The sequence below is a fragment of the Pseudomonas sp. AP19 genome, from assembly GCF_001728855.1.
Classification (GTDB): Bacteria; Pseudomonadota; Gammaproteobacteria; order Pseudomonadales; family Pseudomonadaceae; genus Aquipseudomonas; species Aquipseudomonas fluorescens.
The window spans coordinates 1-206,403 of record NZ_LXJP01000004.1; the positions used below are offsets into that span (position 1 = coordinate 1).

Annotated in this window: 192 protein-coding genes and 5 pseudogenes; 87 read left to right on the forward strand and 110 right to left on the reverse strand. The window is 60.7% G+C overall.

The genetic code is table 11. The features are described 5' to 3' along the window. Positions 1 to 117: 117 nt before the first annotated feature. Complete coding sequence (locus A7D21_RS05140; protein ID WP_069551194.1) at positions 118 to 423, forward strand: chorismate mutase; 306 nt, start codon at positions 118 to 120, stop codon at positions 421 to 423. 55 nt (positions 424 to 478) lie between these two features. Here A7D21_RS05140 and A7D21_RS05145 read toward each other — a convergent pair whose 3' ends face one another. Then, positions 479 to 769, reverse strand: a complete 291-nt coding sequence (locus A7D21_RS05145) for a DUF3077 domain-containing protein (protein ID WP_069551195.1) — start codon at positions 767 to 769, stop codon at positions 479 to 481. 427 nt (positions 770 to 1,196) lie between these two features. Here A7D21_RS05145 and A7D21_RS05150 point away from each other — a divergent pair, with 427 nt between their 5' ends. Next, positions 1,197 to 1,553 carry a hypothetical protein gene (locus A7D21_RS05150; protein WP_053258101.1) on the forward strand — a complete coding sequence of 119 codons (357 nt, stop codon included), beginning with the start codon at positions 1,197 to 1,199 and terminating at the stop codon, positions 1,551 to 1,553. A gap of 70 nt (positions 1,554 to 1,623) precedes the next feature. Next, the gene (locus A7D21_RS05155; RefSeq protein ID WP_053258102.1) at positions 1,624 to 2,121 is read left to right on the forward strand and encodes a GreA/GreB family elongation factor; all 498 of its coding nucleotides are present in this window, start codon (positions 1,624 to 1,626) and stop codon (positions 2,119 to 2,121) included. Here A7D21_RS05155 and gdhA read toward each other — a convergent pair. Both gdhA and ettA read right to left on the reverse strand, forming a co-directional pair. After that, on the reverse strand, positions 2,118 to 3,455 hold the full coding sequence (gene gdhA, locus A7D21_RS05160; protein WP_069551196.1) for an NADP-specific glutamate dehydrogenase: 1,338 nt from the start codon (positions 3,453 to 3,455) through the stop codon (positions 2,118 to 2,120). The two genes, A7D21_RS05155 and gdhA, sit on opposite strands and share 4 nt — an antisense overlap. 348 nt (positions 3,456 to 3,803) lie before the next feature. After that, the gene (gene ettA, locus A7D21_RS05165) at positions 3,804 to 5,468 is read right to left on the reverse strand and encodes an energy-dependent translational throttle protein EttA (protein WP_053258104.1); all 1,665 of its coding nucleotides are present in this window, start codon (positions 5,466 to 5,468) and stop codon (positions 3,804 to 3,806) included. Between the two features lie 283 nt (positions 5,469 to 5,751). Here ettA and A7D21_RS05170 point away from each other — a divergent pair. Further along, positions 5,752 to 9,539: pseudogene (locus A7D21_RS05170) on the forward strand (EAL domain-containing protein). Positions 9,540 to 9,779: 240 nt separating this feature from the next. Next, positions 9,780 to 11,033: a serine hydroxymethyltransferase gene (glyA, locus tag A7D21_RS05175; RefSeq protein ID WP_064454215.1), complete on the forward strand. Its 1,254-nt coding sequence runs from the start codon at positions 9,780 to 9,782 to the stop codon at positions 11,031 to 11,033. A gap of 194 nt (positions 11,034 to 11,227) precedes the next feature. Here the strand turns inward: glyA and yjiA are convergent, their stop codons facing one another. The 3 genes from yjiA to A7D21_RS05190 form a co-directional block, all read right to left on the reverse strand. Beyond that, positions 11,228 to 12,187, reverse strand: coding sequence for a GTPase (yjiA, locus tag A7D21_RS05180; RefSeq protein ID WP_069551197.1), 960 nt, complete (start codon positions 12,185 to 12,187; stop codon positions 11,228 to 11,230). Positions 12,188 to 12,343: 156 nt separating this feature from the next. Continuing rightward, the gene (locus A7D21_RS05185; protein ID WP_003194308.1) at positions 12,344 to 12,541 is read right to left on the reverse strand and encodes a YbdD/YjiX family protein; all 198 of its coding nucleotides are present in this window, start codon (positions 12,539 to 12,541) and stop codon (positions 12,344 to 12,346) included. Positions 12,542 to 12,556: 15 nt separating this feature from the next. Then, a complete protein-coding gene (locus A7D21_RS05190) occupies positions 12,557 to 14,623 on the reverse strand; it encodes a carbon starvation CstA family protein (RefSeq protein ID WP_069551198.1) in 2,067 nt (688 codons plus the stop codon). Positions 14,624 to 14,797: 174 nt separating this feature from the next. On the opposite strand from A7D21_RS05190, the gene A7D21_RS05195 reads away from it, so the two are divergent. Further along, a complete protein-coding gene (locus A7D21_RS05195; protein WP_069551199.1) occupies positions 14,798 to 15,166 on the forward strand; it encodes a PilZ domain-containing protein in 369 nt (122 codons plus the stop codon). A gap of 43 nt (positions 15,167 to 15,209) precedes the next feature. On the opposite strand, the gene A7D21_RS05200 is transcribed toward A7D21_RS05195, so the two are convergent. Genes A7D21_RS05200 through katB form a run of 4 tightly spaced genes read right to left on the reverse strand, consistent with a single transcriptional unit; the run spans position 15,210 to position 19,511 of the window. Then, complete coding sequence (locus tag A7D21_RS05200; protein ID WP_069551257.1) at positions 15,210 to 15,944, reverse strand: hypothetical protein; 735 nt, start codon at positions 15,942 to 15,944, stop codon at positions 15,210 to 15,212. Between the two features lie 26 nt (positions 15,945 to 15,970). Next, positions 15,971 to 17,338, reverse strand: coding sequence for a DNA repair protein RadA (radA, locus tag A7D21_RS05205; RefSeq protein WP_053258110.1), 1,368 nt, complete (start codon positions 17,336 to 17,338; stop codon positions 15,971 to 15,973). A gap of 35 nt (positions 17,339 to 17,373) precedes the next feature. Next, positions 17,374 to 17,913, reverse strand: a complete 540-nt coding sequence (locus tag A7D21_RS05210) for an ankyrin repeat domain-containing protein (RefSeq protein ID WP_053258111.1) — start codon at positions 17,911 to 17,913, stop codon at positions 17,374 to 17,376. 56 nt (positions 17,914 to 17,969) lie between these two features. Then, entirely contained in the window at positions 17,970 to 19,511 is a 1,542-nt protein-coding gene (gene katB / locus A7D21_RS05215; protein WP_069551200.1) for a catalase KatB, read from the reverse strand. Positions 19,512 to 19,798: 287 nt separating this feature from the next. Here katB and mscL point away from each other — a divergent pair, with 287 nt between their 5' ends. Beyond that, a complete protein-coding gene (gene mscL, locus A7D21_RS05220) occupies positions 19,799 to 20,215 on the forward strand; it encodes a large-conductance mechanosensitive channel protein MscL (RefSeq protein ID WP_053258113.1) in 417 nt (138 codons plus the stop codon). 43 nt (positions 20,216 to 20,258) lie between these two features. Here mscL and A7D21_RS05225 read toward each other — a convergent pair whose 3' ends face one another. Further along, complete coding sequence (locus A7D21_RS05225) at positions 20,259 to 21,035, reverse strand: ferredoxin--NADP reductase (protein ID WP_069551201.1); 777 nt, start codon at positions 21,033 to 21,035, stop codon at positions 20,259 to 20,261. 454 nt (positions 21,036 to 21,489) lie between these two features. Here A7D21_RS05225 and A7D21_RS05230 point away from each other — a divergent pair, with 454 nt between their 5' ends. Continuing rightward, the gene (locus A7D21_RS05230; RefSeq protein WP_053258115.1) at positions 21,490 to 22,200 is read left to right on the forward strand and encodes a LuxR family transcriptional regulator; all 711 of its coding nucleotides are present in this window, start codon (positions 21,490 to 21,492) and stop codon (positions 22,198 to 22,200) included. 181 nt (positions 22,201 to 22,381) lie between these two features. Beyond that, a complete protein-coding gene (locus tag A7D21_RS05235; RefSeq protein ID WP_053258116.1) occupies positions 22,382 to 23,506 on the forward strand; it encodes a methyltransferase in 1,125 nt (374 codons plus the stop codon). A gap of 64 nt (positions 23,507 to 23,570) precedes the next feature. Here the strand turns inward: A7D21_RS05235 and A7D21_RS05240 are convergent, their stop codons facing one another. The 3 genes from A7D21_RS05240 to A7D21_RS05250 are packed head-to-tail and all read right to left on the reverse strand — an operon-like array spanning position 23,571 to position 26,199. Then, entirely contained in the window at positions 23,571 to 23,738 is a 168-nt protein-coding gene (locus tag A7D21_RS05240; protein WP_064502999.1) for a DUF2474 domain-containing protein, read from the reverse strand. A gap of 12 nt (positions 23,739 to 23,750) precedes the next feature. After that, positions 23,751 to 24,758, reverse strand: coding sequence for a cytochrome d ubiquinol oxidase subunit II (gene cydB, locus A7D21_RS05245; RefSeq protein ID WP_053258117.1), 1,008 nt, complete (start codon positions 24,756 to 24,758; stop codon positions 23,751 to 23,753). A gap of 1 nt (position 24,759) precedes the next feature. Continuing rightward, positions 24,760 to 26,199 (reverse strand): cytochrome ubiquinol oxidase subunit I, encoded by a 1,440-nt coding sequence (locus tag A7D21_RS05250; protein WP_053258118.1) that lies wholly within the window; start codon positions 26,197 to 26,199, stop codon positions 24,760 to 24,762. Positions 26,200 to 26,528: 329 nt separating this feature from the next. Here A7D21_RS05250 and A7D21_RS05255 point away from each other — a divergent pair, with 329 nt between their 5' ends. Beyond that, the gene (locus tag A7D21_RS05255) at positions 26,529 to 27,767 is read left to right on the forward strand and encodes an MFS transporter (RefSeq protein ID WP_053258119.1); all 1,239 of its coding nucleotides are present in this window, start codon (positions 26,529 to 26,531) and stop codon (positions 27,765 to 27,767) included. Between the two features lie 156 nt (positions 27,768 to 27,923). Here the strand turns inward: A7D21_RS05255 and A7D21_RS05260 are convergent, their stop codons facing one another. The 4 genes from A7D21_RS05260 to A7D21_RS05275 form a co-directional block, all read right to left on the reverse strand. Next, positions 27,924 to 30,107, reverse strand: coding sequence for a xanthine dehydrogenase family protein molybdopterin-binding subunit (locus A7D21_RS05260; protein WP_053258120.1), 2,184 nt, complete (start codon positions 30,105 to 30,107; stop codon positions 27,924 to 27,926). Then, positions 30,104 to 31,093, reverse strand: coding sequence for a xanthine dehydrogenase family protein subunit M (locus A7D21_RS05265; protein ID WP_053258121.1), 990 nt, complete (start codon positions 31,091 to 31,093; stop codon positions 30,104 to 30,106). Before A7D21_RS05265 ends, A7D21_RS05260 begins: the two co-directional genes overlap by 4 nt. Further along, the gene (locus A7D21_RS05270; protein WP_053258122.1) at positions 31,090 to 31,611 is read right to left on the reverse strand and encodes a (2Fe-2S)-binding protein; all 522 of its coding nucleotides are present in this window, start codon (positions 31,609 to 31,611) and stop codon (positions 31,090 to 31,092) included. The genes A7D21_RS05265 and A7D21_RS05270 overlap by 4 nt, the downstream gene beginning before the upstream one ends. Positions 31,612 to 31,707: 96 nt before the next feature. Then, positions 31,708 to 32,151 carry a DUF4879 domain-containing protein gene (locus A7D21_RS05275; RefSeq protein WP_053258123.1) on the reverse strand — a complete coding sequence of 148 codons (444 nt, stop codon included), beginning with the start codon at positions 32,149 to 32,151 and terminating at the stop codon, positions 31,708 to 31,710. A gap of 210 nt (positions 32,152 to 32,361) precedes the next feature. Here A7D21_RS05275 and A7D21_RS05280 point away from each other — a divergent pair, with 210 nt between their 5' ends. Together A7D21_RS05280 and trmA are read left to right on the forward strand one after the other, a co-directional pair. Further along, a complete protein-coding gene (locus A7D21_RS05280) occupies positions 32,362 to 33,657 on the forward strand; it encodes an NCS2 family permease (protein ID WP_053258124.1) in 1,296 nt (431 codons plus the stop codon). Next, positions 33,654 to 34,733 (forward strand): tRNA (uridine(54)-C5)-methyltransferase TrmA, encoded by a 1,080-nt coding sequence (gene trmA, locus A7D21_RS05285; protein ID WP_053258125.1) that lies wholly within the window; start codon positions 33,654 to 33,656, stop codon positions 34,731 to 34,733. The genes A7D21_RS05280 and trmA overlap by 4 nt, the downstream gene beginning before the upstream one ends. Before the next feature lie 6 nt (positions 34,734 to 34,739). Here the strand turns inward: trmA and A7D21_RS05290 are convergent, their stop codons facing one another. Together A7D21_RS05290 and A7D21_RS05295 are read right to left on the reverse strand one after the other, a co-directional pair. Then, complete coding sequence (locus A7D21_RS05290; protein ID WP_069551202.1) at positions 34,740 to 35,180, reverse strand: DUF2442 domain-containing protein; 441 nt, start codon at positions 35,178 to 35,180, stop codon at positions 34,740 to 34,742. After that, positions 35,177 to 35,605, reverse strand: a complete 429-nt coding sequence (locus tag A7D21_RS05295) for a DUF4160 domain-containing protein (protein ID WP_053258127.1) — start codon at positions 35,603 to 35,605, stop codon at positions 35,177 to 35,179. The genes A7D21_RS05290 and A7D21_RS05295 overlap by 4 nt, the downstream gene beginning before the upstream one ends. A 273-nt stretch (positions 35,606 to 35,878) precedes the next feature. Between A7D21_RS05295 and aroQ the strand changes: the two genes are divergently transcribed. Together aroQ and A7D21_RS05305 are read left to right on the forward strand one after the other, a co-directional pair. Continuing rightward, on the forward strand, positions 35,879 to 36,319 hold the full coding sequence (gene aroQ / locus A7D21_RS05300; protein WP_069551203.1) for a type II 3-dehydroquinate dehydratase: 441 nt from the start codon (positions 35,879 to 35,881) through the stop codon (positions 36,317 to 36,319). A 5-nt stretch (positions 36,320 to 36,324) separates the two neighbouring features. Beyond that, the gene (locus A7D21_RS05305) at positions 36,325 to 37,179 is read left to right on the forward strand and encodes a shikimate dehydrogenase (protein WP_069551204.1); all 855 of its coding nucleotides are present in this window, start codon (positions 36,325 to 36,327) and stop codon (positions 37,177 to 37,179) included. Between the two features lie 59 nt (positions 37,180 to 37,238). On the opposite strand, the gene A7D21_RS05310 is transcribed toward A7D21_RS05305, so the two are convergent. Then, entirely contained in the window at positions 37,239 to 37,904 is a 666-nt protein-coding gene (locus A7D21_RS05310) for a TetR/AcrR family transcriptional regulator (protein WP_053258130.1), read from the reverse strand. Between the two features lie 76 nt (positions 37,905 to 37,980). Further along, positions 37,981 to 39,882, reverse strand: a complete 1,902-nt coding sequence (quiC, locus tag A7D21_RS05315; protein ID WP_069551205.1) for a 3-dehydroshikimate dehydratase QuiC — start codon at positions 39,880 to 39,882, stop codon at positions 37,981 to 37,983. A 225-nt stretch (positions 39,883 to 40,107) separates the two neighbouring features. On the opposite strand from quiC, the gene A7D21_RS05320 reads away from it, so the two are divergent. Beyond that, on the forward strand, positions 40,108 to 41,442 hold the full coding sequence (locus A7D21_RS05320) for an MFS transporter (RefSeq protein WP_053258132.1): 1,335 nt from the start codon (positions 40,108 to 40,110) through the stop codon (positions 41,440 to 41,442). A gap of 1 nt (position 41,443) precedes the next feature. On the opposite strand, the gene A7D21_RS05325 is transcribed toward A7D21_RS05320, so the two are convergent. Next, on the reverse strand, positions 41,444 to 42,322 hold the full coding sequence (locus A7D21_RS05325) for a DMT family transporter (RefSeq protein ID WP_053258133.1): 879 nt from the start codon (positions 42,320 to 42,322) through the stop codon (positions 41,444 to 41,446). Between the two features lie 199 nt (positions 42,323 to 42,521). Here A7D21_RS05325 and A7D21_RS05330 point away from each other — a divergent pair, with 199 nt between their 5' ends. The 3 genes from A7D21_RS05330 to A7D21_RS05340 all read left to right on the forward strand — a co-directional run bounded on the left by A7D21_RS05330 (position 42,522) and on the right by A7D21_RS05340 (position 44,983). Further along, positions 42,522 to 42,938: a membrane lipoprotein lipid attachment site-containing protein gene (locus A7D21_RS05330; RefSeq protein ID WP_053258134.1), complete on the forward strand. Its 417-nt coding sequence runs from the start codon at positions 42,522 to 42,524 to the stop codon at positions 42,936 to 42,938. A 170-nt stretch (positions 42,939 to 43,108) separates the two neighbouring features. Then, positions 43,109 to 43,996: a neutral zinc metallopeptidase gene (locus tag A7D21_RS05335; protein ID WP_069551206.1), complete on the forward strand. Its 888-nt coding sequence runs from the start codon at positions 43,109 to 43,111 to the stop codon at positions 43,994 to 43,996. Then, positions 43,997 to 44,983, forward strand: a complete 987-nt coding sequence (locus A7D21_RS05340) for a hypothetical protein (protein WP_069551207.1) — start codon at positions 43,997 to 43,999, stop codon at positions 44,981 to 44,983. A 135-nt stretch (positions 44,984 to 45,118) separates the two neighbouring features. On the opposite strand, the gene A7D21_RS05345 is transcribed toward A7D21_RS05340, so the two are convergent. From A7D21_RS05345 to A7D21_RS05355, 3 genes are read right to left on the reverse strand one after another with little or no spacing between them, the layout of a single operon-like run. After that, entirely contained in the window at positions 45,119 to 45,706 is a 588-nt protein-coding gene (locus A7D21_RS05345; protein WP_053258137.1) for an HAD family hydrolase, read from the reverse strand. Continuing rightward, complete coding sequence (gene tesB / locus A7D21_RS05350) at positions 45,703 to 46,572, reverse strand: acyl-CoA thioesterase II (protein ID WP_053258138.1); 870 nt, start codon at positions 46,570 to 46,572, stop codon at positions 45,703 to 45,705. The genes A7D21_RS05345 and tesB overlap by 4 nt, the downstream gene beginning before the upstream one ends. A 41-nt stretch (positions 46,573 to 46,613) precedes the next feature. Next, positions 46,614 to 47,183: a GNAT family N-acetyltransferase gene (locus A7D21_RS05355; protein ID WP_069551208.1), complete on the reverse strand. Its 570-nt coding sequence runs from the start codon at positions 47,181 to 47,183 to the stop codon at positions 46,614 to 46,616. 75 nt (positions 47,184 to 47,258) lie between these two features. Here A7D21_RS05355 and A7D21_RS05360 point away from each other — a divergent pair, with 75 nt between their 5' ends. Together A7D21_RS05360 and A7D21_RS05365 are read left to right on the forward strand one after the other, a co-directional pair. Continuing rightward, complete coding sequence (locus A7D21_RS05360) at positions 47,259 to 48,179, forward strand: histone deacetylase (RefSeq protein ID WP_069551209.1); 921 nt, start codon at positions 47,259 to 47,261, stop codon at positions 48,177 to 48,179. Between the two features lie 170 nt (positions 48,180 to 48,349). Continuing rightward, positions 48,350 to 49,576 (forward strand): TIGR03862 family flavoprotein, encoded by a 1,227-nt coding sequence (locus tag A7D21_RS05365; protein ID WP_069551210.1) that lies wholly within the window; start codon positions 48,350 to 48,352, stop codon positions 49,574 to 49,576. Positions 49,577 to 49,692: 116 nt separating this feature from the next. Here A7D21_RS05365 and A7D21_RS05370 read toward each other — a convergent pair whose 3' ends face one another. Further along, entirely contained in the window at positions 49,693 to 51,030 is a 1,338-nt protein-coding gene (locus A7D21_RS05370; RefSeq protein ID WP_069551211.1) for a DEAD/DEAH box helicase, read from the reverse strand. Between the two features lie 48 nt (positions 51,031 to 51,078). Then, a complete protein-coding gene (yedA, locus tag A7D21_RS05375; RefSeq protein ID WP_053258143.1) occupies positions 51,079 to 51,975 on the reverse strand; it encodes a drug/metabolite exporter YedA in 897 nt (298 codons plus the stop codon). A gap of 160 nt (positions 51,976 to 52,135) precedes the next feature. On the opposite strand from yedA, the gene A7D21_RS05380 reads away from it, so the two are divergent. Beyond that, positions 52,136 to 52,597: an Lrp/AsnC family transcriptional regulator gene (locus A7D21_RS05380; protein WP_053258144.1), complete on the forward strand. Its 462-nt coding sequence runs from the start codon at positions 52,136 to 52,138 to the stop codon at positions 52,595 to 52,597. Between the two features lie 120 nt (positions 52,598 to 52,717). On the opposite strand, the gene A7D21_RS05385 is transcribed toward A7D21_RS05380, so the two are convergent. After that, positions 52,718 to 52,981, reverse strand: coding sequence for a hypothetical protein (locus A7D21_RS05385; RefSeq protein ID WP_064454251.1), 264 nt, complete (start codon positions 52,979 to 52,981; stop codon positions 52,718 to 52,720). After that, positions 52,971 to 53,537 carry a hypothetical protein gene (locus tag A7D21_RS05390; protein WP_069551212.1) on the reverse strand — a complete coding sequence of 189 codons (567 nt, stop codon included), beginning with the start codon at positions 53,535 to 53,537 and terminating at the stop codon, positions 52,971 to 52,973. Before A7D21_RS05390 ends, A7D21_RS05385 begins: the two co-directional genes overlap by 11 nt. 489 nt (positions 53,538 to 54,026) lie before the next feature. On the opposite strand from A7D21_RS05390, the gene A7D21_RS05395 reads away from it, so the two are divergent. Continuing rightward, positions 54,027 to 54,335: a DUF6124 family protein gene (locus A7D21_RS05395; protein WP_069551213.1), complete on the forward strand. Its 309-nt coding sequence runs from the start codon at positions 54,027 to 54,029 to the stop codon at positions 54,333 to 54,335. Between the two features lie 139 nt (positions 54,336 to 54,474). On the opposite strand, the gene A7D21_RS05400 is transcribed toward A7D21_RS05395, so the two are convergent. The 3 genes from A7D21_RS05400 to A7D21_RS05410 form a co-directional block, all read right to left on the reverse strand. Beyond that, on the reverse strand, positions 54,475 to 55,086 hold the full coding sequence (locus tag A7D21_RS05400) for a PolC-type DNA polymerase III (RefSeq protein ID WP_053258146.1): 612 nt from the start codon (positions 55,084 to 55,086) through the stop codon (positions 54,475 to 54,477). A 42-nt stretch (positions 55,087 to 55,128) separates the two neighbouring features. After that, on the reverse strand, positions 55,129 to 55,605 hold the full coding sequence (locus tag A7D21_RS05405; protein ID WP_053258147.1) for an NYN domain-containing protein: 477 nt from the start codon (positions 55,603 to 55,605) through the stop codon (positions 55,129 to 55,131). A 128-nt stretch (positions 55,606 to 55,733) separates the two neighbouring features. Next, on the reverse strand, positions 55,734 to 56,507 hold the full coding sequence (locus A7D21_RS05410; protein WP_053258148.1) for a DUF2076 domain-containing protein: 774 nt from the start codon (positions 56,505 to 56,507) through the stop codon (positions 55,734 to 55,736). A 180-nt stretch (positions 56,508 to 56,687) separates the two neighbouring features. Here A7D21_RS05410 and A7D21_RS05415 point away from each other — a divergent pair, with 180 nt between their 5' ends. Both A7D21_RS05415 and A7D21_RS05420 read left to right on the forward strand, forming a co-directional pair. Beyond that, the gene (locus A7D21_RS05415; protein ID WP_053258282.1) at positions 56,688 to 57,347 is read left to right on the forward strand and encodes a YciC family protein; all 660 of its coding nucleotides are present in this window, start codon (positions 56,688 to 56,690) and stop codon (positions 57,345 to 57,347) included. A gap of 40 nt (positions 57,348 to 57,387) precedes the next feature. Next, a complete protein-coding gene (locus A7D21_RS05420) occupies positions 57,388 to 58,476 on the forward strand; it encodes an endonuclease/exonuclease/phosphatase family protein (protein WP_053258149.1) in 1,089 nt (362 codons plus the stop codon). Between the two features lie 137 nt (positions 58,477 to 58,613). Here the strand turns inward: A7D21_RS05420 and hrpB are convergent, their stop codons facing one another. Further along, positions 58,614 to 61,121 carry an ATP-dependent helicase HrpB gene (gene hrpB, locus A7D21_RS05425; protein ID WP_069551214.1) on the reverse strand — a complete coding sequence of 836 codons (2,508 nt, stop codon included), beginning with the start codon at positions 61,119 to 61,121 and terminating at the stop codon, positions 58,614 to 58,616. 252 nt (positions 61,122 to 61,373) lie between these two features. Between hrpB and A7D21_RS05430 the strand changes: the two genes are divergently transcribed. Continuing rightward, a complete protein-coding gene (locus tag A7D21_RS05430; protein WP_053258151.1) occupies positions 61,374 to 61,793 on the forward strand; it encodes a hypothetical protein in 420 nt (139 codons plus the stop codon). Between the two features lie 15 nt (positions 61,794 to 61,808). Continuing rightward, positions 61,809 to 62,702, forward strand: coding sequence for a cation diffusion facilitator family transporter (locus tag A7D21_RS05435; protein ID WP_069551215.1), 894 nt, complete (start codon positions 61,809 to 61,811; stop codon positions 62,700 to 62,702). On the opposite strand, the gene A7D21_RS05440 is transcribed toward A7D21_RS05435, so the two are convergent. Then, entirely contained in the window at positions 62,699 to 63,787 is a 1,089-nt protein-coding gene (locus tag A7D21_RS05440; RefSeq protein WP_069551216.1) for a DUF6515 family protein, read from the reverse strand. The two genes, A7D21_RS05435 and A7D21_RS05440, sit on opposite strands and share 4 nt — an antisense overlap. 456 nt (positions 63,788 to 64,243) lie before the next feature. On the opposite strand from A7D21_RS05440, the gene A7D21_RS05445 reads away from it, so the two are divergent. Both A7D21_RS05445 and A7D21_RS05450 read left to right on the forward strand, forming a co-directional pair. After that, a complete protein-coding gene (locus A7D21_RS05445; protein WP_003194418.1) occupies positions 64,244 to 64,723 on the forward strand; it encodes an Lrp/AsnC family transcriptional regulator in 480 nt (159 codons plus the stop codon). Between the two features lie 204 nt (positions 64,724 to 64,927). Continuing rightward, positions 64,928 to 65,137, forward strand: a complete 210-nt coding sequence (locus A7D21_RS05450) for a DUF2788 domain-containing protein (protein ID WP_025999909.1) — start codon at positions 64,928 to 64,930, stop codon at positions 65,135 to 65,137. Here the strand turns inward: A7D21_RS05450 and A7D21_RS05455 are convergent. The 4 genes from A7D21_RS05455 to A7D21_RS05470 form a co-directional block, all read right to left on the reverse strand. Further along, a complete protein-coding gene (locus A7D21_RS05455; RefSeq protein ID WP_053258154.1) occupies positions 65,132 to 65,767 on the reverse strand; it encodes a pseudouridine synthase in 636 nt (211 codons plus the stop codon). The genes A7D21_RS05450 and A7D21_RS05455 overlap by 6 nt on opposite strands. A 71-nt stretch (positions 65,768 to 65,838) precedes the next feature. After that, the gene (gene amn, locus A7D21_RS05460; RefSeq protein ID WP_162232034.1) at positions 65,839 to 67,311 is read right to left on the reverse strand and encodes an AMP nucleosidase; all 1,473 of its coding nucleotides are present in this window, start codon (positions 67,309 to 67,311) and stop codon (positions 65,839 to 65,841) included. 182 nt (positions 67,312 to 67,493) lie between these two features. After that, positions 67,494 to 69,143, reverse strand: a complete 1,650-nt coding sequence (locus tag A7D21_RS05465) for an acyl-CoA dehydrogenase family protein (protein WP_069551217.1) — start codon at positions 69,141 to 69,143, stop codon at positions 67,494 to 67,496. An 87-nt stretch (positions 69,144 to 69,230) separates the two neighbouring features. Next, entirely contained in the window at positions 69,231 to 71,609 is a 2,379-nt protein-coding gene (locus A7D21_RS05470; RefSeq protein ID WP_069551218.1) for a hybrid sensor histidine kinase/response regulator, read from the reverse strand. A 287-nt stretch (positions 71,610 to 71,896) separates the two neighbouring features. On the opposite strand from A7D21_RS05470, the gene A7D21_RS05475 reads away from it, so the two are divergent. From A7D21_RS05475 to A7D21_RS05490, 4 genes are all read left to right on the forward strand, one after another. Further along, positions 71,897 to 72,694, forward strand: a complete 798-nt coding sequence (locus A7D21_RS05475; RefSeq protein ID WP_053258158.1) for a hydroxymethylpyrimidine/phosphomethylpyrimidine kinase — start codon at positions 71,897 to 71,899, stop codon at positions 72,692 to 72,694. Positions 72,695 to 72,726: 32 nt separating this feature from the next. Further along, positions 72,727 to 73,356, forward strand: coding sequence for a thiamine phosphate synthase (thiE, locus tag A7D21_RS05480; protein ID WP_069551219.1), 630 nt, complete (start codon positions 72,727 to 72,729; stop codon positions 73,354 to 73,356). An 11-nt stretch (positions 73,357 to 73,367) separates the two neighbouring features. Then, positions 73,368 to 74,651, forward strand: coding sequence for a glutamate-1-semialdehyde 2,1-aminomutase (gene hemL / locus A7D21_RS05485; RefSeq protein ID WP_069551220.1), 1,284 nt, complete (start codon positions 73,368 to 73,370; stop codon positions 74,649 to 74,651). A 225-nt stretch (positions 74,652 to 74,876) separates the two neighbouring features. Then, positions 74,877 to 75,431: a tetratricopeptide repeat protein gene (locus tag A7D21_RS05490; RefSeq protein WP_053258161.1), complete on the forward strand. Its 555-nt coding sequence runs from the start codon at positions 74,877 to 74,879 to the stop codon at positions 75,429 to 75,431. Positions 75,432 to 75,469: 38 nt separating this feature from the next. Here A7D21_RS05490 and A7D21_RS05495 read toward each other — a convergent pair whose 3' ends face one another. Further along, positions 75,470 to 75,796, reverse strand: coding sequence for a DUF1820 family protein (locus A7D21_RS05495; RefSeq protein WP_003194436.1), 327 nt, complete (start codon positions 75,794 to 75,796; stop codon positions 75,470 to 75,472). Positions 75,797 to 75,927: 131 nt separating this feature from the next. On the opposite strand from A7D21_RS05495, the gene miaB reads away from it, so the two are divergent. The 5 genes from miaB (at position 75,928) to lnt (ending at position 81,619) form a co-directional block, all read left to right on the forward strand. After that, a complete protein-coding gene (gene miaB, locus A7D21_RS05500; RefSeq protein WP_053258162.1) occupies positions 75,928 to 77,256 on the forward strand; it encodes a tRNA (N6-isopentenyl adenosine(37)-C2)-methylthiotransferase MiaB in 1,329 nt (442 codons plus the stop codon). 228 nt (positions 77,257 to 77,484) lie between these two features. Further along, complete coding sequence (locus tag A7D21_RS05505; RefSeq protein WP_053258163.1) at positions 77,485 to 78,489, forward strand: PhoH family protein; 1,005 nt, start codon at positions 77,485 to 77,487, stop codon at positions 78,487 to 78,489. After that, on the forward strand, positions 78,482 to 78,940 hold the full coding sequence (gene ybeY / locus A7D21_RS05510) for an rRNA maturation RNase YbeY (RefSeq protein WP_053258164.1): 459 nt from the start codon (positions 78,482 to 78,484) through the stop codon (positions 78,938 to 78,940). The genes A7D21_RS05505 and ybeY overlap by 8 nt, the downstream gene beginning before the upstream one ends. Before the next feature lie 43 nt (positions 78,941 to 78,983). Next, the gene (locus A7D21_RS05515) at positions 78,984 to 79,823 is read left to right on the forward strand and encodes an HlyC/CorC family transporter (RefSeq protein ID WP_015373027.1); all 840 of its coding nucleotides are present in this window, start codon (positions 78,984 to 78,986) and stop codon (positions 79,821 to 79,823) included. Positions 79,824 to 80,095: 272 nt separating this feature from the next. After that, the gene (gene lnt, locus A7D21_RS05520; RefSeq protein WP_069551258.1) at positions 80,096 to 81,619 is read left to right on the forward strand and encodes an apolipoprotein N-acyltransferase; all 1,524 of its coding nucleotides are present in this window, start codon (positions 80,096 to 80,098) and stop codon (positions 81,617 to 81,619) included. Positions 81,620 to 81,742: 123 nt separating this feature from the next. On the opposite strand, the gene A7D21_RS05525 is transcribed toward lnt, so the two are convergent. Together A7D21_RS05525 and A7D21_RS05530 are read right to left on the reverse strand one after the other, a co-directional pair. Next, a complete protein-coding gene (locus A7D21_RS05525) occupies positions 81,743 to 82,504 on the reverse strand; it encodes a YdcF family protein (RefSeq protein ID WP_053258165.1) in 762 nt (253 codons plus the stop codon). A 97-nt stretch (positions 82,505 to 82,601) separates the two neighbouring features. Continuing rightward, positions 82,602 to 82,919, reverse strand: coding sequence for a hypothetical protein (locus A7D21_RS05530; RefSeq protein WP_053258166.1), 318 nt, complete (start codon positions 82,917 to 82,919; stop codon positions 82,602 to 82,604). Positions 82,920 to 83,180: 261 nt separating this feature from the next. Between A7D21_RS05530 and leuS the strand changes: the two genes are divergently transcribed. The 5 genes from leuS to A7D21_RS05555 all read left to right on the forward strand — a co-directional run bounded on the left by leuS (position 83,181) and on the right by A7D21_RS05555 (position 89,258). After that, positions 83,181 to 85,787: a leucine--tRNA ligase gene (leuS, locus tag A7D21_RS05535; RefSeq protein ID WP_053258167.1), complete on the forward strand. Its 2,607-nt coding sequence runs from the start codon at positions 83,181 to 83,183 to the stop codon at positions 85,785 to 85,787. Between the two features lie 88 nt (positions 85,788 to 85,875). Next, positions 85,876 to 86,481: an LPS assembly lipoprotein LptE gene (lptE, locus tag A7D21_RS05540; RefSeq protein WP_053258168.1), complete on the forward strand. Its 606-nt coding sequence runs from the start codon at positions 85,876 to 85,878 to the stop codon at positions 86,479 to 86,481. 39 nt (positions 86,482 to 86,520) lie between these two features. Continuing rightward, positions 86,521 to 87,558 (forward strand): DNA polymerase III subunit delta, encoded by a 1,038-nt coding sequence (holA, locus tag A7D21_RS05545; protein ID WP_069551221.1) that lies wholly within the window; start codon positions 86,521 to 86,523, stop codon positions 87,556 to 87,558. 148 nt (positions 87,559 to 87,706) lie between these two features. Further along, positions 87,707 to 87,871, forward strand: a complete 165-nt coding sequence (gene arfA, locus A7D21_RS05550; protein WP_003176285.1) for an alternative ribosome rescue factor ArfA — start codon at positions 87,707 to 87,709, stop codon at positions 87,869 to 87,871. A 61-nt stretch (positions 87,872 to 87,932) separates the two neighbouring features. Then, positions 87,933 to 89,258: a lytic murein transglycosylase gene (locus tag A7D21_RS05555; RefSeq protein WP_053258170.1), complete on the forward strand. Its 1,326-nt coding sequence runs from the start codon at positions 87,933 to 87,935 to the stop codon at positions 89,256 to 89,258. 125 nt (positions 89,259 to 89,383) lie between these two features. Here A7D21_RS05555 and A7D21_RS05560 read toward each other — a convergent pair whose 3' ends face one another. The 13 genes from A7D21_RS05560 to A7D21_RS05620 all read right to left on the reverse strand — a co-directional run bounded on the left by A7D21_RS05560 (position 89,384) and on the right by A7D21_RS05620 (position 101,868). Then, positions 89,384 to 90,313, reverse strand: coding sequence for an LD-carboxypeptidase (locus tag A7D21_RS05560; protein ID WP_053258171.1), 930 nt, complete (start codon positions 90,311 to 90,313; stop codon positions 89,384 to 89,386). 154 nt (positions 90,314 to 90,467) lie between these two features. After that, the gene (gene lipA, locus A7D21_RS05565) at positions 90,468 to 91,469 is read right to left on the reverse strand and encodes a lipoyl synthase (protein WP_162163623.1); all 1,002 of its coding nucleotides are present in this window, start codon (positions 91,467 to 91,469) and stop codon (positions 90,468 to 90,470) included. A gap of 26 nt (positions 91,470 to 91,495) precedes the next feature. After that, positions 91,496 to 92,143, reverse strand: a complete 648-nt coding sequence (gene lipB / locus A7D21_RS05570) for a lipoyl(octanoyl) transferase LipB (RefSeq protein ID WP_053258172.1) — start codon at positions 92,141 to 92,143, stop codon at positions 91,496 to 91,498. Further along, positions 92,143 to 92,418 carry a DUF493 domain-containing protein gene (locus A7D21_RS05575; protein WP_053258173.1) on the reverse strand — a complete coding sequence of 92 codons (276 nt, stop codon included), beginning with the start codon at positions 92,416 to 92,418 and terminating at the stop codon, positions 92,143 to 92,145. Before A7D21_RS05575 ends, lipB begins: the two co-directional genes overlap by 1 nt. An 85-nt stretch (positions 92,419 to 92,503) precedes the next feature. After that, positions 92,504 to 93,661 (reverse strand): D-alanyl-D-alanine carboxypeptidase family protein, encoded by a 1,158-nt coding sequence (locus A7D21_RS05580; protein WP_053258174.1) that lies wholly within the window; start codon positions 93,659 to 93,661, stop codon positions 92,504 to 92,506. 178 nt (positions 93,662 to 93,839) lie between these two features. After that, complete coding sequence (locus A7D21_RS05585; RefSeq protein ID WP_053258175.1) at positions 93,840 to 94,841, reverse strand: septal ring lytic transglycosylase RlpA family protein; 1,002 nt, start codon at positions 94,839 to 94,841, stop codon at positions 93,840 to 93,842. Further along, positions 94,841 to 95,851, reverse strand: a complete 1,011-nt coding sequence (mltB, locus tag A7D21_RS05590; RefSeq protein ID WP_053258176.1) for a lytic murein transglycosylase B — start codon at positions 95,849 to 95,851, stop codon at positions 94,841 to 94,843. Before mltB ends, A7D21_RS05585 begins: the two co-directional genes overlap by 1 nt. Before the next feature lie 17 nt (positions 95,852 to 95,868). Next, on the reverse strand, positions 95,869 to 96,972 hold the full coding sequence (gene rodA / locus A7D21_RS05595; protein ID WP_053258284.1) for a rod shape-determining protein RodA: 1,104 nt from the start codon (positions 96,970 to 96,972) through the stop codon (positions 95,869 to 95,871). A gap of 31 nt (positions 96,973 to 97,003) precedes the next feature. Next, a complete protein-coding gene (gene mrdA / locus A7D21_RS05600; protein WP_053258177.1) occupies positions 97,004 to 98,902 on the reverse strand; it encodes a penicillin-binding protein 2 in 1,899 nt (632 codons plus the stop codon). A 15-nt stretch (positions 98,903 to 98,917) separates the two neighbouring features. Beyond that, a complete protein-coding gene (rlmH, locus tag A7D21_RS05605; RefSeq protein WP_003176297.1) occupies positions 98,918 to 99,385 on the reverse strand; it encodes a 23S rRNA (pseudouridine(1915)-N(3))-methyltransferase RlmH in 468 nt (155 codons plus the stop codon). 9 nt (positions 99,386 to 99,394) lie between these two features. After that, a complete protein-coding gene (rsfS, locus tag A7D21_RS05610; RefSeq protein ID WP_053258178.1) occupies positions 99,395 to 99,889 on the reverse strand; it encodes a ribosome silencing factor in 495 nt (164 codons plus the stop codon). 69 nt (positions 99,890 to 99,958) lie between these two features. Then, complete coding sequence (gene nadD / locus A7D21_RS05615; RefSeq protein ID WP_053258179.1) at positions 99,959 to 100,603, reverse strand: nicotinate-nucleotide adenylyltransferase; 645 nt, start codon at positions 100,601 to 100,603, stop codon at positions 99,959 to 99,961. After that, a complete protein-coding gene (locus A7D21_RS05620) occupies positions 100,603 to 101,868 on the reverse strand; it encodes a glutamate-5-semialdehyde dehydrogenase (protein WP_053258180.1) in 1,266 nt (421 codons plus the stop codon). Before A7D21_RS05620 ends, nadD begins: the two co-directional genes overlap by 1 nt. A gap of 175 nt (positions 101,869 to 102,043) precedes the next feature. On the opposite strand from A7D21_RS05620, the gene A7D21_RS05625 reads away from it, so the two are divergent. Then, positions 102,044 to 102,727: a DNA-3-methyladenine glycosylase gene (locus A7D21_RS05625; protein WP_069551222.1), complete on the forward strand. Its 684-nt coding sequence runs from the start codon at positions 102,044 to 102,046 to the stop codon at positions 102,725 to 102,727. Positions 102,728 to 102,806: 79 nt separating this feature from the next. Then, positions 102,807 to 104,123, forward strand: a complete 1,317-nt coding sequence (locus A7D21_RS05630; protein ID WP_053258182.1) for a bifunctional DedA family/phosphatase PAP2 family protein — start codon at positions 102,807 to 102,809, stop codon at positions 104,121 to 104,123. Here the strand turns inward: A7D21_RS05630 and A7D21_RS05635 are convergent. Genes A7D21_RS05635 through A7D21_RS05645 form a run of 3 tightly spaced genes read right to left on the reverse strand, consistent with a single transcriptional unit; the run spans position 104,117 to position 105,798 of the window. Beyond that, complete coding sequence (locus tag A7D21_RS05635) at positions 104,117 to 104,710, reverse strand: LON peptidase substrate-binding domain-containing protein (RefSeq protein ID WP_053258183.1); 594 nt, start codon at positions 104,708 to 104,710, stop codon at positions 104,117 to 104,119. The two genes, A7D21_RS05630 and A7D21_RS05635, sit on opposite strands and share 7 nt — an antisense overlap. A gap of 21 nt (positions 104,711 to 104,731) precedes the next feature. After that, a complete protein-coding gene (locus A7D21_RS05640; RefSeq protein ID WP_053258184.1) occupies positions 104,732 to 105,448 on the reverse strand; it encodes an LrgB family protein in 717 nt (238 codons plus the stop codon). Then, positions 105,445 to 105,798, reverse strand: a complete 354-nt coding sequence (locus tag A7D21_RS05645) for a CidA/LrgA family protein (RefSeq protein ID WP_053258185.1) — start codon at positions 105,796 to 105,798, stop codon at positions 105,445 to 105,447. Before A7D21_RS05645 ends, A7D21_RS05640 begins: the two co-directional genes overlap by 4 nt. 158 nt (positions 105,799 to 105,956) lie before the next feature. Here A7D21_RS05645 and A7D21_RS05650 point away from each other — a divergent pair, with 158 nt between their 5' ends. The 3 genes from A7D21_RS05650 (at position 105,957) to A7D21_RS05660 (ending at position 108,907) form a co-directional block, all read left to right on the forward strand. Continuing rightward, on the forward strand, positions 105,957 to 106,412 hold the full coding sequence (locus tag A7D21_RS05650; RefSeq protein WP_053258186.1) for a MaoC family dehydratase: 456 nt from the start codon (positions 105,957 to 105,959) through the stop codon (positions 106,410 to 106,412). A gap of 105 nt (positions 106,413 to 106,517) precedes the next feature. Further along, complete coding sequence (locus A7D21_RS05655) at positions 106,518 to 108,236, forward strand: C13 family peptidase (protein ID WP_053258187.1); 1,719 nt, start codon at positions 106,518 to 106,520, stop codon at positions 108,234 to 108,236. Between the two features lie 29 nt (positions 108,237 to 108,265). Then, positions 108,266 to 108,907 carry an oxidoreductase gene (locus A7D21_RS05660; RefSeq protein WP_053258188.1) on the forward strand — a complete coding sequence of 214 codons (642 nt, stop codon included), beginning with the start codon at positions 108,266 to 108,268 and terminating at the stop codon, positions 108,905 to 108,907. A gap of 132 nt (positions 108,908 to 109,039) precedes the next feature. On the opposite strand, the gene A7D21_RS05665 is transcribed toward A7D21_RS05660, so the two are convergent. The 7 genes from A7D21_RS05665 to A7D21_RS05695 all read right to left on the reverse strand — a co-directional run bounded on the left by A7D21_RS05665 (position 109,040) and on the right by A7D21_RS05695 (position 118,754). Next, positions 109,040 to 109,324 carry a YceK/YidQ family lipoprotein gene (locus tag A7D21_RS05665; protein WP_069551223.1) on the reverse strand — a complete coding sequence of 95 codons (285 nt, stop codon included), beginning with the start codon at positions 109,322 to 109,324 and terminating at the stop codon, positions 109,040 to 109,042. After that, entirely contained in the window at positions 109,317 to 109,946 is a 630-nt protein-coding gene (gene ubiX, locus A7D21_RS05670; RefSeq protein WP_053258190.1) for a flavin prenyltransferase UbiX, read from the reverse strand. The genes A7D21_RS05665 and ubiX overlap by 8 nt, the downstream gene beginning before the upstream one ends. After that, a complete protein-coding gene (mpl, locus tag A7D21_RS05675; protein ID WP_053258191.1) occupies positions 109,943 to 111,292 on the reverse strand; it encodes a UDP-N-acetylmuramate:L-alanyl-gamma-D-glutamyl-meso-diaminopimelate ligase in 1,350 nt (449 codons plus the stop codon). Before mpl ends, ubiX begins: the two co-directional genes overlap by 4 nt. Before the next feature lie 113 nt (positions 111,293 to 111,405). Continuing rightward, on the reverse strand, positions 111,406 to 111,651 hold the full coding sequence (locus tag A7D21_RS05680; RefSeq protein WP_174599597.1) for a hypothetical protein: 246 nt from the start codon (positions 111,649 to 111,651) through the stop codon (positions 111,406 to 111,408). A 588-nt stretch (positions 111,652 to 112,239) separates the two neighbouring features. Continuing rightward, positions 112,240 to 113,190: a hypothetical protein gene (locus A7D21_RS05685; protein WP_053258193.1), complete on the reverse strand. Its 951-nt coding sequence runs from the start codon at positions 113,188 to 113,190 to the stop codon at positions 112,240 to 112,242. 279 nt (positions 113,191 to 113,469) lie between these two features. Continuing rightward, positions 113,470 to 116,670, reverse strand: coding sequence for a hypothetical protein (locus A7D21_RS05690; protein WP_139372164.1), 3,201 nt, complete (start codon positions 116,668 to 116,670; stop codon positions 113,470 to 113,472). Positions 116,671 to 116,846: 176 nt separating this feature from the next. Beyond that, a complete protein-coding gene (locus A7D21_RS05695; protein ID WP_053258195.1) occupies positions 116,847 to 118,754 on the reverse strand; it encodes a sigma-54-dependent Fis family transcriptional regulator in 1,908 nt (635 codons plus the stop codon). Positions 118,755 to 119,026: 272 nt separating this feature from the next. On the opposite strand from A7D21_RS05695, the gene A7D21_RS05700 reads away from it, so the two are divergent. The 10 genes from A7D21_RS05700 (at position 119,027) to fic (ending at position 130,023) form a co-directional block, all read left to right on the forward strand. Further along, a complete protein-coding gene (locus A7D21_RS05700; protein ID WP_053258196.1) occupies positions 119,027 to 120,547 on the forward strand; it encodes an aldehyde dehydrogenase family protein in 1,521 nt (506 codons plus the stop codon). Between the two features lie 160 nt (positions 120,548 to 120,707). Next, entirely contained in the window at positions 120,708 to 122,141 is a 1,434-nt protein-coding gene (gene eat, locus A7D21_RS05705) for an ethanolamine permease (protein WP_053258197.1), read from the forward strand. A 64-nt stretch (positions 122,142 to 122,205) separates the two neighbouring features. Continuing rightward, the gene (locus tag A7D21_RS05710) at positions 122,206 to 123,600 is read left to right on the forward strand and encodes an ethanolamine ammonia-lyase subunit EutB (protein ID WP_069551225.1); all 1,395 of its coding nucleotides are present in this window, start codon (positions 122,206 to 122,208) and stop codon (positions 123,598 to 123,600) included. Further along, entirely contained in the window at positions 123,597 to 124,433 is an 837-nt protein-coding gene (eutC, locus tag A7D21_RS05715) for an ethanolamine ammonia-lyase subunit EutC (RefSeq protein ID WP_053258199.1), read from the forward strand. Before A7D21_RS05710 ends, eutC begins: the two co-directional genes overlap by 4 nt. An 88-nt stretch (positions 124,434 to 124,521) precedes the next feature. Next, entirely contained in the window at positions 124,522 to 124,980 is a 459-nt protein-coding gene (locus tag A7D21_RS05720) for an N-acetyltransferase (protein WP_053258200.1), read from the forward strand. Positions 124,981 to 125,304: 324 nt separating this feature from the next. Further along, complete coding sequence (locus A7D21_RS05725) at positions 125,305 to 125,961, forward strand: DedA family protein (protein ID WP_053258201.1); 657 nt, start codon at positions 125,305 to 125,307, stop codon at positions 125,959 to 125,961. A 6-nt stretch (positions 125,962 to 125,967) separates the two neighbouring features. Further along, positions 125,968 to 126,798, forward strand: coding sequence for a zinc-dependent peptidase (locus tag A7D21_RS05730; protein ID WP_069551226.1), 831 nt, complete (start codon positions 125,968 to 125,970; stop codon positions 126,796 to 126,798). Positions 126,799 to 126,891: 93 nt separating this feature from the next. Next, positions 126,892 to 127,419 (forward strand): inorganic diphosphatase, encoded by a 528-nt coding sequence (gene ppa, locus A7D21_RS05735; RefSeq protein ID WP_003176323.1) that lies wholly within the window; start codon positions 126,892 to 126,894, stop codon positions 127,417 to 127,419. A 215-nt stretch (positions 127,420 to 127,634) separates the two neighbouring features. Next, positions 127,635 to 128,405, forward strand: coding sequence for a S24 family peptidase (locus A7D21_RS05740; protein WP_053258203.1), 771 nt, complete (start codon positions 127,635 to 127,637; stop codon positions 128,403 to 128,405). Between the two features lie 496 nt (positions 128,406 to 128,901). Then, on the forward strand, positions 128,902 to 130,023 hold the full coding sequence (gene fic / locus A7D21_RS05750; protein ID WP_053258204.1) for a protein adenylyltransferase Fic: 1,122 nt from the start codon (positions 128,902 to 128,904) through the stop codon (positions 130,021 to 130,023). A gap of 65 nt (positions 130,024 to 130,088) precedes the next feature. On the opposite strand, the gene A7D21_RS05755 is transcribed toward fic, so the two are convergent. After that, a complete protein-coding gene (locus A7D21_RS05755; protein WP_053258205.1) occupies positions 130,089 to 130,325 on the reverse strand; it encodes a hypothetical protein in 237 nt (78 codons plus the stop codon). Positions 130,326 to 130,965: 640 nt separating this feature from the next. Here A7D21_RS05755 and A7D21_RS05760 point away from each other — a divergent pair. The 7 genes from A7D21_RS05760 (at position 130,966) to ycaC (ending at position 138,809) form a co-directional block, all read left to right on the forward strand. Next, positions 130,966 to 132,297 carry an amino acid permease gene (locus tag A7D21_RS05760; RefSeq protein WP_232005429.1) on the forward strand — a complete coding sequence of 444 codons (1,332 nt, stop codon included), beginning with the start codon at positions 130,966 to 130,968 and terminating at the stop codon, positions 132,295 to 132,297. After that, the gene (locus A7D21_RS05765; protein ID WP_053258206.1) at positions 132,281 to 133,576 is read left to right on the forward strand and encodes an aspartate aminotransferase family protein; all 1,296 of its coding nucleotides are present in this window, start codon (positions 132,281 to 132,283) and stop codon (positions 133,574 to 133,576) included. The genes A7D21_RS05760 and A7D21_RS05765 overlap by 17 nt, the downstream gene beginning before the upstream one ends. Positions 133,577 to 133,650: 74 nt before the next feature. Next, positions 133,651 to 134,379, forward strand: coding sequence for a TetR family transcriptional regulator (locus A7D21_RS05770; protein WP_053258207.1), 729 nt, complete (start codon positions 133,651 to 133,653; stop codon positions 134,377 to 134,379). Between the two features lie 119 nt (positions 134,380 to 134,498). After that, the gene (locus A7D21_RS05775; RefSeq protein WP_053258208.1) at positions 134,499 to 136,496 is read left to right on the forward strand and encodes an acetoacetate--CoA ligase; all 1,998 of its coding nucleotides are present in this window, start codon (positions 134,499 to 134,501) and stop codon (positions 136,494 to 136,496) included. Next, complete coding sequence (locus tag A7D21_RS05780; protein WP_069551227.1) at positions 136,493 to 137,671, forward strand: thiolase domain-containing protein; 1,179 nt, start codon at positions 136,493 to 136,495, stop codon at positions 137,669 to 137,671. Before A7D21_RS05775 ends, A7D21_RS05780 begins: the two co-directional genes overlap by 4 nt. 1 nt (position 137,672) lies before the next feature. Beyond that, positions 137,673 to 138,053: a Zn-ribbon domain-containing OB-fold protein gene (locus tag A7D21_RS05785; RefSeq protein ID WP_069551228.1), complete on the forward strand. Its 381-nt coding sequence runs from the start codon at positions 137,673 to 137,675 to the stop codon at positions 138,051 to 138,053. A 123-nt stretch (positions 138,054 to 138,176) separates the two neighbouring features. Further along, positions 138,177 to 138,809: an isochorismate family cysteine hydrolase YcaC gene (gene ycaC, locus A7D21_RS05790; RefSeq protein ID WP_069551229.1), complete on the forward strand. Its 633-nt coding sequence runs from the start codon at positions 138,177 to 138,179 to the stop codon at positions 138,807 to 138,809. 196 nt (positions 138,810 to 139,005) lie between these two features. On the opposite strand, the gene A7D21_RS05795 is transcribed toward ycaC, so the two are convergent. The 8 genes and pseudogenes from A7D21_RS05795 to A7D21_RS05830 form a co-directional block, all read right to left on the reverse strand. Continuing rightward, entirely contained in the window at positions 139,006 to 140,163 is a 1,158-nt protein-coding gene (locus A7D21_RS05795) for a glutathionylspermidine synthase family protein (protein ID WP_053258212.1), read from the reverse strand. 12 nt (positions 140,164 to 140,175) lie between these two features. Beyond that, positions 140,176 to 140,889 (reverse strand): DUF1190 domain-containing protein, encoded by a 714-nt coding sequence (locus tag A7D21_RS05800; RefSeq protein WP_069551230.1) that lies wholly within the window; start codon positions 140,887 to 140,889, stop codon positions 140,176 to 140,178. Between the two features lie 18 nt (positions 140,890 to 140,907). Beyond that, positions 140,908 to 141,336 carry a DUF350 domain-containing protein gene (locus A7D21_RS05805; protein WP_053258214.1) on the reverse strand — a complete coding sequence of 143 codons (429 nt, stop codon included), beginning with the start codon at positions 141,334 to 141,336 and terminating at the stop codon, positions 140,908 to 140,910. A 15-nt stretch (positions 141,337 to 141,351) separates the two neighbouring features. After that, positions 141,352 to 142,026, reverse strand: a complete 675-nt coding sequence (locus A7D21_RS05810) for a DUF2491 family protein (protein WP_069551231.1) — start codon at positions 142,024 to 142,026, stop codon at positions 141,352 to 141,354. Beyond that, positions 142,013 to 142,138, reverse strand: a pseudogene (locus tag A7D21_RS05815) (potassium channel protein); the annotation flags it as partial. The gene A7D21_RS05810 and the pseudogene A7D21_RS05815, both read right to left, overlap by 14 nt. Before the next feature lie 107 nt (positions 142,139 to 142,245). Further along, complete coding sequence (locus A7D21_RS05820) at positions 142,246 to 142,806, reverse strand: rhomboid family intramembrane serine protease (RefSeq protein WP_069551233.1); 561 nt, start codon at positions 142,804 to 142,806, stop codon at positions 142,246 to 142,248. A 132-nt stretch (positions 142,807 to 142,938) separates the two neighbouring features. Continuing rightward, on the reverse strand, positions 142,939 to 143,637 hold the full coding sequence (locus A7D21_RS05825; protein ID WP_053258218.1) for a PspA/IM30 family protein: 699 nt from the start codon (positions 143,635 to 143,637) through the stop codon (positions 142,939 to 142,941). Positions 143,638 to 143,654: 17 nt separating this feature from the next. Then, on the reverse strand, positions 143,655 to 144,236 hold the full coding sequence (locus A7D21_RS05830) for a YjfI family protein (protein ID WP_094470401.1): 582 nt from the start codon (positions 144,234 to 144,236) through the stop codon (positions 143,655 to 143,657). A gap of 607 nt (positions 144,237 to 144,843) precedes the next feature. Here A7D21_RS05830 and A7D21_RS05835 point away from each other — a divergent pair. The 8 genes from A7D21_RS05835 to A7D21_RS05870 all read left to right on the forward strand — a co-directional run bounded on the left by A7D21_RS05835 (position 144,844) and on the right by A7D21_RS05870 (position 155,776). Then, entirely contained in the window at positions 144,844 to 148,011 is a 3,168-nt protein-coding gene (locus tag A7D21_RS05835; RefSeq protein WP_069551234.1) for a hypothetical protein, read from the forward strand. 254 nt (positions 148,012 to 148,265) lie between these two features. Beyond that, positions 148,266 to 148,910, forward strand: a complete 645-nt coding sequence (locus tag A7D21_RS05840) for an NAD(P)H-dependent oxidoreductase (RefSeq protein WP_069551235.1) — start codon at positions 148,266 to 148,268, stop codon at positions 148,908 to 148,910. Then, positions 148,849 to 149,226 carry a MerR family transcriptional regulator gene (locus A7D21_RS05845; protein WP_069551236.1) on the forward strand — a complete coding sequence of 126 codons (378 nt, stop codon included), beginning with the start codon at positions 148,849 to 148,851 and terminating at the stop codon, positions 149,224 to 149,226. Before A7D21_RS05840 ends, A7D21_RS05845 begins: the two co-directional genes overlap by 62 nt. A gap of 126 nt (positions 149,227 to 149,352) precedes the next feature. After that, positions 149,353 to 150,492, forward strand: a complete 1,140-nt coding sequence (locus A7D21_RS05850) for a Fic family protein (protein WP_069551237.1) — start codon at positions 149,353 to 149,355, stop codon at positions 150,490 to 150,492. An 89-nt stretch (positions 150,493 to 150,581) separates the two neighbouring features. Further along, positions 150,582 to 150,824, forward strand: a complete 243-nt coding sequence (locus A7D21_RS05855) for an exodeoxyribonuclease VII small subunit (protein WP_003176346.1) — start codon at positions 150,582 to 150,584, stop codon at positions 150,822 to 150,824. Beyond that, positions 150,821 to 151,708 (forward strand): (2E,6E)-farnesyl diphosphate synthase, encoded by an 888-nt coding sequence (gene ispA / locus A7D21_RS05860; RefSeq protein ID WP_053258224.1) that lies wholly within the window; start codon positions 150,821 to 150,823, stop codon positions 151,706 to 151,708. Before A7D21_RS05855 ends, ispA begins: the two co-directional genes overlap by 4 nt. A 110-nt stretch (positions 151,709 to 151,818) precedes the next feature. Continuing rightward, on the forward strand, positions 151,819 to 153,717 hold the full coding sequence (gene dxs / locus A7D21_RS05865) for a 1-deoxy-D-xylulose-5-phosphate synthase (RefSeq protein ID WP_053258225.1): 1,899 nt from the start codon (positions 151,819 to 151,821) through the stop codon (positions 153,715 to 153,717). Between the two features lie 157 nt (positions 153,718 to 153,874). Further along, positions 153,875 to 155,776: a TonB-dependent receptor domain-containing protein gene (locus tag A7D21_RS05870; RefSeq protein WP_069551238.1), complete on the forward strand. Its 1,902-nt coding sequence runs from the start codon at positions 153,875 to 153,877 to the stop codon at positions 155,774 to 155,776. Between the two features lie 262 nt (positions 155,777 to 156,038). Here the strand turns inward: A7D21_RS05870 and A7D21_RS05875 are convergent, their stop codons facing one another. From A7D21_RS05875 to nrdR, 12 genes are all read right to left on the reverse strand, one after another. Then, positions 156,039 to 156,410 carry a hypothetical protein gene (locus A7D21_RS05875; RefSeq protein WP_053258227.1) on the reverse strand — a complete coding sequence of 124 codons (372 nt, stop codon included), beginning with the start codon at positions 156,408 to 156,410 and terminating at the stop codon, positions 156,039 to 156,041. 138 nt (positions 156,411 to 156,548) lie between these two features. Beyond that, the gene (locus A7D21_RS05880; RefSeq protein WP_069551239.1) at positions 156,549 to 157,349 is read right to left on the reverse strand and encodes a cobalamin-binding protein; all 801 of its coding nucleotides are present in this window, start codon (positions 157,347 to 157,349) and stop codon (positions 156,549 to 156,551) included. After that, the gene (locus A7D21_RS05885; protein WP_053258229.1) at positions 157,346 to 157,765 is read right to left on the reverse strand and encodes a nuclear FMR1 interacting 1 family protein; all 420 of its coding nucleotides are present in this window, start codon (positions 157,763 to 157,765) and stop codon (positions 157,346 to 157,348) included. The genes A7D21_RS05880 and A7D21_RS05885 overlap by 4 nt, the downstream gene beginning before the upstream one ends. Next, entirely contained in the window at positions 157,762 to 158,379 is a 618-nt protein-coding gene (gene ribA / locus A7D21_RS05890; RefSeq protein ID WP_053258230.1) for a GTP cyclohydrolase II, read from the reverse strand. The genes A7D21_RS05885 and ribA overlap by 4 nt, the downstream gene beginning before the upstream one ends. Positions 158,380 to 158,508: 129 nt before the next feature. Continuing rightward, positions 158,509 to 159,231, reverse strand: coding sequence for an ABC transporter substrate-binding protein (locus tag A7D21_RS05895; RefSeq protein WP_053258231.1), 723 nt, complete (start codon positions 159,229 to 159,231; stop codon positions 158,509 to 158,511). A gap of 56 nt (positions 159,232 to 159,287) precedes the next feature. After that, on the reverse strand, positions 159,288 to 160,253 hold the full coding sequence (gene thiL / locus A7D21_RS05900; protein WP_069551240.1) for a thiamine-phosphate kinase: 966 nt from the start codon (positions 160,251 to 160,253) through the stop codon (positions 159,288 to 159,290). A 179-nt stretch (positions 160,254 to 160,432) separates the two neighbouring features. Beyond that, positions 160,433 to 160,933, reverse strand: coding sequence for a transcription antitermination factor NusB (gene nusB, locus A7D21_RS05905; protein WP_053258233.1), 501 nt, complete (start codon positions 160,931 to 160,933; stop codon positions 160,433 to 160,435). Next, complete coding sequence (gene ribE, locus A7D21_RS05910) at positions 160,930 to 161,406, reverse strand: 6,7-dimethyl-8-ribityllumazine synthase (protein ID WP_003194576.1); 477 nt, start codon at positions 161,404 to 161,406, stop codon at positions 160,930 to 160,932. Before ribE ends, nusB begins: the two co-directional genes overlap by 4 nt. Positions 161,407 to 161,494: 88 nt before the next feature. Continuing rightward, a complete protein-coding gene (ribBA, locus tag A7D21_RS05915; protein WP_053258234.1) occupies positions 161,495 to 162,586 on the reverse strand; it encodes a bifunctional 3,4-dihydroxy-2-butanone-4-phosphate synthase/GTP cyclohydrolase II in 1,092 nt (363 codons plus the stop codon). A 15-nt stretch (positions 162,587 to 162,601) separates the two neighbouring features. Beyond that, positions 162,602 to 163,264 (reverse strand): riboflavin synthase, encoded by a 663-nt coding sequence (locus tag A7D21_RS05920; RefSeq protein WP_053258235.1) that lies wholly within the window; start codon positions 163,262 to 163,264, stop codon positions 162,602 to 162,604. A gap of 47 nt (positions 163,265 to 163,311) precedes the next feature. After that, positions 163,312 to 164,448 (reverse strand): bifunctional diaminohydroxyphosphoribosylaminopyrimidine deaminase/5-amino-6-(5-phosphoribosylamino)uracil reductase RibD, encoded by a 1,137-nt coding sequence (gene ribD, locus A7D21_RS05925; RefSeq protein ID WP_053258236.1) that lies wholly within the window; start codon positions 164,446 to 164,448, stop codon positions 163,312 to 163,314. Next, positions 164,445 to 164,915 (reverse strand): transcriptional regulator NrdR, encoded by a 471-nt coding sequence (nrdR, locus tag A7D21_RS05930; RefSeq protein ID WP_053258286.1) that lies wholly within the window; start codon positions 164,913 to 164,915, stop codon positions 164,445 to 164,447. Before nrdR ends, ribD begins: the two co-directional genes overlap by 4 nt. A 139-nt stretch (positions 164,916 to 165,054) precedes the next feature. On the opposite strand from nrdR, the gene A7D21_RS05935 reads away from it, so the two are divergent. The 3 genes from A7D21_RS05935 (at position 165,055) to trxA (ending at position 167,163) form a co-directional block, all read left to right on the forward strand. Further along, positions 165,055 to 165,510, forward strand: a complete 456-nt coding sequence (locus A7D21_RS05935; protein ID WP_053258237.1) for a YbaY family lipoprotein — start codon at positions 165,055 to 165,057, stop codon at positions 165,508 to 165,510. After that, positions 165,507 to 166,163 carry a methyltransferase gene (locus A7D21_RS05940; RefSeq protein WP_069551241.1) on the forward strand — a complete coding sequence of 219 codons (657 nt, stop codon included), beginning with the start codon at positions 165,507 to 165,509 and terminating at the stop codon, positions 166,161 to 166,163. Before A7D21_RS05935 ends, A7D21_RS05940 begins: the two co-directional genes overlap by 4 nt. Positions 166,164 to 166,290: 127 nt before the next feature. Continuing rightward, entirely contained in the window at positions 166,291 to 167,163 is an 873-nt protein-coding gene (gene trxA / locus A7D21_RS05945) for a thioredoxin (RefSeq protein WP_069551242.1), read from the forward strand. On the opposite strand, the gene A7D21_RS05950 is transcribed toward trxA, so the two are convergent. Then, positions 167,160 to 167,501 (reverse strand): hypothetical protein, encoded by a 342-nt coding sequence (locus A7D21_RS05950; RefSeq protein ID WP_069551243.1) that lies wholly within the window; start codon positions 167,499 to 167,501, stop codon positions 167,160 to 167,162. The two genes, trxA and A7D21_RS05950, sit on opposite strands and share 4 nt — an antisense overlap. Before the next feature lie 131 nt (positions 167,502 to 167,632). On the opposite strand from A7D21_RS05950, the gene A7D21_RS05955 reads away from it, so the two are divergent. The 5 genes from A7D21_RS05955 to A7D21_RS05975 all read left to right on the forward strand — a co-directional run bounded on the left by A7D21_RS05955 (position 167,633) and on the right by A7D21_RS05975 (position 171,684). Continuing rightward, positions 167,633 to 168,253, forward strand: coding sequence for a DUF2796 domain-containing protein (locus A7D21_RS05955; RefSeq protein ID WP_053258241.1), 621 nt, complete (start codon positions 167,633 to 167,635; stop codon positions 168,251 to 168,253). Between the two features lie 88 nt (positions 168,254 to 168,341). After that, a complete protein-coding gene (locus tag A7D21_RS05960; protein WP_053258242.1) occupies positions 168,342 to 169,052 on the forward strand; it encodes an ABC transporter ATP-binding protein in 711 nt (236 codons plus the stop codon). Between the two features lies 1 nt (position 169,053). Further along, on the forward strand, positions 169,054 to 170,319 hold the full coding sequence (locus A7D21_RS05965) for an ABC transporter permease (protein ID WP_069551244.1): 1,266 nt from the start codon (positions 169,054 to 169,056) through the stop codon (positions 170,317 to 170,319). Between the two features lie 11 nt (positions 170,320 to 170,330). After that, entirely contained in the window at positions 170,331 to 170,852 is a 522-nt protein-coding gene (locus A7D21_RS05970; RefSeq protein WP_053258244.1) for a DUF3299 domain-containing protein, read from the forward strand. A 133-nt stretch (positions 170,853 to 170,985) separates the two neighbouring features. Next, entirely contained in the window at positions 170,986 to 171,684 is a 699-nt protein-coding gene (locus tag A7D21_RS05975; RefSeq protein ID WP_053258245.1) for an OmpW family protein, read from the forward strand. 63 nt (positions 171,685 to 171,747) lie between these two features. On the opposite strand, the gene A7D21_RS05980 is transcribed toward A7D21_RS05975, so the two are convergent. The 14 genes and pseudogenes from A7D21_RS05980 to A7D21_RS06040 all read right to left on the reverse strand — a co-directional run bounded on the left by A7D21_RS05980 (position 171,748) and on the right by A7D21_RS06040 (position 186,797). Beyond that, a complete protein-coding gene (locus A7D21_RS05980; protein ID WP_053258246.1) occupies positions 171,748 to 172,818 on the reverse strand; it encodes a chemotaxis response regulator protein-glutamate methylesterase in 1,071 nt (356 codons plus the stop codon). Then, the gene (locus A7D21_RS05985) at positions 172,815 to 173,336 is read right to left on the reverse strand and encodes a chemotaxis protein CheD (RefSeq protein WP_053258247.1); all 522 of its coding nucleotides are present in this window, start codon (positions 173,334 to 173,336) and stop codon (positions 172,815 to 172,817) included. The genes A7D21_RS05980 and A7D21_RS05985 overlap by 4 nt, the downstream gene beginning before the upstream one ends. Then, positions 173,329 to 174,132 (reverse strand): protein-glutamate O-methyltransferase CheR, encoded by an 804-nt coding sequence (locus tag A7D21_RS05990; protein WP_053258248.1) that lies wholly within the window; start codon positions 174,130 to 174,132, stop codon positions 173,329 to 173,331. The genes A7D21_RS05985 and A7D21_RS05990 overlap by 8 nt, the downstream gene beginning before the upstream one ends. Continuing rightward, on the reverse strand, positions 174,129 to 174,677 hold the full coding sequence (locus tag A7D21_RS05995) for a chemotaxis protein CheW (protein WP_069551245.1): 549 nt from the start codon (positions 174,675 to 174,677) through the stop codon (positions 174,129 to 174,131). The genes A7D21_RS05990 and A7D21_RS05995 overlap by 4 nt, the downstream gene beginning before the upstream one ends. 61 nt (positions 174,678 to 174,738) lie before the next feature. After that, a complete protein-coding gene (locus tag A7D21_RS06000) occupies positions 174,739 to 175,245 on the reverse strand; it encodes a chemotaxis protein CheW (RefSeq protein WP_053258250.1) in 507 nt (168 codons plus the stop codon). A gap of 3 nt (positions 175,246 to 175,248) precedes the next feature. Then, positions 175,249 to 176,223: pseudogene (locus A7D21_RS36560) on the reverse strand (methyl-accepting chemotaxis protein); the annotation flags it as partial. Positions 176,224 to 176,415: 192 nt separating this feature from the next. Further along, positions 176,416 to 177,693: pseudogene (locus A7D21_RS36565) on the reverse strand (MCP four helix bundle domain-containing protein); the annotation flags it as partial. Next, a complete protein-coding gene (locus A7D21_RS06010) occupies positions 177,693 to 179,846 on the reverse strand; it encodes a chemotaxis protein CheA (RefSeq protein WP_242486545.1) in 2,154 nt (717 codons plus the stop codon). The gene A7D21_RS06010 and the pseudogene A7D21_RS36565, both read right to left, overlap by 1 nt. A gap of 4 nt (positions 179,847 to 179,850) precedes the next feature. Next, complete coding sequence (locus tag A7D21_RS06015) at positions 179,851 to 180,168, reverse strand: lipid asymmetry maintenance protein MlaB (RefSeq protein ID WP_069551247.1); 318 nt, start codon at positions 180,166 to 180,168, stop codon at positions 179,851 to 179,853. A 33-nt stretch (positions 180,169 to 180,201) separates the two neighbouring features. Continuing rightward, positions 180,202 to 180,570, reverse strand: a complete 369-nt coding sequence (locus A7D21_RS06020) for a response regulator (RefSeq protein ID WP_053258253.1) — start codon at positions 180,568 to 180,570, stop codon at positions 180,202 to 180,204. 13 nt (positions 180,571 to 180,583) lie between these two features. Beyond that, positions 180,584 to 181,729 (reverse strand): methyl-accepting chemotaxis protein, encoded by a 1,146-nt coding sequence (locus A7D21_RS06025; RefSeq protein WP_069551248.1) that lies wholly within the window; start codon positions 181,727 to 181,729, stop codon positions 180,584 to 180,586. 201 nt (positions 181,730 to 181,930) lie between these two features. Further along, a complete protein-coding gene (locus A7D21_RS06030; RefSeq protein ID WP_053258255.1) occupies positions 181,931 to 182,560 on the reverse strand; it encodes a response regulator transcription factor in 630 nt (209 codons plus the stop codon). Further along, a complete protein-coding gene (locus A7D21_RS06035) occupies positions 182,560 to 185,430 on the reverse strand; it encodes a PAS domain S-box protein (RefSeq protein WP_256555996.1) in 2,871 nt (956 codons plus the stop codon). The genes A7D21_RS06030 and A7D21_RS06035 overlap by 1 nt, the downstream gene beginning before the upstream one ends. A gap of 476 nt (positions 185,431 to 185,906) precedes the next feature. Beyond that, positions 185,907 to 186,797 carry a sugar nucleotide-binding protein gene (locus A7D21_RS06040; RefSeq protein WP_083272158.1) on the reverse strand — a complete coding sequence of 297 codons (891 nt, stop codon included), beginning with the start codon at positions 186,795 to 186,797 and terminating at the stop codon, positions 185,907 to 185,909. A gap of 166 nt (positions 186,798 to 186,963) precedes the next feature. On the opposite strand from A7D21_RS06040, the gene A7D21_RS06045 reads away from it, so the two are divergent. Continuing rightward, entirely contained in the window at positions 186,964 to 191,211 is a 4,248-nt protein-coding gene (locus A7D21_RS06045) for a DEAD/DEAH box helicase (RefSeq protein ID WP_069551251.1), read from the forward strand. A 130-nt stretch (positions 191,212 to 191,341) separates the two neighbouring features. On the opposite strand, the gene A7D21_RS06050 is transcribed toward A7D21_RS06045, so the two are convergent. Further along, a complete protein-coding gene (locus A7D21_RS06050; protein WP_069551252.1) occupies positions 191,342 to 193,462 on the reverse strand; it encodes a mechanosensitive ion channel family protein in 2,121 nt (706 codons plus the stop codon). Between the two features lie 176 nt (positions 193,463 to 193,638). Here A7D21_RS06050 and A7D21_RS06055 point away from each other — a divergent pair, with 176 nt between their 5' ends. From A7D21_RS06055 to A7D21_RS06070, 4 genes are all read left to right on the forward strand, one after another. Further along, a complete protein-coding gene (locus A7D21_RS06055; RefSeq protein WP_053258260.1) occupies positions 193,639 to 194,841 on the forward strand; it encodes an MFS transporter in 1,203 nt (400 codons plus the stop codon). Between the two features lie 109 nt (positions 194,842 to 194,950). Then, the gene (locus tag A7D21_RS06060) at positions 194,951 to 195,730 is read left to right on the forward strand and encodes an endonuclease/exonuclease/phosphatase family protein (RefSeq protein WP_069551253.1); all 780 of its coding nucleotides are present in this window, start codon (positions 194,951 to 194,953) and stop codon (positions 195,728 to 195,730) included. Next, on the forward strand, positions 195,727 to 196,989 hold the full coding sequence (gene clsB, locus A7D21_RS06065) for a cardiolipin synthase ClsB (protein ID WP_069551254.1): 1,263 nt from the start codon (positions 195,727 to 195,729) through the stop codon (positions 196,987 to 196,989). The genes A7D21_RS06060 and clsB overlap by 4 nt, the downstream gene beginning before the upstream one ends. Beyond that, positions 196,979 to 197,935 carry a lysylphosphatidylglycerol synthase domain-containing protein gene (locus tag A7D21_RS06070; RefSeq protein ID WP_053258263.1) on the forward strand — a complete coding sequence of 319 codons (957 nt, stop codon included), beginning with the start codon at positions 196,979 to 196,981 and terminating at the stop codon, positions 197,933 to 197,935. The genes clsB and A7D21_RS06070 overlap by 11 nt, the downstream gene beginning before the upstream one ends. A 32-nt stretch (positions 197,936 to 197,967) precedes the next feature. On the opposite strand, the gene A7D21_RS06075 is transcribed toward A7D21_RS06070, so the two are convergent. Continuing rightward, positions 197,968 to 198,723, reverse strand: coding sequence for a S9 family peptidase (locus A7D21_RS06075; protein WP_069551255.1), 756 nt, complete (start codon positions 198,721 to 198,723; stop codon positions 197,968 to 197,970). Further along, complete coding sequence (locus A7D21_RS06080) at positions 198,713 to 199,822, reverse strand: DUF3182 family protein (protein ID WP_053258265.1); 1,110 nt, start codon at positions 199,820 to 199,822, stop codon at positions 198,713 to 198,715. The genes A7D21_RS06075 and A7D21_RS06080 overlap by 11 nt, the downstream gene beginning before the upstream one ends. Before the next feature lie 242 nt (positions 199,823 to 200,064). Between A7D21_RS06080 and A7D21_RS06085 the strand changes: the two genes are divergently transcribed. Next, positions 200,065 to 200,628 (forward strand): cysteine hydrolase family protein, encoded by a 564-nt coding sequence (locus A7D21_RS06085; RefSeq protein WP_053258266.1) that lies wholly within the window; start codon positions 200,065 to 200,067, stop codon positions 200,626 to 200,628. Between the two features lie 21 nt (positions 200,629 to 200,649). Here A7D21_RS06085 and tam read toward each other — a convergent pair whose 3' ends face one another. Continuing rightward, entirely contained in the window at positions 200,650 to 201,411 is a 762-nt protein-coding gene (gene tam / locus A7D21_RS06090) for a trans-aconitate 2-methyltransferase (RefSeq protein ID WP_053258267.1), read from the reverse strand. 101 nt (positions 201,412 to 201,512) lie between these two features. Here tam and A7D21_RS06095 point away from each other — a divergent pair, with 101 nt between their 5' ends. Continuing rightward, positions 201,513 to 202,421: a LysR family transcriptional regulator gene (locus A7D21_RS06095; RefSeq protein WP_141718199.1), complete on the forward strand. Its 909-nt coding sequence runs from the start codon at positions 201,513 to 201,515 to the stop codon at positions 202,419 to 202,421. Between the two features lie 305 nt (positions 202,422 to 202,726). Here A7D21_RS06095 and A7D21_RS06100 read toward each other — a convergent pair whose 3' ends face one another. The 5 genes and pseudogenes from A7D21_RS06100 to A7D21_RS06120 form a co-directional block, all read right to left on the reverse strand. Continuing rightward, on the reverse strand, positions 202,727 to 202,969 hold the full coding sequence (locus A7D21_RS06100) for a DUF2274 domain-containing protein (protein ID WP_004883121.1): 243 nt from the start codon (positions 202,967 to 202,969) through the stop codon (positions 202,727 to 202,729). Beyond that, positions 202,966 to 204,246, reverse strand: a complete 1,281-nt coding sequence (locus A7D21_RS06105) for a TrbI/VirB10 family protein (protein WP_004883119.1) — start codon at positions 204,244 to 204,246, stop codon at positions 202,966 to 202,968. Before A7D21_RS06105 ends, A7D21_RS06100 begins: the two co-directional genes overlap by 4 nt. A 2-nt stretch (positions 204,247 to 204,248) precedes the next feature. Continuing rightward, positions 204,249 to 205,241, reverse strand: coding sequence for a P-type conjugative transfer protein TrbG (gene trbG, locus A7D21_RS06110; RefSeq protein ID WP_004883112.1), 993 nt, complete (start codon positions 205,239 to 205,241; stop codon positions 204,249 to 204,251). Beyond that, positions 205,238 to 205,942, reverse strand: a complete 705-nt coding sequence (trbF, locus tag A7D21_RS06115) for a conjugal transfer protein TrbF (protein WP_004883108.1) — start codon at positions 205,940 to 205,942, stop codon at positions 205,238 to 205,240. The genes trbG and trbF overlap by 4 nt, the downstream gene beginning before the upstream one ends. Positions 205,943 to 205,971: 29 nt before the next feature. Further along, positions 205,972 to 206,403 (reverse strand): annotated as a pseudogene (locus A7D21_RS06120) (P-type conjugative transfer protein TrbL); the annotation flags it as partial.

The window sequence follows — 206,403 nt, forward strand, 5'->3', positions numbered from 1 at the left end:
GGTTCAGGCAATGATGTATTGATTGACCCACTGCATTCGCGAGCAAGCCCGCTCCCACATTTGGCTCGCGTAGAGTCAGATGCACTGCATTCCAGCCCAATCAGGAGCTCCATCAACATGGCCGTTAACTGCACCACCCTTGAACAAGTCCGCGCAAACATCGACCGCCTCGACCAGCAAATCGTCGCCCTACTGGCTGAACGCGGCCACTACGTTTGCCAGGCCGCTCGCTTCAAAAAAGACTCGGACGACGTCAAGGCGCCGCAACGGGTTGAACAGGTGATCGCCAAGGTGCGGGGGTTATCCGAGGCGTTGGGCGCTAACCCTGAGGTGACTGAGCAGGTGTATCGCGCCATGATTGCGGCGTTTATCCAGCAGGAATTGGCTGAACATGCCGCGCTGACGAATAACCAGACGGCATAACCCCCTTTGTGGCGAGCAGGCTTGCCCCGCTCGCCACAGAAGCAGGATTTGCCTGCTAAGGGGCGGGTGTCATCGCTTGGGTCAGGTCATCGACGACGGCCTTGCCCATCTCACACAGATAATGCGCGGCCCAGGCGTATTGTTCGCCGCGCACATCCATGGCGGCTTCCATGGCGAGTTTCTTCGAGTAAAAAAGCAAGGTGGAGGCGTGTTCCAGCGCTTGATCAATCGGCATGCCGGCATTGACGCGGAACAGCGGTTTTGCGTTTTCGCCGTAGTCGCCAAAGGTGACAACGCCGAGGGTGGTGATTGAGGACAGGGGTGGATCGGGGACGACTTTAGACATGGTTTTTCCTTAGGTTAATAAGTAAGAACCGCCACAGCACGTCGCTAAACATGGAGAGGTGGCAGCTGTACGCGGGTTAGCGAACCGGTAACCTAGGAACCCGGTAGACCCGAAGGTCTCCCGCGCACAGCCGCCATAACACGATAAGGCAGGCAAAAAGCGCGAGCCAAAGGAGTTGAGGAAGTCGTACCTACGTTTCTCGGGTCGCTAAACCCAGTCGCTGTTTTGCAGCGACCCGAGGAGGCTAGACACTCAAACCCTAAGGCACAATAGGCCAGGGATTCTCTAGGAAACGTCCTGCAATTTAAAGAGAATCGTCGTTGATGGCCCTTTAGCCCAACACCTTTCTCACCTCGCTTTCACACCTGCCCGACAAATCCCTGACTAGACTTGCCCTATCAGCCGTGAAACGGCCAGGGAGCAAGCGATGTGGCGGTACGCGTTAATGCTGTGCGCGGTAGTGGGGTTGTCGGGCTGCCAATCGACCCACCAGGAGTTGCTGGCTAAAGGTTATCCACCGGCCTTTGCCGACGGTTTTGATGACGGTTGCAGCAGCGGTCGCCAGGCCGCTGGGGTGATCAGTGGGGAGTTTCGCAAAAACGTACCGCGCTACCTGAAAGACCGCGAATACGCCGAGGGCTGGGAAGATGGCTTTCGCCAGTGCAAGGCCATGCGCGAGAACGAGGAGTTGCGCGACTACAAGGACAACCACTGGGATGACCGTGAGCGCGCCTGGCAGCACGAGAAAGACCGCGACGCCGGCAGGGCTTATCGCGCGCAATAGGTCGCTTTCAGACATCCAGCGAAACTAAAGCCCGGCGACCATGGCCCAACTTCCATAGAGGGAGCATGTCATGAGCCGAGCTTTTGTTAACGAAGACAACGCCGCCGCACAGGCCGACCAGCCGGTGGAGCGCCAGGTCAGTGAGCAACCCAATCACCTGACCGCGCAAGGGTTGGCGCAGTTGCAGGCCAAGGTCGCGCAATTGCAGCAGGAATACAGCGTCGAATCCGCCAGAGGCGAACAGGCCGATAAGCAGCGCCAGGCGGATCTTGAACGGGATTTGCGCTACTTCAACCAGCGCGTGCAAAGCGCACACGTGGTGGCGCCGGCCACCTCCACCGACAAGGTGCAGATCGGCAGTTGGGTCACCTTCGCCAACGAACAGGACGAACAGCAGCGCATTCAACTGGTGGGTGAAGACCAGGCCGATGCCGGCGCTAACCTGATCAATTGGGGCTCGCCGTTAGGCCGCGCATTGCTGGGCGCCCAGGTGGGCGACGAGGTGCTGTGGAAGCGCCCCGTCGGCGATCAAATGATTGAAGTGCTGCAGGTCGAGCCCGAGCGTTAAACGATACCTTGCGCCAGCATCGCGTCAGCCACCTTCACGAAGCCCGCGATGTTCGCGCCCTTCACGTAGTTGACCCGGCCGTTTTCCTCGCCGTAATGCACGCAGGCGTGGTGGATCGACTGCATGATGGTGTGCAGCTTGCTGTCCACTTCGCGGGCGGTCCACAGCAGGCGCATGGCGTTCTGCGACATTTCCAGGCCACTCACGGCCACGCCGCCGGCATTGGATGCCTTACCGGGCGCGAACAGAATGCCCGCCTCGATAAAGATATCCACAGCCTCAAGCGTGGTCGGCATATTCGCGCCTTCAGCCACGCAAATGCAGCCGTTGCGCAGCAGCGTGCGGGCGGCGTCGGCGCCCAGTTCGTTCTGGGTGGCGCACGGCAGCGCGATGTCGCAGGCCAACTCCCAAGGGGCTTTGCCTTTGCGAAACTCCAGGCCAAAGCGCTCGGCCAGTTCGCTGATGCGCCCGCGCTGCACGTTTTTCAACGTCAGCAGGGCCGACCATTGCTCCTCGGTCAAACCGCTTTCGGCGTACAGGGTGCCTTCGGAGTCGGACAGTGAAATCACCTTGCCGCCCAGGTCCATGACCTTGCGTGCCGCGTATTGCGCCACGTTACCCGAGCCGGACACGGCCACGCGTTTGCCTTCAACTCGCTGAGCATTGCGCTTGAGCATTTCTTCGGCGAAGTACACGCAGCCGAAACCGGTGGCTTCGGGACGAATCAGGCTGCCGCCGTAAGTCATGCCTTTGCCGGTCAGCACCGAGGTGAATTGGTTGCTGAGGCGTTTGTACTGGCCAAACAGAAAGCCGATTTCACGGGCGCCCACGCCGATATCACCGGCCGGCACGTCCACGTCCGCACCAATGTGGCGGTACAACTCGCTCATGAACGCCTGGCAGAAGCGCATGACTTCGGCATCGCTCTTGCCCTTGGGGTCGAAGTCCGAGCCGCCTTTGCCGCCGCCCATGGGCAACGAGGTCAGGGAGTTTTTGAAGGTCTGTTCGAAAGCCAGGAACTTGAGCACGCCCAGGTTCACCGACGGGTGGAAACGCAGGCCGCCTTTGTAGGGGCCGATGGCGCTGTTCATCTGGATGCGGAACCCGCGATTGACCTGGACCTTACCGTGATCATCCACCCACGACACTCGGAAGATAATCGCACGTTCCGGTTCGCAGATGCGCTCCAGAATACCCGACGTCAGGTAGTGAGGGTTGGCGTCGAGAAACGGCCACAAACTGCGCAGGACTTCTTCTACCGCTTGGTGGAATTCCGGCTGGTCGGGGTCGCGTTTCTTCAGGCGAGCGAGGAAGGATTCGACGGATTCGATCATGAAAAGTCTCGGCAAATTGATTGTTTTTAAGAGAGATTGAGCCGGACCTTAGCAATTCATGTTGCACCTGAAAAGCGCAAAATGTCGCCTTTGTGAATTTAAATGGTGCATTGGATATAAATTATTGTGCTTTTTTGCACCATGAAAGGGATTTCAACTCACGGCATGCACCAACAGTTAAACAGCCTTCGCGAGCAAGCCCGCTCCCACATTTGATCGGGTTCCCACTTTGGAATGCGGTCGAATGTGGGAGCGGGCTTGCTCGCGAATGAATTCAACGCGGTCCACCTGAATAACGCGCAAAAAAAACGGAGCCCGAAGGCTCCGCTTTTTTCAAACCAGCCCGACTCAGGCCAGTTTTTTGTGCCGTACACGGTGCGGCTGGGCAGCAGCTTCACCCAAACGCTTTTTGCGGTCCGCTTCGTACTCGGTGTAGTTACCTTCGAAGAACACCGCTTGGGAGTCGTCTTCGTACGCCAGGATGTGGGTCGCGACGCGGTCAAGGAACCACCGATCGTGAGAGATCACAATGGCGGCGCCCGGGAAGTCCAACAGGGCTTCTTCCAGGGAACGCAGGGTTTCAACGTCGAGGTCGTTGGACGGTTCGTCGAGCAGCAGCACGTTGCCGCCCTCTTTAAGGGTCAGGGCCAGGTGCAAGCGACCGCGCTCACCACCGGACAGGTCCTTGACGAACTTCTGCTGGTCGCCGCCCTTGAAGTTGAAACGGCCGACGTAAGTACGCGACGGGATTTCATAGTTGCCGATGCGGATCTGGTCGGAACCGTCGGAGATCTGCTGGAATACCGTCTTGCTGCCATCCAGGTCCTCACGGCTCTGATCCACACACGCCAGCTGCACGGTTTCGCCGACTTCGATGGTGCCCGAATCCGGCGTTTCCTTGCCCATCAGCATGCGGAACAGCGTGGATTTACCCGCACCGTTACCCCCGATAACACCGACGATCGCGCCTTTTGGCATAGAGAACGACAGGTTATCGATCAACACGCGGTCGCCATAACCTTTGGAAACGTTCTTGAACTCGATGACCTTGTCACCCAGGCGCGGACCGGCCGGGATGTAGATCTCGTTGGTTTCGCTGCGCTTCTGGAATTCCTGCGACTGCATTTCTTCAAAGCGTTGCAGACGTGCCTTGGATTTGGACTGGCGGGCCTTGGCGCCTTTGCGCACCCACTCCAGCTCTTCCTTCATGGCTTTTTCGTGGGCCGATTGCTGCTTGGATTCGGCGGCCAGACGGTCGGACTTGGCTTCCAGCCAACCGGAGTAGTTGCCCTCGTAAGGGATGCCGGCGCCACGGTCGAGCTCGAGGATCCAGCCGGCGACGTTGTCCAGGAAGTACCGGTCGTGCGTGATCGCAACCACGGTGCCCGGGAAATCATGCAGGAAGTGTTCAAGCCAGGCGACGGAATCGGCGTCCAGGTGGTTGGTCGGTTCGTCGAGCAGCAGCATGTCGGGTGCCGACAGCAGCAGGCGGCACAGGGCCACACGACGCTTTTCACCACCGGACAGGAATTCAACCTTGGCGTCCCACGCCGGCAGGCGCAGTGCATCGGCGGCGACTTCCAGCTGGCGGTCCAGGTTGTGACCGTCGCTGGCCTGCAGGATGGCTTCGAGCTTGGCCTGTTCGGCGGCGAGCTTGTCGAAGTCGGCATCTTCTTCGGCGTAGGCGGCGTAGACCTCGTCCAGGCGGGCCTGGGCGTTCTTGATCACGCTGACCGCTTCCTCGACCACTTCACGTACGGTCTTGGTCGGGTCCAGAATAGGCTCTTGCGGCAGGTAGCCGATGTTCAGTTCGGGCATCGGGCGTGCTTCGCCTTCGAACTCGGTGTCGACGCCGGCCATGATTTTCAGCAGCGTGGACTTACCCGAACCGTTGAGGCCGAGCACGCCGATCTTGGCGCCTGGGAAGAAGGACAGCGAAATGTTTTTCAGGATTTCCCGCTTCGGCGGAACAACTTTTCCCAGCCGATGCATGGTGAAGACGTATTGAGCCATGGTGAACCTAGCGTCAGTGACTGATGAATTAAGCGGGCGAAGCCCGTGCAGGCCATGCGCCGCGCGGGCCGTTGATGGTGATCAATGCCTGCGTGCGAAAAAAGCCTGAAGTCTGGGGCTGGAACGCCCCCGCGTAACCGGCAAAGCTACCTGAATGCGCTTGGGCAGTCCAGCCAGGCGGGACTGGCACTTTGCCACAACTCAAGGCATGCTAGCCGCCCTCCGGGCGTCCGGCTTATAGTGCACGTCGCGCGCCAATCCAGCCAAACCGCAGGATCACAGCTTGTCCAAAGTCACGCCGCCCACTCCTCTGCGCGCCGCTCATATAGCGCCGGGAGCGCCCCTGCACGGCACCTTGAAAGGCGCATTGGCGACGCTTGTCCTTATGCTGCTCGCGCTATTGTTCTGGCAACTGCTGGACCAATTGCAGCAAAACCAGAAAAACCAGCAGCAATACACCATTGATTACAGCGCCGACCTGGCTGAGCAGATCAGCCTGAACATGGCCCTGAGCGCGAAAATCGCCCTGAACCTGTTACCGATGGTCGAGCCGCCGCGTAACGACGAACAACAGCAAGCGCTGATGCGCACCTTGCAACGCTCGTTGCCGGAGCTGCGCAGTTTCGCCCTGCTCGCCCCCAGCGGTGCGCTGATCAGTGACAGCGCCAAAGACAGCCAGGACCGCGCCTGGCTTGAAGAACTGGTACAGCGCAGCCACTCGCAACCTTATTACCTGAGCAACAATGCCGACGGCACCCTCATTTATTTGTTGCTGCAGCAGCCCAGTGGCGGTTCAAAAATGTATTGGGCCCTGCGCCTGGCGCCCAGCTATCTGAGCAACCTCACCCGCCAGGATGGCCAGGGCCAGCGCCCGATGTGGGCCATCGAAAACCGCTTGAACCACCGCGTGGTCAGCCGCGACTCCGGCATGCCGGCACAGTGGGGCTCGGCGCTGACGCCGGATGAGTTGAATAAAAGCGTGTTGGTCACGCCCCTGAGTAAAAGTGACTGGCAGTTGCGCGGGCTGTTCGACCGCAGCGCCGTGCTGGAGCAACTGTTGCCGGCATTTATCGGCAAATGCCTGTTGGGCCTGGCCTTTTCGCTGATTCCGGTGATTGTGCTGCTGAATATGCGTCGCCGTCAGCGTCAGGTGCATGAAGGCCGCAGGCGTTATCAGGATATTTTCGAAGGCACCGGCGTGGCCCTGTGTGTGCTGGACCTGTCGGGGTTGAAGGCTTTTTTCGACAAATCCAAATTGCAGACTCGCGAGCAATGGCAGGTCTGGCTGCGCAACAACGCCGCAGAGCGCCAACAACTGCTTAAGGAATTGCGCGTCACCGAGGTTAACCAGGTGGCCGTGCGCCTGCTGAACGTCAGCTCTTGCGAGCAAGCGTGGGAGCGGCTCATTGATGATTGCCCGCGCAACGCCACGGCCATTGGCTTCCAGGTGCTGGAGGCGGTGCTGACCCAGCAAAAACAGTTGGAGTTGGAAATCCAGCTCAACGACTTCGCCGGCAATGACCAATACCTGTGGCTGGTAATGCGCCTGCCGGAGCAGCAGGACGACTTCAAGGCGGTGATTCTCAGCATCAGCGACATCACCAGCCGCAAGTTAATCGAGCTGTCGCTGGTGGAGCGCGAAAGCTTCTGGTCGGACGTGGTGCGTACCGTGCCCGACCACCTGTATGTGCAGGATGTGATCAGCCAACGCATGCTGTTCAGCAACCATCACTTGGGCCACACCCTCGGCTACAACAAGTCCGAACTGCAGCAAATGGGCGAGTACTTCTGGGAAATCCTGCTGAACCCGGAAGACGCCGAGCACTACCACGACTTGCGCCAGCAGCAACGCAAAGTCGGCTACACCACTCAACTGCACTGTCAGTTGCGCTTTCGTCACCGCAATAACCAATGGCGGCGCTTCGATATCCGCGAACAGGCCCTCGCCCGTGACAAATTTGCACAGGTCACCCGGATCATTGGCGTGGCCAAGGACATTACCGATCAGATCGAAGCCAGCGAATCCCTGCGCGACAGCGAGCAACGCTACCGCATGCTGGCCGAAAGCATCAGCGACGTGATTTGCTCCACCGACAGCCACCTGGCCCTCAACTACGTCAGCCCGTCGGTCAGCGCCGTGCTGGGCTATGACGTGGACTGGGTGTTCAAGAACGGCTGGCAGTCGATCATTGCCAACCCCCAGCAACTGAGCGGCATTTACAGCCTGGTGGAACACGTCAGCCGCGCGCTGGGCGACGCGGCCGCGTTGAACAAGCTGCGCGATGAAGTGCAGACTCAGTTGTTCCTGTTCGACTGCTTGCGCGCCGATGGGCGCAAAGTGCCGATCGAGCTGCGCCTGGTGCTGGTGTGGGACGACCACGGCGCGTTTGAAGGCATCCTCGGGGTGGGCCGCGATATCAGCCAGCAACGCCGCGCAGAGAAAGACCTGCGCATGGCCGCTACGGTATTTGAACACTCAACCTCAGCGATTCTGATCACTGACCCGGCAGGTTATATCGTGCAGGCCAACGAGGCGTTCAGCCGGGTCAGCGGCTATGCCGTGGCGGACGTGCTCGACCAATTGCCAAACATGCTTACCGTCGACGAGCAACAGGAAGCGCACCTGCGTTACGTGCTCAAGCAACTGCACCAGCACAGCACCTGGGAAGGCGAAGTCTGGCTCAAACGACGCAATGGCGAGCACTACCCGGCCTGGGTGGGCATTACCGCCGTGTTCGACGATGAAGGCGACCTGGCCAGCTACGTGTGTTTCTTCAGTGACATCAGCGAGCGCAAGGCCAGCGAACAGCGCATCCACCGTCTGGCGTATTACGACGCCTTGACCCACCTGCCCAACCGCACCTTGTTCCAGGACCGCCTGCACACGGCACTGCAGTCGGCTGAGCGGCAGAAGTCCTGGGTGGTGCTGATGTTCCTCGACCTTGACCGCTTCAAGCCGATCAACGACTCCCTGGGTCACGCCGCCGGCGACCGCATGCTCAAGGAGATGGCCACCCGCCTGCTGGGTTGCGTGGCCGAAGACGACACCGTGGCGCGCATGGGCGGTGACGAATTCACCTTGCTCCTGCAACCGCGAGTCAGCCGTGAGATGGCGCTGAACCGTGCCATATCGGTGGCCGAGCAGATTCTGGCGAGCCTGGTGAAGCCGTTTGTGCTGGAAGGCCGCGAGTTCTTTGTGACCGCCAGTATTGGCATCGCCTTGAGCCCGCAGGACGGCAACGAGCTGAGCCAACTGATGAAAAACGCGGATACCGCGATGTATCACGCCAAGGAACGCGGCAAGAACAACTTCCAGTTTTACCAGGCGGACATGAACGCCAGTGCCCTGGAGCGCCTGGAGCTGGAAAGCGACCTGCGCCACGCCCTGGAACAGAACGAATTCGTGCTGTATTACCAGCCGCAGTTCAGCGGCGATGGCAAACGTTTGACCGGCGCCGAAGCCCTGCTGCGCTGGCGCCACCCGCGTCGCGGCCTGGTGCCGCCTGGGGATTTCATTCCGGTGCTGGAAGAGCTCGGGCTGGTGGTGGATGTGGGCCGAAAGTCTCGGTCAACATTTCGGCGCGGCAATTCTCGGATGGCCAACTGGGCGAACGCATCGCCACCATTCTCAAGGACACCGGCCTGCCACCGGCGTGCCTGGAGCTGGAGCTGACCGAAAGTATCCTGATGCGCGAAGTCAACGAAGCCATGCAGATCCTCGCCAGCCTGAAAAACCTCGGCCTGAGCATTGCGGTCGACGACTTCGGCACCGGCTATTCGTCGCTCAACTACCTCAAGCAATTCCCCATCGATGTGCTGAAGATCGACCGCACCTTTGTCGACGGCCTGCCCTCTGGCGAGCAAGACGCGCAGATCGCCCGAGCCATTATTGCCATGGCCCACAGCCTGAACCTGGCGGTGATCGCCGAAGGCGTGGAAACCCATGAGCAGTTGGATTTCCTGCGTGAGCATGGCTGCGATGAGGTGCAGGGCTACTTGTTCGGGCGGCCGATGCCGGCGAATCGGTTCGAGGCGCAGTTCAGCAATGAAGCGCTGTTCATGTTTGACTGAAACCCTGCAGTGATGCTGATGGCCTCTTCGCGAGCAAGCCCGCTCCCACACTTGACCGAGTTGCAACTTTGAAAAGCGCTCGAATGTGCGCGCGGGCTTGCTCGCGAAGAGGCCGGTCACGGCACCGCCCATCTCCAGATGAGCCCCACTTGTCCGCGACATGATGTCCTTTCATATGCCATCTAAAACCCATTGGGTTAGAATGCCCTCCTTTTCTGCCCCCGATCCTTGAGGACCGCCATGTTCAGCCGTGATTTGACTATTGCCAAGTACGACGCCGATCTCTTTGCCGCCATGGAGCAAGAAGCCGTGCGCCAGGAAGAGCACATTGAGCTGATCGCTTCGGAAAACTACACCAGCCCCGCCGTCATGGAGGCTCAAGGTTCGGTTCTGACCAACAAGTACGCCGAAGGCTACCCAGGCAAGCGCTACTACGGCGGTTGCGAGTACGTCGACGTGGTTGAGCAACTGGCCATCGACCGCGCCAAGGAACTGTTCGGCGCCGATTACGCCAACGTCCAGCCACACGCCGGCTCCCAAGCCAACAGCGCCGTGTACCTGGCCCTGCTGCAAGGCGGCGACACCATCCTGGGCATGAGCCTGGCCCACGGCGGTCACCTGACCCACGGCGCCAGCGTTTCCTCCTCCGGCAAGCTGTACAACGCCGTTCAATACGGTATCGATGCCAACGGCCTGATCGACTACGACGAAGTCGAGCGCCTGGCGGTTGAACACAAGCCGAAAATGATCGTGGCCGGTTTCTCTGCCTACTCGCAGATCCTGGATTTCCCACGTTTCCGCGAAATCGCTGACAAGGTCGGCGCTTACCTGTTCGTCGACATGGCTCACGTAGCCGGTCTGGTCGCCGCTGGCGTCTACCCGAACCCGGTGCCTTTCGCTGACGTCGTGACCACCACCACGCACAAGACCCTGCGCGGTCCACGTGGCGGCCTGATCCTGGCTCGCGCCAACGCCGAGATCGAGAAGAAGCTGAACTCTGCCGTATTCCCTGGCGCCCAAGGTGGCCCGCTGGAGCACGTGATCGCCGCTAAAGCGATCTGCTTCAAAGAAGCCCTGCAGCCTGAGTTCAAGACTTACCAGCAGCAAGTCGTGAAAAACGCCAAGGCCATGGCCGGTGTGTTCATCGAACGCGGCTACGACGTGGTCTCCGGCGGTACTGAAAACCACCTGTTCCTGCTGTCGCTGATCAAGCAGGACATTTCCGGTAAAGACGCTGACGCCGCCCTGGGCAAAGCCTTCATCACCGTGAACAAAAACTCCGTGCCGAACGACCCACGTTCGCCGTTCGTCACCTCCGGCCTGCGCTTCGGTACTCCGGCGGTGACCACACGTGGCTTCAAGGAAGCAGAGTGCAAGGAGCTGGCCGGCTGGATCTGCGACATCCTGGCTGACTTGAACAACGAAGCCGTGATTGACGCGGTGCGTGAGAAGGTCAAGGCCATCTGCAAAAAGCTGCCGGTATACGGCGCTTGATTGCAGTTGCTTGAACAAAAAGCCCGGCGCTAGCGCCGGGCTTTTTTATGCCTGAAAACCCTGCCCTCTCAACACGAAATACATTCAAAGGTGGGAGCTGGCTTGCCTGCGATGTCGGGCTGTCAGTCAATGCAGTGGTGACTGAGCCACCGCCATCGCAGGCAAGCCAGCTCCCACAGTGACCGGGTTCCCATTCAGGGTTGATAGACCCGGGCAAAGCCTTCGCGAATCTTGTCTTCCGGCAGTTCGTCAGCAATAAACACGATCACACTTTCCCGCGCCTCGCCCTCGGCCCATTCGGTATCCCAATCGAACCCGTAGAGTTTGAGCACGCCCTGGAACACCATGCGCCGGTCTTCCCCGGCAATATTCAGCACGCCCTTGTAGCGCAGCAGTTGCTTGCCGTGGTCTTCCAGCAGTTCGTTCATGAACGCGCTGAGGCGGTCGATATCCAGCGGCTGGTCGGTGCGCAGCACCAGGCTGGAGATGCGGTCGATGGACGGTGCGGCGCTGACCGGGCGCAGGCTCATGCCGGCGTTGAGGTTAAAGCCGCGTACATCCAGCAATTCAGCCAGGTCGATGGCGCCGTGGTCGACCACGCGTATCGGCGCTCGGCGGTTGATGCGGGTCAGCCGTTGGCTGAGGGCGTCGAAGGTCGCCTCATCCACCAGGTCGCGCTTGCTCACCAAAAGCCGATCGGCAAAACCGATCTGAGCCTGGGCGATGGTCTGGGTCAGGTGGTGCTCGGCGTGCGCCGCATCCACCAGGGTGATGATGCCGTCGAGGATGTAGCGCTCGCGCAATTCTTCATCGATAAAAAAGGTCTGGGCCACAGGCGCAGGGTCCGCCAGGCCGGTGCACTCGATCACCAGCCGGTCGAAGGCAATCTCGCCGCTGTCCAGGCGTTCAAGCAGCAGGTACAGGGCTTTGGTCAGGTCGGTGTGGATGGTGCAGCACACGCAGCCGTTGGACAGGGTCATGACTTGCACCGGTTCGGCGCCCAACAGCTGGGTATCGATACCGGCGTCACTGAATTCGTTTTCGATCACGGCGATTTTCAGGCCGTGCTCGGCCTTGAGCAGGTGACGCAGCAAGGTGGTCTTACCGGCGCCGAGGAAGCCGCTGAGGACGGTGACGGGGATGGGAGAGGACAAAGACAGTTCTCCTGATAACTGAAGGAACACAAAACAAATGTGGGAGCGGGCTTGCTCGCGAAGGCGGTGTATCAGTCGAAGTCAGCATCAACTGACAGACCGCCTTCGCGAGCAAGCCCGCTCCCACAGAGGATCACTGCAAACCCGAGAACCGGGCTAGCAGCACTTAGGCCCACCCTTGCCACCGTAACGGGCCTCCTGGCGTTCCCGGAAGAACGCCTTGTAGTCCATCACCGGTTTGTCCGGGTGCTTGGTTTGCATATGCTCGACGTACGTATCGTAGTCGGGCATGCCGACCATCAGGCGCGCGGCCTGACCGAGGTATTTACCGAGGCGACTGATGTCATTGAACATGCTTGCAATCCTCGATTACGCGTCCGGTACAGCCTGGAATGGGGCTTCTTTATCCGTACGCTCTTTGTTGCCCCAGGCGGCGACGCCGACTTTGAGCGCATAGAACAGGATGCTGAATACCACGAACAGGAACAGCGCCGTCAGCGTTGCGTTGGTGTAGGCGTTCCAGATCACGTGCTGCATCTGGTCGATGTTCTTGGCCGGCGCGAGGATCTGGCCGCCGGCCAGGGCATCGCTGTATTTCTTGGCCAGCGACAGGAAGCCGATCGCCGGGTTAGCGTCGAACAGCTTGATGAAGCCTGCGGTCACGGTGCAGATCAGCAGCCAGACAGCCGGCAACATGGTCACCCAGATGTAGCGTTGGCGTTTCATTTTGATCAGCACAACGGTGGCGAGCATCAGCGCAATACCGGCCAGCATCTGGTTGGAGATACCGAACAGCGGCCACAAGGTGTTGATGCCACCCAGCGGGTCGATTACGCCTTGGTACAGCAGGTAACCCCACATCGCCACGCACCCGGCGGTCGCTATCAGGTTGGCCGGCCAGGAGTCGGTCCGCTTAAGCGATGGCACGAAGGAACCGAGCAGGTCTTGCAGCATGAAGCGACCCGCACGTGTACCGGCATCCACCGCCGTCAGGATGAACAAGGCTTCGAACAGGATTGCAAAGTGGTACCAGAATGCCATGGTGTTTTCACCCGGCAGCACACTGTGCAGGATCTGTGCGATACCCACCGCGAGCGTCGGCGCACCGCCGGCACGCGCCAGGATGGTGGTTTCGCCGATGTCATGGGCTACCGCCGTCAAGGCTTCCGGGGTAATCGCAAAGCCCCAGCTGCTGACGGTTTGAGCCACACTCACCACGTCAGCGCCGACCACCGCAGCCGGGCTGTTCATGGCGAAGTACACGCCAGGCTCGATCACCGAAGCAGCAACCATGGCCATGATGGCCACGAACGACTCCATCAGCATCGCGCCGTAGCCGATGTAACGGGCGTTGACTTCGTTATCCAGCAGCTTGGGCGTGGTGCCCGAGGAAATCAGCGCGTGGAAACCCGAGACCGCGCCACAGGCAATGGTGATGAACAGGAACGGGAACAGGCCGCCCTTCCACACCGGGCCGGTGCCGTCGATGAATTGGGTGAGTGCCGGCATTTTCAGCACGGGCATGGTGACCAGAATGCCGATTGCCAGGGCGATGATCGTGCCGATTTTGAGGAAGGTGGAGAGGTAGTCACGGGGTGCCAGGATCAGCCACACCGGCAGTACGGCTGCGACGAAACCGTAGCAGACCAGCATCCAGGTGATCTGGATACCCGTGAAGGAGAAGGCTTTGGCCCAGACCGGGTCAGCCGCAATCTGCCCGCCCAGCCAGATGGAACCCAGCAGCAACAGCACGCCGACCACCGAGATCTCACCAATGCGCCCCGGGCGGATGTAGCGCATGTACACGCCCATGAACATCGCGATCGGGATAGTCGCCATCACCGTGAAGATGCCCCAAGGGCTCTCGGCCAGGGCCTTGACCACGATCAGCGCCAGCACCGCGAGGATGATGATCATGATCAGGAAGCAGCCGAACAGCGCGATGGTCCCGGGAATGCGGCCCATCTCTTCGCGAACCATGTCCCCCAGGGAACGGCCGTTGCGACGGGTGGACAGGAACAGGACCATGAAGTCTTGCACCGCACCGGCCAGCACCACCCCGGCAATCAGCCAGAGGGTGCCTGGCAGGTAGCCCATTTGCGCCGCCAGTACCGGGCCGACCAGCGGGCCTGCACCGGCAATCGCCGCAAAGTGATGACCGAAAAGGATGTTTTTGTTGGTCGGCACGTAGTCCAGACCATCATTATTGAGCACTGCCGGGGTGGCCCGCAGTGGATCAAGCTGCATCACCTTGTTAGCGATGAACAGGCTGTAGTAACGGTACGCAACCAGATAGATGGCCACTGCAGCGACCACAATCCACAAGGCGTTGATCGCCTCGCCGCGGCGCAAGGCCACTACGCCAAGGGCGCACGCTCCTACGATTGCCAGCACCAGCCAGGGTAGGTGGCGTAGCAGGCTATTATTATTTTTCATTTTTATATTCCAGCCAGGGTGGACAGAAAGGACAGCGAGTCCGAGTTTAGCGCTACTGGCCTTAAAGGCCAGCCCCCTACGTTGGTCTAGAGCCTTCACAGCGTAAAAAAAGCAGAAAACCCGGCCCAATAGTGGCGCAGGGCTACAATCCCTATATTAAAAGAGGGTTTCACCATGACCGAGCAACCGTCTGATCGCCGTCGTTTTCGCCGGATAGCCTTTGATGCCAAGACCGCACTTCGGCAAAACGGCCAGGAATGGCAGGTACAGCTAGTGGACTTGTCGCTGAAGGGCTTGTTGGTGAAGCGCCCGTCGCCCTGGCTTGGCAATGCCACTGAACCTTTTGACGTGGATATCCACCTGGACGCCGAGACCGACGTGCAGATGCGGATACGGCTGACTCACGAGGACCCCAGCCAGTTGGGGTTTGTGTGCGAACACATTGACTTGGACTCGATCAGCCACCTGCGGCGGTTGATTGAGCTGAATGTGGGCGACCAGGAAGAACTGGAGCGTGAGCTGGGCGCATTGTTAGAGATTTGAAAACCCTCTACACCGCAGAGGCTACGGGTGTCTGAAGCGACAGTCAGGGAAACGCGGCACTCGGGGGGAAGTCGCTTTCCGTGTCCCAATAACCCGCCTTCTGACGCGACACGGCCTGCCATTGCCCATCGATAAAACGATAGGTCGTGTAGCGGGTTGCGAAATCATCGTCGCCGTCACCGTCCATAAAGGACGAGACCTGCAGTAACTCATCCGTACCGCCGGCGGCTGGCGTGGCGATCTGCCAGGCGGCTTTGCCGGTCTGGGCCAGGGTCAGCGGCTCGACCTTACCGTCCGCACCCTTATAGCTCATTGGTTTGAGTTGCTGTTTGGCCGGCAGCAGCAGCTGAGTCGCCGGGCCGCTGTAACTGCCCATCGGCGCCGTCTGGTCGATGCTCAAAAAGTACACCGTGTCCGGCAGGCCTTTAAGCGGGGCCTTCTTGATCTTGGCCAAGGGGTAGCCAAGGTCGTCGTGCGCCAGCACAGCGCCGGACGCCGACAGCAAACGTACCTGAGCGTTGAGCAACGGGTTCTCCACCAGATCGCCGGGCTCGTCAAACGAGTCCTCATCCAGGCCATTGCCCCAGCTGTCTTTGTGCAACTGCGCGCTGATGCGCTGGTCTTCCAGCACCTGCAACACGCTGCCGTCTTCCGTCGCCAACTTCTGGGCCAGGCGGTAACCGGCCGGCAGTGGGGCCGACTCAGCCCAGGCAATGCCCGGTAACCCGAGCAAGGCCACGAACAGGGCACATACCCCCCAACGATTGGTCTGTTGCATTGCGCTCATCCCTGATTGCTCCACGTTTATTCGAACAGCGCATCCAACGCCTGCTCCAGGCGCGTGACCGCAATAACCTGCAAGCCCGGCGGCGATTCCTTCGGCGCATTGCCCTTGGGCACAATCGCGCGTTTGAAACCGTGCTTGGCCGCTTCTTTCAGGCGCTCCTGGCCACTCGGCACCGGGCGTACCTCGCCCGACAGGCCGACTTCGCCGAATACCAGCAAGTCATGGGGCAGCGGGCGATTGCGCAGGCTGGACATCACCGCCGCCATCAACGCCAGGTCGGAGGCGGTTTCCAGCACCTTGACCCCGCCGACCACGTTGAGGAAGACGTCCTGGTCATGGGTGGGAATACCGCCGTGACGGTGGAGCACAGCGAGCAACATCGCCAGGCGGTTCTGATCCAGGCCGAGGGTGACCCGGCGCGGGTTGGCCAAGTGGCTGTCATCCACCAGCGCCTGCACTTCCACCAACATCGGGCGAGTGCCTTCCCACGTCGCCATCACCACACTTCCCGGCACTTCTTCCTGGGCGCGGGTGAGAAAAATGGCTGACGGGTTGGAGACTTCTTTCAACCCCCGGTCGGTCATGGCAAACACGCCCAACTCATTGACCGCGCCAAAGCGGTTCTTCACGGCCCGCAGCAAACGCAAGCGGCCATCGGATTCGCCTTCGAAATACAGCACCGTGTCGACCATATGCTCAAGCACTCGTGGCCCGGCCAGCGCGCCTTCTTTGGTCACGTGGCCGACCAGGAAGATCGCCGTGCCGCTTTGCTTGGCATACCGCACCAGCAGCGCCGCGCTTTCACGCACCTGGGATACGCCGCCCGGTGCCGACTGCAACTGCTCGGTGAAAATCGTCTGGATCGAGTCGATCACCATGACCTTGGGTTTTTCGATACGCGCCGTGGCGATGATGCTTTCGATGCAGGTTTCGGTCATCACCCGCAGTTGATCCTGGGGCAGGCCCAGGCGACGCGCGCGCATGGCCACTTGCTGTTGGGATTCTTCGCCGGTGACATACAGCGCCGGCATGCGACTGGCGATGCTGCACAGGGTTTGCAACAGGATGGTCGATTTACCGATGCCAGGGTCGCCCCCGATCAGCACCACCGAACCGTCCACCAGGCCACCGCCGAGCACGCGGTCCAGCTCACCGGACGCCGTGGAGAAACGCGGGATCTCTTCGACGCTGACTTCGGCCAAGGTCTTGATCTGCGCCTGCTGCCCGGTCCAGCCGGCTCGGCCAGTGGGGGCTGCGGCGCCGCCGCTTTCGATCATGGTTTCAGTCAGGGTGTTCCACGCGCCACACTCGGAGCATTGGCCGGCCCACTTGGGAAAGGTCGCGCCGCACTCCGTGCAGCCGTACATGCGCTTGGCCTTTGCCATTTGAGAACCTCCAACCGAAAAACCGCGATGATAGCTCAGCGCGGCGCCGGGGTCCGGATTTCACCACTGGCTAATCGTGAAGCACTGTTGCCGATCGGGTCCTCGGCGTTGAGGTCGGCGCCTTTGGCTTTTAATTCATCCATCAACTCAATGCGCTTGAACAGCCCGGCGTACATGGCGGCGGTCTGCCCCGCGCCGTTGCGCTGGTCGGGGTTGCAGTCGGTGGCCAGCAGGCGCTGGGCGATTTTCAACTCACCTTTGAAGATTGCCCCCATCAACGCGGTGTTGCCGCGTTTGTCCTGCACGCAGGCGTCGGCGCCCGCATTGAGCAGGCGCTCCACGAAAGAGCCCTGGCCGTGGTAGGCGGCAAGGATCAGTGCGGTGTAGCCCTTTTCGTCCTGGGTGTTGAGGCTGTAGCCGGACTCAATGAAGGTGTTGAGCATATCGACATCGCCACGGCGCGCGGCGTCGAAGTAGTAGTCCTGCAACTGCGCCTTGAGCGCGACCGGGTCCGGGGACTCGGCATGGACGACGAAGGCAAGCATTGCCATCAGTAAACCGAGAGAGATTCGCACGGGTTTTCTCCTAACAGGGGCCGACACCCTGGTCAGGGCGTCGACCGGAACCAACGTCAGTCAGTCAGTTTTTCTGCCAGCGCTTTAACGCGCGCCAGGTCACCTTTAGCGACCTTGGTCACGCCGGTGCCGTACTCCGGGTCGGCTTTATAGAGGAACGACAGGATGATGTGCTTGCTTTCATCATCCGTCGTTGCCAGGGAGCCGCCGAAGTTTTCGATCAGGTCCTGACGCTCTTTCTTGGTGTAGGAGCGGTATAAATCCCCGGCCTGCTTGAAGTTCTGCTCACGCTGGATCTTCGCCTGCTGGGTGCTACCTGACAGCGCCGACTGGCTGTAGCGCGCAGTTTGCGGCTCTTCGCGCGGCAACAGGCGGCTTGGCTGGTAGTTCACGCCGGTGGTGGTTTTACCGAAATTCATCGCGCCGTCCTGGTTACCGTTGTTGACGGTGACACGGGGTGCGTTGATCGGCAGTTGCAGGGCATTCGCCCCCAGGCGGTACATCTGGGTGTCGGCGTAGGAGAACACCCGGCCTTGCAGCAAACGGTCTTCCGACGGCTCGATGCCCGGCACCAGGTTGGCCGGGGCCATGGCCACCTGCTCGGTTTCCTGGAAGACATTCGCCGGGTTGCGGTTCAACACCATTTGCCCGACTTTACGCTCCGGCACGTTCGGCCAGATCTTGGTGGCGTCCAGTGGGTCGAAATCGAACGTGGCCAAGTCCTCGGGCTTAAGCACTTGCACATACAGGTCCCACTTGGGGAAGTCGCCCTTGTTGATGTGGGTAACCAAGTCATTGGTCATGTGGCTGTAGTCACGCCCTTGCACCTCGGTAACTTGCTTGGGATCAAGGTTCTTGATGCCTTGCAGGCTTTTCCAGTGGAACTTGACGTAGTGCACTTCGCCTTTGGCGTTGATCAACTTGTAGGCATGTACGCCATTGCCGTCCATTTCCCGATAGCTGGCCGGGGTGCCGGAGTCGGAGTACAACTCGGTTAGCGTGCGGGTGGACTCGGGGACATGGGAGAAGAAGTCAAACCGACGGGAGTCGTCGTCCAGGTTAGTGCGTGGGTCGGGTTTGAACGCGTGAACCATGTCTGGGAACTTAATGGCGTCACGGATGAAGAACGTCGGGAAGTTATTCCCAACCAGGTCCCAGTTACCTTCAGCGGTGTAGAACTTGGTGGCGAAGCCGCGCGGGTCACGCAGGGTTTCCGGAGAGTGGTTGCCGTGGACCACGGCCGAGAAGCGCACGAACACCGGTGTCGCCTCACCTGCAGCGAAGACCTTGGCTTTGGTCAGGTCGCTGAGGTTGTCGGTGACGGTGAAGGTGCCGTGGGCGCCCGTGCCGCGGGCATGTACCACACGCTCGGGGATGCGCTCACGGTCAAAGCGCTGCAGTTTTTGAATAAGCTGCACGTCCTGCAACAGCACCGGACCATTGGCGCCGGCCGTTTGTGAGTTCTGGTTGTCCCCCACGGCAGCGCCGTTATCGCGGGTCAGGTTGGCGGCTTGTACAGAGAGGGAAAGCAGGCTGGCGGTCACCAGTGCCAACGCGTAGCGCGCTGAAACCGGCCCGCGGCTCATTGGAGTATTCATCGAGGTGTCCTCTGGTTTTTTTCGTGCACATTCAGTTGTGCTTGCCAGAGGCTAGTGACCTGCGAGTCAGAAGATAAATAGAAAAACACCACCAGCACGATTAAGAAAAAAATCTGGTAACCCACTGAAACAAGCGGTATTTCGCGCGCGATTGGTGGCACTTTGCAAACTATTTGCGGTTAAATGTGTCGATAAAAATTGACAGTGTTAACGGTTGTTTCGGGCAAGCCGCCTGCGACTGAATTACACTGACCTCCACCCTTCTCATCTGTAACAAGGAATAACCTATGGGCGTGATCAGTGAGTTCAAGGCCTTCGCGGTCAAAGGTAATGTGGTCGATATGGCCGTCGGTATCATCATCGGTGCGGCCTTCGGCAAGATTGTTTCCTCGTTTGTAGGCGACGTGGTGATGCCACCCATCGGTCTGCTGATCGGTGGCGTGGACTTCGCTGACCTGGCCGTGCAACTCAAGGCGGCGCAAGGCAGTGCGCCGGCCGTGGTATTGGCGTACGGCAAATTCATCCAAAGCATCATCGATTTCGTGATCATCGCGTTTGCGATCTTCATGGGCGTGAAGGCGATCAACCGCCTCAAGCGTGAAGAGGCTGTGGCGCCGACCCTGCCGCCAACGCCGAGCAAAGAGGAAGCCTTGCTGACCGAGATCCGTGATCTGCTCAAGGCTCAGAACGACAAGCCGCTTTAAACCGGCGGATCCAGAAAGGCGCCTATTGCAGGCGCCTTTTTTATTACCAATAGTTTTCCACCGCCACTTGCCCTGGGCGCCGGCTCAGGCTCAGTTGCATGTCGCGTTGTTTGAGCAGTTGGCGTGTGTCGTCGACCATCTGCGGGTTGCCACAAATCAGCACGCGGGAGAATTCCGGGGTCAGCTCGACGCCGGCCGCGCGTTCCAGTTCGCCATTCTCGATCAGCGTGGTAATGCGCCCGTTCAGCGCCCCGGGATGCTGTTCACGCGTCACGATGGGGATGTAGACGAGTTTATGGGCGTATTCGGCCAGGTACTCTCGCTCGCCCAACGCGGCAATCAGTTGCTGATAGGCAAGCTCTTTGGCCTCGCGGGCGCTGTACACCAGCACGATACGCTCGAATTTCTCCCAGACCTCGAAATCCTGCAGGATCGACAAAAACGGTGCCACCCCGGTACCAGTGCCCAGCAGCCACAGGTCGCGCCCGTCCACAAAGCGGTTCAGGGTCAGGAAGCCTGTGGCCTGGCGCTCCACCATCAAGGTGTCACCCACCTGAAGGCGGCTCAGTTCACTGGTGAATTCACCACCCGGAACAACAATAGAGAAGAAGTCCAAGTGCTCGTCAAACGGCGAAGACACGATGGAGTAAGCACGCCATACGGTACTCCCGTCCGCCTTGCTCACCCCCAGGCGCACAAACTGGCCGGCGGTAAACCGAAAGCCCGGATCGCGCGTGGTGCGCAGGGTAAACAGGCTAGGCGTCAGCGATTGCACGTCGAGCAACGTCTGGCGGGTAAATTTCTCAGCACTGGCCGTCATAGGGGGCTCCGTTCAACAGGAACCCTAGTGTCCCCCAAAGTCGCGCAAGGAAACACCGTTGGTTTGTACTGGCATTATCGTTAGCCCGATGTTTACAGCCAGATAAATAGTAAGACTATTACATTGCAGTGACAGTTAAACGCGGGGAAGGCATTAAACCCTAACTAATCATTTAGCTATTTCCCCACGCTCTATATGCCATTAGATGACACAGCCAACCTAAATAATATCAATACAACATCATCTGCAACCTGTTAAAACCCAAGCATTTTTATTACGCACCTGTGAACTTACACAAAAGCTTAATTACTGTACAAGTTTAAGAAGTGTAAAGACCACCGCCGGATGACATTTTTTTCACCTTACTACGTAGCCTTTATCCTACACTCCTTTGCGTGCCTCATTGGGAGCCAGGAAGTGCCCGGGCAACAACGACATTCATGGAGAGTTACCGATGGTCAACTGGCGCAACACGAGGATTCCCAAACTCGAAGGCGAGAACAAGATCACCACTATTTATGAGATGGTCGTGAATCACACCTATGAACTCGACTTTGAATATTGCTCATTTACGATGAGTTCTCTACAACCTACCCATCAAACTAAACCGGTGCACTTAAACAACTATCCAAACGAATGGAACAGCGTCTACAAACAAGCGAATTTCTTTGACATAGACCCGGTAGTAGCCCACTGCAAACGTAGCGTCCTACCTATTGTGTGGGACGAAAAAACCTTCAGTACCACGCCACACTTATGGTCGTTGGCCCAGTCGTTTGGCGTGAATTTTGGTTGGACCCAGGCAGTACACGACTTCCAGGGCGTGTTCAGCATGCTGACCCTGGGCCGAAGCAGCGGCGAAGTCAGTCCGCAAGAGCTTTACGAGAAAGCTGGCCAGACACTGTGGCTGTGTCACGTATTGCACGCGGCCGTGGCACAAAAATATGCTGATAAACCGAGTATTACGCCGCCTTGCAAATTGACCCCACGGGAAACGGAAATCCTCAAATGGTCAGCCATGGGCAAGACGGCGTCGGACATTGCCACCATCCTGTGCCTGTCAGAACGGACTGTGGGGTTTCATATCAGCAGCTGCCTGAAAAAACTGGGCGTGAATAACAAGATCGCCGCCGTGCTCTGTGCCTCGAAAGCAGGCCTGTTTTAACCGGCGTACAAACACCGCATGTAATCCCTGCGAAAAAAAAGTAACATTTACGGGCTATTCTGAGTGTTGAAGCTGCGCCTCCGTGCCGCCTCGCCGTCCACTCAGTTGCTGCTCATACCGCCAGTTCCGCCGGCTGCCCACACCCGCCGCCGCCCATCGTTGACCCAGAGCCTCCCCCGCCATGCCCCTGCTTGACAGTCCCTTCGCCCAACTCGATCTGATCCGCCAGCCAGAGCAACACAATGACCCGCTGCAGGCTTTCGATGCCGCCGACGAGTATCTGCTCGGCTACCTGGCCGAACAGCAGCATGGCGCCGTCACCCGCGTACTGGTGCTCAATGACAGCTTCGGGGCTTTGGCGGTCAGCCTGGCAGGCAAGGTTCAGGTGACGTCCAGCGGCGACTCGTTTCTGGCAGCCCAGGGCCTGGAGAAAAACCTGGTGCGCAACGGCAAGGCGTTTGATGCAGTGGCATTCGTCCCCGCCAGCCAGGTGCCGAGCGGGCCGTTCGACCGCGTGCTGATCCGCGTGCCGAAAACTCTGGCTTTGCTGGAAGAGCAACTGATTCGTCTACAGGGGCAGTTGGCGCCGGGCGCCGAGGTCATCGCCGGCGCTATGATCAAGCACCTGCCGCGCGCCGCAGGCGAGCTGCTTGAGCGCTACATCGGGCCGATGCACGCTTCGCTTGCGGTCAAAAAAGCCCGGCTGCTGATCGCCACCGCTGAAGATCGCCCGGTCGCCGCCTCGCCCTACCCCACCCGCTACGCCTTGGACACACCAGCCATCGAGTTGCGTAACCACGCCAACGTGTTCTGCCGTGAAGGCCTGGACATCGGAACCCGCGCCTTCCTCCCGCACCTGCCGAAAAACCTCGGCAGCGCTCGCGTCGCCGACCTGGGCTGCGGCAACGGCGTGTTGGCGATTGCCAGTGCACTGCAAAACCCCGACGCGCAGTACACGCTCGTGGATGAATCCTATATGGCCGTGCAGTCGGCGCTCGAGAATTGGCAGGCGGCACTTGGCCCGCGAGAGGTGGTCGTTCGCGCTGCTGATGGCCTCGCCGGCCAGGAACCGCAGTCCCTGGACGTGGTGCTGTGCAACCCGCCGTTCCACCAGCAACAGGTGGTCGGCGACTTCCTTGCCTGGCGCATGTTCCAGCAGGCCCGTGAGGCCTTGGTGGTCGGCGGCGCGCTTTACATCGTGGGTAACCGCCACTTGGGCTATCACAGCAAGTTGGCGCGTTTATTCCGTGGCGTCGAGCAAGTGGCCGCCACGCCGAAATTCGTGATTCTCAAAGCGCGCAAATAAAAAACCCCGCCTTTCTCGCAAAAGGCAGGGTTGAAAACCGGGCCGCGAGGCCCGGAACGGGATGTCAGTGAGTCGTCAGGCCGGCCGCGCTCATGAACATACGCATCAGGCTGGCCACGACGAACAGGGCCAGCACACTGCCGGTCCAAATCATCGCCAGCCACCCCAGGCGCCGCCATAACGGCTGTTTCTCAGCCTGTTCGATCTCGTGCAACGTAGGTTTGCCGGGCATGTTACGACCCTCCTAGTGATAACCGTCTTCGTGAGTGACCTTGCCGCGGAACACGTAATAGCTCCAGAAGGTGTAACCCAGGATAAACGGGATGATGAACAGCGTGCCCACCAGCATGAAGCCCTGGCTTTGCGGCGGCGCGGCGGCGTCCCAGATCGAGACGGACGGTGGAATGATGTTTGGCCACAGGCTGATCCCCAGGCCGCTGTAGCCAAGGAAGATCAACACCAGTGTCAGCAGGAACGGCGTGTAATGGGCATTACGCGCCACTGCGCGGATCAAACCGTACATGGTCACCAGCACCAGGATCGGCACCGGCAGGAACCAGAACAGGTTCGGTAGCGTGAACCAGCGCGAGGCGATTTCCGGGTGCGCCAGCGGCGTCCACAGGCTGACGATACCGATCACCGCCAACACCACGAAAGCCAACGGCCGCGCCAGGTTGTGCATCTGTTCCTGCAACTTGCCTTCGGTCTTCATGATCAGCCAGGTGCAACCGAGCAAGGCATACGCGACCACCAGGGCCACGCCGCAGAACATCGTGAACGGTGTGGCCCAGTCGAGTGAGCCGCCGGCGAACTGGCGATTGACCACCGGAATACCGTCGATAAATGCCCCCAATGCCACGCCCTGGAAGAACGTCGCGGCGATGGAGCCGCCGATAAACGCCTTGTCCCAGAGGTGACGTTTATCGTCCTTGGCCTTGAAGCGGAACTCGAAGGCCACGCCCCGGAAGATCAGCCCGATCAGCATCAGGATCAGCGGCAGGTACAACGCCGACAACACCACCGAATAGGCCAGCGGGAACGCGCCGAACAACGCCGCGCCCCCCAGGACCAGCCAGGTTTCGTTGCCGTCCCAAACCGGGGCGACGGTGTTCATCATCACATCACGGTCGACTTTGCCGGGGATAAACGGGAAGAGAATACCGATGCCCAGGTCAAAGCCGTCCATGACCACGTACATCATGATGCCGAAGATGATGATCACGGCCCAGATCAGCGGAAGATCAATACCCATCTCAATTCCCCTTGTGCTGGATGTGAGTGTGGTCGTCATCGCTGCCGTCATCGGCCGCAGACAACGGACGGGCCGGTGTGCGTTTTTGCCCAGGGCCACCATGGGTTGGCTCCGAGCCCTCGTGGGTCTGAGGCCCTTTGCGCACCAGGCGCATCATGTAGCCCAACCCGGCGCCGAACAGCGCGAAGTACACCACCACGAACAACACCAGGGTAATCGTCATCTGCGCCAGGCTATGCCCGGAGGATGCATCCGCGGTGCGCATCAACCCGTAGACCACCCACGGCTGACGGCCGATTTCGGTGGTGAACCAGCCGGCGAGAATCGCGATCAGGCCGGATGGCCCCATCCACAACGCCAGGTAGAGGAACGGCCTCGACGTGTACATCTTGTCGCCCCGGCGCAGCCACAGGCTGAACAAACCGGTGAAGATCATCAGGAAGCCCAGGCCGACCATGACCCGGAACGACCAGAACACGATGGTCGAGTTGGGACGGTCCTCCGGTGGGAACTCCTTGAGCGCCGGCACCTGCTTGTCCAGCGAGTGGGTGAGGATCAGGCTGCCCAGGTACGGGATTTCGACCGCGTATTTGGTTTTCTCGGCTTTCATGTCCGGCCAGCCGAACAGGATCAGCGGCGTCGGCTCGTTGCCGATATTTTCCCAGTGACCCTCAATCGCGGCGATCTTCGCCGGCTGATGCTTGAGCGTGTTCAGGCCATGGAAGTCGCCAATCACCGCCTGGATAGGCGCGACGATCAAGGCCATCCACATCGCCATCGACAACATGGTGCGAATCGCCGGGTTGTCCTTGCCGCGCAGCAAGTGCCAGGCCGCCGAGGAACCGACAAAGAACGCCGTTGCAACGAATGCCGCCGTGGCCATGTGCGCCAGGCGATACGGGAATGAAGGGTTGAAGACAACAGCGAACCAATCGGTGGGTATCACGCGGCCGTCAACGATTTCGAAGCCCTGGGGCGTCTGCATCCAACTGTTCGACGACAGGATCCAGAAGGTCGAGATCAACGTACCGACAGCCACCATCACCGTGGCAAAGAAGTGCAGTTTGCGCCCGACCTTGTTCCAGCCGAACAGCATCACCCCAAGGAAACCGGCCTCGAGGAAGAAGGCTGTCAGCACCTCATAGGTGAGCAATGGCCCGGTAACGGCACCGGCAAAGTCGGAGAAGCGGCTCCAGTTGGTGCCAAACTGGTAGGCCATGACCAACCCGGAGACCACGCCCATGCCGAAGTTGACGGCAAAGATCTTCGACCAGAAATGGTAGAGGTCACGGTAGGTATCGTTGTGAGTCTTGAGCCACAAGCCTTCCAGCACCGCAAGGTAACTCGCCAGGCCGATGGTGATCGCCGGGAACAGGATGTGGAACGAGATGGTGAACGCGAATTGAATTCGGGCGAGATCTAGCGCCTCCAAACCGAACATAAGTTTTCCTCTGTCAGGTAATACCGGCTGCTGGCTGGGAGCCTGCACCCACTGCCCCCACGGATATGGAGTGTGGCGAATTTCAATTCGTTTCTTTTTTTACCCATCTCGCAGGGAGTTTGGCCTTTCGGCCGCCAGAACAAACCCGGGGCCGGTTTTGATCTGGATCAAGCATTGCTGAAAGAGTAGTCCCATTTTGGCTGTAGGACGGCGTGGTCTTTTGCCGCGTGACAGCTTGTCTCAGCCTGACGCCCAGCAAACCCTTGCAACTATTTGTTACAGCTTGATGCTAACCTCGTTGCTCCCTCCGTTCCGAACCCGTATTCCCGATGCCTAGTGAACCTGCGTTGCTGTTGCGTCACCACCGCCCTTTCATTGCGTTCTGGCTGGCGCGGATTTTTACCGCCAGCGGCTTCCAGATGCTCACCGTGGCCATCGGCTGGAACCTCTACCAACTGACCGGCAATGTGCTGGACCTGGGGTTGGTCGGCCTGGTGGAATTCATACCGCGCGTGCTGTTCATGTTACATACCGGGCACGTGGCCGATCGCTATGAACGGCGCAAGGTTGCCGCGATCTGCCAAACCGTGCAGGCACTGATTGCGTTGTCGCTGGCCATGGGTGGCCTGACCGGCAGCGTCACCCGCGAAATGATCTTTATCCTGGCCTTCCTGCTCGGCGCCGCACGTTCGTTTGAAATGCCCACTACCCAGGCGCTACTGCCCAGCATCGTGCCCAGCGCGCTGTTTCCGCGGGCCGTGGCCTCGTCGCAATCAGCGCAGCAACTGGCCACCATTGTCGCGCCGGCGTTGGGCGGCTTGCTGTATGCATTTGGCAGCGTGTGGGTGTATGGCCCCACCGTAGCGCTGTACTTGATTGCCTGCGTGCTGACCCTCAACCTGCCTGCCCGCCAGACCCCGCTGAACAAAGCCAAGGCTACTCTCGACTCGTTGCTGGCCGGGATTCGCTTTATCCGCAGCCGGCCGGACATCCTCGGTGCCATCTCCCTCGACTTGTTCGCTGTGCTGCTGGGCGGTGCCACGGCGTTGCTGCCGGTGTTTGCCAAAGACATCCTGCTGACCGGCGCCTGGGGCCTGGGCCTGCTGCGTTCGGCACCGGCGGTGGGCGCGTTGTTGATGTCGCTGTGGCTGGCGCGGTTCTCGGTGGACCGCCAGGTCGGTCGCGTGATGTTTACCGCTGTGGGCGTGTTCGGCGTGGCAACCATTGCGTTCGGCCTGTCGACTTCGTTCTGGTTTTCCCTGGCGGTGCTGGTGGTGCTCGGCGCGGCGGACATGATCAGTATGGTGATCCGCGCCTCCTTTGTTCAGCTGGAAACCCCCGATGAAATGCGCGGGCGCGTGAGTGCGGTCAACGGGCTGTTTATTGGCGCTTCAAATCAGTTGGGCGAGTTCGAATCCGGCATCACCGCCCACTGGTTCGGCACCGTGCCCGCCGTGGTCATGGGCGGGGTGGGGACGCTGCTGGTGACGGGCGTGTGGATCAAGCTGTTCCCGTCCCTGGCCAACCGCGACCGCATGCATGTGCCGGTGGAAGAGGCCAACGTCTAAGCACCACCACCTGATTTGATGTTGGAATGCAGTAAGGGTGGGAGCGGGCTTGCTCGCGAATGCGCAGTGTCAGTCACCTAATGTATTGACTGATGCACCGCATTCGCGAGCAAGCCCGCTCCCACATTTTGATCTTCGGTGGTGTGAAGGTTTGCGTTAAAGCACCTTGTCCAGGGTAATGGGAAAGTCCCGTACCCGTTTCCCGGTGGCGTGATAAATCGCATTGGCGACCGCTGCCGCCACCCCGACAATGCCGATCTCGCCCACGCCCTTGGACCCCAGCGCGTTGACGATTTCGTCATGTTCTTCGACAAAAATCACATCAATGTCGCCGATATCGGCATTCACCGGGATGTGATACTCAGCCAGGCTGTGGTTCATGTTACGGCCCAACTGATGGTCGGTCTGGGTTTCTTCATGCAGTGCCATACCAATGCCCCACACCACACCGCCGAGAATCTGGCTGCGCGCCATCTTCGGGTTGACCACGCGCCCGGCCGCAATGGCGCTGACCACACGACGCACCTTGATCGTGCCCAGGTCTTCGTCTACCTGAACTTCGACAAACACCGCCGAGTGGGTAGCGCTCGCATAGCCTTGACGCTTTTTGTCCGGCTCGCTGTCGACCTGGACTTCCAAGGCCTCCTCGCCACTGTCCTTGACCAATTGTGCCAACGACACACTCACGTCACCGGTGTGCAACTGGCCATCTTCAAAGCGTACGGTTTCTGCATCCTTGAAGACCGGGTAAGTTTGCCGGGCAATGGCCAGCAGCTTGCCGGTCAACGCTTCGCACGCTTGCTGCACGGCGGTGCCCACGGACGACACGGTAAACGAGCCGCCCTGCAACGGCGCGGTGGGCAACGACGAATCCCCCAGTAAAAAACGGATATCCGCCATCGCCACGCCGCTGGCCTGGGCGGCAATCTGGGTCATGACCGTATAAGTGCCGGTGCCGATATCGGTGGTGGCGCTGCTCACCGTCAATTGGCCCTTCGCATCGATCCGCGCCTTGGCGCTGGCCTTCATCTGCATGGCTTCCCACACACCACCGGCCATGCCCCAGCCGATCAACTGGTTACCGTCGCGCATGCTGCGCGGTTCCGGGTTGCGCTGGGCCCAGCCGAAGCGCTCGGCGCCTTCGCTGTAACACTCGCGCAAGGCTTTGCTGGACCAGGGTTTGTCCTCGTTCTGGTTACGTTCGGCATAGTTGATCAGCCGCAGTTGCACCGGGTCGATGCCCAAGGCGCAGGCCAGTTCATCCATGGCGCACTCCAGGCCGATCACCCCCAGCGCAGCGCCCGGCGCGCGCATGTCCAGCGGGGTAAATACGTCCAGAGGCACCAGTTTGTAAGTCAGTTGCACGTTGTCGCAGTGGTAGAGCATGCCGCTCCATTCCACCACGTGTTCACTGAAGTCTTCGAAGCGGGAAGTCTGGCCAATCGCGGTATGCCCTAACGCCAGCAGGCGGCCGTTGGCAGCGGCGCCCATCTGCAAACGCTGCAAGGTGCGCGGCCGGTAGCCGAACGTGAACATCTGTTGCCGGGTGAGCGTGACGCGTACCGAGCGCTTGAGCGCCAATGCCGCCATCACCGCCAGCGGCAACTGGTATTGCGGGCGCAGGCCCGAACCGAAGGCGCCACCGACGAACGCAGCGAAGATGCGCACCTGGCTTTTATCCAGACCAAAGACTTTTTGCACATACGCCTGGCAGTTCTGCGGGCCTTGGGTTTTGTCGTGGATATGCAGGGTGCCGTCCGGCTGATACAGCACGGTGCTGGCGTGGGGCTCCATCGGGTTGTGGTGTTCGATGGGCGTGCTGTAGTGCACATCGAGGTTGACGGCAGCTGCGGCCCATTCAGCCTGGAAATTACCGCGGGGCCCGGGCGGCGTTTGCGGTGATGGGTACGCCTGTTCCTGCATGGCCAGCAAGTCGGTTTCAAAGGCTTCGCTTGCGTACTCGATCTGCACCAGCGAACCGGCATGCCGTGCCAACTCAAGGTTGTCGGCGACCACCAGTGCCAATGGTTGGCCACTATAGAGCACGCGGTCGTTATACAACGGACGAAACGGCGAGCCGTCCGCCGCGTCGGCATCGGCGAACGCGTCATCGTAGCTGGCGAGTTTCGGCCGGTTGAGGTGATCGAGCACCATGACCACACCCGGCAGCGCCAGGGCTTTGGAGGCATCGATCCTGACGACCCGGCCTTTGGCGATGGTGCTGGAGACCACGCTGGCGTGAAGCAAGCCCTGGCCGGGAAACTCACCGGCATACCGTGCTTGACCTGTGACCTTAAGCAGACCGTCAACACGGTCCAAGGGTTTACCGATAGCCGTCATGACCGTTCTCCTGCGATGGCAGCGTCGCTGAGGGCGCGAATGATTGCGCGGCGCGCCAGCTTGACCTTGAAGGCGTTGTGCTCCAGCGGCTCGGCGTCTTGCAGCAAGGCGTCGGCGGCGTTACTGAAGGTTTCGCGACTGACGGACTGACCGATCAGCGTGACTTCCACTGCGCGGTCGCGCCACGGTTTGTGGGCCACACCGCCGAGGGCCAGGCGGGCATCGACGATGGTGTCACCGTCCAGCTCCAGGGCAGCGGCGACGGACACCAAGGCGAACGCGTAAGACGCACGGTCGCGAATTTTCAGGTAATGGCTGTGATTGGCCAAGTGGTCGGCGGGCAGCTCGATGGCGGTTATCAGCTCATCATCGGCCAGCAAGTTGTCGCGCTGCGGCGTATCGCCGGGCAGTCGATGGAAGTCCGCAAATTCGATGACCCGCGCCCCGCCACGCCCTTCCACGTGAACTCGCGCCGCCAGGGCCGCCAGGGCCACACACATGTCCGAGGGGTGCGTGGCCACACAGTGCTCGCTGGCGCCGAGAATCGCATGGATACGGTTCAAGCCGGTGCGCGCCGGGCAGCCACTGCCCGGTTCGCGCTTGTTGCAGGGCACGCTGGCGTCATAGAAGTAATAGCAACGGGTGCGCTGCAACAGGTTGCCGCCGGTGCTGGCCATATTGCGCAATTGCGGTGAAGCGCCGGCGAGGATGGCCTGGGACAGCAACGGGTAACGCTGTTCGATCAAAGGGTGCCACGCCAGATCGGCATTGCTCACCAAGGCACCGATCATCAAGCCGCCTTCAGCGGTCTCTTCAATGCCGTGAAGCGGCAGGCCGGTGATGTCGATCAGGTGTTCGGGGCGGCTGATGTTTTCTTTCATCAGGTCCAGCAGGTTGGTGCCACCGGCAATGAAGCGCGACGCCGCACTGCTCAGGTGCACCGCTTCGTGCACATCGACCGGCTTGCTGTACTGGAAGGGGTTCATTGCTCACCTCCCTTTGTGCGGCAGGCGGGCAAGGCTTCTTCTATGGCATCGCGGATATTGCTATAGGCGCCGCAGCGGCACAGGTTGCCGCTCATCAGTTCCTGAATTTGCGCGGTATCGTGGGCACGGCCCTCATTGGCCAGGCCAATCGCCGAGCAGATCTGGCCGGGGGTGCAGTAGCCGCACTGGAAAGCGTCATGCTTGATAAAGGCTTGCTGCATCGGGTGCAACACGTCGCCGTCGGCCAACCCTTCAACAGTGGTCAGTTCGGCGCCGTCGCACATCACCGCCAGGGTCAGGCAGGCGTTTACGCGTTTACCATCACGCAACACGGTGCAGGCGCCGCATTGGCCGTGGTCGCAGCCTTTTTTGCTGCCGACCAGGTCAAGTTGCTCGCGCAGCAGATCCAGCAAGGTGGTCCAGGGCAACACGTCCAACTGGCGGTCCTGGCCATTGAGGCTCAGGCGTATGGAATGGCTGGCGAAGGGAGGGGCCGCCGCCTTGGGAATTGCGCTCATAAACACCTCACGGGTTGGTATACATCCGCGGCGTTCAGGGAAATCGCCGTCTCAGGGGTACGACTTCCCGGGGTATCGAGCGTTCAAGGAAATTGATCAGCGGATGTTGAGCATCGTCTTCAGCGGGGCTTGTGCGCCGTTGATCGAGGAATTGCTGTACTCGAACCAGCCTGACGCTTCGACATTCACGTCGAATATATAGATGTAGCCCATCACCGTGCCCGCACCATTACAGGCCTGGCTGATAGTGCCCACCTGGCAGATCGGCGTGCGTTGCCCGTTCAACTCTGCACCATCGAAACGGCCCATCGGGCTTTTGCCCAAACCGACTTCCATCACTGAAACCTTGGTGGGGCCACGGTGCGTGCACATCTGCGTACTGCTTGCTCGCTCCGGGATGGTTTCGGCGCAACCGGCAGACTCGACCTTGAACACTCGCACCTCGCTCAAGGCCGGTGCAGGCGCGCCCCAAGCCGGTGCCGCCAGCCCCAGGCCGATAATGGCGAACAGAGCTAGACTGCTGGCGTTGGCTTTTTTCATGCTGATAACGCCCCTGTATTAAACGTCGGCGCAGTATGCCTCAAGCCCATGAACCATCAAAACCAAGCCCATGCGCCATTGGCCTTCGGCTGCTGGTATGATGCGCCGCTTTTTCCGATCCTCTCTGAAACCACAGGCGCTTGGCGCAGTTTGTGCTTTGACTTAGAGGTCAACAAATAACGACGCAAAATAGCGTCACAGGGAGCCGGCATGCTGGAAAAGCTGTTTCAACTCAAAGCACACAACACCAACGTGCGCACCGAGATTCTCGCGGGTATCACGACCTTTTTGGCCATGGCCTACATCCTGTTCGTGAACCCGAGCATCCTCGGCGAAACCGGCATGGACAAGGGCGCGGTGTTTGTCGCGACCTGCCTGGCCGCCGCCATCGGTTCGACCGTGATGGGCCTGATCGCCAACTACCCGATCGCACTGGCGCCGGGCATGGGCCTCAATGCCTTCTTTACCTACACCGTGGTCCTGCACATGGGCCACACCTGGCAAGTGGCGCTGGGCGCGGTATTCATTTCGGCGGTGTTGTTCTTCCTGCTGTCGATCTTCCGCATCCGTGAGTGGATCATCAACAGCATCCCGCTGCCCCTGCGCTCGGCGATTGCGGCCGGTATCGGCCTGTTCCTGGCGCTGATCGCCCTGCACAACGCCGGCATCGTGGTCAGCAACCCGGCCACCATGGTCGGCCTGGGCGACCTGAAGCAACCGGCACCGATCCTCGCCACCCTTGGTTTCGCGCTGATCGTGGCGCTGGAAGCCCTGGCCGTGCGCGGCGCCGTACTGATCGGCATCCTCGTGGTGACTATCGTGTCCATCGCCATGGGTTTCACCCCGTTCGGCGGCGTGACGTCGATGCCACCGTCCCTGGCCCCGACCTTCCTGCAGCTGGATATCAAAGGCGCGCTGGATATCGGCCTGGTCAGCGTGATTTTCGCGTTCCTGTTCGTCGACCTGTTCGACAACTCCGGCACCTTGATCGGCGTCGCCAAGCGCGCCGGCCTGATGGGCAAAGATGGCCACATGCCAAAAATGGGCCGTGCGCTGATCGCCGACAGCACCGCAGCCATGGCCGGCTCGCTGCTGGGCACCTCGACCACCACCAGTTACATCGAATCCGCTGCGGGCGTGAGTGCCGGTGGCCGCACCGGTTTGACCGCCGTGGTGGTTGCGATCCTGTTCCTGCTGGCGCTGTTCTTCTCGCCACTGGCGGCCAGCGTTCCGGCCTTCGCAACCGCACCGGCGCTGCTGTTCGTGGCCGTGCTGATGACCTCGGGCCTGGCCGAAATTGACTGGGATGACATTACTGTTGCAGCGCCGGTGGTGATCACCGCCCTGGCAATGCCCTTCACTTACTCCATCGCCAACGGCATTGCCTTCGGTTTCATCGCCTGGACCGCCATCAAGCTGCTTTCGGGCCGCTACCGTGAGCTGAACCCGGCGCTGGTGATCCTGTCGATTCTGTTTGTGATCAAGCTGGGCTGGTTCAACGCATGACTTTTGACGCCACACGCTACACCGCTCAACTGCAAGACAAGGTCACGCGCCTGCGTGACCTGTTGGCACCCTTCGACGCGCCCGAGCCGCAGGTCTTCGATTCGCCGTTGCAGAACTTCCGCCTGCGGGCGGAGTTCCGCCTCTGGCGCGAAGGTGGTGAGCGCCACTACGCGATGTTTTCCCAGGACGACAAACGCACGCCGATCCTGATCGAAGCGTTCCCCATCGCCAGCCAACGCATCAACCAGTTGATGCCGCAACTCAAGGCTGCCTGGCAGGCCAGCGCCGCCCTGAGCCACAAGCTGTTCCAGGTGGAGTTCCTCACCACGTTGGCCGGCGACGCGATGATCACCCTGTGTTATCACCGCCCGTTGGACGAACATTGGCACACTGCGGCGAACAAGCTCGCTGCCGACTTGAATGTCAGCATCATCGGCCGCTCCAAGGGCAAGCGCGATGTTATCGGCCACGATTACGTGGTTGAAAAGCTCGAGGTCGGCGGCCGCACCTTCAGCTATCGCCAACCGGAAGGTGCGTTTACCCAGCCCAACGGCACGGTGAACCAGAAGATGCTCAACTGGGCGTACGACGCCTTGGGTGATCGCCCGGATGATTTGTTGGAGCTGTATTGCGGCAACGGCAACTTCACCCTGCCGTTGGCTACCCGCGTGCGAAAAGTACTGGCCACCGAAATCAGCAAAACCTCGGTGAACGCAGCCCTGAGCAACCTTGATGAAAATGCGGTGGATAACGTCACCCTGGTGCGCCTCTCGGCCGAAGAACTTACCGAAGCACTTAACGAAGTGCGCCCGTTCCGCCGCCTGCACGGCATCGACCTGAAAAGCTACGAATTCGGGAGTGTCTTCGTCGACCCGCCGCGCGCGGGCATGGACCCGGACACTTGCGAACTGACCCGACGCTTCGACAACATCCTGTACATCTCCTGCAACCCGGAAACCCTGGCTGCGAACATTGCGCAACTGCACGACACGCACCGGATTACCCAGTGTGCGATGTTTGACCAGTTCCCGTGGACGCACCATATGGAATCCGGCGTGTTGTTGACCCGGCGTTAAATACGCTCACGTGTCCTTGCGTGGCCGGCCGCCCTTCTTGCCATTGGCTCGGGCGGCGGCGGACTTGGCGGCACTGCTTTTACGCCCGTTACGCGACGCCACCATGCTTGCAGCCAGGTCCATCAAGGGCTGGCTCGTAGCAATCAGGCCACTGATGGAAACGTGCAAGTCGCGGGCTTCACAACACAGCGCCTTGCCACCGAACCCGACCTCCAGTTGCTGAAAGTCCTGCGCAGAAAACCCTTCGAATTCCGCAAGCCCGGCCACCGGCAGCACAATTCGGCAGCCATCGCCGAAGCCGATGGAAATGCAGTCGTCTGCGTAACGCACATCACTGGCATTGGCATACAAACGCTTCAGCTTGCGCCCACGCACGATGGCCTTGTCGATATCAGCCTCGGTGATCGGTAGATCAGGCAAGACTTTGGCTTTTACGATTTTTTTCATAAATCAATCTCCACGCAACCTGGCGCCCTCACCAGATTCAAAATGGTTCTCTGCCCAACGACATCGTGTCGGGCATTGGCGATCACATACACTCCACGCCGAATGACTAACCCTGGCACCACCTCATCAGCATCCCAGTCCCAGGAATGGTTCTCCAGGCAGACCGTTTGCAGCTTCTGCCACCAGATCCTGCGCGCCCGCGCCAAATAATGCGGCTGCATGAGGGCCTGGCGAATACCTTCCAGAATCGCGCCCGCTGGCCGGCACCGTTCGGGGTTCACATCCCACAACGCCACGCGTCCATCCAGAAAGCTGAAACGAAAGCGCGCATCCCATGCCTTTCCCTTGACATGAACATGAGGCGGGCAATGTTCGTCCCTGAGAAAAACCGCAATCACATATCCTTTGTAAGCCCCTACTTTCATCGTAACCCATCCGTTAGGTTATTTTCTGTCAGGAAACACTTTTCCTCCTGCAGCCCGATAGCCGGCTGCATGATCAGGGAGGTTTTTCACAGGTTAGTCGCGAAGGAGGAAGCGTCGAATAAGGTCTTGTAACCGCGCGTGGCCGCGTCTGGAGAACCGCCGTTACCGATTAACAGTTCGATAATCGAACACATCTGCGGCCACCAATTGACCAAATTAACCATTCAGTACATTTTATCTCCACAACCAATAATAACTGTGGAGACACTCCCTATGCCGCCGATCGTGCTGGTACTCAACGGCCCCAATCTCAACCTGCTCGGTACCCGCGAGCCCGCTACTTACGGCCATGAAACTCTGGCCGACGTGGCTGCGCTGTGTGGCCGCAGCGCCGAAAAACTAGGCATGAAAATCGAATTCCGCCAGACCAACCACGAAGGCGAATTACTGGACTGGATCCACGGGGCCCGCGCCCGCTGCGCCGGGATCGTGATCAACCCGGCGGCCTGGACCCACACCTCGGTGGCGATTCGCGACGCACTGGTTGCCAGTGAAGTGCCAGTGATCGAAGTGCATTTATCCAACGTGCATGCGCGCGAGGCGTTTCGGCATCATTCCTTTGTCTCACCCATTGCCACCGCGGTACTCGCCGGGTTTGGCAGCCACGGCTATCACCTTGCCCTGGAACATTTCAGCCACACGTTGAAAGGATGAGCCCGATGAAACCGCGCATCCTCGCCGGCCTGATCGGCTCAGGCATCCAGGCCTCCCGTACACCCGCCTTGCATGAGCAGGAAGGTGACGCCCAAGGCCTGCGCTATTTGTATCGCCTGATCGATCTGGAGCCACTGCAACTGAGCATCGACGCCCTGCCCGACCTGCTGAAGGCGGCCGAGTTGATGCAGTTCACCGGGTTGAACATTACCTACCCATGCAAGCAGGCGATCCTGCCGCTGCTCGATGAATTATCCGACGAGGCCCGGGGCATTGGGGCGGTTAACACGGTGGTATTCAAGGCAGGCAAACGCATCGGCCACAACACCGATTGCCTGGGGTTCGCCGAAGGTTTTCGCAGAAACTTGAATGACGTCGACCGCCACCGTGTCGTCCAGATGGGTGCTGGCGGTGCAGGCGCAGCGGTGGCTCATGCGCTGCTGGCCGAAGGCGTGGAGCACTTGAGTATTTTCGACGTCGACGCCAGCCGTGCCCGCGACCTTGTGGATAACCTTGCGCGGCGGTTCGGGGCCAGTCGCGCGCAGGTCGGCAGCCACCTGGAAAACGCCATGGCCGAGGCAGACGGTTTGGTCAACACCACCCCGATGGGCATGGCCAAGCTGCCCGGCACACCGGTGCCGCCTGCCCTGTTACGGGCTGAGTTATGGGTCGCGGAAATCGTGTATTTCCCACTGGAAACCGAGCTGCTACGCAGCGCCCGCGCCTTGGGCTGCCGTACGCTGGATGGCGGCAACATGGCGGTGTTTCAGGCCGTGAAGGCGTTTGAATTGTTCAGTGGCGAAGTGCCGGATGCGCAAAGGATGCTGGCGCATTTTCAGAGCATGAACACCTCGCAGTAGAAACCCAATGCAACTGTGGGAGCGGGCTTGCTCGCTCCACATCCGGTTCCGCGGTGTCCTCAAGCCTGCAGGTAACGCATCACCGATTCACAAATCATCTCGCGATGACGCTGTTTGACGGCCTCATCCGACAGTTCGATCTGAAAAATCTCACTGAACGTATGGCGATTGGACACGCGGTAAAAGCTGAATGAGTTGATCAGCAAATGCACGTCCAACGGGTTCAATCCTTGGCGAAATACGCCCATCTCAGCCCCCCGCCGCAACGTGGCCCCCAGCGCTTCGAGGATGTTGCTGTTCATTGCCTTGATCGAATCCGAGCGCTTTACGAACTCGGCGTTGTTGATATTTTCGATACTGACAATACGCACGAAGTCCACGTTCTGGTCGTGGTGATCAAAGGTGAACTCCACCAGCCTGCGAATCGCTTCACGCGGCTCCAGGGCCGTGAGGTTCATGCGGGTTTCCGTGTTGCGAATATCGCCGTAGAGCTTTTCCAGCACCTCGATGTACAACTGCTCCTTGCTGCCGAAGTAGTAGTAGATCATGCGTTTCGAGGTATGAATGCGCTCGGCAATCGCATCCACGCGAGCACCGGACAGGCCCTGTTGAACAAACTCGACAATGGCTTCCTGCAGTATATTTTCGCGGGTCTTTTCCGGATTGTTCTTACGACTCTTGCGCGGTGCGTCTGACACCGCGGGGAGATCGGGACTCGAGGTCATGGTGCGCTCACGGCCATTGTTATGCAGGCCGTGATTATGGGCCGCGGCGCTCTCTGAAGGAAGCACCTGTCAGCCGTTACAACCGAGCCTGGCGTGCTGCGCCGCTGCGGGACTTGGCCATCGCCGCCAGGCGCACCGCCACGTTGGCCGCGCCATAACCGGCATAGCCATTTTTGCGCTGGATGATCTCAAAGAAAAACCGCCCTTCGAACGGCTCGGTGTAGACATGAAACAACTCACCGCCTTGCGCGTCACGGTCGTATAGCACGTTGTAGTACGCCAGCTCGCTGAGGAACTCGTCGTCGAAATCAAACCGCGCCGCCAGGTCGTCGTAGTAGTTGAGCGGGATATCCAGCAACGGCACGCCCGCCTCTTTGGCGCGGCTCACCTCCGCGAAAATGTCCGCACAGTCGAAGGCAATGTGATGCACACCCGAGCCGCGATAACTCGACAGCGCGTGGGAAATCGCGGTGTTGCGGTTCTCGGAAATATTCAACGGCAGGCGAATCGAACTGCAGCGGCTGCGCAACGCGCGGCTTTTTACCAAGCCGTAGGGGTCGGGGAGCACCACTTCGTCATCGGCTTCGAAGTCCAGCAGGCTCTTGTAGAACAGCACCCAGCTGTCGAGGCTGTCGGCCGGCAGCGCCATGGCCATATGGTCGATGCGCAACAGGCCGCCACTTGAGGCAGTGGCCGGTTGCAGGTTGAAGTCGGTGTCGTATAGCCCGCCCTCACTCTGGTCCACCAGGTAAATCAGGCTGCCGTCCGGCGCACGGACGGCCGCCAGCTCAAGCTCGTTGGGGCCGACCAGCCCGCGATAGGGCTGCCCCTTATAGGCCACCGCCCGCTCCAAGGCTTTTGCGCTGTCCTTGACCCGAATCGCTGTGGCGCATAAAGACGGCCCGTGGGCGTCGAAAAAGTTATGGGCGAAGGAATAAGGTTCACAGTTGAGAATCAGGTTGATATCACCCTGGCGCAACAGGCTGACACTTTTGGACCGGTGCTGCCCGGCCTTGACGAAACCCAGGCGTTCCAGCCAGTGAGTCAGTTTGGCGCCGAGGCTTTCATCCACGGCAAACTCAAGAAATTCGATGCCGTCGTATTCGCTGGCGGCCGGGGTTTCAAACAAGATGTCCACCGGTGCAGCCGGTTGTTCCTGCGCCAGGCGTTGACGGGTTTTCTCTTCCAGATACAGCAGCGAGCGCAAGCCATCCGCCGCGTTCGCTCGGGTCGGCGCCGCGCGGAAACCATCATTGAAAATTTCCAGGGACAACGGCCCGGTGTAACCCGTCTTGATAATCGGCGCCAGGAACCCCGCCAAATCAAATTCGCCCTGCCCTGGGAAACAGCGGAAATGTCGACTCCACTCCAGCACATCCATGGCCAGGATCGGTGCGTCAGCCATTTGCACAAAAAAGATCTTGTCACCGGGGATCTCGGCGATGGCGCTTGGGTCACCCTTCAGCGACAGCGTGTGGAAGCTGTCGAGCAACACGCCAAGGCTCGGGTGATCGACCTGACGCACCAGGCTCCACACCTGCTGCCAGGTGTTCACGTGCTTGCCCCAGGCCAGTGCTTCGTAACCAATACGCAGGCCACGGCGACCGGCGTGCTCCGCCAAAAGGCCGAGGTCATCCAGTAGAATGCGTTCATCGCCCACGCAATCGGCCGAGGCATTGCTGCACACCAGCACCAGGTCGGTGCCCAGTTCCTGCATCAAATCGAACTTGCGCTCGGCGCGCTCCAGGTTGCGTGCCAGGCGATCACGGCGACAGCCTTCAAAGTCGCGAAACGGCTGGAACAACGTGATGGCAATGCCGAGGTCGGCACACATTTGTTTAACTTCGCGCGGGCTGCCGTCGTAATACAACAGGTCGTTCTCGAAGATCTCAACCCCATCAAACCCGGCGGCGGCAATGGCTTCAAGCTTTTCCGGCAGGGTACCGCTCAAGGAAACGGTGGCAATGGAACGTTGCATAAGGCGACTCCCGGCAGTTGTTATTTGCGGCAAATTATTCGCCCCTAGCCTACACGCAGCAATTAAAATGTACGAACCGGTTAGTTTTTCGTGCGATTACCGAACACTATGCCCGTTTGGCGAATTGACGGTTTTTTAACCGCTGCGCACCATCGACGACGCAACCTTCACAGAAAAAAAGACCCAGAACACACCATAAAAATTTCAAAAAACGGGTACGACCTCATGCCTCTGCAAAACTCCGCCCTGGCCGCGCGCCCGGGCAACCCGCACGCCGGCATCGGCGACAAAATCCGTGGCGCAATGGCCGTGGGTAAAACTCGCTGGGGCATGCTGGCCCTGGTGTTCTTCGCCACCACCCTCAACTACATCGACCGCGCCGCCCTGGGCGTGATGCAACCGATCCTGGCCAAAGAGATGAGCTGGACGGCGATGGATTACGCCAACATCAACTTCTGGTTCCAGGTCGGCTACGCCATCGGCTTTGTGCTGCAAGGTCGCTTGATCGACCGCGTCGGCGTGAAGCGCGTGTTCTTCTGCGCCGTGCTGTTATGGAGCCTGGCAACCGGCGCCCACGGCCTGGCCACCTCGGCCGTCGGCTTTATGGTGTGCCGTTTCATCCTCGGCCTGACCGAAGCCGCCAACTACCCGGCTTGCGTCAAGACCACACGGTTGTGGTTCCCGGCCGGTGAACGCGCGGTGGCTACCGGTATCTTCAATGCCGGCACCAACGTGGGCGCAATGATGACGCCGATGCTGCTGCCACTGATCCTCCATGTCTGGGGCTGGCAGGCAGCGTTCCTGTGCATGGCGTCGCTGGGCGCAATCTGGCTGGTGTTCTGGGGTTTGAAGTACTACAACCCGGAAGACCATCCAACGGCCAAACAATCCGAATTGGACTACGTGCAACAGGAGTCCGAACCGGAACAACCGAGCGTGCCTTTCAGCCGCATCCTGCGCATGCGTGGCACCTGGGCCTTCGCCCTCGCCTATGCGATGACCGCACCGGTGTTCTGGTTCTACCTGTATTGGCTGCCGCCGTTCTTGAACCAGCAATACAACCTGGGCATCAACGTGACGCAGATGGGGATCCCGCTGATCATCATTTACCTGACAGCGGACTTCGGCAGCGTGGGTGGGGGGATTCTGTCGTCATTCCTGATCGGCCGCGGGATGAATGCAATCAAGGCGCGGCTGTTGTCGATGCTGCTGTTTGCCTGCTGCATCGTCGGCGTGATCATGGCGGCCGGCTCCAGCCAGTTGTGGGTCGCGGTGTTTGCCATCTCCCTGGCCATCGGCGCGCACCAGGCCTGGACCGCCAACATCTGGAGCCTGGTGATGGACTACACGCCCAAGCACATGATGAGCACAGTGTTCGGTTTCGGCGGTATGTGCGCGGCCATCGGCGGCATGTTCATGACCCAGATCGTCGGCCATATCCTTACGGTGACCAACAATAACTACACCGTGCTGTTCACCCTGATCCCGGCGATGTACTTCATTGCGCTGACCTGGATGTACTTCATGGCACCGCGCAAGATTCCTACCGTCGACGTTTGACTCACCGACGCCGCTGCTGCCAGGCAGCGGCCAACCCACTCATGCAGATCACCCCGATGCCGACCACCGTGGTCAAGTCGGGGGTATGGTTGAACACCAGCCAGCCCAACAACCCCGCGAACACGATCTGGCAGTAGCCGAACGGCGCCAGCAAGGCCGGCGCCGCGAAGCGGAACGCCTGGGTCAGCAGCAAGTGCGCCGTCATCCCGCAAGTGCCCAGCGCCAGCATCAACACACCGTGCCACAGCGTAGGGAGCTGCCAGAAGAATGGCACCAGCGCGCTCATCACCAAGGTATTGCACAGGCCGGCGAAGAAGTTACTGGTGGTTGGGGTGTCGTATTTGCTCAAGATGCGTGTGAGCAGTTGGTAGAAACAGAAGAACAGCGCCGAACACAGCGGCAGCAACACGGCCGGTGTGAACAACTCGCCGCCCGGGTGGATGATGATCAGCACCCCGATAAACCCGCAGATCACCGCCAGCCATTGACCACGCGTCACGCGCTCACCGAGCAACGGCACGGACAGCGCCGTCACCAGGATCGGCGCCAGGAAGTTCACCGCCGTGGCTTCCGCCAACGGGATGTAATGCAGCGCCGCAGTAAAGAACAGGCTTGTGCCCAACAGGCACAAGGCCCGCACCACCTGCATCCCCGGGCGCTTGCTGCGCAGCACACGCAGGCCCGATTGCGGCAGGAAGATCCCGGCCATCAGCAAGGTGTGCACCAGGTAACGCGCCCACACCACCATCACTATCGGATAAAACCCGGCCAGGTATTTGGACAAGGCGTCGTGGCTGGAAAACAGAAACGTCGCCACCACAATCAGCAGGATGCCTTTGAAAGGATGGTTGACGCCGGAAAGTGGGGTGCTGACAGTCATTTAATTCTCTTGCATGGCGGGCTGAACGCTGAGCATTGAACGCGGTAGCACTCAACCCGGTAATCTAGCAGCCGGGCCGTAGTCTGCCCCAAGAGCATAACCAAACAGCGTGCGAACAGCGCACTAAATCACGGGATTTGAGTCCAACGCTGCACGTTAGCCCGCGCGTTGCACACTTTTTAACCAAGGCCTTGCCGCTATGAAAAAGACACTCTTTGTTCTTTCTGCCCTTGCCCTGCTCACCGCCTGTAACAAGGAACCCAAGGAAGCCCCGAAACCCGCACCCGCCTCCGTGCAAGCCACGCTGGTACCGGCGACCCCGCCCACGGACAAATGGGTCGGCAAGTGGATTGGCGTCGAAGGCCTGAACCTGACCATCGCCAAGGACGACAGCATCGGCCGCGGCCACTACCTTCTCACCATGAAATACGGCCTCGACGCTGACGACTCAGGTACCTTCAAGGGTGAAGCCAACGAAGAAGGCATCACGTTCACTCGCCCGGACGGCCCGCAACTGCTGCACGCCGGCGACGGTGAAGCCACTGGCCTGAAATGGCTGGCGGATAAAAAGGACTGCCTGGTGGTCGATACCGGCGAAGGGTATTGCCGCGACTGACCCGGCGTTGCTGACACAACTTTCATCTGGCGCCCGTGCCACTCCGCCTGACAGCAGCGATACTACGCAGCTCTCGTTACTTGTCGGACAGCCGGGCTGGCGCCATTCATACGCACCAACAACACTGTTCTGAAAAAAGTGTTCCACAGGTTTATCGAGAGGATTGCCCCATGCTATGGAAAAAAGGCCGACGCAGCGACAACGTGGTAGATGCCCGCGATGACAGTGGCGGCGGCGGTGGCGGCATGCGTTTTGGGGGCGGCAAGGGCCTGAGCCTCACGGCGATTGTGCTGATTGTCGGCATCGGCTGGCTGACCGGCCAGGACCCGTTGCAGATCCTCGGCCAGTTGACCGGCCAGATGGAACAAGCGCCCTCGGTGAGCACGCAACCGCAACAGGCTCCGCCGGCCAATGACCAGCAGGCCGACTTCGTCCGGGCGATTCTGGGGGATACCGAAGACACCTGGGGCCAGGTGTTCCAGGAAAATGGGTTGGCCTACAAGAACCCGAAATTGATTCTGTTCCGTGGCCGGGTGAATTCTGCCTGCGGTGGCGCCACCTCGGCCAGCGGCCCGTTCTATTGCCCGGCCGACCAGCAAGTGTATCTGGACCTGGATTTCTTCCGGGAAATGTCGCAGCGCTTCAAGGCCTCCGGCGAGTTCGCCCAGGCCTACGTGATCGCCCACGAAGTCGGGCACCACGTGCAAACCCTGCTGGGCATCTCGGCCAAGATCCAGGCCGCACGCCAACAGGGCCGGCAGATGCAAGGCGACGGCGGCTTGTTGGTACGCCAGGAACTGCAAGCCGACTGTTTCGCTGGCGTGTGGGCCAACCGCGCGCAAAAACGCCTGAACTGGCTGGAGCCTGGCGATATTGAAGCAGCACTGAATGCGGCCAACGCCATCGGCGACGACCGTTTGCAACAACAGGGTCAAGGGCGCGTCGTGCCCGACTCGTTTACCCACGGCACCTCGGCACAGCGTGTTCGCTGGTTCAAAACCGGCTTCGCCCAGGGCCAGATCTCTCAATGCGACACGTTTACGGCGAAGAGTCTTTAAATGAATAAACGATTGGGATGGCTGTTGGGCGTGTTGATCACGTGTTCCTCCTTCACCTGGGCCGCCGAGAAAGACCACGGCGTCAAGGTGGTCAGCCCCGATCGTTTCCATTTGGATGCGGGCGACCTCAGTCTTGGCTTGAGCCAGGACTGGGGCAAGCCGCTGCCTCAGGTCACCCGCGCGCTCATCATCGTGCACGGTCGCCTGCGTAACGCGCAGACCTACCTGAAAAGTGGCGAAGATGCCGCCGAACACGCCGGTGTGGCCGCCAGCACGCTGGTGATCGCGCCGCAGTTTCTCAATGAGTCGGACATAACGCGCAATCACCTGGGCAACCCAGTGCTGCGTTGGAGCGGCAATGACTGGATGGCCGGCGCGCCCTCGACCGGTCCAGGCCAGGTCAGCTCCTACGGCGCGCTTGACCAGATCATCAAGCACTTGGGCAACCGCAAGCTGTTCCCGGCGCTGAAAGAAATCGTCGTGGCCGGCCACTCCGGCGGTGGCCAGGTGATACAGCGTTTTGCCCTCACCGGCCACGACCACCCGCTGCTGCAAACCGAGGGCATCAGCCTGCGTTATGTGGTGGCCAACCCATCGTCCTACGCCTACTTCAGCCCACAGCGGCCGGTAACCTTTGATGCAGCCAGTTGCCCAGGCTTCAATGACTGGAAGTACGGCATGCAAAACTTGCCCGACTACGCCAAAGGACAGCGTGCGCAGCAGCTTGAACAGGCTTACGTGTCACGCAACGTCACCTACCTGCTGGGTCAGCAGGACATCGACCCGAACCACCCGGCGCTGGATAAGAGCTGCGAAGCCGAAACCCAGGGCGCGTATCGGTTGATTCGTGGGCATAACTACGTTGACTACCTCAAAGCACGCCATCCGCAGCTGAGCCACAAACTGGTGGAAGTACCGGGGGTCGGGCACGACGGCGATAAGATGTTTACCTCGCCTGAGGGCGAGAAGGTGTTGTTCGGGAAATAGCAGGCACTGACGAAACCGGATTAAACATGTGGGAGGGGCTTGCTCCCGATGGCGGTCTGTCAGCTTCTTTTATGCTGACTGATACACCGCTACCGGGAGCAAGCCCCTTCCCACATTTGATCGGTGGTGCCAGGTTCAGATCATCTGGCGCAGGGCTGCACAATCCTCAGCATGCCAATCCGCCAACTCCGGCCACGGGTTCTCGGGCAAGTTCACCAACACTGTCCTGGTCCCCGCCGCGCGGCCACAGTCCAGGTCAAAGCGGTAATCCCCGACCATCACCATCTCGCTTGGCGCCACTTCCCAAGCCGTCGCCAGTTTCAGCAAACCACCCGGATTCGGCTTGGGTGGCGCATCTTCACGCCCCAGCACATCCTCGACAGCGAAACAGTCCGCCAGACCAATCGCTTCCAGCGTGATATGCGCCAACTCCCGCGCATTGCGGGTCAGGATGCCCAGACGGTAACCCCGCCCGGCCAATTCACGCACCAGCGCCACTGCGCCATCGGCAGCAACCGAGCCGACGGCCAGCGCCCGCTCATGCTCCAGCAACCACGCATGCTTGGCCGCCGCCACATCGGCCGGCAACGCCGCGAGGTGGGTGAGAATGTCAGCCTCGGGCGGAATCTCCAGAGCCACGCGAATGGCCGCAAAATCATGCACGGCCACCGTGAGGGTGCCGTCCATATCAAAGACCCAGTGCTTAACCTCCGACAGGCTCATGCCCAATCCTTGCGATGGCGAATCAGCCCTTCCTGGGTGACCGAAGCCACCAGTTGGCCGGCGCGGTTGTACACGCTGCCCCGCGAGAAACCACGCGAGTTGCCGGCCCACGGACTGTCCATCGCGTACAGCAACCAGTCATCGGCGCGCAGGTCAGCGTGGAACCAGAGTGCATGGTCGAGGCTGGCGACTTGCATGTCTTTCTGCCACACCGTCTTGCCGTGGGGCAGCAGCGAGGTGGTCAGCAGGCCGAAGTCCGACGCATAGGCCAACAGGTATTTATGCAGCGCCGGCGCGTCGGCCAAGGCACCGTCAGCCCTGAACCACACGTACTTGACCGGGTCGGACGGCTGCGGGTTGAACGGGTCTTTCTCAGTGACCGGGCGCACTTCGATGGGCTTGGGGCACAGCAACTTTTCGCGCATGTGCTCAGGGATCAGGTGCGCGCGTTGTTTGGTCAGCTCCAGTTCCGACGGCAGGTTTTCCGGGCCGACGACCACCGGCATGGTGGTCTGGTGCTCGAAGCCTTGTTCGTCGTACTGGAACGAGGTGGTGCAGGTGAAAATCGGGTTGCCCTTCTGGATCGCGGTGACGCGCCGCGTGCTGAAGCTGCCGCCATCGCGCACGCGGTCTACCGAATACACCACCGGCAATGCGGCGTCGCCGGGGCGCAGGAAATAACCATGCAAGGAATGCACGTGCCGCGCTTCTTCTACGGTCTGGCTGGCCGCCGACAACGACTGGCCGAGCACCTGGCCGCCGAACAATTGGCGAAAGCCCAGGTCCTGGCTGCGGCCGCGAAAGAGGTTTTCCTCAATCGGCTCCAGGGTCAGCAAGTCCACCAGATCTTCCAATACTTGGCTCATAGAGCAACTCCTACAACAATCGATAGGGCATTCCGGGCTGCTTATCCGTGCAGCGTGTCCAACCATTGGGCGCGGGTGATGCGATACAAAACGTGATGGCGCAGCGGGTCATCGGCTGCGACCTTGGGGTGTTCAAAATCTGCCTGGGGATCGTAATGCATACCGATGGCCTGCATGACTTTTTGTGATGGCAGATTGGTTTCGGTGGTGAAGGACAGGATTTCATCCAGTTGCAGCCGATCGAAACCACAGCGCAATGCAGTCCAGGCCGCTTCGCTGGCGTAGCCCAGGCCCCAGTGCTCACGGGCCAGGCGCCAGCCGATCTCGACGGCCGGCACAAAATCGGCTGCGAAATTGACATTTTGCAGCCCGGTCAGGCCGATAAACTCGCGCGTGTCCTTGCGCTGCAAGGCCCAAAAGCCAAAACCGTATTCGGCAAAATGGCCGCGAATCCGCCCAATAAGTGCGGCGCTTTCCAGATGGCTCAATTTGGCCGGGAAATAGCGCATCACCTGCGAGTCGGCGCACATGCGCGCAAATTCCGGCAGGTCGCTGTCGCGCCATTGGCGCAGCACCAGACGTGCGCTTTCCAACTCCAGTATCGGCTCCATGGGTCCCCTCCCTTGCCATGTGCGTGAGTGTACAGCGCTGGTAAGATCCTTCGCAGGTTCCCGTCAGAAAATCCCATGCCCTTGCCACTGATCTACCACGACGACTACAGCCCCGAGTTCCCAGCGGACCACCGGTTCCCCATGGATAAGTTTCGCCTGTTGCGCGACCACCTGGTGGACAGCGGCCTGACCGAGGACAGCCAATTGCTGCGCCCCGCGCTGTGCCCGGCAGAGATTCTGGCCCTCGCCCATGAACCTGGGTATATCGAACGCTACCTGAGCGGCGAGTTGTCCCGTGAAGACCAACGCCGCCTCGGCCTGCCCTGGAACGAAGCCCTGGCCCGGCGCACTGTGCGCGCGGTCGGCGGCTCGATACTGGCCGCCGAACAGGCGCTGGAACACGGCCTGGCCTGCCACCTGGCGGGTGGCACCCATCATGCGCATTACGATTACCCGGCCGGCTTTTGCATCTTCAATGACCTCGCGGTGATCAGCCATTACCTGCTGGCCAGCGGGCGGGTCAACCGCATACTGATCTTCGACTGTGACGTGCACCAGGGCGACGGCACCGCACGCATCCTTCACGACACGCCGGATGCAATCACCGTGTCGCTGCACTGCGAAAAAAACTTCCCCGCCCGCAAGGCCCAGAGTGACTGGGACATCCCGCTGCCCATGGGCATGGGCGATGCCGATTACCTCAAAACCGTGGACGACGCGCTCAACTATTTACTGCCGCTCTACCAGCCGGACCTGGTGCTGTACGACGCCGGTGTCGATGTGCATAAAGATGACGCCCTCGGTTACCTCAAGCTGACAGATGCAGGCCTCGCCGCGCGGGATGAAAGCGTGATGCGCCACTGCCTGGGCCGCGACATTCCGGTCATGGGCGTGATTGGTGGTGGCTACAGCAAGGACCGCCCTGCCCTGGCCCGCCGCCACGGCATCCTGCATCACAGTGCACAGCGGGTGTGGACGTCATCCGGTTGTCATTGAAGTGTGAGCGTTACCCACAATGCCTGTGGAACGGCCTGTGGATAACTTGAGCGTAAGCGCCTGAGAGCGAGTGGCCGTATGGCTTGTAGGAAAGTGTACGTTTTTTGATCAGGCAGCGATGCCGCCGTCGGGTAGAATGCTCGGCCTATTTCGCGACCGTAGCCTTGCCCATGCCTCAAGCCCCTTCTCACCACGTCACCATCATCGGCGGCGGCCCTGCCGGGCTGATGGCCGCTGAAGTCTTGAGCCAGGCGGGCGTGCAGGTGGACCTGTATGACGGCATGCCGTCGGTGGGGCGCAAATTCCTGCTGGCGGGCGTGGGCGGCATGAACATCACCCACTCCGAGGCCTACCCCGCGTTCCTGTCGCGCTACGCCGAACGCGCGCCGCAGATGGCGCCATTGCTGCGCGGGTTTGGTGCCGAGGCGTTGTGCGAATGGATTCATGGCCTGGGCATTCAAACCTTTGTCGGCACCTCCGGCCGCGTGTTTCCTACCGACATGAAAGCCGCCCCGCTGCTGCGCGCCTGGCTCAAGCGCCTGCGCGACCAAGGCGTGGTTATCCACACCCGGCATTGTTGGTTGGGCTGGACCGCCGACGGCGGTTTACTTATCCACAGCCCGGACGGCGAGAAAACTGTCCACAGCGATGCCATGCTGCTGGCCTTGGGTGGCGGCAGTTGGTCACGCCTGGGCTCCGACGGCGCGTGGCTCACATTGCTGGAAGACAAAGGCGTGCCCTGCGCCCCGCTGCAACCGAGCAATTGCGGCTTCGAGGTGTCAGCCTGGAGTGAATTGATGGTCAGCAAATTCGCCGGCGCGCCGTTGAAAAACGTCGCCATCGGCGTGGCGGATGACAAGCCTCGGCTGGGGGAATGTGTGGTCACGGCCACGGGTATCGAGGGCAGTTTGATCTACGCACTGTCGGCACCGATTCGTGAAGCGATCAACCGCGCGGGCTCAGCCACCGTGCACATCGACCTGCTGCCAAGCAAGCCGTTGGACAAAGTCCAGGCGGCCTTGGCCAAACCGCGTGGTTCGCGCTCGATGAGCAAGCATCTGCACAGCCAGTTGGGGTTGGACGGGGTGAAAGCGGCGCTGTTGCGTGAGCTGGCGCCTAGCGCGCACTTCAATGATCCGGCGCTGTTGGCGGTGGATATCAAGGCACTGCCACTGACGCTGGTGAAGACACGGCCAATGGATGAGGCGATCAGCACCGCGGGTGGCGTGCCGTTCGAGGCGTTGGATGAGCGGTTGATGCTCAAGCAATTGCCGGGGGTGTTTTGTGCGGGGGAGATGCTGGATTGGGAAGCGCCGACCGGCGGCTACCTACTCACAGGATGCTTTGCCAGTGGGCGAGCGGCTGGGCGAGGGATGTTGGAGTGGCTTAAGCACTGAGGTCTGTAGCGAACTCAAAGCCGCCTTCGCGAGCAAGCCCGCTCCCACACTTGGAATGCATTTCAAATGTGGGAGCGGGCTTGCTCGCGAAGAGGCCCTCAATAACGCCTCAACTCTTATTTTTTCTTACGCGGCCCAGTGTTAAACACCGGCACCTTGCGCACCGGCTTAATCGACGGCTCAGCCGGCGCTACGTCGCCACTGTCCACCCACTTACCCAAATTGCGCTTACCGCCACCGCCACCCGACGCCTTAGGCTTCTTCGGTTTCTTCGGCTTCTTCACCACTTGCCCACTGGCGTCGGTATCCGGCACGCGGTGCTCAGGCTCGAAATCCGCTTCCATCTTGCGGGTCAAGGTCTGACGCGTCAGCATCTCGATGGCCGACAGCATGTTCACCTCATCGGCACACACCAGGGAAATCGCCTCACCGGTGTTACCTGCGCGGCCGGTGCGGCCGATACGGTGGATGTAATCCTCGGCCACGATCGGCAGGTCAAAGTTGACCACCAGCGGCAAGTCTTCAATATCCAACCCCCGCGCGGCCACGTCGGTGGCGACCAGAATCTGCACGTCGCTGGACTTGAAACGGTCCAGTGCACGCTGACGAGTGGCTTGGGGCTTGTCGCCGTGGATGCCATCGGCATTGATGCCCAGGCCCTGCAATTTATCCACCAGCGCATCCACGCCGTTACGGGTCTTGGCGAACACCAGCACCTGCTTCCAGCGGCCTTTGCGCATCAGGTGCACAAACAGCTCCGGCTTGCGCTTCTTGTCCACCGGCACCACCCATTGCTTCACGGTGTTGGCGGCGACGTTGCGCGGGCTGACTTCAACAGTCAGTGGGTCGTTGAGCATCTGCCCGGCCAGCAAGCGGATCTCATCGGAGAAGGTCGCGGAGAACAGCAAGGTCTGGCGCTTTTTCGGCAGCATGCGATAAATGTTGGCCAGCTCTTCGGAGAAGCCCAGGTCGAGCATGCGGTCGGCTTCATCCAGCACCAGGGTTTGCAGCTGATTGAGCTTCAGTGCGTTCTGGCGGAACAGGTCGATCAGGCGGCCAGGCGTGGCGACCAGAATGTCGACGCCCTTGCGCAGCTTCATCATCTGCGGGTTGATGCTCACGCCGCCATACACCGCGTAAGTGGTCAGCGGCAGGTGCTGGGCGTATTCGGCAACACTGGTGTGAACCTGCTCGGCCAGTTCACGGGTCGGGCACAGGATCAGCGCGCGCGCCGAGTTGGCAGCGACTTTCGGCCCTTCCATGGTCAGCAGTTGCAGCAGCGGCAGGGCGAAACCGGCGGTCTTACCGGTGCCGGTCTGGGCCGCAGCCATCAGGTCGCGACCGGCCAGCACCGCCGGAATGGCTTGCGCCTGCACCGGCGTCGGGGTCTGGTAGCCAAGCGTCTCAAGGGCGCGCAGCAAGGGTTCGATCAGGCCAAGGGTGGCGAAAGTCATGTGTTTACCGTAGGAAAAATTCAGCGCATAGGCGTAATGCGCCGCAGTTTACCTTATTTCCGGCTTGGGCTTTCGCCACTGGGGCAGGCTGATCAACAGCACCGCGCTGATGATCACCAGCATGGCCAAGGCTTCTTCCATGCCGATGGTCTCGCCGACGAACACAATGCCCAACAACACGGCGACGGCCGGGTTCACGTAGGCATAGCTGGTCGCCGCCGCCGGGCGCACGTGCTTGAGCAGGTACATATAGGCGTTGAAGGCGATGATCGAGCCAAACACGGCCAGATACGCCAAGGCCAGCCAGCCCTCAAGCGGCGGGATGGAATGCAGTCGCTCACCGGTCAGTGCACTGCCCACCAGCAACAACACACCCGCAATGATCATCTCGGCCGCGCTGGCCATGGCGCCCGGCGGCAGCGGCAAATGCCGGCTCCATACCGAACCGAAAGCCCAGGAAGCGGCAGCAAACAGCAACAACATGGCACCCGTCGGGCTCGATTGCAGGTTGGAGCCCATGTTGAGCATGGCGATGCCGATAATCCCCAGCACCACCCCGGCCCACTCCAGACGCGTATTACGCGCGCCCCAGAAATACCCGCACAACAAAGTGAACAACGGCACCGTCGCCACCGCCAGCGCGGCCACACCGGAGGCCACCCCGGTGTGTTCGGCCACCGTCACTGCGCCATTACCAAAGGTCAGCAGCAAAACGCCGATCTTGGCGGCCGCCTTCCACTGCACCCACGTCGGCGCCGGCGCCCCGCGCCAGCGCAAAAAGCCATACATCGCCAACCCCGCCACCAGGAATCGAATCCCGCCCAACATCAGCGGCGGCCAGTACTCCACGCCGATTCGAATCACCAGGTAGGTAGAACCCCAGATCACATACAACGCAAAAAAAGCGGCGATCAACGGTAAGGGAAAACGACGTGGGCCAGGCATTGGGTAGCTCTGCGGCAGGAAATTGAAGGCTTATTCTAGAAAGGCAGCACGCTAAACATAAGTTACAAAACCTGTTTAAAGCGCCCATACACTTTTCAAAGCATGGTTATGAAGGCTATAACCCGTGGATTCGAAAGCCACGCATGACCGGAGCCTTATCATGGACAAATACGACCGCATGCTCCTCAGCGCCCTGCTCAAAGACGGCCGCGCTTCCTACGCCGAACTGGCCCGCACGGTAAACCTCTCCGCGCCGGCCGTGGCTGAACGCGTGGCCAAGCTGGAAGCCAGCGGCGTAATCACCGGGTATCAGGCCAAAGTGGACCTGTCCAAAATCGGCTTGCCGATCCAGTGCACGATAGAGCTGCGCTTGACCAACAACGGCAGCCAGAAGGTGTACGACGCCCTGGCTGAAATTCCCGAGCTGACCGAGTGCCACCGGGTGACAGGCGACCCGTGCGTGATCATGCAGGCGGCAGTGGGCTCGATGCCGGAGTTGGAGAACCTGATCAACCGGGTGGCGAAGTTCGGGTTCAGCAAGACCTCGATTATTTTGTCCAGTGCGATAGAGCGGCGGGTGCCGTTGGGGCAGTTGGAGGCCAATGGCAAAAACGGCGGCTGATACACCGCCATCGCGGCGATGCGGCGACCCGACAAGCCCGCTCCCACAGTAGATTGCATCCAGCCCTGGCGAGCTCGGTCAAATGTGGGAGCTGGCTTGCCTGCGATAGCGTCAGCGGCCTCACTGCAAAATTGAGCGCTGAACGATCAAGTCGACAATCTGCTTGATGCTCGTGATGTGATCCCAATCCTCCTGAGTCGCCTGCAGGTTGAATTGCCACTTGATCTGCATGACGAAGCAGGTCAAATCGTCATCGATGATCTTGAAGTCATGGATGAAATCCGTATTTTCCGTCACTTGGCTTCGGTCAATAAAACCAATGATATCGACGAACAGTTGGATCACTTTTTCTGTGATCTCGGCTCTGGTAGGGCTACCTTCCACTTCTCGCCTCATAGGCACACTTACCAATACTGATTAAGTCAAAAACGGCTAACCCCACAGCAACGAAGGGAATGCCCCGCCCAATAATGCCAAATACCCGGACGGTGCCAAACGTTGCTTTTGCCATCCTAGCCATTGTTGGTTGCCTGATCAGTGTACGAGGGAAAAAGCGCATTCCAATGAGGCTGGCCAGGTTCGTCGTTTTACTGGAGCCAACGTGGACCCAAGTTCCCACGGCGATCTTGCTGATCGGTATGCCCGCCGCGCCAGTAAGCGCCGTTGCCGCCGTCAAACCGTAGTGTTGCTGTGTACATTTCCAGAGGTCGTCAACAGTGGTGTCAGGCACAGTGGAGTCCGCCTGAATGGGCCTGAGTAACGTGTAACTGGCGCCATGCGTCCAACCTGGCGAATGAGGTAAAAGCATGACTGCCGGGCAGCTTGTCATTGTGTTGCCCAAATGAAACGCCATGCTGGAAGTTGAGCCGAGGTCTACGCCATTACGTTGGAGTTCAGACTGGCTTCGCATAATTGCTGTGTGGAGGTCGCTTTCCTGCATGACGTAGTCCTTTTACGTAAATAACAGGTGCAATGTTAGGTCGCAGCAAGGGCGAGGGATGGGTGAAAAGAAAAACCAGAAAGGTCCGACGGAGCAATAGGGCTCAGCCTACTGACCACTCAGAAAGAGCGTAAAAGCCCCCACAAAACGCTGATATTTCAATGGCCAGCAAGACCGATCTCTTTCATTTGCGGGACGTTTCCTAGAGAATTCCACGGCCTTGCGCCAGTCGGATCAGGTAGCTAGTCTCGCCTCGTCATCGAAATCACGATGACCGGACGTGCAAGTCCGGCTCGCAAAGGTGCACAAGCACCCCACATCTCAACGCCCGTTTTAGTGATGGGCGTTTAGTTATGGCGGCTGTGCGCTGGAGACCTTCGGGGTCTGCCGGGTTTCCTTTGCCCCGGTCTTGCACACCTGCGTACAGCTGCCACCCTCATTCGCGTGCAAGCGAACGGTGACGGCCTCTTACTTCAGAGGAATTACACCATGGTCAAAGTTACCCCCGATCCACCTCGCTCCACACCAAACTTCCTCAGCGAAGACGCCCTGCTCAACCGCCGAGCCATCGACTACTACCTCAAAGCTTCCGCCCCGGACGCGCCCAACTTTGTTCTAAATGACAACCTTAGCTTCGAAGACGCCCTCGCCCATGCGGCCGACTTGCTGCATTGCGCGGTGGAGACGGCGCACGGGTCGGCTGAAGCGATGAATGCGCAACAGCGAGCGGTGATGCATTTGGTGGGGATGGCGAAGGACGTGGTAGGTCGGGCGTTGGAGTGTGTGCAACCGCGATGAACACCGCATCACTCATGTGGGAGGGGGCTTGCTCCCGATTGCAGTGTGTCAGCCACTGGATGATTAGCGGACACACCGCGATCGGGAGCAAGCCCCCTCCCACATTTGAAACGTCGGTGTTCTTGGGCGGGTGGCCGGTTTAGAACCCGCGATGCTTCTTCAGGTGTTCATTGATCTTCGCCGCCGGCACTTTCTGCAAGGTGCACAGCAGGTCGTGGGACAGTTCTCGCAACCCATGCGTACCGCGCAATTGCTCGGCCAGGTGCGCGGTGAGGTTGGCCGCCATTTCCGCATCCGCCATCGCCCGGTGAGCCTTGCCGGTGTGGGGCAGTTGCGCGAAGGAATTCAACGTGCCGAGTTTGTGGTTCGGTGCCGCCGGCATCAAGCGACGGGCCAGCAGCAGCGAGCAGGCGAATTTTTGCAGGCGGGTGCGGCGGATCAGGCCCAGTTCGAAGTCCCAGAACTTCTGGTCGAACGCGGCGTTGTGCGCCAGCAATGGCGTGGTGCCCACGAACTCGTTGACTTCGTTCATCACCCGCTCGGCCGGTGGCGCGCTGCGCAACATGGCGTTGCTGATGCCGGTGAGTTGTTCAATAAAGCCCGGCACACGCACGCCGGCATTCATCAGGCTCTGGTAGCGGTCCACGATTTGGCCGCGCTCAAGGATCACCACCGCGATTTCCGTGGCCCGGCAGTGGCTGCTCGGGGTGATGCCGGTGGTTTCAAAGTCGATGACCGCTATACGTTCCAAACCTGTTCCAACTCCGTCTAACCATTTATTGAGCCGCTGCGCTTATTTGAGCAGCAGTGCGCCTTCGATCGGCACGTAGCGGCTGGCGGCGCGTATCAGCGAGTTGGCCGTCAGCCCTGGCACGCCGTAGGCCACGGCTTCGACGCCATGCTTTTGGATGATGCGGTCGAGCAGCATGTCGAAATCACCGTCGCCGGAGGCCAGCACCACTTCGTCGACGTGGTCGGCGGCATCCATGATGTCGAGGGTGATGCCCACGTCCCAGTCGCCCTTGGCCGAGCCATCGGCGCGCTGGATGTACGGCTTGAGTTTTACCGTAAAGCCCAGGTTGCGCAGGATCTGCTGGAATTGCTGCTGCTTGCTGTCGCCACGGTCGATGGCATACGCATACGCCTCGACGATCTGCCCGCGCGCGCTGATGTCAGCCCACAGGGCGGCGTAATTGAAGTGGCAGCCATACGCCTGGCGCACGGTGTAGTAGAGGTTTTGTACATCGGCGAACACCGCAATTTTCTTCACCGCACTTCCCCATGGCTGCCGCTTGGACCTCGAACGCGAAGGCCCGCAAAGGCGCCAGTATGCCAGCCATGGGAAAGTTTCAGCGAAAAATCAGCCCGGGGCGACGAAGCGCCCCGGTTGAGTGCGGCTCAGACGAAGGAGTCGTCGTCGCCAAACGAGGAGGAATCGTCGGAATAGTCGTTGTCGGCGAAGCTGTCGGAGCCGTTGTCGCTGCCCCAGTTGTCATTGCCGGCAAACTTCTGGTCGTCGTTGCCCCAGTTACTGTTGTCACTGGCGGGCGCCGGTTCTTCGCGGATGATTTCTTCCACGACTTGCGGCTGTTGCGAGTTGTGGTTGAACAGGCTGCTGATGCCTTCGGCCAGCATTACGCCACCCGCGACACCGGCGGCGGTTTTCAGCGCGCCGCCGAGGAAGCCACTGCCGATGGGCGCTGCTGGCGCCTGTTGCGGCTGTTGATAGTTCTGCTGCGGCGCACCGTAGTTCTGCTGTTGCGGCGCGGGCTGGCCGAACGAGGGCCGCGCCGGCTCACGCCAGCCGCCACCGGAAGACGCCGGGGCGCTTTGCGCAGGCTGGGCGTCACGCGAACTGCCGCCACCAAAGATGCTCGACAGGAACCCCCCGCTGCTCTGCGCAGGTTGTGCCGCCTGGGATTTGGCCTGCTGCAATTCGTCCTGCAATTGCTGGATCTGCTGCGCTTGTTGCTTGTTCTGCGCGTCGAGACTCTTGATCGCGTGCTCTTGCACCAGAATCGACTGGGTCATGTAGTACCCGGCGGCCGGTTGGCGAGTCATGTGCTCCTTGATCCGCGCTTCGGCCAGGGCGTCGCGGGGGGCTGAGTCCGTTTCGGCTTGCTGCAACCGTGAAAACAGTCCATCGATCAGGGTTTGCTCTTCGCTGTTCATGGCGACCTCGTTAGATTGCCGGTAGAAATCATGGGCTTGCCCAGGGTCAGGCACGCTACGTAACAGTAATGGGGCTGTTACTAGACGTTTCAATGGTCTTTACGAAAGGTTTACGTTTGCTCACCTCTCGTCATGATCGGTTAAAGTGTCGGCCTTGCTTTTCGGCCTGTGATGAACCTGATGAATCCGTTAGACGTATTGCGCGACTCCTTCCGTTTCACCCAACGCAACCTGGGCGCCATCGTCCAGCTGTGCCTGCCGCTGGTGATTCTCGAAGCCCTGCTGCAACAGGTGCTCGACCACACGCTGGGCCCGGATGCCTTTCCCGGCTACAGCGTGGTGGTGGGGTTGTTGGTGTACCCGCTGTACACGGGCGCCTTGATCCTGTTTCTGGACGCGCGCACCCGTGGCGAGTCGCCGCGCACTAAAGATGTGTGGGCCATGGCCCTGACCCTGTGGCCACGCTTCGCCCTGCTCACGGCTATCAGCACGCTGCTGATTCTGCTTGGCCTGTCGTTGTATTTCCTGCCGGGCCTGTGGCTGATGGTGGTGCTCGCGTTTGCCGAGTACCTGCTGGTGCTGCGCGGCCTGTCGGCGCTGGAGGCGATGAAGGAAAGCTTTCGCCTGACTCGCGGGCACTTCTGGCGAATTCTGGTGTGCCTGCTGTGCGTGATGACGCCCCTGTGGCTGCTCAAGGGCGCCAGCGTGGCGGCGTATCCCGATCCCGCGCCGCTGCTGGGCGTACTGATCGACAGCGCCCACAGCTTTCTGCAACTGTTTACCAGTGTGGTGCTGTTCCGTTTATTCATGTTGATCGGTGGCGATGCCGACGCACGGTGATATGCTCCGTGCCACCTCTGAAACGCTATAAGCCGAGCCAATGACCCGTTTATTGCGCATCACCCTGTTGAGCCTCTTGATCATCGCGGGCCTGCTCACAGCCCTGATCTACAGCCTGACCTGGCGCCCTGCCGACAAGGAAACCCTGCCCGTCAGCTGTGTCGCGCCCCGTGCGCCGACCCTGCTGCCCGGGCAAGCGCTCAAGGTCATGACCTGGAACGTGCAATACCTGGCCGGCAAGAACTACGTGTTCTGGTACGACACCGCCGACGGCAGCGGCCCGGACGACCGCCCGACCGTGGAAGACATGGCCTCAAGCCTGGATGAAGTGGCGCGGGTGATCCGCGACGAACACCCCGACATCCTGCTGTTGCAGGAACTCGACGAAGGCGCCAAATCGTCGCACTACCAGGACCAGGTGGCCTTGCTTCAGGAACGCTTGGTCGACCTCTACCCGTGCAGCGCCCAGGCCTTCGACTGGAAAGCCGACTTTGTGCCCAACCTGCATATCTTCGGCAGCGTCGGCCGCAAACTGGTGACCCTGAGCCGTTACCAGATCGAACACGCCGAACGCCTGCAACTCCCGGTGTCGCCGGCCAACTTTATCAGCCGCCAGTTCCAACCCAGACCGGCCTTGTTGCTGACCTATTTGCCGCTGAGCGATGGCGGCCAACTGGCGGTGCTCAATACCCGGCTGGATGGCAACATGCCTGGGCGGTCAGCAGTGCAAGCGCAAGCGAAAGCCACGGTGAAGCTGCTGGATAAGTTCGAAGGCCGTGGCACGCCATGGCTGATCGGCGGGGACTTCAACTTGCTGCCACTGGGGCAATTCCTGCGCCTGGACGCGGTTAAGCGCGGCCAGTATTCGCCGGACAGTGAGCTGCATTTGCTGTGGGACAAGTACCCGATGATCCCGAGTAACAGTGAATCCAGCGGGATTGATCGTGAGAAATGGCTGACAAACTTCCCGAATGACCCCAGCGTAGAAGGGCCGGATCGTACGCTCGACTATCTGTTCTACAGCCCACGCATCAAGCGGGTGGAAGCCAAAGTACGCCAGGAAGACACGCTGCGCATCTCCAATCACTTGCCGGTGATTGCCCGCTTCCTGCTGCCGGCTGCGCAATAACCAACACCTCAAACCCTGTAGAAAGCGGGCTTGTGTGGGAGCTGGCTTGCCTGCGATAGCATCGCCTCGGTGAACCAGATAGACCGAGTCGTCTGTATCGCAGGCAAGCCAGCTCCCACATTTGATCTCCACACGACCTACTTGCGGGGTTTGATCCGGGCGGTTGGTTCGGCCACCAACGGGTCATCCGGCCAGTAATGCTTCGGGTACCGCCCCTTCAAGTCCTTCTTCACCTCGGCATACGTGCTGCGCCAGAAGTTCGCCAGGTCCTGCGTCACCTGCACCGGCCGTCGCGCCGGGGACAGCAGGTGCAGCTTGACCACTTGGCGCCCACCGGCAATGCGCGGGGTGTCCGCCAGCCCGAACAACTCCTGCAAGCGCACCGCCAGAATCGGCGGCTGTTCGCTGTAGTCCAAACGTACCGAGGAGCCCGACGGCACTTTCACATGCTGCGGCGCCAACTCGTCCAGGCGTTGGGGCAGCGGCCACGGCAGCAGGTTGTGCAGGAAACTGGAAATATCCAGGTTGGCGAAATGGCTCAGGCGCGAGACTTTGCCCAGATACGGCATCAGCCAGTGTTCCAGGCTGGCAAGCAACGCCGTGTCACTGATGTCGGGCCATTCGCTGGTTTTACCGGCGTCCAGGTGGCGCAGCAGCATCACGCGGGCCTGCCATTGGCGCAGTTCAGGCGTCCACGGCAGCAGCTCCAGGCCTTTGCGGCGCACGAGGTTAACCAGCGCCTGGCTGCGGGCAGACTCGTCGAGGCCGGTCAGCGGTTCACGGCTCAGCACCAGTTCGCCGACTTTGCGCTGGCGTTCAGCACGCAGCACGCCTTCGCGTTCGTCCCAATCCAACTGGTCAACGTTGCGCACTTGCTCGGCGAGCACCGTGTCGAACAGCGCCGGATCGAAGTCCGCCGCGAGGTAGATGCGTTCTTCGCGCTGGCCCTGCCGGCTGCCTAGGTCGGCGATCACCAACCAGGGTTGTTTCATCAAGCTGTCGGCGTCGGCGAACAGCGCGGCGCGGCCGTTGGCCAGGCGGTATTCGGCGCCACCGGGGCGACGTTGCTGGGCGACGCGGTCCGGGTAGGCCAGCGCCAGCAAAGCACCGAGCCAGCGCGGGTGGTCGGGATCGGCCACGGCTTGAGTCGCCGTGCCTCTTAAGTAGCTGCGGTATTGCCGCGCCAGTTGCTTGGCCCGCTGCACGCCAGCTTGGGTGCCACGTGCGCGTTCTTCGCCGGACATCAAGACCAGGCGGCTGTGCAAATCGGCGCCGCCACCGCGCAAGATATCCCGCTCACCTAACAGCGCGGCGACATCACACGCAGTCGACGCCAGCCCCAAATCCTGCCCGCGCAGCAGCAGATGGGCGATACGCGGATGGGCCGGCAACTCGGCCATTTTCTGGCCATGGGCGGTGAGTTGTTCGTCATTCAAGGCACCGAGGCGCACCAGCAGGTCCTGGGCCTGGGCATACGCGGCAGTCGGCGGCGCATCCAGCCACACCAACTGCGTGGGTGTGACGCCCCAGCGCGCTAACTGCAAGGCCAGGCCGGCGAGGTCGGCGGCGAGGATTTCCGCGCTGCCGTACGCAGCCAGACCTTCGTGCTGGTCCTCGGACCACAGGCGATAACACACGCCCGGCTCCAGCCGCCCTGCCCGGCCGGCGCGCTGAGTAGCACTGGCACGGGAGATGCGTTGGGTGTCGAGGCGGGTCATGCCGCTGCCCGGGTCGAACCGCGGCACCCGCGCCAGCCCGGCGTCGATCACCACGCGCACACCGTTGATGGTCAGGCTGGTCTCGGCGATGTTGGTGGCCAGCACCACTTTGCGTTTACCCGCCGGCGCCGGGTCGATGGCCGCGCGCTGGGCATTAAGGTCGAGCTCGCCATGCAGCGGGCAGAGCAGGACATCACTGCGATCCCCCAAAGCGTCAGCCAGTTGCTGGTTAACCCGGCGAATCTCCGCTTGCCCCGGCAGGAACACCAGAATGCTGCCGGTTTGGTCATACACAGCCTCAAGGATGGTCTGCACCACGCGCGGCTCGATAAATTCACCGGCCTGGTACGGCCGCCCCCAGCGCATCTGCACCGGGAACATGCGCCCTTCACTGCGCAGGATCGGCGCGTCATCCAGCAGCCCGGCCAGGCGCTCGCCTTCGAGGGTGGCGGACATCAGCAGGATTTTCAGCGGCTGTTCATCGCGAAACAGGTCGCGGCCGTTCAGGCTCAGGGCCAGCGCCAGGTCGGCGTCGAGGCTGCGCTCGTGGAATTCGTCGAAGATCAGCAGGCCCACGCCCTCCAGCGCCGGGTCGTCCTGCAGGCGGCGGGTGAGGATGCCTTCGGTGACCACTTCGATGCGCGTCGTGGGGCCGACCTTGCTGTCGAGGCGGATACGATAACCAACGGTTTCGCCGACCTTTTCGCCCAGCTCACTGGCCAGGCGTTCGGCGGCCGCGCGCGCGGCGAGACGGCGGGGTTCGAGCATCAGGATGGTTTGCCCCGCCAGCCATGGCTCGTTCAACAAGGCCAAGGGCACGCGGGTGGTTTTACCGGCGCCGGGCGGCGCTTCCAGCACGGCTTCATGGCGATTCGCCAAGGCGTCACGCAGGGCAGGTAAAACATCATCAATCGGCAACGAATTCATACTGGCTCCAAAGCAGAGCGGCGAGTATAACGGCGAACTGCCGGATGCCGGTGGTGGTCTCAAAGACACCACTGGCTTCGAAGATAAAAACGGTCAACGGTGGGAGCGGGCTTGCTCGCGAACACAATCTGTCAGTCGACGAATATGTTTCTGAACGACCGCATTCGCGAGCAAGCCCACTCCCACATTGGATAGTCGTCGTCGCGTGGATCTGGCTTATAGTCACCTTTCAACCGTGTTCAGGAGAATTTTATGCGTATCGCTTCCCGTGTCATCGGCGGTGTCCTCGCCGTCACCCTGCTGAGCCAACTCACGGCCTGCGGTTCGATTTTCTACCCCGACCGCCGTGGCCAGATCGACGGCAAGATCGACCCGGCGATTGCCGTGCTCGATGCCGTTGGCCTGCTGTTTTATGTGATCCCGGGGTTGATCGCATTCGGCGTCGACTTCGCCACCGGCGCGATCTATTTCGAGCCAGGCAAAACCGCGCAAGTCGCGCCAGAGAAGTTGCATGAAGCCATTGGTGCCGACGGCAAAGTCGACAACGCCAAGCTGCAAACCATCATCCAGAAAGAAACCGGTCACACACTGCCGCTGGATGACCCGCGCATGATCCAGTTCAAGGGCAGCGTGCAACAACTCGCGTCCCTGGGCCTGCAACCTGCCGCTTGAGGATTCGACCCGCCTATGACCAGCAGCCCCGAACACGCAAGGCTCTTGCGCCTGGCCACCCGCGCTTCGGTGGGCGTGGCCTGTGCGCTGATTATCACCAAGGCCATCGCCTGGTGGCTCAGTGGCTCGGTGAGTATGCTCGCCGGGTTGACCGACTCACTGCTCGACGGCGTGACGTCGCTGCTGAATCTGCTGGCGGTGCATTACGCACTGCGCCCGGCCGATGACGATCACCGCTATGGGCATGGCAAGGCGGAATCACTGTCGGGCATGGCTCAAGCACTGTTTATCGCCGGCAGTGCGCTGCTGATTGCGTTCCAGGCGTACCAGCGTTTGCAGCATCCTGAACCGGTCGGCGCACCGTGGTTGAGCATCGGCGTGATCGTGTTTTCACTGGTGATGACCGTGGCGTTGCTGATGCTGCAACACCGCGTGATTCGCGAAACCGGCTCCAACGCGGTGCGTGCCGACTCGTTGCATTACCGCTCGGACTTGATGCTCAACGGCAGCATCCTGGTGGCCTTGGTGTTGGCCGGTTTTGGTTTCCATCAAGTCGACGCGTGGTTCGGCCTGGGAATTGCCGTCTACATTTTGTGGAGTGCGATCCAGATCGCCCGGGAAAGCTTTGCGGTGTTGATGGACGAGGAACTGCCGCCGGACGTCAGCCAGCACATGCTGGAACTGGCGCGTGGCGTCCCCGGCGTGCTGGGTGCCCATGATTTACGCACGCGGATCTCCGGCAGCCATTGGTTTGTGCAACTGCATCTGGAATTGCCCGGCGAATTGACGCTGTCAGTGGCCCATGGCATCAGCGACCAGGCCGCCGATGCCATTCACAAAGCCTACCCTCGGGCCGAAGTGCTGGTGCACGCCGACCCGCGGGAAGTCGTCACGGGCGCCAAGGCCTAATACTGCACCTGATAGCCACGACTGGTCAGGCAGTTACCCTGGGCCTGGCGGTAGGTTTGCACCACCGCCGGGGCCGGGGCGTAGGAGACCGCCTGCGGATCGAAACCACTTTGCTGCACCGCCCAGCGATAACAGTCGTAGCCATCCTGCTGCACCTGGGCCGGTGATTGGCCGTTCGCCGGATAGGCGACCACGTCATAACCATTGCCTTGCGGTGCGGGTTGCGGCGCCGGCACTTCTGTCGGCGGTTGCACCACCACGTACTGCTGGGTACTGCTTTCGTAGGTGTAATAGGCACCGGCGGCGAGGAAAAACAGCGCGCTGCCCACCCACACTTCCCGCGCATAGTCCGGCAGGTACTGCACACGGATGCCGTAGGGCGGCGTCACCACCACGTAACGCGGGCCTTGCGGGCGATACCAGTAGCCGCCAGAGAAGAAGTAATCCTGGCCACGGTAGGGCACGCGGTAGTTACGGTCGGGGAAGCGATCAACCATATGGCCGGGGCGATATTGCGGCCCCGGGCCCCAGCCGTTGCCGTGCCCATCAGGGCGACCTGGCCAGCGGTTGTCATTGGGGTGGCCATTGAAGCCGCCACCTGGGCGTGCGCCATTCCCTGCCTGCCAATGCGGGTTGCCGTCGTTGCGGCGCGGGATGTCCTGATAGTTGCCCTGGCGCGGCTCCTGGGTTTGCCGAACCGTGTCCGGGCGACCTTGAATCGGCAGATTATTCGCCGGTTGCGGTGCTGGCCGAGGCGGCTCGGCACCTTGCGGGCGACCTTGCCACTGCCCGCCGCCGTGCGGCGCTTGCTCGGCGCGATCAAAGTGCTGGTTCTGCGGGCGCGGCTGATGGTTCTCGAACTGTGGGTTCTGTGGCCGCGGCTGGTTATTCTCCGGGCGCGGTTGATTGTTCTGCGGGCGCGGTGGGTTATTTTGCGGGCGCGGCTGTTCGTTACCTTGCCGCCCGCCTTCCGGGCCTCTTTCATGCTGACCGCCGCCTTCTGAGCGCGGGTCGTCGGCCATCACTTGCGTGCCGACGGTGACCATCAGCAAACCTACACCTGCCATACGCCAGATGCGCTTCATGCTATTCCTCACTGCGGATTAGGGCCTCGAGTGTCCGGCCTCATAGTATGAGACTGGAAAAGCCTCACCCGGTTCTGAGACAGGTTATCAGTCACGAGAACTTTGTTTGCAGATAAAGAGAGGCAGGTAAAACCCACGCAAAAGAAAAGGGGTGACCCGTCGGCCACCCCTTGAGAATTTCGTCCTGGCTCAACGCTTTTGACGTTGGCTCACCTCACGCCGTCTTGTGGACAGTGTGCAGCCTGGAGGCCGGCTCAACCCTGCTGGGGTGGCGGCCGCAGCGGGCCTGATTGGGCTGGCTGCAGTGGACTGTTGTCCAGGCGGTGATTCTGTTGGTAATCATAGGCCCGACGCGCCGATAGATGATTGCGAAGATTGCGTCAATAAACAGTGCTTGCGCAATTTTTAACCCTTCATAGATAATTCGCCGCAATAGTTACGACAAAGGCCAACCCAATGAGCAAGCTTGACCGATACGACCTGAGTATTTTGGCGGAATTGCAGCGCGACGCGAGGATCTCCAACCAGGAGTTGGCCGAACGCATCGGCTTGTCGCCGTCGCCCTGCTCGCGCCGGGTCAAGCAGTTGGAAGATGACGGCTACATCGCACGCCAGGTCGCCCTGCTCGACCGCAAGATGCTCGGTTTGAGCCTCACGGCCTATGTGCTGATCGGCATGGACCGCCACACGCCCGAGCGGTTCGAGAACTTTGAAGCCGCGATTCGCACGCTGCCGCAAGTGCTGGAATGCAGTCTGGTGACCGGGATGGATGCTGACTATCAGTTGAAAGTGGTGGTGCCGGACATGGATCACTATCAAAAACTGCTGCTGGGCCACCTCACCCGCATTGAAGGCGTGACCAGCGTGCGCTCCAGCTTTGTGCTCAACCAGGTATTGAACAGCACCGAGCTGCCGCTGACGCACCTGCGCACCTGATCTCAAACACACTGAAGATCCCCTGTGGGAGCGGGCTTGCTCGCGAATGCGGTCTGTCAGTTAATGAATAGGTGGCTGACCCACCGCATTCGCGAGCAAGCCCGCTCCCACATTTGGACTGCACTTCGACTCAGGTCAATATTGCGTCTGTAACGCTGCCGTATACTTGCCCGCCTGCCCTGTCGGAAAAAGCCCATGAACAACATCGACCCTGCCCTGTTTGAAGAATGGATGATGACCGGCCTGGTCACCATTCTGATCATTTTCATGGGTTTTATCGTCTGGGACCTGGCGAAGAAGTCCAAAGCCGGGCGCTTTGGCTCGTTCATTCTGTTTTTTGTGCTGGGCCTGGGCGTGGCGGCGTTCATCATCAAAAGCGTGGTGATCGGCCTGATCGAGTCCGGCGCGCTATAACCGCGCCGGCACTTCCTTCCATTGGCCTTGATCCAGGCCATCAATCGACCACTCGCCGATACGCACGCGCACCAGGCGCAAGGTCGGCAAGCCCACCGCAGCGGTCATGCGCCGTACCTGGCGGTTACGCCCTTCGCGAATCACCAGCTCCAGCCAGTGCGTCGGCACGCTTTTACGGAACCGTACCGGCGGGTTGCGCGGCCATAGCTCGGGCTCCTCCAATTGCCGAGCTTCGGCGGGCAAGGTCATGCCGTCGTTAAGCTCCACGCCGTCACGCAGGCGTTGCAGTTGCTCTTCGGTGGGCTCGCCTTCGACTTGCACCCAATAGGTTTTCGCCAGCTTGTGCTTGGGGTCGGCAATCCGCGCCTGCAGTTGGCCATCGTTGGTCAACAGCAACAGGCCTTCGCTGTCACGGTCCAGGCGGCCCGCCGGGTAGATGCCGGGGATGTCGATAAAATCCTTGAGGGTCGCGCGCCCGCCTTCGTCGCTGAACTGGGTCAGCACGTCGAACGGTTTATTGAACAGCACCAACTTCGGCTCGGCCGGTGGCGCTTTGGCGACACGACGCGCTGCGGAGTAAGGCGGTTTCACGCCAGGGCGGCGCGAATCGGGACGGGAGGGACGGGACATGGCAAAGGAACATCTAACGGTCAGGACCGACAATGCTAGTGGCCTGACCGTTAAATGACCATCCCAACCGCTTAGCGGAACGGCGGTTCGTCGAAACTGCGCAGTTTGCGCGAGTGCAGCGAGTTGAGTTCGGTGCGCAACAGGTCCACCGCCTCGATGCCGATCTTCAAGTGCTGGCTGACCGCACGTTCATAGAACGCGTTGGCCGAACCCGGCAGCTTGATTTCGCTGTGCAGTGGTTTGTCCGAAACACACAGCAACGTGCCGTACGGCACCCGCAAGCGATAACCCTGGGCGGCGATGGTGCCGCTTTCCATGTCCACGGCCACCGCGCGGGACAAGTTGATCAGCGGCCGTTCCTGGGCCCAACGCAGCTCCCAGTTACGATCGTCGTAGGTCAGCACGGTGCCGGTGCGCAGGCGTTTTTTCAGCTCTTCGCCTTTTTCGCCGGTGACATTCGCCGCCGCTTGCTGCAAGGCCATCTGCACTTCGGCCAGGGCCGGGATCGGGATGTTCGGCGGTACCACGCGGTCGAGAATCCCGTCGCGGCGCATATAGGCGTGGGCCAGTACGTAGTCGCCGATGGTCTGGGATTGGCGCAGGCCGCCGCAGTGACCAATCATCAGCCAGCAATGTGGGCGCAGCACCGCAAGGTGGTCGGTGATGTTTTTTGCGTTGGACGGGCCGACGCCGATATTCACCAACGTCACGCCGTGGCCGTCAGTGGCCTGCAGGTGATAGGCCGGCATCTGATAACGATGCCAGACCACGCCGGCAGCAATTGCCGACGCTTCGCCGTGATCCATGCTCTTGTCGATGATCACGTTGCCCGGCAGCACCATGCGGATAAACCGTGGGTCACTGCGCAGTTGCTCCAGGCCATGCAGGATGAACTGGTCAACATAGCGGTGGTAGTTGGTCAGCAGGATCCACGGCTGCACATGGCGCCAGTCACTGCCGGTGTAGTGCACCAGGCGGCGCAGGGAAAAGTCCACGCGGGCGGCATCGAACAGCGCCAGCGGCAGCGGGTCGGTGTTTTCCCAGTCGTAGAGGCCGTCGGCAATGCCATCGGTGGCGGCGGACAAATCGGTGCTGGGGAACACGCGCGCCAGGGTCGCGGCAGTCACGCCGGAGCCGGCCAATTCGTCGCCCTGCTCCACCACATACGGGTAGGGAATGTTCTGCTGGCTGACGCCGACTTCCACCGTCACGGTGAAGTCGTGCATCAGCGGCACCAGTTGCTCCAACAGGTATTTACGGAATGCCGCCGGATGGGTAACGGTAACGCTGTAGGTCCCCGGCAGCTGGACTTTGGCATACGCGCGGGTGGTCTGTGGGACTTCGCCGTGGCAGTGGTAGGTCAGGCGCAGTTCAGGATAGCGGAACAGTGCGCGTTGTTCGGCATCGGGTTCGACGCGGTCCTTGAGGTATTGCTTGAGGGCTTGATTGAGCGCGCCGGTAGCACGCTCATGAAGAGCCGCCAGCCGATCCACGGCTTCTTCAGCGGTTTGAACGACAACAAAAGCTTCGGTCACGGTAAGCATCCTGTGTTCTGACGTGCAGACCTTTATCTTGCCTGTATCCCGGCCTCACTGAAACAGTGGAATTGGATTGCGATCAATGTGGGAGCGGGCTTGCTCGCGAATACGGTCTGTCAGTTGCTGAATAGGCGACTGATACAGCGCATTCGCGAGCAAGCCCGCTGCCACATTTTGAGCGAGTTTAGTCAGCGGTTTGGGGTCGAGCGGGCGACAATCGCCTCAACATTCACACCGCGCGGCAAAGTGCCGTACACCCGACCGGACGACTCGCCCAGTCGGCTGGCAATAAAACCATCACTGACCGCCGCATTCCCGGCCTCCAGCAACAGCTTGGCCTGCAACGCCACGGCGATGTCCTCCGTCAATTGGCGCGCACGGTACTGGATATCCTGAGTGTCCATGAAGGCCGACTTCAACGCTTCGATGTGCCGCGCCACGTGTTTGTCGCCATGCCCACTCCCCAACTCGACAAACAGTGCCTCCAGCACACCCGGCTCTTTGGACAGCGCCCGCAGCACGTCCAGGCACTGAACATTGCCGGAGCCTTCCCACGTCGAATTCACCGGCGCCTCCCGGTACAAGCGCGGCAGAATGCTGTCCTCAACATAGCCCGCGCCGCCCATGCACTCAGCGGCCTCGTTGATCATCGCCGGCGCGCGCTTGCAGATCCAATACTTGCCCACCGCCGTCACCAGCCGGGCGAATTTGGCTTCCTGCTCGTTATCAAGGTGATCCAGCGCGCGCCCCATGCGCATGCTCAGGGCCAGCGACGCTTCACTTTCCAGGGCCAGGTCGGCCAGCACGTTCTGCATCAGTGGCTGTTCACTGAGGACGCGGCCGCCGACCAAACGATGGGCACAATGATGGCTGGCCTGGGTCAGCGCCTGACGCATCAACGCGCTGGAGCCCACCATGCAATCGAAACGGGTCATCGCGACCATTTCGATGATGGTCGGCACACCACGGCCCTCTTCGCCGATCATCCAGGCCAGGGCGCCACGAAACTCCACTTCGCTGGAGGCGTTGGAGCCGTTGCCGAGTTTGTTTTTCAAGCGCTGGATGTAGAACTCGTTGCGTGTGTCATCCGGGCGGTGCCGGGGCAGCAGGAAACAGGTCAAGCCTTTGTCGGTCTGGGCCAGGGTCAGGAACCCGTCGCACATCGGCGCCGAGCAGAACCACTTGTGCCCCACCAGTTCATAGGCTTGCCCAGGGCCGCCCGCGCCCACGGGGTAAGCACGCGTGGTATTGGCGCGCACGTCGGTGCCGCCTTGTTTCTCGGTCATGGCCATGCCAATGGTGGCGCCGGCTTTGTGGGCGATACCGACGTTGCGCGGGTCGTATTCGGTGTTGAGGATTTTCGGCAGCCAGGTCTGCGCCAGATCCGGTTGCAGGCGCAGCGCCGGGACGCAGGCGAACGTCATGGTCAGCGGGCAACCGGTGCCGGCTTCGGCCTGGCTGTGCAGGTACGTCATGGCGGCGCGGGCCACATGCGCGCCCGACTGCGGATGGACCCAGGGCAGCGACGGCAGGCCATGCTCGACGGCCGTGCGCATCAGTTCGTGATACGCCGGATGAAACTCCACCAGGTCAATACGATGGCCATAACGGTCATGGCTGTTGAACACCGGTTTGTTCTGGTTCGCCAGGAACCCGGCCGCCATCAGTGGCCCACCCGCCAGCGCGCCATACGCGTCGATACGCGCCTCGGCCCAGCCGGCGCCATAGCGGCGCGACCACTCTTGCAGCGGCAGGTCGATGCGGTACAGGTTGGTGCCGTCCAGGGACGGCGGCTGGTTGGTGACGTCGTGGGTTTCGGCGAACTGATGCAGGTTCATGACGGGCCTCCTGGAAAAGGCCACGTGCATTGAGGCCTGGATTTCAGTTAAGCACCGTCATCCGGCTTAAAAAAGTGGCATACGCGCCTAATGTCCGGCGCTTTCGCCCTCTAACGGGCACAGCAGAAGGCGCTCCAGCACGCCCTGCAACGCCTCGAAACGCACCGGCTTGCTGAGACGATCTGTAACGCCTACGCCATGACAGCGCTCGCGATCCGGGGCTTGCAGCGAGGTACTCAGGGCGATCACCGGCAGCTCGCCGCAGCCGGGCAGCGCACGAATCTGACAGCACAGAGAGAAGCCGCCTTCAGGCACATCGAGCAGCACCGCATCAAATGTTTCAGCCTGCAACAGGGTCAGAGCGGCCGCACCGTTGTCCACGGTTTTCACCCGGTAACCCAGCTTGAGCAGCATGCCGCGCACCGCCAGTTGGCCCACGCTATTGTCGTCCACCAACAGCACCGTGCAATCCTGTGCGGCGCGCTGGGTGAGGGGCACCTGCCCCGCCGGCTTTGGCTCAAGCGGCACCGGGCTGACGCTCACGTCCAACTGGAAGCGGCTGCCCTTGCGCGGCTCGGAATGGTGGGTCAGGCGCCCACCGAGCAGCTCGATCAACTGCCGGCAAATCGCCAGGCCGATCCCCAGGCCGCCGTATTCACGGGTGGTCGAGCCGTCGAGCTGGAAGAAGCGCTGATAAAGCGTGGCCTCGTCGAGAAAGGCAAAGCCAATACCACTGTCGGTCACAATAAAGCTCAGGCACAGCCCGCCATCACTTTGCGGCACACCCACCACGCGCAAGCGCACAGCGCCTTCGTGGGTGAACTTGAAGGCATTGTCGAGCAGGCAGTCCAGGCAGTGGATCAGTTTGTCCGCATCGCCGATCACCCGGTCCGGCAGCTCGTCGGCCACGTCGATGGAAAATGCCAGGCCTTTGCTCTGGGCGCTGGCGCAGAATTGTTGACGCAAGGTGTCGAGCGCGCCACGCAGGCTGAACACCTGGGGCTGGGCCGTGAGGCGTCCGGCCTGCAACTCGGTCAGCGTGAGTATGCCGTTGACCATACGCATCATGTCCCGCGCGGAGCCGGCGGCGGTTTGCTGGTACTGGGCCAGGTCCTCGTCCAGCGGCACGGTTTGCATCAACTCCAAAGAGCCGATCACGCCGTTCATGGGGGTGCGCAGCTCGTGGGTCAGGGTGGCGAGGAACTCGTCTTTCAGCCGGTTACTGCGCGCCAATTGCTGGTTGAGCACTTCAAGCTTCTGGCTGGCGTCGAACAGAATCTGCGCCTGCTGTTCGCGCATGCCGTTGATGCGATCCGCCAAGGCCAGGGAAAGCAGTGCCACTTCGATGGCCGAGCCGAGTTGGCTGGCGTACATGGTGAGGAACATATTGGGCAGGTAACCCAACACCATCAGCGTGTTGACCACCCCACCCAGCAGAAACGCCGACCAGGCAATGATGAAATAGCGCGCCATGCGCTGGCCGCAACACCAGGCCTTGATAGCAGCAATAAAGATGGTCACGGTGAACACCAGCGCCAGGCCGGTGGCCAGGCGCAAGGCCACGGCGTAGCTGGTCAACAGCGCCAATACCATCACCACGCCACCGCAAGCAGCCAGGGTCAGCAATATGCGATTGAGCCAACGACTGTGTTGTGCGGTGTGCAGGAAGCTGCGGGCAAACAAGCTGCCGAACAGCGCCGCCGACCCGATCAGGAACGGCACCGCCGCGTTCGCCCACCACGGGTTGTTGGGCCAGAAGTACTCCACGGCCACGCCATTGACCGACAGCTGGTAAACGCCAAACGAGGCGATATAGAGGATGTAATAAAGGTAGCTGGTGTCGCGCACGCTCAAGTAGATGAACAGGTTGTAGACCAGCATCCCCAGCAAGACGCCATAGATTGCGCCCAACACATACAGGCGCAGAGGCTGTTCTTCAAGGTAGGCAGTGGCGGACCAGAGCGTCAATGGGGCCTGGATCGAGCCTTGGCTTTGCAGGCGCAGGTAGACGGTGTGTTGCTGGTTGGGCACAAAGTTGAGCTTGAACAGGTAGTTGCTCGCCCGTACTTCACGGCTGGAAAACGGCAACGTGCTGCCGGTGCGGGTGGCCAACCGGTAGTTGCCGGTGCCGTCGTTCTGGTACAGGTCCAGATGATTCAGCGGTGGGTATGCCAGCTCCAGAAACCAGGTGCGTGGCGCGCGGGGGTCAGTGGCGGTGTAATGCAGGTCGACCTTGAGCCAGAACACCGAACGCGAATAACCGGCGTTGAGGGTGGCTTTGTCATGGGGTTTGAATTGAGCAGCGTAAGCGGGGGAACTGACGTCAGCGATGGTGAGGGCGTCGGTGGGGTCTTCGAGCACTTGCATGACCCGGCCCAGCGGCAGGCTTCGCGTGCCCTGGTTGAACTCGACGGCGCCGGCGAGCATCGGCAGCCCGCACAATAATAAGATCAGCAAATAGCGCATAAAGCCCCAGCGTGGCCTGCCCGGTTGTGTCAAAAGCCCCCCATTCCTTTTGAGTAGACGTACACCGGCGATACAGTAGTTTGTTTGGATCCACTTTAGCATAGCCGGTAGAGGCCATTGGACACCATTGAAATAATTTTTTGAAAGGCTCTAAACCGGGCCTTTCAGCGCGTTTTTTAAACGAAAAAACAACGCGTAAACAGCGCTAAACACGCCCGGGCAGACACCGAAATTTCCCCTTCGCCCAACAGCCACGCAAAAAGCGTTTGGTGGTAAGCTCGCGCACCATGAATATCTACAGCTCTCGCCCCGTTGTCCTCTGTCTCTCCGGCCATGATCCCAGTGGTGGCGCCGGCTTGCAGGCAGATATCGAAGCCCTGCTTGCCCAAGGCTGTCATGCGGCACCGGCCGTCACCGCGTTGACCGTGCAAAACACCGTCAATGTCATCGACTTCCGTGTGCTCGACCGCGAGTGGGTAATGGCCCAGGCCAATGCCGTGCTCGGCGACTCCGAAGTGGCAGCCGTAAAGCTCGGCATGCTCGGCTCCACCGCGATGGTCGACACCGTGGTCGAACTGCTGCAGGCGCACCCGCACCTGCCGGTGGTGTGCGACCCGGTGCTGCGTGCCGGCGGCGGTGGCAGCCTGGGCAAGGACGAAGTGGGTTACGCCATGCGTGAGCGGCTGTTACCGCTGTCGTTGATCGCCACGCCCAACTTGCCGGAAGCGCGCATTCTCGCCGAGTTGCCAAATGGCACGGCCGACGAGTGCGCCGAGAAGCTCTTGCCGTTTATCAAGCACCTGCTGATTACCGGCGGCCACGGCGACGAGCATGAAGTGCACAACCGCCTCTACAGCCGCGATGGCACACACCAGACCTTCACCTGCCAGCGCCTGCCCGGCAGCTATCACGGCTCAGGCTGCACGCTCGCCAGCGCGTTGGCCGGTCGGATCGCTCAAGGCGAAGGCCTGGTCAGCGCCGTGCAATCGGCGCTCAACTACACTTGGCGCACCCTGCGTGACGCTGAACAACTCGGCCAGGGCCAGTTTGTGCCGCGCCGGCTGCCGCTGGATTTCTGCTCGTAACTTTGTGCTTTTAACAGCAAGAGGCCTGCCCCATGAAACTACGTGGCCTTTACGCCATTACCGACAGTCAACTGTTGGCCGGCAAATTCCTCGCCTACGTCGAAGCGGCGCTGGACGGCGGTGTGACCCTGTTGCAGTACCGCGACAAAAGCAACGATGAAGCCCGGCGCTTGCGTGAAGCGGAGAAACTGCGAGAGCTGTGCTCGCGCTACAAGACGCAACTGATCATCAACGATGACGCCGAATTGGCCGCGCGCCTGGGCGTTGGCGTGCACCTGGGCCAGACCGACGGCCCGCTGACTCCGGCCCGAGCATTACTGGGGCCCAAGGCGATCATCGGCGCTACTTGCCACAGCCAGATCGAACTGGCCGAACACGCCGCCAAAGAAGGCGCCAGCTACGTCGCCTTCGGTCGCTTCTTTAACTCCAGCACCAAGCCCGGCGCACCCGCCGCCACTGTTGAAATGCTGGCCCAGGCCCGCGCGCGCCTGCAACTGCCGATCTGTGTGATTGGCGGCGTCACCCTGGAGAACGCCGAACCGCTGGTGGCCCACGGTGCCGACCTGCTCGCCGTGGTGCACGGCCTGTTCGGTGCCGACAGCACCCAGGAAGTCACCCGCCGCGCGCGCGCGTTCAACGATCTTCTTAAGTATTCAGTTTAGAGAGCCCGATCATGTCCCGTTCCGAAACCCTGTTTGCCAATGCCCAGAAACACATCCCCGGCGGTGTGAACTCCCCCGTGCGTGCGTTCAAGAGCGTGGGCGGCACGCCGTTGTTCTTCAAGCACGCCGAAGGCGCGTACGTCACCGACGAAGATGACAAGCGCTACGTGGACTATGTGGGCTCCTGGGGCCCGATGATCCTCGGCCACAGCCATCCGCAGGTGCTGGACGCAGTGCGCCAGCAGTTGCAACACGGTTTGTCCTATGGCGCCCCGACCGCCATGGAAACCGAGATGGCCGATCTGGTGTGCGCGATCGTGCCGTCGATGGAAATGGTGCGCATGGTCAGCTCCGGCACCGAAGCCACCATGAGTGCGATTCGCCTGGCCCGTGGTTTCACCGGCCGCGACAGCATCATCAAGTTCGAAGGCTGCTACCACGGCCACTCCGACAGCCTGCTGGTGAAAGCCGGCTCCGGCCTGCTGACCCAGGGCGTACCGAGTTCGGCCGGTGTACCGGCAGCGTTTGCCAAACACACTCTGACCTTGCCGTTCAACGACATCGCCGCCGTCGAGCAGATGCTCAGCGAAGTCGGTCAAGAGGTAGCGTGCATCATCGTCGAGCCGGTCGCCGGCAACATGAACTGCGTACCGCCAGCGCCAGGCTTTCTTGAAGGCCTGCGCGAACAGTGCGACAAGCACGGCGTGGTGCTGATTTTCGACGAAGTGATGACCGGTTTCCGGGTTGCCCTCGGTGGCGCCCAGGCTTATTACGGTGTCACGCCGGACCTGAGCACCTTCGGCAAGATCATCGGTGGCGGCATGCCGGTGGGTTGCTTCGGCGGCAAACGCGAAATCATGCAGCACATCGCACCGCTGGGCCCGGTCTACCAGGCGGGCACCCTGTCGGGTAACCCACTGGCCATGGCCGCCGGCCTGACCACCCTGCGCCTGATCAGTCGCCCGGGCTTCCACGCCGAACTGACGGACTACACCACTCGCCTGCTGGATGGCCTGCAACAGCGCGCCGATGCGGCCGGCATTCCGTTTGTCACCACTCAGGCGGGCGGCATGTTCGGCCTGTACTTCAGTGGCGCCGACGATATCGTCACTTTCGATGACGTGATGGGCAGCGATGCCGACCTGTTCAAGCGCTTCTTCCACTTGATGCTGGAAGGCGGCGTTTACCTGGCACCGAGCGCCTTCGAAGCCGGCTTCACGTCGATCGCCCATGGCGAAGCGGAGTTGAAACTGACCCTGGATGCTGCCGAGCGCGCCTTCGCGGCCCTGAAGTAAGGGGCAGATAAATCTGACGTTGCCCCTGGCAGCGTCAGATTTGCTACCTTGCCTAAAGAGATTTCCTACTTTTTTCGAGAAATCGCCTGCAATCCGGCAGATAACTTGCCTACGCAGCAGAAAAACGAGTAAAGACTTTGTAAGCAGGGGCCTGCTTATTTCATAATGCGCGCTTATTGGACTCCACGAGGGTCCGCGTGCCCCGTCAGAGGTAAGTCGATTCCCATGAAACGCACCGGCCGCACCCTGGTTCTGGGCTGCCTGTTGCTCCTTCAGCCGCTGCTGGCACATGCACAAGCAGGCGGCAACTCGTTGTTAATCCCAGCGATGGGTCGTTGCACCCTCAATACCCAGCCAGACAGCCAGGCCGAAGCCCTGAGCGCGTGCCAGAAACAGGCTGACGGCGGGGATGCGCAGGCGCAATACGAGTTGGGCCAGTACTACCACGACGAAAAAAACCCTGCCCGCGACCTCAACAAAGCCCTGAGCTACTTCGAGAAGGCTTCGTTGCAGGGCCACGCCCAGGCGCAATTCCAGCTGGGCAACATGTTCTTCAAAGGCGAAGGCGTGCCGGCCAACAACGTCCAGGCGTACATTGTGCTGAAAATGGCGGCGGTCAACGGTGCGGAAGACGCGCTGGACACGGCCGACGAAGTCGCCGAGCACATGCAGCGCGATGAGCTGGAATTGGCCACCCAAGTGTTGGGCCAGATTTTCCGCAATTATCTGCAGGAATTGCAGAGTGCCGATGGGCGTTCGCCCTTCTCACCACTGCCTTAATTCTTCAGTGCCTGTTTAGGCCTGCTCGGTCTAACGCCTTACTTCTCAGGCATCGGCATCGGAAACGGCATGACATTGCTGGTGCCACGGGCCTCGCTGATCTTCGGCGTGCCCAGGCGCTCCACTTCGTCGATGCGCACAATCGAATGCATCGGCACAAAGCTGCGCACCACGCCTTCAAACTGCGCCTTGAGTTTTTCTTCGCCCGGGTCGACGACCAACTGGGTGCGCTCGCCAAAGACGAACTCTTCCACTTCCAGGAAGCCCCACAGATCACTTTGATAGATCTGCTTGGCGTACATTTCGAACACCTGGCCCTGGTTAAGGAAAATCACCTTGTAGATTGGAGCTTCACGTTTCGTCATGGTGGGCGAATAACACATCGGGGATATAAAAGAGGGCGCGAACTATAGCATGGCACCCGATGCACAGCGCTAGGAACCAATGGGCATGCCCCCTATAATGCGCGGTTCTTTACCACCAGTTGACGATTCCCATGGCCAAGAAGCTTTACATCGAAACCCACGGTTGCCAGATGAACGAGTACGACAGCTCGCGCATGGTCGATCTGCTGGGCGAACACCAGGCCCTGGAAGTCACTGCCCGCGCCGAAGATGCCGACGTAATCCTGCTCAATACCTGCTCGATTCGCGAGCGGGCCCAGGACCGTGTGTACTCGCAGCTGGGCCGCTGGCGCGAATTGAAACTGGCCAACCCGGAGATGGTGATCGCCGTCGGTGGTTGCGTGGCCAGCCAGGAAGGCGCCGCGATCCGCGACCGCGCGCCGTATGTCGACGTGGTGTTCGGCCCGCAAACCCTGCACCGCCTGCCGGAAATGATCGACGCCGCGCGCATCACCAAGCTGCCGCAGGTCGATGTGTCGTTCCCCGAAATCGAAAAATTCGACCATTTGCCCGAGCCACGCATCGATGGGCCGAGCGCTTATGTGTCGGTGATGGAAGGCTGCAGCAAGTACTGCACCTTCTGCGTAGTGCCTTACACCCGTGGCGAAGAAGTCAGCCGGCCGTTTGACGACGTGATGTCGGAAATCATCCACCTGGCCGAAAACGGCGTGCGCGAAGTGACCCTGCTGGGCCAGAACGTCAACGGCTATCGCGGCCAGACCCACGACGGGCGCTTGGCCGACCTGGCGGAGCTGATCCGCGTGGTTGCCGCCGTTGATGGCATCGAGCGCATCCGCTACACCACTTCGCACCCGCTGGAGTTCTCCGACAGCCTTATTCAGGCACACGCCGAGGTGCCGGAGCTGGTCAAGCACCTGCACTTGCCGGTGCAGTCAGGCTCGGACCGTATCCTGTCGGCGATGAAGCGCAACCACACCGCGCTGGAGTACAAATCCAAACTGCGCAAATTGCGTGCGGCAGTGCCAGGTATCTGCATCAGCTCGGACTTCATCGTCGGCTTCCCCGGTGAGACCGAGAAAGACTTCCAGCAAACCATGAAGTTGATCGAGGACGTCGGCTTCGACTTCTCATACTCGTTCGTCTACAGCCAGCGCCCGGGCACCCCGGCCGCGGACCTGCTGGATGAGACGCCGGAAGCGCTGAAAAAAGAGCGCCTGAATGCGCTGCAACACCGCCTGAACCAACAAGGCTTCGAGATCAGCCGACAAATGGTCGGTTCGATCCAGCGGATCCTGGTCACCGACTACTCGAAAAAAGACCCGGGCGAGTTGCAAGGCCGTACCGAGAACAACCGAATCGTCAATTTCCGTTGCGACAATCCAACCCTGATCGGCCAGTTTGCCGACGTACACATTGATGCGGCGCAACCGCACTCGCTGCGCGGCTCGCTGGTGCAGTAACCCACCCATATTTCTGACTGATTGAGATCAAAATGTGGGAGCGGGCTTGCTCGCGAAGGCGGTGGATCAGTTGATACATGTATTAGCTGACCCACCGCCTTCGCGAGCAAGCCCGCTCCCACATAGGAACTGCGCTGAACTCGCGCTATATATAAGTGCTTTCGCACGCCGAGCGCTGGCGTTATCCTCTCCTTCACCTAAACAGCCAAAGGGCGGCTAAAAGCAACCTTGAACGCACCCATAGCAGAACCCCATCGTTTTATCCTCGAACCTTTTGAGGCTCGCCGTTTCGCCAACCTGTGCGGACAGTTCGACGAGCACCTGCGCCTGATCGAACAACGCCTGAGCATCGAGATCCGCAACCGCGGCAATCAGTTCGAGCTTATTGGTGAACCCCAGCACACCACGTCTGCAGAGAACCTGCTCCGCCGCCTCTACCGCGAAACCAAGGGTAGTGAGCTGTCGCCGGAGACCGTGCACCTGTACCTGCAGGAATCTGCCGTGGAAGACCTGGCCAACAACCCGGTGGCCGAAGCCAGCGTGGCCCTGCGCACCAAAAAAGGCATGATTCGCCCACGCGGCTTGAATCAGCAGCGCTACGTCAAAGAAATTCTCGGCAACGACATCAACTTCGGCATCGGCCCCGCGGGTACCGGCAAGACCTACCTGGCCGTGGCCTGTGCGGTGGATGCCCTGGAGCGCGAGCAAGTTCGCCGCATCCTGCTGGTGCGCCCGGCGGTCGAAGCCGGCGAGAAGCTCGGCTTCCTGCCCGGCGACCTGGCCCAGAAGATCGACCCGTACCTGCGCCCGCTCTATGACGCGCTCTACGAGATGCTCGGCTTTGAATACGTGGCCAAGCTGATCGAGCGTCAGGTCATCGAGATCGCCCCGCTGGCTTACATGCGCGGCCGTACATTGAACAACAGTTTCATCATTCTCGACGAAAGCCAGAACACCACCGTCGAACAGATGAAGATGTTCCTCACCCGTATCGGTTTCGGCTCCACCGCCGTGATCACCGGTGACGTCACCCAGGTCGACCTGCCCAAGGGCACCAAGTCGGGGCTTGCGCAGGTGATCGAAGTGCTCAAGGACGTGCCGGGCATCAGCTTCACGCATTTCATGCCTAAAGACGTGGTGCGCCACCCGCTGGTGCAGCGCATTGTCGAGGCCTACGAGCGCTTCGACCACAAGGACGACGCACCCGCCAAGGACGTTCGCCGCGATGCTTGAGCTTGACCTGCAGCTGGCCACCGAAGCGCCCGCCCCCAGCGAAGAACAGTTCCGTCAATGGTGCGCACTGGCCCTGCGCCAGCGCACCGCCGACTCCGAACTGACCATCCGCCTGGTGGACGAGCCCGAAGGCCGTGAACTGAATCACACCTGGCGCCAAAAGGACTACGCGACCAACGTGCTGTCCTTCCCCGCCGACGTACCGGATGAGTTACTGGACATCCCCTTGCTGGGCGATCTGGTGATCTGCGTCGAGGTGGTGGAACGCGAAGCGAAGGAACAAGGCAAGGAACTTGAGGCCCACTGGGCCCATCTAGTCATCCACGGCTGCTTGCATCTCTTGGGTTACGACCATATAGACGATGACGAAGCCGAGGAAATGGAAACACTGGAACAAACGTTGCTTGCTGAATTGGGTCACCGCGACCCTTACGCTGACGACGAAAACTGAAACGACACCTTACTGACACAACAAAGGATTTAGAGTAATCGCTATGAGCGAAGACCGATCGAGCAACGGGCAGAAGTCATGGCTGGGTAAACTGACCCAGGCTTTTGCCCACGAGCCGAAAAACCGCCAGGAGCTGCTGGAGCTGCTGCGCGAGGCTCATCAGAACAAGTTGCTGGACAGCGAAGCACTGGCCATCGTCGAAGGCGCCATCCAGGTGGCTGACCTGCAAGTTCGGGACATCATGGTCCCGCGCTCGCAGATGATCAGCATCAAGGCGACCCAGACTCCACGGGAATTCCTCCCGGCCGTGATCGATTCGGCGCACTCGCGCTACCCGGTAATCGGTGAAAGCCATGACGACGTCATGGGTGTCCTGCTGGCCAAGGACCTGCTGCCGTTGATCCTCAAGGAGAACGGCGACAACTTCAACATCAAGGACCTGCTGCGCCCAGCCACCTTCGTGCCTGAATCCAAGCGCCTGAATGTGCTGCTGCGCGAATTCCGCGCCAACCACAATCACATGGCCATTGTGATCGACGAATACGGTGGCGTAGCGGGCCTGGTGACCATCGAGGACGTGCTGGAACAGATCGTCGGCGATATCGAAGACGAGCACGACGTCGAAGAAGACAGCTACATCAAGCCTCTGCCCAGCGGTGACTTCCTGGTCAAGGCACTGACGCCGATCGAAAACTTCAACGAGTTCTTCGACAGCGAATTCTCCGACGATGAGTTCGACACCGTCGGTGGCCTGGTGATGAGTGCGTTCGGGCACCTGCCCAAGCGTAACGAGACCACCGAGATCGGCGCGTATCGGTTCCGCATCCTGAATGCCGACAGCCGCCGGATTCATCTGATTCGCCTGACACCGATTGCCCGCTAAGGAAGGGGTGGGTCATTAGCTGTTTCCTGTGTCGCATTGCCCCTTAGAGCGGGCCAGGCAAGGCGCAGGCCAGAGGAAATGGCATTCCCTTTTCAAAGCCTGCAACGCAGCATGGCCCGTTCTAAGGGGCAACCCGAAGGGCCGGGCCTGCTGCGGAACAGGGCTGCGTTACTCGTCATTCATTTGGAACAACCAAACCACACTCCTCGCGCCTGCCCTGTGTCGCAGCAGGCCCGGCGCGACACAGGAAATAGCTGATGACCCACCCCGACATGCGCCGTCTCACTGCTCCCGGCTGGCCCGGCAATTTGCTGGCCGTGGTGGCCGGCGCCATCACGACCCTGGCGCTGGCGCCGTTCGACCTGTGGCCATTTGCACTGGTGGCCGTCGGCGTGTTCTATATCGGCCTGCGCGAGCTGACTCCCCGTCAGGCCCTGGGCCGTGGCTGGTGTTTCGGGTTCGGCCTGTTTGGCGCTGGCACCAGTTGGATCTACTACAGCATCCACCACTTCGGCGGCGCTTCGGTGTTGCTCGCTGGCTTTTTGATGCTGCTGTTTACCGCTGCGATTGCCTGGTTCTTCGCCCTGCCCGCCTGGTTATGGGCACGCTGGCTGCGTCGTAATGAAGCGCCGCTGGCCGATGCGCTGACGTTTGCTGCGCTGTGGGTTGGCCAGGAAGCGTTTCGTGGCTGGTTCCTGACCGGTTTCCCATGGCTGTACTCCGGCTACAGCCAGCTGGACGGCCCACTCACCGGCCTCGCGCCGCTGGGTGGGATGTGGCTGATTTCCTTCGCCCTGGCATTGACCGCTGCCGTGCTGTGCAACCTGCCGCGCCTGCTGGCGAGCAAGCGCAACGGTTTTATCGGTGCGGGCCTGGTGCTGCTGGTTGCGCCGTGGGCCATCGGCTTGGCACTCAAGCATCATGCCTGGACGACGCCTTCTGGCGCTCCCCTGAGCGTGGCCGCGGTGCAGGGCAATGTCGAACAAAGCATGAAGTGGGACCCTGAGCAGCTCAATGCGCAGTTGGCGCTGTACCGCGACATGAGCTTCAGCTCCAAGCGTGTCGATTTGTTGGTGTGGCCGGAAACCGCCGTACCGGTGCTCAAGGAATCCGTCGAAGGCTACCTGGGCATGATGGGCAAATTCGCCGCCGACCGGCACACCGCGCTGATCACCGGCGTGCCGATCCGCCAGGAAGTGCACCACCAGAAGCGCTACTACAACGGCATTACCGTGGTTGGCGAGGGCGAAGGCACTTACTTGAAGCAGAAGCTGGTGCCCTTTGGCGAATACGTGCCGCTGCAAGACATGCTGCGCGGGCTGATTGCCTTCTTCGACTTGCCGATGTCCGACTTCGCCCGTGGCCCGGCCGATCAGGCGATGCTGCAAGCCAAGGGCTATCAGATTGCGCCGTTCATTTGTTATGAAGTGGTGTACCCGGAATTTGCCGCCGGCCTGTCGGCCCAGAGCGATCTGTTGCTGACGATCAGCAACGACACCTGGTTCGGCCGTTCCATCGGCCCACTGCAACACCTGCAAATGGCGCAGATGCGCGCACTGGAAGCGGGTCGCTGGATGATCCGCGCGACCAACAACGGTGTCACCGGCCTGATCAACCCGTTTGGGCAGATCACCGAGCAGATCCCGCAGTTCGAGCGCGGGATTCTCTACGGTGAAGTGGTGCCGATGCACAACCTGACGCCGTACCTGCAATGGCGCTCGTGGCCGCTGATCATCGTGTGCCTGGGCTTGTTTGGCTGGGCGCTGCTGGCGGGTCGGATGTCCAAAACGGTTTAACAGACACTGCAAAACCAATGTGGGAGCGGGCTTGCTCGCGAACGCGGGGTGTCAGTCACTGTATGGGCTGGCTGAACCACTGCATTCGCGAGCAAGCCCGCTCCCACATTTTGAATTGCGGTGCTATCGGTAAAACAACCGATACCCCACCTGCCCCACCGCCTCATTGATCAACTGCCCGCTGCGCCACACCGACACAAACTCAGGCATCCAGCCGCCCAAGGGCCGGGCATTGTCCACGCCCAAAAAGCCCACCGGCCCCGGCACCACAGTGAAACCGGCCTTCTCAAAGCTCCAGACCGCGCGCGGCATGTGCCAGGCCTGGGTCACCACCACCACACGCTTGATGCCTTGCGGCAACAGAATCTCGGCGCTCATCTGCGCGTTTTCCCAGGTGGTACGGCTGCGCTCTTCCTTCCAGCGTACCGTAACGCCGAAGTCATCCTGCATCGACACCGCCATAAGCTCAGCCTCACTCGGCGGCGTGCCATAGTGCAAGCCGCCGCTGGTCAGCACCGGCAACCCGGACGCCTTGGCCAGACGCGCCGCATAACGCTGGCGCTCAAGCCCGATCCCGGTGGGTTGGTCGGTGCCCCATGCGGGGTCACCGCGTTCACGCCCGGAGCCCAGCACCACAATCGCATCGGCGCGCTGGGCCAGCGTTGCCCACTCTTCGCGGGCCAAGGGCGGTTCGGTTTCAAGGGCATGTGCGCCCCATTGCACCACCACCGGCAGGCTGATCAGCCACATCCCGCCCAACCCCACGGCGAAACAAAAGCCTGCCAGGCGCGGGCGACTTTTGCGAAACCACCAGGCAAACACCAGCAACAGCAAAAAAATACCGGGCGGCAGCAGCAACTGTTTAATGAAATAACGAAAAGGCATCGGGCATCTCCAAAGATGCCCGAAGCCTAGATGCAACGGGGTTCAGCGACAATCTTTACGCGCCTTTTTAGATAAGGCTGACGGCTAACACTGTGTGTCACTTGCAGCGTACGGCCCGGTGTTTTTCGGAGCCGCGACCGGCAGCCACGTCTTTCAGCCAGATCACCTTGGCCGAACGCGAGGGCACTTGAACAGGCGGGGAAGCCTGCTCCCGAGAGGCACGGTGGTGATTCAATTCCAGGTAGACCTTGATCAATTCAAGTTCTGCCTGGCTCAAGCCTCGCAACTCCAGTTCCAAAGGCCGTTCATCACGCAATCGGCCTGCGGTTCTTGCAGCATCCAATGCCCGACCCAAACGGTCGATCAATCCTTCGTACAACTGCGGTTTCGTTAGAGTTCGCTGCGATTCAACCATCCCTCACCTCATTGAAGATAAGACTCACTCCCCAATAAACAGCGTAGTCTCCATCGCTGCGCCTGCCCGGCGCCGCGACAGACGGCCCTGCCTGCGCAATCAGGGTTTCCCTCGATAGAGTGGGGTCATGTATGCTACGGCGCTTCCTGTAACTCCACTTCCCGCAGGGTTTGGGCACGGACGCGCCGCTTTTTGGTGTCGATCAACCTGAACGTTGCACCGAAGAGGATTAGGCCACCCCTATTCAGTTCAAAAGTAGCCATGCACGAACAATATCAGCCCCGTGAAATAGAAAATGCCGCCCAATCCTTCTGGGACGAGCAAAAGTCCTTTGAAGTCAGTGAACAGCCAGGCAAGGAGACTTACTACTGCCTATCGATGTTCCCTTACCCCAGCGGCAAGCTACACATGGGGCACGTGCGTAACTACACCATCGGCGACGTCATCTCGCGCTACCAGCGCATGCTCGGCAAGAACGTCCTGCAACCCATGGGTTGGGACGCCTTCGGCATGCCGGCAGAAAACGCCGCGATGAAAAACAACGTAGCGCCCGCCAAGTGGACCTACGAAAACATCGCCTACATGAAGACCCAACTGCGCAGCCTGGGCCTGGCGGTGGACTGGTCCCGCGAAGTGACCACCTGCAAGCCGGATTACTACCGTTGGGAACAATGGCTGTTCACTCGCCTGTTCCAAAAAGGGGTGATCTACAAAAAGAGCGGCACCGTGAACTGGGACCCGGTCGACCAGACCGTACTGGCCAACGAACAGGTTATCGACGGTCGCGGCTGGCGTTCCGGCGCGCTGATCGAAAAGCGCGAAATCCCGATGTACTACTTCAAGATCACCGCCTACGCGGATGAACTGCTGTCGAGCCTCGACGACCTGCCGGGCTGGCCTGAACAGGTCAAGACCATGCAGCGCAACTGGATCGGCAAGTCCAAAGGCATGGAAGTGCAATTCCCGTACAACGTCGACTCGATCGGCGAAGCCGGCGCACTCAAAGTCTTCACTACCCGTCCAGACACCCTGATGGGCGCAACCTACGTCGCCGTGGCCGCCGAGCACCCGCTGGCCACCCAGGCTGCACAGAACAACCCTGAGCTGCAGGCGTTCATCGCCGAATGCAAAGGCGGCAGCGTGGCCGAAGCCGACGTCGCCACCCAGGAGAAAAAAGGCCTGCCAACCGGGCTCTTCGTCGAGCACCCACTGACCGGCGAGAAGCTGCCGGTATGGGTCGCCAACTATGTGCTGATGCACTACGGCGATGGCGCAGTAATGGCTGTGCCCGCCCACGACGAGCGCGATTTCGAATTCGCCACCAAGTACAACCTGCCGATCAAGTCGGTAGTGCGCACCAGCTCGGGTGATACCAACCCGGCCCCGTGGCAGGACGCCTACGGTGAGCACGGCGAACTGATCAACTCCGGCGAATTCGACGGCCTGGACTTCGCAGGCGCTTTCGACGCCATCGAAGTCGCACTGATCAAGAAAAACCTCGGTGCCTCGCGCACCCAGTTCCGCCTGCGCGACTGGGGCATCAGCCGCCAGCGCTACTGGGGCTGCCCGATCCCGATCATCCACTGCAAAACCTGCGGTGATGTGCCGGTGCCGGAAGACCAGCTGCCGGTGGTACTGCCGGAAGACGTGGTGCCGGATGGCGCCGGTTCGCCATTGGCGCGCATGCCCGAGTTCTACGAATGCAGCTGCCCGAAATGCGGCGCACCGGCCAAGCGTGAAACCGACACCATGGACACCTTCGTCGAGTCCTCCTGGTACTACGCTCGCTACGCCTCGCCGCACTATGAAGGCGGCCTGGTGGAAAAATCCGCAGCCGACCATTGGTTGCCGGTGGACCAGTACATCGGTGGCATCGAACACGCCATTCTCCACCTGCTCTATGCGCGCTTCTTCCACAAGCTGATGCGCGACGAAGGCCTGGTGAGCTCCGATGAGCCGTTCAAGAACCTGCTGACCCAGGGCATGGTGATCGCCGATACTTACTATCGCCGCGAAGCCAATGGCGCCTACACCTGGTTCAACCCGGCGGATGTCGAACTCGAGCGTGACAGCAAAGCCAAGGTCATCAGCGCCAAGCTGATCGCCGACGGCCTGCCGGTGGAAATCGGCGGCACCGAAAAGATGGCCAAGTCGAAGAACAACGGCGTCGACCCTCAGTCGATGATCGATCAGTTTGGCGCCGATACCTGCCGCCTGTTCATGATGTTCGCCTCGCCGCCTGACATGAGCGCCGAATGGTCCGACTCCGGCGTCGAAGGTTCGCACCGCTTCCTCAAGCGCGTCTGGCGCCTGGCGCACGCTCATGTCAGCCAGGGCCTTCCGGGCACGCTGGACGTGGCGTCGTTGAGCGATGAACAGAAAGCCATTCGTCGCAGCACGCACCTGGCCATCCGCCAAGCGAGCCAGGACGTAGGCCAGAACCACAAATTCAACACCGCCATCGCCCAGGTGATGACGCTGATGAACGTGCTGGAAAAAGCGCCGCAAGCCACCGAACAGGACCGCGCGCTGGTACAGGAAGGCCTGGAAACGGTCGTGCTGCTGCTGGCGCCCATCACGCCGCACATCAGCCACGAACTGTGGAGCCGCTTGGGCCACGACGGCGCGGTGATCGACGCCGAATGGCCGGTACAGGATGACAGCGCCCTGGTACAGGACACGTTGCAACTGGTGATTCAGGTCAACGGTAAACTGCGTGGCCAGATCGACATGCCGGCCAGTGCCAGCCGTGAAGAAGTGGAAGCGGCCGCGCGTATCAACGAGAACGTGCTGCGCTTTACCGAAGGCCTGACGATCCGCAAAGTGATCGTAGTGCCTGGCAAACTGGTCAATATCGTCGCCAGCTAATCGGATCGGGCGCAGGGCTTGAGCCCTGCGCCGAACTAAACCTTTAAGGCCTCGATAAGGCCCACATGGTTTCAAGGGGAGCAACAAAATGATCAAACGCAATTTGCTGGTGATGGGCCTCGCTGTGCTGCTGAGCGCTTGCGGCTTCCAGCTGCGCGGCACCGGCACCAATGAACTGAGCATCAAGGAACTGGACGTCAGCGCCCGCAACGCCTACGGCAATACCGTGACGCAACTGCGCCAGACCCTGGAAAACAGCGGTGTGCGCGTCGGCGCCGGTGCGCCCTACAAACTGGTCCTGGTGGACGAGAAAGAAACCCAGCGCAACCTCAGCTACGCCAGTGCCGGCCGTGCGTCGGACATTGAGCTGAGCAGCCTGGTCATCTATGAACTGCAAGGCCGCGACCACCTGCCGTTGATGGGTGACAAGGTTGAAGTGCAGAAGGTTGTGAGCCACGACGGTAACAACCTGGTGGGTTCGGACTCGGAGATCCTCCAGGCTCGCAAGGAAATGCGCAGTGAGCTGGTGCAGCGCCTGATGGTTCGCTTGCAACAGCTGTCCCCGGACAAACTGGCTGCCTTGCAGCAAACTGCCGACAACAAGGCCAAAGCTGACGCCGATGCCCTGAAAGCCGCGAAAGAGTATGAAGACAACACGCCGAAACAGTCGCCTGTTGAAGTCCCTGTCGAGTAAGCCAGACGGGGCGCCTCTGGCGCCCCGTTCGCCCCGCCTATGAAACTCGCCCCCGCCCAACTCGCCAAACACCTGCAAGGCGGCCTCGCGCCTGTCTATATCGTCAGCGGTGATGACCCGCTGTTGTGCCAGGAAGCCGCCGACGCCATTCGCACCGCCGCACGCCAGCAAGGCTTCGACGAACGCCAGGTGTTCAGTGCCGATGCCAGTTTCGACTGGGGGACGCTGCTGCAAGCGGGAGCGAGCATGTCGCTGTTCGCCGAAAAACGCCTGTTGGAACTGAGCCTGCCTTCGGGCAAGCCAGGGGACAAGGGTGCGGCGGCCTTGATGGAATACTGCTCGCGCCCCGCTGAAGACACGGTGTTGCTGATCAGCCTGCCCAAGCTTGATGGCAGCGCGCAGAAAACCAAGTGGGGCAAGGCACTGGTAGAAGGTCCGCAAACCCAGTTCATCCAGATCTGGCCAGTGGACAGCAACCAGTTGCCGCAGTGGATTCGTCAGCGCCTGTCCCAATCCGGGCTGTCGGCGACCCAAGACGCGGTAGAGCTGATTGCCGCCCGGGTCGAAGGCAACCTGCTTGCCGCCGCCCAGGAAATCGAAAAGCTCAAGTTGATGGCTGAAGATGGGCAGATCACGGTCGAAACCGTCCAGGGCGCAGTGGCCGATAGCGCTCGCTTTGACGTGTTCGGGCTGGTGGATGCGATTCTTAACGGCGAACCCGCCCACGCGTTGCGCATGCTTGAAGGGTTGCGTGGTGAAGGGGTGGAGCCACCGGTGATTCTGTGGGCCCTGGCCCGGGAACTGCGGGTACTGGCCAATATTTCCCTGCAATACAGCCAGGGCACACCGTTGGACAAATGCTTCAGCCAGGCCAAACCGCCCGTGTGGGACAAGCGCAAACCGCTGATGAGCAAAGCCCTGCAACGCTACTCGGCGCAACGCTGGGCGCAATTGTTGCTGGAAGCGCAGCGCATCGATGCGCAGATCAAAGGCCAGGCTGCCGGCTCGCCGTGGATGAGCCTGAGTCGTTTGTCACTGTTGATGTCTGGCCAACGCCTGACATTGCCTGCTGAATAACGGTTTCAACCGCTCCCACCTTTTAACGGTGCAACCGTTCAGAGCCTGTCTATTTCCTACACAGCGCCGGGCTTTACAGCGGCGCCACTTCGGCAGATGATTTGCACCGCTTCATCCCATCTCAAGCCTGCATAAAGAGAGCACCGACATGAGCAAAAAGCCATCCAAGCATGGCCCCAACAAGGCCAAATCCATCATCGCCCAGCCACTGTTCCGCAGCCGTCAGGAACGCGCCGGCAAGGGCAAAGGCAGCTACCGCCGCGAAGCCTTCCAGTCTAATAGCTGGGAGGCTTCTTACTTTCTGGCTGCCTGAAGGCAAGCGCCCCTCCGGCATGATAAGGTCTGTACCTGATTTGTAATCCCTGGACCTGTGCATGCCCTCTAGTCTTTCCCGTCGTTGGCACCTTCGCCAATTGATTGCTGCCTCCAGCCTCATTCTGCTTGTCGCCTGCGCGGAAAAACCGACCGCCGCGGACGCTCAACCCCTGCCAAAACTCCAGACCGTGCCGGCCGTTGCGCCTGCTGTGGTGGCGCCCTTGGCGGTGGACAATCTTGATATCCAACCGACCCAGACCTTTGCCGAATGGATGGCTGGCTTTCGCGCGGAAGCCATGAAAGCCGGGATTGCGCCCACCGTCTTCGATAACGCCTTTGCCGGCGTCACCCCCGACATGGCAGTAATTCGCGCAGACCGCAGCCAACCGGAATTTTCCCGGCCGGTATGGGAATACCTCGACGGTGCCCTGTCGCCGGTGCGCGTACGTAACGGCCAGGCCTTGCTGATCAAGTACGCCGATATCCTGCAAAGCATCGAGCAACGTTATGGCGTCGACCGCCAGGCGCTGGTGTCGGTGTGGGGGATGGAAAGCAATTTCGGTCAGTTCCAGGGCAATAATTCGGTGATTCGCTCCCTGGCGACCCTGGCTTATGAAGGCCGTCGCCCGGCCTTCGCCCAGGCGCAACTGCTGGCGGCGCTGCAAATCATCCAGCATGGCGATATTTCCGCCGACCAGATGAAAGGCTCCTGGGCCGGCGCCATGGGCCAGACCCAGTTCATCCCGACCACCTACAACACCCACGCCGTCGACTTCGATGGTGACGGTCGTCGCGATATCTGGAACAGCCCAGCCGACGCCCTCGCCTCTACCGCGCACTACCTGCAAAGCTCCGGCTGGCAGAAAGGCCAGCCGTGGGGCTTTGAGGTCAACCAGTTGCCGGCGAACTTCGATTACGCCCTCGCCGATGGCGGCATACGCAAGCCCGTTGGCGAGTGGATGAAGCTCGGCATCCAGCTGCCGCCAGGCGCGAGCATGCCGCCAAACGTCGACCAATTGTCCGCTGCCCTGCTGCTGCCGGCAGGCTACCGTGGCCCGGCGTTCCTGGTGCTGGATAACTTCCGCGCGATTCTCAAGTACAACAACTCGTCGTCCTACGCGCTGGCGGTGGGCCTGTTGTCAGAGCGGTTTGGGGGCGCCGGTGTGATTCGTGGCGATTGGCCAAAAGATGAACTGCCGCTGAGTCGTTCCCAGCGCATCGATTTGCAGACGGCGCTCAGCGCCAAAGGCTATGACGCCGGCAACCCGGACGGCATCATCGGCGCGAATACGCGTAAGGCGATCCGAGCGGCGCAGCAGTCGTTGGGTTGGCCGGCGGATGGGTATCCGACGGTGAAACTGCTGGAGTCGTTGCAGAGCCGCTAGATCGGCATACGGCGGCTGCCTTATTCGCGAGCAAGCCCGCTCCCACATTAGACCGCACTCCAACGTATGGACACGGTTGAATATGGGAGCGGGCTTGCTCTCGAAGACCGTATGACAGACGAAAATCAGCTCAGAACGACATCCTGCTCCAGCACCACCCGCTGCTCCCCTGCATTCAAACGCACCAACGCGCCCATTGGCAGCGTCAGGTTCGGATCGCAGTGGCCACTGCGCCAGCCGGACAACACCGGTATGCACAACGGCTCGAAGGTCTGCTTCAGCAGCCGCGAAAGCGCCGCGTTATCCACCCCCGACACGTCGCCCACCAACACACCCGCGACCTGGGCCAGCTTGCCCGCCAGGCGCAAATGGGTCAGCAGGCGGTCAATTCGATAAATCGGCTCGTTGACGTCTTCGATAAACAGGATGATGCCTTGCGCATCGATTTCGTAGGCTGTGCCCATCACCGCCGCGATCATTGACAGGTTGCCGCCGAGCAAGCGCCCACAGGCGATGCCAGGCTCAATCGTCGTCAGCGGGTAGGCCACCGGGTGCGCGAGCACGCTACCGGCGCGGAGTTGGCCCCGTAGCAGGCTGAACAAGGACGACTCGGTAGGCGGCTGCTTGTCACCGAGCAGGTCGGCGTTAAGCATCGGCCCATGAAAGGTCACGAAACCCGCGTAACGGTTGATGGCAAGGTGCAGCGCCGTGATATCGCTATAACCCACGAACGGTTTGGGATTGGCGCGAATCAGCTCGAAGTCCAGCCGGTCGAGCAAGCGCGGTGTGCCGTAGCCGCCACGCAGGCAGAAGATGGCATCGATTTGCGGATCGGCAAAAGCCGCGTGCAAGTCGCGCAGGCGCACGTCATCACTGCCGGCCAGGTAGCCGTCGCGCTCATACACACCCGAGAATATCCGCAGTTCGTGGCCACGGGCGCGCATCCATTGCCCGGCTTTTTCAACATCCAGTGCGGCAGGGCCGGCAGGGGCGATCAGGCCGATCACACCTTCGGCACGCAAAACAGGCACCGCCGCCGCGAGTTGAGTCGTCATCCATGCTCTCCCTCTTTATAACAACGCAGAACGAAATGTGGGAGCGGGCTTACCCGCGAAGGCGGAGTGCCAGCCAACACATCCGTCGACTGAAACACCGCTTTCGCGAGCAAGCCCGCTCCCACATTGGATAAGCGGCGTTACGCAAACCCTATCAGGAAACCAGGCTCGCCTTGACCAGCTTGGCCTGTTCATCAGCGTGGTACGAGGACCGTACCAGAGGGCCGGACGCCACGTTCTTGAAGCCCATCTTGTAACCTTCCTCGGCGAACCAGGCGAAGGTGTCCGGGTGCACGAAACGCTGCACCGGCAAGTGGCTGCGGGACGGTTGCAGGTACTGCCCCAGGGTCAGCATATCGATGTCGTGTTCGCGCATGCGCTTCATGACTTCGATCACTTCTTCGTCGGTTTCGCCCAGGCCCAGCATCAGGCCGGATTTGGTCGGGATGTGCGGCATCATCTGCTTGAATTTCTGCAGCAGGGTCAGCGACCACTGGTAGTCCGAACCCGGGCGCGCCGCCTTGTACAGGCGTGGCACGGTTTCCAGGTTGTGGTTGAACACATCCGGTGGCTCGGCCGCGGTGATTTCCAGCGCGACGTCCATGCGACCGCGATAGTCAGGAACCAGGGTTTCGAGCATCACGTTCGGCGACAGCTTGCGGATTTCGCGGATGCAGTCGGCAAAGTGCTGAGCACCGCCGTCACGCAGGTCGTCGCGGTCTACCGAGGTGATTACCACGTATTTGAGTTTCAGGTCGGCAATGGCAATGGCCAGGCTTTCCGGCTCGTTCACGTCCAGCGGCTTCGGCCGGCCGTGGCCAACGTCGCAGAACGGGCAACGACGGGTGCAGATGTCACCCATGATCATGAAGGTGGCGGTGCCGCCGGAGAAGCACTCACCCAGGTTCGGGCAGGACGCTTCTTCGCACACGCTGTGCAGCTTGTGTTTGCGCAGCAGGGCCTTGATACGGTCGACTTCCGGCGAAACCGGGATACGCACGCGAATCCAGTCCGGTTTTTTCGGCAGTTCGGTGGTCGGAATGATCTTCACCGGGATGCGTGCAACCTTCTCGGCGCCGCGCAGCTTGACGCCGGCTTCCACCTTGGCACGCGGGGCCGGGGCCGGACGTTCGGTAACATCCAGCGTCGGGATCATGGTTTGCACTGCATCAGTAGTCATAATCAGTCGATTCCGCCCGTGAGGGTCGTCTGCTCAGCATAGTCGAGGTGTTTGACGAGCTGCGCACGCAGCCGGGCACTTACCTCGGCAAATTTAATCGGTGTGGCGTGGTCGCTCAGTTGGGTCATCGCCAGCCCGGCATAACCGCACGGGTTGATCCGCCGAAACGGCGCCAGGTCCATGTCCACATTCAGGGCCAGGCCATGAAAGGAACAACCGTGGCGAATCCGCAAACCGAGTGAGGCGATTTTCGCGCCGTTCACGTACACACCGGGTGCATCGGGCTTGGCCGCGGCATTCACGCCGTAACTGGCCAACAGCTCGATCAGGCAAGCCTCCATACGGCTTACCAGGTCACGTACGCCAAACCCAAGCTTGCGCACGTCCAGCAACAGATAAGCCACCAGCTGACCCGGGCCATGGTATGTCACTTGACCACCTCGGTCGACCTGCACCACCGGAATATCCCCCGGCAACAGCAGGTGCTCGGCCTTGCCGGCCTGGCCCTGGGTGAACACCGGCGGGTGCTCCACCAGCCAGATTTCATCCGGGGCCGAGGTTCCGCGCTCATTGGTGAAGCGCTGCATGGCGTGCCAGACGGGCTCGTAGTCCATCTGGCCGAGCTCGCGAAAGCCCAGGACCTCTGACATCACAGCACCATGTGCACGAAGCCGGTGGCCCGCAGTTCACTGTTGATGTCGTAGAGCTGATCTTGACCGGTCGCAACGATGTGCAACTGGATCGTGGTGTATTTACCGTTGGAGCTCAAACGCTCGTCCACCCGGTTGTCATTGATTGTCGCGTGTTTACGCACGATCTCAAGAATCGTGTCTTTGTTGCCCACACCGGTATCGCTGATCACCTTGACGGGATAGTCCACGTTTGGGAATTCGATCTTTGGCGCCTTTACTTCTTTATCGGTCATGGCGTAACGGCCTCGTAAGCGTAAGCCGTGGCGACGGGCAAAGCCCCGTGTCGGATTAACACGGGGCTTTGCAGGTGCACACTTATCAGTTGAACAAGCTGTAGAAGAATAGACGGATGCTATCCCACACGCGGCGGAAGATACCACCTTCGTCGACGGCGTCCAGCGCGATCAGGTCGGCGCTGTGCACCACCTTGTCGTCCAGTTTCACTTCGACTTTACCGATAACGTCACCCTTGGCGATTGGCGCGACCAATTGCGGGTTCATGGTCATGCTGGCAGCGAGCTTTTTCAGCTGGCCTTTAGGCATGGTCAGGGTCAGGTCTTCAGCCAGGCCGGCCTTGACTTGGTGGGTAGCACCTTTCCATACCGGCGCGGACGCAAGCTCGGCACCCTTCTGGTAGAAGGTCTGGGTTTCGAAGAAGCGGAAACCGTAGGTCAGCAGTTTTTGCGTCTCGGCCGCACGGGCCTGCTCGCTGTTGGTGCCGAATACGACGGCGATCAGGCGCTGGCCATCACGTACAGCGGACGACACCATGCAGTAGCCGGCTTCGTCGGTGTGGCCGGTTTTCAGGCCATCAACGGTTTTGTCGCGCCACAGCAGCAGGTTGCGGTTAGGCTGCTTGATGTTATTCCAGAAGAATTCCTTCTGGGAGTAGATCGCGTAGTGCACCGGGTCGACACGGATGATCGCGCGAGCCAGCACCGCCATGTCGTGAGCCGACGAGTAGTGCTCAGGGTTCGGCAGGCCAGTCGGGTTCATGAAGTGGCTGTTGGTCAAGCCCAGGTCGCCGGCGGTCTTGTTCATCAAGTCGGCGAACGCGTCTTCACTGCCGGCGATGTGCTCGGACAGGGCCACGCTGGCGTCGTTACCCGACTGGATGATGATGCCGTGCAGCAGGTCGCTCACGGTGACTTGCGAACCCACCTTGATGAACATCCGCGAACCGCCGGTGCGCCAGGCATTTTCGCTGACCGTGACCGGGTCGTTTTCGCCGATCTGGCCGCGACGGATTTCCAGGGTCGCGATGTAAGCCGTCATCAGCTTGGTCAGGCTGGCCGGTGGCAGACGCTGGTCACCGTTGTTCTCGACCAGCACGTTGCCGCTGGCGGCATCCATGAGAACCCAGGCCTTGGCGGCCAGTTGCGGGGAAGCCGGCACCATTTCAACCGCCCAGGCGGCCGGAGTGATGATCAGCGAAAGAAGCAGGCACGTGCGTTTGGCTAAGGTGGTGATGTTCATCCGTCTCTCGAAATTGCTTATGGAAACTTGCCCTCGCGGGCAAAACTATTCAGACAGCCCGCTGCCAGACTGTCACGTGTTCGGTTGCCCGCTCACCCCTTGCCCCTGGGTTTTTATTGTTCAACGAGCCAACAACCAGGGCTCAGGCCCGCGTACGCGCCAGAGCCATCAATCTTTGTTATTCAGCGGTGACCACGCTGGGTTGCCCCAGGTTGGCCAGGCGTACGCTGTTCTGAACCTGCGCCACTTCGCTTGGCGAGCCAATCGGCCCCATGCGCACACGGTGCAGGGTCTGCTGGTTACGCACGATGGAGCTGATGAAAACCGGCGCATTGACCATGCCGCTGAGCTTGGACCTTAACAGTTCTGCCGCGTCCGGGTTGGCGAAAGCGCCCACTTGCAGGTACTGACCGCCCACGGTAGAGGCCCCCGGTGCCGCGCGCGGCACGACAACGGTGTCCGGCGCGTGCTGTGCCGGAGGCGGTGTCCACTGTTCGATCTTGCCGGCGGATGCGGTCACTTGCGGTTGCGGAGTTTGCGGTTCGTTAAGCATCAACGGTGCCGGTTTGCCACGCTGGGCCCAATACTGCGCCGGGTCGATGCCCTCGACTTTCACCCGCGCGGTGCCGATTTCGGCATAACCGAGTTTCTTGGCCGCGGCGTAGGACAAGTCGATGATCCGGTCCGAATAGAACGGGCCACGGTCGTTGACCCGCAGGATCACCGAGCGGTTGTTGTCCAGGTTGGTGACGCGTACGTAACTGGGCAGCGGCAAGGTCTTGTGGGCCGCGCTCATGCCGTACAGGTCATACACTTCGCCGTTGGCGGTGTTCTGGCCGTGGAACTTGGTGCCATACCAGGACGCTGTGCCCGACTGGACATAGGTCTTGGAATCCTGCAGCGGAAAGTAGTTCTTGCCCAGCACGGTATAGGGGTTGGCCTTGTACGGCCCGGTGTGCAGGGTTGGCGTGGCATCCGGGATTTTCGAAACGTCGACATCCCACCAGGGCGCGCCGTCTTTGTGCGCGCGGTTGATGTCCAACCCCGGCTGGGCACGGACGATAGCGCCGCCCTTCTTCGCAGGCGCGCGACTGGTGGTGGATGAGCAACTGACGACCAGCAGGGACAACGCGGCGAACGCCACCAGCTTGAGCGGTTTATTGAACGGCGATACCCGCATTACTTGTTGCCCCGTGCTTGGACCAGCATGTCTGACAGCTGATGCACGGCCATGGCGTACATCACACTGCGGTTATAACGCGTGATTGCGTAAAAATTCTTCAGGCCCATCCAGTATTCCGGGCCGTTTTCACCTTCGAGGCGGAACGCCGTCACCGGCATATCATCGCGTGGCGCATTCTGACTCGACCAGCCCAGCGCTCGCAACTCCCCGACGGTCTTGACCGGCTCGATTCCCTGGGTCAGGCCTTCGTCGGCGCGATCACCGGTAACCTCGGCACGCACCACTACCGGCTCGCCAGACACCCAACCGTGGCGCTTGAAGTAGCTGGCCACACTGCCAATGGCGTCGTCGGGGTTGCTCCAGATGTTGATGTGGCCGTCGCCGTCGAAATCCACCGCATAAGCACGAAAGCTGCTCGGCATGAACTGCGGCAAGCCCATCGCACCGGCGTAGGAGCCTTTGAGGGTCAGCGGATCAACCTGCTCTTCGCGGGCCAGCAGCAGGAACTCGCGCAGCTCCTTGCGGAAGAACTCGGCGCGCGGCGGGTAATCGAAGCCCAGGGTCGACAAGGCGTCGATCACCCGATAGCTGCCGGTGTTGCGCCCGTAAAAGGTTTCAATGCCGATGATCGCGACGATCACCTGAGCCGGCACGCCGTACTCCTGCTCGGCGCGCGCCAGCACGGCCTCGTGCTGGCGCCAGAAATCCACACCACGGGCCACACGGGCGTCGGTGAGGAACATCGGGCGATAGTCTTTCCACTGTTTTACACGCTCGGCGGGACGCGAGATCGCGTCGAGGATCGCCTGCTTGCGCTGGGCTTCGCGGAACACGCCCATCAGCTGTTCACCGGCGAAACCGTAGTCGCGGGTCATTTCACCGACAAATTCGGCGACCTGGGGTGAGCCATCGTAGTCACCGGCCTGCACCTCTTGCGTCGCGCCCAGCAGCCCAATCAGGCCCATCCAGGACGCATGCCGAGTCGCCCAGCCGCGCATTACTTGCATTGACATCTTCACCTTATTCAAACCTGCGCGATCCACTTGCGATGCGTGTGAATCGACATCAAAACCCCAAACGCTGACAGCAATGTCACCAGCGAAGTTCCGCCGTAGCTAATGAACGGCAACGGCACCCCAACCACCGGCAACAGGCCACTGACCATACCGATGTTGACGAAAACGTAAACAAAAAAAGTCATGGTCAGGCTGCCGGCAAGCAATTTACCGAACAGCGTCTGCGCTTGCGCGGTAATCACCAGCCCGCGACCAATCAACAGCAAATAAATCAGCAACAGCGCGCAAATGCCCACCAGGCCGAACTCTTCGCCCATTACCGCGATGATGAAGTCGGTGTGGCTCTCGGGCAAAAAGTCGAGGTGCGACTGAGTGCCCAGTAACCAGCCCTTACCAAATACACCGCCAGAGCCGATCGCGGCCTTGGACTGGATGATGTTCCAGCCGGTGCCGAGCGGGTCGCTCTCCGGGTCGAGGAACGTCAAGATCCGCTGCTTCTGGTAGTCGTGCATAAAGAAGAACCACATGGCCACGGCCACCGGGATGGCCGCAGCCAGCACGCTGAGGATCCAGCGCCAGCGCAAACCGCCCATAAACAGCACGAACGCACCGCCCGCGAGGATCAGCAGCGAGGTGCCGAGGTCCGGCTGGCGCACGATCAGAATGAATGGCACGCCGATCAGGATCAGGCTGATCCCGACGTGCTTGAGCTGTGGCGGCAAGGTGCGTTTGGACAGGTACCAGGCGATGGTCGCCGGCATCAGGATCTTCATGAATTCCGACGGCTGGAAGCGAATCACCCCTGGAATGTTGATCCAGCGCGTCGCGCCCATGGCGTTGTGGCCCATCACGTCCACCACCACCAGCAGCAATACGCCGGCGACATAACCGAGTGGCACCCAGCGCGCCATGAAACGCGGCTCCAACTGGGCAATCACCACCATCGACAACAGACCCAGGCCGAACGATGAGGCCTGCTTGATCAACAGGTCCCAGTTCTTGCCGCTGGCCGAATAAAGGACGAACAGGCTGCCGGCGGCAAGGGTCAGCAGCAGGATCAGCAACGGGCCATCAATGTGCAAACGCTGCAGCAACGTCGCACGCCGACGCATCACATCTTCGCTGGAGAGGATGCGGTCAAAATTACTCTTCACGGGCCGTAACCTCGGTGCTTGAAGGGGGGCCGCCATACTCGGGTTTGAGCCTGCCGTCGTCGGCCAACAGCCAGGCATCCATCACTTGACGCACCACGGGCGCTGCGACGCCGGAGCCGGACTCGCCGTTTTCAACCATCACCGCCACCACGATTTTCGGGTCGTCGGCAGGGGCAAACCCGACAAACAAGGCGTGGTCACGGTGGCGCTCTTGAACCTTGGAACGGTCATATTTCTCGCCCTGCTTGATCGCGACCACCTGGGCGGTACCGCTCTTGCCGGCAATCCGATACTGCGCGCCGACCGCTGCCTTGCGCGCGGTACCACGGGCGCCGTGCATCACTTGCTGCATGCCGTGGTTGACCTTGGTCCAGTCGGACGGGTCGCGCAGCACGATGTCAGCAATCGGGTTCTCATCCACAGGTTTCTCGCCCTCGATGGTCTTGGCCAGGTGCGGGCGGTTCCAGATGCCCTTGTTGGCCACCAGCGCCGTGGCCTGAGCCAGCTGCAGCGGCGTCGCCTGCATATAACCCTGGCCAATCCCGAGAATCAGGGTTTCACCCGGGAACCACGCCTGTCGACGGGTCGCGCGCTTCCACTCCCGCGACGGCATCAGGCCGGGGGATTCTTCGAACATGTCCAGGGAGACTTTCTGACCCAGGCCGAACTTGCCCATATAGGCAGATAGCCGGTCGATCCCCAGCTTGTGGGCCAGGTCATAAAAATAGGTGTCGTTGGAGCGCATGATCGCGGTATCCAGGTCGACATAGCCGTCACCGGTGCGGTTCCAGTTACGGTATTTGTGATCGTAGTTGGGCAGCATGTAGTAGCCCGGATCGTACACGCGGCTCGATGCGGTCACGACGCCCGAATCCAGGCCGGCAATCGCCACCGCCGGCTTGATCGTCGAGCCTGGCGGATAGAGCCCGCGCAGTACGCGGTTGAACAGCGGTCGATCAACCGAATCACGCAGTTCGGCGTAGGCCTTGAAGCTGATTCCGGTCACAAACAGGTTAGGGTCGAAACTCGGCTGACTGACCATCGCCAGCACTTCGCCGGTCTTCGGGTCCAGCGCCACCACGGCGCCACGCCGACCGCCGAGCGCCATTTCGGCCGCTTCCTGCAGCTTGATGTCCAGGCTCAGCACAATGTCCTTGCCCGGCACCGGGTCGGTGCGCTTGAGCACCCGCAGCACGCGGCCTCGGGCGTTGGTCTCGACTTCCTCGTAACCCACCTGGCCATGCAGCTCGGGCTCGTAGAAACGCTCGATACCGGTTTTGCCAATGTGGTGGGTGCCGCTGTAATTCACCGGATCGAGGCTTTTCAGCTCTTTCTCGTTGATTCGGCCCATGTAGCCGACCGAATGGGCAAAATGCGCCCCTTGCGGATAATGCCGCACCAACTGCGCCACCACTTCCACACCGGGCAGCCGGAACTGGTTCACCGCGATCCGTGCGATCTGCTCTTCAGTCAGCTCAAACAGGATCGGCACCGGCTCGAAGGGCCGGCGCCCCTGCTTCATGCGTTTTTCGAAGATCACCCGGTCTTCCGGCGTCAGTTGCAGCACTTCGACGATGACATCGAGGATCTGCTGCCAGTCGCCGGAACGCTCACGGGTCATGCTCAGGCTGAAGCTGGGCCGGTTATCCGCGACCACCACGCCATTGCGGTCGAAAATCAGCCCACGGGTCGGCGGAATCGGCTGCACATGCACCCGATTGTTCTCCGACAGCGTGGAGTGATAGTCGTACTGGATCACCTGCAGGAAATACAGGCGCGCAATCAGCACCGCAATCAGACCCACCACCAAAAACGCGCCGAAAATGACCCGCGAGCGCACCAGACGTGCGTCTTTCTCGTGGTCCTTGATGCGGATCGGCTGGGTCATCGGGAGGGGCGCAGATTATTTGTGGTAAGGGTGCCCGGACAGAACTGTCCAGGCGCGATACAGCTGTTCACCGATCAGAATCCTTACCAACGGGTGCGGCAGCGTAAGTGCCGACAGCGACCAGCGCTGGTCCGCCCGTGCACAGACCTCCGGCGCCAGCCCTTCGGGACCGCCGACCATGAAGTTGACGGTGCGCGAATCCAGGCGCCAGCGGTCCAGTTCCACCGCCAACTGCTCGGTGCTCCAGGGCTTACCGTGCACCTCAAGGGTGACGATGCGCTCGTTGGGGCCGACCTTGGCCAACATGGCTTCGCCTTCCTGACGGATAAAGCGCGCCACGTCGGCATTCTTGCCCCGGGTGTTGAGCGGTATTTCCACCAGTTCCAGCGACAGCTCAGCGGGCAGACGCTTGGCATACTCATGCCAGCCTTCTTCCACCCACTTGGGCATGCGTGAACCGACAGCGATCAGACGCAGGCGCACAGCCGTTCCTTATTCCTGGTCTTTGTTGAGCTTGTCGAAGTGCGCGTGGCCCACTTCCGGGCTGTGGTGCTTGCCATCAGCGGCACGGCTCTGCTCGGCGCCTTTCCACAGACGCTCCAGGTCGTAGAACTGACGGGCGTTGGAAGTCATCATGTGAACGATCACGTCGTCCATGTCCAGCAGTACCCAGTCGCTGTCGCCCTTGCCTTCTTCACCCAGCGGCTTCACGCCTTGGGCTTTGACGGCTTCGCGAACCTTGTCCAGCATCGCGCCGATCTGGCGGTTGGAGGTACCGGTGGCGATGATCATGAAGTCGGTGATGCTCTGCTTGTCGCGCACGTCCAGAATCTGGATGTCCTGGGCCTTAACATCTTCCAGGGCAGCCACGGCGACTTTTACCAGCTCTTCGCCAGCCAGCTCAGGGCCGGTGTGCGCTTCAACTGGCAGCGGGGCGCTTTTGAACGTGCCTTTGCGCTTAACTTTGCTTACGTCTTTGTTCGTCATATAAAACTCGTTTTGCTCGTATGTTCGGGCGCTCGCTGCACGATTGTTCGTGCGTTCAAGCGCGCCTTTTCAGTTCGACGCACGGTAAAGTCCGTGCGCATCGATGTAGGCCAGGACCGCGTCAGGCACCAGGAAACGTACCGACTTCCCGCTGGCCAGCAGTTGACGGATCTGGGTGGCGGACACCGCAAGCGGGGTCTGCCAGACGAATGCAATATTCCCGTTCGGCCCGGTCAGGGCCAAGGGGTCACTTACCGACCGCGCGGCCAGCAGGTTGCGCAAGGCATCCGGCGGTTCGCTGTCGGCATCCGGGCGTTGCAAAACCAGGATGTGGCAATGCTGGAGGAGTTCCTCCCAGCGATGCCAAGAGGGCAGGCCGCAAAATGCGTCCCAGCCCAAAAGCAGAAACAACTGGTCATCCGCGGCCAACTCGGCACGCATCAGTTCCAGGGTATCGACAGTGTAGGACGGTTTATCGCGTTTGAGCTCGCGGTCGTCCACCACCAGCGGCGCAATCCCGTCTACGGCGAGGCGCACCATTTCCAGGCGCTGCTGCGCAGACACCTGCGGCGTATCGCGATGCGGCGGCCGTGCATTGGGTGCCAGGCGCAGCTCATCCAGCGCGAGGGCATCCGCGACTTCCAGGGCACTGCGCAAATGGCCGATGTGCACGGGGTCGAAGGTACCGCCGAGCAGCCCGATGCGTTTAGCCATCAAGTGCGCACATGACCGTCGCCGAACACCACGTACTTCTCGCTGGTCAGGCCTTCCAGGCCAACCGGGCCGCGTGCGTGGAGCTTGTCGGTGGAGATGCCGATCTCCGCCCCCAGGCCATACTCGAAGCCGTCGGCAAACCGCGTCGAGGCGTTGACCATCACCGAAGCGGAATCCACTTCGTTGAGGAAACGCCGGGCGTCGCTGAAATGCTCGGAAACAATAGCGTCGGTGTGCTTGGAGCCGTACGTGTTGATGTGTTCGATGGCCTGGTCCAGATCGTCGACGATCTTGATCGACAGGATCGGCGCCGTGTACTCGGTGTACCAGTCTTCTTCGGTCGCCTCGATCACGTCCGCACCGAGCAGCGCCCGGGTACGCTCACAACCGCGCAATTCCACACCCTTGTCCCGGTAGATGGCAGCCAGCGGCGGCAGCACGCGATCGGCAATGCCGACGTGCACCAGCAGGGTTTCCATGGTGTTGCAGGGGGCATAGCGGTGGGTCTTGGCGTTGTCGGCGATGCGGATCGCCTTGTCGATATCGGCGGCGACGTCGATGAACACGTGGCACACGCCGTCGAGGTGCTTGATCACCGGCACTTTGGCATCACGGCTGACGCGCTCAATCAGGCCCTTGCCACCGCGTGGCACGATCACGTCGACAAATTCCGGCATGGTGATCAGCGCGCCTACGGCGGCGCGATCGGTGGTTTCCACCACCTGCACCACTTCGGCCGGCAACTCGGCCACGGCCAGGCCCTGCTGAATGCACGCGGCAATGGCGCGGTTGGAATTGATCGCCTCGGAACCGCCACGCAAGATGGTCGCGTTGCCCGACTTGAGGCACAGGCTCGCAGCGTCGATGGTCACATTCGGGCGCGACTCATAAATAATGCCGATCACGCCCAGGGGCACGCGCATTTTGCCCACCTGAATGCCGGATGGCAGGTAGCGCATATCGCGGATTTCACCGATGGGGTCAGGCAGCTTGGCCACCTGACGCAGGCCTTCGATCATGTCGTCGATACGCGCCGGCGTCAGCGCCAGGCGGTCCAGCAGGGCTGGCTCGAGGCCATTGGCGCGGCCATTGGCCAGGTCCCGTTCGTTAGCGACCGCCAACTCGGAGCGCGAAGCATCCAGAGCATCGGCGGCGGCCAACAGGGCGCGGTTCTTCTGCGCAGTGCTCGCACGGGCGATCAACCGCGAGGCCTGCCGGGCAGCGCGACCCAGGCGGGTCATGTAGTCAAGAACGGACTCAGTCATGGTCAGGGAGTCTTGGCAAAGAGGAAAGCGGCAGATTATAGCTGTGACGCCGCCTGACTGACAGCGGTGAGGGGCGGATGGTCGAAATGAACTGTAAAAACCTGGGGTTCAGCCGTAATTAAGGCGGGAGTTGTTATTATTCCGTCACATTTAGCCGTATTAACCCCAGACAGCCATGCCCAGTTTTGCTCCGCAGCCCACCGCCAGCGCCCTGCCCGACCGTTTCTTCGACCGTGACGCGCAAGTTCTTGCGCGAGAACTACTCGGAAAAGTCATACGTCATCGCGTCGGCGATATCTGGCTTTGCGCGCGAATTATTGAAACCGAAGCCTATTACGTGGCCGAAAAAGGCAGCCATGCATCGCTTGGCTACACAGGAAAGCGTAAGGCTTTGTTTCTGGATGGCGGTCACATCTACATGTACTACGCCCGTGGTGGTGATTCGCTGAACTTCAGCGCTCACGGCCCCGGCAATGCGGTGCTGATCAAATCGGCTTATCCGTGGGTCGATGAGGTATCCGGCCCGGCCAGCCTGGCGCAGATGCTGCTCAACAACCCGGACGCCAATGGCCATCCGCGCCCATCGCAAAAGCTCTGCGCCGGCCAAACGCTGCTGTGCAAAGCCCTGGGCCTGAAAGTGCCGGTGTGGGATGCCAAGCGCTTCGATCAGGAACGGCTGTTTGTTGAAGACGTAGGCCAAACCCCGACACAGATCATCCAGACCACCCGCCTGGGCATCCCCAGCGGGCGCGATGAACACCTGATGTACCGCTTCGTCGATGCTGGCTATGCGCCTTATTGCACCCGGAACCCACTGCGCCGGGGCCAGGTCGAAGGTCGTGATTATTTTTTGATTTGAATTGAATTGAACAGTGAGACCGGCCGCGCAACGGGGCCACTGACTCAGGTTATGTCTTGCATAAATGGAGTGACGTTTTATGGGCCAATGGCTCGATAGCATTACCGGCTGGCTCACACTGAACCCCGAATGGCTGGCGGTGGCGGTATTTATCGTCGCGTGCGTTGAATGCCTGGCCATCGCCGGTCTGATCGTGCCAGGCACCGTCTTGCTGTTTGCCATTGCGGCCCTGGCCGGCAGCGGCGCGCTGTCGCTGAGTGAAACCTTGCTGCTGGGCTTTCTCGGCGGTTTGCTTGGCGACGGGGTTTCCTACTACCTGGGCCGACACTTCCATCAGAACATCCGGCGTTTGCCCGGTTTACGCCACCACCCGGAATGGATGAACGGCGCCGAAACCTACTTCCACAAATACGGCATCGCCAGCCTGCTGGTCGGGCGTTTCATCGGCCCGCTGCGCCCCATGCTGCCGATGGTGGCGGGCATGTGCGATATGCCGTTCCCACGGTTTGCCGCCGTCAGCGTGCTGGCCGCCGCCGGTTGGTCGGTGGCCTACCTGCTGCCAGGCTGGGCCACCGGCGCCGCGTTCCGCCTGCCGCTGCCGGAAGGTTTCTGGCTGGAAGCCGGGATTGTTGCCGGGTGTATCGCGGTGTTGCTGGGTTTGAGCTTGAACAGCAGCCTGCGCGGCCATCGTCGCGCCACTGTGTGGGTCGGTGGCGCCAGCCTGACCTTGTTGATCGCCCTGTTTATCGGTTATCCCCACCTCAACCACTTCGACCAGGGCCTCAGTGCGCTGGTGCAGGAGCACCGCAGCCCGTGGCTGGACGAGGTGATGGTGCGGATTACCCAACTGGGTGAGTTCAGGAAGATGTTTATCGCCAGCGCGATTTTCACTGGCCTGTTGCTGGTGGCACGGCAATGGCGGCATGCCGTGTTCGTCGGCGCCACCTTGGCGGGGGCGGCGGTGATCAACACCGGCACCAAACTGTTTTTTGCCCGTGGTCGACCGGAAATCCTCACGGACCCACTGACCAGCTTCAGCATGCCCAGCGGCCACGCCTCCGGCGCCTTTGCGTTTTTCCTGGCGCTGGCGGTGCTGGCCGGTCGCGGCCAACCCACGCGGTTGCGCCTGACCTGGATGCTGCTGGGCTGTATTCCGGCCGCCTTCATTGCGCTGTCGCGGGTTTACCTGGGCGCGCATTGGCCGACGGACATCCTCGCTGGCACGCTGCTGGCGATGACGGTGTGCGCGTTCAGCCTGGCCGTCATCCAGTATCGCAGCCCGCTGCCGGCGATGCCGCAGAAAACCTGGTGGCTGCTGCTTCCGGTGCTGCTGGCAGTGCTGAGCTTTATCGCCCTCACCGGCACCCCGCACGCCTTGTTGCGCTACGCCTATTGAGTGAACAGTTCGCCCTGCAATTCGTCGAGCAACATCTGGATCGCATCCAGCCGTTGCTGCGGATCATCGAGTTGCAGCAGGTCGATCTTGTCGGCCTCGGTGAACGGCAGCAGGTACGCGAGCTGATTGCCCAGGGCTTGCTGGCCGTCGGCGTGGGTGCCCATGTCCAGCGAGGCGACCATCGGATGCTCGGCCAGGGCCTGAAGCAACGCCAACAGGTCGGCATCCTCTTCTTCCAAAGGCTGGTCTGGCACTTCTTCGAGCCATTGCACCTCGGCCACCAGCAACTGGTCCTTCTGCACCCCCGCGTCACGCACACGAAACCGGCGCCCGCCTTCGACGCGAATCCCCAGCAGGCCATTATCCTGTTGTTTGAAATCGCGGATCAGCGCTTCACAGCCGATCAGTGCATAGCCGTCCGGGGCCACGCCCACTTCCCTGCCGTCGAGGATGCACACCACGCCAAAGCTTTCGCCCTTTTTCATGCAGCGGCTGATCATGTCCAGGTAGCGCGCCTCGAACAGTTGCAAATCGAGGGTGCAGCCTGGGAACAGCACGGTATTGAGCGGGAACAGCGCCAGACTCATAAAGGTTTCCTTAAACCCGGTTTAAACGATCACGGACACAGCAAGCGGCAGAAAAACCGCCGTGGCCACACCCATCAGACTCATGGCCAGCGCCGCAAAGGCGCCGCACTCTTCGCTTTCCTGCAAGGCCACCGACGTGCCGACGGCGTGGGCGGTCATGCCCAGGGCCATGCCGCGCGCCTCAGGGCTGTGCACGCCCAACCGTGACAGGTACGCCGGGCCGATCATCGCGCCGATCACGCCGGTAATCAGCACGAACACGGCGGCCAGCGCGGCCACGCCGCCGATCTGCTCGGCCACCAGCATGGCTATCGGTGAGGTGACCGACTTGGGCGCCATGGTCATCAGCATCCGATGTTCGGCGCCAAACCCCCAGCCCAGCAAGACGCACAAACCGGTGGCCAACACACCGCCTATCACCAGCGTAGTAAAAATCGGCCAGAACAATTGGCGAATCCTGCGCAGGTTCAAAAAGAGCGGCACCGCCAGGGCCACGGTTGCAGGACCGAGCAGGATGCCCATGATCTCGGTGCTCTTGCGGTACTCGGCGTAAGTCAGGCCGCAGGAGAGCAAGACGCCGATGACCAGCAGCATGGACACCAGGACCGGTTGCAGGAAGATCCAGCGGGTTTTCTCGAACGCCGCCAGCACCAGTTGATAGGCGCCAAGGGTGATACCGATGCCGAACAGCGGGTGATGAATCACTGCCGTCCATGCGCCGTGCCAGTCGACGGTCATTGATCCTCCTCCTTGCGCTTGACCATGGACTGCATGAGTACGCCGACAACGCCCATGGCAATCACCAGCGACAACACCAGTGCGCCGATGATGGCCCAGAAGTCTGCGGCAATGTCCTTGGCATACACCATCACGCCCACCGCCGGCGGCACCAGCAGCAACGGCAAATAACGCAACAGACTGCTGGCGGCCAGGCTCAAGGGTTCGCCGACTTCACCGCGCCAGATCAGAAACCCCAGCATCAACAGCAAGCCGATGATCGGCCCCGGCAGCACCGGCAACAGCAAATGATTGATGGCGGTGCCCATCAATTGAAACAGCACCAGCCATGTCAGGCCACGTAACAGCATGCGTTCTCTCCCCCTCGACGCTCGCCCGCATTATAAGCACGCCCGCTCTATGCGCCGGCATTCGCCAAAAGCATGGTGGGTTGACCGGGCTGGTTGCCCATGATGATCTAAGATGGAATTCGCACATCTAAAAAAACGATGAACCAAGGAGAGTCGCAATGCCCTATGTACCTGTAGCGCAACTCAAAGATTATGTCGGCAAGGAACTGGGACGTTCCGAATGGCTCACCATCGACCAGGCGCGTATCAACCTGTTCGCAGAGGCCACTGGCGATCATCAGTTCATCCACGTCGACCCGGTCAAGGCGGCCAAGACGCCATTCGGCAGCACCATCGCACATGGTTTCCTGTCGCTGTCGTTGATGCCCAAGCTCATGGAAGACATCCTGATCATGCCCGAAGGCCTGAAGATGGCCGTCAACTATGGCCTGGACAGCGTGCGTTTCATCCAGCCCGTGAAGGTTGACTCCAAGGTCCGCCTGAACGTCACGCTCACCGACGTCAACGAGAAAAAACCTGGCCAATGGCTATTTAAGGCCACCGCCACGCTGGAAATCGAAGGCCAGGAAAAACCTGCTTACATCGCTGAGTCGCTGTCACTCTGCTTCGTGTAAGGCCTTGCCTGTGGTGAGGGGATAAACCTTGCCACAGTGTATGTAAATTTATGTATGAAACTCGCAGCTGCGGCATACTCGGCGCTCAATTATCCGGATCCCGCTATGCGCCCACTCGCTCCCCTTGCCCTTGCCCTGTTGCTCACCGCTTGCGGAGACGGCGAATCGCTGTTGCCGCCCGATGCGCGCCTGCCCGACGGCGGCCGCTACCGTGGCGATGTGGTCAATGGCTTACTGCAAGGCCAGGGTCGCGTGGACTACCCCAACGGCAGTTGGTACGCCGGCCAGTTCGACAAAGGCCAGTGGCATGGCCAGGGCGAATGGCATGGCAGCAACGGCGAGGTCTATAAAGGCCAGTTCCAGCAAGGCCTGTTCGACGGCCAGGGCAGCCTGACCACGGCGGGCAGCAGCTACGTCGGCGGTTTCAAGAACGGTCGACGCAACGGCGAAGGCACCCTCAAAGAGGGGCAAATGACCTACCGCGGCGAATTCAAGGACGATCAGTACTCCGGCCTCGGCCGCCTGGAACTGCCCGACGGCAGCCAGTACCAGGGCCAGTTCGCCCACGGCAAACCGAATGGCGAAGGCCAGCGCAACGACGACAGTGGCAACCAGTTCAGCGGCCACTTTGTCGACGGCCAGCTCGAAGGCAACGGCACCTTCAACAGCGCCGACGGCGATATCTATGTCGGCCAGTTCAAACAGAACCAGCTCAATGGCAAAGGCCGTTATGAAAACGCCGACGGCGACGTGTGGATCGGTCAGTTCAAGGAAGGCGCACTCAGTGGCAAAGGCGAGCTGATCGGCGTTGATGGCAGCCACTATGTCGGCCAGTTCAGTGAATGGCGCTTCTCCGGTCAAGGCCGCCTGAACCTCACGGATGGCAGCTTCTACATCGGCGGCTTCGACAGCGACAGCTATCAAGGCACCGGCACCCTCGTCCTCACCGACGGCACCGTGCAGGCCGGCACCTGGGTCAATGGCATGCGCGTGCGCGATGCCGACGGCAAGCTACTGCCCGACCCGCTGGAAATCGGCGTACTGGCCCAAGGCCGCCTGCTCGATGCCGCCCTCGCTGCCGTGCCACCCTCAACGGGCGCCGTCGAGTTGTACACCCTCGCGCTGGCCGGTGATGGCAAGCAAAGCGTGTTCCTGCGTGAGGCCGATTACGTCAGCAACCTGCTCGCCACCCGCTTCGGGGCGCGCGGGCAGATTCGCCTGGTCAACCACCGCGACCACATCGCCGACCGCCCCCTGGCCACCCGCGAAAGCCTGCGCCGCGCCGTGCAAACCCTCGCCGAACGCACCGGGCCGCAAGACCTGGTGTTTATCTACATGACCAGCCACGGCACCCACGAACACGAATTGGTGCTGGACCAACCGCGCATGGAACTGGCCGACCTGCCTGCCGATGAACTGGCCGCCGTGCTCGCGCCGCTGAAAAACCGCGACAAGATCATCGTGATTTCCGCCTGCTACTCGGGCGGTTTTATCCCGGCACTGAAGGACGAGCGCACGCTGATCATGACCGCCTCCCGCGCCGACCGCGTGTCGTTCGGTTGCTCAGAAGAGGCAGACTTCACCTACTTCGGCGATGCCCTTTTCGCACAAGCCTTCAACCAGACCGATGACTTGCAACAAGCCTTCAAACTGGCGCAACTGCATGTCGCCGAACGCGAACAGGCGGACAACTTCGAAGCCTCCGAACCGCAGATCTGGGCGCCCAAAGGCGTGATCGCCCATTGGCAACTATTACGTAAACAGCAGGCACGAAAGGCGCTCGAAAGCGTCTCAATGAATAGCAAGGAAGCCAAAGGCAACTAAGCTGTAACGTGTAACAAGGGGGAAACACCATGTACCTGACACCTCAGCATATTTTGCTTGCCGGCGCCTCCGGCCTGACTGGCGAGCACCTGCTGGACCGCCTGCTCAACGAGCCGACGGTGACCCGCGTACTGGCGCCGAGTCGCAAACCACTGGCCGAACACCCACGCCTGGAAAATCCCGTGGGTGACCCGGCAGTGTTCCTGCCGCAATTGAGCGGCCAGGTGGATATCGCCTTCTGCTGCCTGGGTACAACCATCAAGCAGGCGGGTTCCGAGGCCGCCTTCAAAGCTGTCGACCTGGACATGGTAGTGGCCTTCGCCAAGCGCGCACGGGAATTGGGCGCACGGCACCTGATCGTCATCAGCGCGATTGGCGCCGACCCGAAATCCTCAATCTTCTACAACCGGGTCAAAGGCGAGATGGAACAGGCGTTGAGGGCTCAGGACTGGCCGCAACTGACCATCGTGCGGCCTTCTTTGCTGCTGGGGGAGCGTCTGGAATCGCGCCTGGCCGAGAAGATTGCCGGGCCGTTGTCGCGGTTGATTCCGGGCAAATACCACGGTATCGAAGTTTGCGAACTGGCCCGCGCCATGTGGCGCCTGGCGCTGGAAGAGCAAGATGGCGTGCGGGTGGTGGAGTCGGATGAGTTGCGCAAGCTCGGCAAGTAATACGATCTGAAAATGTGGGAGCGGGCTTGCTCGCGAATGTGGTGTTTCAGTCGATGCATAAGCTGACTGACACGCCGCATTCGCGAGCAAGCCCGCTCCCACAATAGATTCAGGTCGCTTATAAGTCTGGGGTTAAAGCCCGCCGGTGGCATTAAACCCCACGCCCAACACCGTCAATAACGACAACGGCAACAACAAGGTATCGAGCACCGCACTGGCCGGCAGATCCACATGCGGATAGCTCGGCGCCTCAGCGCCAAAGCGGTCTTTGGCACAACAGCCGCCGTTGATCGCATACAAATCCAGCCGCGTGCCGGCATACACCACCGGCGCCCCAGGTTGCGCGGCATCCAGCGTGCGCGCCGTGGCGCAGCCCGTCAGCTGCAACGCCAACACCACCAGCAGCGCCTTATTCATCACTGCTCAAATGGTGCTCGCCCCAACGCGGCAGCATGTCCTGGGGAATGTTCAGCAGGTTGAGGACCCGTGCGACGACGAAGTCCACCAGGTCATCGATGGTTTGCGGCTGGTGATAGAAACCCGGCGAGGCCGGCAAGATGGTCACGCCCATGTTCGACAACTTGAGCATGTGCTCCAGGTGGATACTCGAATACGGCGCCTCGCGCGGCACCAGGATCAACTGGCGGCGCTCCTTCAGGGTCACGTCCGCCGCCCGCTCGATCAGGTTGTTGCAGGCGCCCGTGGCAATCGCCGACAAGGTGCCGGTGGAGCACGGCACCACCACCATCGCCGCCGGCGCACCGGAGCCGGAGGCCACTGGCGACATCCAGTCCTCTTTGCCGTAAACCTTGATCTGCCCCGCCGCCGCCCCGGTGTACTCGGTGAGGAAGGCTTGCATCATCTGCACCTTGGCCGGCAGTTGCACATCCGTCTCGGTGGCCAGTACCAGTTGCGCGGCCTTGGAAATCAGAAAGTGCACTTCGCGATCTTCACGTACCAGACAGTCCAGCAGGCGCAGGCCATAAGGCGCACCGGATGCGCCCGTCATCGCCAGGGTAATGCGTTCCGGGCCACTCATTTGAGCGCCTCGGCCAGCTTGCCGTGCAGGCCGCCGAAGCCGCCGTTGCTCATGACCACCACATGGGTGCCGGGCTTGGCTTGGTGTTTGACGTGTTCGATGATCGACTCAATAGAGTCACACACGATCGAAGGCACTGTGCACAGCGCCGCAATCGCCGGCAGGTCCCAGCCGAGGTTGGCCGGGGCGTACCAGACCACTTGGTCGGCGTCGTTGACGCTTTCCGGCAAACCATCGCGGTGCGCGCCGAGCTTCATGGAATTGGAGCGCGGCTCGATAATGGCAATGATATTGGCATCACCGACTCGCTTGCGCAGGCCATCCAGCGTGGTGGCAATGGCCGTCGGGTGGTGGGCAAAGTCGTCGTAGATGGTGATCCCATTCACGTCGGCGACTTTTTCCATGCGGCGCTTCACGCTCTTGAACGCGCTCAATGCCGCGATGCCCATGGCAGGCACCACGCCCACATGCCTGGCGGCTGCCAGGGTGACCAAAGCGTTGGCGACATTGTGCTGGCCGGTCATGCCCCAGTCGACGATGCCTTGGGCCTGACCTTCGAACAGCACTTCAAAACGCGAGCCGTCTTCACTGAGCAAGTTAACCTGCCATTGCCCACCCACACCGGTGGTTTGCACCGGCGTCCAGCAGCCCATGTCGATCACGCGCTGCAAGGCCGGTTCGGTGGTCGGGTGGATCACCAGGCCTTCGCTTGGGATGGTGCGCACCAAATGGTGAAACTGGCGCTCGATGGCGGCCAGATCGGGGAAAATGTCTGCGTGATCGAACTCGAGGTTGTTGAGGATCGCGGTGCGCGGGCGGTAGTGGACGAATTTGGAGCGTTTGTCGAAGAAGGCGCTGTCGTACTCATCGGCCTCAATCACAAAAAACGGCGTATCGCCCAGGCGCGCCGACACCGAGAAGTTTTGCGGCACCCCACCAATCAAAAAGCCCGGGCTCATGCCCGCGTGTTCCAACACCCAGGCCAGCATGCTGCTGGTGGTGGTCTTGCCATGGGTGCCCGCCACCGCCAGTACCCAACGGCCTTGCAGCACATGGTCGGCCAGCCACTGCGGGCCGGACACATACGGCAAACCTTTGTTGAGTACATATTCGACCGCCGGGTTGCCACGGGACATGGCGTTGCCGATCACCACCAGGTCCGGCACCGGGTCGAATTGCGCGGGGTCGTAACCTTGGGTCAGTTCAATACCCTGGGCCTGCAGCTGGGTGCTCATGGGCGGGTAGACGTTGGCGTCGGAACCCGTGACGTGATGGCCCAGCTCTTTGGCCAGAACCGCCATCGAACCCATGAATGTGCCGCAAATACCTAGAATATGAATGTGCATAGTTGACCTCGTAAACATCGAGGCAGGTTAGCGCAGGGAGTAGGAAATCGCACCTTTTTAACGGTTGCAGCGCGAGCGAAATGCGCCAGGCACCTCGCTCGATGGCGCCTCGTTCACGCGGTGGCAGAGGCCCCGGTTTCGCGCTGGCTGGCTTTTATCGCAGCCAGCCAGCGCAGGTTTTCATAAGACTCGACCATGCGTTCGAATTTCCTTTCAATCAGGCCAAGGCGCCCTTTTGCATCGGCAGGGATTTGTTCGCCGGGTTTATGCGGCTTATAAACGATGCCGTTCTGCCGAGCGGCTTTCTTTAGATGTTGCTCTGAAACCCCGAGCATTTTTTTCCAGCGCACCTGAATCAACAGCGCGAATTGCGAAAAATTTTTATAAGGTCAACCAAGTTTAAGGCTTACTTGATAAGCGCCAACCTTCAAAGGCAATCATTCGAAAAGTCCAAATTGGCGAGCTATTTTAATTCCCTATACCCTGAGCGCAGACCCACTGACCAGAAAGCCAACCAGACAGTGTTTGACATTGAAGAGCGGCTTCCCCGGCACTCAAACATTAATTGGCCCACACCACCCAATAAGTCCCAGAACAACTAAGCCACGAGACAATTATGTCGATTAATATAACTAACAACTGCATACAGCCTACCCCAATGGCTATCTGGGTGATCGTGGTTTGCTGCGGCGTCACGGCACGCTGGTGGATGCGACGATCAGTTGCTGCACGGCGAGGAAACTTACGCGTGCGGGGATGCGCAGGTACGGGCCAAGGATGGGTACAGGCGAGGTGTGCATGTGATGCGGGCTGATCGCCTTGAGACAGCGTGACCAGAGGTTATTGTATGAAAACAGCGTCAGCAGTTACCCCTGTTACGTGAGCAACTGCTTAAGCAGTGGATCCGTCGAAACAACCCACTACAACGTGTACAACGCTGGGATTAACTATTGCTTGGCGGTGATAGCTTTCATCAGCTCGGTGATGTATGCCATTCTGGATTCCATGCCAATAGCCCGGCTCTTGATATCATCTTCCTGCGCACCGGGTTTCGGGGCCTCAACTTTAATCTTCAGCTTTTCCGCTTCTTTAGCAAATTCTACTTCGAGGAAGTCAAGTATTTCATCAAGATAGTCCATCCGCTCTTCATTTGTCTTTGCCAACCATTCAATACTTGGGGTGACACCATATTCTGTACGAAGGCTACCCAACGTATTGGCTAATAGGAATACACCCCTTTGAGATTCATCAACCAACCGCGACTCCATAACATGTTGCTCTGTGGCCGGTTTTTGCGCTGGATTGATTTTGGGCTTGAGAAATTCAAGAAGGACGTTGGCGGCAAATGTCCCGGCAACTGTTAAGGGTACTGTGATCGCTGCCGTAATTGCGGCGACCTTGACAATATTTCGCCTTTCAAGCGGGAGTGCTCGATCCGCCTTCGCAGCTTTAGCATTCACGACCGCCTGGGCGCTTTCTTCCAGCTTACTCTGTGAAAAAGGCTCCACCTCCTTTCCGTCTACTCGACCTGCCGTCGGCTGAGCAAATAGCTTATCCCGGGAGCCAGCATCTTTTTGAGCTTGCCACTTCTTCCTGTTGGCTTCTCTGTATTGAGCCACTTCCGGAGTAACTGGGGCCTCTGTATCAGGGGCATTCCCAGTCTGGCGATGACCCGTGGCTTGACCCGGCCCGTCGAAGCCCACCTTTTTATCAACAAAACCCTGATCAAAATCGTTATTGCTACCGTCTGCCGGCTTGGACCCTCCCGGGCCTTCTACCTTAGGTGCTTCACCTACCTTTATAGAACTAGGCGTTTCGGTTCTGGTGAATCCACCACTGAAAAACTCCCCAATCTTTGAGAATACTACCGGCCTTGCGGCTGCATTTGAAAACATCATAATGATCTACCTAATGATTGATTTGCATTAGAAAGCCATCCATTTCTTCCACTTACTGTGTAACAGACAGGCCGCAAGCAGTTCCAAGCTACAAAACAAATAGTTTAGCCCTATGACAAATACGCAACAATCTTGGAGAATACTTTCCAGGCGCGCAGGTACACTTCAACAGCCAGCCTGAAACTCATCAGCCAGCTAAATCGCTCATCGATGCGCATCGCTTATAACGCACTCACACTAATGCGGTGAGCGCTCGTCAACCCACCCGCCTGAACATCATTACGTTTTATTCGACGGCGTCAGTGCGTTCAGCACACCAAATTGCGCTAACTGAGGACCAAAGGGTGTATTCATGAGGGAACTGTACGCATACCAAACCCCCTTATTTAAGACAGCGACGATTGGCCTACGCACACCATCTGATTCCACTTGATAGAAGCCCTTGACGATATCACCGTCCTTATAAGTCCGTGTTACTTCATAAGACCTATAGTTGCCTTTGAGTCGAGAAAGCACCTCATCGGCGTGTTTGTACACCTTCGTCATATCCTTACCGACAGCCACCACCCCCCGCTTAATATTCCTCGGCAGGTTAATAGCATCGGTAACGCCCGCCGAAGCGCCGAGACCAGCAAAAAAAGAGCGTTTGAGTACTTTACCTGCTGACTTGCCCAGTTTCATCGCCTTGCTCGCGGCACTTGCCCCGGGAAGAAAGAACCCCAAAATATCGAACCCGATATTAAACACTGCGCCCGCAACATTACCCTTTATCGCATCTTTAATACCGTCATAAAAAGGAATAAGCGAAAGCAAAAAATTATTGACAGCTTGAATACTTGCTGTATTTTTTTCAATCCTCGTTTGACCGGCATACAGTGCTTTCAAATACCCATAATCTTTTGTAAAAAACTTACCCACCACGGTAGCCAGCGAACCGTTTCGTCGAGAAAAATAAGGAACTCGTCCTTCACCGGTTACCTCAGGCAAATCACGGTCCTGATTGGTGGCATCAAATTTCGTAAAAACATCATATGTGCCGCGTACGCGGGCTCTGTACTTCGGGGCGAAATACTTGCTGTCGTCAAAATTTGACTGTTCTCCCGGATTACCCTTTTCCTTAACGATTTTTCCCAGGCCTGGGTAGTAACTATAGTACTCGACCTTGCCATCAGCTCCCTGCACTTTCATAAGTACACCTTGCCGCCCTTCCAACTCTTTGAGTTCATTAGGGGTCGGCGTTCGTGGTCGGCGCCCGGGGTACAGTCGGTGGTTGTTCGTTTCTTCTGTACCCAAAAAAGGGCGAGACACGCCCATGAACGTGACATCCGCTTGGTTTATACGCTCTTGTACGGCTATAGGCAGCAGAGAAACCTGGTACTTGAACTGGATAGCCCAGGCCGCCGCTTGAGTCTTTGTATAGTCTTCAAACGCTTCAGAAAATGTTTTATTGATGTCTGGACCAAGCTCGGAAAAGCGAGACTTAATCGTTTCCCAAGGTAGTTTCTCTTTATTTATCGGCTCCCACCAGTCCAGATTAAGAGGCTTCGTCATGAAGACATCAAGTGGCGAGACACGATACTTGTCATCCATTTTACTTCGTAATGTTATCTTCGTCGGGTCAACCCCCGGGAACACCCGCTGGAACTCAGCCAGCGCCAACGCCTCCCGAGTGGGCGCTGGCTTCATCAGCTCAGCGCGTGCCCACGCCAATTCCTTTTTCTGCTTTTTTAACACCGTTAATGATTGCTCAACGTCTTCGAACGTATAGTGACCCTGGGGTTTGTTTTTAATCACCTTATTAGCGAGGCCCCACGCAATAAGCGCATCGGTTGATGCGGCAGCTAACTCATCCCCACCGTCAAGAATACTAAGTTGCGCTTCCGCATAGTTCATGACTTGACTGAGCGTCATGTTCCCCGATGCGCCAGGCGCTTCTTGCTCTACCAGTGCAACGGCTATAGAAAAATCCACCCACGTATGAGTCCCATAAACAAGTTCAGGTGGAATGTTTTTTACCAGCAGTTCAGGGGCGACGGCTGACAGTAATAGTTGCGCAGCAAGAGGCGCCGCTTCAACACCCACCTTAGTTTCAAGGTAAGCGGTAAAACGCTTGACGATTTCAGCAGCGGTGGCACCTACATTTTCGCTTTTATAGAGGTTATAACCCGCCACGTTGAAACGTGACTTTCCTGGATTAGGGTCAAGCTCTTGCACAAGCGCCGCAGTCAAGGCCTCAGTTGCACCGGTCGGCGACGCTGCTAATTTGATTCTACCTTGTATGGTTTTGCCCAACGCCTGCGCCTCGGGCGACCGGATGAGTTGGTCAAAAGCAAATGAAGGGTTGTCCGCAATCACCTTCTTTGTAGACGTCGTAAGTGTGCTGATCAGGCCGCGTAACAAACTGCCTGCCCCACCCCCTGTCTGCGGATCAGGTGCCTGGCTTGCATGCTTCAACTTCCACTGATCCACCACCGCTTTCATCTTGCGTAGTTCAGTTCTGTTCAGCAGCCCACCAATATGCCTGACGCCCCCAGCGTCAACCCCAGGCACCCTATGCGCAAGGTCAAAGGTCAGTGCGTTAGCCAGGCCATGCGCCTGCGTGCTGTCGACGGGTAGTTTATGCCCTTGCCTTTCGAGCAGTTGTGCAACACTTATCTCCCGGCGCTGTTCGGTAAGAAATAAACTTGAACGTCGGTCAATCGGGACCATAACGTTATTCAGATCGATCTTCCCTTCAGCATCGTCTACCTGGGACCTCAGTGCAGCGATAAGTGCATGACGGTTAGCGTCATCACCCTGCGCCTTGCCCTGCTCCGCTAATGCTTCTACCGATCGCTGCGCCGCATGCCCCACAGGTGCAAACTCAAACGCGGCGCCTTCTTTCAATTTCTTAATGTGCGAGGCAGCTTGCGAAGGGGAGAGGTCGATAGGCTCTCCGTAAAATCGCCCCACCGTGTAAAACGGCACCTTACCGTCCGGCCAGGGGTAATTGAACGCCTGCCCGGGCATTGGAGCGATGCCCCTGGCAATCGACAACAGCACACGAGAAACATCTGCCCAGCCCGAATCATCTTTTAGGGAAAACGTTTGCATCTTGCCATTTACAATGCCGGTCAACTCCCCGAGGAAGGGATCCAGTTTGAGGCTCCTGGTATCAAGCCCCTGTACTTTCGCCCACGATAAAAATCCAGGGCTTTTGAAAGCACTGTCCAATAGGGTGCGCCAACGCCCGAGTGTGGACTCAGGGGTAACTTGAACGTCAGGCGGCCCTATTGAGGTGTGATAGGAGCGCGTCGCTAATGCGATCGCATAGGGCTTCGCCAACTGAGCGTCAGCCATTGCACGCGTTTCGGGAGTGTCAGGCATTTGCGCGTGTGTGTTGCTGTGAACGACTGCACTATTGATGGCCGCCGCAGGAGGTTCGCCAACCACGCTGCCTGATAAGGTAGGCGTTACTCTAACGTCTTGAAAATTTGTCATTTCCACACCCGCGTACGATTCAAATGAATAACTCTTCGTACGCTGAGTGGTGCAATGTCTTACAAATCATACAAAAAAAATTCGAGAAAATTTATCCAGATATTTCAGCTCTAAATAGTGCCCTCATCAGCGCCTAATAATCACGCTTCATACGTGCTGCGCTAACAACGTGCAGATCACACTTGTGGACACCGTTCGATTCCATGCTTGCGTAACTTGCGGTAAAGCGTATTCCGGCTCACTCCCAAACTTTCTGCTGCGTGGGACATGTGCCAATGTTGCTGCTTCAGTGCGTTGAGCAACACTACGCGCTCTGCATCGTCCAGAGCGCCCCCCTGCCGGGGCTCGACAACCATCGCCGCTCGCGCCTGGCGAATGAGGGGCGGCAAATCGTCTAACCTGATTCGCCCGTTCTCGCACAAGGCCGCCAAGGTGCGAAGTACGTTGCGCAATTGCCGAACGTTGCCCGGCCAGGCGTAGTCGAGCAACGCGTGGCGCGCCTTCTCATCAAGCAACACAACCTGTCCTGCTGCCTCTTCCGCCAGCAAAAACGCCAGTAATTGCGCTTTATCACTCCGCTCACGCAGGGGCGGCACGGCTATTTCAAGACCGTTGAGACGATAGTAAAGATCTTCGCGGAAGCTACCGTTCGCAACACGTGCTAACAGGTCACGATGGGTGGCGCTGATGATTCTGACGTCTACCGCCTGCGGCGCACCGCCGATGGGCACCACCACGCGATCTTCCAGTACCCTTAAAAGACGGGTTTGCAACGCGAAAGGCATGTCGCCAATCTCATCGAGAAACAGCGTGCCGCCGTCGGCTTGCTGCAATTTGCCACGCATGCCTTCTTTCAACGCGCCGGTAAAGCTGCCGCCGCGGTAACCGAACAACTCGCTTTCAATCAGGTTTTCCGGGATGGCGGCACAGTTGAGAGCGACGAAGGCGTTATTGGCACGCGAACTGGCCTGATGCACGGCCTTGGCGAACGCCTCTTTACCGCAGCCGGTTTCGCCGTTGATCAGCAGCGGCACGTCACGCTCGAACACCCTCAGCGCCTTGTTAAAATCACTCTGCAACGCAGGGTCGCCCAGGCAGATGCCCGGCAGGCGTGGAGCTTCGGGCTTGGCCATGAGCGGCGGCGCGCGGCGCGCCTGCCCGCGCAATACGGCGAACAAAGACCGGCCATCTCGCGTTCGCAGCGGCCAGCTGGCGGTAGCGTTGGCGCTGGCGCGGCCGAGCAACTGGTCGAGGGTGCATTCAAAAAACGCCTCCACCGGCTGCCCCAGCAAACCGCCACGCGCTTGCCCCAGCAGGTTCAGCGCGCTCTGGTTGACCGCACAGATACGCCCTTCACCGTCGAACGCCAGCAGTCCTTCGCTGAACAACCCCACCGATTCTGCCTGCAAGTGAAAGCGCAGCAGCCAGTGGTTCTCAAAATGGCGCAGGAAGTAACAGCTCTCGATCATCTTCGCCGACAAGTTCACCAGTGCCATGGTGTGAAACTGGCTCTGACGCGACACCGCCTCGCGCGCCGACGACACGTCCAGCACCGCCAGCAACTCACCCTGGGGATCGAACACCGGGCTCGCCGAACAGGTCAGCCCCGTATGGCGGCCGCGAAAGTGCTCATCGCGGTGAATCGTCAGGGACTGGCGCTCCACCAGGCAGGTGCCGATGCCATTGGTGCCTTCGCACGCCTCGCTCCAGTCCGCCCCCAGCCACAGCCCGGCGCGCTCGAAAATCTTGCGCTCGGACGGCGCGGTGACACAGTTGAGGATCACCCCGCGCGCATCGGTGAGCAGCACCGCATGGCCTGCGCCGGAGAGCTGTTGATGCAGGCTGTTCATCTCACTGCCGGCGATGCTCAGCACCTGTTGCAGGCGTTCGCGGCTTTCCAGCAGGCGGCCATGCTCAAGCACGGTGGGGGCGATGCTCAACGCGGGGTCGAGGTGGTAATCCTCCAGGCAGCGCAGCCAGGAGCGGGCGATGGACGGGTCGCTGCCGGGGCCTTGGGCAAGGTCTTGCCCACGGGTGACGGTCAGGACTTGCTGGGCATGGCGACTGAAATGATCGTTGTGCATGTTCTTATTATTCTCTCTGCGGGAGAGCAGCCAGCATCCCCCAGCCATCCGGCCATTGCAATCCCGGGCAGACCCACCGGTCACAGGCTGTACCGTTTATGGCACAAACTGTCACCCCACCTGTACCACGCCTGTCACAGCAACGCCTTGCAACAAACCCCAAGCCCTTGATTTACCTGGCCTGCAACGCAGTGGCCCAACCTTTGCTCTACGCTTTATCAAGCGCAACACCGCTGAACTCCAATAAACATAAAAGTCAGGAGATACCCACCATGCGTTATGCACATCCCGGTACTGAAGGCGCGATCGTTTCGTTCAAGGCCAAGTACGGTAACTACATCGGCGGCGAATTCGTTGCGCCGGTGGATGGCAACTACTTCTCCAACACCTCGCCGGTCAACGGCAAGCCCATCGCCGAATTCCCGCGCTCCACTGCCAAAGACATCGACAAAGCCCTCGACGCCGCCCATGCCGCCGCAGATGCCTGGGGCAAGACCTCGGCTCAGGACCGTTCGCTGGTGCTGCTGAAAATTGCCGACCGCATCGAACAGAACCTCGAACTGCTGGCCATCACCGAAACCTGGGACAACGGCAAGGCCGTGCGGGAAACCCTCAACGCCGACATCCCGCTGGCCGCTGACCACTTCCGCTACTTCGCCGGTTGCATCCGCGCCCAGGAAGGCACCAGCGCCGAGATCAACGAACTGACCGCGTCGTACCACTTCCACGAACCGCTGGGCGTGGTCGGCCAGATCATCCCGTGGAACTTCCCACTGCTGATGGCCGCGTGGAAACTGGCGCCGGCCCTGGCCGCCGGTAACTGCGTGGTGCTCAAACCCGCTGAACAAACCCCGCTGGGCATCAGCGTGCTGATGGAGTTGATCGGCGACCTGCTGCCGCCAGGCGTGCTGAACGTGGTGCACGGTTTCGGCAAAGAAGCCGGCGAAGCCCTGGCCACCAGCAAACGCATCGCCAAGATCGCCTTCACCGGCTCCACGCCTGTGGGCTCGCACATCATGCACGCGGCGGCCGAGAACATTATTCCGTCCACCGTCGAACTGGGCGGCAAGTCGCCGAACATCTTCTTCGCCGACATCATGAAGGCTGAACCGTCGTTCATCGAAAAGGCCGCCGAAGGCCTGGTGCTGGCATTCTTCAACCAGGGCGAAGTGTGCACCTGCCCTTCCCGCGCGCTGGTAGAAGAGTCGATCTACGACGACTTCATGAAAGTGGTGATGAAGAAGGTCGAGCAGATCAAACGCGGCGACCCGCTGGACACCGATACCATGGTCGGCGCCCAGGCGTCCGAGCAGCAGTTCGACAAGATCCTGTCCTACCTGGAAATCGCCAAAGGCGAAGGCGCGCAACTGCTGACCGGCGGCAAGGTCGAGCAGCTCAGCGGCGACATGGCCGGTGGTTATTACATCCAGCCGACCCTGCTCAAGGGCACCAACGAAATGCGCGTGTTCCAGGAAGAAATCTTTGGCCCGGTGGTGAGCATCACCACCTTCAAGGACGAAGCCGAAGCCCTGGCGATTGCCAACGACACCGAGTTCGGCCTCGGCGCCGGCGTGTGGACCCGCGACATCAACCGCGCCTACCGCATGGGCCGTGCGATCAAGGCGGGCCGCGTGTGGACCAACTGCTACCACCTGTACCCGGCGCACGCCGCGTTCGGCGGTTACAAGAAGTCCGGCGTGGGCCGTGAGACACACAAGATGATGTTGGACCACTACCAGCAGACCAAAAACTTGCTGGTGAGCTACGACATTAATCCGCTGGGCTTTTTCTAACTAACACCCGCTCCCCCATTTGAAATGCAATCAAGTGTGGGGGCTGGCTTGCCTGCGATGCAGGCAAGCCAGCCCCCACATTAGATCTTCGCAAGTACTTGCAACTCGCATTCGGCACCCAGAGGCCGAGCTAAAACAATAAGAACGGACGGTACTTCCCATGCCTAGCGAACCTACTGGATCTTCCGTCGACTTCGAAAAAGTCGGCAGCGACTACTTCCAACAACGCGAATTAAAAAAAGGTGCCGCCGGCTGGGTGCTGTTAGTCGGCCTCGGCGTTGCCTATGTAATCTCCGGCGACTATGCCGGCTGGAACTTCGGCCTGGCCCAGGGTGGTTGGGGCGGCATGTTCCTTGCCACCTTACTGATGGCCACCATGTACCTGTGCATGTGTTTTTCTCTGGCTGAACTGTCTTCGATGATCCCCACCGCCGGCGGCGGCTACGGTTTTGCCCGCAGCGCCTTCGGCCCGTGGGGCGGGTTCCTCACGGGCACCGCCATCCTGATCGAATACGCCATCGCCCCCGCTGCCATCGCGGTGTTTATCGGCGCTTATTGCGAGTCGCTGTTCGGCATTGGCGGCTGGATGATTTACCTGGCGTTCTACATCATCTTTATTGGCATCCACATCTTTGGCGTGGGTGAAGCCTTGAAGCTGATGTTTGTGATTACGGCTGTCGCGGCGATTGCCCTGGGTGTATTCCTGGTGTCGATGGTGCCGCACTTCAACGTCGCCAACTTGCTGGACATCCCGGTAACGGAAGCCAAAGGCGCCAGCACGTTCCTGCCGTTCGGCTACGTCGGCGTATGGGCGGCAATTCCCTATGCAATCTGGTTTTTCCTGGCCGTTGAAGGCGTGCCACTGGCCGCTGAAGAAACCAAAAACCCTAAACGCGACCTGCCTCGCGGCCTGATTGGCGCCATTGTGGTGCTGACCAGTTTTGCCCTGCTGATTCTGGTGATCGCACCGGGCGGCGCCGGCACTTACGCGCTGATCAAATCCGGCAACCCGCTGGTGGAAGCACTGGCACTCTCCTACGGCGGTTCAACCTGGATGGGCGGCTTCGTCAATTTGGTCGGCCTGGCGGGGTTGATCGCGAGCTTTTTCTCGATTATCTACGCCTATTCGCGGCAGATCTTCGCCTTGTCCCGCGCCGGCTACCTGCCGCGCAAACTGTCGCAGACCAATAAAAGCAAGGCGCCAGTGCTCGCGTTGGTGATCCCCGGCATCATCGGTTTCGGCCTGTCGCTGACCGGCCAGGGTGACTTGCTGATCCTGGTGGCCGTGTTTGGCGCGACCATTTCCTACGTGCTGATGATGGCCGCGCACATCACCTTGCGCATCCGTCGCCCCAAAATGGACCGTCCGTACCGCACACCGGGCGGCATTTTCACCTCCGGCGTTGCGCTGGTGCTGGCCTGCGTGGCCGTCGTAGCGGGCTTTCTGGTGGATCCACGGGTGGTGATTGGCGCGGCGATCATCTATGGAGTATTAATTGCTTACTTTGCTTTCTACAGCCGGCATCACTTGGTAGCGGGCACGCCGGAGGAGGAATTCGCGGCGATCCAGGCCGCAGAGGCCGCCTTGCACTAACTGCCGTAAACCTCGACGCGGGCGCTTTACTCTCAGCCTGCCCGCGTCGCCAAGGAGACACTGTATGGCAAGCTTTTCCCACGCGGTGGGTACTCAAACCTACCGCTTCGACAGCCTCAAGGACGTGATGGCCAAGGCCAGCCCAGCGCGTTCCGGAGACTTCCTCGCCGGTGTGGCCGCGCAGAACGACGGCGAGCGCGTGGCCGCGCAGATGGCGTTGGCGAACATTCCGTTGAAACACTTCCTGGAAGAAGCGCTGATCCCCTACGAAAACGACGAAGTCACGCGGCTGATCATCGACACCCACGATAAACCGGCGTTTAGCGTGGTCAGCCACCTGACCGTCGGCGGCCTGCGTGACTGGCTGCTCAGTGACGCGGCCGACGAACACAGCCTACGCGCCCTGGCGCCGGGGCTGACCCCGGAAATGGCCGCCGCCGTCTCCAAGATCATGCGCGTGCAGGACCTGGTATTGGTCGCGCAGAAGATCCGCGTGGTCACCCAATTTCGCGGCACCATGGGCCTGCGCGGGCGCCTGTCGACGCGCCTGCAGCCCAACCATCCTACGGACGAACCAGCCGGCATCGCCGCAAGCATTCTCGACGGCCTGCTCTACGGCAACGGCGACGCCATGATCGGCATCAACCCGGCCACCGACAGCATCGCCTCGATCTGCGCGATGCTGGAGATGCTCGACGCGATCATCCAGCGCTACGAAATCCCGACCCAGGCCTGCGTGCTGACCCACGTCACCACCTCCATCGAGGCCATCAACCGTGGCGTGCCGCTGGACCTGGTGTTTCAGTCGATTGCCGGCACCGAGGCCGCCAACGCCAGTTTCGGCATCAGCCTCAGCGTGCTGCAGGAAGGTTACGAGGCGGGCTTGAGCCTGAATCGCGGCACCTTGGGTCAGAACCTGATGTATTTCGAAACCGGCCAGGGCAGCGCCTTATCGGCCAACGCGCACTTTGGCGTTGACCAGCAAACCTGCGAAACCCGTGCCTACGCCGTGGCGCGGCATTTCAAACCGTTCCTGGTGAACACCGTCGTCGGGTTTATCGGCCCCGAGTACCTGTACAACGGCAAGCAGATTATCCGCGCCGGCCTCGAAGACCACTTCTGCGGCAAGCTGCTCGGCGTGCCGATGGGGTGCGACATCTGCTACACCAACCACGCCGAAGCCGACCAGGACGACATGGACACCCTGCTGACCCTGCTGGGCGTGGCCGGGATCAACTTCATCATGGGCATCCCCGGCTCCGACGACATCATGCTCAACTACCAGACCACCTCGTTCCACGACGCCCTGTACGCCCGCCAGACACTGGGCTTAAAGCCGGCGCCGGAGTTTGAACAGTGGCTGGCGAAAATGGGCATCTTCACGCAAGCCGACGGCAAAGTGCACTTCGGCAACAGCCTGCCACCGGCGTTTCGCCACGCCTTGAAGCAATTGGGATGAAGGAGCCGCCCGTGCAAGTAGAACTGCCTGATAATCCGTGGCTGGAACTGCGCCGCCTGACCCCGGCGCGCATTGCCCTGGGCCGCACCGGCACCAGCATCCCCACCGGCGCGCAGCTGGACTTCCAGTTCGCCCACGCCCAGGCGCGCGACGCAGTGCACCTGCCCTTCGACGCCGCGGGCCTGAGCAGCCAGATGGCCGAGCGTGGGCGCGACAGCCTGTTGCTGCACAGCGCTGCGGTTGACCGCCATATGTACCTGCAACGCCCGGACCTGGGGCGGCGCTTGAGTGATGAGTCGGCGCAACGCCTGCGCGACTACGCGGCGGCCAACCCTGGCGGCGTAGACCTGGCCATCGTGGTGGCCGATGGTCTGTCGGCGCTGGCCGTGCATAAACATACGTTGCCGTTTCTTACGCGCATGGAAGAACAGACCCACGCCGAAGGCTGGTCCTTGTCGCCCGTGATCCTGGTGGAACAAGGCCGTGTGGCGGTCGCCGATGAAGTCGCCCAGTTACTCGGCGCCAAGATGGTGGTGATTTTGATTGGTGAACGCCCGGGGCTCAGTTCGCCGGACAGCCTGGGCCTGTATTTCACGTACAACCCCAAGGTCGGCCTGACCGACGCCTATCGCAACTGCATCTCCAACGTACGGCTTGAGGGGTTGAGCTACGGCATGGCCGCGCATCGCTTGCTGTACTTGATGAAAGAGGCGTGCCGTCGGCAGCTGTCGGGGGTCAATCTCAAGGACGAGGCGCAGGTGATGACCCTCGAATCCGATGATCCCGACCTGATGAAAGGCAATTTCCTACTCAGCCCACCGGATGACCAATAGCAGCGCGATTGCACTTTTTTTCACCATTAGGCAGCATCCAGTCACGGCCGCGTGTGTGGTCATACCCCTTTGGAAGTTGAGGCCTGGCATGCGGATTACTCAAGCGACCCTGGAACACCTGGACCTGTTGACGCCTCTGTTCGTCAAATACCGCGAGTTCTACGGGGCTTTGCCCTTCCCGGACTCGTCGCGAGCCTTTCTGGAAAAGCGCCTGCGCCGAAAGGAGTCGGTGATCTACCTGGCCCTGGCCGATGACGACGACAAGAGGCTGCTTGGGTTTTGCCAGCTATACCCGAGCTTTTCGTCGCTGTCGCTGAAACGGGTATGGATCCTCAACGACATCTACGTGGCTGAAGACGCCCGCCGGCAGTTGGTGGCGGATAACCTGATGCGCACGGCGAAAAAAATGGCCAAGGAAACTCACGCGGTGCGGCTGCGGGTGTCGACCAGCAGCAACAATGACGTGGCGCAGAAGACGTACGAGTCGATCGGGTTTCGGGAAGACACGGAGTTCAAGAACTACGTGTTGCCGATCAGTGAGGACTGACGCTGTTAGCCCAACCACCATAGATCCCCCTGTGGGAGCGGGCTTGCTCGCGAAAGCGGTGTATCAGTTAATAAAGATTCGACTGACCCACCGCTTTCGCGAACAAGCCCGCTCCCACATTTACATCTGAGCAACATTTAGATCGGTGTAAAGCCTTGCTACCAGCGACACTCCCCGCTACAAAACCAACACGCTTTTCACCTCTCAATCCGTATAATGCGGACCTCTCAGAGCTGTAAGAATCGCGACATAAGCTTGTAGCCTAACTTACCCGTAGCTTCCGCACAGGCCTGCTGAGCCGGGCCATTCACACAGGTGCCATCCATGGATTTCAACCCGCTCGACCTTATCCTGCATCTCGACGTGTACCTCGACATGCTGGTAAGAAACTACGGAGTGTGGATCTACGCCATTCTGTTCCTGGTTATCTTTTGCGAAACCGGTTTGGTGGTCATGCCTTTCCTGCCCGGTGACTCCTTGCTGTTTATTGCCGGCGCCATCGCCGCAGGCGGCGGCATGGACCCGGTACTGCTGGGTGGCCTGTTAATGCTCGCAGCTATCCTCGGCGACAGTACCAACTACGTGATCGGACGAACGGCCGGGGAACGCTTGTTCAGCAACCCGAACTCGAAAATCTTCCGCCGCGACTACCTGCAAAAAACCCACGACTTCTACGACAAGCACGGCGGCAAAACCGTGACCCTGGCGCGCTTCCTGCCGATCCTGCGCACCTTTGCGCCGTTCGTCGCCGGCATCGCCAAAATGCCCTACCCGCGCTTCTTCGGCTTCAGCGTGTTCGGCACCATCATCTGGGTCGGTGGCCTGGTGACCCTGGGTTACTTCTTCGGCAACGTGCCGTTTATCAAGAAAAACCTCTCGCTGCTGGTGGTGTTCATCATCCTGCTGTCGCTGGTGCCGATGATCATCGGTGTGGTCCGCAGCCGCTTTGGCCGCACGTCTTCCGAAGCCAAACCGCAGTAACCCGCGATGTGGTCCCTCAGCGCCTGGCGTCGCCGGCGCCTGCTGGCCAAGCACCCGATTGCCGATGACACCTGGCAACGGGTGCGGCACCACCTGACCTTCCTCGACGGCATCAGCGCCGAGCAAGACCAGTGGTTACGCGAAGCCTGCGTGGTGTTCCTCGCCGAAAAACACCTCACCGCCCTGCCCGGCGTCGACCTGCACCAGGAACAACGCCTGCTGCTCGCCGCCCAGGCGCAATTACCGCTGATGAACCTCGGCGACCTCGATTGGTACCAAGGTTTCCACGAAATCGTGCTGTACCCCGACGATTTCCTCAGCCCCCAGCGCCATCGCGATGCCAGCGGCGTCGAGCATGAGTGGGACGGCGAACACAGCGGCGAAGCCTGGCAACAAGGCCCCGTGATCCTCGCCTGGCCCGGCGTATTGGCCAGCGGCCAGTGGGAAGGCTACAACCTGGTGATCCACGAACTGGCGCACAAGCTCGACATGCTCAACGGCGACGCCAACGGCCTGCCGCCGCTGCACCACGACATGCGCGTGCAGGAATGGGCCAGCGTGATGCAAAGCGCCTTTGACGACCTCAACCGCCAGCTGGACGCCAACCCGCACGCCGACACCGAGATAGACCCCTACGCCGCCGAAAACCCGGCAGAGTTCTTTGCGGTCACCAGCGAATATTTTTTCAGCGCACCGGATTTACTGGTCAGCACTTATCCCCAGGTGTACGCGCAACTGAGTCGCTTCTATCGCCAGGACCCGTTGGCCCGCCTGACCCAGCTGCAAGCCAGCGACACCCGCTATCAGACTGAACGCCACGCGCCACACGACGTCTGACGCATAGCGTCGGCGTCAGAATATGCCTATAATCGCCGCCACTTTTAGGCCAATCCGGCCATGTTCCATGGCCAACTACGGGGGCAACGCCCAATGAGCTACAGCAAGATTCCGGCTGGCAAAGACCTGCCGAACGACATCTACGTCGCCATCGAAATTCCGGCCAACCACGCGCCGATCAAATACGAAATCGACAAAGACAGTGACTGCCTGTTCGTTGACCGTTTCATGGCCACCCCGATGTTCTACCCGGCCAACTACGGTTTCATCCCGAACACCCTGGCTGACGACGGTGACCCCCTCGACGTGCTGGTGGTAACCCCTTACCCGGTAACCCCAGGCTCGGTGATCCGCGCACGCCCAGTCGGCATCCTGAACATGACCGACGACGGCGGCGGCGATGCCAAAGTTATCGCGGTACCCCACGACAAGCTGTCCCAGCTGTACGTGGACGTGAAGGAATACACTGACCTGCCGCCACTGCTGCTGGAACAGATCAAGCACTTCTTCGAGAACTACAAAGACCTCGAAAAAGGCAAATGGGTGAAGATCGACGGTTGGGGCAACGCAGACGCCGCCCGCGCCGAGATCATGAAGTCGGTCGCTGCCTACAAAGGCTGATACCCGCTCCTCATTGCCCTGGCAATCAAAAAAGCCCCGACGATTCGGGGCTTTTTTTGTGGGAAAAATTTAAACTCAAAGTTCAATGTTTAATGCGCAGCGTTTAACCAAGTTAGAACTCTGAAATATCGGACTACAACTAAGCAAATCCCTACACGCGCAATTCAACGCATAGTTTATTTGATGTATTTTTTCGGCCAGTAAACTCTGCGTTTATGAATACATCAGGTGATCGACTAAAAGCACTACTGCGGGAAGTTCATCTTTCCGCCTCCGACTTCGCCAAGAACCGCGGTGTCACGCCTCAACACGTGAACAACTGGTTCAAACGCGGCGTGCCCATGGCCCGACTCAACGAGATCGCAGAACTGCTCTGCGTCTCCAGCCGTTGGCTACGCACCGGCGAAGGCCTCAAACACCCACCGGCCAACTTCCTGCTGGAAGGCCCGGACACCGCCAAAGGATTGCGCACCCGCGAAGACAGCGGCAAATACCTCACAGGCCCCGCCTGCCTCCCGGAAAAAATCGACGTGGAGATTCCTCTCCACCCCACCTTCACCTCCAGCGAACGCATCCGCGTCTCCCTGCACACCCTCGAAACCCTCAACGTAAACCCCGACCGCGCGGTAGGCGCCTACATGGTCGACAACAGCATGATCGACATCATTCAACAAGGCGCCACCCTCGCCATCGACCGCGGCCGCACGCAAATCACCGACGGCGAAATCTACGCCGTCGAACACGACGGCATGCTGCGCATCAAATACCTCTACAACCGCCCCGGCGGCGGCCTGCGCATGCGCAGCCACAACGCCAGCGAACACCCCGATGAATACCTCACCCACGAACAACGCTTTGAACAGAACTTCGAGATCGTCGGCTGGGTGTTCTGGTGGTCCACCCTCAACAACCGCCGACCGGTGCCACTGGACGAACACCTGCTGGGCTGGGAAGGCTCTAAATCGGACCCGGAGGTAGGCATTTGAAATGAATGTGGGTATCATGCCGCCCACATTTGGCAGGGGGTGGCTTTGCGCTATCCACCCTGCTTGGCGATGCGGAGGAGTTCCCGCTGATGCCCCTACTATTCAGCCAGACGGTAAGTTGGCTGAGCGATTTGAAGGCTGGTGAGGTTTGTCAAAAACAAGCTGAGGCAGTCCCCGAGAAGCCGGCCACAAGCCGGCTTTTTAATGCCCTTTTAACCTCAAAAACGCATTGGTACCTGCTGGGGCAAGTAGGCACGCTGCGACTATCACCCTTACTCCGCAAAAACTCTATTCTAAAGCGCGCGCCTCAATTAATAGCCGCCTAGCTCGTTGACTCATAGCTAAAGTGTCGCCGCCAGCGACACAAGAACAAGACATGTCGCAAAAATCATAAAATAGCGACACATGACACCCACATGCTTACACTGACGCCATGAGAGAGCGCTTATGAAAGCGACCTCGCCTATAAATGAACCTCGTGGACACACTCTCATCCATGACAACACCTCATTTCCCATGGCAAGCCGATAAGCCTTACAACCAGCTTCCGCCACTACCGCCGTCAGCACAGCTGGAAACCCGGGCAGTACTCAAACGCTGCATTGAGGCCCGCGCAGCCTTGGCCGAATTGAAACAAGCTGCCGAGCTGATCCCTAACCAAACGATGCTGATCAATACCATCCCCTTGCTGGAAGCCAAGGACAGCTCCGAGATTGAAAGTATCGTCACCACCACGGACCTGCTCTTCCAGCATGCCCAGGATGGAGCAAATCACGCGGACCCCGCGACCAAAGAAGCCCTGCGGTACCGCAAGGCTCTTCATAACGGTTACCAATCGTTGGCTGAGCGCCCACTCTCCACAGGCACGGCAGTAGAAATCTGTCGCACGCTCAAGGGCGTGAACATGGACATTCGCCGTGTACCAGGCGTCCAGCTAGCCAATGACCGCACCGGCGAGATCATCTACACGCCACCAGAGGGCGAAGATCGCTTACGCGACTTGCTAGCCAATTGGGAACGTTTTTTACACAACGAGACAGACCTCGATCCTTTGGTACGAATGGCCGTGGGGCACTATCAATTCGAGGCCATTCACCCGTTCACCGACGGCAATGGCCGTACCGGCCGGGTACTCAATACCCTGTACCTGATTCAGGAAGGTCTGCTGAATCTGCCGATTCTCTACCTCAGCCATTTCATCATTGCGCATAGAGCCGATTACTACCGACTGCTGCTTGATGTGACCCGCGAGCAAGCCTGGGAGCCCTGGCTGCTCTACATGCTCACCGCCGTAGAGGAAACCGCCCGTTGGACCAGCGCCAAAATTGCCGCTATTCGCGGCCTATCCGAACACACCAGCCAGTTTGTTCGTGAACGTCTGCCGAAAACCTATACCCGCGAATTAGTGGATGTGATTTTCGAGCAACCCTACTGCCGCATTAGCAACGTCGTGGATAAGCAGATCGCTCAACGCCAGGCCGCCTCCCGCTACCTCAAAGAGTTGGTCTCCATTGGCGTTCTACAGGAGGTTCAGGTTGGCAAGGAAAAGCTCTTCATTCATCCAAAGCTGATGCAGCTACTGATTCGCGACAGCAACGACTTCAAGACGTACACCTGAGCCGTAGTGAAGGACATTGAGTATTGAATCGCCTGCACGGTGAAGACTGAACAGGCGACGTTTTCTTACTTCGGCTGCAAACACTCCACAGCCCGATCCGCCACCATCTTCGCCATCTCAACCAAATGCATCACCGCCCGATGCGGCGCGCCCAGCGGTTCACCCAGTGCCTGCGAGGTAGCCACCGCGCACTGCAGCAACTCGGCCACACGCAGCCAGGCATCTTCAAAGCTCAGCTCTTCATTGACAGTAAATGGCTGAGTCGCGGCCGATGACGGCGAATCCGATACAACGTTATCCATAGCAAAACTCCAATCGATAATTTGGAGCTGCCAAGATCCGCGACTAAACGAAAGGCGGCAGCTGTACGCAGGTTAGTCGACCGGTCGATTGGGAACCCGGCGCACCCGGAGGTGCCCTGCGCACAGCCACCATAAGATGCAGGCGAAGGGGTGCCTGACTCATGAATTGCTTATGCGCCAATCGAATCCGGGCGACTAAACCCGATCACTGAATAGGCAGTGACGGAACGCAGCCTAGTCGCGGAGTTTAGCTGGCGCAAGCGACTGGAATTCTCTAGGAAACGTCCTGCAAATGAAAGGGATCCGCCCTGCTGGCCTTTGAAAATCGCCCCAATACTCGACCGTATCCCCCCCCACCCATCTGTTTCCCCAGGTGACACGTTTGCCTCCTCCCCCGAATCAACATCACCCCAAGAATCCTTCCTACAAACATAGCTAAACAGCCCCTTTAAAAACCGCTCGCCGCCACGTTTGGCATTTGGCCCAAAACCTGCTTATTGCACACCGTACAATAAAATCCGGTCTGAGCCGGGCCACCTCACTACTGCTGTGCAATACAGCTCGGGGAATGCTGATGTCCACACCACCGCTTCACTCTTCCAACCATGGCTTGGCACGGTCGCTCAAGGAGCGTCATGTGATGTTGATTGCTATCGGCGGCATTATTGGGGCCGGTTTGTTTCTGGGTTCGGGCAAGGCAATTGCCACGGCGGGGCCGGCGTTGTTGCTGGCGTATGCGTTGTGTGGGGGGATGGTTTATTTGATTGCGCGGGCGCTGGGGGAGTTGTCGTTGTACCGGCCCGGTAGCGGGTCGTTTGCAACGTATGCAGAGGAGTTTTTGGGGCCGCGGGTGGCGTTTATCACCGGGTGGTCGTATTGGTTGATCTGGATTCTGGTGGGGGTGCTGGAGGTTACGGGGATCGGTTTGTTGATGAAGTATTGGTTCCCGGAGTTGGCGCAGTGGATTCCGGCGTTGGTCACCACGGTGGTGTTGATGGTGATCAATTTGTTTGCGGTGAAGACGTTTGGCGAGGTGGAGTTCTGGCTGGCGTTGATCAAGGTGGTGACGATTGTCGGGCTGATTGCTGCAGGCTTGGCGATTCTGCTGTTCGGGCTGGAGACATCGTCGCAGCCCCCCCCTTCAATCACCCACCTGTGGCGGCACGGCGGGTTTTTCCCGAATGGCTGGAGTGGCTTTTGGTACGCGATACCGTTGGCGGCGTTTACCTTTGCCGGGGTCGAGGTGATTGGCTTGGTCGCGGCGGAAACGGCCAACCCGGAGCGCACATTGCCGCGAGCGATCAATAGCATCATCTGGCGGATGGCAATTTTTTATATCGGGTCGATCGCGGTGATCATGGCCCTTTACCCCTGGAACCAGATCGATACCTCGCAAAGCCCGTTTGTGAGGGTGTTCGACAGCATTGGCCTGGGGGTTGCGGCCGGGTTGATCAATTTTGTGGTGATCAGCGCGCTGGCGTCGTCGTGCAATACCGGGTTGTTTGCCACCAGCCGGATGTTGTTTGCGCTGTCGCATATTCAGCAGGCACCCCGTCAATTGCAGGTGTTGAGCCCGCGCCAGGTGCCGGCGCGTTGTTTGATGGTGTCGACTGCGATTTTGCTGGTGGGGGTCTTGCTGAACTATCTGATGCCGGAACGTATTTTCAACCTATTAATCACCGGCATTTTGGGCCTGTTGATTTGGGTGTGGGCAGTGATCATCGCCACGCATATGGCGTATCGGCGCAAGGTGCAGCGCGGTGAGTTGCCGCTGATGGCGTATCGCTTGCCGTGGGCGCGGGGCAGCAGCGTGTTGGTACTGTTGTTTTTGGCTGGGTTGACGGTGCTGGTGATTCGCGACCCGGAGACGCGCACGGCGTTTTATGTGGCGGCGGCCTGGTTTGCGCTGTTGCTGCTGGTGTATCCGAAGCGCAACGCATCCAAGGAGGTGAGCGATGTTCACAGCGCCTGATAAGTCCGTGTTGCAGCACTGCATCAACCGCTACACCCACGCCAACCCCAACAGCGCCCGGCAACTGGACTTGGCCGCGCGGGTAATGCCGGGTGGCAATACCCGCTCAGTGCTGTTTTATGAGCCGTTTCCGTTGGTGATGTCGGGCGGGACGGGCTGTTTTCTGGATGACCTGGACGGGCATCGTTATGTCGACTTTCTCGCCGAATACACCGCAGCGCTGTATGGGCACTCTCACCCGGTGATCATCCAGGCGCTGACGACGGCGATGGCGAACGGGCTGAACCTCAGCGCCCACACGCAACTGGAAGCGCGGTTGGCAACGCTGATTGTGGAGCGCTTCGGTTGTATCGAACAGGTGCGCTTTACCAATTCCGGTACCGAGGCGAACCTGCTCGCGCTGGCGGCGGCACGGGCCTACACCGGGCGCGACGGCGTCATCGCGTTTAACGGCGCTTATCACGGCGGCGTGCTGAGTTTTGCCGGGCCAGGCACGCCGATGAATGTGCCCCACCGCGTGTACCTGGCGGATTACAACGATCTACGCAGTGTCGAGCGTTTGCTGTTTGAGCACCCTGGCGCGTGTGCGGCGATCCTCGTGGAGCCGATGTTGGGCGCCGGTGGCTGTATCTGCGCCGCGCCGGGCTTTCTCGAGGGTTTGCGCGCGTTGAGCCGTGCACACGGGATATTGCTGGTGTTCGATGAGGTGATGACTTCACGCCTTGGCCCAGGCGGTTTACAGGAAAAGCTCGGTATAAAGCCGGACCTGATGACCCTGGGCAAATACCTCGGCGGCGGGATGCCCTGTGGCATGTTGGGTGGCCGACGAGACATCATGGCGCAGTTCGATCCGCGCCATGGCCGCCTCTCTCACGCAGGCACCTTCAACAACAACGTACTGACCATGGCGGCGGGTATCGCTGGATTGGAGCAGGTGTATACCCGTGAGCAAGCCCTTGCGTTGAATGCGAGGGGCGACCGGTTACGCGAGCAACTGAACGAGGTGCTCGCCTGCATGCCGATGCAGTTTACCGGGCAGGGTTCAGTGATGAACCTGCATCCCACGGGCAGGCCGATCCTGCGGCCCACGGATATCCCGACAGACCGAAACAGCCTACGGGACCTGTTCTTTTTCCACCTGCTTGAAGGTGGGATCTACAGTGCGCGGCGCGGGCTGTTTGCGTTGAGCCTGCCGCTGACCGAGCACGAAATGAATCGGCTGGTTAACGCTACACAGGCTTTTGTCGAACGCTATGGCGGCATGTTGACCGGCGACTGACGCCCTACCTGGAAGAGCGACAGCGAATCGACGACCGGCTATCCTTTCGCCGTCGCTCAACCGGAACAACGTCCATGACCAGCAAAACCGCAAACCCACGAGGCAGGCGTAAAAAAACCGTTGGCGAAGACCCGCAAAACCAACTGAATAAAGACACGATTATCGCCGCTGCATTGGCGTTGATCGACCGCGAAGGCCTGGAAAAATGCAGCCTGCGCAACTTGGCAAATAGCCTGGGCGTGTACCCCACGGCCATTTACTGGTACGTCTCGTCACGTGAATTGCTGTTGAGCGAAGTGTTGGCCAAAGTCCTCGAACAGGTCGCACCGCAGCCTCAGGAACGCTGGCAGGACTACCTTCGCGCCACCCTGGTTAATTGCCATAACGCTGTGCACCAGCACCCGAATGTCGCGCCGTTGCTTGGTGCGCAACTGGTCTCCAACACCCGCACCGACTTCAAGTTGGTGGAAGGCGTATTGGCGGCATTGCAGCAAGCGGGTTTCAGCGGGCCTTCATTGGCTGGCGCCTACAACACCTTTATCGCCGCCCTTGCCGGTTTCACCACCTTGGAGTTCGCCCCGCTGCCGGAGGACACCGAGGCGTGGCAGCACCAAGTACAGGAAAGCCTGCAGGCCATTGACGCCGAGCAGCACCCGACCCTTGCGCAGAACATGAACCAACTGAGCAACCGCGGTTTCAGCCTGCGCTGGCAAAATGGTGTGCACGCGCCGCTGCATGAGAGCTTTGCGTTTTATGTCGAGACCTTCCTCTGCGGCCTGGAAACCCTGGCGGCGCGTCACTGAAAAATCGCACAACATAATCAGAAAGCCCATTAATTGTACGCCGTACAATTTGGCGTTACAGTCCGCCACGTATGAATACCCCATGACCCTAAAAACAAAAACGTCAGAGGTCTTTAATCGTGGCGACTGCATTCAACGAAGTGGTCCAGGGCCAACGGCTTTGGCAGCCCTCCCCTGAACATATCCAACCTACCCGCCTCACGCATTACCTGGCTTGGCTCAAACGCGAGCGCGGGCTGAGCTTTGTCGACTACCACGGGCTATGGCAGTGGTCGGTCGATGATCTGGACGCTTTCTGGCAATCGATCTGGGATCACTTTAGGGTGCAGGCCAGTAGCCCATACCACGCGGTGCTGGGTGATCGCAGGATGCCGGGTACTGAGTGGTTTCCCGGCGCGCAGCTGAATTTTGCCGAACACATTTTGCGCAACGAACGGCAAGGCGATGCGCTGCTCTACCTGAGCGAATCCGCCGCCTTGCAGGGCTTGCCCTGGGCTGAGTTCTCCGACCAAGTACGCACGCTCGCCAGCTATCTGCGAGAGCTCGGCGTAGTGCCCGGTGATCGCGTGGTGGCTTACCTGCCAAACATCCCCGAGGCGATGATTGCGCTGTGTGCCTGCGCAGCCATCGGTGCGATCTGGGCCAGTTGCTCGCCGGATTTCGGCAGTGAGGGTGTGCTGGATCGGGTGCGGCAATTAGCGCCGAAAGTGTTGTTGGCGGTGGACGGCTACCGGTATGGCGGCAAGGCGTTTGACCGGCGTGACCAGGTCCGGCAGATCGTCGACGAGTTAGGCAGTATCCAGCAGGTGATTGTGCTGCCGACGCTGTTTGTTGATGAGCCATTGACGCTGGCTAACGCCATCGACTGGCACAGTTTGCGCCGGCGCCCCAGTGTGCCCGCCGCCGATTTCCAGTGCGCGCAAGTTCCCTTCGATCATCCGTTGTGGGTACTGTTCTCGTCCGGCACCACGGGGGTGCCCAAAGCCATCGTTCACAGCCATGGCGGGGTTCTGCTGGAGCAGCTCAAAGCACTGCATCTGCACCTGGATTTTCGTCCGGGTGACACCGCCTTTATTTTCACCACCACCGGCTGGATGATGTGGAACACCTTGTTCAGCGCCTTGCTCTGCGGTGTTCGCCCGGTGCTTTACGACGGCCATCCCACCTGGCCAGGCACCGATGCGCTGTGGCAAATCCTGCAAGACAGCCGGGCGAGTTTTTTCGGCACCAGCCCCACCTACATAGAGCTGATGCAGCGCGAGGGCATAGTGCCCGGCGAGCGTTTTGACCTGCACGCACTGCGCACGGTAATGCCGGTGGGGTCGCCGGTTTCACCGCAGTGTAATGCATGGTTTTATCGCAACCTGAACGCGGCGGTGTGGGTCAACACGGGCAGCGGCGGTACGGATATCTGCACCGGGCTGCTCAGTGGCGTACCGACCTTGCCGGTGTATGCCGGCGAGATCCAGGCGCGCGCCCTGGGGGTGGATGCCCATGCATTTGATGCGCACGGCCAGCCGGTGATCGATCAAGTCGGCGAGCTGGTGGTGAGGTCGCCCATGCCGTCGATGCCGGTGTACTTCTGGAATGACCCCACGGGCGAGCGCTATCGCGACAGCTACTTTCAGCCGTGGCCCGGCGTATGGCGCCATGGGGATTTCTTTTTACTCAATGCACGCGGCGGCTGCCAGGTGCTGGGGCGTTCCGATGCGACGCTGAACCGCTTTGGCGTGCGGATCGGCACGGCGGAGATTTATCGGGCGCTGGAGCACATCGCAGAAATCGAGGATGCACTGATCGTTAACCTTGATTTGCCCCAGGGCGGTTTCTTTATGCCGCTGTTTGTCCAGCTGCGTGCCGACGCGGTGTTGGATGAGCCTTTGCAGCAACGCGTGAATGATTGCCTGCGCCTGGCGTGCACACCTCGGCATGTGCCGGACTGCATCCTGGCTGTACCGCTGATTCCCACCACCCTCACCGGGAAAAAAATGGAAGTGCCGGTACGCCGGATCCTGATGGGGCACGACCCGCAGAAAGTCGCCAACCCCAGCGCCATGCGTGACCCGCAGGCGCTTGAGTTCTTTATCGAATACGCCGCCCGGAGCTGCCAGCCATGAGGGGTAAAGCTTATATCGCGGGAGCCTATGAACACCCTACCCGTCACGCCACGGACCGCTCCCTGGCGCAGTTGCATGCCGATGTGGCACGCGGCGCCCTGGAGGATGCAGGGCTGAGCCTCGGTGATGTCGACGGCTATTTCTGCGCCAGTGATGTGCCGGGCTGGGGGGCGCCAGGCGTAGGGCCGTTCTCCATGGTCGAGTACCTGGGCATCCAGCCACGCCATTTGGATACGACGGAAAGTTGGGGCTCGTCCTACATGCATCAAGTCGCCCAGGCTGCACGCGCCATCGCCGATGGGCGCTGCCGCGTCGCCTTGATCACCCAGGCCGGGCGCCCGCGTGCCGAGCGCCAACGTCCGCAAAGCAGCGCATCAGACCCCGCGTACAGCGCGTGTGAAGCGCCGTTTGAAACGCCCTATGGCGCTGCCGTGGTCAACCTCTACGCGATGTGCGCCATGCGCCATCAGTACGAACACGGCACCACGGCCGAGCAACTGGCCTGGATAAAAGTCGCGGCGTCGCACCATGCCCAACACAACCCGCAGGCGATGTTGCGCAATGTGGTGACGGTGGAAGACGTACTGAGTTCACCCTTGATCGCCGCCCCTTTGCGGCGCTTGGACTGCTGTGTGATCAGCGACGGCGGCGGCGCGCTGGTGCTGGTCCATCCGGCCATTGCGCGCTCGCTCAAACGGCCGCTGATTACGCCTATCGGTTCGGGCTATGCGATTAACCATCTGAACGGTGGTTACTTCGACCTGCTGACCTCGGGCGGCGCGCAATCCGGCGCCGACGCATTCAGCGAGGCGCGCCTGACACCGGGCGATATTGACTACGCCTCGCTGTACGACAGCTTCACCATCACCGTATTGATCCAGTTGGAAAACCTCGGTTTTTGCGCCCCTGGCCAAGGCGGCGCCTTTGTCGCCGACGGCAAGTTGATCAGCGGTGTCGGCCCCTTGGCGGTAAACACTGACGGCGGCGGCCTGTGCAATAACCACCCCGGCCATCGCGGCGGCATGGCCAGGCTGATCGAGGCCGTGCGCCAGTTGCGCGGCGAAGCGCACCCGGCCGTTCAACGGCCGCATTGCGCACTGGCTCTGGCCCACGGCACCGGCGGCCTGCTGGGTTCACGCCACGGCAGCGCCACACTCATACTGGAGCGCCTCTGATATGCCACTGACCTCACCGCACATCACCCCGGAAAGTGCGCCCTTCTGGGCCGCGGCCAATCAAGACCAACTGTTGCTACGCCGCTGCCTGGACACCGGCAAGGCCTACTACTACCCCCGCGATCACAGCCCCTTCACCGGCAGCACCGCAACCGATTGGATCGTCGCCAGCGGTGGCGCCACCTTGTACAGCTTCAGCTATAGCGGGCGCGCAGACGACGTGCATTGCATTGCCTACGTGATGCTCGACGAAGGGCCAACGGTGTTGTCGGTCATCCAGTGTGACGCTGCGCACCGCTTGCGCATCGGGCAACGGCTCAAGGTGGCGTTTGCACCCACGCCGAACGGCCAAAAAGTCCCCGTGTTTGTTCCATCGGTTTGATTGTCCTTTTTGAGTTGACGGTAAGACACGCGCCAGCCGATTTATCACTGCTAACTCACCCATTAATCTGTGCCCATGTTGAACGCAACGCCAACCCAACCTAAACAAAAAAAGGATTCAACCATGAGCACGCCAACCCTTAGCCGTTTGAACAAAGACGACGCCGTAGTCCTGCTGGTCGACCACCAAACCGGGCTGATCTCGCTGGTGCAGGACTTCTCCCCCAACGAGTTCAAGAACAACGTGCTGGCCCTGGCGGACCTGGCCAAGTTCTTCAACTTGCCGACCATCCTCACCACCAGTTTCGAGCAAGGCCCTAATGGCCCGTTGGTGCCGGAGTTGAAGGAGATGTTCCCGCAGGCGCCGTATATCGCGCGCCCTGGTCAGATTAATGCGTGGGATAACGAGGATTTCGTTAAGGCGGTCAAGGCGACTGGGCGTAAGCAGATCATCATTGCGGGTGTGGTGACGGATGTGTGTGTGGCGTTCCCGACGTTGTCAGCGCTGGCGGAAGGGTTTGAGGTGTTTGTGGTGACGGATGCGTCGGGCACGTTCAATACCACGGTGCAGCAGGCGGCGTGGAGCCGGATGACCCGGGCGGGGGCGCAGTTGATGAATTGGTTTTCGGTGGCGTGTGAGTTGCAGGGTGACTGGCGCAATGACATGGAAGGGTTGGGGAATTTGTTGTCTCAGCGGATTCCTAACTATCGGAATTTGATGAATGGGTACGCGGCGGTGACGGCGCGTCAGGGCTGAGGTTGAGGGGCGGCCCTCAAAAAACTGTGGGAATGGGCTTGCCCGCGATGGCTGTGAATCAGTCGATAAATTCGGTGACTGATACACCGTCTTCGCGAGCAAGTCGAATCGTCGCACCGCCGCTCCCACATTTGATCTTCGCTGCTTTGAGTATTGGGGCAAGCCCACTCACCACAGACGCGGTGTTTGCCCTTACTCAGTCGAGGATCAGGTGCGGCAAAAACCGGCTGGAATCTTTGGTAATCAAACTATTGTCTTCCCGTACGCCAATCCCTGCGGCTTGATCGCCAATCACCCACGACCCGATCAGCGTGTAGCTGTCGCCAAAGCGCGGCAGCGGCGCGAACTCCTGGAGGATGAACGGCGCATCGGTGTAGGGGCCGTCTTCTTTTACGATCAGGCCGTCGGCGGTTTGCAGTTCGATGTTGGCGCCTTCGCGGGAGAAGAACGGTTTGCGCACCCAGCCTTTTGGCACGGCTTTGCCGGGGTCGGTATCCAGGTGGGACGCGAGCAGGTTCGGGTGGCCTTTATTGAATTCCCACAACAGCGGCAGGATGCCTTTGTTGGAGAGGATGGCTTTCCACGCGGGCTCGAAAAACTGCGTATCGCACTGGGCAATCGCGGTGCCGAAGGGCTCGTGGAAGATGAATTCCCAGGCGTGCAATTTGAACAGGTGGGGAATCCAGCGATCTTCGAGGTCGACGAAACGGCCGTCGCTGGTCAGGCCGATGTCCTCGATGTCGATGTGGCGTGATTCGATGCCGACCTTTTCCGCGACGAGGCGCAGGTAGTCGGTGGTGCCTTTGTCTTCGACCGAGTCTTTCATCGAGGCGAAGTAGAACGGTTGGTTGACCTGCAATTGAGCGAAGGCCTGGTGCAGTTTGGTGTCGATGCTGTTGAACTGGTCGGCATGCTTGGGCAGCAGGCCGCGTTCGATGCATTGTTCCAGCCAGCCCCATTGAAACGCCGCCGCCTCGTAGAGGCTGGTCGGCGTGTCGTAGTTGAGTTCGAGCAGTTTGGCGGGCCCAGTGCCGTTGTAGGAGAAGTCCATGCGCCCGTACAGGTGCGGGTGGCCTTCGAGCCATGAGGTTCGAATCATGTCGAAGAACGGCGCAGGAATGCTCAGCCGTTCCAGCAGCTCTTCGCTTTGCACCACGCGGGCCACGAGGTCCATGCACATGTCATGGATCTCGGTGGTCGGGTCTTCGAGGTCACGCTCGATTTGCTCGAGCGTGAATTGGTAGTACGCGCGCTCGTCCCAGTAGGGTTCGCCGTCGATGGTGTGGAACAGAAAGCCGAGACTCTCGGCAGTCTGTTGCCAGTCAGGACGTTCTGCGCAGTGGATCTTCTTCATGGCCCGGTTTCCTTAACTGTTCGACCCACCGCCGCCCCAGCCGCTGCGGGCGCTGGCTTTGCTGCCAAAGCCGCCACGCGAGGTAGAGGACGCCACGGACACCGGCTTGCTGGAGGAGCGCAGCGTGTTGGTGTAATTGCTGCTGCCGTACCGGGACTGATTCGAACGGCCGAATGTCGCCCCATTCGAGACCCGCTGGTTGAGCGTCGAGTTACCGTAATTGCCGCGATCATCGCGATAGCGATACACCGGCTCGGAGCGGTAGCTGTTGCGATTGTTGCTGAGCATGTTGCCGATCAGCAGGCCGGTCAGCAGGCTGCTGGTGGAGAAGCCTGAGCCGCCACTGTTCGCTTGGGAACCGCCGGCTTGCGCATTGGCCGCATCGACCTGGGATTGGGTCACCTGGCCGGCGGCGGTCAGTTCAAAACCGCCGAGTTTGGGGATGAACTTGCCGGTGGAATCCTGCTGGCACCAGCCGGCGACAAAGTCGGCATCGCAATCGGTCTGGCTGTCGTACACCGGGGCAATGCGGCGATGCTCGGCCATGGCCGTCATGTAGGCGTCCGAGCACACGTCGACCGGCAGCTTTTCATCGGCGCATTGCTGAACCGACTGGAAGTTGTACTTCTTCTGCAAATCGTAGGTTTTTTCCGTCGGCCCACAACCGGATATCGCCATGGCGACCGACGCTGCCAGCGACAGCTGGACGTACTTGCTTCGTTTCATCGAGAGCTCCGTGCGCAATCAGTACTGGGTGGGCGTCATGCACGCGGCATTCAACATGCCGACGCTGATGGCCACGGCGGCCACGTAGATACCGGCCGCGAGTTCGCCGTTCTTGATGCGCTCGGACGTGCCTTTGAGCACCAGGCTGGTCAGCAGAAAGGCCAACAGTTGGACGCCGGCGGCGATCACCGCCCAGACGACGAAGTCGAGGATGCTGATCGAGTAGGCAATCACGTTGCTGGCCGGAATGGCGAAACCGATGATGGCACCGCCCAGGGCGACCGCCGCCGACACGTTGCCGGCACGGATCAGTTCGAACTCCTTGTGCGGGGTGACGCGGGTGTAGATGAACTGGAACAGCGCGAAAATGATCGCAGCCCCGAGGATATAGGTGACAAACCCGAACACAGCCGCCTTGTTCAGAGAGATGGAGAGAGCTTCTAGCATGGACGTGTTCCTTTTTTAGAGCGCAGTCAGGTCGGTTGTGTACAGCGAAATGCCCAGCGAGGTGCTCAGGCTGATGGTGCCTTCGGCGTCTTCTTCGACGGAAAACAGCAAAAACTCTCGACGATCGGTCAGGCCTGTGTCGCGGGCGTACAGCATCGAACGGTGCTCGACGGTGTAGGCGGTCTCGGGGTTGATCACCTGTTCGGTCATCGCCACCAGTTCTGTCTGGCCAGGCTCGCTGCCCCACACGCGGGCGTATTCGACGCCGTCGTGGGTGTAGGTCGGCAGCCCGATCAGGCTTTGTGGCCCGGCCAGCCGACGCAGTTCCGCTTCACTGTTGATAGTGACGACGCTCAGGTAGTTGAACAGGATCACCGACTCGACCTGCCCGGCGATCTCGCCGGTGGTGTGCACCTGCAGCCAGTAATCTTCGTCGTTCATGTAGTAGCGCGACAGCCAGGTCGATTGCCCGAGGTCAACGCTGCCGTTGGCCCAGATTTCCTGGGAGCCGGGGATCACCACCGTGGTTTTCTCATCGAGCAGCAATTTCAGGCTCGTGTCGAACATCACGCCTTTGCCCGGCGCCAGGCCCAACGGGCCCGTGGCCGGCAGGGTTTGGCCTGCGGTCCATTTCGATTCTGTATTCGCTTGCGGGGCCTCAAGCCCCATCAACTGTTTAAACCATCCCATTGGAGATTTCCTTGAGGCGGGTGGAGGCGATGTAGAAGCGTTCGCCGCCTTCAACGCGCGTGGCGCCAGGCGGGTTGATTGAGGGGTGTCGAGCCGCGTTGGCGCGGTAACCGAAGCGGTGAAAGCGGCAGGCCGCGTATAGGCGCAATAAAAGAAAAATCGACATGTCGTCCCGATTCCCTGGGTACTTGATTCCTGATGACGTCATCGCCTCGGCATTCACCCGGCATTAAACCTGCTGCGCGGCGTAGAGAGAAGTACCTTGGCCGCAATAAACCCGGCGAGCGCACCAAACAGATGACCTTCGAAAGAAATCCCCTGGCGCGGCAGAAAGCCAAGGATCAGGCCGCCATACAGCACCGCCACCACACCGGCGATGATCAGGTTGCTCCAGCTGCGGTGGAACCAGGCGCGAGACAGCAGGTAGGCCCATAGGCCGAATACCCAGCCGCTGGCGCCGACGTGCACGCCGCTGAAACCGAACAGCCAGACCAGCGAGCCGCCCAGCAGAATGATGATCGCGCTGACGGCAATGAACCGGTTGAGCCCTTCGACAATGACCAGGCTGCCCAGCACCAAAAAGGCAATCAGGTTGGCGCTCAGATGAGCGAAGGACGCGTGTAAAAAAGGTGAGGCAAGGATGCCGAACAGCCCCTGCACGGTTCTCGGGACCAGGCCGAATGCCATGAGGCTGTAACCGGTGGCGACATTGAGCAGTTGCAGCGCGACCATAAAAACGGCCAGGCCGGCGATTGTCTTGAAACCCTTGAGGGTATTCATCCTGACCTCGAGGTAAAAAAAGGAAGGGCAGACCTGAATGCCGGTCAGTTAAGTGCAAGGCCTCTGTGGGAGCGCCGCTGCTTTGAGCATTTCGTTCACTTAACTGACCTGCCCGGCCTGCTTCGGCGCTTTTTACTCAGCCGACTTTTGCTTCAGGCGTTCCAGAATCGCGTTGGCGCTGCCTGTGTCCGGCGTAATGCCAGCTTCGCGCAGCTTGCGCTCCAGGTCGTTGCCCGTGGAGGCCTCAGCCAGTTGATCCTGGGCTTGCAGTTCAGCGGCACGTTGCTGCTGCTTGGCTTGCAAGCGGTTCAGCGTACCGACGGCGGTTTCCAGCTTGCCGTTGGCACCGCCACTGGCGATGGACGCGCTGACCTGGGCCTTTTGTACGCTTTCACGCGCCTTGGCCATGTCCACTTGCTGGCGCAGGCTTTTGATCCGGCTTTCGGCTTTGGTGATGTCTTTGCGCATGCTCTCAGCGTACCCGCCGAACTCGGTGGTCTGCTTTTGCTCGACGTCACGCTCGTTGGTCAGGGTCGAAATGGCTTCGGCGACTTCCAGGGCGAGGTCTTCGCGATTGGCCTGGATAGCCGCCATCGCTTTGGACTCCAGGTCCTTGATCTTGGCGTCGTACTCGCCCACGCGATCAGACGCCAGCTTGTGCTTGGCCATGATGCTGACCAGCTCACGCTTGGCGTTGGCCAGCGCCGTGTCGGCGTCGCGAATTTCCTGGTCGAGGATGCGCAGGGCTTGTTGGTCAACGATCGATTCGCCGACTTCGCTGGCACCGCCACGCAGCGCGGTGAACAATTTGCTCCAGATGGACTGAGTCATTGGATACTCCCGAATAATTAATTGAAGAAACGTTCGAAGGCTTCGCTGGCGCGCTGCACGTTATCAACCAGGGTTTTCACCTCGGTCACGATGTTAGTCAGGCTGGAGTCGGAACTCAGTGCGCCAAACATGTTGTAAACAACTTGCCCGTTAGGCATGGACTCGATACCGATCGAAGACAACGGGAACATTTCCCGACTGCGCAGCACTGCGTCATTGAAGGCGGTTACGTCGTTGATGGACTCGACGTCGACCAGCACGGTGTCCACGATGATCTGCTCGCCCACTACCGCGATATAAATCGGCAAGCCCCCGAAGTCGTTCATTTCCAGCTTGATGCTGGACTCGGAGCCTTGAACCAGAGAAAGCGTAATGTCGTTGGACACCACTTCGTCCAACGCCTGAAAAGCCGTGAAGAGGCGATCGATATTCCAGTTAGTACCTGCGCTCATGAAATTCTCCGACATGAATGAGCCAGCCAGAATCGGCTGGCGAAGCTGTTTCTCCATCTGCTTGAGCAGGCTTCGGTTTTCGGGAAGCACCCAAGTCTCGTGTTTCACATAACCGGCGGCCGCCAAGCCCGCGCGCATCTGCTTCATGTAAAAGCTCGATGGCTTTTTCGCAGGCGATTTCAAGCGCTCTCCCTTGCGGCTTGTTGAATCGGTATCGGGCCCTGCTGGCGGGCTCGATGGAGAGCTGCTTTTCATGGTACTGACCTCGTTGTGAAAAACTCACGCGTGAGAAAATCTACAGGTAATGCTCGGCATGCTCAATAGCTCACGCGTGAGATTTTTTACCTGGCGTTTGCGCCCCAGCCAAAAGCCCCCCTTGGCCAAGGTTGACACGACTGCATCGCAATCTGATGAACGGTTATGCGGCGCTGACAGCGCCTCAACACTTCGCTTGCCGCGCTCTAGGATAAGCCTGCCCTGAATGGCGCGCTTTTTTTGCAGGGGCCGGCACTACGCCCCGAATGTTTCACATTAGCCGTGGCGTTGTGAATTGTTGTGAAGGCTGGGCTAGTCGGCTAATTCATCATGCTAAGTTGCGTGACAGTGTTATTGGCAGCACTCATGCACAGCGGCCGCGCCACTAAGGCCGCCCTCTTGTTATTCAATAAACAGCCTCGGGTAGTTATCCAGGAAGTTGGGCGCCCCTGCGCGTCTTAAAAGACGCCGGGGCAATAATTACATCAGGAGAAGAACCATGGTAGCGAAGGTAGAAACGACCCCAAAGGACGCCGCGGTCACCCCTAAAAGCTCCGTCGCTGCCTGGGAAAAATCCGTCAAAAAAGCCTCTGCGCCCAAGGATGAGTTGGGCAAGGGCCAGAAACGCCCTGAGGGTGATACCCGCTCGGCCCAGCAAATCATTGATGACACGCCACTGCTCGCCCAACTGGGCAATCAAAGTGGGGTCAAGGACAACCTTAAAAAGCAGGTCGGCGATTTTGAGAAGGACGCGGACGCGGCCTATCGCGCCTCCAAAGTGCTCGAACATGTCGAGTACATCGATGAGAGCGGCAAGTTGACTGCTGGCGAAAATGTCGGCAACAACAGCATCGACGGGTTCACCAAGGACGGCGACGCTCGGCACGGCACCGAGGCCGGTCGCCTGCAGGATTTCGGCAAGTACGGCTATTCGAGCCTGCGCGGCGAGGTGGTGAAGTCGGACTTGGGCGACCAGCAGAAGCGCCCCGACGGTGACACGCGCTCGGCCAAGGAGATTATCGACGCCACACCGCTGCTGAAAAACCTCGGTAACCAGAGCGATGTGAAGGAGAACCTCAAGAAACAGGTGGGGGATTTCGACCACGATGCCGACGCCGCGTACCGCGCCACCCAGGTGCTGGAGCACGTGGTCAGTATCGATGAAAACGGCAAGCTGCTGACCGGTTATGACGCCCGCAACAAAGACAACGACAGCATTGATGGCTTCACCAAAGACAAAGAAGCCCGCCACGGCACCGAGGCCGGCCGCTTGCAGGATTTCGGCAAGTACGGCTACTCAAGCCTCAAGGGTGACCTGATGCACGTCAAAGACGCGACCCATACCGACAAGGCCGCGCCACCCGATGAGCCGCAGGACGTGCAGGCCCTGCGCGACACCTACAACATCCCCACCTTCGGCGCCGAAGGGTTAATGGACATGGAGTTGCCCAACGACAAGACCGTGGGCGGCCAGACGGCCGAGAACTTTGTGCAGGGCATTCGCGATGACATCAAGAGCGGCAAGCTGAGCGAAGACTCGGATGAAGCCAAGATCGTCAAGCTGATGGACGCCCAGGCCGCACTGGACAGTGGCTACGACCTGTACGGCTATGCCGAGAGCATCAACCTGGGCAGCGGCACTTACCGGGAAACGGACAAGACCCCGACCAAGCTCAATGGCAACGACGTGAAGGAGATGGTCGACGAAGACAAACTCGCCAAAGAAATTTCCACGTTGATGGGCAAGGAAGGGATTAAAGATCGTTACGACGCCGAACTAAAGAAAAGTGTCGGTAGTTTGTCGCAAGACCGCTTGAATGAAGTGCGCGAACAAGTGTTCCCGGCGCTGTTTAAAGATGGCAGCCGTGATGCCAACTTGAACTTCGAAGAATATGTAATCGCCATGAATGACTCGGGCGATCCGAAAAAATCGGAAATGGCCGAGTTGGACGTGGACCGCTATTTCGAGTCGCTGCGCATCCTCGAACCGGACAGCTTCACCGCGCGCCGTCAGACCTTCGACCAGAACATGATGACGCACAAACTCAACACCTACATGGAAAACCCCGACAAGGTCTCGCCGGAGAATGCCGAAAGCGGGCTGAAGGCCTCGTTCACCATGATCAAGGGTGGCATCAACGCCGCCCTGGGTGGGCTGGACAAGGGCGACAAAGCCTACGACATGTACAAAAAAATGAAGGATGAGATCGACATCCTCGACGGCCATATCAAAGGGCTGACCCCGGCAGAAAACAAACAGATCGCTGCGGCCATTCGTCTGGCGGCTGCCAGCGGCGACCCGAAAGCCATCGACAAGGTGGTCGACACCCAATTGAAGGGCCTGGGCGCCAATCGCGAAGCGGCGGCCGGTTCCTTGAAGACGGTGCTGCACACCGCCAGCTCCACCGGCGGGCTGAGTGCGATGGCGGGCACCATGAACCTGGTCAGCGGCGCCCTGCAACTCGCCAATGGCGGCGGCAACATGACCGACGACCAGAAAATCGCCGCCGCGAAAGACCTGGTCGCCGGCTTGAGCTTTACCAACGACTTCCTCAAGTTCGGCTCGAACATTGTGGAAACCCTGGGTGGCACTAAAACCTATGACCCTGCCGTGGACAAAGACGGCAAAGGCCCGCCTAAAATCAAAGCCACCGAATGGCTCGGCCTGATCGATGAGAACCTGCCGGATATCTGGGGCAAGAAAGCCACTGAACAATCTGACGCGCTGGCCGCATCCATCAGCAGCCGCGTCAAAGAGTCTTCCGAAACCCTCAAGCAGCTCGACGTGGGCAACCTGTCGGCCGATGAGGTCAAGGAGTATGACAACGCCGCCAAATCCCTTGGCGAACACATGGGCGTCAAGGACATTCCCGGCAAAGGCGCCCCGGCTTCGAAATCTGAAATTGCGATCGCCTCCGGGCGCTCGTTCCTGCGCTTTATGGGCGGCGCCGGCCTGGATTTGACCGGCGGCGTGATGGACATCGTTTCCGGCGCGCGCAAACTGAAAAACGCCAAGACCGCACTGGAAAAAACCGACGCGGCCTTCACGCTGGGCGGCGGTGCGTCCGGCACCGGTATGGCGATTGCCAATACCATCGCGATGTTCGCCCCCAAAGGCGCGCACCTGGCCGGCAAACTGGCCGGTGATGTGGCCGCGACGGTTATTCGCGGGCTCGCCATCGGCGCCCGTGTGGCGGGCCCGATTTTCGCCGTGGCCGGGGTGATCTTCGGGGTCGCAGGCACCCTGATCGCCGAAGCGGTCGAGCATGCCAAGCTGCAAAAGCTCACCGATTCCCAGGGCAAGTTCTTCAAGGACCTCGCCGCTGCCGGCGTAACCAAGGACGACTGGGGCGACAAGCTCGAATACGCGCGTTATGCCACCTATATGTATGGCGGCCGGGACACGCCGGACGACAAGTCGATGTTCGAGTACCAGTCCGACGAGTGGAAACACTTCAAGGAAACCGAAGACAAAAAAGGCAGCTCCCTGGCGCGGCTGGCGCCCTACCTGCACAAAGACAGCGACCCCGACAGCAAGAACCTGTGGGAAAAATTCCTGGCAGGCGGGACCAGCTCCAGCGGGCCACATGGCAGTGAGCGGCATACTGATGATTGGCGGCCTTGGGGCAGCACGGACATGGACACAGGGAGCAAGCACACGGCCTGATGTTGCGTAGGCATTTTTCAGGCAAGCCCCTGCGGTTCTGTTAAGTGCAGATCCCGGTGGGAGCGGGCTTGCTCGCGAAAGCGGTGGTTCAGTCAACTTCAATGTTTGCTGGGCCGACGTCTTCGCGAGCAAGCCCGCTCCCACCTTGGATCGTTGCTGCTTTGAGTATTGGGTTCGCTTAACCGGGCGGCCCTTGACTCTCCCCTATACGGCACACCCTACCCTGAACGCCTCGACGTTCAGGACCTCACCCCATGCACCAACGCATCCTGGTCATCCTCGGCCACCCTTCCACCACGAGCCTGTGTTCAGCCTTGGCCGAAGCCTACATCCACAGCGCAAAAGTCGCCGGTCACCAGGTACGCGTGCTATCCCTGGGCGATCTGACTTTCGACCCCGTGCTTCACCACGGCTACACGCAGATTCAGGCGTTGGAGCCCGATTTGCTCAGCGCCCAGTCCGACATCCTCTGGGCCACCCACCTGGCTTTCGTTTTCCCGATCTGGTGGGGCGGTATTCCGGCGGTGTTGAAGGGGTTTATCGACCGTATTTTCCTACCCGGCTTTGCCTTTAAATACCGCGAAGGCAAGTTGTTTCCTGACAAGCTACTGCTCGGCCGAACCGCGCACTTGTTGGTGACCCTGGACACGCCGCCGTGGTATTACCGCTGGTTCTACCGCATGCCGGGCATTCATCAACTGCGCAGCGCGACCCTGGCGTTTTGCGGCATCCGGCCGACCAAGACGTTGCTGTTCGGGCCGGTGCTGGGATCTACGCCAGCGCACCGCGCAAAGTGGCTGACACAGGCGGGCGGACTAATGGGAAAAGGGAGTTTTCATGTACATCGGCAAAGCCGCGCAGTTATCGGGCACGACCATCAAGGCGATTCGTCACTATGAGGCGATAGGTTTGTTGCCAGTACCGCAGCGGGAGGGGCGCTATCGGGTCTATTCCGCGCACAGTGTCGAGCTGTTGGCATTGATCAAGTGCGCCCAGCAGTTGGGTTTCAAGCTCAAGGAGTTGCAGGGGATTTTGCACGGGCACCAAGGCGATGCCCTGCCTTGGGCACGGGCAGAGCAGGCCATCGCCAGTAAGAAGCGCGAACTGGCCGGACAGATTGCCGGGTTGCAGCAGATGCAGGCGGGGTTGATCGCGTTTGAAGCACAGCTTAAGGACGCGCAGGGGCAGTGTTATTTAACCGCTGACAGTGACTGACTTTCCCGGACGACGCCGCCGTCTGGCTCGGTGTCTGGTGGACGATGAGCCGAATAGGATGCACAATCGGCTCACAAAATGAGCCGAATAACGTTTTTATTCGGCTCACGCACCCAGGCATGCCCCATGGATCATCCGTACTGGATCTGGCAACACACCGATTGGCCCCACTTTCATTGGCAGCCCCGACAGCTGGCGGTCTTGCTGCGCGAGTGCGGGCAAGCCCAAGGCAAGCTGCTGGGCATGCTTGGCTCCGTCAGCCAGACAGTCAGTGCGCAGAATGAGCTGGATGCGTTGCTGCAAAATATTCTGACCTCCTCGGCAATCGAGGGCGAGCAGCTGAATGTCGGCTCCGTGCGTTCCTCTCTGGCGCGGCGCTTGGGCCTGGAGGCGATGCAGGACGGCCAGGTGAGTCGACGCAGTGAAGGCCTCGCCGAACTGATGATGGACGCCACCGAGCAATTCGCGCAGCCGTTCACTCTTACGCGCTTATTGAATTGGCATCACTGGGTGTTCCCCACCCCGGAAGCTGGCTTTGCCCCACGCGCGCTCAATGTCGGCGCACTGAGGGGAGATGAGTCCATGCAGGTGGTGTCGGGGCGACTTGATCGGCCAACGGTCCATTTCGAGGCGCCACCGCGCCGAGGCCTGGAGCAAGGGCTGGGTGATTTTCTCGAATGGTTCGAAACCAGCCGCAACCAGCCAGAGCTGGACCCGCTGATCCGCGCTGGCGTCGCGCACTTCTGGTTTGTCACGCTGCATCCGTTCGATGACGGCAATGGTCGCCTGACCCGCGCAATCACTGATTTGGCATTGGCCCAGGGCGACCATCAGGCCATCCGTTTTTATGCCATGTCAGCCAGCATCCTCGAGGACCGCGCCGGTTACTACAGCGCGCTGGAGTCCAGCCAGAAGGCCACACTGGATATCACTGATTGGCTGGCGTGGTTTTTGAAAACCCTGTTGCGCAGCCTGCAGCAGGCGATGGCGCGAATAGAACGCGTCCTAGGCAAGCCCCGGTTCTGGCAGCAGCACCGCGACCTCTCGTTGTCCACCGAACAGATCAAGGTACTCAACCGCCTGCTCGACGGCGGTGAAAAGGGCTTCGAACACGGCATCAGCGCCGCGCAGTACCAGGCCGTGGCGAAGGTGTCCAAGGCTACTGCAACCCGCCATCTGGCTGATCTGCTGGAAAAAAACTGCCTGGTCCGCTTGCCCGGCGGAGGCCGTAGTACGCGTTATCAAATCAATGGCCGAGACGACTGAAGCGCCCCCACTCATTTGCCCGCTCATTTGCCCAGAATCCCCATGTCTGCTAGTGTCGCGCCGGTTTACCGTCTACCGGAATAGCCGCCATGGCCCGCAAAAAAGTTGCACTCGATTTCGAACAATCCCTCGCCGACCTGCAAACCCTGGTCGAGCGTCTGGAGAACGGCGAGTTGTCGCTGGAGGACTCGCTGACGGCGTTTGAGCAAGGTATCGGCCTGACCCGCGACTGCCAGAGCGCCTTGGCGCAGGCGGAGCAGAAGGTCCAGGTGCTGCTGGAACGTGACGGGGAGTTGGCCGAAGAACCTTTCGATGCGGAACAGCCGGAATGATCGACGCGTATCAGGCCAGTAGCCAAGCCCGGGTCAATGCGGCGCTCGAGCCCTTGTTTGTTGCGCCAAGCCCGGAAATGAACCGCCTCTATGCTGCCATGCGCTACAGCGTGATGAATGGTGGCAAGCGTGTGCGCCCGTTGCTGGCGTATGCCGCGTGTGAAGCCCTGGGCGCGCCTGCCGAGCAGGCCAATGGCGCGGCGTGTGCGGTCGAGCTGATTCACGCCTACTCCCTGGTGCATGACGATTTGCCGGCGATGGACGACGATGATTTGCGTCGCGGCCAGCCGACCACCCACAAAGCTTTTGATGAAGCCTATGCGATCCTCGCCGGTGACGGCTTGCAGAGCCTGGCGTTCAGCGCCTTGCTGGACCCGCGCCTGAACAGCGTGAATGCCGAGATCAGCCTGCGCATGGTCACGGCACTTGCGGTGGCCGCAGGCCCGGCCGGCATGGTCGGCGGGCAAGCGATCGACATGGGTTCGGTCAGCCTCAAGCTGGACCAGCAAGCCCTTGAACACATGCACCGCCACAAGACCGGTGCACTGATCGAAGCCGCCGTGCACCTCGGCGCCCTGGCCAGCGGTCGGGCCGACGCTGCGCAGTTGGCGTCCTTGCAGACCTATTCCCAAGCCATCGGCCTGGCCTTCCAGGTGCAAGACGACATTCTCGACGTCGAAAGTGACACCGCGACCCTCGGCAAGCGCCAAGGTGCGGATGCCGCACGCGATAAACCGACATATCCGGCCCTGCTCGGCCTCGAAGCCGCCAAGGCGTATGCCCTGGAACTGCGTGACCAGGCCCTGAATGCCCTGCGACCTTTCGACGCGGCGGCCGAGCCACTTCGCGACCTGGCGCGGTATATCGTCGAACGCCGCCACTGATAACGCGGGCTATTAGCGCCGCATATCAGCCAAGTTCGGCGCTCTGCGTGGGCAGTTTGCACGGCTTGAGGTAAACTGCCGCCTCTTCTATACCTATAACGATTCGCCTGATGCCCACGACGTTCCAAGAGATTCCCCGCAAGCGCCCGTCCACGCCCCTGCTCGACCGTGCTGCCACGCCGGACGGCCTGCGTCGACTGGGTGAAGCCGAGCTGGAAACCCTGGCCGATGAGTTGCGCCTGGAATTGCTCTACACGGTCGGTCAGACCGGTGGGCATTTCGGTGCAGGGCTGGGCGTTATCGAGCTGACCATCGCCTTGCATTACGTGTTCGACACCCCGGACGACCGGCTGGTGTGGGACGTGGGCCATCAGGCGTATCCGCATAAAATCCTCACTGGCCGTCGCGAGCGCATGGGCACCCTGCGTCAGAAGGACGGCCTGGCCGCCTTCCCGCGTCGCGCCGAAAGCGAGTACGACACCTTTGGCGTCGGCCACTCCAGCACCTCCATCAGTGCGGCGCTGGGCATGGCGATTGCCGCCCGCCTGCAAGGCAGCGACCGCAAGGCGATTGCCGTGATTGGCGATGGCGCGCTGACCGCCGGCATGGCGTTCGAAGCGCTGAACCATGCGCCGGAAGTGAACGCCAACATGTTGGTGATCCTTAACGACAACGACATGTCGATCTCGCGCAACGTCGGTGGCCTGTCCAACTACCTGGCAAAAATCCTCTCCAGCCGCACCTACGCCAGCATGCGCGAAGGCAGCAAGAAGGTGCTCTCGCGCCTGCCCGGCGCGTGGGAAATTGCCCGGCGTACCGAAGAATATGCCAAGGGCATGCTGGTGCCTGGCACCCTGTTCGAAGAACTGGGCTGGAACTACATTGGCCCGATCGACGGCCATGACCTGCCGACCCTGATCGCCACGCTGCGCAACATGCGTGACCTCAAGGGCCCGCAATTCCTGCACATCGTCACCAAAAAAGGCAAAGGCTTCGCCCCGGCGGAAGTCGACCCGATTGGTTACCACGCGATCACCAAGCTCGAGCCTGTGGACGCTCCCGCCGCCGCGCCGAAAAAGGCCAGCGGGCCGAAGTATTCCGGCGTATTTGGCGAATGGCTGTGCGACATGGCCGCCGCCGACCCACGCCTGGTGGGGATTACCCCGGCGATGAAGGAAGGCTCCGACCTGGTGGCGTTCAGCGAGCGTTTCCCGCTGCGCTATTTCGACGTGGCGATTGCCGAGCAGCACGCCGTGACGTTTGCGGCCGGTATGGCCTGCGAAGGCGCGAAACCGGTGGTGGCGATCTACTCCACGTTCCTGCAACGCGGCTATGACCAGCTCGTTCATGATGTGGCGGTGCAGAATCTCGACGTGCTGTTCGCCATCGACCGCGCAGGCTTGGTCGGCGAAGACGGCCCGACCCACGCCGGCAGTTTTGATTTGTCCTACTTGCGCTGCATTCCCGGCATGCTGGTGATGACGCCGAGCGACGAGAACGAACTGCGCAAGATGCTCAGCACCGGTCACGTGTACAACGGCCCGGCCGCCGTGCGTTACCCTCGCGGCAACGGCCCGAATGCGCTGATCGAAAAAGACCTTGAGCCGATTGAAATCGGCAAGGGCATTGTTCGCCGCCAAGGCAGCAAGACCGCATTCCTGGTGTTTGGCGTGCAATTGGCCGAAGCCCTCAAAGTCGCCGAGAAGATCGACGCCACCGTGGTCGACATGCGCTTCGTCAAACCGCTGGACGAAGCCCTCGTGCGCGAAATCGCCGCGAGCCATGAGCTGCTGGTGACGGTCGAAGAAAACGCCATCATGGGCGGCGCCGGTGCGGCGGTCAGTGAGTTCCTGGCGCGGGAGAATATCCTCAAGTCGGTGCTGCACCTGGGCTTGCCGGACGTGTACGTCGAACATGCCAAGCCGGCGCAAATGCTTGCCGAATGCGGGCTGGACGAAGCCGGGATTGAAGCCTCGGTGCGCGAACGCATGGCACTGCTCGGCCTGTAACCCGACCTCCCGGTGAAAACCGGGCCAACCTGTGGGAGCGAGCTTGCTTGCGAATGCGGGGTATCAGTCAACCGAGAGGTTGAAGGTGCCGCCGCATTCGCGAGCAAGCCCGCTCCCACATTGGTTTTATGCCATTTTCAAATGCCAGGGACAGCCCATGACCCGCCTTCGCTTTGCCCTGCCCTTGCTGCTGCTCCCCAGCACTGACTTGCTCGCCGAGGCCTTCGAGCGCGACGACGCGCTTAAACTCCCGGACGTCGTGATCAGCGCCAACCGTCAGGTGCAGGCCCGCAATGACAGCAGTGCGGCCAACACCGTGTTCACCCGCGATGACATTGACCGCCTGCAACCGACCAGCGTGACCGACCTGCTCAGCCGCGTACCCGGCGTGCAAGTGGCGCGCACCGGTGGCCGTGGCAGCCTGCCGGGGATCTACATTCGCGGCACCAAATCCGCGCAAAGCCTGGTGCTGGTCGATGGCCAACGTATCGCCAATACCACCTCCGGTGACAGCGGGTTGCAGTACCTGAACGTCGATCAGATTGAACGCGTGGAAGTGCTGCGCGGCTCACGTTCGGTGATCTACGGCAGCGATGCAATCGGCGGGGTGATCCAGATATTTACCCGGCGCAATGCCGAACAGGGCCTGCAGCCGCGCCTGAAGCTGGGGTTTGGCAGCCACCAGACGTGGGAGCGTAGCCTTGGCCTCTCCGGCGGTGACGAGCACACACGCTTCAACCTGGGGGCGAGCCTGGATGAAACGGCCGGGATCAACGCCTCCCACGCGTCGTTTGCCAGCGATGGCGACCGTGATGCCTATCGCAATCAATCGATTAGCCTGAACCTCAGCCACGCCATCAACGATGCGCTGGAAGTGGGCTTCAACCTGCTGGATAACCGTGGCAAGTCAGAGTACGACAACAGCTTCGGCCGCTACGACGCCGCCAGCGGGCAAAGTGTCGGGCAAAAACCCTACACCGACTACACCGTGAGCAGCGCCAGTGGCTATGTCGACGCCAAGCTCAATGAGCGCTGGCAGTCGCGCCTGGAGCTGGGCCACAGCGAAAACCGCGACACCAAGCGCGATAAGCTCAGCGCTGATTTCAGTGTATTCAACACCTATCGCGATTCGCTCAACTGGCAGAACGACCTGACGCTCGATGATCAGAACAGCCTGATTCTCGGCGGTGACGGGTACGAAGATCGCTTCAACGGCAGCACCGCCTTTACCGAAAACAGCCGCTGGAACCGCGCCGCCTTTGTGCAGCATCGCTTCCATAGCGAGCGGTTCTCCACGGAATTGGGCCTGCGGCGCGACCAGAACCAGCAGTTTGGCAGCCAGAACAGTTGGAGCGGCACCCTTACCGTGCCGATCAACCCTGACAATGACGTGCTGCTGAGCTACAGCGAAGGTTTCCGCGCGCCGACCTTCAACGACCTTTATTACCCTGACACCCAGTACAGCAACCCCAACCTGCAGCCCGAGACCTCGAAGAGCTACGAGCTGCAATGGCGCAGCCAACTGAGTGACAGCACACGCGTAGAGGCCTCGCTGTATCGCACCGACTTAAGCAACGCGATCATCCTCGACAGCACCAGCAAGCCGCAAAACGTGGCGTCGGCGCGTATCAATGGCGTTGAAGCGGCGCTCAAGCAAGAGCTGTTCGGCTGGCAGGGCAACCTGGGGGTTTCGATCATCGACCCGCGTGACCGCGATACCGGCCACACGTTGGCCCGCCGTGCACGCCGCACGCTGAACGTGGATTTGGATCGACAATTCGATCAGTTGAGCGTCGGCGCCAGCTGGCAAGCGATCAGCAGCAGTTACGACGATGAAGACAATCGTAATCGCCTGGGCGGTTACGCGTTGTTGGGGCTGCGCAGCAGTTGGGCGTTGAGCCGCGAGGTGTTGCTGTCGATCAAGGTGGATAACGTGCTGGACAAGACCTATGCCAGGGCGATGTACAGCTACCAGGACCCGAATTTCCAGAACAATCAGCATTATCGCGAAGAAGGCCGGGCATGGATGTTCGGGGTCACCTGGACGCCCATGTTTTAACCGTACATTGAATCTCGATGGACCTGGCGCAGTAGCGGAAAAAACCGTGTTCCAAGGCAAGCAGTCAGAAGACGCACGCAAACGCCACAAGCCGTCTGATGGACGATGCTTGCGAACACACGCTCGATCAAGACTCAGCCTTGCCGCAGAAATTTTCTGCCGGACACTGGGTTCTGTTAATACCCAATTGCCTACAGGTGACCGATCGCGGGCGCTCAGCCGCGGTGCGCGCGCACACCAGCGCGATGGCGGTCACACACCATCAACGCTGAGGGATTCTGTTGATGCGCGCATTGGATGCAAGGCTGCCGTCTGCCAGCGCTGCGCTGCAGGTTGAATATCCCCAGGCGTTAGCCCAACCCTGCGAGGTGAACGACACAAAGTAATCCGCTTTTTTCCCGTCACGTGCCAATACGTAATCGAAGCACTGTGCCGTGCCGCCACGGATAGCGGTGATTTTCGTGGGTGCCTGAATGTTCAGCATGTCCTGCTGGGTGCTGTCCATCGACGAAGAGCGGTCCACCACAGGATGAGCACCGAATGTCCTGAGCGCGGTGATCCGTTGGGAGAGATCGCACCCGCTGATTAACGCCAATGTGAGGGCCATACCTGCCAACGCCAAAAAGTAACGCATGATGTGTCCTTAAGCTGCTTGATCAACCCGAGTGGGCAGGCAGCGAAACTAACATCGTGGCTCATGCAGTTCTGGCGGCAACGTCCGGCATTCATGACAGATCAATCCGAACGTATAAGGCGAAACTACGATGGTTAATCAGCGCTCGGGCGCGATTGACTGGCAGAGCTTCGCAATAGCCTCGACCATCTGCCCACTCGGCCGCTCCAGCCCCTTATCCGGCACAATCTGCAACCGAGCGTCGGCCACTGCGGCGATTTGGGGCCAAGCCTTCCAGGCGTCGAGTTGTGCCTGATCGGCGGCCAGAATCAGCTGCGGGTTGCGCTGCAACACCGACTCGACGCTGACCTGCGGCGCTGGCAGCTTGAGGTCGGCAAACACATTGCGTGCCCCGCAGACCGCCAGGGCATCGCTGATGATCTGCCCGCCGCCGACGGTGTATAGCGGCTGATTCCACACTTGGTAAAACACTCGCAACGGCTCGGTACGCTGATAGCGCTGGCGCAGCTCGACCAGACGCTGGCGCAACTGCGCGGCTAACTGCCGGCCAGCCTCCTCGCGGCCCACTTGTTGAGCAATCGCCTGGACCTGGGTGGTCAGTTGTTCAAGGCTGTGAGGTTCAGCGACGTACACGGGGATATTCAGGCGCAGCAACTGCTCGCGCTGTGCCGGGCCAATGCTGCCGGGCCATAACAGAATAAGGTCGGGCTTGAGGCTGAGCAGGCGCTCCATGTTCAGTTGCCCGTAATGCCCCACCGACGGCACGTTCGCCAACGCCGCCGGCCGGTCGCCGCCATCGAGCACGCCAACCAGTAAGTCGGCAGCGCCCAGTTCAAGCACAATTTCAGAGAGCGACGGCGCCAGGCTGACCACCCGCTCGACCGCCAATGCCTGGGCACTGAAGACCAGCAGCAGGACCGCCAGCCAGTAACGCCTCATCCCAACTGACGCGGAATGCGATAGAGGTAAAACAGCACCAGCGTCGACAGCGCCAGCAGGCACAGCGGCACCGCCTCCAGGCCGACAAACACCGCTAACGCACCGATCCAGGCTGGCAGGGCAGCCACCAGCAACGCCGTTCGCCGACGTGCCGCGAGGGTGATCCAGGCAGCCGGTTCTTCGGGCGTGTCGAGGGCTTTGGAAGTGGCAATCAGCGCGTGTTTATAGCCATGGAAATAACGCAGGCTCAGAAACATCGAGGCCACGCCGGCAATAAAGAACGGCATGGCCAGTACGGGAAGCAGGGATTCGGCCTGACCAAACACCAGGTTGATGACAAACAACGGGAGCACTGCCAGGGCCAGGTACTGCCACCAGTTGAAGGACAGTCGGCGTTTTACCTGGCCACGGGTCACGCGCGGTCGACCTCGCCTTGATGCTCGTTACCCATCATGTGGTCGAGCTTGCTGGCTTTGGTGGCCAGGTAGAGTTTGTTATGCGGGTTTTGCCCGGTGTGCAGCGGCACACGCTCGGCCACGGTGATGCCCATGTCGGTCAAGGCTTTGACCTTACGCGGGTTGTTGGTCATCAGGCGCAGGGATTTCACCCCCAGATGTTCCAGCATCGGCAGGCAGATGCCGTAGTCACGTTGGTCGGCGGCGAAGCCCAGGCGCTCGTTGGCTTCGACAGTATCGGCGCCGCCGTCCTGCAGCTCGTAAGCCCGTATCTTGTTCATCAGGCCAATGCCACGGCCTTCCTGACGCAAGTACAGCAAGACGCCACGGCCTTCACGGGCAATCGCCCGCATGGCCGCTTCCAATTGCGATCCGCAGTCGCAGCGCTGGCTGAACAGCGCGTCGCCGGTCAGGCACTCGGAGTGCACGCGGCCGAGCACCGGCGCGCCGTCGGCGATGTCACCCAGGCTGAGCACAACGTGCTCGCGCCCGTTGGCCTCTTCGAGAAAGCCATTCATGGTGAACGTGGCAAAAGGGGTAGGCAGCTTGGAAGCAGCGACGAAAACGACGGGCACCGTGTGCTCCTGATTTCAGATTTCACAGAGGGCGTCATTGTAACAGCAGGTTCCTACGGACGCTTAAGCTGAATTATCGCTGATAAAGATCAATCGGTTCGATTGGCCTTCGTCCAGGTTCTATGCAGGTCAGAATGGATACGGCTGTTTCCAGCGCAGGAAAATCGGCTTCAGCTCGCCACTGTCGATCAAAGCCGCCATGCGCCGGTCATAGACGGCCATCAAGGCGCGCCCGCGCTCAGTGTCGGCGAAGCCTACATAGAGCGGCAGCTCGGCAATATGAGTGAGCTTGAATTGCGACGGCTCATCCGACTGACTCAGCACGAGGTTGGCTTCGGTAAGGGAGTCGATATAGAAGTCGACGCGAGCGTGTTGCAGCATCGGCAGGATGCTGTCACGGCGCTCGATCTGGTTGAAGCGGTGCAGGTTCGGCAAGTACGCCTCGTACTTATAGCCGCGCACCCACGCCAAGCGGTAATTGCCCAGGGTGGCGAGGCTCGGCGTCGGCGCCGTTGCCAAGCCGAGTGCGTAGATGTGGTCGGCGTCGAAGTGCCAGTGCGGGTACAACACGCCGCTGGCTTCATCGCGATAGGCACCCACCCAGCCGTCCACCTCACCCCGCTGGGCCAGCCCGATCGAGCGGGTATAGGGCACGGTGCGGGTTTGCACGGTGATGTCGGCCGGTTCGAAGACCTGACGCAAGACATCCCAGGCCAGACCACTGCCATCTTTGTTGGTGTAGTTGCTCCATTCCTCGCTGGCCAGCACCACCTTGCCAGGGACGGGGGCTTCATCTGCCAGCACCAGCGACGCGGCACACATCATGATCAGCAGCCAGCGGCGCACAACCATGGTGACAACCTCCTACACCGTGATAACGGTATAGAGGGTAGCGCATGCTCGTGGGCTTACGGCGCCTCGTGAAAATGTTGATAGCCGCGCACGACCGGGGTGATGTCTTGCCCAGTGGCGTCGAGCAGCGTCACGCCCTGCCCTGCCTCGACCCGGCCGATCACATGGATCGGCCAGCCGTTCGCCAACAAGGGTGCCAACTCGGCGCGGGGCAAGGTGAAGGCCAGCACGTAGTCGTCGCCCCCACTCAGCGCGGCAACACGGGCTTCATCATCACCGACAAACGCCAGCAACGCTGCGGAAAGCGGCAACGCCTGACGCTCAACCAGCAGGCTGACAGCCGATGCCTTGGCGATATGCCCGCAATCGGCCAACAAGCCGTCGGAAACATCCATGGCCGATGTCGCCTTGCCGCGAAGCGCCAGGCCGAGTGCCAACTGCGGCTGCGGCGACCAGTAATGGGCGAGCAACGGCTCAGCGATGGCGGCGTCAGCCGTACGTTGCCCCAGCACCAACGGCAAGGCGCCAGCGGCATTGCCAAGTTCACCACCCACACATAGCAGGTCACCCGGCTGTGCACCGTTGCGCGTCAATGCCTGCCCGGCCGGCACTCGACCAAACACCGTCAGGGTCAGGCTCAGCGGCCCGCGCGTGGTGTCGCCGCCCACCAGGCCCACACCGCAGCTTTGCGCCATGGCATTCAAACCCTGGGCATAGCGTTGCAGCCAATCGGCATCAACCGTCGGGGTGGTAAGGGCAAGGGTAAACGCGAGGGGATGGGCGCCCATGGCGGCCAGGTCGCTCACTGCCACGGCCAGCGAGCGCTGGCCGAGCAGGAACGGGTCACACGGGTCGGCAAAGTGCACGCCGGCCACTAAGGTATCGGTGGAGATTGCCAACTGCTCCCCGGCGGGGAGCGCCAGCAAGGCGCAGTCGTCGCCGATCCCCAGGGCAATACCTTCACCGCCCTGCGCACACGGCGCGGCGGCGAAGTACTTGCGGATCAGCTCGAACTCACCCATCAATGTGCCCTGCCTCACCACTGCGGTTCCTTTTTGGCGGCGTCTGTTGCCGCCATACTGCGTTGCCGCTCCTCCCCATAGCACGCTATGAGTCGTCGCGGCGCCTTGTCTGGCAGCAACAGCCACTCACCAAAACAGGAACGCATTGGTAAGGCAAGGCACAGGAACTCAAGCGCAACTTAGCGCTTGTGTTCCTTCACTTCGGCTTCGCGCAGGCGCGGGGCCAGCTTGTCGAGCACGCCGTTGACGAACTTGTGGCCGTCGGTCGAACCGTAGACTTTCGCCAGCTCGATACCTTCGTTGATGACCACGCGGTACGGCACGTCGACGCGCTTGAGCAGCTCCCAGGTCGACAGGCGCATCACGCACAGTTCAACCGGGTCCAGCTCTTCGATGGTCAGGTCCAGGCATGGCGCCAGTGCCGTGTCGATCTCGGTCAGGTTGGCATGCACACCGTGCAGGATGTCGTGGAAGTAGCTCTGATCGGCAAACGTGAAGTCGTTATCGACGCGAAACTGCGCTTCGATTTCGTTCAGCGAAGCGCCCGCCAGCAAACGCTGGTACAGCGCCTGGGTGGCGAGTTGACGTGCTTTACGTCGTTTCTCGCTTTTGGATGGCTTGCCGGCATCCGCAGGGCGTGGGTCCTGAGGGTTGAACTGATCGCTCTCGTCAGAAATCACTTGGCCTCCAACTGCGACAGCAGGCTGACCATTTCCAGCGCGGACAGGGCTGCTTCAGCGCCTTTGTTACCGGCCTTGGTGCCGGAACGCTCGATGGCTTGCTCGATGGAATCGACGGTCAGTACGCCAAAAGCGACTGGCACGCCGAACTCCATGGACACCTGGGCCAGGCCCTTGGTGCATTCGCCCGCCACGTATTCGAAATGCGGAGTACCGCCACGAATGACCGCGCCCAGGGCGATGATCGCCGCGTATTCACCCTGTTGGGCAACTTTTTGCGCAACCAGAGGAATTTCGAAGGCGCCAGGGGCACGGATGAGGGTGATATCGCTCTCGCTCACACCGTGGCGAACCAGGGCGTCAACGGCACCGCTTACCAGGCTTTCAACCACGAAGCTGTTGAAGCGGCCAACTACCAGGGCATAGCGGCCTTTGGGGGCGATGAAGGTACCTTCGATGGTCTTCAGGGTCATTCGACAAATCTCTTAAAGAGCCGGGACGCGAAAAGTGCGTCCCTCAGTGATGATTTAACCGCGAACAAGGGGCAAAAATAGCCGGCCGTTATTCGGAGGGCACGTATTCTACAACTTCCAGGTCGAAACCGGATATCGCATTAAATTTCATCGGTGCACTCATCAAGCGCATTTTGCGTACACCCAGGTCGCGAAGGATCTGCGAACCGGCACCGACGATGCTGTAGGTGGTCGGCGTTTTGACCTGCGTGTTCTCGGCGGTTTCGCGAATATGCGCGAGCAACACGTCGCCATCCACCGGGTTACCCAACAGCAACACCACACCGCTGCCTGCCGCGGACACCGCCGCCATGGCGGCGCGCAGGCTCCAGCGGCCGGGCTGCTTGACCATCAGCAGGTCGCGCAGCGGGTCCATGTTGTGCACGCGCACCAGGGTCGGTTCGTCGGCGCAAATGGTGCCCAGGGTCAGGGCCATGTGCACGTCGCCTTCCACTGAATCACGGTAGGTCACCAAATTGAATTGGCCCAGTTCGCTGTCCAGCGGCTGCTCGGCAATCCGCTGAACGGTACGTTCGTGGATCATGCGGTAGTGAATCAGGTCGGCAATGGTGCCGATCTTGATGTTGTGTTCGGCGGCAAAGGCTTCGAGTTCAGCGCGACGGGCCATGGTGCCGTCGTCGTTCATCACTTCGCAGATCACGCCGCTCGGCTCGAAACCGGCCATGCGCGCCAGGTCGCAGGCAGCTTCGGTGTGGCCGGCGCGAGCGAGGGTGCCGCCCGGTTGGGCCATCAGCGGGAAAATGTGGCCGGGGCTGACGATGTCTTCCGCCTTGGCGTCTTTGGCGGCGGCGGCTTGCACCGTGCGTGCGCGGTCTGCGGCAGAAATACCGGTGGTAACGCCGGTGGTCGCTTCAATGGACACGGTGAACTTGGTGCCGAAACCCGACCCGTTGCGCGGCGCCATCAAGGGCAGCTTGAGCAATTCGCAACGCTCGCGGCTCATGGGCATGCAGATCAGCCCACGGGCGTGCTTGGCCATGAAGTTGATGTGCTCAGCCTTGCAGGCCTCGGCGGCCATGATGATATCGCCTTCGTTCTCGCGATCTTCGTCATCCATCAGGATGACCATCTTGCCTTGGCGGATGTCTTCAACCAGTTCTTCGATGCTATTGAGCGCCACGCGGCACCCCCTTGGTCAGGATTTCAGGTAGCCGTTAGCGGCCAGAAAACTTTCAGTGATGTGACTCCCGGTTGGCTCTGCGGCCTTATCGCCCAACAACAGGCGCTCCAGGTAACGGGCAAGCAAGTCGACTTCCAGGTTCACCCGGCGACCTGGCTGGTATGACGCCATGATGGTTTCGCTCAGGGTGTGGGGAATGATGGTCAGTTCAAATTCGGCGCCATTCACGGCGTTCACGGTCAGGCTGGTGCCGTCGACGGTGATCGAGCCTTTGTGGGCGATGTACTTGGCCAGCTCTTTGGGCGCACGGATGCGGAATTCCACGGCACGTGCGTTTTCGCTGCGCGCCACCACCTCGCCGACGCCGTCGACGTGACCGCTGACCAGGTGGCCACCGAGTCGGGTGGTTGGGGTCAGCGCCTTTTCGAGGTTGACCGGGCTGCCGGCTTTGAGGTCGTTCATCGCGGTGCAGTCCAGGGTTTCCCGGCTGACGTCGGCGGCAAAGCCATTGCCCGGCAGCTCAATGACGGTCAGGCACACGCCGCTGACGGCGATACTGTCGCCCAGCTTGACGTCGCCCAGGTCGAGCTTGCCGGTTTCAACCAGCAAGCGCACATCACCGCCTTTGGGGGTCATGGCGCGGATGCTGCCGATGGATTCGATAATGCCGGTGAACATGGCCTTCTCCTGGAAAACGGGACGGGCGCTTGAGCGCCCGGTCAGAATTATACGCTCGCTGCTGGAAGAGGGATGGCAGTGACTCGCCAGTCATCGCCTACAGCGCGCATTTCAGTGATCTTGAGTTGGGGGGCGTCGGCGAGTTTATCAAGCGGCCAGTCCAGCAAAGGCCGGGCGGCGGAGCCCAGAAACTTGCCGGCGACGAATATCACGTACTCGTCGACCAACCCCTGCTGGGCAAACGCCCCCGCCAGGCTTGGGCCGGCCTCGACCAACACGTCGTTGACACCCCTGGCCGCCAGCGCGACCAGCGCCGAGCGCAGGTCAACCTGACCGTCAACGCCTGGCACGACCAGGCATTCGGGCCCACGGGGGAACTGGTTCTCTGGGGTAACGCAGGTGATGACCAGCGCCGGGCCGGCCTTGAAGAATGGCGCGTTGAGCGGCACCCGCAGGCGGCCGTCGATCAGCACGCGCAATGGCGGGCGGGACATGGCCAGCGCAGTGGTGGCTTCGTCCAGGCCCAGTTCGGCGGCACGTACGGTCAGGCGGGCACCGTCGGCCAGCACCGTATCGGCACCGGTCAACACCACGCTGGCCTCGGCGCGCAGGCGCTGTACGGCGGCGCGGGCGGCAGGGCCGGTGATCCATTGGCTTTCGCCACTGGCCATCGCGGTGCGGCCGTCCAGACTCATCGCCAGCTTGACCCGCACGAACGGCAGGCCGTGTTCCATGCGCTTGAGGAAGCCCGGGTTGAGCGCGCGCGCTTCACTTTCCAGCACGCCGCTGTGGGTTTCGATACCGGCCTGGGCCAAACGCTGCAGGCCACGCCCGGCCACTTCCGGGTTGGGGTCCTGCATCCCGGCGACCACTCTCGCGACACCGGCGCTCACCAGTGCATCGGCGCAAGGCGGTGTCCGCCCGTGGTGGCTGCAGGGTTCAAGGGTCACGTACACCGTGGCGCCACGCGCCTTGTCACCGGCGGCGCGCAACGCATTCGGCTCGGCATGGGGTTCGCCGGTGCGCTCATGCCAGCCTTCGCCGACAATCTGCCCATCCCGCACAATCACGCAGCCCACACGCGGGTTGGGATGGGTGGTGTACACGCCCTTGCGCGCCAATTCGAGGGCGCGGGCCATGTAATGGGCGTCGAGGATGGTCTGTTCTGCAGAAGGTGCGGTCATTTCTTTACCGGCTCACGGGCCAGGCGGTCGATCTCTTCGCGGAACTCATTGAGGTCCTGGAAGCGTCGATACACCGAGGCGAAACGGATATAGGCGACTTCGTCGAGCTTTTGCAGCTCGCCCATCACCAGCTCTCCAACCACCAGGCTCTTGACCTCGCGCTCGCCGGTCGCACGCAGCTTGTGCTTGATATGCGCCAGCGCAGCTTCCAGGCGCTCGACACTCACCGGGCGTTTTTCCAGCGCGCGCTGCATACCGGCGCGCAGTTTTTCTTCGTCGAAAGGCTGGCGGCTGCCGTCGGACTTGATCAGACGTGGCAACACCAGTTCGGCGGTTTCGAAGGTGGTGAAACGTTCACCGCAGCCAGAGGCCAGGCATTCACGCCGGCGACGTACTTGATCGCCCTCGGCGACCAGACGTGAGTCAATGACCTTGGTGTCGTTGGCACCGCAGAAGGGACAGTGCATGGTGGCAGGCAACAAAAAAAGGGAGGGCCATGGTAGCGCATCCCCATGGCAAGACAAGCCATAGCCTTTACGGTATATAGGCTGACTATTATGTTTCATATTTTTTAAGCCACGGATTTTGCCCTTTCTGGAGCCGTACATGCAGTTACGACCACTTGTTTTACTCACCCTGTTCAGTTTCCTGGTCGCCTGCAGCAGCGAAGCCCCGAAACCGTCGGTACCGCAACCAACGCCCGCCCAAGAGAAAAAAGTCCCCGGTATTGAAGACCTGGGCCCGCTGCCGGCGTTTCAGCGTGAAATCAACGGCACCCTCAACGGCGTGCCGGCCAACGCCGAAGTCGAACTGGCGCTGCTGGTGATCGACGAGCGCAACCGCCCGCAACAACTGCTCGCCAGCAGTGTGCTGACCGGCAACGGCAAGCCCGTGGCCTTCCGTCTGCGCTTCAACCCGGACGCCTTCCCGGCCGGTGCGCGGGTTGAATTGCGCGGTCGCGCCAGCCAGTCCGGCCAGTTGATCCTGCACCTGCCTGCCGTGCGCATCACCCAAGCCATCACCCAGACCACCGGCCCCCTGCAACTCGTCAAGGCACCATGACGCCACCGCTGGACCTGCAACGGGCGCTGAGCGAACTGATCGGCGACGCGCAATTGGTGCCCTGCCCACTGCCGGGCACCGCGCTCTCATTGTGGCTGCTCGACGCGGACAATATGGACCGCGCCTTCAGCCCCGAAGAGACCCGACGCATCCTGCATGAACCGCCCTACTGGAGTTTTTGCTGGGCCAGCGGCCTGGCGCTGGCGCGCTACCTGGCGGCCAACCCCGAGTGGGTCGCCGGCAAACGCGTGCTGGATTTTGGCGCCGGTTCCGGCGTGGCCGGGATCGCCGCCGTCAAGGCGGGTGCGCGGGAAGTGGTCGCGTGTGATTTAGACCCGCTGGCATTGGCCGCTTGCCGGGTAAACGCCGAACTCAACGCGGTGGAGCTGAGTTATTCAGCAGATTTTTTCGCCGAAGCCGACCGCTTCGACCTGATCCTGGTCGCCGACGTGCTCTACGACCGCGCCAACCTGCCGCTGCTCGACCAGTTCCTTACCCGTGGCCGCGAGGCACTGGTGGCAGACTCGCGGGTACGCGACTTCCAGCACCCGGCTTACCAACGCCTGGAAATCCTTGATGCGCTGACCCTGCCCGATCTGGCCGAGCCTTGGGAGTTTCGCAAGGTGAGCCTGTACCATTCGCGGCGCTCTTGAGGCCATCGCGGGCAAGCTCGCGCCCACAGATGACTGAGTGCCGCTGTGGGAGCGGGCTTGCCCGCGATGGCGATCTGGACTGCATCCCCTTATAGTTGCCCCATTCCCGCTTGATTCGAGACGCCCCATGAGTGAGCCCACGCCGTACATCTTCGACGTCACCACCGCCAACTTCGACCAGGCCGTGATCCAGAACTCCTTCGAAAAACCCGTACTCGTGGATTTCTGGGCTGAGTGGTGCGCGCCGTGCAAGGCGTTGATGCCCATGCTGGCGAAAATTGCCGAGAGTTATCAAGGCGAGCTGCTGCTGGCCAAGATCGATTGCGAGGCCGAGCAGGATATCGTCGCGCGTTTTGACATTCAGAGCCTGCCCACCGTGGTGCTGTTCAAGGACGGCCAGCCCGTGGACGGGTTTGCCGGGGCGCAGCCGGAGTCGGCGGTAAGGGCGATGCTGGAGCCGCATGTGCAGATGCCGCCGCCAGCGGCCGCTGACCCACTGGAACAGGCCCAGGCGTTGTTTGCCGAAGGCCGTGTCAGCGATGCCGAAGCGGTCCTGGTCGCACTGCTGGGCGAAGACAACACCAACGCCGCCGCGCTGATCCTGTATGCGCGCTGCCTGGCCGAGCGCGGTGAGTTGGGCGAAGCCCAGACCGTGCTCGACGCCGTAAAAAGCGACGACCACAAAGCCGCCCTCGCCGGGGCCAAGGCGCAAATTACCTTCCTGCGCCAGGCGGCCGATTTGCCGGACGCCGCCGACTTGAAAAGCCGCCTGGCGCAAAACCCGCAGGACGATGAAGCGGCCTATCAGTTGGCCATTCAGCAACTCGCTCGCCAGCAATACGACGCCGCGCTGGAAGGCCTGCTCAAGCTGTTTATCCGCAATCGCAGCTACAGCGAAGGCTTGCCGCACAAGACCTTGCTGCAAGTATTCGAATTGCTCGGCAATGACCACCCGCTGGTCACCGTGTACCGCCGCAAGTTGTTCGCCGCGCTGTATTAATCGCCGACCCAGCTGTACAGCGGCGTATCCCCGCCGCTGGCGACTTTCACGCTGGCACTGTGGCGCAGGCGCACCAACAGGCGCTTGCCTGACACCGCGTCACCTGACAAACCTTCCAACTGGTCGAGCAACTCCAGCCCATTGAGTTGCCCGGCCTGGCGCAACAGGTCCTGGGCGCTCTGCCACAGATCGTCGGTGTGTTTGACCGGTGCAGCAGTCGGCACGCTGGCTGCCGGCGCCGCCTGCAAATGCGCGCCCAGCCGTGCCCAATCGCCGTCGTCGAGTTCCAGGGTCAAGTCCACCGGCAAGTCGCCGACGGTTCCACGAATTCGTAACATCGTCCTTACTCCCAGCATTTTTCCGACCCGCATGCTCCCACGCGACTTGCGCATCGCCAAGCGGGCGTTCAAACTCGCGGCCTATCGTTATAAGATTACATAACAAAACTTTCATGTTCTGGAGCCTACTCATGCGCCGTCTGTTGCTCGCTTTGCCGTTTGCCCTGTTGCCACTCGCCATTGCTCATGCGGCTGACGAGCACGACCACGACCATGAACACGAGCACGGCAGCCTGGGCGCCCACGAACACGGCGTCGGTCGCCTCAATGCGGTGCTCGACGGCCAGGCGCTGGAGCTGGAATTTGACAGCCCGGCCATGAACCTCGTGGGTTTTGAACATCAGGCCACCACCCCCGCCGATAAAGCCAAGGTCGCGGCCAGCCGCAAACAGCTGGAAAACCCGTTGGCCCTGTTCAACTTGCCTAAAGCTGCCGGTTGCGTGATCAGCACCCAGGAGCTCAACAGCCCGTTGTTCGGCGACAAGCCTGAAGCCGATCATGACGACGACGATGATGATGACCACGCCACCGACGGCAAAGGCGCAGCCGCTCACGCGCATCATCATGATCACAGCGAAATCCACGCCCACTACCAGTTCACCTGCGCCACGCCGACGGCCCTGAGCACTCTGGACCTGAGCCAAGTGTTCAAGACCTTCCCTGCCACCCAAAAAATCAACGTGCAGTTGATCGGCCCAAGCGGCCAGCAAGGTGTGGAAGCGACGGCACAGGCAGCTACCCTGAAATTCTGATGTGAAAACCCGATCACTGTGGGGCTGGCTTGCCTGCTGCCACAGTGGATCGGCGCTACTTCCTACCACCAGGCGACCCTGATTCCCCATGACCCAAGCGTTAATCGAACTGTCTGACCTGGGCTTCAACTGGCCCGGCCACCCACAGTTGCTGGACATTCCCGCGTTCCGCCTGGAAGCGGGGGAAACGCTGTTTCTCAAGGGCCCGAGCGGCAGTGGCAAAACCACCCTGCTCGGCCTGCTGGGCGGCGTGCAGAAACCCAGCCAGGGCAGCATCCGCCTGCTCGGCCAGGAATTGACCGAGCTGTCGGCGAGCGCCCGCGACCGCTTCCGCGTCGACCACACCGGCTACATTTTCCAGCAGTTCAACCTGCTGCCGTTTCTGTCGGTGCGCGAGAACGTCGAGTTGCCTTGCCACTTTTCCAAGCTGCGCGCGCAACGGGCGATTCAGCGCCACGGCAGTGTGGACCAGGCCGCCGCGACCTTGCTCGCGCATTTGGGTTTGAACGACAAAAACCTGCTGGAGCGGCGTGCCGACTCGCTGTCCATCGGCCAGCAACAACGGGTGGCCGCAGCCCGTGCGTTGATCGGCCAACCGGAACTGGTGATTGCCGACGAGCCCACCTCGGCCCTGGACTACGACGCTCGCGAAGCATTCATACAGTTGTTGTTCGCCGAATGCCGCGACGCGGGCGCCAGCCTGTTGTTTGTCAGCCATGACCAGAGCCTGGCGCCGTTGTTCGACCGCAACCTGTCGCTGGCCGAACTCAATCGCGCCGCCACGCCCGCAGAGGTTTGAGATGTATTTGTTTCGTCTAGCCATGGCCAGCCTGGCTAACCGCCGCTTTACCGCGATCCTCACCGCGTTCGCCATCGCCCTGTCGGTGTGCCTGCTGCTGGCGGTGGAGCGCGTGCGCGTCGAGGCGCGCAACAGCTTCGCCAGCACCATCAGCGGCACCGACCTGATCGTCGGCGCCCGTTCCGGCTCGGTCAACCTGCTGCTGTACTCGGTGTTCCGCATCGGCAACGCCACCAACAACATCCGTTGGGACAGCTACGAGCACTTCGCCGCCGACCCACAAGTGAAATGGGCAATCCCGATTTCCCTTGGCGACTCGCACCGTGGCTACCGGGTGATGGGCACCAACGAAGCCTACTTCGAGCACTACCAGTACGGCCGCAAGCAGAACCTCGAACTGGCCAGCGGCCGCGCCTTCGCCACCGACCCGTTCGAAGTGGTGCTGGGAGCTGAAGTCGCCGACGCCCTGCATTACAAGCTCGGCGATAAGCTGGTGCTGGCCCACGGTGTGGCAGTGGTCAGCCTGGTCAAACACGATGACAAACCGTTCACCGTGGTCGGCATTCTCAAGCGCACCGGCACGCCGGTAGACCGCACGCTGCACATCAGTCTCGGCGGTATGGAAGCGATTCATATCGACTGGCACAACGGCGTACCCGCCCAAGGCAAAGGCCGCATCAGCGCCGATCAGGCGCGCAATATGGACCTGACCCCGCAGGCGATCACTGCGTTCATGCTCGGCTTGAACAACAAGATTTCCACCTTCGCGCTGCAACGCGAGATCAACGAATTTCGCGGTGAGCCGATGCTGGCGATCCTGCCCGGTGTGGCGCTGCAAGAGTTGTGGAGCATGATGGGCACCGCCGAAAAAGCGCTGTTCGTGATCTCGCTGTTCGTGGTGCTGACCGGCCTGATCGGCATGCTCACGGCGATCCTCACCAGTCTCAACGAGCGCCGCCGTGAGATGGCGATCCTGCGTTCGGTCGGCGCACGCCCCTGGCACATCGCAACACTGCTGATCTTCGAAGCCTTCGCGCTGGCACTGTCCGGCGTGGTTGCAGGCACAGGCCTGCTGTACGTGTGCATCGCCGCGTCGCGCGGGTATTTGCAGGCCAACTATGGCCTGGACCTGCCGATGTCATGGCCCAGCGAATATGAATGGACCTTGCTCGCCGGTATCCTGGCAGCAGCGCTGTTGATGGGCAGCGTGCCCGCGTGGCGCGCCTATCGACAATCCCTGGCCGATGGCCTGTCCATACGTTTATGAGGAAGGCTTCGATGCGCCGTGCCCTGTTTGCCCTGTTGCTGCTGGTGGCCGTGCCCGCGTGGGCGGCCGACCAGCCCAAGGACCTGTCCTGGCAGGAGATGATCCCGCCGGACGCGCCGCCGGAAATTCCCAATATGAAGCCGCTGCACGACCTGTCGAACATGGCCGACGCGTTGTCGGTCGAGGCGGCGCCTGCGGCCAAGCAGGACCTGCCCAACGCACCGGTGGTACAGAGCCTCGACGGCCAGCACATTCGCTTGCCGGGTTATATCGTGCCGCTGGAAGTCAGCGAGGAGGGCCGTACCACCGAGTTTTTGCTGGTGCCGTATTTCGGCGCGTGCATTCACGTACCGCCGCCGCCGTCGAACCAGATCGTGCATGTGAAAAGCGAAGTCGGGGTAAAGCTTGACGAGCTGTACCAGCCGTATTGGATCGAGGGCTCGATGCAGGTCAAACCGTCATCCAGTGAGCTGGCGGATGCCGGCTACCAAATGGATGCCGAGAAGATTTACGTCTACGAGCTGCAGGAATGAGCCTTGCTCAAGAACAGCACAGATCCCAGGGTTTTTGATCCGTGGTTACCCTTTCATTGAGCTGAGTCAAAGGATCGAACGGAACGATCTCTACCATTGGACGTACAACTTTTAACGTCCTTCTGGAGCTCCCATGAACAAGTCCCTGCTCGGCGCGTCCCTCTTCGCGCTCGCCCTCGCCGCCCCTGCCGTCCACGCTCACGAAGCGGGCGATATTCTGATTCGCGCCGGTGCAATCACCGTTAACCCGAAAGCAGACAGCAGCAGCGTGAAGGTTGACCAGGGCCCCTTGGCGGGCACCAACCTGGGCGGCAAGGCGACCATGAGCAGCGACACTCAACTGGGCTTGAACTTCGCCTACATGTTCACCAGCCACTGGGGTATCGAACTGCTGGCGGCCACGCCGTTCGAGCACGACGTGAAGATCAAGAACACCGCGCTCGGCGCCGCCAACGGCAAGCTCGGCACCCTGAAACACCTGCCGCCGACCCTGAGCATCGTGTACTACCCGCTGGACAGCAAGTTGGCATTCCAGCCGTACGTGGGCGCCGGTATCAACTACACCTGGATCTACGACGAGCACGTCAGCAGTAGCGCCCAGCAAGCCGGGTTCAGCAACTTCAAGGCGGAAAACTCCTGGGGCTGGGCCGCGCAGGTTGGCGCCGACTACATGATCAACGACAAGTGGATGGTCAACGCCCAGGTGCGCTACATCGACATCAGCACCAAGGCCACCGTGGACAACAACGCGCTGGGCCAAGGCACGCGCGCCAAGGTCAATGTGGACGTCGACCCAATGGTGTACATGGTCGGTATCGGCTACAAGTTCTAGGTTTTTATCCCATCCAAGACCCTGTTTTTACAGGGTCTTTTTTATTCTCCTCACTAAGAGGAGTCAGCGGCGCTGATGAATGGATTGCAGAATCGCCGCAGAAATATGTTCAAGCGGCAACTCACGCTCCACCGCGCCCAGCTTGAACGCTTCCTTAGGCATTCCGTACACCACACAGGACTCTTCATCCTGGCCGAGGGTGTGGGCACCGCTGTCATGCATTTCTTTCAGCCCACGGGCGCCATCGTCCCCCATCCCCGTCATGATGATGCCCAGCGCGTTAGCTCCGGCACTGCGGGCGACGGAGCGAAACAGCACATCAACGGAGGGACGGTGCCGGCTTACGGGCGGACCGTCGACAATTTCAACCTGGTATTGCGCACCGCTGCGCTTGAGCACCATGTGCCGACCACCGGGGGCAATCAGCGCGCAACCGGGGATAACCCGGTCGCCATTCTTCGCCTCTCGGACTTCAATCTCACAGAGTCGATTCAGGCGCTCGGCAAATGCAGCCGTGAAGTGTTCGGGCATGTGCTGCACGATGACTATTCCGGGGCAGACCCTGGGCAGAGCGGTCAACACCAGCTCCAGGGCCTGAGTGCCGCCGGTAGACGTACCAATCGCGACGATACTTTCGGTGGTGCGCGCCATCGCCTGGGTGCCCGCAGGCAGTATGACGTCGGCACTCAGCCTCACGGGAACCCGCTCGCTGGAAGGCACCATCCGCTTCATGTTGGCCCGGGCGGCGGCCTTGACGGCACCCGCCAGTTCATCGGAACTTTCGGTCAGAAACTGGCGCAAATGGAGTTGTGGCTTGGTAACGATGCTGACCGCACCCGCAGCGAGTGCCTGCATCGTGGTGGCCGCGCCTTTCTCGGTCAAGGTCGAACAGATGACCACCGGCGTCGGGTGTTCCGCCATCAATTTTTTCAGAAAGGTAATGCCATCCATGCGTGGCATCTCGATGTCCAACACAATCACATCCGGCCATTGCTTGTTCATTTTGTCCATGGCGAACACCGGGTCCGCTGCCGCGCCGATGACTTCGATGGCCGGGTCTTGCCCCAGGGTCGCCGTCAGAACCTGGCGAACCACTGCTGAATCATCAATGATCAGTACTTTTATCAGGCTCATGTCGCACGCTCTCCAAGAGGGCTGACGGGTTGTTTCTGCAAGGCCAGGTAGTTGAGTTCAATGTTGCCGTTGGCAAGGTCGAACACCACGGTTCGGTAACCCACGCCTTCCACGTGGAAGTTGTGACAATGCAAATGGTGCAGGTCGAGCAGGCGCCGGGCTTGTTCGACATTGCGTTGCCCGACGTAGTGTTTGTCCGAACGCGCCAGCCCGGGAAACATGTTCCCGCCGCCGAATACGCTGATTCTGAAATCGGCAGGTCGGGCCTTACTCGCGTGAATTCGACCGAGTAACAATGCCAGCGCCTCATTGCCGTAACGCCCGTCCAACGCGTGCGAGTTCGGCACTGCGCGTTGGGGTAACAGGAAGTGGCACATGCCGCCCAACAAGCGCCGGGGGTGCCAGAACACCAGTGCCACACACGACCCCAGCACCGTGCGCAGCCGAATCTCGCCAGCGCCGAAAAACCACTCTCCGGGATTCAGAAAAACCTCTTGGGGCACTCTGTTTTCAGGCACGTGGCCTCCGGTAGATCGAAGGTTTGATGAGTCGCAGTTCATCGGTCACGCCATTGAGGCTCTCCGAGTGGCTCACCAGAAAATACCCGCCGGGTTTGAGATGGTTGATCAGTCGCTGGACCACCTGCACTTTGGTGTCGTTATCAAAATAGATCATCACGTTACGCAGAAAGATCACGTCAAACATGCCGAGTTTGGGTAACGGATTATTCAAATTGATCGCCTGGAAATCGATCCGCGCAGCCAGTGCACGATCGACCATGAAGCAGCCATGGTTGGCGCCAACGCCCTTGAGGCAATACTTGTTGAGCAGCGCTTCAGGAATGCCGCGCGTACCTTCAAGGGGGTAACGCCCTGTCCGGGCTTTGTCCAACACCCGGCTGCTGATGTCCGACGCCACAATCTCCCAGGGCCGGCCCGCGAGGTTGTCCGCCAGGACCATCGCCAAGGTATACGGCTCTTCACCGGTCGAGCAGGCGCCACTCCAGATGCGTAAAGGCCCGCTGCCGCGCAGTTCGGGGAGCGCCACATCGCGCAGGAAATCGAAATGCTTGGGCTCGCGAAAAAAGTAGGTTTCGTTGGTGGTCAACATGTCGACCGCCACCTGCAACTCCGCACTGTCCTTCATCAATAGCTTGTAGTAAGCCCCGTAGTTAGTGAGCTTGAATAGGTGCAGTCGCTTGGCCAGCCGAGCACTCACCAACTGCTTTTTGGCATCGGACAGGCTGATGCCGGCGATTCGATGAATGAGGTCACGAAATTGCAGAAACTCAGTGTCGGAGAGAATCACGTTCATAAAGACGTTCCCAAAGAAGAATCGGGCGTTGCAGGCAACGAGGATTCGAGGGTGGCCAGCACCTCCACGTGCTCCAGGGACAACACCCGACCGATGTCCAGCAACAGCACAAAGCCGCTCTCCAACTTACCGATGCCCAGTAGAAAGTCAGCCCTGACATCGCTGCCGAAGTTCAACGAGGGTTCGATGTCCTGATCGGCGATTTCAAGCACTTCACTGACCGCATCGACAATGATCCCCACGAGCTTGCGCGCCGCGCCGGACTGGACTTCGAGGATCACAAAACACGTCCTTGAGGTCTGCACCGTGCGCTCACCACGAAAACGCACCCCCAGGTCCAGCACGGGAACCGCAGCGCCGCGCAGGTTGATCACGCCACGTATGCTGGAGGGCAACAACGGTACGCTGGTGATCGGCCCATATTCGATGATCTCCCGCACATTGAGCGTGCCCACGGCGAACATTTCATCGCCCAGTTCAAAGGTGAGGTATTGGCTCGGGCTTGAGACTGGGGTATTGCCTGGACTTTCGATGGATAGCGCCATGATTCACCTCGGACCCATTACATTCCGGACGCGCCTGAAGACGCGGCCCTACGCGCCACGCTCACATCAAGCCGGCTATCTCATCGACACACAACACATGCTCAATTTGCAGCAGCGTCACAAACTCACCGCGCACCTTGGTCATCCCCTGGATGAAGTCAGCGCGAATATGATTGCCGAACGCCGGGGTGGGCTTGATATCGATATCGAGTATCTCGATCACCTCGCTGACCGAGTCGACCACCACCCCCAAGACCAATGACTCGCCCTGCTTCGCCGCCTCCAGAATGACGATGCACGTACGGCTGCCCAGTACCGTCACGCCCTTGCCAAACCGTGCCTTGAGGTCGACAACCGGCACGACCGAACCGCGAAGATTAATCACCCCGCGTAAAAATGTCGGCATCATCGGCACGGTCGTCACCTGGTTGTATTCGATGATTTCGCGAACACTCAGGGTATTGACCGCGTACATTTCCTGATCTGCCAAGAAGGTCAGGTACTGCAAAGGCTCATCAACGGGTGTCTGCCGTTCAAGCCCGTCCGACACACTGGCTGAGGCACTCATGGGTCAACTCCCGAAGCGGACGAACCCGCCCTCCACCGAACGATTGTCGGCGTCCAGCGTTAACGCTGCACGGCTGATGGTGGGTAGCGAGGCAGTGCGCCCGGCACGTTTGGTTTGTACGGTGAAGAAGCCCATGAGCTCCTGCAACTGCTCGGCCTGGCCACTCATTTCCTCGGCAGTCGCCGCCAGCTCTTCGGAGGCTGAAGCGTTTTGCTGAGTCAGTTGGCTCATCTGCGACATCGCACTGTTTATTTGATCGGACCCAATGGACTGTTCTTCCGAGGCTGCGGCGATCTCCTGCACCAGGTCAGAGGTCTTGGCAATCGAAGGCACAATCTCATCCAGCAGGTTGCCCGCCCGTTCAGCCAAGGCCACGCTGTTCTTGGCCACTTCACTGATTTCCTGTGCGGCAATCTGGCTGCGCTCGGCCAGTTTGCGCACTTCTGCCGCCACCACTGCGAACCCTTTGCCGTGCTCACCGGCACGCGCGGCTTCGATCGCGGCATTGAGCGCCAACAAATTGGTCTGGTAAGCGATAGAGTCGACGATGCCGATTTTTTCAGCGATGGTCTTCATCGCCGCCACGGTATCCTTCACGGCTCGGCCGCCTTCCGAGGCTTCCTTGTTGGCCTTGCCCGCCATGCCATCGGTCACCTTGGCATTTTCGGTGTTCTGGGCAATGGACGCGGACATTTGCTCCATCGATGCAGAAGTCTGCTCCACCGAAGCCGCCTGCTCGGAGGCCGACTGGCTCATGCTTTGGGCGGTGGCGGAGATTTCTTCCGAGGCACTGGACAGCGAATCGGCTGAGCCGCGCACTTCGCCGATGATTTCCGAGAGTTTTTCCACGGTGCCGTTAACCGAGGTCTTGAGTTCCAGGAACTTGCCTTGGTAGTCACCGGTGATGCTGCGGGTCAGGTCACCGTTGGACATTGCCGACAACACGTCCATCGCTTCGGTAATCGGCTCGATGATCGCGTCCAGAGAACCATTGATACCCTGAATGATGCGGCGGAAATCGCCCTGGTGCCGCGCGACGTCAGGCCGGGTGTCCAGTTTGCCGATCAGCGCACTGTCACTGATCTGGGTGGTGTCTTCGACGAGCGCGAGGATATTGGCGCGCAGCTGCTCGATGTTCTCATTGATAAAGGCTTTTTTGCCCGGGAATTGCTCCAGTGACGCCGCCAGATCGCCTTCGCCGAACGCGCGAATACAGGCCATGGCTTTCTTCTTGACGTTGATGTGGCCGCTGACCATCTCATTGATGCCCTGACCGATATCACGGTACGAGCCGCGGAAGCGATCGACATCGATCATGACGTCAATGTCACCTTTTTCGTGCTCGCTGGACATGTGCTTCATATCATTGATCAGCGCCAGGACATTGGTGCGTAACAGCTCGATATTTTCATTGATAAACGCTTTTTTGCCGGGGAATGACTCAAGAGGCGCCGACAAATCACCCTCACCGAATGAGCGAATGCAGGCCATGGCTTTTTTCTTCACCGCGATGTGGCCGTTGACCATATCGTTGATGCCCTGGGCCATGGAGCGGTAACTGCCTTGAAAGCGATCGGCCGCGATCTGCACGTCAATGTCACCTTTGTCGTGGGCAGCGGACATTCGGTCCATCTCCACAATCAACTCGTGCAAGCCCTGCCCCAGCTGCTGCATGCTCGCCATCAGACTGGTGGTGTCACCCGCCTTGAGGGTTGCTTTTGCGTTCAGGTCACCGGCGGACAGACGTGCAGCAAAGTCGCGAACCACGGCGGGTTCAGCACCCAGTTGGCGCATCAGGTTTCGGCCCAGGAATGTTCCGATCAGCACGGTCGCGAACAGGGTCAAACCGCTCACCAACAGAATGATGTAGCGCGCATTCTTCTCAGTGGCGGTGGCCAGCAGTTGGCCCTTGCGCCCCAGTTCCAGGTTGTATTCACGCAGGTCACTGACCACCTTCAGCACCGACGCCTGCAATGGCTGGCTCGCCTCAATCAATGCCCGCGCCGAGGCTTGGTCGCCTTCGTTGATGAGCTTGTCGAACTGCCCCTGCGAGGCGGTCAATTCACCCAAGTGGGCGCGCAGTTGTTTCAACAGCGACGCGTCATGGTCGTCAGAGACCAACTCGGCCTCATAGTGATCCAGGGCTTTGCCAATTGAACTGAAGTGTTGTGCCACGCTCTGCGCGTAACCCGGGAGGACACTTTTCCCGGGATCGTTCAAGTGCTGCCATTGCAAACCATGAAGGTCGCCTACAGCCGTTGCGACCTGGTCGATTTCCAGCAGGCTGGGCACCGTGTTGGCGTTGCCGTAACTGGCGCTCGAATTGATTTCACCGGCCAGGTACAGGCTGGTGCCACCCAATACGAGGACACCCAGCACTGCCGTGAAAACCAACAACATTATATTTTTGATAACGGTCATGGCGAGGAACTCCTGATGACGCTTCATTAAGTCGACTGAGGACTTGGAATCGAACGGTTATTGGCTTCCTTGGCAACGAGTCCTAACAAATTGGGAACATCCAGAATCAGCGCAACCGCGCCGTTGCCCAGGATCGTGAATCCCCCGAGCCCATGGGCTTCACCGAACACTTTGCCGAGTGGCTTGATTACGGTTTGAAACTCCCCCTGCAAGCGATCAACCACCAGGCCGGCACGCAGCCCCGCGTAGTGCACGACAACCACGTTTTCTCGGCTGCCGGCCGGTTCTTGCACATCAAACATGTCCCGCAGCCGCAGGATCGGCAGCACATCGCCACGCAGGTCGAGGTAGCCCGCGTCAGCATCCCGCCCAGAGGCGAGCTCGATGCACTCCTCCACCATGTTCAGCGGGATGACATAAGAACCCTTGCCGACGCCGATCAGAAACCCGTCAATGATCGCCAGCGTCAGCGGCAAACGGATGCGCACCGTCGTGCCCAGCCCTTCTTCGCTTTCCAGGCTCACACTGCCGCGCAACGCCGTGATATTCCTTTTCACCACGTCCATGCCGACCCCTCGGCCGGACAGGTTGCTGACCTGATCGGCCGTGGAAAACCCGGGTTCGAAAATCAAATTCAGAATGTCTTTGTCTGGCAGTACCTGACCTTCAGCCACCAGGCCACGCTCGCGGGCCTTCGCCAGGATTTTGTCCTTGGCCAATCCGCCGCCGTCGTCCGACACTTCGATGACGATACTGCCGGACTCGTGATAAGCATTCAGGCGTACGGTGCCCTGCTCGGGCTTGCCCCGCAGCAGGCGAGTGGACGCGGCCTCGATGCCGTGGTCCATGGCATTTCGCACCAAGTGCGTGAGCGGGTCACCGATCCGCTCGACGACGGTTTTGTCCAACTCGGTTTCGCCGCCGCCAATGCGCAATACGATGTCTTTGCCCAATTCTTTGGACACGTCGCGTACCACTCGCTGGAAACGCGTGAAGGTTGCTCCGATCTGCACCATGCGCAGGGTCAACGCCGAATCACGGACCTCTTCAACCAACCGAGACAACAGACTGGTGGCCTCGATCATCTCGCCTATGCCGCTACGCACCGCCACCAGATTGGCGCCGGCACCGGCGATGATCAGCTCACCGACCAGGTTGATCAGTTGATCCAGCTTGGCGGCATCGACCCGAATCAGATTGCCATCGTTACTCGCGGTGCCTTTACCGGCCTTGATCGACGGCGCGGCCGCATCCGGCAGTGCGTCAAGTTCACCCCGCGGTTCGGCCGCTGCCGGCTGCCCCTCTTGGGCGACGAGCACGGCTTGCGACGCCGTCAGGCTGGCGCAGCGAACCAGTAACTCAAGCAACTCGTCATTGCCTTCCGGCAGTGCGTCGATGTGCGCCCGACACGTTTGCACAGAGGCGTGCGGCGCGAGGATCTGCACGAGCGCGTCATCGCGAACAAAGTCAAACGCGCCGTCGATGACCTCCCGGGAGGCGTCGCTGGCCAGCGCCAGCTCAAAGCCCAGGTAGTTGGTTTCCGGGTTCATGGACGCGATAGGCGGCAACGCGTCGAACAGCGTGACGGTCTGCAGCAACCGTCCCAACGTGCTCAGGTAGCGCAGGAATGCCAAGGGGTCCATGCCATTGCGCAACACATCCGGACCAAAGCGCAGGGACAAATGCCAGTGGCCGGGGCCGGTATCCTGGGTATCCTGGGCATCCGCCGACAGCGGGCCTTGATGGGCCGGTGCCGCCGTCGCTACCGAGGCGTCCAGGTACAAGGCGAGCCGGTCAACCAGACGAAGGCCTCGGACCTGCAAAGGTTCGTCCAACCGATCCAGGTTGCCATCTTCGGCCAGCAGGTCGATCAATTGAGCGATGTGGTCACGGGCGTCGAGAAACAACGCACTCAGCGCCTCATCGACGCGGACCTCCAGGCTACGTACCCGGTCCAGCACGCTTTCAGCGACATGGGTGAACTCAACGATGGGCATCAAGCCAAACAAGCCGGCCGAACCTTTGATGGTGTGGGCCACCCGGAACAGGCCATTGATGGTGTCCATGTCGTGGGGAGACTGCTCGATCTGCAGCAGCGCGTCTTCCATCTGCAACAGCAGCTCGCGACTTTCAGCGATGAAGGTCTGCAGCACGTCGTCCATGTTCATAGGCTGGGCCATGGGATCAGGCTCCGCTCGATTGGGCGATAGCCGTATTGGAGAAGAAGTCCTCAAGACCGCTGAGCCGCAACGCTTCAATGACCGTCGGGCTATGGTTGCTCAGCAGCAGTTGCGCGCCCTCCCTGAGGGACTCGCGTTTGATGAGGATCAACAATTGCAAACCGGCGCTGTCCAGTTCGTCGACGTTGGACAAGTCCAATTCGACCTCATGGGCCAGCGGAAACAGCGACAACAACACGTCTTTTTGTTCACTGGCCGTGTAGATCGTCAGAGGGCCTTCCATGACCTGGATTCGACGCAGCATCGGGACGGGACTATTCATGGAAACCTCCTGGCCAGCGGTCGCCGGCCATCGCTAGGGCAAAATCAACTTGGAGACCGCGGTGAGCATCTGCGCCGGCTGAAAGGGCTTGACCATCCAGGCCTTGGCGCCGGAGGCCTGGCCTTGCTGCTTCATCGCATCGCTGGCTTCCGTGGTCAGCATGATGACGGGCGTGAATTTGTAGGCCGGCAACAGCCTGGCGGCCTTGACGAAGCTGAGACCGTCCATGTTGGGCATGTTCACGTCACTGACAATCAGGTGAATTTTGCGTCCATCCAGTTTGCTCAGCGCATCTTTGCCATCACAGCCTTCGATCACGTCGTAACCTGCGCCTTTGAGCGTGATGCTCACCACCTGCCGGATGGATGCCGAGTCGTCGACGATCAGAATGGTTTTGCTCATCGGAAAAGCTCCTCTAGAAAAAGGTGATTTCGCTGGCGTCGGCCTTGGCGTGTGGCTTGCCACCGTGAATAGCGTGTTGCTCAGGCATGGTGTAAGCCGTTGCAAGCTCTTGCAGCCATTGCTCACTGAGCATCGGGGCAAGGGCATGCCCGCTCAGGCTCGATTGGTGACGCTGATCTAACTGCTCCTGCAACTTGCCCAGGTCACGAGTGATCAATGTCAGCATTTGGCTGACGCGGTCCTGAAACTGCAGGGCCACCAACACCTGGGCTATTTCGTCGGCGACCGTTGCACTTTGCTGCTGCAGGTCATGGCTGTTACGCACAATGGTCTGGGCGTTGCCGCGAAAATGCTCGATAACCTGCGAGACCACCCGCTCCGAGTCGGCGAGGGTCAAGGTGTCTTGTTCGGCGTGGTGGCGGGACATTTGCACCGTGCGTGCAATCGCGGCGTTGACGGTAATCACCGTTTCACTGATCTTGCGCCCGGTCTCGCCGGACATACTCGACAACTTACGCACCTCATCGGCGACCACCGCAAAACCTCGCCCCGCGTCACCGGCACGGGCAGCTTCGATGGCCGCGTTGAGGGCCAGCAGGTTGGTCTGGCTGGCGATGTCGCCGACAAACTTGGCCATCTGCTGAAGTTGCTCAGTGAAGCTGGACAGCTGCATGACCTCTTTGAGTTCGTTCTCTTTATTGGAAAGCGCAGCACGCAGGGCCAGTACGATGGAATTAAGGTCACGTTGGCCGACTTCCAGTAAGTCGACCAGTTGCTGGGAAGCATCCTGGCCACCAAGGCTGGACACGCTGTGACTGATGTTTGCTGACAGCGTGCCGAAACGCTCGCTGAGCTTGAGGATGGCGGTTTCGCTGAGCTGGCGGGCGGCTTCTATCTGCCGGGACCAGACCGGAAGCACGCCCTGGCATACGTCTGCCAGGCCCGAATCGACGGCCAGTGCCACCGAGCCCGCGACCGGTTGCTCAAGCGGCTGGCACAGGCGGCGCCAATGCGCCTGGTGCGTGCGGTGTGCCCAAAGCCCCAGACCGATGCAAACCAGCAACACCACGCCCCCCGCGCCCACAGCCCTTGCGCCGAAGCCGTCGCTGTAGGCCACCGCAAGGCCGCCCAACAGGCCCGAAAAAGCGACGGGAAACATCGTCAAAGCAGCCGAAGGGGTGGGGGTCTGTTCGCTCACGATGTGTCTCCCAGTCAACGCAATCCTGACCGGTTGATCGGTGGTTAGATTGCTTGAGAGAGATACTGGCTAAATAATGGCATGACGACCATCAGACCATCCCTATTCTAGGGTAGGGATACCGGAAAATCGGGTAGGAAAATCCCTACCCAAATGTGCCGTTCAAGAAATACCCAAGGTCATGGCGAACCGAACAATGTCGGCGGTGGAGCTGAACCCCATCTTGTCCATCAGCCGGGTTTTGTGGGTACTGACGGTCTTGTTACTGATGACCAACTGTTCGGCGATCTGGTTGACGCTCATGCCGTGAGCCAGCAAACGCAGGATCTGGAACTCTCGATCGGAGAGGCTTTCGACAAAGGTCTGTTGCTTCAAGCCACTGCTTTGCAGCGCGATCTGTTCTGCCAGCGCGGGGTCGAGGTAGCGTTGACCGCTGACGACCCTGCGTATGGCCACCAGCAAGGTCTCGGGATCTCGGTCTTTGGTGAGATAACCGAGTGCTCCGGCGCGCAGTGCACGTTGGGCAATGTGGATTTCGTTATGCATGCTCAACACCAAAATCGGCAGCGTTGGGTACTGGGTATGCAGACGCGCGATCAAAATCTCGCCACTGATGCCTGGCATGTTCATGTCCAGGAGCAACAGGTCGATCTCGACCTGACGCAACAATTCAATCAGTTGCGTGCCACTCTCGGCTTCGGCCACTACCTGGACGTCGGCGACCAGCATGAACAACTGCTTGAGCCCCTCGCGCATGATGGTGTGGTCATCGGCGATCAGCATGCGAATCATCAATACGTTTCCTTGTGCATTGGAATGAACGCCTGGACAGTCGTGCCCTGTCCGGGATGGCTGAAAATGATCACTTTGCCGCCCAACATCAGGCCACGTTCACGCATCCCGGCCAAGCCCAACGTCTTGCCGCCGACCACGTCCGGGTCAAACCCCTTGCCGTTATCCTGAATTTCCAGCAACCAATGCGTCTCCTGCGGGCTCAGGGTGACGCTGACCTGTGTCGCGCTGGCGTAGCGGGCGATATTGGTCAACGACTCCTGCACGATGCGGAACGCGGCGGTAACGTGGCTTTCAGGCAGCGTCAGAGGAATTATAGGCAGGTGCAGTACACACGGAACCTGGGTCAAGGTGACGAATTCGGTCGTCAGCCATTCAAGCGCAGAGACCAGCCCCAGGTTCAACGCGGACGGTCGCAAGCTGGTAGAAACATTGCGCACGACCTGGATCGTTTTATCGGTCAGCACCATCAACCGCTCAACTTGGGGGGTGAGTTCAGGCGTCGTGGCGCCAAACTGGAAGCGCAATAACGAGATGCCCATGCGCAGTGCTGTCAGGTGCTGGCCCAGCTCGTCATGGATCTCCCTGGCGATCAGTTTGCGCTCCTCTTCGCGCGCCGTTTCGCGGCGGGTCGACAGGTCACGCAATTGTGCATTGGAGTTGGCCAGGCGCCGCTCGGCAGCACGCAACCTGGAGATATCGCGCCCCACCGCCAGTACGCTGACCACCCGCTTGCCGTCCACTTCGGGAACGAAGTGGATCAGCACCACTTTGGGCGCAGTCTTCAATCCCGAGAGTCGAAACTCCTGCTCCGTGGCTTTATTCTCTCGAATCACCTGAGCCACCAATTCGCAAAACAACTGGGACTGGTTATTGAGAGGGGCCACCGCGTCCATGGGCATTCCTGTCAGCTCCGGTGCGGCTGCGCCCACCCATTCTTTCAACCGTGCATTGACGTAGAGCACGTAGCCATGAGCACTTAACCGAGCGACAGCATCCGGGCTGTTTTCAACCAGCGCATTGATATCGTGCTGGCGTTCGAGCTCCTTCTGGCGAGCCCTGACCAACAGGGTAATGTCGCGGCCAATCACCAATATCCGTGAGCCCGCACCCGCAGTATCAGCCACTGGCACCAGGGTTAAATGCACGTGCCGCACCTCATTGCGAAGCACCATGCCCTCATCGGCCTCCACCACCCGCCCGGCGGTCATGCACTGCTCGCAGAGCCCCTGGATTTTTTGCGCATTTAAACGACCGAATATCGATTCGAGCGCCGCGCCGGTGACATCACCATGGGATTTGCCCAGCGCGTTTAACAACGCGGGGTTGGCCTCGACGCACTGCAGCCCGCTGGCCGGCGTCACCTCCAGCAGACAGAGCATATCCAGGGTGTGGTCGAAAATATTGCGGTAACGGCGCTCGCGCTCGCGCAGAAGTGATTCCGAGCGCCAGCGCTCAATAGCAATCGCAGCAATGTGGCACATCTGGCGCACGCGTTGAATTTCGCGCTCATGCGGCGCAGCGCCGAAAGGCTGGGATAACTCGAAAGTGCCCAGCACCTGGCCTTGTTTGTCGACGATGGGTTCGGACCAGCAGGCCGCAGGCATGCGCGCAGCCGCGCCGACATGTTCGGCCCCTACGAGCTGCACGCCGCAGGATCTGTGGGGCAAGGCCAATTGCAGATAACCCACGAGTAACGCCAGCGTTTCCTGCAGAGAAGCGCCCATGGCCATGTTTTCGAAAATACCCAGACGCTCGTCTTCCAGCACCTGCTGTTTGCGCATCTCCGTAATGTCGTGGGCCAGCGCCAGCACACCGATCACCGCGCCGGTATTGCTGCGCTCGGCCATCAGGCTGACCGCACAACTCACATAGTCGTTGCCATCAGCAATCGTCCAGGTGTTTATAAATTGCGCCGTTTCGCCCGTTTCCAAAACATGCCGCAATTGGCTCAGATAGTCACCCGCGTGCGCGTCAGGACGCGTGCCGATCGACTCGGCATAAGTCATTCCGGTCAACAGCAGAAAGGCCGGATTGACGTAGGCGCGCTGCAGGTTGCAGTCGTAACGCACGATGATATTCGGCGAGTTTTCCGCCAGCGTGAGAAATTTCAGCTCGCTGCCCATCAGCGTTTCGCGAAGCTGCCAGTTCTCGGTGATGTCTTCCAGTTGAGACACAAAGCAGGACGGTTGCCCCTGCTCGTCGCGCACCATCCCGACCGTCAACCTGACCCAGACCACCTGCCCGTTGCGGTGGATATAACGTTTATGCAGCGTGGCGCCATGCCTGGCACCGCGAATCAACTCTTCAATCAATTGCTTGCCGACGTCGCGGTCTTCGGGATGGGTCAGGGCCATGAAGGTCGTGGTTTGCAACTGCGCTTCGCTGTAGCCAAGCAGTGTGCAGGTGACGCCATTGGCCCTCAGCCAACGTCCGTCCAGAGCAACCAGCGCCAACCCCGTACCGGAAGAGTCAAAAATGGACCTAAGGGGAATATCAGCGAAACGTTCGTTTCCCGGATAAGGCGCCGCAGAGGCCATAACGGGGGTAATTTCAACAATAAAATAATGCGCCTGCCACCGCGTCATGGCTACGCTCAACCGACCTGACCCGGTGGCGGCGGCGTCGAAAAAAGCGCGTTCGTTGCCCTCCGCTTGTTTAACCGCAGCATAAAAAAGCCCGTGGTCTTCAGGCCGCAGCAGTGAAAGAAACTCGCCGGCCACGTCAGGGCATACCGCCTGTTGGCGCTGCACCTCCAGGAACGCCGGGTTGCCGGTGATAACCCTGGCATCGCGGTCCAACGCCACAACCACTCCCGAAAGACAGCCAAGCACGCTCTCGAGGGTTTTCAGCATCCCTTCATCAGCCATCACAGCTCCCAGAAGCATCCGTTGCCAATCATTCTTCCCGCCGGGAAATGCCGCATCACAACAATAATAAAAAGATTATTAGCCCCGGTTAAATAAGACCTTAGTCATCAACTAAAAACGCTGTCACTCAACCCGGTCAATTGAATACCTGCCTGGCGAGTCTAGCAAAGCCACGGTTGAACGAAGAAAATTAGCCAGGCAACGCAAAACATGCCTCGCGAGACCGCCAGTCCGCGCTCTACGCGGCAGCCACCCTGGCGTTGCTCGCACGTCGGCCACTTGAAAAACTTGGCGATCAATTAATATTAATCCGACGCTATAACGAATTAAGCCCGCGAGAATGAGCATCAACTTTAGAGCGCCGACTTAATTGCCAGAAACCGCCATTTTTGGAAGAACGTAATAGGGGGACGGTCGGCTTGGTATTGTGCAACCGCTTCCATAGAAAAAAGGCGCCTGTTTCAGGCGCCTTTTTCCTATGTTTGGCCGTGCCGGTAGAACCGATCCAGCAACGCCGGTAACCCCGCCCGCCATGCCCGTGGCTTGATGCCAAAGGTGTGGAGGATTTTCTTGCAGGCCAGCACCGCATGTTGCGGTTCATCGGCCGCATCCGGCCGTGCCGCGTGGGCCTGGGCGGTCGGGGACTCGATCGCCAGCGGATGGTAGTTGCGCGCTTCGGTGAGAATCGCCTGGCCGAGCGCCAATGGCGTGGTCGCCTCATGGCCGGCGTAGTGATACGTGCCCCACAGCGGCGCCGCGCAATCGAGTTGCTTGAGCACTGAGATGACTACCCGTGCGGCATCATCCACTGGCGTCGGGTTACCGCGTCGGTCGTCGGCCATCAGCAATTCATCCGGCTTCTCGGCACGGGCCAGGAAGCGCCCCAGGGTGCCGTCGACGCTGTCATCCAGCAGCCAGCCAAAACGCAGCATCACGTGTTGCGGGCAGGTGGCGCGCACGCTTTGCTCAATGCGCCACAACGCCTGGCCACGCAGGCCCAGGGGCACCGGCTCGTCCTTTTCGCTGTAGGCGGTGGCACGCGAGCCATCGAACACGCGGTAGCTGGACGGTTGCAGCAAGGTGATGTTGTGGTGTTGGCACAGTTCGGCCAGGCGCTCGATCGCGAACTCCTGGGCAGCCAAGCGGGTTTCGCTGACCGCTTCGGCCTGGAACCAGTCGAAATAGTAGGCGAGGTTGATCAACGCATCGGGACGGGTGTCGTCGAGCAATTGGGTGAGGCTTGCGGCATCCCAGCCGTCTTGGGGCGGTTTGGGTGCGAGGAAACCAATGTCTTCCTCTGCACCGAGGCGAATCAGCGCCTGCCCGAGGGCATTCCCGCCGCCCAGTAACATAAGGCGCATTCGCATAGAGTGTGCAGGCCCGGTCTGTTTGGAACGATGGTTATTATCGGCGGCCTTGTGAGCCATGCCGTGGGTGTTTGCCAGAATCGTTGCATTTTGCGGGTTTGTAGCGCAACCGTCACTTATAAAGTGCGGGGTTGCAAGTTGCACCGGTCGGCCGCATAAATTGTGAATGAGCCTTCCCGAATCAACGGACACGGTCCTGGACGGTTTCCACCCCGCCGTCAGCGCCTGGTTCCGCAGCACGTTCCCCTCGGTGACCCGCGCCCAGGCCCAGGCCTGGCCGTTGATCCGCCAGCGCCGCTCGACACTGATCGCCGCGCCCACCGGCTCCGGTAAAACCCTGACGGCATTCCTCGCGGTGCTGGACGACCTGGTGCATCAGGGCCTGGCCAACGGCGGGCAACTGCCGGATGAAACGTTGGTGGTGTATGTATCGCCGCTCAAGGCGCTGTCCAACGATATCCAGATCAACCTGCAAAACCCACTGGCCGGTATCACCGCGCAGTTGCAGGGCATGGGCCTGCCGCCGCTTGCGATCCGCACCGCCGTGCGCACCGGCGACACCCCGCAAAAAGACCGTGCGCAGATGCGCAAACGCCCGCCGCATATTCTGGTGACCACCCCCGAATCGCTCTATGTGCTGCTCGGCTCGGACTCCGGCCGGCACATGCTCGCCAGCACCCGCACGGTGATCATCGACGAAATCCACGCCATCGCCGCCGGCAAACGCGGCAGCCACCTGGCCCTCAGCCTGGAACGCCTGCAAGGCTTGTGCAGCGAGCCGCTGACCCGCGTCGGCCTGTCGGCCACACAAAAGCCTATCGAGGCGGTGTCGCGCTTTTTAGTCGGCACTGGCCGTGAATGCGCCGTCGTCGATATCGGCCACGCCCGCCCCCGCGACCTGGGTATTGAAGTGCCGCCGGTGCCGCTGTCGGCGGTGATGGCCAATGACGTGTGGGAATTGGTCTACGACCGCCTCGCCACGCTCGCCCGCGAACACCGCACCACCCTGATCTTCGTCAACACCCGACGCCTGGCCGAACGCCTGGCCCGGCACTTGAGCGAGCGCCTGGGCAAGACCTGCGTCGCCGCCCACCATGGCAGCCTGGCCAAAGAAATGCGCCTGGACGCCGAGCAACGGCTCAAGGCCGGCGAGCTGCAAGTACTGATCGCCACCGCGTCGCTGGAGTTGGGGATTGATATTGGCGATGTCGACCTCGTCTGCCAGATCGGCTCACCTGGCTCGATCAACGGCTTTTTGCAACGGGTCGGCCGCTCCGGCCACCAGGTCGGCGGCACGCCCAAGGGCCGCCTGTTTGCCACCACCCGCGACGACTTGATCGAATGCGCCGCCTTGCTCGACTGCGTGCGTCGGGGCGAGCTGGACACCTTGCACATCCCGGTCGCGCCGTTGGACGTACTCGCCCAACAGATCATCGCCGAAGTCAGCGCCCGTGAATGGACGGAGCAGGCGCTACTGGCGCTGATCCAGCGCGCCGCGCCCTACGCCAACCTCGACCCGCGCCACTACCAGGCGCTGTTGCAGATGCTCGCCGACGGCTATAACGGCCGCCAGGGCATCCGCAGCGCCTACCTGCACCGCGACGCCGTAACCCACACCCTGCGCGGCCGCCGTGGTGCCAGGCTGACCGCCGTGACCAGCGGCGGCACCATCCCGGATAACGCTGACTACAGCGTGTTGCTTGAACCTCAGAGCTTGAATATCGGCAGCGTCAACGAAGACTTCGCGGTCGAAAGCATCGCCGGGGATATCTTCCAGCTCGGCAACACGTCCTACCGGATCTTGCGGGTCGAGGCGGGCAAGGTACGCGTCGAGGATGCCCATGGCCAACCGCCGACCATCCCGTTCTGGCTCGGTGAAGCACCGGGGCGCAGCCATGAATTGTCGGCGGCCGTGGCGCGTTTTCAGGCGCAGTTGGACGCGCTGCTCAGCGCCACACCCGGCGACCTGCAACCCGCTCAGGACTGGCTCACCGCCAGCCTTGGCCTGAACCACGCCAGCGCCGAACAAATCCTCGATTACCTGGCCCGCGCGCGCCTGGCCCTTGGTGCCCTGCCGTCCCAGGACACGTTGATCATGGAGCGCTTTTTCGACGCCTCCGGCGGCACCCAATTGATCATCCATACACCGTTCGGCAGCCGCCTCAACCGCGCCTGGGGCCTGGCCCTGCGCAAGCGTTTTTGCCGCACCTTCAATTTTGAATTGCAGGCGGCGGCCAGTGAGAATGCGATCGTGCTGTCGCTGTCCACCAGCCACAGCTTTGAGCTGGATGAGGTGTGGCGCTACCTGAACAGCAACAGCGCCGAGCACATCCTGATCCAGGCGGTGCTGGATGCGCCACTGTTCGGCGTGCGCTGGCGCTGGAATGCCAGTGTGGCCCTGGCATTGCCGCGTTATACCAGCGGGCGCAAGGTCGCGCCGCAGATCCAGCGCATGAAGAGCGAAGACCTGATTGCCAGCGTGTTTCCCGACCAGATCGCCTGCCTGGAAAACCTCGCCGGCGAACGTGAGATACCCGAACACCCGCTGGTGGAACAAACCCTCGACGACTGCCTGCACGAAGCCATGGACAGCGAAGGTTGGCTGACCCTGTTGCGGCGCATGGAACGCGGCGAGGTGCGCCTGATCAGCCGCGACCTGCCCGCGCCCTCGCCCATGGCCGCGGAAATTCTCAGCGCGCGCCCCTACACCTTTCTCGACGACGCCCCGCTGGAAGAACGCCGCACCCAGGCGGTGCTCAACCGGCGCTGGAGCGACCCGCACAGCACCGACGACCTCGGCGCACTGGATGCCGAAGCCATCGCCGGCGTGCGCGAGGAAGCGTGGCCGGCCCCCAACAGCCTGGACGAAATGCATGAGGCGTTGATGAGCCTGGCCTGCATCGCCGCGGATGAGGTCACGCCGCAATGGGCCCAGTGGCTGCATGCCTTGGCCAAGGGCGGGCGCGCCTATCAACTCAAGAATGGCCTTTGGGTCGCCGTGGAGCGCTTGAGTTGTGTGCAGGCGATCTACCCCAACAACCTGCCGTTGCTGCCGGGCTTCGATGAGCCCTGGACTGTCGAGGATGCGCTGGCGGAAGTGCTGCGTGCCCGCCTTGGCGGGTTTGGCCCGCTGAGCCTGAGCGAGATTGCAGCGCCGCTGGCCCTGCCGGTGGCAGACGTCACGCCGGCACTGGCGCGCCTGGAACAGGAAGGCTACGTGCTGCGCGGCCGTTTCAGCCCCGGCGCCACGCACGAGCAATGGTGTGAGCGGCATCTGCTCGCGCGGATTCATCGCTACACGGTCAGGCGCCTGCGCCGGGAAATCGAGCCGGTGGCATTGCAGGACTTCATGCGCTTTTTGTTCGATTGGCAGCACCTGTCCGACGGCACGCGCGGCCACGGCAGTGCGATGTTGCCGCAGATTGTCAGCCAGTTCGAAGGCTACGCTGCCGCCACGTCGGCCTGGGACAGTGACTTGCTCAGCGCTCGACTCAAGGATTACACCTCGACCTGGCTCGACGAGTTGTGCCGCAGCGGCAAACTGGTGTGGACGCGCTTGAGCAACAAGGCCAGCGCCATTGCGCTGCGCAGTACGCCCGTGGTGCTGCTGCCCCGCAGCCAAGTGCCGTTGTGGAGCGGCCTGACCGAACTCACCGACAGCACCACGCTGTCGCCCAAGGCGCAGAAAGTCCACTTGGCCCTGCGCGAACACGGCGCGCTGTTTTTCGATGAGCTGGTGCACGAGGCCCATCTGCTGCGCAGCGAACTGGAGATCGCATTACAGGAACTGGTAGGCGCGGGGCTGGTGAACGCCGACAGCTTCGCCGGCCTGCGCGCCCTTACCACACCCGCCAGCAAGCGCCTGGCGCGCAGCAGCCGGCGCGGGCGCGGGGCGTATGTCGGCGGCATGGACGACGCCGGGCGCTGGGCCTTGGTGCGCCGCTCGTCCGCCGCCGCCGGGCCGCACTCGGCGGAGACGTTGGAGCACGTGGCGCTGACCTTGCTGCGCCGCTATGGCGTGGTGTTCTGGCGGCTGCTGGAACGCGAGGCGGATTGGCTGCCGAGCTGGCGCGAACTGCTGCACACCTTCCATCGGCTGGAGGCGCGCGGCGAGATTCGTGGCGGGCGGTTTGTCAGCGGGCTGGCGGGCGAGCAGTTTGCGCTGCCGGAAGCCATCCCGTTGTTGCGCGAAGTACGGCGCAGGCCGCATGACGGCAGTTTGATTGCCGTGTGCGGGGCTGATCCGCTGAACCTGGTGGGCACACTGCTGCCGGGGAACAAGGTGCCGGCGGTGAGCGGCAATCGGATTGTGTACCGTGACGGCGTGCCGGCGGCGGTGATGGTCGGCGGCAAGCAGCAGATTCTGCTGGAGCAGGATCTGCGGGCGATTCAGGAGAAGTTGATCAGGCATTGAAGTGGGTTGGCTTTGAGGGCCTCTTCGCGAGCAAGCCCGCTCTCACATTTTGACCGTATTCCAACCCTGTACTCGGTCGAGTGTGGGAGCCGGGCTTGCCCGCGATGAGGCCCGACCAGCCGTCCCATAGCTACTGGGTACGCGGCTGCTCCGTCAACACCCGCGACGCCGGCACCTCTTCATCCGGCTCATCCACCCGCGCCGTGCGCTTGGGCAACAGCACCTGCTGTGGATAAGTCTGCGCGAAGTGCACCGCATCGCAGTTATCCACAAGCTTTTTCAAGCGCTGGTTAAACGCGCGACTCACCGCATATTGCCCGCCCGACACCGTTCGGAATTGCGCGGTGAGCACCACGCCGTTGAGGTCCATCTTGTCCACGCCAAAGACTTCCAGCGGCCCTTGCAGGTTGTACTTGAGGAACACGTCATCGCCGATCGATTGCCCGGTCTCGCGGATCAGTTCCACGGCTTTGTCCACATCGGTGTCATAGGTGAACTGCACCGAGAAGAACGCATAGGCAAATTGCCGCGACTGGTTGGTGACCGCCTTGATCTGCCCGAACGGCACCGAGTGCACGAACCCCTTGCCGTCGCGCAGGCGCAGGGTGCGGATGGTCAGGCCTTCGACGGTGCCGGCGTGGCCGGAGTCGAGCACCACCCAGTCGCCGATGGACAACGTGTCTTCGATGATGATGAACAGGCCCGTGATGACGTCCTGTACCAGTTGCTGGGAACCGAAACCGATGGCCAGGCCGACCACACCGGCACCGGCCAGCAGCGGCGCCACGTTAATGCCAAGGTTGGCCATCGTGGTGATCGCGCAAATCACCACCAGCACAATTTTCACCGCGTTACGCAGCAGCGGCAGGATGGTTTTGACCCGCGTGCTCGGCTGGCGGCTGGAGCGTTTGTTCACCGGTGGCTTGAGCGCCTCCTGGATCGCGGTGTCGAGTACCACCCAGAACAACCAGGTCATCAGCAGGATCAGGCCGATACTGCTGAGCGAATCGCTGATCGCCCGGCCGACTGCGTTGCGCTGGGCAAATTCGAACAGCGACACGCCCCAGATGCGCCCAAGCAGTTCGATAAAGGCGATGGCCATCGCAATGCGCAAGATCGCGTGTAGCAGGCTGAGGAAGCGCTCCTTGTAGGCACTGCTGCGTTGGATCGCCACCTGGCTGCGGGACTTGAACAGGTGCTGTAAAACCGTGCTGAGGAACACCGTGCCGATCAACAGAATCGTGGTGAACAGCGCGCAACGCAGCGCCTTCTGGTTGTCGTCACCGGCACCGATCAGGTTGATTGCCGAGACCAGCACCATCAACAGAATCGGCCAGTACCACAGCCCGGAAAACACCCGCAGCGATTGCTGCAGCGCCGGGTGCTTGAGGCGCTGGGCCAACGGCCGGTTGCGGATCAAATGCGCGACCGGGCGACGCAGACGCACCACCAGCACGCCGAAAATCACCGCGGCAAACAGGCCGGTAAAGACCGCGATGCTGCTGGTGATATTGCCGCCGAGCTGGCGGGCGATTTGCGGGCTGGTCAACGCGTCGCTGAGGGCGGCGAGAAAGCCGATCAGGAACAGCGGCTTGGGGCAGTAGTCACGAATGATCTGCACCGCCGGGCGCTTGTGGCCGAGGTTGAACATGACGATCACGCACAACAGCATCGAGGTGGAAAAGATCCCGCTGCTGGTAGCGTAGGCGAAACACAGCGCCAGCGCGCGCCCCACTGACGTGGGTAAAAAGTGGCTGACGTAGAGGGTCAGCGGCAGGCAGATCAGCGCCGGGATCGTATACGGCAACACATACCCAAGCACCGCTTGCAGACGCGCGCGCCGCTCGACGAAACGCCGCCGACTCAAGCGCCGCACGATGACGCGCGCCAGCAGTGTCAACACCGCAAAGGCCCCCGCCCACACGCCGGACAGCAACAGGAAATCGCCTGCCACGCTCCACGGCGAACGTTCGGCGGTCTGGTTGACCAGGCGCCCCACTTCATCCGCCGCACGGTCGGCGCGCAAGCGCCAGGCGTCAATGAGGTTCTGATTGAGGTCGAGTTTGTCCTGCACGTCGTCAATGCTGGAGCTGATGGCCCCCAACAGGCCGCCTTCCACCAACAGCTCGGGCTTGGTTTCGGCTGCGGCTGTGGCCGGTGCGGCGGCGGGCGCCGGTGTCGCGGCTTGCAACGCACCATTGCCAAAGAACAGCAGCGCGCCAAACAGTAATGCAGTTTTTAGATTCAGCAAAACACCGGGCTCCATCAGCAAGGTCTGTAAGGAACTGACGGGTTTGAGCCTTGATCGTTCCCCCCGTTCGGCACCTTTGCGCCCAGGGCAAATATCAAATGCCGATCGCTGCCTTTTTCCGCATAGGCCAAACCCAGACACTGCGCTCCTGAATCACACCCACCGGAGTTGCAGCCATGCCTATTGCGTTGCTCGCGCTGACCCTCAGCGCTTTTGCCATCGGGACCACCGAGTTCGTCATCGTTGGCCTGTTACCCACAATCGGCGCCGATCTCGGCGTTGACCTGCCGTCCGCCGGCCTGTTGGTCAGCCTCTATGCCCTGGGCGTAGCCATCGGCGCGCCAGTGCTCACTGCCCTCACCGGCAAGGTGCCACGTAAATTACTCCTGCTGTCGCTGATGGTGCTGTTTACCCTCGGCAACCTGCTGGCCTGGCAGGCACCGAGCTATGAATCGCTGGTACTGGCGCGGATCGTCACCGGCCTGGCCCACGGGGTGTTTTTCTCGATTGGCTCAACCATCGCCACCAGCCTGGTGCCGAAGGAAAAAGCCGCCAGTGCGATTGCGATCATGTTTACCGGCTTGACCGTCGCGCTGGTCACCGGCGTGCCGCTGGGCACCTTTATCGGCCAGCACTTCGGCTGGCGGGAAACCTTCCTCGCCGTCTCGGCGCTGGGTGTGCTCGCCTTTATCGGCAGTTTGATCTACGTGCCGAACACCATCGCCCACAGCAAGCCCGCATCCCTGCTGCAACAACTGCAGGTGCTCAAGCAGCCGCGCTTGTTGCTGGTGTACGCCATGACCGCCATCGGCTACGGCGGTTCGTTTATCGCGTTTACCTTCCTGGCCCCCATCCTCCAGGACATCGCGGGCTTCAGCGCCGGCACTGTGAGCCTGGTATTGCTGGTGTATGGCATCTCGGTAGCCGCCGGGAATATCTGGGGCGGCAAGCTGGCGGACAAACGCGGCCCGATCAGCGCGTTGACAATCATCTTTGCGCTGCTCGCCGCGGTGCTGTTCATCCTGTCCCTGACCGCCAGCAACCCATGGTTGGCGCTGGCCACCGTCTGGGTGTGGGGCGCAGTCGCGTTCGGCAACGTGCCGGGCCTGCAGGTGTACGTGGTGCGCCAGGCCGAACATCACACGCCACAGGCGGTGGATGTGGCCTCGGGCTTGAACATCGCCGCGTTTAACCTGGGAATCGCCGGGGGCGCGTGGGCCGGCGGCTTGATCGTGGCGCACATGGGGCTGATCCATACCGCATGGATCGGCGGCCTGGTGGTGTTGGTCGCCCTCGCGCTGACCGCCTGGAGCGGACGCCTTGACCGACGGGGACCGGTGTATGCCGAGCCCTCGACGCGCGTGATGGCCGGCCACTGATCCCGCCGTGTCTTGAGCGTGCCGTCCGTAGGAAGGTGGAAACTTTCCTCGAAACATCGCAGTCAGCCTTAAACGGGGGCCACGCCCCCACTCTTTCACAGGAGCAATCATGGCTGCGATTCCCGACTGGGTGCCCATTACCCCCAGCGTCGCCATCACGCGCTTCACGGTGCTGACGGTCAATATCCACAAGGGCTTCACTGCGTTGAATCGACGTTTCATTCTGCCCGAGCTGCGTGAGGCGGTGCGCAGCGTGGGCGCCGATATCGTATTCCTGCAGGAGATTCACGGCACTCACGAACGCCACCCTCAGCACTACAGTGACTGGCCGAACATGCCGCAGTACGAATTCCTCGCCGACAGCATCTGGCCGCAATTCGCCTACGGTCGCAATGCGGTCTACCCGCATGGCGACCATGGCAATGCGCTGCTGTCGAAATTTCAGATCATCCGCTACGACAACCTCGACATTTCGCAAAGCGGCCATGAAAACCGTGGCCTGCTGCATTGTGTGCTGCGCTTGCCCGGCTCCGGGCAGGAGGTGCATGCGATCTGCATGCACCTGGGCCTGCGCGAGGCGCATCGCCAGCAACAATTGCGCTTGCTGGAGCAGCGCATTCGCGAGATCCCCGCCGATACGCCGCTGATCGTCGCCGGTGATTTCAACGACTGGCGCCAGCAGGCTGACCTGAGCGAGAGCGGCCTCAAGGAAGTGTTCGTCGAAACCCACGGCAAGCCCGCCCGAACCTTCCCGGCACGCCTGCCGTTGCTGCCGCTGGATCGCATCTATGTGCGCAATTTGAACATTCGTAACCCCAAGGTGCTGACGACCCGGCCGTGGTCGCATTTGTCTGACCATGTGCCGCTGTCAGTGGAGATCGAGTTATGAACGTTGCGGTAGAACACATCGCCACCGACCAGCCGCCGGATGAAGCGAAAGCGCGTGATCTTGATTACGGCTGGCAGAGCAACAACCAGATCGAGTTGCTGGAAAACGGCGAGGCGTACTTTCCGAGCGTCTTCGACGCCATGCGCAAGGCGCAGCGGGAGATTCTGCTGGAGACCTTTATCCTGTTTGAAGACAAGGTCGGCCATGAGTTGCAGGGCATTCTGATAGAGGCGGCGCAACGTGGCGTGAAGGTGGTGGTCAGCCTCGATGGGTTTGGCTGCGGCGAACTGAGCCCGGCCTTTCTCGGCGAGCTGGCAGCGGCGGGTGTGGAGGTGCAGATGTTTGACCCGGCACCAAAAATGTTGGGGGTTCGCACCAACTGGTTTCGCCGCCTGCATCGCAAGATTGTGGTGGTGGACGCCACCGTGGCGTTTATCGGCGGGATCAACTTTTCTGCCGACCACCTCGGGGATTTCGGCCCCGAAGCCAAACAGGATTATGCGCTGCGATTGACAGGCCCGGCGGTGCCCGACCTGCATCATTTCGCCCTTGCACAAAGTGGTCGCCAGGTGCGCACGCGGCGCGGCTGGCGGCGGCGCCAGCAACGGCCCGCGCTGTGGACAACTGATAATAGCGACGGGCTGGTGCGCCTGATCTACCGCGACAACGTGCAGCATCGCGACGACATCGAAGAAGCGTATATCCACGCGCTGAGCAAGGCCCAGCAACGTGTGGTAATCGCCAACGCGTATTTCTTTCCCGGCTACCGCCTGCTGCGCGAAATTCGCAACGCCGCGCGCCGTGGCGTGCAGGTGCAATTGATCATGCAGGGCCAGCCTGATGTGCTATTGGCCAAGCTGGCGGCGCGCATGCTCTATGACTATTTGCTCAAGGACGGCGTGGTGATTCACGAGTATTGCCAACGCCCGCTGCACGGCAAAGTCGCGCTGGTGGATGACCATTGGAGCACCGTGGGTTCAAGCAACCTCGACCCGTTGAGCCTGTCGCTGAACCTGGAAGCCAACGTGCTGATTCGCGACCGCGCCTTCAACCAACAGCTGTATGAACGCTTGGCCATCCTCGCCAAAGACCATTGCCGGACCATGCCGGAAAACCGCAAGCCACGGCTGTGGCTGTGGCGATTGACCGTCGGTTTCCTGGTATTTCATGTGATGCGCCATTTCCCCGCGCTGACGGGTTGGCTACCGGCGCATAAACCCCGTTTGAAACCATTCCAGAGCCAGCCCGATGAACGCTGATACTGAGGGTTCGCGATTCAAACGCTGGAAGAAGCCGCTGACGATTGGCTTCTTCCTGCTGCTGATCGTGCTGTTCACCCTGCTGGCGCGGCGCATCGACTGGAGCGAAGTGCTGCAGACGCTCGGCGACTTCAAGCTGCGCACATTGTTGATGGCCGGTGGGCTGACCTTGTGCAGTTTCCTCGTCTACGCCAGCTTCGACCTGATCGGGCGCACCTATGTTCGCCAGCCATTGCGCTGGAAGCAGATCTTGCCGGTGGGGATCATCAGCTACGCGTTCAACCTCAACCTGAGCGCGTGGGTCGGCGGGATCGCCATGCGTTACCGGCTGTACTCGCGGCTCGGGGTGAGCACCAGCAATATCGCGAAGATTCTTGGGCTGAGCCTGGCGACCAATTGGTTTGGTTACATGGCATTGGCCGGCGTGGTGTTCAGCAGCGGCTGGGTGACGATGCCGCCGGGCTGGAAGGTCAGCACCGATGCGTTGCAGGGCATTGGTGTGTTGCTGGTGCTGGCCAGTCTCGGGTATCTGGCGGCCTGCCGGTTTTCGAAAAAACGCGCGTGGTCGATCAAAGGCATCGAGATCAATTTACCGTCGCTGCGCATGGCGTGTTTGCAGTTAGCGTTGGGCGCGTTGAATTGGTCATTGATGGCGGCGGTGATCTTTACCTTGTTGCCGGCCAAGTTGGACTATCCGTTGGTGCTGGGGGTCCTGCTGATCAGCGCGATTGCCGGGGTCATCACCCATATCCCGGCCGGGCTGGGGGTGCTGGAGGCGGTGTTTATCGCGCTGATGCAACATGAAGCGTCGCGCGGCAGTTTGCTTGCCGGGTTGATTGCCTACCGGGCGATCTACTTTATTTTGCCGCTGCTGATTGCGCTGGTCATGTACCTCGCGGTCGAAGCCAAAGCCAAAGCGTTGCGGGTGAAGAAAACCCCTGCTTGACCAGGTGTTGAAGGCTCCCCAAAGCGCCGCCGTTATTGGGATTGGATGATGCTCAAGCGCTCGCCCACGACCATCTCGGTAATCCAGTCGACCAGGATCGACGTGTAGGCCTGCTGCGACACCGGATCGCTGAGCGAATGGTCTGCGCCGTCGATGATGCGGTGGGTCAAGGAGTGGGTCTGCTGGCATGCCGCGCGATAGCTCATGATGGTGGCGTGCGGCACATGGTCATCGGTTTGCGATTCGACAATCAGCACATCGCCGGTGAATTGCGCACAGGCATGCAGGGCGCGGTTGGTTTCGGCGTGCACCCGTGTGCTGCGGTAATCCATCAGGTCGGCCTTATCCAGGTCGCGCTTGGGTTTGAGCCATTCCTGATCACGGTAAAGCGCCGGCACCCGCAGCGCCAGCCAACGCACCGGGCGCAATGAGGTGAGAATCGCCGCCAGGTAGCCACCATAACTGGTGCCCACCACCGCCACCGCCGAGGTGTCGATGGCCGGGTGTGACAGCAACCGGTCGTACGCGGCCAACAGGTCGCGCAGGTTGTCTTCGCGAGTGACACGGGACAACGGAATACCGGTGCTCGCATGCCCACGCAGGTCGAACGTCAGGCACACACACCCCAAGCCGGCGATGCCTTTGGCCCGCTCCAGGTCGCGCTCCTGGCTACCGCCCCAGCCGTGCACAAACAGCACGCCTGGGACCTTCGATTTGGGGGTCAGGAACGTGCCGCTCATCTGTTCGTCGTCGATATCGATCGCAATGCTTTCGCTTCTAGCCGTCATAAGAATTAACCGTCACATACTTGAGAAGAAAGTCGCTGTTTTCGGCCGGGCCGCGGTACACCTCAATGGCATCCGCCGGCAGCGCCTGGTCCACGTAGGTTTCCACCGAGGACACACGAATAGCGCGCAGGCCGGGGTTATTGATGAAGCTCTGCAGCGCCGCGACCTCTGCGCTGCTGGCGCCCCCCATGCGCCAGGACTGTTCAAGCACGCCGCTGCGGCGTTGGCCATCACTGTCCAGGCCTTGGGCGATGTCGTAATTGCGTCGTGACGCGTAGAAACCAGGGTAGGCCTGGTTGGCGGCGCTGTCGAAAACCCGCGCCTGCTCGATGGCCTCACGCACGTCGGCGGGCAGGTCGAGCATTAACAAGTCCTCGTAAGCACCGGGCACCACCAGTAAGTCGGAGCCGCCGTAGACGTCTTCGCCCTGCCCGTCCTGAGTGAGGTATTGCTCGCCGCAGTAGCTGAACAGGTGATCGCCGATAAAACTCTGGCCCACGCTATGGGTGACTACCTCGTGCAGGTCTTGCTCCAGCACCACGCCCTCACTGAACAACTGCGCTGCATCGGGCCGGGCCAGCAGGGCCTCGAATGCGTCGACACTGTGGATAACTTCCTGGCCGCGCCCAGCGCAGGCATGCACGGGCTTCAGACGAATCGGCCCGCGACTGAGCAAGCGCCTGGCAGCGGGCCGCGCATCCTGCAACGCGAACACACTGAAACCCTCAAGAACAACGTCGCGCACGCGCTCGCCAAACAACGGCGACCAGCCCTCAGGCGCCGTGGCATCCGGGCTTAACAGGCCATGAGTGATGGCTTTGGTGCAGATAAAATCGTAATCGACATAGCCACCCCACAGGTCTTGCGGCCCTTTTACATTCAGCCGCAGTGCTTGGGCCGCGCCGATCAGGGTTTGCGTGGGCAACAGATACAGGTCACGGTCGCTATGGCGTTGGGGGTCATAGCTGCCGCCGAATTTAAGCCCGAGTATCTGCGCCAGCCATCGCGCCAAGGCGCGGTTGGTGTCGACTTCGTGCTGCGGCGCACCGTCTCTCGTGGAGTGAGCAACCACCCATTTTTTTCGTTGAGTCGGGGTCATGCGTCCCCCTTGGCCATCCTGCCATGTGTGTGTGTGCAGAGAGGGTTGCACGGATCAAGCCAAGGCGCGGCGGAACAGGAGGGTTGTTAAATCAATCCGTTACTGAAAAAGTAATGGCAGTAGGCCTGCCTGATTCTGCACGAAGCCGCGCTAAATACGCGGCGTTCTGCACGACTCGCCCCGCCCTCTTCTCCGGTGCCAGCTAAGATACTGGGCCTATCCACCCATCATGAGAACCCGTTATGGCCAAGCAAGCGCTCATCCTGATCGACATACAAAACGACTACTTCCCCCAGGGCAAGTGGCCGCTCGACGGCGTAGAGGCTGCGGCGGACAAGGCAGCCCAGCTACTGCAGGCGTTTCGTCAGGCGGGCGATGCCGTGATTCATGTACGCCATGAGTTCACCTCCGAAGACGCGCCTTTCTTCACGCCGGGTTCCGAGGGCGCTCACCTGCACGCCAAGGTGCTGAACGAAGGCAGTGAGCCAGTGGTGCTTAAACACTTCGTGAATGCGTTTCGCGGCACCGATCTACAGGCCGTCCTGGAACAACGCGCCATCACCGAAGTGGTGGTGGTTGGGAGCATGAGCCATATGTGCATCGACGGCGTCGTGCGCGCGGCCGCGGACCTGGGCTACAAGGTCACGTTGATTCACGATGCGTGCGCTACGCGGGATCTGGAGTTCAACGGGCAGGTGATTCCGGCGGCCCAAGTGCAGGGGGCTTTTATGGCATCGCTGGGCTTTGCCTACGCCAGCGTGATGTCGGCGGATGAGTATCTGCAGAGCCAAGCGGCGGCTGTGTGACCACCGCTTGTTTGCCGGGTTTCAGCGCGTTGCGATGATGAACAGGCGCGGGAAGGGCAGTAACACGGTGCCATCGGCCAGGGCTGGGTAGGCCTGGGTAATCCGCGCCTGGTAGTCCTGCAGGAACGCGGTTTTTTCGCTATCGGACAATGGCGCGAGAAACGGCCGTAACGCCGAAGCCTTGAACCACTCCACCACTGCCGCATGATCCGCCAGCGGGTGCAGGTAAGTGGTGCGCCACACGTCGACAGTGCTGCAATGTTTGCTCAGCAGCTCGTAGTAGTAGCTCGCTGTGTGCCGCTCATTGTGTTTAACCGCGCCAATCTTTACCGACCATGGCCCTTCGGCCGCGACTGCGCGAGCGAGTCGATGGGCAGGCTCGTCGAGGTTATCCGGAGTCTGCACCGCCAGTGTGCCGCCCAGCGTCAGTTGGTTGATCAGGTGCGGATAGAGCGTGGCGTGATTCGGCAGCCATTGCAGGGAAGCGTTGGCCAGAATCACGTCGAAGGTGTGTGCGGGATTCCAGGCGCCGATATCCGCTAATTCGAAGTTCAGTGCCGGCAGGCGCTTGCGGGCATCGACCAACATATCGTCGGAACTGTCCATACCGGTGACGTGCGCCTGCGGGAAGCGTGCGGCCAATACCTCAGTGGAATTGCCAGGGCCACAGCCCAGGTCGACGGCGGTGCGCACGTCGGTTGCGGGAATCGCCGCGACCAGGTCACGGACCGGACGCGTACGTTGTTGTTCAAACATCGTGTACTGCTTGGCTGACCAGGTCATCGCGGCGCTCCTTCTTTTTGAGGTTGGCGACAGCCTAAATCTTGTGAGCCATGAGAACAAATGCCAGGATTGGCAACCTCCCATACCTTGAAAGTATGCCTATGTTGGAACTTCGCCAGCTTAAAGCCTTCGTGGCGATTGCCGAGGAAGGCTATATCACCCGCGCCGCAGAACGCCTGGGCATGCAACAACCGCCGCTGACGCGAATGCTGCAAAGCCTGGAAGCCGAACTCGGCGTTGTATTGATGGAGCGTTTGCCTCGCGGTGTGCGCCCGACCACGGCTGGACTGGCGTTGCTGGATGAAGCGCGCGCACTCCTGGCGCGGGCCGACGATGTAGCCGATGTGGTTCGTCGCGCGGCTCGGGGTGAACGGGGCCGACTGGCGATTGGGTTTACCAGCTCGGCGGCACTGCATCCTTTTGTGCCCAGCATAGTGCGGCTGTTTCGCGAAACCTTTGTCGGTGTCTCGGTGGTGCTGGAAGAAGCCGGCACCGGTGAGCTGCTGGACGCGCTGGCCCATGAAAAACTCGATGCCGCGTTTATCCGCTCGCCGCTCACTGGCACCCGCTCGCTGCAGGACGAACCGATTCTGGTGGAGCCCATATTGCTGGCGCTGCCGACCGACCATCCGCTGGCACTCGACGCTCTATCACCCCTGCCCTTGGCCGCCCTGGCAACCGAAGCGTTTGTGCTTTACCGCCGCCGCGTAGGGCTGGGTTTGTATGACGCAATTCTGGTGGCCTGCCGGGAAGCCGGGTTCAGCCCGCAAGTGGTCCAGGAGGCACCGCGCATGACCGCGACGCTGAGCCTGGTGGCGGCGGGCCTTGGGGTATCTATCGTACCGGCGTCGATGCAACGGTTGCGCGGCGACGGCATTGTTTATCGCGAACTCACGGAGTGCCGCAGCCTGGTAGCGCCGTTGCATTTGGCGACGCGCCTCGGTGACGGCTCGGCGGTTTTGCAGCGTTTCAAGGAGCTGGTAGTGACAGCGGCTGCGAGGGAGGCTTGAGCGTGGGCAATAAAAAATGTCCGCAGTCAAGCGATTGTTGAAATCAGCCTGATGGCCGGAAGTCTATATGGGGTGCGGGTTTGGCTCTACTTCGGGCCGCCTTGCGGGGCTGTGGCGTTGTGGGCTGGGAGCCACATAGGAGCTTCGCGGTAGAAAGCCCGAGCGTGCTGCATCGGGGGCGGTTGCCTGCAGGCGGTAGCCGCGTTTGGTCTTCATAGCCCAATCGGTCGCCGTCCTCCAGAATGAAGAACGCGCAGCCTTGGGCTGCGCGTTTGAGGGATGGCCGCCAGCGGAAACCGGCATCATCAGCTTGGCTTCGGCGGCGCGGCCTTGCCCGCGCCTCCCTTCCTGAATCCCCGATCTCCGACCATGAAGGCTTCTAGCATGTGCGGAATTAGCACCGTGGCATCGACCGCCTCGCCGTAGGTCTGCGCGTGCAGCGTAGCGTAGCGGTCGAGGTCGGCTTTCAGGCTGGCCGGGCAAGCAAAAGTCAGCTTCGTGGATTCCGTTTTCGGCAGCGGCCCGAGCCGTAGCTTGCGCGTCGTCATCGCGAAGTCCCCCTGTTGAAGAAAAGTGGCTGGTACGGCCGCAGCACCAGATCGCGGTTGACGATGATGCGAACCGGCAAGCCGGGGCGCTCCGTCAAGGTGGGCTGGATGTTGAGGTTGCGCCGGGTCATCTCCTGACCGACCTGATTGATGCTGTCCTGGGCGCTATCGCGGCCGGCGATGATGACGCGATCACCGTCCTGCCGGTTCTCCGGCGCAGCCAGTTCGGCACCGATGCCCAGTAGCGTCGTCAGTGCCGCACCGGCAAAGACGCGATCCCAATGCCAATCCACATCATCTTCCAAGCCGGCGTAGCCGGCCGGATCGGTGCCGGCCAAGTTGTCGAGCTTGAGCGAAGACGTGTCGGGCAGGATGATCCGGTTCCACACCACTTGCACGCGGCTCTGCCCGTAGCTGACCTGGCTGTTGTATTTGCCCAGGATGCGTGACCCCTGCGGGATCAGCAGGAACTTGCCGGTAGCCGTGTCATAGACCGGCTCCGTCACTGTGGCGATCACATCGCCCGGCAAGTCCGACTTGATGCCCGTCACCAGCGCCCCGGCGACCACCGTTCCGGCCATGACCTGATACGGCGACGCCGGCAGCGTCAGGTTGCCGGAATCACGGGCTTCCGTGGTTCCGGCTTTCTGGAATGCCTCTTTCTGGTCTTGCCGGTTCTGCACGGCGGTCGGGTCGGCGGGCTGGGCCGCCGTCGACGCAGGCCCGGCCGCCAGCGGGTCGAAGGCCGCATTGGCGGTGAAGCCCGGCGCAGCGGCTACCTGTGTCTGCGCCACCGGCGCGGCCTTCTGCGAACCAGAGCGGAAGAACACCGCCGATGCCGCTGCTGCTTCGGCTTCCTTGCGCAACGCGTCGTTGGGGTCGTTGCCGGGGGCCGCGTAGGCGGCCGTCACCGGCTGCTGCGACTTCACAATGGCCGGGCCAAGATCGCCTGGCAGCGGCGGCCCCAACTCCGGCACGGATGCCGCCAAGGGGGGCGGCAGCTTCGAGTAGTCCGCCGGCAGCGCGTCCAACCCTTCGGACTTCGAGACGCGATCGACGTTGTAAAGCTCGGTCTGCTCGCCTGCACCGCGCCGCTGCGGTTGCAGCGACCACATCAGCGCGCCGAGCACAGCGACCGAGAGACCGCCGACGAGGATGGCCAGCGTGCGCCGGTTCAGGCGCGTGACCGGGCGCGGTTGGGCGCGCAGCGCAACTGCCTCGGGTGCCACCTTGCCCGCATGCGGCGTGGCGAGGTCGGGAGTGTCGTCCTGGCTCATGGTCAGTTCCTCCGCGCCAAGCCATCCGTGCGTTCGATACGCACCACGTCACCCTTGTCGCCGCCCAGGCGCAGTTCGGCCGCGCCGAACAGCCGATCCACGATGTAGTAAGGCGAGCGAAAACGGTAATTCACCAGTTGTCCGTCGCCCTGCGCGCCGATGACGAACAGCGGTGGCAGCTCGCCTTGGGCGATTCCCGGCGGGAACTGGATATAGACCTTCTCGCCATCGTCGAAGGCGCGCAGCGGCTTCCACGGCGGATTGCTGCCTGAGACGGAATATCGGAAGCGGATCTTCTCCAGCGACAGTCCGGTATCGACCGGTGCGGCGGCGCTAGCCGCCTGCGACTGGCGCTGCAAGGCCAACATCCGGTCTTTTGGGTAGTCCCAGGACACCGACGCCATCCATGCCTTTTCCGTCGAGGTCAGTTCCAGCAGGTATGTTCTGCGACTGGTGGTGATGACCAAATTCGTCTTGAGGCCTGAGCGGATGGGCTTGACCAGCACATTGATGCGCATCGCGTCGCCGCTGCCGCTGGACGTGTCACCGACGATCCAGCGCACGGTATCGCCGGCTGCGACCGTCACTAGTTCCTCGCCCGGCTGCAAGGAAACCACGGTCACGCGTCCCGGCGCGGCATAGACTTGGTAGAGCGCACCATCGGTGAAGGGCCACACCTGAATCGCATTGACGTAGCCCTCGCGCGTGGGCGCGATGCGCGCCTCGGCATTGGCACGGGAAACGCGCACCTTCTCATCGGCCGGCTCCGGCTTAGCCGGGGCCGCGTCCAACTCGTGCAGCGGCTTCAACTGCGCTGGCAGCGCCAGCGGCTCGGGCATGGCGACGACTTCCACTGGAGCAGGCGGCTCCGGCAGCGGCTGTGCCTGCACCGGCTCATCGAGCGAAATGGACGGAGGCGGCTTGCCCTGCGAAGCGCAGCCCGACAGGGCCACCACGGTCAGCGCGAAAGCGTATAAGCGGAAAGACAGGTTCATGGCTTGGCTCCTTCAGAAGAATCCAGTTCGCGGCTCCACGACAGGCCGTTGACGTAGATACCCAGCGGGTTCTTGCGCAGGCGCTGTTCGGTGCGCGGGGTTTGCAGGACGGTGGAAAGCACCGCGTTCCATCGCTCGGTCCCGGCGGGGGCACCGTTGATGAACCGTTGCTCCGTCCAACGGACGTTGAACGAGGCATCGCTGGCGCGTACCACGCTGGTGATCTGCACCGTCACCGACTCGCGGCCAACACGGGCGAAAGGATCGTTCTTGCTGGCGTAGTCGTTGAGCACCGCCGCGCCTTTGTCGGTGGTGTAGTCGTAGGCGTCCAGCCAGTTTTGCCGCACCACGATGGGATCGATAGACAGCGAGCGCACCAGCGTCACGAAGCGCGCCAGGTGGTGCGCGATCTGCGCATCGGCGGGCCGGTACGGCGTGGCGGCTTCGCCGACGGCGCGCACCTGCCCCGACTGATCGACCTCGATGACGTAAGGGGTGACGATGGACTGCGCCGAGCGCCACACCAGGCCACCGGCCATCAGCAGCGCAAGCGTGAGGCAGCCGAAGGCCATAAAACGCCAGTTCTTGGCCTGGACGCGGGCCGAGCCGATGCGCTCGTCCCACACCTGCGCGGCGGATTGGTACGGGGTGGCAGGCTGCGGCGTGTCGGCATAGCGCACCTGCGGGCGTTTGAATCGCATAGGGTTCTCCTTGGTGGTCAGGTATCGGGTCACGCATCGGGGCGCAGGCTTGGGCCTTGCCCTGAGCCGCCGCCGTCGCCACTGCGCAGCGTGTGGGCTGCGGTGGTTGCGGCATGGGTGATCTGCTGGCGGCGGTGCATCCGCTTTGCCCAGGCGGGTTGCTCTTGCTTCGGCGCGCTGGCTGCGCCTTCGCCTGCGGCGGCCTGGCCGGAACCGGCAGCGCCGACATCCGCACCGTTCCATCCTGCCCGGAAGGAGTCGGCCACCTTCTGACCGGCAGCGGAAGCGCCCGATGCAGCTCGGCGGCCTGCCGCTTGCGCGCCGGTCTTGGCGACATTGCCGAGGCCCGCAGCCGCGCCTTTAGCCCCGCCGCCCGCAGCGGCGGAACCGGCCTGGAATGCGGACTTGGCGCTGCTGGCCGCCGACGTGGCGGCGCGTGCGCCGCTCCCGGCCAGCTTTGC

Bases quoted from the DNA above. Each gene is read 5' to 3' on its own strand.
- A7D21_RS05140 (WP_069551194.1), top strand. From the start codon at position 118: ATGGCCGTTAACTGCACCACCCTTGAACAAGTCCGCGCAAACATCGAC.
- A7D21_RS05145 (WP_069551195.1), bottom strand. From the start codon at position 769: ATGTCTAAAGTCGTCCCCGATCCACCCCTGTCCTCAATCACCACCCTC.
- A7D21_RS05150 (WP_053258101.1), top strand. From the start codon at position 1,197: ATGTGGCGGTACGCGTTAATGCTGTGCGCGGTAGTGGGGTTGTCGGGC.
- A7D21_RS05155 (WP_053258102.1), top strand. From the start codon at position 1,624: ATGAGCCGAGCTTTTGTTAACGAAGACAACGCCGCCGCACAGGCCGAC.
- gdhA (WP_069551196.1), bottom strand. From the start codon at position 3,455: ATGATCGAATCCGTCGAATCCTTCCTCGCTCGCCTGAAGAAACGCGAC.
- ettA (WP_053258104.1), bottom strand. From the start codon at position 5,468: ATGGCTCAATACGTCTTCACCATGCATCGGCTGGGAAAAGTTGTTCCG.
- glyA (WP_064454215.1), top strand. From the start codon at position 9,780: ATGTTCAGCCGTGATTTGACTATTGCCAAGTACGACGCCGATCTCTTT.
- A7D21_RS05185 (WP_003194308.1), bottom strand. From the start codon at position 12,541: ATGTTCAATGACATCAGTCGCCTCGGTAAATACCTCGGTCAGGCCGCG.
- A7D21_RS05190 (WP_069551198.1), bottom strand. From the start codon at position 14,623: ATGAAAAATAATAATAGCCTGCTACGCCACCTACCCTGGCTGGTGCTG.
- A7D21_RS05195 (WP_069551199.1), top strand. From the start codon at position 14,798: ATGACCGAGCAACCGTCTGATCGCCGTCGTTTTCGCCGGATAGCCTTT.
- A7D21_RS05200 (WP_069551257.1), bottom strand. From the start codon at position 15,944: ATGCAACAGACCAATCGTTGGGGGGTATGTGCCCTGTTCGTGGCCTTG.
- radA (WP_053258110.1), bottom strand. From the start codon at position 17,338: ATGGCAAAGGCCAAGCGCATGTACGGCTGCACGGAGTGCGGCGCGACC.
- katB (WP_069551200.1), bottom strand. From the start codon at position 19,511: ATGAATACTCCAATGAGCCGCGGGCCGGTTTCAGCGCGCTACGCGTTG.
- mscL (WP_053258113.1), top strand. From the start codon at position 19,799: ATGGGCGTGATCAGTGAGTTCAAGGCCTTCGCGGTCAAAGGTAATGTG.
- A7D21_RS05225 (WP_069551201.1), bottom strand. From the start codon at position 21,035: ATGACGGCCAGTGCTGAGAAATTTACCCGCCAGACGTTGCTCGACGTG.
- A7D21_RS05230 (WP_053258115.1), top strand. From the start codon at position 21,490: ATGGTCAACTGGCGCAACACGAGGATTCCCAAACTCGAAGGCGAGAAC.
- A7D21_RS05235 (WP_053258116.1), top strand. From the start codon at position 22,382: ATGCCCCTGCTTGACAGTCCCTTCGCCCAACTCGATCTGATCCGCCAG.
- A7D21_RS05240 (WP_064502999.1), bottom strand. From the start codon at position 23,738: ATGCCCGGCAAACCTACGTTGCACGAGATCGAACAGGCTGAGAAACAG.
- cydB (WP_053258117.1), bottom strand. From the start codon at position 24,758: ATGGGTATTGATCTTCCGCTGATCTGGGCCGTGATCATCATCTTCGGC.
- A7D21_RS05250 (WP_053258118.1), bottom strand. From the start codon at position 26,199: ATGTTCGGTTTGGAGGCGCTAGATCTCGCCCGAATTCAATTCGCGTTC.
- A7D21_RS05255 (WP_053258119.1), top strand. From the start codon at position 26,529: ATGCCTAGTGAACCTGCGTTGCTGTTGCGTCACCACCGCCCTTTCATT.
- A7D21_RS05260 (WP_053258120.1), bottom strand. From the start codon at position 30,107: ATGACGGCTATCGGTAAACCCTTGGACCGTGTTGACGGTCTGCTTAAG.
- A7D21_RS05265 (WP_053258121.1), bottom strand. From the start codon at position 31,093: ATGAACCCCTTCCAGTACAGCAAGCCGGTCGATGTGCACGAAGCGGTG.
- A7D21_RS05270 (WP_053258122.1), bottom strand. From the start codon at position 31,611: ATGAGCGCAATTCCCAAGGCGGCGGCCCCTCCCTTCGCCAGCCATTCC.
- A7D21_RS05275 (WP_053258123.1), bottom strand. From the start codon at position 32,151: ATGAAAAAAGCCAACGCCAGCAGTCTAGCTCTGTTCGCCATTATCGGC.
- A7D21_RS05280 (WP_053258124.1), top strand. From the start codon at position 32,362: ATGCTGGAAAAGCTGTTTCAACTCAAAGCACACAACACCAACGTGCGC.
- trmA (WP_053258125.1), top strand. From the start codon at position 33,654: ATGACTTTTGACGCCACACGCTACACCGCTCAACTGCAAGACAAGGTC.
- A7D21_RS05290 (WP_069551202.1), bottom strand. From the start codon at position 35,180: ATGAAAAAAATCGTAAAAGCCAAAGTCTTGCCTGATCTACCGATCACC.
- A7D21_RS05295 (WP_053258127.1), bottom strand. From the start codon at position 35,605: ATGAAAGTAGGGGCTTACAAAGGATATGTGATTGCGGTTTTTCTCAGG.
- aroQ (WP_069551203.1), top strand. From the start codon at position 35,879: ATGCCGCCGATCGTGCTGGTACTCAACGGCCCCAATCTCAACCTGCTC.
- A7D21_RS05305 (WP_069551204.1), top strand. From the start codon at position 36,325: ATGAAACCGCGCATCCTCGCCGGCCTGATCGGCTCAGGCATCCAGGCC.
- A7D21_RS05310 (WP_053258130.1), bottom strand. From the start codon at position 37,904: ATGACCTCGAGTCCCGATCTCCCCGCGGTGTCAGACGCACCGCGCAAG.
- quiC (WP_069551205.1), bottom strand. From the start codon at position 39,882: ATGCAACGTTCCATTGCCACCGTTTCCTTGAGCGGTACCCTGCCGGAA.
- A7D21_RS05320 (WP_053258132.1), top strand. From the start codon at position 40,108: ATGCCTCTGCAAAACTCCGCCCTGGCCGCGCGCCCGGGCAACCCGCAC.
- A7D21_RS05325 (WP_053258133.1), bottom strand. From the start codon at position 42,322: ATGACTGTCAGCACCCCACTTTCCGGCGTCAACCATCCTTTCAAAGGC.
- A7D21_RS05330 (WP_053258134.1), top strand. From the start codon at position 42,522: ATGAAAAAGACACTCTTTGTTCTTTCTGCCCTTGCCCTGCTCACCGCC.
- A7D21_RS05335 (WP_069551206.1), top strand. From the start codon at position 43,109: ATGCTATGGAAAAAAGGCCGACGCAGCGACAACGTGGTAGATGCCCGC.
- A7D21_RS05340 (WP_069551207.1), top strand. From the start codon at position 43,997: ATGAATAAACGATTGGGATGGCTGTTGGGCGTGTTGATCACGTGTTCC.
- A7D21_RS05345 (WP_053258137.1), bottom strand. From the start codon at position 45,706: ATGAGCCTGTCGGAGGTTAAGCACTGGGTCTTTGATATGGACGGCACC.
- tesB (WP_053258138.1), bottom strand. From the start codon at position 46,572: ATGAGCCAAGTATTGGAAGATCTGGTGGACTTGCTGACCCTGGAGCCG.
- A7D21_RS05355 (WP_069551208.1), bottom strand. From the start codon at position 47,183: ATGGAGCCGATACTGGAGTTGGAAAGCGCACGTCTGGTGCTGCGCCAA.
- A7D21_RS05360 (WP_069551209.1), top strand. From the start codon at position 47,259: ATGCCCTTGCCACTGATCTACCACGACGACTACAGCCCCGAGTTCCCA.
- A7D21_RS05365 (WP_069551210.1), top strand. From the start codon at position 48,350: ATGCCTCAAGCCCCTTCTCACCACGTCACCATCATCGGCGGCGGCCCT.
- A7D21_RS05370 (WP_069551211.1), bottom strand. From the start codon at position 51,030: ATGACTTTCGCCACCCTTGGCCTGATCGAACCCTTGCTGCGCGCCCTT.
- yedA (WP_053258143.1), bottom strand. From the start codon at position 51,975: ATGCCTGGCCCACGTCGTTTTCCCTTACCGTTGATCGCCGCTTTTTTT.
- A7D21_RS05380 (WP_053258144.1), top strand. From the start codon at position 52,136: ATGGACAAATACGACCGCATGCTCCTCAGCGCCCTGCTCAAAGACGGC.
- A7D21_RS05390 (WP_069551212.1), bottom strand. From the start codon at position 53,537: ATGCAGGAAAGCGACCTCCACACAGCAATTATGCGAAGCCAGTCTGAA.
- A7D21_RS05395 (WP_069551213.1), top strand. From the start codon at position 54,027: ATGGTCAAAGTTACCCCCGATCCACCTCGCTCCACACCAAACTTCCTC.
- A7D21_RS05410 (WP_053258148.1), bottom strand. From the start codon at position 56,507: ATGAACAGCGAAGAGCAAACCCTGATCGATGGACTGTTTTCACGGTTG.
- A7D21_RS05415 (WP_053258282.1), top strand. From the start codon at position 56,688: ATGAATCCGTTAGACGTATTGCGCGACTCCTTCCGTTTCACCCAACGC.
- A7D21_RS05420 (WP_053258149.1), top strand. From the start codon at position 57,388: ATGACCCGTTTATTGCGCATCACCCTGTTGAGCCTCTTGATCATCGCG.
- hrpB (WP_069551214.1), bottom strand. From the start codon at position 61,121: ATGAATTCGTTGCCGATTGATGATGTTTTACCTGCCCTGCGTGACGCC.
- A7D21_RS05430 (WP_053258151.1), top strand. From the start codon at position 61,374: ATGCGTATCGCTTCCCGTGTCATCGGCGGTGTCCTCGCCGTCACCCTG.
- A7D21_RS05435 (WP_069551215.1), top strand. From the start codon at position 61,809: ATGACCAGCAGCCCCGAACACGCAAGGCTCTTGCGCCTGGCCACCCGC.
- A7D21_RS05440 (WP_069551216.1), bottom strand. From the start codon at position 63,787: ATGAAGCGCATCTGGCGTATGGCAGGTGTAGGTTTGCTGATGGTCACC.
- A7D21_RS05445 (WP_003194418.1), top strand. From the start codon at position 64,244: ATGAGCAAGCTTGACCGATACGACCTGAGTATTTTGGCGGAATTGCAG.
- A7D21_RS05455 (WP_053258154.1), bottom strand. From the start codon at position 65,767: ATGTCCCGTCCCTCCCGTCCCGATTCGCGCCGCCCTGGCGTGAAACCG.
- amn (WP_162232034.1), bottom strand. From the start codon at position 67,311: ATGCTTACCGTGACCGAAGCTTTTGTTGTCGTTCAAACCGCTGAAGAA.
- A7D21_RS05465 (WP_069551217.1), bottom strand. From the start codon at position 69,143: ATGAACCTGCATCAGTTCGCCGAAACCCACGACGTCACCAACCAGCCG.
- A7D21_RS05470 (WP_069551218.1), bottom strand. From the start codon at position 71,609: ATGCGCTATTTGCTGATCTTATTATTGTGCGGGCTGCCGATGCTCGCC.
- A7D21_RS05475 (WP_053258158.1), top strand. From the start codon at position 71,897: ATGAATATCTACAGCTCTCGCCCCGTTGTCCTCTGTCTCTCCGGCCAT.
- thiE (WP_069551219.1), top strand. From the start codon at position 72,727: ATGAAACTACGTGGCCTTTACGCCATTACCGACAGTCAACTGTTGGCC.
- hemL (WP_069551220.1), top strand. From the start codon at position 73,368: ATGTCCCGTTCCGAAACCCTGTTTGCCAATGCCCAGAAACACATCCCC.
- A7D21_RS05490 (WP_053258161.1), top strand. From the start codon at position 74,877: ATGAAACGCACCGGCCGCACCCTGGTTCTGGGCTGCCTGTTGCTCCTT.
- A7D21_RS05495 (WP_003194436.1), bottom strand. From the start codon at position 75,796: ATGACGAAACGTGAAGCTCCAATCTACAAGGTGATTTTCCTTAACCAG.
- miaB (WP_053258162.1), top strand. From the start codon at position 75,928: ATGGCCAAGAAGCTTTACATCGAAACCCACGGTTGCCAGATGAACGAG.
- ybeY (WP_053258164.1), top strand. From the start codon at position 78,482: ATGCTTGAGCTTGACCTGCAGCTGGCCACCGAAGCGCCCGCCCCCAGC.
- A7D21_RS05515 (WP_015373027.1), top strand. From the start codon at position 78,984: ATGAGCGAAGACCGATCGAGCAACGGGCAGAAGTCATGGCTGGGTAAA.
- lnt (WP_069551258.1), top strand. From the start codon at position 80,096: ATGCGCCGTCTCACTGCTCCCGGCTGGCCCGGCAATTTGCTGGCCGTG.
- A7D21_RS05525 (WP_053258165.1), bottom strand. From the start codon at position 82,504: ATGCCTTTTCGTTATTTCATTAAACAGTTGCTGCTGCCGCCCGGTATT.
- A7D21_RS05530 (WP_053258166.1), bottom strand. From the start codon at position 82,919: ATGGTTGAATCGCAGCGAACTCTAACGAAACCGCAGTTGTACGAAGGA.
- leuS (WP_053258167.1), top strand. From the start codon at position 83,181: ATGCACGAACAATATCAGCCCCGTGAAATAGAAAATGCCGCCCAATCC.
- lptE (WP_053258168.1), top strand. From the start codon at position 85,876: ATGATCAAACGCAATTTGCTGGTGATGGGCCTCGCTGTGCTGCTGAGC.
- holA (WP_069551221.1), top strand. From the start codon at position 86,521: ATGAAACTCGCCCCCGCCCAACTCGCCAAACACCTGCAAGGCGGCCTC.
- arfA (WP_003176285.1), top strand. From the start codon at position 87,707: ATGAGCAAAAAGCCATCCAAGCATGGCCCCAACAAGGCCAAATCCATC.
- A7D21_RS05555 (WP_053258170.1), top strand. From the start codon at position 87,933: ATGCCCTCTAGTCTTTCCCGTCGTTGGCACCTTCGCCAATTGATTGCT.
- A7D21_RS05560 (WP_053258171.1), bottom strand. From the start codon at position 90,313: ATGACGACTCAACTCGCGGCGGCGGTGCCTGTTTTGCGTGCCGAAGGT.
- lipA (WP_162163623.1), bottom strand. From the start codon at position 91,469: ATGATCCCGACGCTGGATGTTACCGAACGTCCGGCCCCGGCCCCGCGT.
- lipB (WP_053258172.1), bottom strand. From the start codon at position 92,143: ATGTCAGAGGTCCTGGGCTTTCGCGAGCTCGGCCAGATGGACTACGAG.
- A7D21_RS05575 (WP_053258173.1), bottom strand. From the start codon at position 92,418: ATGACCGATAAAGAAGTAAAGGCGCCAAAGATCGAATTCCCAAACGTG.
- A7D21_RS05580 (WP_053258174.1), bottom strand. From the start codon at position 93,661: ATGAACATCACCACCTTAGCCAAACGCACGTGCCTGCTTCTTTCGCTG.
- A7D21_RS05585 (WP_053258175.1), bottom strand. From the start codon at position 94,841: ATGCGGGTATCGCCGTTCAATAAACCGCTCAAGCTGGTGGCGTTCGCC.
- mltB (WP_053258176.1), bottom strand. From the start codon at position 95,851: ATGCAAGTAATGCGCGGCTGGGCGACTCGGCATGCGTCCTGGATGGGC.
- rodA (WP_053258284.1), bottom strand. From the start codon at position 96,972: ATGCGTCGGCGTGCGACGTTGCTGCAGCGTTTGCACATTGATGGCCCG.
- mrdA (WP_053258177.1), bottom strand. From the start codon at position 98,902: ATGACCCAGCCGATCCGCATCAAGGACCACGAGAAAGACGCACGTCTG.
- rsfS (WP_053258178.1), bottom strand. From the start codon at position 99,889: ATGACGAACAAAGACGTAAGCAAAGTTAAGCGCAAAGGCACGTTCAAA.
- nadD (WP_053258179.1), bottom strand. From the start codon at position 100,603: ATGGCTAAACGCATCGGGCTGCTCGGCGGTACCTTCGACCCCGTGCAC.
- A7D21_RS05620 (WP_053258180.1), bottom strand. From the start codon at position 101,868: ATGACTGAGTCCGTTCTTGACTACATGACCCGCCTGGGTCGCGCTGCC.
- A7D21_RS05625 (WP_069551222.1), top strand. From the start codon at position 102,044: ATGCCCAGTTTTGCTCCGCAGCCCACCGCCAGCGCCCTGCCCGACCGT.
- A7D21_RS05630 (WP_053258182.1), top strand. From the start codon at position 102,807: ATGGGCCAATGGCTCGATAGCATTACCGGCTGGCTCACACTGAACCCC.
- A7D21_RS05635 (WP_053258183.1), bottom strand. From the start codon at position 104,710: ATGAGTCTGGCGCTGTTCCCGCTCAATACCGTGCTGTTCCCAGGCTGC.
- A7D21_RS05640 (WP_053258184.1), bottom strand. From the start codon at position 105,448: ATGACCGTCGACTGGCACGGCGCATGGACGGCAGTGATTCATCACCCG.
- A7D21_RS05645 (WP_053258185.1), bottom strand. From the start codon at position 105,798: ATGCTGTTACGTGGCCTGACATGGCTGGTGCTGTTTCAATTGATGGGC.
- A7D21_RS05650 (WP_053258186.1), top strand. From the start codon at position 105,957: ATGCCCTATGTACCTGTAGCGCAACTCAAAGATTATGTCGGCAAGGAA.
- A7D21_RS05655 (WP_053258187.1), top strand. From the start codon at position 106,518: ATGCGCCCACTCGCTCCCCTTGCCCTTGCCCTGTTGCTCACCGCTTGC.
- A7D21_RS05660 (WP_053258188.1), top strand. From the start codon at position 108,266: ATGTACCTGACACCTCAGCATATTTTGCTTGCCGGCGCCTCCGGCCTG.
- A7D21_RS05665 (WP_069551223.1), bottom strand. From the start codon at position 109,324: ATGAATAAGGCGCTGCTGGTGGTGTTGGCGTTGCAGCTGACGGGCTGC.
- ubiX (WP_053258190.1), bottom strand. From the start codon at position 109,946: ATGAGTGGCCCGGAACGCATTACCCTGGCGATGACGGGCGCATCCGGT.
- mpl (WP_053258191.1), bottom strand. From the start codon at position 111,292: ATGCACATTCATATTCTAGGTATTTGCGGCACATTCATGGGTTCGATG.
- A7D21_RS05685 (WP_053258193.1), bottom strand. From the start codon at position 113,190: ATGATGTTTTCAAATGCAGCCGCAAGGCCGGTAGTATTCTCAAAGATT.
- A7D21_RS05690 (WP_139372164.1), bottom strand. From the start codon at position 116,670: ATGACAAATTTTCAAGACGTTAGAGTAACGCCTACCTTATCAGGCAGC.
- A7D21_RS05695 (WP_053258195.1), bottom strand. From the start codon at position 118,754: ATGCACAACGATCATTTCAGTCGCCATGCCCAGCAAGTCCTGACCGTC.
- A7D21_RS05700 (WP_053258196.1), top strand. From the start codon at position 119,027: ATGCGTTATGCACATCCCGGTACTGAAGGCGCGATCGTTTCGTTCAAG.
- eat (WP_053258197.1), top strand. From the start codon at position 120,708: ATGCCTAGCGAACCTACTGGATCTTCCGTCGACTTCGAAAAAGTCGGC.
- A7D21_RS05710 (WP_069551225.1), top strand. From the start codon at position 122,206: ATGGCAAGCTTTTCCCACGCGGTGGGTACTCAAACCTACCGCTTCGAC.
- eutC (WP_053258199.1), top strand. From the start codon at position 123,597: ATGAAGGAGCCGCCCGTGCAAGTAGAACTGCCTGATAATCCGTGGCTG.
- A7D21_RS05720 (WP_053258200.1), top strand. From the start codon at position 124,522: ATGCGGATTACTCAAGCGACCCTGGAACACCTGGACCTGTTGACGCCT.
- A7D21_RS05725 (WP_053258201.1), top strand. From the start codon at position 125,305: ATGGATTTCAACCCGCTCGACCTTATCCTGCATCTCGACGTGTACCTC.
- A7D21_RS05730 (WP_069551226.1), top strand. From the start codon at position 125,968: ATGTGGTCCCTCAGCGCCTGGCGTCGCCGGCGCCTGCTGGCCAAGCAC.
- ppa (WP_003176323.1), top strand. From the start codon at position 126,892: ATGAGCTACAGCAAGATTCCGGCTGGCAAAGACCTGCCGAACGACATC.
- A7D21_RS05740 (WP_053258203.1), top strand. From the start codon at position 127,635: ATGAATACATCAGGTGATCGACTAAAAGCACTACTGCGGGAAGTTCAT.
- fic (WP_053258204.1), top strand. From the start codon at position 128,902: ATGACAACACCTCATTTCCCATGGCAAGCCGATAAGCCTTACAACCAG.
- A7D21_RS05755 (WP_053258205.1), bottom strand. From the start codon at position 130,325: ATGGATAACGTTGTATCGGATTCGCCGTCATCGGCCGCGACTCAGCCA.
- A7D21_RS05760 (WP_232005429.1), top strand. From the start codon at position 130,966: ATGTTGATTGCTATCGGCGGCATTATTGGGGCCGGTTTGTTTCTGGGT.
- A7D21_RS05765 (WP_053258206.1), top strand. From the start codon at position 132,281: ATGTTCACAGCGCCTGATAAGTCCGTGTTGCAGCACTGCATCAACCGC.
- A7D21_RS05770 (WP_053258207.1), top strand. From the start codon at position 133,651: ATGACCAGCAAAACCGCAAACCCACGAGGCAGGCGTAAAAAAACCGTT.
- A7D21_RS05780 (WP_069551227.1), top strand. From the start codon at position 136,493: ATGAGGGGTAAAGCTTATATCGCGGGAGCCTATGAACACCCTACCCGT.
- A7D21_RS05785 (WP_069551228.1), top strand. From the start codon at position 137,673: ATGCCACTGACCTCACCGCACATCACCCCGGAAAGTGCGCCCTTCTGG.
- ycaC (WP_069551229.1), top strand. From the start codon at position 138,177: ATGAGCACGCCAACCCTTAGCCGTTTGAACAAAGACGACGCCGTAGTC.
- A7D21_RS05795 (WP_053258212.1), bottom strand. From the start codon at position 140,163: ATGAAGAAGATCCACTGCGCAGAACGTCCTGACTGGCAACAGACTGCC.
- A7D21_RS05800 (WP_069551230.1), bottom strand. From the start codon at position 140,889: ATGAAACGAAGCAAGTACGTCCAGCTGTCGCTGGCAGCGTCGGTCGCC.
- A7D21_RS05805 (WP_053258214.1), bottom strand. From the start codon at position 141,336: ATGCTAGAAGCTCTCTCCATCTCTCTGAACAAGGCGGCTGTGTTCGGG.
- A7D21_RS05810 (WP_069551231.1), bottom strand. From the start codon at position 142,026: ATGGGATGGTTTAAACAGTTGATGGGGCTTGAGGCCCCGCAAGCGAAT.
- A7D21_RS05820 (WP_069551233.1), bottom strand. From the start codon at position 142,806: ATGAATACCCTCAAGGGTTTCAAGACAATCGCCGGCCTGGCCGTTTTT.
- A7D21_RS05825 (WP_053258218.1), bottom strand. From the start codon at position 143,637: ATGACTCAGTCCATCTGGAGCAAATTGTTCACCGCGCTGCGTGGCGGT.
- A7D21_RS05830 (WP_094470401.1), bottom strand. From the start codon at position 144,236: ATGAAGCAGATGCGCGCGGGCTTGGCGGCCGCCGGTTATGTGAAACAC.
- A7D21_RS05835 (WP_069551234.1), top strand. From the start codon at position 144,844: ATGGTAGCGAAGGTAGAAACGACCCCAAAGGACGCCGCGGTCACCCCT.
- A7D21_RS05840 (WP_069551235.1), top strand. From the start codon at position 148,266: ATGCACCAACGCATCCTGGTCATCCTCGGCCACCCTTCCACCACGAGC.
- A7D21_RS05845 (WP_069551236.1), top strand. From the start codon at position 148,849: ATGTACATCGGCAAAGCCGCGCAGTTATCGGGCACGACCATCAAGGCG.
- A7D21_RS05850 (WP_069551237.1), top strand. From the start codon at position 149,353: ATGGATCATCCGTACTGGATCTGGCAACACACCGATTGGCCCCACTTT.
- A7D21_RS05855 (WP_003176346.1), top strand. From the start codon at position 150,582: ATGGCCCGCAAAAAAGTTGCACTCGATTTCGAACAATCCCTCGCCGAC.
- ispA (WP_053258224.1), top strand. From the start codon at position 150,821: ATGATCGACGCGTATCAGGCCAGTAGCCAAGCCCGGGTCAATGCGGCG.
- dxs (WP_053258225.1), top strand. From the start codon at position 151,819: ATGCCCACGACGTTCCAAGAGATTCCCCGCAAGCGCCCGTCCACGCCC.
- A7D21_RS05870 (WP_069551238.1), top strand. From the start codon at position 153,875: ATGACCCGCCTTCGCTTTGCCCTGCCCTTGCTGCTGCTCCCCAGCACT.
- A7D21_RS05875 (WP_053258227.1), bottom strand. From the start codon at position 156,410: ATGCGTTACTTTTTGGCGTTGGCAGGTATGGCCCTCACATTGGCGTTA.
- A7D21_RS05880 (WP_069551239.1), bottom strand. From the start codon at position 157,349: ATGAGGCGTTACTGGCTGGCGGTCCTGCTGCTGGTCTTCAGTGCCCAG.
- A7D21_RS05895 (WP_053258231.1), bottom strand. From the start codon at position 159,231: ATGGTTGTGCGCCGCTGGCTGCTGATCATGATGTGTGCCGCGTCGCTG.
- thiL (WP_069551240.1), bottom strand. From the start codon at position 160,253: ATGGGTGAGTTCGAGCTGATCCGCAAGTACTTCGCCGCCGCGCCGTGT.
- ribE (WP_003194576.1), bottom strand. From the start codon at position 161,406: ATGACCCTGAAGACCATCGAAGGTACCTTCATCGCCCCCAAAGGCCGC.
- A7D21_RS05920 (WP_053258235.1), bottom strand. From the start codon at position 163,264: ATGTTCACCGGCATTATCGAATCCATCGGCAGCATCCGCGCCATGACC.
- ribD (WP_053258236.1), bottom strand. From the start codon at position 164,448: ATGACCGCACCTTCTGCAGAACAGACCATCCTCGACGCCCATTACATG.
- nrdR (WP_053258286.1), bottom strand. From the start codon at position 164,915: ATGCACTGTCCCTTCTGCGGTGCCAACGACACCAAGGTCATTGACTCA.
- A7D21_RS05935 (WP_053258237.1), top strand. From the start codon at position 165,055: ATGCAGTTACGACCACTTGTTTTACTCACCCTGTTCAGTTTCCTGGTC.
- A7D21_RS05940 (WP_069551241.1), top strand. From the start codon at position 165,507: ATGACGCCACCGCTGGACCTGCAACGGGCGCTGAGCGAACTGATCGGC.
- trxA (WP_069551242.1), top strand. From the start codon at position 166,291: ATGAGTGAGCCCACGCCGTACATCTTCGACGTCACCACCGCCAACTTC.
- A7D21_RS05950 (WP_069551243.1), bottom strand. From the start codon at position 167,501: ATGTTACGAATTCGTGGAACCGTCGGCGACTTGCCGGTGGACTTGACC.
- A7D21_RS05955 (WP_053258241.1), top strand. From the start codon at position 167,633: ATGCGCCGTCTGTTGCTCGCTTTGCCGTTTGCCCTGTTGCCACTCGCC.
- A7D21_RS05960 (WP_053258242.1), top strand. From the start codon at position 168,342: ATGACCCAAGCGTTAATCGAACTGTCTGACCTGGGCTTCAACTGGCCC.
- A7D21_RS05965 (WP_069551244.1), top strand. From the start codon at position 169,054: ATGTATTTGTTTCGTCTAGCCATGGCCAGCCTGGCTAACCGCCGCTTT.
- A7D21_RS05970 (WP_053258244.1), top strand. From the start codon at position 170,331: ATGCGCCGTGCCCTGTTTGCCCTGTTGCTGCTGGTGGCCGTGCCCGCG.
- A7D21_RS05975 (WP_053258245.1), top strand. From the start codon at position 170,986: ATGAACAAGTCCCTGCTCGGCGCGTCCCTCTTCGCGCTCGCCCTCGCC.
- A7D21_RS05980 (WP_053258246.1), bottom strand. From the start codon at position 172,818: ATGAGCCTGATAAAAGTACTGATCATTGATGATTCAGCAGTGGTTCGC.
- A7D21_RS05990 (WP_053258248.1), bottom strand. From the start codon at position 174,132: ATGAACGTGATTCTCTCCGACACTGAGTTTCTGCAATTTCGTGACCTC.
- A7D21_RS05995 (WP_069551245.1), bottom strand. From the start codon at position 174,677: ATGGCGCTATCCATCGAAAGTCCAGGCAATACCCCAGTCTCAAGCCCG.
- A7D21_RS06000 (WP_053258250.1), bottom strand. From the start codon at position 175,245: ATGAGTGCCTCAGCCAGTGTGTCGGACGGGCTTGAACGGCAGACACCC.
- A7D21_RS06010 (WP_242486545.1), bottom strand. From the start codon at position 179,846: ATGGCCCAGCCTATGAACATGGACGACGTGCTGCAGACCTTCATCGCT.
- A7D21_RS06015 (WP_069551247.1), bottom strand. From the start codon at position 180,168: ATGAATAGTCCCGTCCCGATGCTGCGTCGAATCCAGGTCATGGAAGGC.
- A7D21_RS06020 (WP_053258253.1), bottom strand. From the start codon at position 180,570: ATGAGCAAAACCATTCTGATCGTCGACGACTCGGCATCCATCCGGCAG.
- A7D21_RS06025 (WP_069551248.1), bottom strand. From the start codon at position 181,729: ATGTTTCCCGTCGCTTTTTCGGGCCTGTTGGGCGGCCTTGCGGTGGCC.
- A7D21_RS06030 (WP_053258255.1), bottom strand. From the start codon at position 182,560: ATGATTCGCATGCTGATCGCCGATGACCACACCATCATGCGCGAGGGG.
- A7D21_RS06035 (WP_256555996.1), bottom strand. From the start codon at position 185,430: ATGGCTGATGAAGGGATGCTGAAAACCCTCGAGAGCGTGCTTGGCTGT.
- A7D21_RS06040 (WP_083272158.1), bottom strand. From the start codon at position 186,797: ATGCGAATGCGCCTTATGTTACTGGGCGGCGGGAATGCCCTCGGGCAG.
- A7D21_RS06045 (WP_069551251.1), top strand. From the start codon at position 186,964: ATGAGCCTTCCCGAATCAACGGACACGGTCCTGGACGGTTTCCACCCC.
- A7D21_RS06055 (WP_053258260.1), top strand. From the start codon at position 193,639: ATGCCTATTGCGTTGCTCGCGCTGACCCTCAGCGCTTTTGCCATCGGG.
- A7D21_RS06060 (WP_069551253.1), top strand. From the start codon at position 194,951: ATGGCTGCGATTCCCGACTGGGTGCCCATTACCCCCAGCGTCGCCATC.
- clsB (WP_069551254.1), top strand. From the start codon at position 195,727: ATGAACGTTGCGGTAGAACACATCGCCACCGACCAGCCGCCGGATGAA.
- A7D21_RS06070 (WP_053258263.1), top strand. From the start codon at position 196,979: ATGAACGCTGATACTGAGGGTTCGCGATTCAAACGCTGGAAGAAGCCG.
- A7D21_RS06075 (WP_069551255.1), bottom strand. From the start codon at position 198,723: ATGACGGCTAGAAGCGAAAGCATTGCGATCGATATCGACGACGAACAG.
- A7D21_RS06080 (WP_053258265.1), bottom strand. From the start codon at position 199,822: ATGACCCCGACTCAACGAAAAAAATGGGTGGTTGCTCACTCCACGAGA.
- A7D21_RS06085 (WP_053258266.1), top strand. From the start codon at position 200,065: ATGGCCAAGCAAGCGCTCATCCTGATCGACATACAAAACGACTACTTC.
- tam (WP_053258267.1), bottom strand. From the start codon at position 201,411: ATGACCTGGTCAGCCAAGCAGTACACGATGTTTGAACAACAACGTACG.
- A7D21_RS06095 (WP_141718199.1), top strand. From the start codon at position 201,513: ATGTTGGAACTTCGCCAGCTTAAAGCCTTCGTGGCGATTGCCGAGGAA.
- A7D21_RS06100 (WP_004883121.1), bottom strand. From the start codon at position 202,969: ATGACGACGCGCAAGCTACGGCTCGGGCCGCTGCCGAAAACGGAATCC.
- A7D21_RS06105 (WP_004883119.1), bottom strand. From the start codon at position 204,246: ATGAGCCAGGACGACACTCCCGACCTCGCCACGCCGCATGCGGGCAAG.
- trbG (WP_004883112.1), bottom strand. From the start codon at position 205,241: ATGAACCTGTCTTTCCGCTTATACGCTTTCGCGCTGACCGTGGTGGCC.
- trbF (WP_004883108.1), bottom strand. From the start codon at position 205,942: ATGCGATTCAAACGCCCGCAGGTGCGCTATGCCGACACGCCGCAGCCT.